Origin of the sequence: Halobaculum sp. P14 (genome assembly GCF_051195155.1) — an archaeon.
Classification (GTDB): domain Archaea; phylum Halobacteriota; class Halobacteria; order Halobacteriales; family Haloferacaceae; genus JBNTKA01.
The window spans coordinates 166033-389149 of sequence record NZ_JBNTKB010000001.1 but is presented as its reverse complement, the minus strand read 5'-3'; the positions used below and the strand labels follow the sequence as shown (position 1 = coordinate 389149).

The 223117-nt window shown below is 66.9% G+C and carries 229 protein-coding genes and 3 tRNA genes (2 of these 232 running past the window's edge); 138 read left to right on the top strand and 94 right to left on the bottom strand.

The genetic code is table 11. From position 1 onward, the window contains the following. Together ACQUS7_RS02005 and rdfA are read left to right on the top strand one after the other, a co-directional pair. Window positions 1-183: the end of an archaea-specific SMC-related protein gene (locus ACQUS7_RS02005; protein WP_435144122.1), read on the top strand. It extends 1734 nt beyond the left edge of the window; the window shows 183 of its 1917 coding nt (coding positions 1735-1917); its start codon lies off the left edge, out of view; the stop codon is at window positions 181-183. A 65-nt stretch (window positions 184-248) separates the two neighbouring features. After that, complete coding sequence (gene rdfA, locus ACQUS7_RS02000) at window positions 249-848, top strand: rod-determining factor RdfA (protein ID WP_435144119.1); 600 nt, start codon at window positions 249-251, stop codon at window positions 846-848. 32 nt (window positions 849-880) lie between these two features. On the opposite strand, the gene ACQUS7_RS01995 is transcribed toward rdfA, so the two are convergent. The 4 genes from ACQUS7_RS01995 to metG form a co-directional block, all read right to left on the bottom strand. Beyond that, window positions 881-1954: a succinylglutamate desuccinylase/aspartoacylase family protein gene (locus ACQUS7_RS01995; protein ID WP_435144116.1), complete on the bottom strand. Its 1074-nt coding sequence runs from the start codon at window positions 1952-1954 to the stop codon at window positions 881-883. 120 nt (window positions 1955-2074) lie between these two features. Beyond that, entirely contained in the window at window positions 2075-2884 is an 810-nt protein-coding gene (locus ACQUS7_RS01990) for an MBL fold metallo-hydrolase (protein WP_435144113.1), read from the bottom strand. A gap of 209 nt (window positions 2885-3093) precedes the next feature. Then, window positions 3094-4326 carry an ABC transporter substrate-binding protein gene (locus ACQUS7_RS01985; protein ID WP_435144111.1) on the bottom strand — a complete coding sequence of 411 codons (1233 nt, stop codon included), beginning with the start codon at window positions 4324-4326 and terminating at the stop codon, window positions 3094-3096. A gap of 458 nt (window positions 4327-4784) precedes the next feature. Then, a complete protein-coding gene (gene metG, locus ACQUS7_RS01980) occupies window positions 4785-6863 on the bottom strand; it encodes a methionine--tRNA ligase (protein WP_435144108.1) in 2079 nt (692 codons plus the stop codon). Between the two features lie 132 nt (window positions 6864-6995). Between metG and ACQUS7_RS01975 the strand changes: the two genes are divergently transcribed. The 4 genes from ACQUS7_RS01975 to ACQUS7_RS01960 all read left to right on the top strand — a co-directional run bounded on the left by ACQUS7_RS01975 (window position 6996) and on the right by ACQUS7_RS01960 (window position 9376). Continuing rightward, on the top strand, window positions 6996-7472 hold the full coding sequence (locus tag ACQUS7_RS01975; protein WP_435144105.1) for a YbaK/EbsC family protein: 477 nt from the start codon (window positions 6996-6998) through the stop codon (window positions 7470-7472). 6 nt (window positions 7473-7478) lie between these two features. After that, complete coding sequence (locus ACQUS7_RS01970; RefSeq protein WP_435144102.1) at window positions 7479-7757, top strand: hypothetical protein; 279 nt, start codon at window positions 7479-7481, stop codon at window positions 7755-7757. Between the two features lie 141 nt (window positions 7758-7898). Next, window positions 7899-8240: a winged helix-turn-helix transcriptional regulator gene (locus tag ACQUS7_RS01965; RefSeq protein ID WP_435128243.1), complete on the top strand. Its 342-nt coding sequence runs from the start codon at window positions 7899-7901 to the stop codon at window positions 8238-8240. Between the two features lie 83 nt (window positions 8241-8323). After that, window positions 8324-9376 (top strand): DNA-methyltransferase, encoded by a 1053-nt coding sequence (locus ACQUS7_RS01960; RefSeq protein WP_435144099.1) that lies wholly within the window; start codon window positions 8324-8326, stop codon window positions 9374-9376. A 177-nt stretch (window positions 9377-9553) separates the two neighbouring features. Here the strand turns inward: ACQUS7_RS01960 and ACQUS7_RS01955 are convergent, their stop codons facing one another. The 5 genes from ACQUS7_RS01955 to ACQUS7_RS01935 form a co-directional block, all read right to left on the bottom strand. Next, window positions 9554-9835 carry a hypothetical protein gene (locus ACQUS7_RS01955; protein WP_435144096.1) on the bottom strand — a complete coding sequence of 94 codons (282 nt, stop codon included), beginning with the start codon at window positions 9833-9835 and terminating at the stop codon, window positions 9554-9556. 44 nt (window positions 9836-9879) lie between these two features. Next, window positions 9880-10389: a YqaA family protein gene (locus tag ACQUS7_RS01950; protein WP_435145214.1), complete on the bottom strand. Its 510-nt coding sequence runs from the start codon at window positions 10387-10389 to the stop codon at window positions 9880-9882. A gap of 228 nt (window positions 10390-10617) precedes the next feature. Next, complete coding sequence (mfnA, locus tag ACQUS7_RS01945; RefSeq protein ID WP_435144093.1) at window positions 10618-11688, bottom strand: tyrosine decarboxylase MfnA; 1071 nt, start codon at window positions 11686-11688, stop codon at window positions 10618-10620. A gap of 240 nt (window positions 11689-11928) precedes the next feature. Beyond that, window positions 11929-14301: a phosphoenolpyruvate synthase gene (ppsA, locus tag ACQUS7_RS01940; RefSeq protein WP_435144090.1), complete on the bottom strand. Its 2373-nt coding sequence runs from the start codon at window positions 14299-14301 to the stop codon at window positions 11929-11931. 230 nt (window positions 14302-14531) lie between these two features. Further along, entirely contained in the window at window positions 14532-15464 is a 933-nt protein-coding gene (locus tag ACQUS7_RS01935; protein WP_435144088.1) for a PhzF family phenazine biosynthesis protein, read from the bottom strand. Window positions 15465-15661: 197 nt separating this feature from the next. On the opposite strand from ACQUS7_RS01935, the gene ACQUS7_RS01930 reads away from it, so the two are divergent. The 3 genes from ACQUS7_RS01930 to ACQUS7_RS01920 all read left to right on the top strand — a co-directional run bounded on the left by ACQUS7_RS01930 (window position 15662) and on the right by ACQUS7_RS01920 (window position 18128). Next, a complete protein-coding gene (locus ACQUS7_RS01930; RefSeq protein ID WP_435128253.1) occupies window positions 15662-17056 on the top strand; it encodes an NAD-dependent succinate-semialdehyde dehydrogenase in 1395 nt (464 codons plus the stop codon). A gap of 104 nt (window positions 17057-17160) precedes the next feature. Continuing rightward, the gene (locus ACQUS7_RS01925) at window positions 17161-17658 is read left to right on the top strand and encodes an NYN domain-containing protein (protein WP_435128255.1); all 498 of its coding nucleotides are present in this window, start codon (window positions 17161-17163) and stop codon (window positions 17656-17658) included. Further along, window positions 17655-18128, top strand: coding sequence for a PUA domain-containing protein (locus tag ACQUS7_RS01920; protein ID WP_435128257.1), 474 nt, complete (start codon window positions 17655-17657; stop codon window positions 18126-18128). The genes ACQUS7_RS01925 and ACQUS7_RS01920 overlap by 4 nt, the downstream gene beginning before the upstream one ends. Before the next feature lie 49 nt (window positions 18129-18177). Here ACQUS7_RS01920 and ACQUS7_RS01915 read toward each other — a convergent pair whose 3' ends face one another. Both ACQUS7_RS01915 and ACQUS7_RS01910 read right to left on the bottom strand, forming a co-directional pair. Further along, complete coding sequence (locus tag ACQUS7_RS01915; protein WP_435144084.1) at window positions 18178-19092, bottom strand: presenilin family intramembrane aspartyl protease PSH; 915 nt, start codon at window positions 19090-19092, stop codon at window positions 18178-18180. Beyond that, window positions 19089-20012, bottom strand: coding sequence for a presenilin family intramembrane aspartyl protease PSH (locus ACQUS7_RS01910; RefSeq protein ID WP_435144082.1), 924 nt, complete (start codon window positions 20010-20012; stop codon window positions 19089-19091). Before ACQUS7_RS01910 ends, ACQUS7_RS01915 begins: the two co-directional genes overlap by 4 nt. A 241-nt stretch (window positions 20013-20253) precedes the next feature. Between ACQUS7_RS01910 and ACQUS7_RS01905 the strand changes: the two genes are divergently transcribed. The 3 genes from ACQUS7_RS01905 to ACQUS7_RS01895 are packed head-to-tail and all read left to right on the top strand — an operon-like array spanning window position 20254 to window position 25080. Then, window positions 20254-20595, top strand: coding sequence for a DUF7518 family protein (locus tag ACQUS7_RS01905; RefSeq protein WP_435128260.1), 342 nt, complete (start codon window positions 20254-20256; stop codon window positions 20593-20595). Window positions 20596-20636: 41 nt separating this feature from the next. Continuing rightward, the gene (gene smc / locus ACQUS7_RS01900; RefSeq protein ID WP_435144079.1) at window positions 20637-24236 is read left to right on the top strand and encodes a chromosome segregation protein SMC; all 3600 of its coding nucleotides are present in this window, start codon (window positions 20637-20639) and stop codon (window positions 24234-24236) included. Next, window positions 24229-25080 carry a segregation/condensation protein A gene (locus ACQUS7_RS01895; protein WP_435144077.1) on the top strand — a complete coding sequence of 284 codons (852 nt, stop codon included), beginning with the start codon at window positions 24229-24231 and terminating at the stop codon, window positions 25078-25080. The genes smc and ACQUS7_RS01895 overlap by 8 nt, the downstream gene beginning before the upstream one ends. Before the next feature lie 20 nt (window positions 25081-25100). Here ACQUS7_RS01895 and mtnP read toward each other — a convergent pair whose 3' ends face one another. After that, the gene (gene mtnP / locus ACQUS7_RS01890) at window positions 25101-25958 is read right to left on the bottom strand and encodes an S-methyl-5'-thioadenosine phosphorylase (RefSeq protein WP_435144074.1); all 858 of its coding nucleotides are present in this window, start codon (window positions 25956-25958) and stop codon (window positions 25101-25103) included. A gap of 413 nt (window positions 25959-26371) precedes the next feature. Here mtnP and ACQUS7_RS01885 point away from each other — a divergent pair, with 413 nt between their 5' ends. From ACQUS7_RS01885 to ACQUS7_RS01870, 4 genes are all read left to right on the top strand, one after another. Then, on the top strand, window positions 26372-27304 hold the full coding sequence (locus tag ACQUS7_RS01885) for a GAF domain-containing protein (protein ID WP_435144071.1): 933 nt from the start codon (window positions 26372-26374) through the stop codon (window positions 27302-27304). Further along, entirely contained in the window at window positions 27297-27947 is a 651-nt protein-coding gene (locus tag ACQUS7_RS01880; RefSeq protein WP_435128267.1) for a DUF7504 family protein, read from the top strand. Before ACQUS7_RS01885 ends, ACQUS7_RS01880 begins: the two co-directional genes overlap by 8 nt. Before the next feature lie 142 nt (window positions 27948-28089). Then, window positions 28090-28791, top strand: coding sequence for a phosphoribosyltransferase (locus ACQUS7_RS01875; protein WP_435128269.1), 702 nt, complete (start codon window positions 28090-28092; stop codon window positions 28789-28791). 124 nt (window positions 28792-28915) lie between these two features. Continuing rightward, entirely contained in the window at window positions 28916-29872 is a 957-nt protein-coding gene (locus ACQUS7_RS01870) for an AEC family transporter (RefSeq protein ID WP_435128271.1), read from the top strand. Window positions 29873-29996: 124 nt separating this feature from the next. Here the strand turns inward: ACQUS7_RS01870 and ACQUS7_RS01865 are convergent, their stop codons facing one another. Both ACQUS7_RS01865 and ACQUS7_RS01860 read right to left on the bottom strand, forming a co-directional pair. Then, window positions 29997-31421, bottom strand: coding sequence for an MATE family efflux transporter (locus ACQUS7_RS01865; RefSeq protein ID WP_435144066.1), 1425 nt, complete (start codon window positions 31419-31421; stop codon window positions 29997-29999). A gap of 111 nt (window positions 31422-31532) precedes the next feature. Continuing rightward, a complete protein-coding gene (locus ACQUS7_RS01860; RefSeq protein ID WP_435144063.1) occupies window positions 31533-32828 on the bottom strand; it encodes a 5'-deoxyadenosine deaminase in 1296 nt (431 codons plus the stop codon). Between the two features lie 312 nt (window positions 32829-33140). Here ACQUS7_RS01860 and dapA point away from each other — a divergent pair, with 312 nt between their 5' ends. The 8 genes from dapA (at window position 33141) to ACQUS7_RS01820 (ending at window position 40381) form a co-directional block, all read left to right on the top strand. Continuing rightward, window positions 33141-34055, top strand: a complete 915-nt coding sequence (gene dapA / locus ACQUS7_RS01855; RefSeq protein WP_435128280.1) for a 4-hydroxy-tetrahydrodipicolinate synthase — start codon at window positions 33141-33143, stop codon at window positions 34053-34055. After that, entirely contained in the window at window positions 34052-34831 is a 780-nt protein-coding gene (gene dapB, locus ACQUS7_RS01850) for a 4-hydroxy-tetrahydrodipicolinate reductase (RefSeq protein WP_435144060.1), read from the top strand. Before dapA ends, dapB begins: the two co-directional genes overlap by 4 nt. Next, window positions 34828-35667 carry a 2,3,4,5-tetrahydropyridine-2,6-dicarboxylate N-succinyltransferase gene (locus ACQUS7_RS01845; protein WP_435128285.1) on the top strand — a complete coding sequence of 280 codons (840 nt, stop codon included), beginning with the start codon at window positions 34828-34830 and terminating at the stop codon, window positions 35665-35667. The genes dapB and ACQUS7_RS01845 overlap by 4 nt, the downstream gene beginning before the upstream one ends. Beyond that, entirely contained in the window at window positions 35664-36992 is a 1329-nt protein-coding gene (lysA, locus tag ACQUS7_RS01840; RefSeq protein ID WP_435144056.1) for a diaminopimelate decarboxylase, read from the top strand. Before ACQUS7_RS01845 ends, lysA begins: the two co-directional genes overlap by 4 nt. Then, complete coding sequence (dapF, locus tag ACQUS7_RS01835) at window positions 36989-37849, top strand: diaminopimelate epimerase (protein WP_435128291.1); 861 nt, start codon at window positions 36989-36991, stop codon at window positions 37847-37849. The genes lysA and dapF overlap by 4 nt, the downstream gene beginning before the upstream one ends. Next, the gene (locus tag ACQUS7_RS01830) at window positions 37846-39090 is read left to right on the top strand and encodes a M20/M25/M40 family metallo-hydrolase (RefSeq protein WP_435144053.1); all 1245 of its coding nucleotides are present in this window, start codon (window positions 37846-37848) and stop codon (window positions 39088-39090) included. The genes dapF and ACQUS7_RS01830 overlap by 4 nt, the downstream gene beginning before the upstream one ends. Before the next feature lie 84 nt (window positions 39091-39174). Beyond that, window positions 39175-39906 carry an NRDE family protein gene (locus ACQUS7_RS01825; protein ID WP_435144050.1) on the top strand — a complete coding sequence of 244 codons (732 nt, stop codon included), beginning with the start codon at window positions 39175-39177 and terminating at the stop codon, window positions 39904-39906. Between the two features lie 121 nt (window positions 39907-40027). Beyond that, window positions 40028-40381, top strand: coding sequence for a helix-turn-helix transcriptional regulator (locus ACQUS7_RS01820; RefSeq protein WP_435128300.1), 354 nt, complete (start codon window positions 40028-40030; stop codon window positions 40379-40381). A 100-nt stretch (window positions 40382-40481) separates the two neighbouring features. On the opposite strand, the gene ACQUS7_RS01815 is transcribed toward ACQUS7_RS01820, so the two are convergent. Further along, window positions 40482-41225, bottom strand: a complete 744-nt coding sequence (locus ACQUS7_RS01815) for a winged helix-turn-helix transcriptional regulator (RefSeq protein WP_435128303.1) — start codon at window positions 41223-41225, stop codon at window positions 40482-40484. Window positions 41226-41423: 198 nt separating this feature from the next. Next, on the bottom strand, window positions 41424-42827 hold the full coding sequence (purB, locus tag ACQUS7_RS01810) for an adenylosuccinate lyase (RefSeq protein ID WP_435144046.1): 1404 nt from the start codon (window positions 42825-42827) through the stop codon (window positions 41424-41426). A gap of 168 nt (window positions 42828-42995) precedes the next feature. Here purB and purH point away from each other — a divergent pair, with 168 nt between their 5' ends. From purH to ACQUS7_RS01745, 13 genes are all read left to right on the top strand, one after another. Continuing rightward, on the top strand, window positions 42996-44585 hold the full coding sequence (gene purH, locus ACQUS7_RS01805) for a bifunctional phosphoribosylaminoimidazolecarboxamide formyltransferase/IMP cyclohydrolase (RefSeq protein WP_435128309.1): 1590 nt from the start codon (window positions 42996-42998) through the stop codon (window positions 44583-44585). A gap of 300 nt (window positions 44586-44885) precedes the next feature. Then, window positions 44886-46121 (top strand): sensor histidine kinase, encoded by a 1236-nt coding sequence (locus tag ACQUS7_RS01800; protein ID WP_435144043.1) that lies wholly within the window; start codon window positions 44886-44888, stop codon window positions 46119-46121. Window positions 46122-46199: 78 nt separating this feature from the next. Beyond that, window positions 46200-48698 carry a dihydropteroate synthase gene (gene folP / locus ACQUS7_RS01795; protein WP_435144040.1) on the top strand — a complete coding sequence of 833 codons (2499 nt, stop codon included), beginning with the start codon at window positions 46200-46202 and terminating at the stop codon, window positions 48696-48698. Beyond that, window positions 48695-49486 carry an RNase P subunit p30 family protein gene (locus ACQUS7_RS01790; RefSeq protein WP_435144037.1) on the top strand — a complete coding sequence of 264 codons (792 nt, stop codon included), beginning with the start codon at window positions 48695-48697 and terminating at the stop codon, window positions 49484-49486. Before folP ends, ACQUS7_RS01790 begins: the two co-directional genes overlap by 4 nt. Then, on the top strand, window positions 49470-50129 hold the full coding sequence (locus ACQUS7_RS01785; protein WP_435144034.1) for a class I SAM-dependent methyltransferase: 660 nt from the start codon (window positions 49470-49472) through the stop codon (window positions 50127-50129). The genes ACQUS7_RS01790 and ACQUS7_RS01785 overlap by 17 nt, the downstream gene beginning before the upstream one ends. A 16-nt stretch (window positions 50130-50145) precedes the next feature. Continuing rightward, complete coding sequence (locus tag ACQUS7_RS01780; protein ID WP_435144031.1) at window positions 50146-50631, top strand: Rpp14/Pop5 family protein; 486 nt, start codon at window positions 50146-50148, stop codon at window positions 50629-50631. Window positions 50632-50635: 4 nt separating this feature from the next. Beyond that, window positions 50636-51418 carry an archaeal proteasome endopeptidase complex subunit alpha gene (gene psmA / locus ACQUS7_RS01775; protein WP_435144028.1) on the top strand — a complete coding sequence of 261 codons (783 nt, stop codon included), beginning with the start codon at window positions 50636-50638 and terminating at the stop codon, window positions 51416-51418. 63 nt (window positions 51419-51481) lie between these two features. Beyond that, the gene (locus tag ACQUS7_RS01770) at window positions 51482-51907 is read left to right on the top strand and encodes a GNAT family N-acetyltransferase (protein WP_435144025.1); all 426 of its coding nucleotides are present in this window, start codon (window positions 51482-51484) and stop codon (window positions 51905-51907) included. Between the two features lie 168 nt (window positions 51908-52075). Continuing rightward, window positions 52076-53137, top strand: a complete 1062-nt coding sequence (locus ACQUS7_RS01765; RefSeq protein ID WP_435128332.1) for a glucose 1-dehydrogenase — start codon at window positions 52076-52078, stop codon at window positions 53135-53137. Further along, on the top strand, window positions 53134-53781 hold the full coding sequence (gene gfcR, locus ACQUS7_RS01760) for a transcriptional regulator GfcR (protein WP_435128334.1): 648 nt from the start codon (window positions 53134-53136) through the stop codon (window positions 53779-53781). Before ACQUS7_RS01765 ends, gfcR begins: the two co-directional genes overlap by 4 nt. Next, window positions 53774-54598, top strand: coding sequence for a hypothetical protein (locus ACQUS7_RS01755; protein ID WP_435144021.1), 825 nt, complete (start codon window positions 53774-53776; stop codon window positions 54596-54598). The genes gfcR and ACQUS7_RS01755 overlap by 8 nt, the downstream gene beginning before the upstream one ends. 101 nt (window positions 54599-54699) lie before the next feature. Continuing rightward, on the top strand, window positions 54700-55047 hold the full coding sequence (locus ACQUS7_RS01750) for a glutaredoxin family protein (protein WP_435128339.1): 348 nt from the start codon (window positions 54700-54702) through the stop codon (window positions 55045-55047). A 99-nt stretch (window positions 55048-55146) separates the two neighbouring features. Beyond that, window positions 55147-55713 carry a DUF7110 family protein gene (locus ACQUS7_RS01745; protein ID WP_435128341.1) on the top strand — a complete coding sequence of 189 codons (567 nt, stop codon included), beginning with the start codon at window positions 55147-55149 and terminating at the stop codon, window positions 55711-55713. A gap of 215 nt (window positions 55714-55928) precedes the next feature. Here ACQUS7_RS01745 and ACQUS7_RS01740 read toward each other — a convergent pair whose 3' ends face one another. Continuing rightward, window positions 55929-56105 (bottom strand): DUF7501 family protein, encoded by a 177-nt coding sequence (locus tag ACQUS7_RS01740; protein ID WP_435144016.1) that lies wholly within the window; start codon window positions 56103-56105, stop codon window positions 55929-55931. Window positions 56106-56297: 192 nt separating this feature from the next. Here ACQUS7_RS01740 and ACQUS7_RS01735 point away from each other — a divergent pair, with 192 nt between their 5' ends. Next, window positions 56298-57266 carry a phosphoadenosine phosphosulfate reductase family protein gene (locus ACQUS7_RS01735; protein ID WP_435128421.1) on the top strand — a complete coding sequence of 323 codons (969 nt, stop codon included), beginning with the start codon at window positions 56298-56300 and terminating at the stop codon, window positions 57264-57266. Between the two features lie 88 nt (window positions 57267-57354). On the opposite strand, the gene ACQUS7_RS01730 is transcribed toward ACQUS7_RS01735, so the two are convergent. Next, window positions 57355-58341 carry a M48 family metallopeptidase gene (locus tag ACQUS7_RS01730; RefSeq protein ID WP_435144013.1) on the bottom strand — a complete coding sequence of 329 codons (987 nt, stop codon included), beginning with the start codon at window positions 58339-58341 and terminating at the stop codon, window positions 57355-57357. Window positions 58342-58549: 208 nt separating this feature from the next. Between ACQUS7_RS01730 and ACQUS7_RS01725 the strand changes: the two genes are divergently transcribed. Both ACQUS7_RS01725 and ACQUS7_RS01720 read left to right on the top strand, forming a co-directional pair. Further along, window positions 58550-59278: a diphthine--ammonia ligase gene (locus ACQUS7_RS01725; RefSeq protein ID WP_435144010.1), complete on the top strand. Its 729-nt coding sequence runs from the start codon at window positions 58550-58552 to the stop codon at window positions 59276-59278. 55 nt (window positions 59279-59333) lie between these two features. Further along, window positions 59334-59852, top strand: coding sequence for a DUF21 domain-containing protein (locus ACQUS7_RS01720; protein ID WP_435128430.1), 519 nt, complete (start codon window positions 59334-59336; stop codon window positions 59850-59852). 36 nt (window positions 59853-59888) lie between these two features. Here ACQUS7_RS01720 and ACQUS7_RS01715 read toward each other — a convergent pair whose 3' ends face one another. After that, a complete protein-coding gene (locus ACQUS7_RS01715) occupies window positions 59889-60857 on the bottom strand; it encodes a sugar phosphate nucleotidyltransferase (RefSeq protein WP_435144007.1) in 969 nt (322 codons plus the stop codon). 108 nt (window positions 60858-60965) lie between these two features. Between ACQUS7_RS01715 and ACQUS7_RS01710 the strand changes: the two genes are divergently transcribed. After that, window positions 60966-61244: a transcriptional regulator gene (locus ACQUS7_RS01710; RefSeq protein ID WP_435144004.1), complete on the top strand. Its 279-nt coding sequence runs from the start codon at window positions 60966-60968 to the stop codon at window positions 61242-61244. A 60-nt stretch (window positions 61245-61304) separates the two neighbouring features. Here ACQUS7_RS01710 and ACQUS7_RS01705 read toward each other — a convergent pair whose 3' ends face one another. Further along, window positions 61305-61994 (bottom strand): DJ-1/PfpI family protein, encoded by a 690-nt coding sequence (locus tag ACQUS7_RS01705; RefSeq protein WP_435145211.1) that lies wholly within the window; start codon window positions 61992-61994, stop codon window positions 61305-61307. Window positions 61995-62130: 136 nt separating this feature from the next. Between ACQUS7_RS01705 and ACQUS7_RS01700 the strand changes: the two genes are divergently transcribed. The 9 genes from ACQUS7_RS01700 (at window position 62131) to ACQUS7_RS01660 (ending at window position 70453) form a co-directional block, all read left to right on the top strand. After that, window positions 62131-62409, top strand: coding sequence for a hypothetical protein (locus ACQUS7_RS01700; RefSeq protein WP_435128438.1), 279 nt, complete (start codon window positions 62131-62133; stop codon window positions 62407-62409). Window positions 62410-62550: 141 nt separating this feature from the next. After that, window positions 62551-64611: an ABC transporter substrate-binding protein gene (locus tag ACQUS7_RS01695; protein ID WP_435128441.1), complete on the top strand. Its 2061-nt coding sequence runs from the start codon at window positions 62551-62553 to the stop codon at window positions 64609-64611. 110 nt (window positions 64612-64721) lie between these two features. Next, window positions 64722-65711 (top strand): ABC transporter permease, encoded by a 990-nt coding sequence (locus ACQUS7_RS01690; protein WP_435128444.1) that lies wholly within the window; start codon window positions 64722-64724, stop codon window positions 65709-65711. Beyond that, window positions 65711-66673 (top strand): ABC transporter permease, encoded by a 963-nt coding sequence (locus ACQUS7_RS01685; protein ID WP_435128447.1) that lies wholly within the window; start codon window positions 65711-65713, stop codon window positions 66671-66673. Before ACQUS7_RS01690 ends, ACQUS7_RS01685 begins: the two co-directional genes overlap by 1 nt. A 3-nt stretch (window positions 66674-66676) precedes the next feature. Continuing rightward, window positions 66677-67834 (top strand): ABC transporter ATP-binding protein, encoded by a 1158-nt coding sequence (locus ACQUS7_RS01680; protein ID WP_435128450.1) that lies wholly within the window; start codon window positions 66677-66679, stop codon window positions 67832-67834. Next, on the top strand, window positions 67804-69192 hold the full coding sequence (locus ACQUS7_RS01675) for an ABC transporter ATP-binding protein (RefSeq protein WP_435128453.1): 1389 nt from the start codon (window positions 67804-67806) through the stop codon (window positions 69190-69192). The genes ACQUS7_RS01680 and ACQUS7_RS01675 overlap by 31 nt, the downstream gene beginning before the upstream one ends. Window positions 69193-69197: 5 nt before the next feature. Continuing rightward, the gene (locus ACQUS7_RS01670) at window positions 69198-69674 is read left to right on the top strand and encodes a hypothetical protein (protein WP_435143998.1); all 477 of its coding nucleotides are present in this window, start codon (window positions 69198-69200) and stop codon (window positions 69672-69674) included. Next, window positions 69661-70122, top strand: a complete 462-nt coding sequence (locus ACQUS7_RS01665; protein WP_435128459.1) for a hypothetical protein — start codon at window positions 69661-69663, stop codon at window positions 70120-70122. Before ACQUS7_RS01670 ends, ACQUS7_RS01665 begins: the two co-directional genes overlap by 14 nt. A 70-nt stretch (window positions 70123-70192) precedes the next feature. Beyond that, window positions 70193-70453, top strand: a complete 261-nt coding sequence (locus tag ACQUS7_RS01660; RefSeq protein ID WP_435128462.1) for a hypothetical protein — start codon at window positions 70193-70195, stop codon at window positions 70451-70453. A gap of 134 nt (window positions 70454-70587) precedes the next feature. Here ACQUS7_RS01660 and ACQUS7_RS01655 read toward each other — a convergent pair whose 3' ends face one another. From ACQUS7_RS01655 to hpt, 4 genes are all read right to left on the bottom strand, one after another. Then, window positions 70588-71130 (bottom strand): hypothetical protein, encoded by a 543-nt coding sequence (locus tag ACQUS7_RS01655; RefSeq protein WP_435143995.1) that lies wholly within the window; start codon window positions 71128-71130, stop codon window positions 70588-70590. Window positions 71131-71132: 2 nt separating this feature from the next. Beyond that, window positions 71133-71378 carry a hypothetical protein gene (locus ACQUS7_RS01650; protein ID WP_435128468.1) on the bottom strand — a complete coding sequence of 82 codons (246 nt, stop codon included), beginning with the start codon at window positions 71376-71378 and terminating at the stop codon, window positions 71133-71135. Window positions 71379-71531: 153 nt separating this feature from the next. Further along, window positions 71532-71996: a hypothetical protein gene (locus tag ACQUS7_RS01645; RefSeq protein ID WP_435143993.1), complete on the bottom strand. Its 465-nt coding sequence runs from the start codon at window positions 71994-71996 to the stop codon at window positions 71532-71534. A 69-nt stretch (window positions 71997-72065) separates the two neighbouring features. Then, on the bottom strand, window positions 72066-72632 hold the full coding sequence (gene hpt / locus ACQUS7_RS01640; RefSeq protein WP_435128473.1) for a hypoxanthine/guanine phosphoribosyltransferase: 567 nt from the start codon (window positions 72630-72632) through the stop codon (window positions 72066-72068). Window positions 72633-72785: 153 nt separating this feature from the next. On the opposite strand from hpt, the gene mbhE reads away from it, so the two are divergent. From mbhE to mnhG, 7 genes are all read left to right on the top strand, one after another. Further along, window positions 72786-75224 carry a hydrogen gas-evolving membrane-bound hydrogenase subunit E gene (mbhE, locus tag ACQUS7_RS01635; RefSeq protein WP_435128476.1) on the top strand — a complete coding sequence of 813 codons (2439 nt, stop codon included), beginning with the start codon at window positions 72786-72788 and terminating at the stop codon, window positions 75222-75224. A gap of 116 nt (window positions 75225-75340) precedes the next feature. After that, window positions 75341-75784, top strand: coding sequence for an MnhB domain-containing protein (locus ACQUS7_RS01630; protein WP_435129343.1), 444 nt, complete (start codon window positions 75341-75343; stop codon window positions 75782-75784). Then, window positions 75781-76137, top strand: a complete 357-nt coding sequence (locus tag ACQUS7_RS01625; protein ID WP_435128479.1) for a sodium:proton antiporter — start codon at window positions 75781-75783, stop codon at window positions 76135-76137. The genes ACQUS7_RS01630 and ACQUS7_RS01625 overlap by 4 nt, the downstream gene beginning before the upstream one ends. After that, window positions 76134-77831, top strand: coding sequence for a complex I subunit 5 family protein (locus tag ACQUS7_RS01620; RefSeq protein WP_435143988.1), 1698 nt, complete (start codon window positions 76134-76136; stop codon window positions 77829-77831). The genes ACQUS7_RS01625 and ACQUS7_RS01620 overlap by 4 nt, the downstream gene beginning before the upstream one ends. Next, the gene (locus ACQUS7_RS01615) at window positions 77831-78457 is read left to right on the top strand and encodes a Na+/H+ antiporter subunit E (protein ID WP_435143985.1); all 627 of its coding nucleotides are present in this window, start codon (window positions 77831-77833) and stop codon (window positions 78455-78457) included. The genes ACQUS7_RS01620 and ACQUS7_RS01615 overlap by 1 nt, the downstream gene beginning before the upstream one ends. Then, window positions 78450-78728 carry a monovalent cation/H+ antiporter complex subunit F gene (locus tag ACQUS7_RS01610; RefSeq protein ID WP_435128488.1) on the top strand — a complete coding sequence of 93 codons (279 nt, stop codon included), beginning with the start codon at window positions 78450-78452 and terminating at the stop codon, window positions 78726-78728. The genes ACQUS7_RS01615 and ACQUS7_RS01610 overlap by 8 nt, the downstream gene beginning before the upstream one ends. Next, window positions 78725-79111 (top strand): monovalent cation/H(+) antiporter subunit G, encoded by a 387-nt coding sequence (gene mnhG, locus ACQUS7_RS01605; protein ID WP_435128491.1) that lies wholly within the window; start codon window positions 78725-78727, stop codon window positions 79109-79111. Before ACQUS7_RS01610 ends, mnhG begins: the two co-directional genes overlap by 4 nt. A 72-nt stretch (window positions 79112-79183) precedes the next feature. Here the strand turns inward: mnhG and coaBC are convergent, their stop codons facing one another. The 7 genes from coaBC to ACQUS7_RS01570 form a co-directional block, all read right to left on the bottom strand. Then, on the bottom strand, window positions 79184-80359 hold the full coding sequence (coaBC, locus tag ACQUS7_RS01600; RefSeq protein ID WP_435143981.1) for a bifunctional phosphopantothenoylcysteine decarboxylase/phosphopantothenate--cysteine ligase CoaBC: 1176 nt from the start codon (window positions 80357-80359) through the stop codon (window positions 79184-79186). A gap of 57 nt (window positions 80360-80416) precedes the next feature. Further along, window positions 80417-81304, bottom strand: a complete 888-nt coding sequence (locus tag ACQUS7_RS01595) for an FAD-binding protein (RefSeq protein WP_435128496.1) — start codon at window positions 81302-81304, stop codon at window positions 80417-80419. Continuing rightward, the gene (locus ACQUS7_RS01590) at window positions 81301-82188 is read right to left on the bottom strand and encodes a DUF7551 domain-containing protein (RefSeq protein ID WP_435143978.1); all 888 of its coding nucleotides are present in this window, start codon (window positions 82186-82188) and stop codon (window positions 81301-81303) included. The genes ACQUS7_RS01595 and ACQUS7_RS01590 overlap by 4 nt, the downstream gene beginning before the upstream one ends. A 166-nt stretch (window positions 82189-82354) precedes the next feature. Next, window positions 82355-84283 (bottom strand): ABC transporter ATP-binding protein, encoded by a 1929-nt coding sequence (locus ACQUS7_RS01585; RefSeq protein ID WP_435143975.1) that lies wholly within the window; start codon window positions 84281-84283, stop codon window positions 82355-82357. A gap of 158 nt (window positions 84284-84441) precedes the next feature. After that, a complete protein-coding gene (locus ACQUS7_RS01580) occupies window positions 84442-85434 on the bottom strand; it encodes an ABC transporter ATP-binding protein (RefSeq protein WP_435143972.1) in 993 nt (330 codons plus the stop codon). Continuing rightward, window positions 85431-86582, bottom strand: coding sequence for a FecCD family ABC transporter permease (locus tag ACQUS7_RS01575; protein ID WP_435143970.1), 1152 nt, complete (start codon window positions 86580-86582; stop codon window positions 85431-85433). The genes ACQUS7_RS01580 and ACQUS7_RS01575 overlap by 4 nt, the downstream gene beginning before the upstream one ends. Window positions 86583-86776: 194 nt before the next feature. Further along, window positions 86777-87922 (bottom strand): ABC transporter substrate-binding protein, encoded by a 1146-nt coding sequence (locus ACQUS7_RS01570; RefSeq protein ID WP_435143968.1) that lies wholly within the window; start codon window positions 87920-87922, stop codon window positions 86777-86779. A 172-nt stretch (window positions 87923-88094) separates the two neighbouring features. On the opposite strand from ACQUS7_RS01570, the gene trkA reads away from it, so the two are divergent. From trkA to ACQUS7_RS01555, 3 genes are all read left to right on the top strand, one after another. After that, entirely contained in the window at window positions 88095-89432 is a 1338-nt protein-coding gene (trkA, locus tag ACQUS7_RS01565) for a Trk system potassium transporter TrkA (RefSeq protein ID WP_435145208.1), read from the top strand. A 103-nt stretch (window positions 89433-89535) separates the two neighbouring features. Further along, window positions 89536-91173 (top strand): TrkH family potassium uptake protein, encoded by a 1638-nt coding sequence (locus ACQUS7_RS01560; protein ID WP_435143964.1) that lies wholly within the window; start codon window positions 89536-89538, stop codon window positions 91171-91173. 152 nt (window positions 91174-91325) lie between these two features. Next, window positions 91326-93380: a hypothetical protein gene (locus ACQUS7_RS01555; RefSeq protein WP_435143961.1), complete on the top strand. Its 2055-nt coding sequence runs from the start codon at window positions 91326-91328 to the stop codon at window positions 93378-93380. 1 nt (window position 93381) lies between these two features. Here ACQUS7_RS01555 and ACQUS7_RS01550 read toward each other — a convergent pair whose 3' ends face one another. The 4 genes from ACQUS7_RS01550 to ACQUS7_RS01535 form a co-directional block, all read right to left on the bottom strand. Then, window positions 93382-93513, bottom strand: a complete 132-nt coding sequence (locus ACQUS7_RS01550) for a DUF7503 family protein (protein ID WP_435143958.1) — start codon at window positions 93511-93513, stop codon at window positions 93382-93384. A gap of 171 nt (window positions 93514-93684) precedes the next feature. After that, window positions 93685-95412 (bottom strand): TrkH family potassium uptake protein, encoded by a 1728-nt coding sequence (locus tag ACQUS7_RS01545; protein ID WP_435143955.1) that lies wholly within the window; start codon window positions 95410-95412, stop codon window positions 93685-93687. Next, a complete protein-coding gene (locus ACQUS7_RS01540) occupies window positions 95409-96128 on the bottom strand; it encodes a potassium channel family protein (protein WP_435143952.1) in 720 nt (239 codons plus the stop codon). Before ACQUS7_RS01540 ends, ACQUS7_RS01545 begins: the two co-directional genes overlap by 4 nt. A gap of 68 nt (window positions 96129-96196) precedes the next feature. Beyond that, window positions 96197-96730, bottom strand: a complete 534-nt coding sequence (locus tag ACQUS7_RS01535) for a DUF7549 family protein (protein WP_435143949.1) — start codon at window positions 96728-96730, stop codon at window positions 96197-96199. 125 nt (window positions 96731-96855) lie between these two features. On the opposite strand from ACQUS7_RS01535, the gene ACQUS7_RS01530 reads away from it, so the two are divergent. Next, window positions 96856-97329 (top strand): DUF5793 family protein, encoded by a 474-nt coding sequence (locus tag ACQUS7_RS01530; RefSeq protein WP_435143946.1) that lies wholly within the window; start codon window positions 96856-96858, stop codon window positions 97327-97329. 49 nt (window positions 97330-97378) lie between these two features. Here ACQUS7_RS01530 and ACQUS7_RS01525 read toward each other — a convergent pair whose 3' ends face one another. Then, on the bottom strand, window positions 97379-97894 hold the full coding sequence (locus ACQUS7_RS01525) for a hypothetical protein (RefSeq protein ID WP_435128533.1): 516 nt from the start codon (window positions 97892-97894) through the stop codon (window positions 97379-97381). Between the two features lie 243 nt (window positions 97895-98137). Between ACQUS7_RS01525 and ACQUS7_RS01520 the strand changes: the two genes are divergently transcribed. The 3 genes from ACQUS7_RS01520 (at window position 98138) to ACQUS7_RS01510 (ending at window position 100606) form a co-directional block, all read left to right on the top strand. After that, on the top strand, window positions 98138-98770 hold the full coding sequence (locus tag ACQUS7_RS01520; protein WP_435143943.1) for a uracil-DNA glycosylase family protein: 633 nt from the start codon (window positions 98138-98140) through the stop codon (window positions 98768-98770). A gap of 386 nt (window positions 98771-99156) precedes the next feature. Beyond that, a complete protein-coding gene (locus tag ACQUS7_RS01515; RefSeq protein ID WP_435143940.1) occupies window positions 99157-100203 on the top strand; it encodes an MBL fold metallo-hydrolase in 1047 nt (348 codons plus the stop codon). A gap of 106 nt (window positions 100204-100309) precedes the next feature. Further along, on the top strand, window positions 100310-100606 hold the full coding sequence (locus tag ACQUS7_RS01510) for a DNA-directed RNA polymerase subunit L (RefSeq protein ID WP_435143937.1): 297 nt from the start codon (window positions 100310-100312) through the stop codon (window positions 100604-100606). Window positions 100607-100738: 132 nt separating this feature from the next. On the opposite strand, the gene ACQUS7_RS01505 is transcribed toward ACQUS7_RS01510, so the two are convergent. Together ACQUS7_RS01505 and hisF are read right to left on the bottom strand one after the other, a co-directional pair. After that, window positions 100739-101146, bottom strand: coding sequence for a hypothetical protein (locus ACQUS7_RS01505; RefSeq protein WP_435143934.1), 408 nt, complete (start codon window positions 101144-101146; stop codon window positions 100739-100741). 124 nt (window positions 101147-101270) lie between these two features. Further along, the gene (gene hisF / locus ACQUS7_RS01500) at window positions 101271-102086 is read right to left on the bottom strand and encodes an imidazole glycerol phosphate synthase subunit HisF (RefSeq protein WP_435143931.1); all 816 of its coding nucleotides are present in this window, start codon (window positions 102084-102086) and stop codon (window positions 101271-101273) included. A 168-nt stretch (window positions 102087-102254) separates the two neighbouring features. On the opposite strand from hisF, the gene ACQUS7_RS01495 reads away from it, so the two are divergent. Beyond that, window positions 102255-102413: a DUF7550 family protein gene (locus ACQUS7_RS01495; RefSeq protein WP_435128551.1), complete on the top strand. Its 159-nt coding sequence runs from the start codon at window positions 102255-102257 to the stop codon at window positions 102411-102413. Window positions 102414-102488: 75 nt separating this feature from the next. After that, entirely contained in the window at window positions 102489-103628 is a 1140-nt protein-coding gene (locus ACQUS7_RS01490; protein ID WP_435143927.1) for a hypothetical protein, read from the top strand. Between the two features lie 21 nt (window positions 103629-103649). Here ACQUS7_RS01490 and purL read toward each other — a convergent pair whose 3' ends face one another. Both purL and ACQUS7_RS01480 read right to left on the bottom strand, forming a co-directional pair. Beyond that, window positions 103650-105815, bottom strand: a complete 2166-nt coding sequence (gene purL, locus ACQUS7_RS01485) for a phosphoribosylformylglycinamidine synthase subunit PurL (protein WP_435143924.1) — start codon at window positions 105813-105815, stop codon at window positions 103650-103652. A gap of 103 nt (window positions 105816-105918) precedes the next feature. Beyond that, window positions 105919-106533, bottom strand: a complete 615-nt coding sequence (locus ACQUS7_RS01480) for a metal-dependent hydrolase (protein ID WP_435143921.1) — start codon at window positions 106531-106533, stop codon at window positions 105919-105921. A gap of 81 nt (window positions 106534-106614) precedes the next feature. On the opposite strand from ACQUS7_RS01480, the gene ACQUS7_RS01475 reads away from it, so the two are divergent. The 3 genes from ACQUS7_RS01475 (at window position 106615) to ACQUS7_RS01465 (ending at window position 109089) form a co-directional block, all read left to right on the top strand. Then, the gene (locus tag ACQUS7_RS01475) at window positions 106615-107244 is read left to right on the top strand and encodes a hypothetical protein (RefSeq protein WP_435143919.1); all 630 of its coding nucleotides are present in this window, start codon (window positions 106615-106617) and stop codon (window positions 107242-107244) included. A 70-nt stretch (window positions 107245-107314) separates the two neighbouring features. Continuing rightward, complete coding sequence (locus ACQUS7_RS01470; RefSeq protein ID WP_435143916.1) at window positions 107315-108004, top strand: PHP domain-containing protein; 690 nt, start codon at window positions 107315-107317, stop codon at window positions 108002-108004. Then, window positions 108001-109089 carry an asparagine synthase-related protein gene (locus ACQUS7_RS01465; RefSeq protein ID WP_435143914.1) on the top strand — a complete coding sequence of 363 codons (1089 nt, stop codon included), beginning with the start codon at window positions 108001-108003 and terminating at the stop codon, window positions 109087-109089. Before ACQUS7_RS01470 ends, ACQUS7_RS01465 begins: the two co-directional genes overlap by 4 nt. A gap of 120 nt (window positions 109090-109209) precedes the next feature. Here ACQUS7_RS01465 and ACQUS7_RS01460 read toward each other — a convergent pair whose 3' ends face one another. Further along, window positions 109210-109692 carry an NUDIX hydrolase gene (locus ACQUS7_RS01460; protein ID WP_435143911.1) on the bottom strand — a complete coding sequence of 161 codons (483 nt, stop codon included), beginning with the start codon at window positions 109690-109692 and terminating at the stop codon, window positions 109210-109212. Window positions 109693-109965: 273 nt separating this feature from the next. On the opposite strand from ACQUS7_RS01460, the gene ACQUS7_RS01455 reads away from it, so the two are divergent. Further along, window positions 109966-111315, top strand: coding sequence for a methyl-accepting chemotaxis protein (locus ACQUS7_RS01455; RefSeq protein ID WP_435128574.1), 1350 nt, complete (start codon window positions 109966-109968; stop codon window positions 111313-111315). A 110-nt stretch (window positions 111316-111425) separates the two neighbouring features. Here the strand turns inward: ACQUS7_RS01455 and ACQUS7_RS01450 are convergent, their stop codons facing one another. After that, window positions 111426-112403: a transcription initiation factor IIB gene (locus tag ACQUS7_RS01450; protein WP_435128577.1), complete on the bottom strand. Its 978-nt coding sequence runs from the start codon at window positions 112401-112403 to the stop codon at window positions 111426-111428. Between the two features lie 282 nt (window positions 112404-112685). On the opposite strand from ACQUS7_RS01450, the gene gatC reads away from it, so the two are divergent. The 8 genes from gatC (at window position 112686) to ACQUS7_RS01410 (ending at window position 122154) form a co-directional block, all read left to right on the top strand. Beyond that, on the top strand, window positions 112686-112991 hold the full coding sequence (gatC, locus tag ACQUS7_RS01445; RefSeq protein ID WP_435143907.1) for an Asp-tRNA(Asn)/Glu-tRNA(Gln) amidotransferase subunit GatC: 306 nt from the start codon (window positions 112686-112688) through the stop codon (window positions 112989-112991). After that, window positions 112991-114292 carry an Asp-tRNA(Asn)/Glu-tRNA(Gln) amidotransferase subunit GatA gene (gatA, locus tag ACQUS7_RS01440; protein WP_435128583.1) on the top strand — a complete coding sequence of 434 codons (1302 nt, stop codon included), beginning with the start codon at window positions 112991-112993 and terminating at the stop codon, window positions 114290-114292. The genes gatC and gatA overlap by 1 nt, the downstream gene beginning before the upstream one ends. A gap of 102 nt (window positions 114293-114394) precedes the next feature. After that, window positions 114395-116308, top strand: a complete 1914-nt coding sequence (locus ACQUS7_RS01435) for a type II/IV secretion system ATPase subunit (protein ID WP_435143903.1) — start codon at window positions 114395-114397, stop codon at window positions 116306-116308. Between the two features lie 2 nt (window positions 116309-116310). Next, entirely contained in the window at window positions 116311-118461 is a 2151-nt protein-coding gene (locus ACQUS7_RS01430; protein WP_435143900.1) for a type II secretion system F family protein, read from the top strand. A 2-nt stretch (window positions 118462-118463) separates the two neighbouring features. Continuing rightward, window positions 118464-119213 (top strand): class I SAM-dependent methyltransferase, encoded by a 750-nt coding sequence (locus tag ACQUS7_RS01425; protein ID WP_435143898.1) that lies wholly within the window; start codon window positions 118464-118466, stop codon window positions 119211-119213. Window positions 119214-119358: 145 nt separating this feature from the next. Next, window positions 119359-120426, top strand: a complete 1068-nt coding sequence (locus ACQUS7_RS01420) for an NAD(P)/FAD-dependent oxidoreductase (RefSeq protein ID WP_435143895.1) — start codon at window positions 119359-119361, stop codon at window positions 120424-120426. A gap of 117 nt (window positions 120427-120543) precedes the next feature. Next, window positions 120544-120615: transfer RNA gene (locus ACQUS7_RS01415), tRNA-Gly, on the top strand. A gap of 240 nt (window positions 120616-120855) precedes the next feature. Next, entirely contained in the window at window positions 120856-122154 is a 1299-nt protein-coding gene (locus ACQUS7_RS01410; RefSeq protein ID WP_435143892.1) for an MFS transporter, read from the top strand. 123 nt (window positions 122155-122277) lie between these two features. Here ACQUS7_RS01410 and ACQUS7_RS01405 read toward each other — a convergent pair whose 3' ends face one another. Together ACQUS7_RS01405 and ACQUS7_RS01400 are read right to left on the bottom strand one after the other, a co-directional pair. Beyond that, window positions 122278-123552, bottom strand: a complete 1275-nt coding sequence (locus ACQUS7_RS01405; RefSeq protein WP_435143889.1) for a digeranylgeranylglycerophospholipid reductase — start codon at window positions 123550-123552, stop codon at window positions 122278-122280. Window positions 123553-123721: 169 nt separating this feature from the next. Next, a complete protein-coding gene (locus ACQUS7_RS01400; RefSeq protein ID WP_435143886.1) occupies window positions 123722-124588 on the bottom strand; it encodes an HD domain-containing protein in 867 nt (288 codons plus the stop codon). A 123-nt stretch (window positions 124589-124711) separates the two neighbouring features. On the opposite strand from ACQUS7_RS01400, the gene ACQUS7_RS01395 reads away from it, so the two are divergent. Continuing rightward, window positions 124712-125962 (top strand): sensor histidine kinase, encoded by a 1251-nt coding sequence (locus ACQUS7_RS01395; protein WP_435143883.1) that lies wholly within the window; start codon window positions 124712-124714, stop codon window positions 125960-125962. A gap of 38 nt (window positions 125963-126000) precedes the next feature. Here the strand turns inward: ACQUS7_RS01395 and ACQUS7_RS01390 are convergent, their stop codons facing one another. Then, complete coding sequence (locus ACQUS7_RS01390) at window positions 126001-126270, bottom strand: hypothetical protein (RefSeq protein ID WP_435143880.1); 270 nt, start codon at window positions 126268-126270, stop codon at window positions 126001-126003. Window positions 126271-126623: 353 nt separating this feature from the next. On the opposite strand from ACQUS7_RS01390, the gene ACQUS7_RS01385 reads away from it, so the two are divergent. The 9 genes from ACQUS7_RS01385 to ACQUS7_RS01345 all read left to right on the top strand — a co-directional run bounded on the left by ACQUS7_RS01385 (window position 126624) and on the right by ACQUS7_RS01345 (window position 136678). Then, window positions 126624-126902 (top strand): Sec-independent protein translocase subunit TatA/TatB, encoded by a 279-nt coding sequence (locus ACQUS7_RS01385; protein WP_435128614.1) that lies wholly within the window; start codon window positions 126624-126626, stop codon window positions 126900-126902. Between the two features lie 51 nt (window positions 126903-126953). After that, window positions 126954-127026: transfer RNA gene (locus ACQUS7_RS01380), tRNA-Arg, on the top strand. A 333-nt stretch (window positions 127027-127359) separates the two neighbouring features. Continuing rightward, a complete protein-coding gene (locus ACQUS7_RS01375; protein ID WP_435143876.1) occupies window positions 127360-130464 on the top strand; it encodes an ATPase, T2SS/T4P/T4SS family in 3105 nt (1034 codons plus the stop codon). Then, entirely contained in the window at window positions 130465-132513 is a 2049-nt protein-coding gene (locus ACQUS7_RS01370; RefSeq protein ID WP_435143873.1) for a type II secretion system F family protein, read from the top strand. After that, on the top strand, window positions 132510-132938 hold the full coding sequence (locus ACQUS7_RS01365; protein WP_435143871.1) for a DUF7287 family protein: 429 nt from the start codon (window positions 132510-132512) through the stop codon (window positions 132936-132938). Before ACQUS7_RS01370 ends, ACQUS7_RS01365 begins: the two co-directional genes overlap by 4 nt. Next, a complete protein-coding gene (locus tag ACQUS7_RS01360) occupies window positions 132935-133621 on the top strand; it encodes a DUF7288 family protein (protein ID WP_435128626.1) in 687 nt (228 codons plus the stop codon). Before ACQUS7_RS01365 ends, ACQUS7_RS01360 begins: the two co-directional genes overlap by 4 nt. Further along, complete coding sequence (locus tag ACQUS7_RS01355) at window positions 133621-135444, top strand: hypothetical protein (RefSeq protein WP_435143869.1); 1824 nt, start codon at window positions 133621-133623, stop codon at window positions 135442-135444. Before ACQUS7_RS01360 ends, ACQUS7_RS01355 begins: the two co-directional genes overlap by 1 nt. Next, window positions 135444-135926, top strand: coding sequence for a DUF7266 family protein (locus ACQUS7_RS01350; protein ID WP_435143866.1), 483 nt, complete (start codon window positions 135444-135446; stop codon window positions 135924-135926). The genes ACQUS7_RS01355 and ACQUS7_RS01350 overlap by 1 nt, the downstream gene beginning before the upstream one ends. Beyond that, entirely contained in the window at window positions 135926-136678 is a 753-nt protein-coding gene (locus tag ACQUS7_RS01345; protein WP_435143863.1) for a DUF7289 family protein, read from the top strand. Before ACQUS7_RS01350 ends, ACQUS7_RS01345 begins: the two co-directional genes overlap by 1 nt. 21 nt (window positions 136679-136699) lie before the next feature. Here the strand turns inward: ACQUS7_RS01345 and ACQUS7_RS01340 are convergent, their stop codons facing one another. Next, complete coding sequence (locus ACQUS7_RS01340) at window positions 136700-138172, bottom strand: DUF7289 family protein (RefSeq protein ID WP_435143860.1); 1473 nt, start codon at window positions 138170-138172, stop codon at window positions 136700-136702. A gap of 65 nt (window positions 138173-138237) precedes the next feature. Further along, on the bottom strand, window positions 138238-138981 hold the full coding sequence (locus tag ACQUS7_RS01335; RefSeq protein ID WP_435128641.1) for a competence/damage-inducible protein A: 744 nt from the start codon (window positions 138979-138981) through the stop codon (window positions 138238-138240). 180 nt (window positions 138982-139161) lie between these two features. Between ACQUS7_RS01335 and ACQUS7_RS01330 the strand changes: the two genes are divergently transcribed. Both ACQUS7_RS01330 and ACQUS7_RS01325 read left to right on the top strand, forming a co-directional pair. After that, window positions 139162-139425: a hypothetical protein gene (locus ACQUS7_RS01330; protein ID WP_435143857.1), complete on the top strand. Its 264-nt coding sequence runs from the start codon at window positions 139162-139164 to the stop codon at window positions 139423-139425. A gap of 345 nt (window positions 139426-139770) precedes the next feature. Then, window positions 139771-140307: a GNAT family N-acetyltransferase gene (locus ACQUS7_RS01325; protein WP_435143854.1), complete on the top strand. Its 537-nt coding sequence runs from the start codon at window positions 139771-139773 to the stop codon at window positions 140305-140307. Window positions 140308-140621: 314 nt separating this feature from the next. Here the strand turns inward: ACQUS7_RS01325 and ACQUS7_RS01320 are convergent, their stop codons facing one another. From ACQUS7_RS01320 to ACQUS7_RS01310, 3 genes are all read right to left on the bottom strand, one after another. Beyond that, window positions 140622-141686: a tyrosine-type recombinase/integrase gene (locus ACQUS7_RS01320; protein WP_435143851.1), complete on the bottom strand. Its 1065-nt coding sequence runs from the start codon at window positions 141684-141686 to the stop codon at window positions 140622-140624. A 294-nt stretch (window positions 141687-141980) separates the two neighbouring features. Then, a complete protein-coding gene (locus tag ACQUS7_RS01315; RefSeq protein ID WP_435143848.1) occupies window positions 141981-142490 on the bottom strand; it encodes a DnaJ domain-containing protein in 510 nt (169 codons plus the stop codon). 68 nt (window positions 142491-142558) lie between these two features. Beyond that, entirely contained in the window at window positions 142559-143251 is a 693-nt protein-coding gene (locus tag ACQUS7_RS01310; protein WP_435143845.1) for a hypothetical protein, read from the bottom strand. On the opposite strand from ACQUS7_RS01310, the gene ACQUS7_RS01305 reads away from it, so the two are divergent. Continuing rightward, window positions 143250-143450, top strand: coding sequence for a hypothetical protein (locus ACQUS7_RS01305; protein ID WP_435143842.1), 201 nt, complete (start codon window positions 143250-143252; stop codon window positions 143448-143450). The genes ACQUS7_RS01310 and ACQUS7_RS01305 overlap by 2 nt on opposite strands. A 7-nt stretch (window positions 143451-143457) precedes the next feature. Here the strand turns inward: ACQUS7_RS01305 and ACQUS7_RS01300 are convergent, their stop codons facing one another. Both ACQUS7_RS01300 and ACQUS7_RS01295 read right to left on the bottom strand, forming a co-directional pair. Next, a complete protein-coding gene (locus ACQUS7_RS01300; protein ID WP_435143840.1) occupies window positions 143458-143874 on the bottom strand; it encodes a hypothetical protein in 417 nt (138 codons plus the stop codon). Further along, the gene (locus ACQUS7_RS01295; protein WP_435143838.1) at window positions 143864-144172 is read right to left on the bottom strand and encodes a hypothetical protein; all 309 of its coding nucleotides are present in this window, start codon (window positions 144170-144172) and stop codon (window positions 143864-143866) included. The genes ACQUS7_RS01300 and ACQUS7_RS01295 overlap by 11 nt, the downstream gene beginning before the upstream one ends. Window positions 144173-144367: 195 nt before the next feature. Between ACQUS7_RS01295 and ACQUS7_RS01290 the strand changes: the two genes are divergently transcribed. The 3 genes from ACQUS7_RS01290 (at window position 144368) to ACQUS7_RS01280 (ending at window position 145390) form a co-directional block, all read left to right on the top strand. Continuing rightward, window positions 144368-144709, top strand: coding sequence for a hypothetical protein (locus ACQUS7_RS01290; RefSeq protein ID WP_435143836.1), 342 nt, complete (start codon window positions 144368-144370; stop codon window positions 144707-144709). 37 nt (window positions 144710-144746) lie between these two features. Further along, a complete protein-coding gene (locus ACQUS7_RS01285; RefSeq protein ID WP_435143834.1) occupies window positions 144747-144986 on the top strand; it encodes a type II toxin-antitoxin system HicB family antitoxin in 240 nt (79 codons plus the stop codon). Window positions 144987-145117: 131 nt separating this feature from the next. Next, the gene (locus ACQUS7_RS01280; RefSeq protein ID WP_435143831.1) at window positions 145118-145390 is read left to right on the top strand and encodes a PIN domain-containing protein; all 273 of its coding nucleotides are present in this window, start codon (window positions 145118-145120) and stop codon (window positions 145388-145390) included. Between the two features lie 2 nt (window positions 145391-145392). On the opposite strand, the gene ACQUS7_RS01275 is transcribed toward ACQUS7_RS01280, so the two are convergent. From ACQUS7_RS01275 to ACQUS7_RS01255, 5 genes are all read right to left on the bottom strand, one after another. Then, a complete protein-coding gene (locus ACQUS7_RS01275; RefSeq protein WP_435143829.1) occupies window positions 145393-146097 on the bottom strand; it encodes a hypothetical protein in 705 nt (234 codons plus the stop codon). A 59-nt stretch (window positions 146098-146156) separates the two neighbouring features. After that, the gene (locus ACQUS7_RS01270) at window positions 146157-146663 is read right to left on the bottom strand and encodes a hypothetical protein (RefSeq protein ID WP_435143827.1); all 507 of its coding nucleotides are present in this window, start codon (window positions 146661-146663) and stop codon (window positions 146157-146159) included. Further along, on the bottom strand, window positions 146663-147112 hold the full coding sequence (locus tag ACQUS7_RS01265) for a hypothetical protein (RefSeq protein ID WP_435143825.1): 450 nt from the start codon (window positions 147110-147112) through the stop codon (window positions 146663-146665). The genes ACQUS7_RS01270 and ACQUS7_RS01265 overlap by 1 nt, the downstream gene beginning before the upstream one ends. Then, window positions 147109-147408, bottom strand: a complete 300-nt coding sequence (locus ACQUS7_RS01260; protein WP_435143822.1) for a hypothetical protein — start codon at window positions 147406-147408, stop codon at window positions 147109-147111. Before ACQUS7_RS01260 ends, ACQUS7_RS01265 begins: the two co-directional genes overlap by 4 nt. 83 nt (window positions 147409-147491) lie before the next feature. Beyond that, a complete protein-coding gene (locus tag ACQUS7_RS01255) occupies window positions 147492-147866 on the bottom strand; it encodes a PadR family transcriptional regulator (RefSeq protein WP_435143819.1) in 375 nt (124 codons plus the stop codon). A gap of 403 nt (window positions 147867-148269) precedes the next feature. On the opposite strand from ACQUS7_RS01255, the gene ACQUS7_RS01250 reads away from it, so the two are divergent. After that, a complete protein-coding gene (locus tag ACQUS7_RS01250; RefSeq protein WP_435143817.1) occupies window positions 148270-148548 on the top strand; it encodes a hypothetical protein in 279 nt (92 codons plus the stop codon). Between the two features lie 215 nt (window positions 148549-148763). Here ACQUS7_RS01250 and ACQUS7_RS01245 read toward each other — a convergent pair whose 3' ends face one another. The 7 genes from ACQUS7_RS01245 to ACQUS7_RS01215 form a co-directional block, all read right to left on the bottom strand. Then, on the bottom strand, window positions 148764-149087 hold the full coding sequence (locus ACQUS7_RS01245) for a hypothetical protein (protein ID WP_435143814.1): 324 nt from the start codon (window positions 149085-149087) through the stop codon (window positions 148764-148766). A gap of 144 nt (window positions 149088-149231) precedes the next feature. Further along, window positions 149232-150032 (bottom strand): DNA adenine methylase, encoded by an 801-nt coding sequence (locus ACQUS7_RS01240; RefSeq protein WP_435143812.1) that lies wholly within the window; start codon window positions 150030-150032, stop codon window positions 149232-149234. An 80-nt stretch (window positions 150033-150112) separates the two neighbouring features. Further along, complete coding sequence (locus ACQUS7_RS01235) at window positions 150113-151153, bottom strand: Cdc6/Cdc18 family protein (protein WP_435143809.1); 1041 nt, start codon at window positions 151151-151153, stop codon at window positions 150113-150115. Between the two features lie 110 nt (window positions 151154-151263). Next, window positions 151264-151995 carry a M48 family metallopeptidase gene (locus tag ACQUS7_RS01230; RefSeq protein WP_435143806.1) on the bottom strand — a complete coding sequence of 244 codons (732 nt, stop codon included), beginning with the start codon at window positions 151993-151995 and terminating at the stop codon, window positions 151264-151266. Further along, the gene (locus tag ACQUS7_RS01225) at window positions 151992-154961 is read right to left on the bottom strand and encodes a type I restriction endonuclease subunit R (protein WP_435143803.1); all 2970 of its coding nucleotides are present in this window, start codon (window positions 154959-154961) and stop codon (window positions 151992-151994) included. The genes ACQUS7_RS01230 and ACQUS7_RS01225 overlap by 4 nt, the downstream gene beginning before the upstream one ends. Window positions 154962-154963: 2 nt before the next feature. Continuing rightward, complete coding sequence (locus tag ACQUS7_RS01220; RefSeq protein ID WP_435143801.1) at window positions 154964-156283, bottom strand: restriction endonuclease subunit S; 1320 nt, start codon at window positions 156281-156283, stop codon at window positions 154964-154966. After that, window positions 156280-157842 (bottom strand): N-6 DNA methylase, encoded by a 1563-nt coding sequence (locus ACQUS7_RS01215; RefSeq protein ID WP_435143799.1) that lies wholly within the window; start codon window positions 157840-157842, stop codon window positions 156280-156282. Before ACQUS7_RS01215 ends, ACQUS7_RS01220 begins: the two co-directional genes overlap by 4 nt. A 640-nt stretch (window positions 157843-158482) precedes the next feature. Between ACQUS7_RS01215 and ACQUS7_RS01210 the strand changes: the two genes are divergently transcribed. The 3 genes from ACQUS7_RS01210 to ACQUS7_RS01200 all read left to right on the top strand — a co-directional run bounded on the left by ACQUS7_RS01210 (window position 158483) and on the right by ACQUS7_RS01200 (window position 161913). Then, the gene (locus ACQUS7_RS01210) at window positions 158483-159370 is read left to right on the top strand and encodes a hypothetical protein (RefSeq protein ID WP_435143796.1); all 888 of its coding nucleotides are present in this window, start codon (window positions 158483-158485) and stop codon (window positions 159368-159370) included. Between the two features lie 64 nt (window positions 159371-159434). After that, window positions 159435-160043 carry a type II toxin-antitoxin system antitoxin SocA domain-containing protein gene (locus ACQUS7_RS01205; protein ID WP_435143793.1) on the top strand — a complete coding sequence of 203 codons (609 nt, stop codon included), beginning with the start codon at window positions 159435-159437 and terminating at the stop codon, window positions 160041-160043. Window positions 160044-161262: 1219 nt separating this feature from the next. After that, entirely contained in the window at window positions 161263-161913 is a 651-nt protein-coding gene (locus tag ACQUS7_RS01200) for a hypothetical protein (RefSeq protein ID WP_435143790.1), read from the top strand. Between the two features lie 28 nt (window positions 161914-161941). On the opposite strand, the gene ACQUS7_RS01195 is transcribed toward ACQUS7_RS01200, so the two are convergent. Further along, entirely contained in the window at window positions 161942-162295 is a 354-nt protein-coding gene (locus ACQUS7_RS01195; protein ID WP_435143788.1) for a hypothetical protein, read from the bottom strand. 218 nt (window positions 162296-162513) lie between these two features. Here ACQUS7_RS01195 and ACQUS7_RS01190 point away from each other — a divergent pair, with 218 nt between their 5' ends. Beyond that, window positions 162514-163134, top strand: a complete 621-nt coding sequence (locus tag ACQUS7_RS01190; RefSeq protein WP_435143786.1) for a hypothetical protein — start codon at window positions 162514-162516, stop codon at window positions 163132-163134. Window positions 163135-163176: 42 nt separating this feature from the next. Here the strand turns inward: ACQUS7_RS01190 and ACQUS7_RS01185 are convergent, their stop codons facing one another. Next, window positions 163177-163467 carry a tyrosine-type recombinase/integrase gene (locus tag ACQUS7_RS01185; RefSeq protein ID WP_435143783.1) on the bottom strand — a complete coding sequence of 97 codons (291 nt, stop codon included), beginning with the start codon at window positions 163465-163467 and terminating at the stop codon, window positions 163177-163179. A gap of 274 nt (window positions 163468-163741) precedes the next feature. Further along, on the bottom strand, window positions 163742-164092 hold the full coding sequence (locus tag ACQUS7_RS01180; protein WP_435143780.1) for a hypothetical protein: 351 nt from the start codon (window positions 164090-164092) through the stop codon (window positions 163742-163744). 161 nt (window positions 164093-164253) lie between these two features. Here ACQUS7_RS01180 and ACQUS7_RS01175 point away from each other — a divergent pair, with 161 nt between their 5' ends. After that, window positions 164254-165432, top strand: a complete 1179-nt coding sequence (locus ACQUS7_RS01175) for a hypothetical protein (RefSeq protein WP_435143778.1) — start codon at window positions 164254-164256, stop codon at window positions 165430-165432. A 64-nt stretch (window positions 165433-165496) separates the two neighbouring features. On the opposite strand, the gene ACQUS7_RS01170 is transcribed toward ACQUS7_RS01175, so the two are convergent. Both ACQUS7_RS01170 and ACQUS7_RS01165 read right to left on the bottom strand, forming a co-directional pair. Beyond that, window positions 165497-166861, bottom strand: coding sequence for a hypothetical protein (locus ACQUS7_RS01170; RefSeq protein WP_435143775.1), 1365 nt, complete (start codon window positions 166859-166861; stop codon window positions 165497-165499). A 2-nt stretch (window positions 166862-166863) separates the two neighbouring features. After that, window positions 166864-170040: an AAA family ATPase gene (locus ACQUS7_RS01165; protein ID WP_435143773.1), complete on the bottom strand. Its 3177-nt coding sequence runs from the start codon at window positions 170038-170040 to the stop codon at window positions 166864-166866. Between the two features lie 141 nt (window positions 170041-170181). On the opposite strand from ACQUS7_RS01165, the gene ACQUS7_RS01160 reads away from it, so the two are divergent. The 3 genes from ACQUS7_RS01160 to ACQUS7_RS01150 all read left to right on the top strand — a co-directional run bounded on the left by ACQUS7_RS01160 (window position 170182) and on the right by ACQUS7_RS01150 (window position 172770). Next, the gene (locus ACQUS7_RS01160) at window positions 170182-170730 is read left to right on the top strand and encodes a hypothetical protein (RefSeq protein WP_435143771.1); all 549 of its coding nucleotides are present in this window, start codon (window positions 170182-170184) and stop codon (window positions 170728-170730) included. A 96-nt stretch (window positions 170731-170826) separates the two neighbouring features. After that, window positions 170827-172263 (top strand): hypothetical protein, encoded by a 1437-nt coding sequence (locus ACQUS7_RS01155; protein ID WP_435143769.1) that lies wholly within the window; start codon window positions 170827-170829, stop codon window positions 172261-172263. Window positions 172264-172482: 219 nt separating this feature from the next. Next, a complete protein-coding gene (locus tag ACQUS7_RS01150) occupies window positions 172483-172770 on the top strand; it encodes a hypothetical protein (RefSeq protein WP_435143767.1) in 288 nt (95 codons plus the stop codon). On the opposite strand, the gene ACQUS7_RS01145 is transcribed toward ACQUS7_RS01150, so the two are convergent. After that, on the bottom strand, window positions 172748-173488 hold the full coding sequence (locus ACQUS7_RS01145; protein ID WP_435143765.1) for a hypothetical protein: 741 nt from the start codon (window positions 173486-173488) through the stop codon (window positions 172748-172750). The two genes, ACQUS7_RS01150 and ACQUS7_RS01145, sit on opposite strands and share 23 nt — an antisense overlap. 152 nt (window positions 173489-173640) lie before the next feature. Continuing rightward, entirely contained in the window at window positions 173641-174219 is a 579-nt protein-coding gene (locus ACQUS7_RS01140) for a tyrosine-type recombinase/integrase (protein ID WP_435143763.1), read from the bottom strand. 388 nt (window positions 174220-174607) lie between these two features. On the opposite strand from ACQUS7_RS01140, the gene ACQUS7_RS01135 reads away from it, so the two are divergent. Both ACQUS7_RS01135 and ACQUS7_RS01130 read left to right on the top strand, forming a co-directional pair. Then, entirely contained in the window at window positions 174608-175537 is a 930-nt protein-coding gene (locus ACQUS7_RS01135; protein WP_435143760.1) for a hypothetical protein, read from the top strand. Between the two features lie 86 nt (window positions 175538-175623). Continuing rightward, window positions 175624-176910 carry a PQQ-binding-like beta-propeller repeat protein gene (locus ACQUS7_RS01130; protein ID WP_435143758.1) on the top strand — a complete coding sequence of 429 codons (1287 nt, stop codon included), beginning with the start codon at window positions 175624-175626 and terminating at the stop codon, window positions 176908-176910. Between the two features lie 42 nt (window positions 176911-176952). Here ACQUS7_RS01130 and ACQUS7_RS01125 read toward each other — a convergent pair whose 3' ends face one another. Further along, window positions 176953-177285, bottom strand: coding sequence for a hypothetical protein (locus ACQUS7_RS01125; RefSeq protein WP_435143755.1), 333 nt, complete (start codon window positions 177283-177285; stop codon window positions 176953-176955). Window positions 177286-177757: 472 nt separating this feature from the next. Between ACQUS7_RS01125 and ACQUS7_RS01120 the strand changes: the two genes are divergently transcribed. The 3 genes from ACQUS7_RS01120 to ACQUS7_RS01110 all read left to right on the top strand — a co-directional run bounded on the left by ACQUS7_RS01120 (window position 177758) and on the right by ACQUS7_RS01110 (window position 182760). Next, on the top strand, window positions 177758-178477 hold the full coding sequence (locus tag ACQUS7_RS01120; protein ID WP_435143753.1) for a hypothetical protein: 720 nt from the start codon (window positions 177758-177760) through the stop codon (window positions 178475-178477). A gap of 274 nt (window positions 178478-178751) precedes the next feature. Continuing rightward, complete coding sequence (locus tag ACQUS7_RS01115; protein WP_435143750.1) at window positions 178752-181307, top strand: MrcB family domain-containing protein; 2556 nt, start codon at window positions 178752-178754, stop codon at window positions 181305-181307. Next, window positions 181297-182760, top strand: coding sequence for a hypothetical protein (locus ACQUS7_RS01110; protein WP_435143748.1), 1464 nt, complete (start codon window positions 181297-181299; stop codon window positions 182758-182760). The genes ACQUS7_RS01115 and ACQUS7_RS01110 overlap by 11 nt, the downstream gene beginning before the upstream one ends. A gap of 56 nt (window positions 182761-182816) precedes the next feature. On the opposite strand, the gene ACQUS7_RS01105 is transcribed toward ACQUS7_RS01110, so the two are convergent. Continuing rightward, window positions 182817-183080, bottom strand: coding sequence for a hypothetical protein (locus tag ACQUS7_RS01105; RefSeq protein WP_435143745.1), 264 nt, complete (start codon window positions 183078-183080; stop codon window positions 182817-182819). A 155-nt stretch (window positions 183081-183235) separates the two neighbouring features. On the opposite strand from ACQUS7_RS01105, the gene ACQUS7_RS01100 reads away from it, so the two are divergent. The 22 genes from ACQUS7_RS01100 to ACQUS7_RS00995 all read left to right on the top strand — a co-directional run bounded on the left by ACQUS7_RS01100 (window position 183236) and on the right by ACQUS7_RS00995 (window position 200312). Next, window positions 183236-183394, top strand: a complete 159-nt coding sequence (locus ACQUS7_RS01100; RefSeq protein ID WP_435143742.1) for a hypothetical protein — start codon at window positions 183236-183238, stop codon at window positions 183392-183394. Next, a complete protein-coding gene (locus ACQUS7_RS01095; RefSeq protein WP_435143739.1) occupies window positions 183391-183573 on the top strand; it encodes a hypothetical protein in 183 nt (60 codons plus the stop codon). The genes ACQUS7_RS01100 and ACQUS7_RS01095 overlap by 4 nt, the downstream gene beginning before the upstream one ends. Beyond that, the gene (locus ACQUS7_RS01090; RefSeq protein WP_435143736.1) at window positions 183570-183794 is read left to right on the top strand and encodes a hypothetical protein; all 225 of its coding nucleotides are present in this window, start codon (window positions 183570-183572) and stop codon (window positions 183792-183794) included. The genes ACQUS7_RS01095 and ACQUS7_RS01090 overlap by 4 nt, the downstream gene beginning before the upstream one ends. Before the next feature lie 102 nt (window positions 183795-183896). After that, the gene (locus ACQUS7_RS01085; protein WP_435143733.1) at window positions 183897-184316 is read left to right on the top strand and encodes a hypothetical protein; all 420 of its coding nucleotides are present in this window, start codon (window positions 183897-183899) and stop codon (window positions 184314-184316) included. Next, entirely contained in the window at window positions 184309-185745 is a 1437-nt protein-coding gene (locus tag ACQUS7_RS01080; RefSeq protein ID WP_435143731.1) for a hypothetical protein, read from the top strand. The genes ACQUS7_RS01085 and ACQUS7_RS01080 overlap by 8 nt, the downstream gene beginning before the upstream one ends. A gap of 6 nt (window positions 185746-185751) precedes the next feature. Then, complete coding sequence (locus ACQUS7_RS01075; RefSeq protein ID WP_435143729.1) at window positions 185752-186174, top strand: hypothetical protein; 423 nt, start codon at window positions 185752-185754, stop codon at window positions 186172-186174. 71 nt (window positions 186175-186245) lie between these two features. After that, window positions 186246-186692, top strand: a complete 447-nt coding sequence (locus tag ACQUS7_RS01070) for a hypothetical protein (protein ID WP_435143727.1) — start codon at window positions 186246-186248, stop codon at window positions 186690-186692. Beyond that, a complete protein-coding gene (locus ACQUS7_RS01065; protein WP_435143724.1) occupies window positions 186689-187078 on the top strand; it encodes a hypothetical protein in 390 nt (129 codons plus the stop codon). The genes ACQUS7_RS01070 and ACQUS7_RS01065 overlap by 4 nt, the downstream gene beginning before the upstream one ends. Window positions 187079-187084: 6 nt before the next feature. Beyond that, window positions 187085-187366: a hypothetical protein gene (locus ACQUS7_RS01060; RefSeq protein ID WP_435143721.1), complete on the top strand. Its 282-nt coding sequence runs from the start codon at window positions 187085-187087 to the stop codon at window positions 187364-187366. Continuing rightward, on the top strand, window positions 187359-187667 hold the full coding sequence (locus tag ACQUS7_RS01055; protein ID WP_435143720.1) for a hypothetical protein: 309 nt from the start codon (window positions 187359-187361) through the stop codon (window positions 187665-187667). The genes ACQUS7_RS01060 and ACQUS7_RS01055 overlap by 8 nt, the downstream gene beginning before the upstream one ends. Continuing rightward, a complete protein-coding gene (locus ACQUS7_RS01050) occupies window positions 187664-188110 on the top strand; it encodes a hypothetical protein (RefSeq protein WP_435143717.1) in 447 nt (148 codons plus the stop codon). Before ACQUS7_RS01055 ends, ACQUS7_RS01050 begins: the two co-directional genes overlap by 4 nt. A gap of 11 nt (window positions 188111-188121) precedes the next feature. After that, the gene (locus tag ACQUS7_RS01045; RefSeq protein WP_435143714.1) at window positions 188122-189915 is read left to right on the top strand and encodes a hypothetical protein; all 1794 of its coding nucleotides are present in this window, start codon (window positions 188122-188124) and stop codon (window positions 189913-189915) included. Continuing rightward, window positions 189915-190856: a hypothetical protein gene (locus ACQUS7_RS01040; RefSeq protein ID WP_435143711.1), complete on the top strand. Its 942-nt coding sequence runs from the start codon at window positions 189915-189917 to the stop codon at window positions 190854-190856. The genes ACQUS7_RS01045 and ACQUS7_RS01040 overlap by 1 nt, the downstream gene beginning before the upstream one ends. After that, window positions 190853-192094, top strand: a complete 1242-nt coding sequence (locus ACQUS7_RS01035) for a hypothetical protein (protein WP_435143709.1) — start codon at window positions 190853-190855, stop codon at window positions 192092-192094. The genes ACQUS7_RS01040 and ACQUS7_RS01035 overlap by 4 nt, the downstream gene beginning before the upstream one ends. Window positions 192095-192377: 283 nt before the next feature. Beyond that, window positions 192378-196181: a hypothetical protein gene (locus ACQUS7_RS01030; RefSeq protein WP_435143707.1), complete on the top strand. Its 3804-nt coding sequence runs from the start codon at window positions 192378-192380 to the stop codon at window positions 196179-196181. Beyond that, window positions 196181-196483, top strand: a complete 303-nt coding sequence (locus tag ACQUS7_RS01025; RefSeq protein WP_435143702.1) for a hypothetical protein — start codon at window positions 196181-196183, stop codon at window positions 196481-196483. Before ACQUS7_RS01030 ends, ACQUS7_RS01025 begins: the two co-directional genes overlap by 1 nt. Further along, a complete protein-coding gene (locus tag ACQUS7_RS01020; protein WP_435143699.1) occupies window positions 196480-196788 on the top strand; it encodes a hypothetical protein in 309 nt (102 codons plus the stop codon). The genes ACQUS7_RS01025 and ACQUS7_RS01020 overlap by 4 nt, the downstream gene beginning before the upstream one ends. Next, on the top strand, window positions 196785-197342 hold the full coding sequence (locus ACQUS7_RS01015; protein ID WP_435143696.1) for a hypothetical protein: 558 nt from the start codon (window positions 196785-196787) through the stop codon (window positions 197340-197342). The genes ACQUS7_RS01020 and ACQUS7_RS01015 overlap by 4 nt, the downstream gene beginning before the upstream one ends. Beyond that, window positions 197332-199146, top strand: coding sequence for a sigma 54-interacting transcriptional regulator (locus tag ACQUS7_RS01010; protein ID WP_435143694.1), 1815 nt, complete (start codon window positions 197332-197334; stop codon window positions 199144-199146). Before ACQUS7_RS01015 ends, ACQUS7_RS01010 begins: the two co-directional genes overlap by 11 nt. Continuing rightward, entirely contained in the window at window positions 199143-199622 is a 480-nt protein-coding gene (locus tag ACQUS7_RS01005) for a helix-hairpin-helix domain-containing protein (RefSeq protein WP_435143691.1), read from the top strand. Before ACQUS7_RS01010 ends, ACQUS7_RS01005 begins: the two co-directional genes overlap by 4 nt. Before the next feature lie 110 nt (window positions 199623-199732). Further along, window positions 199733-200002: a ribbon-helix-helix domain-containing protein gene (locus tag ACQUS7_RS01000; protein ID WP_435143689.1), complete on the top strand. Its 270-nt coding sequence runs from the start codon at window positions 199733-199735 to the stop codon at window positions 200000-200002. A gap of 10 nt (window positions 200003-200012) precedes the next feature. Then, the gene (locus tag ACQUS7_RS00995; protein WP_435143686.1) at window positions 200013-200312 is read left to right on the top strand and encodes a type II toxin-antitoxin system RelE family toxin; all 300 of its coding nucleotides are present in this window, start codon (window positions 200013-200015) and stop codon (window positions 200310-200312) included. Window positions 200313-200638: 326 nt separating this feature from the next. On the opposite strand, the gene ACQUS7_RS00990 is transcribed toward ACQUS7_RS00995, so the two are convergent. From ACQUS7_RS00990 to ACQUS7_RS00950, 9 genes are all read right to left on the bottom strand, one after another. Next, window positions 200639-202747, bottom strand: coding sequence for a TetR/AcrR family transcriptional regulator (locus tag ACQUS7_RS00990; RefSeq protein ID WP_435143683.1), 2109 nt, complete (start codon window positions 202745-202747; stop codon window positions 200639-200641). Next, complete coding sequence (locus ACQUS7_RS00985; protein WP_435143680.1) at window positions 202744-203250, bottom strand: DUF488 family protein, N3 subclade; 507 nt, start codon at window positions 203248-203250, stop codon at window positions 202744-202746. The genes ACQUS7_RS00990 and ACQUS7_RS00985 overlap by 4 nt, the downstream gene beginning before the upstream one ends. Next, window positions 203247-203486 carry a hypothetical protein gene (locus tag ACQUS7_RS00980; RefSeq protein WP_435143677.1) on the bottom strand — a complete coding sequence of 80 codons (240 nt, stop codon included), beginning with the start codon at window positions 203484-203486 and terminating at the stop codon, window positions 203247-203249. Before ACQUS7_RS00980 ends, ACQUS7_RS00985 begins: the two co-directional genes overlap by 4 nt. Beyond that, the gene (locus ACQUS7_RS00975; protein ID WP_435143674.1) at window positions 203476-203685 is read right to left on the bottom strand and encodes a hypothetical protein; all 210 of its coding nucleotides are present in this window, start codon (window positions 203683-203685) and stop codon (window positions 203476-203478) included. The genes ACQUS7_RS00980 and ACQUS7_RS00975 overlap by 11 nt, the downstream gene beginning before the upstream one ends. Beyond that, window positions 203675-203839, bottom strand: a complete 165-nt coding sequence (locus ACQUS7_RS00970) for a hypothetical protein (protein WP_435143672.1) — start codon at window positions 203837-203839, stop codon at window positions 203675-203677. The genes ACQUS7_RS00975 and ACQUS7_RS00970 overlap by 11 nt, the downstream gene beginning before the upstream one ends. Next, the gene (locus ACQUS7_RS00965) at window positions 203829-204413 is read right to left on the bottom strand and encodes a hypothetical protein (RefSeq protein ID WP_435143669.1); all 585 of its coding nucleotides are present in this window, start codon (window positions 204411-204413) and stop codon (window positions 203829-203831) included. Before ACQUS7_RS00965 ends, ACQUS7_RS00970 begins: the two co-directional genes overlap by 11 nt. Then, window positions 204410-204610, bottom strand: coding sequence for a hypothetical protein (locus ACQUS7_RS00960; protein WP_435143667.1), 201 nt, complete (start codon window positions 204608-204610; stop codon window positions 204410-204412). Before ACQUS7_RS00960 ends, ACQUS7_RS00965 begins: the two co-directional genes overlap by 4 nt. Then, window positions 204607-204861 (bottom strand): DUF7563 family protein, encoded by a 255-nt coding sequence (locus tag ACQUS7_RS00955; protein WP_435143664.1) that lies wholly within the window; start codon window positions 204859-204861, stop codon window positions 204607-204609. The genes ACQUS7_RS00960 and ACQUS7_RS00955 overlap by 4 nt, the downstream gene beginning before the upstream one ends. A 178-nt stretch (window positions 204862-205039) precedes the next feature. Further along, window positions 205040-205111 (bottom strand) — tRNA-Ala (locus tag ACQUS7_RS00950). 291 nt (window positions 205112-205402) lie between these two features. Here ACQUS7_RS00950 and ACQUS7_RS00945 point away from each other — a divergent pair. Genes ACQUS7_RS00945 through ACQUS7_RS00930 form a run of 4 tightly spaced genes read left to right on the top strand, consistent with a single transcriptional unit; the run spans window position 205403 to window position 208011 of the window. Continuing rightward, on the top strand, window positions 205403-205873 hold the full coding sequence (locus tag ACQUS7_RS00945; RefSeq protein WP_435143661.1) for a 30S ribosomal protein S15: 471 nt from the start codon (window positions 205403-205405) through the stop codon (window positions 205871-205873). A 37-nt stretch (window positions 205874-205910) separates the two neighbouring features. Next, the gene (locus ACQUS7_RS00940) at window positions 205911-207119 is read left to right on the top strand and encodes an exonuclease RecJ (protein ID WP_435143658.1); all 1209 of its coding nucleotides are present in this window, start codon (window positions 205911-205913) and stop codon (window positions 207117-207119) included. Continuing rightward, window positions 207116-207373, top strand: a complete 258-nt coding sequence (locus ACQUS7_RS00935; RefSeq protein WP_435128659.1) for a KEOPS complex subunit Pcc1 — start codon at window positions 207116-207118, stop codon at window positions 207371-207373. The genes ACQUS7_RS00940 and ACQUS7_RS00935 overlap by 4 nt, the downstream gene beginning before the upstream one ends. Beyond that, entirely contained in the window at window positions 207370-208011 is a 642-nt protein-coding gene (locus ACQUS7_RS00930) for a 30S ribosomal protein S3ae (protein WP_435128662.1), read from the top strand. Before ACQUS7_RS00935 ends, ACQUS7_RS00930 begins: the two co-directional genes overlap by 4 nt. A gap of 81 nt (window positions 208012-208092) precedes the next feature. On the opposite strand, the gene ACQUS7_RS00925 is transcribed toward ACQUS7_RS00930, so the two are convergent. Further along, a complete protein-coding gene (locus ACQUS7_RS00925) occupies window positions 208093-208506 on the bottom strand; it encodes a plastocyanin/azurin family copper-binding protein (protein WP_435143653.1) in 414 nt (137 codons plus the stop codon). Between the two features lie 83 nt (window positions 208507-208589). Then, a complete protein-coding gene (locus ACQUS7_RS00920; RefSeq protein WP_435143651.1) occupies window positions 208590-209036 on the bottom strand; it encodes a RidA family protein in 447 nt (148 codons plus the stop codon). A gap of 223 nt (window positions 209037-209259) precedes the next feature. On the opposite strand from ACQUS7_RS00920, the gene ACQUS7_RS00915 reads away from it, so the two are divergent. Continuing rightward, complete coding sequence (locus ACQUS7_RS00915) at window positions 209260-210030, top strand: protein sorting system archaetidylserine synthase (RefSeq protein ID WP_435143649.1); 771 nt, start codon at window positions 209260-209262, stop codon at window positions 210028-210030. Between the two features lie 14 nt (window positions 210031-210044). Here the strand turns inward: ACQUS7_RS00915 and ACQUS7_RS00910 are convergent, their stop codons facing one another. After that, a complete protein-coding gene (locus ACQUS7_RS00910; protein WP_435143646.1) occupies window positions 210045-210785 on the bottom strand; it encodes a YqjF family protein in 741 nt (246 codons plus the stop codon). A gap of 130 nt (window positions 210786-210915) precedes the next feature. On the opposite strand from ACQUS7_RS00910, the gene ACQUS7_RS00905 reads away from it, so the two are divergent. Next, window positions 210916-211353, top strand: a complete 438-nt coding sequence (locus ACQUS7_RS00905) for a hypothetical protein (protein ID WP_435128677.1) — start codon at window positions 210916-210918, stop codon at window positions 211351-211353. A 57-nt stretch (window positions 211354-211410) separates the two neighbouring features. Here the strand turns inward: ACQUS7_RS00905 and ACQUS7_RS00900 are convergent, their stop codons facing one another. Both ACQUS7_RS00900 and ACQUS7_RS00895 read right to left on the bottom strand, forming a co-directional pair. Beyond that, window positions 211411-212742, bottom strand: a complete 1332-nt coding sequence (locus tag ACQUS7_RS00900) for a hypothetical protein (protein ID WP_435143643.1) — start codon at window positions 212740-212742, stop codon at window positions 211411-211413. 272 nt (window positions 212743-213014) lie between these two features. Further along, on the bottom strand, window positions 213015-214019 hold the full coding sequence (locus ACQUS7_RS00895) for an aldo/keto reductase (RefSeq protein ID WP_435143640.1): 1005 nt from the start codon (window positions 214017-214019) through the stop codon (window positions 213015-213017). A gap of 105 nt (window positions 214020-214124) precedes the next feature. On the opposite strand from ACQUS7_RS00895, the gene ACQUS7_RS00890 reads away from it, so the two are divergent. Continuing rightward, a complete protein-coding gene (locus tag ACQUS7_RS00890; protein WP_435128685.1) occupies window positions 214125-214934 on the top strand; it encodes an N-acyl homoserine lactonase family protein in 810 nt (269 codons plus the stop codon). A gap of 22 nt (window positions 214935-214956) precedes the next feature. Here the strand turns inward: ACQUS7_RS00890 and ACQUS7_RS00885 are convergent, their stop codons facing one another. The 6 genes from ACQUS7_RS00885 to cobT form a co-directional block, all read right to left on the bottom strand. Then, window positions 214957-216399: an MATE family efflux transporter gene (locus ACQUS7_RS00885; protein WP_435143636.1), complete on the bottom strand. Its 1443-nt coding sequence runs from the start codon at window positions 216397-216399 to the stop codon at window positions 214957-214959. A gap of 54 nt (window positions 216400-216453) precedes the next feature. Continuing rightward, window positions 216454-217281 carry a transcriptional regulator TbsP domain-containing protein gene (locus tag ACQUS7_RS00880; protein ID WP_435143633.1) on the bottom strand — a complete coding sequence of 276 codons (828 nt, stop codon included), beginning with the start codon at window positions 217279-217281 and terminating at the stop codon, window positions 216454-216456. 224 nt (window positions 217282-217505) lie between these two features. Next, complete coding sequence (locus ACQUS7_RS00875; protein WP_435143631.1) at window positions 217506-219005, bottom strand: cobyric acid synthase; 1500 nt, start codon at window positions 219003-219005, stop codon at window positions 217506-217508. Between the two features lie 3 nt (window positions 219006-219008). Next, entirely contained in the window at window positions 219009-219692 is a 684-nt protein-coding gene (locus ACQUS7_RS00870) for a cob(I)yrinic acid a,c-diamide adenosyltransferase (protein WP_435128696.1), read from the bottom strand. Next, window positions 219689-220987 (bottom strand): cobyrinic acid a,c-diamide synthase, encoded by a 1299-nt coding sequence (locus tag ACQUS7_RS00865; protein WP_435143628.1) that lies wholly within the window; start codon window positions 220985-220987, stop codon window positions 219689-219691. The genes ACQUS7_RS00870 and ACQUS7_RS00865 overlap by 4 nt, the downstream gene beginning before the upstream one ends. Continuing rightward, window positions 220984-222009 (bottom strand): nicotinate mononucleotide-dependent phosphoribosyltransferase CobT, encoded by a 1026-nt coding sequence (gene cobT / locus ACQUS7_RS00860; protein WP_435143625.1) that lies wholly within the window; start codon window positions 222007-222009, stop codon window positions 220984-220986. The genes ACQUS7_RS00865 and cobT overlap by 4 nt, the downstream gene beginning before the upstream one ends. A gap of 151 nt (window positions 222010-222160) precedes the next feature. Between cobT and ACQUS7_RS00855 the strand changes: the two genes are divergently transcribed. Then, complete coding sequence (locus ACQUS7_RS00855; protein WP_435143623.1) at window positions 222161-222946, top strand: CbiX/SirB N-terminal domain-containing protein; 786 nt, start codon at window positions 222161-222163, stop codon at window positions 222944-222946. Between the two features lie 84 nt (window positions 222947-223030). On the opposite strand, the gene ACQUS7_RS00850 is transcribed toward ACQUS7_RS00855, so the two are convergent. Further along, on the bottom strand, window positions 223031-223117 hold the 3' portion of the coding sequence (locus ACQUS7_RS00850; RefSeq protein WP_435143620.1) for a cobalt-precorrin-7 (C(5))-methyltransferase. The gene runs 660 nt beyond the window's last position; only the last 87 of its 747 coding nucleotides appear in the window; the start codon falls outside the window, past its right edge; it ends in the stop codon at window positions 223031-223033.

Below are 223117 nucleotides of genomic sequence, written 5' to 3'. Positions count from 1 at the left end.
GTGCACGACGTCTACGAGGAGGTGCCGGTGATGCTGTTGGACTCGCTGGAGGCGATCGACTCCGAGCGCATCGCGCGGCTGGTCGACTACCTGCGCGAGTTCGCGGACTACCTCGTGGTCGCGCTGCTCCCGGAGGACGCCGAAGCGCTCGACGACGACTACCACCGCGTCACCGACATCTGACCGGGACGGCCGCGTCGTCGCCGGCGAGGGAGCGGTTTATTTCCTGCGGGGTCTACGGCCCACGCATGAGCGACGACAGTCGGCCGAACGTCAAGGTGGCGCGCGTCATCGACGAGTACGAGCTCGATGGCCTCGGCGCCGAACTGGAGCGGCTCTGGGTCGGCAACGGCGAGGAGTCACGGAGCCTCCGCGACCTCGCGGACCTGTTCAACCGTCGCGTCCTCGACGCCGCGCTCCGGGACGCCGACGTCCAGCGCGACACCGGCCAGACGTACGAGGCGCTCACCGGCGACGACGTCAGCGAGGGCGTCCGGACGCAGGTCGTCCGCGCGCTCGAAGACCGCGGCGTCGACGCGGACGAACTCACCGCGGACTTCGTTTCCCACCAGTCCATCCACACCTACCTCACGGAGTACCGCGGCGCCGAAAAGGCCGAACCGTCCGACGAAGACGTCCTCGAACGAAGCGAATCCACGGTCGCCCGGCTCCGCGGCCGGCTCGAAGCCGTCACCCGAAACACGCTCGAATCGCTCCGCGACGGCGACCGACTCACCCTCGGCGACTTCGACGTGCTCGTCGACGTCCGCGTGTTCTGCGCCGACTGCGGCGCCGACTACCCGGTCACCGACCTGTTCGCCCGCGGCGGCTGCGACTGCGACGACTGACTCCGCGCCGCCCGCGCCGCCGCCGACGCGACCTACTCCGCTTTCTCCTCGTCCGCCATCCAGCGCTGCCCGTACGACCGGTAGCCGTCGAACTCGCCGCGGCTGATCTCCCGCTCGATCTCTTCGCGGGTCTCCGCGCTGATGCGGACGAGGTGACACAGCGGGTGGCCGGGGAGCGCGACCGGGTTCTCGAGGACGCCGACGATGAGCCCGGTGAACGGCGCCTCGACGACCCGCTCCTCCGATTTGAAGTGGTCCGAAACCGTACAGATGGCGTCGCCCTCGTGGACGAGCGGGTTCGGCCCCCACTGCATCTCCACGAGGCCGCCGCTGTCGGCGCGAATCCACCGCTTCTCCTCGGTCGGCCCCATCACTTTCCGCCACGACGGCTCCGCGACGTCGCCGCCGGGGTAGACGCCGTACTCCGCGAGGACGCTCTCGACGCCGTCGAGCGCCTTCTCGATGAGCGCCGGCTGGAACCGGTGGGCCTTCCCCATCTCGACGGTGAGCGTCGGAATCCCGTTCCGGGACGCCACCGCCCGGAGCGACCCTTCGTCGCCTTCGCCGGACAGAATCACGTTCGTCCCGAAGGCCTCCGCGAGCCGTTCGACCTCCGGATTCTCGACGTCCGCACGGGCGTGATACATCGTCGTCCGGTTCCGCGTCGACGTATGGAAGTCCAGCCCGAAGTCGCACTGACTCACGAACCGCTGATACACGTGATGCGCCATCCGCTCGGCCGTGTTCGACCGCTCCTTGCCCGGGAACGACCTGTTGATGTCCTGGTCGTAAATCGGGAGGTATCGCTGCTGGCTCTGGTACCCCGGGACGTTGACGACGTGGAGCAGGACGAGCGTCCCGTCGACGTCGCTGGGCCGGTACCGGGCTGCGACCTCCTGAAGCACCTTGACGCCGTTGAGTTCGTCGCCGTGAACCGCCGCCGTCATGAACACGCGCGGACCGTCGCCGGCGCCGTTGATGACGGTGACCGGGAGTTCGACCGGGTCGCCGAGGTACGTCTCGCTCACCTCGTAGCGGAACTGCCGCTTTTCGCCGGGGTCGACCTCCGCCTCGAACCGGAACGGACGCGGTTGTTCGCCGGACATGCGTCCCCGTCGGCCCAGCGACGTGTTAACTAATCCGCTCGCGTGGACATCGCGGACAGTCTCATCGGGATTCCGAGACGCCAAATTCGGGGCAGTGACGAGTGGTCGAGCCGAAGTGGCTCATTCAATCTGTATCGTTTTTCCAACGCCCGCCGGCTCGTAGACGTCCGGAAGGCACTTGCGCAGGATTCCGCTCGCCGCCGTTCCGGTACAGTGTGCCCCGACGAGCACGTCGAGTTTCTCCGACAGCCAGTCCGCGATTTCGCGGATTCGCTCGTCGTCGACGGCGATGAGGTGGGTGCCGCCGATGACGTATCGGACGTCGTCGTCGAAGACTGACTCGGCGTGCTCGACCGTGTTGCGCAGTCCGGCGTGGCAACAGCCTAAGACCAGCGCCAACCCCTCCGCCGTCTCGACGACGACTGACTGGTCGTCGACGATTGGGTCATCCACGACCCCGTCGTCCCGCTCGACTGTTCCGATCACGTAGTCCTGATGCGGGCGCGGAATCTCTCCGAGTGCGTGAACGCCGTCAGCGACCTCGACTGGCGCACGCCGTTCGACGACGTTCGCTTTCGCTTCGATGGTCGATTTGGTGTACGGGATGCCGAGCGGCGCACCCTCGAACTCCCCCTCTCGGTCGAGATACCGCGGCGCCCAGACCTCCGGGTGACAGTAGACGTCGGGCCGGTCCATGACGTTTAACAGGTCCAGCATTCCGCTCGTGTGGTCGAAATGGGAGTGGCTCACGACGATCGAGTCGAGCGTTTCGACCGGCACGTCGAGCAGTTTCGCGTTGTGGACGGCGACTGACTGGCCGGTATCGAGAAGCACGTTTCCGATTGCGGCCGAAAAGCCCCATTCGCCGCGTAAGCCGCGCGGATACGGTTTCGCAACTCTGTTGTCCGACAGGATTGTGACCTCTACCATCGCGCCAACACCTCCGCGTCGGTGACTTCGACGACCGGAGACGCCGAGTGAACGCCGCTTCTCCGGGATGTCTCTGCCGGTCGCTTCGCACGGCCGCCATCCGGGGCTTCCTCAGTGCGGTCAGTATCAGCGGTACGGGTCCGGACCGGTCTCTTCAGGGGCTGCAAGTGCAGGGGAACGCGGCTGTCACCATCTGACTGGCTCATCGGTTAAACATCTCCGTTGATGATGTCCGCGACGCGCTGACGGTCGAACAGCCGTTCGTCCCCAGGGACCTCGGGGTACGGCTCGCCGTCGACGTAGCCCGGCCACTCACCGAACACGTCGGGGTAGAGCTCCTTCGCCGTCATCTCCAGCTGGAACAGATTCAGTATCGGGCCCTGGCGCCGCGCACCTTGGGCGTAGACGTCGCCTTCCTGAACGGCCGTGATCTCTCTCGCGATGTCGTGTTCCTCTAGTCTCGTTCGGATCTCGTCGAGATCGTGGTACTCCGCCATCGGGCCGAACACGAGCAGCACGTCCGGATCTGCTTCGAGCAGCAGCTCGTAATCGAGGGTGATGTTCCGCCCGTCGTCACCGTATCCCTCCCCGACGGCGTCGGCCAGTGCGTCGGTGACACCCATCGGACGCGTGTGTGCGGCGTAGTAGCCCGGATGGTTCAGCTTGTATCCCCACGCTTTCTCCTTCGACGACGAGAACAACACCAACGCCGCACTCGGCCGCTCGCGCTCTGGCGGCAGGCCAGCTTTGATAGTCTGAATCACTGACTCGTGGACGGACGTGAGCGCCTCGTAGCGGTCGGTTTCTTGGAACACCTGCGCGACCTTGCCGAAGATCTCCCAGAGCGTGTAGTACTGGTACTGGTCTGCCCAGCCTGGTGGCGGTGTCTGGTTGGTTCCACTGAGTGTGTTCCCGAACCACGGTCCGACGTTCTCTTCGATCTCCGTGAGGTCGTCGTCGCTCCACCCGTCGGCCGTCGAGACCTTCGCAGGGTCGGCAATATGGACGTCACTGTCGAGTTCGTACAGCTTCTCTTTCGTCGGGGGCCACGACGAGTACAGCCCTTCCCAGTCGACCGTGACGCCATCGAGGCGATCAACGAACTTCTGGTACAGCGACTCGTGGTAGCCTGGAGCGTGCATCGCGTTGATGTCGTCACCGCGGCCGAGCGCCAGCAACATGTCTACGTGATGCCCCAGAATGGTAAACACGTCCTGGGGCACGTCTTCGAACCGCACTTCGCCCGCCGGCGCCATCTGGACGGAGTAGCCGGTCTCGGTGGGTGTCGCGGTGTCCGTTTCAGTCGGTGTGTCGGTGGGGGTTGGAGGGGTGTCCGAACGACTCGAACATCCGCCTAGCAGGCCGCTCCCGACGACTGCGCCCCCGTACTTCACGTAGTCTCGTCGCGTCGTTTCCTCGTGTTCCGCTTCGTCCTGAACCATGTGGTTTAGGCTGACCTAAAACAATAAGGCCGTTTTGGTTTTGGGCTGACAAATATACCGGGAAAGAATACTCCCCATGCCCACCTCAGCGGCTGCAGGTCGGTGAACCGATCCGGACCCGGGCACGCAGTTCCGTCACGTCAGTCCCAAGACCGGACCCACAGTTCCAGATTTCGTCTGAAACTCGGTCATTACTGCTGATCAGATTGAATGCGACGTACTCGGTGAAATCCTTGAACGGCTTCCGTTTACTTTCCGCCTCCTACCCGGAATCCGCCGAGCACCGGATTTGATATCGCATTATCCAGTGTATGTCTGGTTTGGCCTGTGCGACACGGAGCTGTCTCTGTTGCATCACCTCGTCGCACAGCGACGGTCAGAACGGTATTCGAAGAGCGTCAAACGGACCGGCTGTGACCGGGACCGACAAGGAACAGCCGACGTGAAATCGGAGTCGCTTACCGGATTTTCGTGCCGACCGGTGCGTCGCCGTGCGTGGTCAGGAGGTCGGCGTCGTCGCCGGCGGCGAGCAGCATCCCGTTGGACTCGGTGCCGAACAGCTCCGCCTGTTCGAGGTTCGCGACGATGACGACTTTCGTGCCGGGGAGGTCGTCGACGTCGTGGAGCTGTTTGATGCCGGCGACGATCTGGCGCTCCTCCACGCCGATGTCGACGGTGAGCTTCACGAGTTTGTCGGCGTCCTCGATGGGATCGGCGTCGAGAATCTCGCCGACGCGGAGGTCGAGCTCCTGGAACTCGTCGAAGCTGATCCGGTTCTCTGCGATTGGTTCGAGGTCGCTCACGTCAGCCTCAGCGCCCTCGCCGGACTCATCGCTTTCGCTTTCCTGTTCGGCGGCCGATTCGGCGACGCGCTGTTCGAGCTTCGCGTTCAGTTCGTCGACGCGCTCCGGCTCGATCTTCTCGTATAACTCCTCGGGCGCGCCGAACTCCGCCGGCGGCGCTTCGAGGGCGGCGTCGGTCGTCGCGTCGTGCACCGAACCGGTCTCGCCGAGCTGCTCCCAGAGCGCCTGGCTCTTGCCGGGGGCGACCGGCTCGAACAGCACCGCGACGGCCTTCGCGAGCTGGACGCAGTCGCGGATGACCTGCGCGGCTGCGGCCTCGTCTTCGCCGACGAGGTTCCACGGCTCCTCGCGCTGAATGTACTCGTTCCCGAACCGCGCGAGGTCGACGGCGGCGTTCCCGACGGCCCGCACCGAGTAGTCGTTGACGCCGGCGGCGAACTCGTCGACCGCCTCCTCGATTCTGGACGCGACTTCGTCGCTCGTGTCCGCTGCGGGCGTCCCGTCGAAGTTCCGGTGGGCGAACAGCAGCGACCGGTAGATGAAGTTGCCGACCGTCCCGACCAGTTCGTTGTTCACGCGGTCGCGGAACTTCTCCCACGAGAAGTCGACGTCCTGCTGGAAGCCGCCGTTCGTCGCGAGGTAGTACCGGAGCAGGTCCGGGTGGAACCCCTCGTCGAGGTACTCGCGCGCCCAGACGGCGCGGTTCCGACTGGTCGAAAAGCCCTGGCCGTCGAGCGTCATGAAGCCGGACGCCATGACGGCGCGCGGCTCCTCGTAGTCGACGCCGTGCAGCATCGCCGGCCAGAACACGGTGTGGTGCTGGATGATGTCTCGGCCGATGACGTGGACGATTTCGCCGTCCTCCTGCCACACTTCCGCCCAGTCGTACTCGTCGGCGCCGACGCGGTCGGAGTACTGCTTCGTGGAGGAGACGTACTCGATGGGCGCGTCGACCCAGACGTACAGCACCAGGTCGTCGTCGCCGTCGCCGGGGTAGTCGATTCCCCAGTCCATGTCGCGGGTGATACACCAGTCGCGGAGCTCGCCTTCAACCCACTCGCGCGGCTGGTTCTGGGCGTTCGAGGTGCCTTCGAGCCGGTCGAGGAACCCCGAGAGGTACTCCTTGAACTCCGAGACCCGGAAGAACTTGTGGGTCTGTTCGCGGTACTCGGCGGGGTTCCCGGTGACCGTCGACGTCGGCTCTTCGATTTCGCCAGGCTCGAGGTGCCGGCCGCAGCCTTCGTCGCACTCGTCGCCGCGGGCCTTCTCGCCGCAGTACGGGCAGGTGCCTTCGACGTAGCGGTCCGGGAGCGACTGGTCCGCCTTCGGGTCGTACGCGACCGGAATCTCCTTCTCGTAGACGTGGCCGTTCTCCTCGAGGACGCGGACGAACTCCTGGGTGAGTTCGGTGTTCGTCTCGTCGTGGGTGTGGCCGTAGTTGTCGAAGTCGACGCCGAACTTCGGGAACGTCTCCCGGTACTGTTCGTGCCACGCGAGCGCGAACTCCTCGGGGTCTTTCCCCTCCTGTTCGGCGTTGACGGCGACCGGGGTTCCGTGCATGTCGGAGCCCGACACGAACGCGGTCTGCTGGCCGAGCGTTTCGAGCGCGCGCGAGTAGACGTCGCCGCCGACGTACGTCCGGAGGTGGCCGATGTGCAGGTCGCCGTTCGCGTACGGCAGCCCGCAGGTCACCACCGTCGGCGCGTCGGTGGGGAAGTCGTCGTGAGTGCTCATACCTCCCCTGACGTGGATGCGGGCCTAAAGCCCGCCGAAACTGGCGAAGCCCTCGGTGAGCGACTCGCCGCGGGTGGCGGGAAATTCGGCGGCTGTCCGCGGCTATTTCAGCGTCGCCGACAACGGTCGGCCATGCACCCGACTGCGGAGCGGTTCGCCGACCGCGCACGCGCGGAGTACGACTTCGAAGCGTCCGTCGAGGAGTTCCCGGACGGAACGAAAACCGCGGCCGACGCGGCTGACGCCGTCGGCTGCACCGTCGGCCAGATCGTCAAGAGCATCGTCCTTACCGCCGACGGCGACCCGGTCGTCGTGTTGACCGCCGGCGACCACCGCGTGGACGAGGACGGATTCGCGGCAGCCGTCGGCGCCGACGCCGTCGAGATGGCCGACGCCGACGAGGTGAAAGCCGCCACTGGGTGGAGTATCGGCGGCGTCCCCCCGTTCTGTCACGACACCGACCTCCCGGTGTACCTGGACGAGTCGCTGACCGCTCACGACACCGTCTGGGCGGCGGCCGGCACGCCTGAAGCGGTGTTCGCGGTGACTCCGGACGCGCTGCGGCGTATCGCGTCTCCCGAACCGGTCGCGGCGTTCACGGAGTCGTAAACTCCAATGCGCTATATCGAATCCCTCCCGAACCGGCCGCTCCGGGAGTCCGAACTGGAGTCGCTCCGCGAGGCGGACAGCGTCGTGGAGGCCGCGCCGCTCGGCGTCGCGGACGACGAAATCCGGGCCCTGGCGATACAGGTCGGTGACCGACTGTTCGGACTGGGCTACGACGACGCCGACGGCTGGACCGAAGTCGACACCCGGGAGGCCGCCGACCCGGAAGACCTCGGTGCCGTCCGCGACTCGCTGAAGAACTGGGACGCCAAACGGTCCAACGACTGACTCTCAGAGCAACGATTCTGTGGCTGACCGCGTCCGAGCGGCCGCCTCAACGAGGAACCGGTGGCATCTCGATAGGTGGTGTCCCGCCGATACCGGGTTCGGAACCGAACTGCTATATCCCCGGGGAGCGTTTCCCCGGTGATGGCAGTAGAACAGGAACTGGCGGCAGCGGACCCCGGGCCGTGCCCGGTCATCGACGCGCTCGAACAGGTCGGCTCGCAGTGGCGACTCGTCGTGCTGCACGACCTGCAGGACGGCGAAAAGCGTTTCAACGAACTCAAGCGCTCCACCGACTCCAGCGCGCGGACGCTCTCGCGCGTCCTCGACGACCTCCAGGAACTCGGATTCGTCCACAAGCGGATGGAGCCGGACGCTCCGGTCGCGACGTACTACTCGCTCACCGAGAAGGGCGAGTCGCTCGAGCCCGTGTTCGAGGAGATCGAAGGCTGGGCGGGCGAGTGGCTCGACGCCTGCGCCGAGTGACCGGCCGCTCGTCTCCGGGCTGCACCGTCGGTCCGTCGCGAGGATAGCGGGTTTTATTCGCGCCGCCGCCGCGTGTCGAGTCGATGGAGTCGGTCCCCGAATCGTTCGCGACGACGCACGCCGTCGGCGTCGGCGACGCGCGGTCGCTGCCGCTCCCCGACGACAGCGTCGAGCTCGTCGTCACGTCGCCGCCGTACCCGATGATAGAGCAGTGGGACGACCTCTTCGCCGACCTCGACCCCGACGTCGCCGCGGCGCTCGACGCCGGGGACGGCGACGACGCCTTCGACCTGATGCACGAGGCGCTCGCGCCCGCCTGGGACGAACTGAGCCGCGTGCTCGTCGACGGCGGCGTCGCCTGCGTCAACGTCGGCGACGCGACGCGGTCCATCGGCGGCCGCTTCCGGCTCTACCCGAACCACGCCCGGATGAGCGAGGCGCTCCGCGACCGCGGGCTCGACCAGCTCCCGGGCGTTCTCTGGCGGAAACCGACGAACGCGCCGACGAAGTTCATGGGGTCGGGGACGCTCCCGCCGAACGCCTACGTCACGCTGGAACACGAACACGTCATGGTGTTCCGGAACGGCGACGGCCGCAGATTCGACCCCGGCGACCCGGACCGGTACGGCGCGGCGTACTTCTGGGAGGAGCGGAACAGGTGGTTCTCGGAGGCCTGGGAGGGGATCCGCGGCGAGGGCCAGCGGCTCGGTGACAACGCGCCCCGCGACCGCGCCGCCGCGTTCCCCGTCGAACTACCGTACCGCCTCCTCAACATGTACTCGGTGTACGGCGACACGGTGCTCGACCCGTTCTGGGGCACCGGGACGACGACGCTCGCGGCGATGGCCGCCGGCCGGAACTCCGTCGGCGTCGAACGCGACCCCGGATTCGTCGCCGACTTCGAGGACAGACTCGCGGACCTCCCGGAGCGCTCTCGCGACCGCGCCCGTGGCCGCCTCCGCGACCACCGAGCGTTCCTCGCCGACCGCGACGAGCCGCCCGGCTACGACCACGAACGCTACGGCTTCGGCGTCGTCACGAAACGCGAACGACGGCTCCGCGTCGTCGCCGCGGACGACGTCGACCGCATCACCGGCGGGTACCGCGCCCACCACTCCGTCGTCGACCCGGAGTAGAGTTCTCCGATTCGCTTCGCCGTCCCCGACTTTTGCTGCTCTTGTTGCGAAGTCACGTGTCGCCACGTCACCACATCGCCACTCACCGCGTCGCCGCGTCGACGTGGAGGCGCGACGGGAACGATTCGCCCAGCCGAGCCGACCGGATGACGGCGTCGTCGCGGCGGCCGCCCGGCGTCAGGCGGGGTCGAGGTGCGATTCCAGCGGCACGTCGTAGCCGGCGGCCTCGAGGAGGTCGGACGCCTGCTTGTCGACCCGGCCGATGCTGGGGCGCTCCTCCTCGTCGCGGATGAACGCGCAGATCCACTTCGTGAGCTCCTCGACCGTCTCCGCGTCCCCGATGCGGTCGACCTCCCGGAGCGTCTGTTCGTACTCCTCGCGCTGTCGTTCGTACGTCTCGCTCCCGACGTGTTTGCTGTTCGCCTCGTCGATCTCGCGCAACGCGGTCTCGACGTCCATGCCGCGACGTTCGCCGCCGACCCCAAAAGTCGGGTGGCGGTGGTCTACGCGACTTCGAGCGCGGTGAGGCCGAGCTGCCAGAGCGCGAGCGTCAAGACGAGTCGGCCGACGCTGCCGATGAACGTCGCGATGGCGAACTTCGTGTAGTCGCGTTCCAGCACCGCGAACGCGTAAATCGAGAGCGTGTCCGGGAACCCCGGGACGCAGAGCGCCAGCGCGAGCCCGCCGTAGCCGTACTCCCGTGCGAGCTGCAGCGTCTTCGTCTCCGACCACTCGACGATGTCGAACCGCGAGCGCCGCAGCCACCTGATAATCGGCCCCGACTGCTTCGCCTCCTGGCCGATGTGGAACGCGAACACGGAGCCGAGCGCCTTCGCGACGCCGGAGACGAGGACGATGACCGCCATCTGCGGCCAGAACCCGATGCCGAGGTCGAGCGGTGCGACGAGGACGACTTCGCTGACGCCGGGAATCGCGAACGCGATGAGAAACGAGTAGACGGCGATGATTCCGAGGCCGACCCACCCGGTCGCGTGTTCGACGAAGCCGGCCATCCACTCGGCGAACTCCCGGACGAGCTCGGAGAGCCACGTGAAGTCCGGCCAGACGGACGCCTCCGCGGACAGCGGCACCGCCGCGGACTGCTGGAGGGCGAGGTCGGCGGCGTGCACCGCCGAATCCGGGGGAAGCACGTCCGGAGGTGACGCGGGCCACAAGTAAACTCCGACGGTTCCGGACGGCGGGTCGCGCGGACTGACAGTTCCCCGGCTCCGCCCCGTTTGCTAGTCGAGGTGCGCGTCGAGGTCGGCGAGGAACGCGGTCAGCATCTCGCGCGTGACGTGCGGCATGACGACGACGCGGGCCTCCCCGGCGCCGGTGCGGGCGAGCCGCCAGCCCGCCTCGCGAACCGCGCTGAAGGCGGCCTCCGGGAGTTCGAACGCGACGAGCGGCAGCTCCGGGTCGACGACGCGGCAGCCGCGGCCGCGCAGCTCCGCGGCGAGCCAGTCGGCGAGCGACGCGGCGCGCTCGTACTCCTCGCGGTAGCCGTCCGGCCACAGCGCCTCCATCGCGGCCGCGGCCGCCGCGACGCCGGCCCCCGACCGCGTCCCGGTGAGCGTCGCCTGCGACTGCGTCTCCAAGTACGGCGTCTCGACGGCGAGCGCGTCCAGCGTCTCCTGCTCCCGCGCGAGAATCCCGCCGGACGGAACGACCGCCCGGCCGGCCTTGTGGGGGTCGACGGTCAGCGTGTCGACGTCGGCGTCGGCGAACCCCCAGTCGTGCCCGGAGAACGGGAGGTAGTACCCGCCCCACGCCGCGTCGACGTGGAACCGCGCCCCGGCGTCCGCCGCCACGTCGGCGAGCGCCGGAATCGGGTCGACGCGGCCGTACTCGGTGCTGCCGGCGACCCCGACGACCAGCGCCGTGTCCTCGTCGACGGCCGCGGTCACGGCGTCGACGTCCGCGCGGTGGTCAGCGTCGGTCGGGACGGTTCGGAGTTCGACGCCCAGCAACTCCGCGGCCTTGTGGAAACTGAAGTGCGCGGATGTCGGCGTGACAACGTTCGGCTCCGCGGTCTCCGCGAGGTTCCGGGCCGCGTGCATCGCCTGGATGTTCGCCTCCGTGCCGCCGCTCGCGACGTAGCCGTTCGGCTCCGACAGCCCGGCGAGGTCGCCGAGCGCGTCGACGACGTCGGCCTCGATGTCGCCGATTTCGCCGTACGTCGCCGGGTCGCCCGGATTCGACGTCAGGAACCGGTCCGCGGCCGCCCGGGCCGCCGGATGCGGCTCGGTACACATCGACGACAGCACGCGCTCGAACGACTGCGGGCGGCGCTCGGCGACCGGCGTTCGCATACGTCCGGGACGGAGCGGCGTCCTGTTAGCGGTTCCGCTTCGGCACGGGCCGCGACCGCCGGCGTCGACGAGGCGGCGCGGAGTCGCCGCCCGAAACCCCGTTGCTGCCGGTCGCCGAGGGCGGACGCGACGAGGGATTCGCGGAAAGAAAACCGATAGAAGGCGGCGGGAATCGGAGAGACGAAATCCAGCGGGTCCGTCCGGCCTGGCTGATTTCGGGGAGTCAGCCGACGGCCGGGGTCAGCGGACCGAATCGAGGATGAGTTTCTGCTCGGTGCGTTTCACTTCGTGCTGGACGTCGCGGACGGCGTCGATGTTCGCGGAGATGGACGAGACGCCCTCCTCCACGAGGAAGTCCACCATCGCCGGCTTCGAGGCGGCCTGCCCGCAGATGCTGGTGTCGACGTCGTTCGCGCGGCACGTCTCGATGACGTCGCCCATCAGTTCGAGCACCGACGGGTGGAGCTCGTCGAAGCGGTCGGCGACCGCGGCGTTGTTCCGGTCGACGGCGAGCGTGTACTGCGTGAGGTCGTTCGTCCCGAACGACGCGAAGTCGATGCCGGTGTCGATGAGCTCGTCGATGCTGAGCGCCGCCGCCGGCGTCTCGATCATGACGCCCCAGCGCTGCGCCTCCGGCGAGATGCCGACGTCGCGCATCGCGGCCTTCGCGCGCTCGACGTCGTCGGCGTCCGTGACGAGCGGCAACATCAGTTCGACGTTGTCGTACCCCATCTCCCAGAGCCGGCGGAACGCCTCCAACTCCTGTTTGAACACGTCCTGCTTGTCGAGCGACCGGCGGACGCCGCGCCACCCGAGCATCGGGTTGTGCTCTGCGGGCTCGTCGTCGCCGCCTTCGAGTTCGCGGAACTCGTCGGTCGGCGCGTCGAGCGTCCGGGCGCGGACCGGCCGCGGATAGAACTCCTCGGCGGCGGTCCGGATGCCGGAGACGAGTTCGTCGACGTAGGCGTCGGCGCCGTTGTCCGCGATGTACTTCTCCGGGGTCTTGCCGAGCGACAGCACCATGTGCTCGATGCGGAGCAGCCCGACGCCGTCCGCGCCGGTCGCCGCGGCGCGCTCCGCGGCCTCCGGAATCGAGACGTTCACCTTCACCTCCGTCGCCGTCATCGGCTTCACCGGCGTCTCCGGCCGCACGGCCTCGACCGGCTCGTACTCTTCGCCCTCCGACTCGTCGGGGGTGCCGCGGCGAATCGTCCCCTTGTCGCCGTCGAGCGTGATGGCCTGGCCGTCTTCGAGTTCGCGCGTCCCCGACCCGGTGCCGACGACGGCCGGCACGCCGAGTTCGCGGGAGACGATGGCGGCGTGGCTGGTCATGCCGCCCTCGTCGGTGACGATGCCGACGGCGCGCTTCATCGCCGGCACCATGTCCGGCATCGTCATCTCGGTGACGATGACGTCGCCCTCGGCGACCTGGTCGAGGTGGTCGAGTTTCGTGACGACGCGCACCGTCCCGGAGACGACGCCCGGCGACGCGCCCAGCCCGCTCAGAAGGACGTCGTCGCCGTCGCCGTTGCCGTTGCCGTCGCCGCCGTCGGTCGCGCCCGCGGCGCCGGCGGCTCCGCCGTTCCCGCCGAGCACGTCCGCGGAGGCGTCGGCGGACTCGCGTTCGGCTTCGGCCGGCGACGTCCCGCCCGACTCGGAGGACTCCGAAATCGTGGTGATGGGGCGCGACTGGAGCATGTACACCTCGCCGTCGACCATCGCCCACTCGACGTCCTGCGGGGAGCCGTAGTGCTCCTCGACCGTCCGGCCGAGTTCGACGAGCCGCTCGATCTCCTCGTCGGAGAGCACGCGCTGTTCGCGTTTCTCCTCGGGGACGTCGCGTTCGACCGTCTCGCCGGTCTCGGGGTCCTTCTCCAGCAGCAGTTTCTTGTCGGCGACCGTCACCTCCTCGGTTTCTGCGGTCTCGCGGTCGACGACGTAGTTGTCCGGCGAGACGGTGCCGGAGACGACGGCTTCGCCGAGCCCCCACGCCGCCTCGATGATGATGCGCGGCTCGCCGGTCGACGGGTGGCTCGTGAACATGACGCCGGACTTCTCGGCGTCGACCATCAGCTGGACGACCACCGCGATGTCGACCTCGTCGTGCGGGAACCCCTGTCGCTGCCGGTAGTAGATGGCGCGCTGGCTGAACAGCGACGCCCAGCACTCCTTGACGCGGTCGAGCAGCTGGTCTTCGGTGACGTTCAGGAACGTCTCCTGCTGGCCCGCGAACGACGCGTCCGGCAGGTCCTCGGCGGTCGCGGACGACCGGACCGCGACGAACGCCTCCTCGCCGTCGGCGCCGACGCTCCGGTAGGCGGACAGCACCTCTTCCTTGACGGACTCCGGCAGGTCCGTGTTCGTGATGAGTTCGTGGGCGGTGCGTTCGGCCTCGGCGAGCGCCGCCGAGTCTTCCGGGTCGATGTCGACCGCCTCGAACAGTTCCTCGTCGATTCCGGCTTCCTCGATGAACGTCCGGTACGTTTCGGCCGTCACGACGAATCCCGGTGGCACGGGCAGGCCCGCGGTCGTGAGTTCTCCGAGCGAGGCCGCCTTGCCGCCGACGGTTTCGACGTCGTCGGCGGCGACGTCATCCAGCCAAAGTACAGCCATCTCGTATACGAGGGGTTCCTTGACTCGCTAAAGAACCTTCCGACGCACGCAAACGCGAAATTTTCGTACTCGCAACCGAGTACCTGTTTGCCAGTCGGTTCCGGTGCCCGCACAGCTCGCCGAAAGGACTCCCTCAGAAGGCCCCGAACCCAGATTCAATCAGTCGATTTTCACCCCGTGAAACTATTCCGAGAAAGTCGGTGACGTGAATTCGAATCGGAGGATTCGACTCAGGCCTCGATGATGTCGTCGTCCTTGGGTTCGGGGACTCGGATGGTTCCGTCGAAGGCGGTCACGGCGTCCCCGCCCACGGTCGGCTTCCGGCCGCCTGCGGCGCGGACGTACACGTGGCCCGGGCGGTCGACGAAGTGGCCCTGCTCGAACGTCATCACGTCGGCCGTCCCGTCGAACGCGCCGAAGTGGTCGAGGTAGGCGCCGCAGGCGCCGGAGGCGGTCCCGGTCACCGGGTCCTCGGGGACGCCGGCGCCGGGGACGAAACACCGGCCGTGCAGCGTCGACTCCGCGTCGAGCGCGTCGAACGTGAACGCGTAGACGCCGGCGGCGTCGTGGTCGGCCGCGAGCGCCTCCACCGCGGCGAAGTCGGGGTCCATGTTCCCGACGCGTTCGAGGAAGTTCACCGGGACGACGAGGAACGGGAGCCCCGAGGTGGCGTACGCGACCGGGAGTTCCGCGCCGACGTCGCGGAAGGCGTTCGGGTCGCAGCCGAGCGCGTCGCCGACGCGGTCGTAGTCGACGTCGACCTCGTACACCTCCGGGCTGTTCTGGGTCATCCAGACGCGGCCGTCGTCGGTGACTTCCACGTCGAGCACGCCGACGTTGGTCTCCAGCGTGTGCGCCCCGGGGTCGACCGCGCCGGTTTCGGCGAGGTGGGCGTGGGTCGCGATGGTCGCGTGCCCGCACAGGTCGACCTCCGTCGTCGGCGTGAAGTACCGGACGCGGCGGTCGGCGTCCGCCGACGGCAGCACGAACGCCGTCTCGCTCACCGAGAGCTCTCGGGCGACGGCCTGCATCTGGTCGTCGGTCAGCCCGTCGGCGTCCGGGACGACGCCGGCGGCGTTTCCGGCGAGCGGCTCGGTCGTGAACGCATCCACGAGCAGCGCAGCCCGACTCTCACCGCCGACCGAATCCGTGTCGCTGTCCATGCGGACGGATTCGGCTGCCGGCCCCTTAAACTCGGGACTGTTTCGGACGCGGACAGCGGCCACCGCCGCCGACGGTGCTGACGGGCCAGTGGCGTCTCCGATTCGCGCCCCCGTCTCGCGGTTCGATGTCGAACTGCCCTCGGCGCGACGGCTCCGTGCGCGAACCGCTTTTGTGAGTGGGTGTGTAGGTCACTGGCATGGCTCGAATCAACCCTGCGACCGGCGCCGAACTCGACCCGGTGCCGTCGGATAGCGACGCCGACGTGGAGGCCGCGCTGACGGACGCGGCGGAGACGTTCCCGTCGTGGGCGGCCCGCGGCATCGACGAGCGCCGGTCGCTGCTCGCGAACGCCGCGGAGGCGCTCCGCGACAACGCCGACGAGTACGCCGAACTGATGACGCGCGAGATGGGGAAGCCCGTCGACGCCGCGCGCTCGGAGGTCGAAAAGTGCGCGTGGGTCTGTGACCACTACGCCGAACACGCTGCCGACTACCTCCAGGACGACCACCAGCCCGGGCCGCCCGACGCGGAGACGTTCGTCGCGCACGAACCGCTCGGTGCGGTGCTCGCGGTCATGCCGTGGAACTTCCCGTTCTGGCAGGTGTTCCGGTTCGCCGCGCCGCACCTCACCGCCGGCAACGTCGGCCTGCTGAAACACGCCTCGAACGTCCCCGGGTGCGCCCGCGCCATCGAGGACGTGTTCGCCGAGGCGGGCTACCCCGACGGCGTCTTCCAGAGCCTCGTCGTCGACGCCGACACCGCCGAGGACGTCATCCGCGACGACCGCGTCGCCGCCGTCACGCTCACGGGCAGCGAACCGGCCGGCCGCGCCGTCGCCGAGACCGCCGGCCGCGAACTCAAGAAGACGGTGCTCGAACTCGGGGGCAGCGACCCGTTCGTCGTCCTCGACGACGCCGACGTCGCCGCCGCGGCACGGACCGGCGCCCGCGCGCGAACCATCAACTCAGGGCAGTCCTGCATCGCGGCCAAGCGGTTCGTGGTGCACGCCGACGTCTACGACGAGTTCCTCGACCGCTTCGTCGACGAACTCGCGGGGCTCACCGTCGGCGACCCGACCGACGAGGACACCGACGTCGGCCCGCAGGCCCGCGCCGACCTCATGGCGGACCTCCACGACCAGGTGGAGCGCAGCGTCGACGCCGGCGCGACCCTCGAACTCGGCGGCGAACCGCTCGACCGCGACGGCTTCTACTACCCGCCGACGGTGCTCACCGACGTGCCGCGCGACGCCGCCGCGGCCGTCGAGGAGGTGTTCGGCCCCGTCGCCGCCGTCTTTGAGGTCGACGACGAGGCGGAGGCGGTCGCGCTCGCGAACGACACCGACCTCGGCCTCGGCGCCTCCGTCTGGACCGCCGACCGCGACCGCGGCCGCGCGCTCGCCCGCCGCATCGACGCCGGCGCCGTCTTCGTGAACGAACTCGTGAAGTCCGACCCGCGGCTCCCGTTCGGCGGCGTCGGCGACTCCGGCTACGGCCGCGAACTCGGCCGCGACGGCATCCGCGAGTTCACGAACCGGAAAACCGTCTGGGTGCAAGACGCCGACGGCGACGCGGCCTCGCGCTCCGAATAGCCGCGCAGTCCTGCGGTTCTCTGTCTCTCGTCGCCGATTCGGGGCGCGGATTCGGTCGACGCTCGCCCGACACGACTAAATCGCGGAGCCCACATGCACGAACAATGACCGAGATTCATCCGGGCCAGCGGGTCGCGGTTCTCGCGGACTCGCAGAACCTCTATCACTCGGCCCAGAGCGTCTACTCGCGGAACATCGACTACTCGGCGATGCTCGACAAGGGCGTCCAGGAGCGGACGCTGACGCGCGCCATCGCGTACGTCATCCGGGCGGACTCGCCGGACGAGCAGTCGTTCTTCGAGGCGCTTCGCGACATCGGGTTCGAGACGAAGATCAAGGACATCAAGACGTTCGGCGACGGCTCGAAGAAGGCAGACTGGGACCTCGGGATGAGCCTCGACGCGGTGACGCTCGCGGACCACGTCGACACGGTCGTGCTGTGCACCGGCGACGGCGACTTCGCGCGGCTCTGCTCGCACCTCAGACACGAGGGCGTCCGCGTCGAAGTGCTCGGCTTCGAGGAGTCGACCGCCAGCGAACTGAAGGAGGCCGCGGACTCGTTCATCGACATGAGCGAGCGCGAAGACACCTTCCTGCTGTGAGCTCGACGCGAGGCCTCCCGTCGCTCCGCACCGTCGCCGACTACCAGTTCGGCCGCGGCGTCGGCGACGCGCTGTTCCCGCCCGAGGCGACCGACCTCGAGGTCCGCCGGTCCACCAGCGGCCGGCCCCGCCAGGTCGTCTGTGACGCCGGCCGCATCGTCTCGTACGGCACCGACGGCCGGTTCACGCTCGGCCTCGAAGGCGGCCGCCGGCTCCGCGACGCGCTCGAACACCCCGGGTACAGCGTCGTCGTCGGCGACGAGTCCGCGCCGTTCGTCCGCGACGGCAAGAACGTGTTCGCGAAGTTCGTCTCCGCCGTCGACGACCGCGTCCGCCCGACCGACGAAGTCGCCGTCGTCCACGAGGACGGCACGCTGCTCGCGGTCGGCCGCGCCGAACTCTCCGCCGACGGGATGCGCGACTTCGACAGCGGCATGGCCGTGAAAGTCCGCAACGGCGCCGACGACTGAAAACGACCGAGTCGTCCCCGCGGACGACGCGTCCGGCGTCGCCCCGGCCTCAGAGCAGCAGCGCGGCGAGCCACCCGGCCACGGCGCCGCCGTTCACCCACGGGAGCCCCGCGTGCAGGCCGCGCCGTCTGTGGACGAGCACCTGAAGCGCCGCGAACCCGACGAACGACCCGACGAGCGCTCCGACCGCCGGGGCGGGGAGCACCGGCACCAGGGACGGCGCCGCTTCGACCGACCAATCGCCGAGGGCGGCGGCGCCGTGGACGGCGGCGCTCGACGTCAGAAGCGCCGGGAACAGCGCGTCGCCGGCGCCGAGAATCGCGGCGGTGGGCGCGCGTGCCGGCGCGCCGTCCCGGTCGCCGGCGTCGACGGTGAACGCCGCGTCGTCGTAGTCGTCGCTCGTCGGAACCACGAACATCGACGGGAGCCGGAGGTCCGAGGCCGCGTCCGCCATCGCTCCCATGTGGCCCGACCCGTACACCGCGTAGACGTCGTACGCGGCGACGGCGACGAGCGCGCCCGCCGCGTACGCCGGGGCGAGACTCGCGCCGAACAGCCCCGCGGCGCCCGCGACGGCGACGACGGCGACCGCGTTCCTGACCGCCGGACGCGGCACGAACCAGACGAGGCCGACGCCCGTCGCGGCCAGCACCGCGCCGGCGACGTCGCCGACGAACGCGGACAGCGCGAACCAGAGCGCCGCGCCGACGGACGCCACCATGACCGCGCGGACGGCGCGCCGGCTCACGCCGAACCGGGCGACGGCGAGCGACAGCGCGGTGCCGAACGCCACGCCGAGCACGAGCGGAAGCAGCGCGTCGCCGCCGTCGCCGTACCGGAGCCCGGACGACGCGAGTCGCGGCGCGACGAGCACCGCGAGGAGCTGGACGGCGCCGAACAGCGCCGCGGTTCCGACGACGCCGCGGACGCGCGGTCCGCCCAGCGCCCCGGGCAGACGGCTCACAGGTACGGCGCCAGCCCGAGCGCTTCCACCAGCGGGACGCCGACCGCGATCGAGCCGAGCAGGTAGCCGCCGATGGCGCCGCCGTTCAGCAGCGGCAGTCCGGCGTGCGGCCGCCCCTTCAGCACCATCCGGAGGAGGACGCCGAGCCCCGCGAAGGTGCCGACGACGGCGAGCAGCGACGGCAGCCCCATCGCGGGGAGACCGGGGACGCCGAGCGCCGGGGCCGGCGAGAAGAACGCCGCGGAGGCGACCATGACGGCCGGCATGACGGCGTCACCGAGGCCGATGAAGAACACCTCCCGCTCCGCCTCGTCGGTGCCCTCCGTCGCGTCGCTCACGTCGTCCTGGTCGAGCAGCGAGAACGACAGCGACAGCGGAATCACCAGCACCACCGGGATGTTGAGTTCGAGGACGCCCTCCGCGAGGTCCAGCATGTGCTCGGTGCCGTAGACGGAGATGGCGTCGTACACCGCGAGCACCGACAGCAGCAACACCGCGGGGAGCAGCCCGAAGCTGATGCCGAACAGGCCGGCCGCGCCGGCGCCGATGATGGCGCCTGCGGCGTCGATGACGTACCACTCCGGGTACAGCCACAGCGCCGCGACGACGACCGCGGAGGCCGCGACGGCGCCGACGCCGGGCAGGAAGACGGAGAACACGTACCACGACAGCATCCCGGAGGACAGCAGGATGACGCCGCGGACGACGTTGTCGAGGTCGAACCTGAACGCCGCCAGCATCAGCCCGGTGACGACGAGAATCGCGAGGAGGTAGACGGCGCTGTTCGTCGGGTTCTGCGGGTTCTCGACGGTCTGGTAGTTCATCGCGTCGAACGTCGGCACGAGCGCAACCGCGCCGAGCTGGACGACGAGGAAGACGACGGCGGCGATGGCGACGCCGCGGGCCGCGCGGGTGTTCATCGCCTCGCGGTTCGTCGCCGCCGGGTTTGGTGGTTGTGGTTCACCCCCTGCGTCGACGAGTCGCGCCGGCCAGTTTCGCAGTAGTCGGCCCATTTCGTATCGTCGCATCCGGTTTATCGAACCGCGGTGTGCGGCGCAGCGTTCCGGGCTGAAACGGCCGTATTCAGGCGATAGGGGGCCCGTGGGGCGTCATCCGGATGTCTGACGCGGGTTTATACGCCTGGAGCGTGCCAAACCGGGTATGGGAAACAGGGTTGAGGACCTCGAGAAGCAGGTCGCCGAACTGCAAGCAGCAGTCGACGGACTGACCGAGGAGCTCGTCGAGACGAAGGAGCGAATCAGTCAGCTCGAAGCGGCGACGACCGTCGAGGAGTCCGGGTCGGAGTCGGGCGACAGCCACGCCGAGTTCGTGCCGAACGAGTCGGCGACCGAGCAGTCCGCCGCCGACGACGACGGGCCAGTCGAGTCGGAAGGGTCGGCGCAGACCGCCGCCCGCGGCGGCTCCGAGGAGGACGCCGACGCTGACGGCGACGACGGCGACGACGGCGACGCCGAGGACTCCGACGACATCATCGTCGCGTAAGCGGCCCTCCCCGTGCGACGACCGTCGCACAGCCACCACTCATGCACATCAAGGAACTCGTTCTGGACAACTTCAAGAGCTTCGGGCGGAAGACCCGCATCCCGTTTTACGAGGACTTCACGGTCATCACCGGCCCGAACGGCTCCGGGAAGTCGAACATCATCGACGGCGTGCTGTTCGCGCTGGGCCTCGCGCGGACGCGCGGCATCCGCGCAGAGAAACTCACTGACCTCATCTACAACCCCGGCCACGACGGCGACGAGTCAGCCGGCGGCGGGGAGCGGGAGGCCAGCGTCGAAGTCATCCTCGACAACACGGACGGCAAACTCGACCGGTCGCAGGTCGTCAACGCCGCCGGCACCGACAACGTCGGCGACGTCGACGAAATCTCGATTCGGCGCCGCGTCAAGGAGACAGACGACAACTACTACTCGTACTACTACCTGAACGAGCGGTCGGTCAACCTCTCTGACATCCAGGACCTGCTCGCGCAGGCCGGCGTCACGCCGGAGGGGTACAACGTCGTCATGCAGGGCGACGTCACCGAAATCATCAACATGACGCCGGGGCAGCGCCGCGAAATCATCGACGAGATCGCCGGCGTCGCCGAGTTCGACGGGAAAAAGGAGGACGCGTTCGCCGAACTCGACACCGTCGAGGACCGCATCGACGAGGCCGACCTCCGCATCGAGGAGAAAGAGGAGCGGCTCGAACAGCTCTCGGACGAGCGCGAAACCGCGCTGCAGTACCAGGAGCTCCGCGACGAGAAGCAGGAGTACGAGGGCTACCTGCAGGCCGCCGAACTTGAAGAGAAGCGGTCGGACCTCGCGGACACCCGCGCCGAACTGGACGAGCGGTCCGAGCGGCTCGAAACGCTGCGCGCCGAACTGGACGAGCGGCAGGCCGCGGTCGACGACCTCGACGCCGAACTGGACGAGCTGAACGCCGAAATCGAGCGGAAAGGCGAGGACGAACAGCTCGCCATCAAGTCGGAAATCGAGGAGGTGAAAGGCGACATCTCCCGGCTCGAAGGCAAGATCGAAAACCAGGAGGAGCGCGTCGAGGAGGCCGAAACCGAGCGCCGCGAGGCGTTCATCGCCATCGACCGGAAGCAAGAGGAAATCGACGAACTCGACGCCGACATCCGCGAAATCAAGGTGGAGAAGGCGAACCTGAAGTCGACGCTCACCTCGAAGCAGACCGAGGTCGCGGAGATTCAGTCCGAAATCGACAACGCCGACACCGAGTTCGACGAGCTGAAATCCGACCTCGCCGACGAGAAAGAGCGGCTGGAGTCGCTGAAGGCCGACAAGAACGAGTTGCAGCGCGAGAAGGACCGGCTGCTCGACGACGCGCGCCGCCGGTCGAACGAGATTTCGGAGGTCGAAGCCGAGATTCAGGAGGCGGAGGAGGCGATTCCGGACCTGAAGCGCCGCATCTCCGACCTGCACTCCGAACTCGACAAGGCGCAGAAGAACGAGCAGACCGCGAACGACGTCATCGACGACCTCCAGGCCGAAAAGGGGGAGCTGCAGGACGAACTCGACGACGTCGAAGAGGAGATACGGGAGAGACAGCAGGAGTACTCACAGCTCGAAGCGCGCGCGGACTCGTCGGGCGACACGTCGTGGCCGCGCGCCGTCACCACCATCACGAACGCCGAGTTCTCGGGCGTCCACGGCCCGGTCGGCGAACTCGCGTCCGTCGACGCGGAGTACGCGAAGGCGTGCGAGACCGCGGCGGGCGGCCGGCTGGCGAACGTCGTCGTCGACGACGACGGCGTCGGCTCCGACTGCATCGACTACCTGAAACAGCGGAACGCCGGTCGCGCCACGTTCCTCCCCATCACGAAGATGGACGACCGGAGCCTGCCGCGGCAGCCGAACGACCCCGGCGTCGTCGACTTCGCGCGGAACCTCGTCGACTACGACGCGCAGTACGACCCCATCTTCTCGTACGTGCTCGGGTCGACGCTCGTCGTCGAGGACATGCAGACCGCGCGGCAGTTCATGGGCGACTACCGGATGGTGACGCTCGACGGCGACCTCGTCGAGAAGTCCGGCGCCATGACCGGCGGCTCCGGCGGCGGGTCCCGCTACAGCTTCTCCAAAAGCGGCAAGGGCAAACTGGAGCGGGTCGCCGAGGAGATTCACGAACTGGAGGACGACCGGCAGGAACTGAAAACCGAGATTTCCGCGGTCGAGAGCGACCTCGACGACGCGCGGTCGCGCGCCTCCGAAGCCGCAGACAAGGTCCGCGACATCGAGGCGGACGTCGCGCGCGCCGAGGAGAAGTTAGAGGAGAAGCAAGACTGCATCGGCGAGCTCGAAGACCGGCTCGAGGAGCTCCGCGCCGAGCGCGAATCCGTCGACGAGGAGATGACGGCGCTCGACGAGGACATCGCGGAGCGCGAATCCGAAATCGAGTCGGTGGAGTCCGAAATCGCGGACATCGAGGCGGAGCTGGCCGACTCGAAGATTCCGGAGCTGTCCAGCCGCGCCGACGAGATCCGCGAGGAAATCGACGAACTCGAAACCCGGATGGACGACCTCGACGGCGAGCTGAACGAGCTGCAGCTCGAAAAGCAGTACGCGGAGGACGCCGTCGACGACCTCCACGACACCGTCGAGGAGGCGCAGAACAAGAAGGCGGACGCCGAGGAACGCATCGCGGAGTTCGAGGACGCCATCGCCGACAAGGAGGCGTCTCTGGAGGAGAAGCGGGACGCCATCGCGGAGCTCGAAGACGAGCTGTCCGACCTGAAAGAGGACCGCGAAGCCGTCAAGGAGGAGCTCCGCGAGGCGAAGTCGGCGCGCGACGACCAGGAGGCGAAGGTCGACCGCGTCGCGTCGAAACTGGAGTCGCTCCGCGAGACCGCCGAGCGGCTCGAGTGGGAGATCGAAGAGCTCGAAGCGCAGGTCGGCGACTACGACGCCGACGACATCCCGGACCACGACACCGTCGAATCGGAGATTTCGCGGCTCGAATCCGAGATGGAGGCGCTCGAACCCGTGAACATGCTCGCCATCGACGAGTACGACGACGTGAAGGCCGACCTGGAGGACTTCCAGGAGCGCCGGAGCGTCCTCGCGGACGAGCGCGACGCCATCGAGGAACGCATCGACAGGTTCGACAAGCAGAAAAAGCAGACGTTCATGGACGCCTTCGAGGCCATCGACGAGCAGTTCCGCGACATCTTCGAGCGGCTGTCCGCCGGCAGCGGCGAACTCGTCCTCGAAGACCCGGACGACCCGTTCGAGGGCGGCCTGACGATGAAGGCGCAGCCGGCGGACAAGCCGGTACAGCGGCTCGACGCGATGTCCGGCGGCGAGAAGTCGCTGACTGCGCTCGCGTTCATCTTCGCGATTCAGCGGCACAACCCGGCGCCGTTTTACGCGCTCGACGAGGTCGACGCGTTCCTCGACGCCGTCAACGCCGACCGCGTCGGCGAGATGGTGCACGAACTCGCCGGCGACGCCCAGTTCGTCGTCGTCAGCCACCGGTCGGCGCTGCTCGAACGCTCCGAGCGCGCCATCGGCGTGACGATGCAGGAGAACAACATCTCCGCCGTCACCGGCATCCAGCTCGGGGAGGACGGCGAGACGCCCGGGCCGGAGCCGGAGGTGTCCGCGGATGATTGAGGCGCCCGGCGACGTCGCCCCCGCGGACGCGACGGACGACGACGAGGTCGAGCCGGTCGAGCTGCTCGTCCAGCTCGCCGAGGACGGCGAAATCGACCCGTGGGACATCGATGTCGTCGAGGTGACGGACGCGTTCCTCGACCGGCTCGACTCGACCGACCTGCGGACAAGCGGCCGCGCGCTGTTTTACGCGTCGGTGCTACTCCGCATGAAGTCCGACGCGATGCTCGGCGACGACGACGACGAGGACGCCGACGAGGTGGAGCCGTGGGAGGAGGCGTTCCGCGACGGCCCGATGGAGGCCGGTGACGCCCCGGCGGACGACGGCTTCGACCCGGTGTCGGCGCTCGAAGACGAGATGGACCGCCGGCTGGACCGCAAGTCCACCCGCGGCTCCCCGGAGACGCTGGACGAACTCGTCCGCGAACTCCGGGAGGCGGAGCGCGGCTCGTGGTGGAAGGAGTCCCGCGAGTACGACACCTCGGAGTCGCCGCGCGGCTTCTCCCGCGGCACGCAGACGCTGGAGTACCACGGCGCCGACGACCTGCGCCGCGAGGGGGAACCCGGCGAGGACGACGTCACCGGCACGACCCACGAGGAGGACATCGACGCCGTCATCGACGACGTCCGCGGGGAACTCCGGCCGCAGTACGACCGCGGCCGCACCGAGGTGCTGTTCCGGGAGATTCGGGGCGCCGGGCAGACCCCCGTCATGACGTACCTGGCGCTGCTGTTCCTCGCACACCGCGGCGAAATCAGGCTGCAGCAGGACGACCTGTTCGGCGACCTGTGGGTGAAAGACGGCTCCGCGCCCACCGTCGGCGACGAGGCGACCGCGGACTGACCCGGGTCGCCGTCGGCCGGCTACAGGTAGTCGCCGATGAACAGGTCCAGTTTCTCGCGGGTCTCGTCCGGAATCGCTTCCGTCGGCGTGTTGATGGTGCCTTCGAGCGACCCGTGCGCCTCACACTCCAGGCCGTCCGGGAACGTCCGGATGGCGTGTTCGACCGTGTTCTTGATGGCCTCCTCGTTGGCCGCGGCGTTCTCCAGCACCTCCTCGAGCGACACCTCGGCGTCCTGCTTCCAGACGTCGTAGTCGGTGACGCCGGCGACGGTGGCGTACGCCATCTCGGCTTCCCGCGCCAGTTTCGCCTCCGGCACCGCGGTCATGCCGACGACGTCCCAGCCCTGCTCGCGGTAGAACTCTGACTCCGCGCGCGTCGAGTACTGCGGCCCCTCGATGCAGACGTACGTGCCTTCGTCGACGACGCCGCCCTCGGTCGCCGCCTTCGCCGACGCCGCGAGGTGCTCTGCGAGCTTCGGGCTGTACGGCCGCGTGAACTGCTGGTGGACGACGACGCCGTCGCCGAAGTACGACAGGTCACGGCGCTTGGTCCGGTCGTAAATCTGGTCCGGGACGACGAGCGTCTGCGGCGCGAGGTCCTCGCGGAGCGACCCGACGGCGTTGCTCGCGAACACGTATTCGACGCCGGCCTGCTTCAGCGCGTAGATGTTCGCCTTGTACGGCAGGTCCGTCGGCGACCGCTGGTGGTCCGGGCCGTGCCGCGGCAGGAACACGATTTCGCGTCCGGTGTCGCCGAACTCGCCGATTTCGAGCGGCGCGGACGGCTCGCCGAACGGCGTCGTCACCGACTCGGTCCGCGTGTTCGTCAGGGGCAGCGCCTCGTAGATTCCGCTGCCGCCGATGAAGCCGATGGTCATCGTTCTGCTCGGCCGTTCGTCCGAGCGGCGCTAAAGCGTGTGGATTGCGACCGGCCGCTCCGGGCCCCGCTTCTCCCCGGATTCGACACGGGATTGCTCGCGGCGGTCGGATGCGGCGGGTGAACGAACCAAAATGGCCCATCGCTGGCCTGCTCACGATGGCTACGGGCGGGTTCCTCCGACTGCGACCGGTCGTCGAACTCCCGGCACGCGTCGGCGTCTGGCTGGTGCTCGCGGACTTCCTCGTCGGCCACCTCGGCTCGGCCATGGCCGCTGGGCGCTCGAAATATCACTGCGCTCGTCGCGGAAATTAGTCGGCGCGCCGCACGGCGATTCTCCCCCATTCTCGACGGTCGTCGCCGTCACGTATATCCCGGAACCGAGACGACTACGAACGAAGCGGTGACTTCGACATGATACTCTGCGTTGACCCTGACTCGGCGGCGCGCCGGGAGGCCGGCGAGCGGCTCAGCGACGCCGGCTTCGACGTTCGAGCCGCGGGCTCTCTCACCGAGGCCCGCGCCGCGCTCGGTGGAGACGGCGACGCCGATGCTGACGCCGACGCTACCGCCGACACCATCCCCGAGGCCGACGTCGACTGCCTCGTCACCGAGTACGAACTGCCCGACGGGACGGGGCTTGACCTCATCGCGGAGGCGCGCTCGGCCGCCGCCGACGCCGCCTGCGTCCTCTTCACTTCGACGCCGCTCGACGACGTCGACACGGCCGCGTTCAACGACGTCGTCGCGGAGTACCTCCCGAAGGACGACCCGGACGCCCTCGACGACCTGGTCGACCTGGTCGAACACAGCCTCGCGTTCCGCGCGCAGACCGCCTATCCGCTGCCGGAGACCGAGGAGGCACGGCTGGAGGCGCTCGACCGGTACGCGGCCGACCCGGCGGCGCTGAGCGCGTCCCTCGACCGGCTCACCGAACTCGCGACGGCGCTGTTCGGCGTCAACGCCGCCGCTGTCGGACTCGTCGACGAGCACGAGCAGCGCTTCCTCTCCTGTCACGGCGTCTCGTTCGACCCGCTCGACCGCGAGGACACCGTCTGCACCTACGCCATCCTCGAAGACGACGTGACGGTCATCGAGGACGTCGCCGACGACCCGCGGTTCGACGGGAACGAGGGGCTGGCCGCCGCCGACATCAGGTTTTACGCCAGCGCCTCTCTCGTGACGCCGAGCGGCCAGCCAATCGGGACGTTCTGCGTCTACCACGACGACCCGCGGGCGTTCTCCGAGCGCGACCGCGAACTCCTCGAACTGCTCGCGGACGAGGCGATGGAGCAGTTGGAACTGCGCCGCCGACTCGACGAATTCGTCGGTGAGACCGATGACTGACCCGTACTCCTTCGAGGGGCTGCCGCTCTCCGAGGTCAGCCCCGGCTCGACCGTGCTCGTCGAGGGGCCGACGCACGTCGGCACCCGCGACCTCGCACTGCGGATGCTCGCCGGCGGAGACGACCAGGGCGCCATCGTCATCACCACGAACCGGCGCGCGCGGCGAATCAGCGAGGACTGCCGGCGCGTCGGCCTCGAACTCGCGTCCGACCGCACCGCCATCCTCGACTGCGTCGGCCAGGCGGACCAGCGGACGCCGGCGCGGGTGCTGTCGGTCGCCAGCCCGTCGGACCTCACCGGCATCGGCATGCGCTACTCGGACGTCTACCGGGAGTTCAACCACTCCGGGCTCGACCGCGTCCGGACCGGGCTCTGCTCGCTGTCGACGCTGCTGTCGTTCGGCGACCTCCAGACCGTCTCCCGGTTCGTCCACACGCTCGTCGGCCGAATCGACGCCGTCGACGGCATCGGCGTGTTCCTCATCGACCCGGCCATCCACGACGACCGCACCGTCAGCACGATTTCGCAGTTCTGCACCGGCCGGATTCAGGTGCGGGACGCCGACGACGCCCCCGAACTCCGCGTCCGCGGTCTCCCCGGGCAGCCGCGCGACTGGCAGCCGTTCGACCCGACCCCCGACTGACCGCGGCCGCGACGACCGCCTGAACCGCGGTATTCGGCCGCCGGCGCTCGGACGAGCCGGGGTCGGCGTTCACCACAGCCTGAACACACGTTCAGGCGCGGCTGTAAACCCTTTTAGGGGGGCCGGCGCGAGGAACTACGTAATGAGCGACCTCCCGGACGACTTCGACTGCACCGTCACGAACTGGGAGTACATCTACGACCTCTGCCGGCAGGTGAGCAACGACGTGAAGGCCGCCGAGTTCGAGCCGGACGTCGTCGTCGCGCTGGCGCGCGGCGGCTGGTTCGCGGGCCGATGCATCTGCGACTTCCTCGGGCTGAACGACCTGACGAGCCTGAAGATGGAGCACTACGTCGGCGCAGCCCAGCAGTCCGGCGAGCCGACCGTCCGCTACCCGATGCCGGAGGGGAGCGTGCAGGACAAAGACGTCCTCATCATCGACGACATCGCCGACACCGGCGGCTCCATCAAGCGCGCCCAGGAGTACGTGGAGGAGCGCGGCGCCGGCGACATCCGGACCGCGACGCTGCAGCTGCTCCAGACCTCGGAGTTCGACCCGGACTACGTCGGCGAACAGCTGGAGGAGTGGACGTGGGTCGTCTACCCGTGGAACTTCATCGAGGACATGGTCGACCTCATCTCGGGCGTGATGGAGCGCGCCGACGACCGGACGTTCACGCGCGACGACATCCGGCACTACCTCGCGGAGTACCACGACGTGAACCGCATCGAGATGGAGATCGCTCAGCCGAGCCGGCTCGGCGAGGTGCTCTCGGAGATGGAGCGGCGCGACGTCGTCCGGCAGACGCCGGAGGGCTACCGGCTCATCGACGTCGAGGAGTAACGCCGCGCGGCCCGAGCAGCCCGTGACTGCCGGTGGCATCGGAGCGTCCGGTCCGCGTCGTCTCGTCTCGTCGGTGCCGTGCCGGTTCCGAACCCCTCTTTACCGACGCCGGTGATTCGCCGCTGTGGCGCTGCTCGACATCTTCGCCGGCGCTGTCCTCCCCATCGTCGCGGTCGCGGCCATCGGGTTCCTGCTCGGCCGCGTCCGCGGCGTCGACCCGGGGCCGCTGAACACCATCTGCGTCTACGTGCTCGCGCCGGCGCTCGTCTTCCACAGCCTGATGACGGCGTCGCTCTCCGGCGAGACAATCGCGAATCTCGCGCTGGCTATCGTCGGCTACACCGTCGTGATGGCGGTCCTCGCGGAGGCGGTGGGTCGGCTGCTCGGCGCCGACGAACCGCGGCTCTCCGCGCTGGTGCTCGCCGCGACGTTCCCGAACTGCGGCAACTACGGGATTCCGCTGTCGGCGTTCGCGTTCCCGGCGACGGGCCGCGCCGTCGCGGTGCTGTTCATGGCGATTTACTCGGTGCTCGTCTACACGCTCGGCGTCTACATCGCCTCGCGTGCCGGCGGCAGCGGCGGCTTCGCGGGCGTGAAGCGCGTCGTCCGGATTCCGCTTGTGTGGGCCGTTCCGGCGGCGCTCGGCGCGCGCTGGCTCGGCGTCGTCCCGCCGACCGGCACCTCCGCGATGACGACGCTGCAGCTCGTCGGCGACTCCGCCATTCCGGTGATGCTGCTCATCCTCGGCATCCAGCTCTCCCGGACGGACTACGGCGCGGCGCTCTCGCAGGCGACGACGCCGACGGTGCTGAAGATGGGCGTCGCGCCCGTCGTCGCCGTCGGGATCGCGACCGTCATCGGCTTTTCGAACCCGGAGGTCGGCCGCGTGTTCGCGCTGGAAGCGTCGATGCCGGCGGCTGTGACCCCGGTGATTCTCGTCGGCGAGTTCGCCGACGACCTCCGCATCGGCGACGTCACCGTCCCTGAGTACGTCAGCACCGTCGTGCTGGTGTCGACGCTCGTGTCGCTTCCGGTGCTCACGGTCTTCATCTCGCTGCTCCAGAGCGGCGCGATTCTGTGAGGCGCTGAGCGACTCCGTCGGCTCCGGCGTCTTCGTCGGCTCCGGCGTCTTCGTCGGCTCCGGCGTCTCCGTCGGCTCCGGCGTCTCCGGTGCGAACGGCCGCTGTGGCGCCGCCTCCGGCCAGCTAGTCGTCCGTGGGGGCGTGTTCCGCCGGGTCGACGATGCTGGTCGTCCACGTGCCGTGGAGCAGCCACGCGAGCACGGCGACCGCGCCGACGACGTCGCCGGCGACGACGGCCCACCAGATTCCGGTGGTTCCCCAGCCGTACTCGAAAACCAGCAGGTACGTCGCGGGGACGCGGACGCCCCACAGCCCGAGGAACGCGAACGCGAGCGCCGACGTGGTCCGGCCGGCGCCGCGGAGCGCCCCGCGGCCGATTTCGAAGACGCCGGTGAACGCGAACATGACGGCGGCGACGCCGAGGTACGACGTGGCGTAGCCGACGGTGGTCGCGGCGTCCGGCGCGTCCGGCGGGAGGAACACGGAGACGATGGCGGTCGGGAACAGCCAGGTGAGCAGGCTGACCGGAATCATCACGGCGACGGCGACCGTCAAGGCGGCGCGGACGGCGCGCCACGCCCGGTCGGGCTTGTGCGCCCCGAGGTTCTGCCCGACGACGGTGTTGACGGCTTGCGATAGCCCCATCGCCGGCAGGAACGCCAGCGAGATGAGCCGGTTCCCGAGGCCGTAGGCGGCGACGATGGCCGGCGGGAACGTCGACACCATCGCCGTCAGGACGACGAACGCGAACGACGTACTCGACTGTTCGAGCGCCGACGGCACGCCGAGTTTCACGACGTCGCGGACGATGTCGAGGTCCGGGACGAGGTCGCCGACTCGGACGGCGGGGCCGCGGTCGGTGCCGAACAGGACGTACCAGCCGACGGCGGTCGCGACGAGCCGCGCGAACAGCGTCGCCCACGCGGCGCCCTCGATGCCGAAGCCGGGAATCGGGCCGTAGCCGAAGATGAGCAGCGGGTCGAGCGCGAGGTTCAGCGCCACCGACACCACCATGACGCGGAGCGGGCCGCGGGTGTCGCCGTAGCCGCGCATCAGCGAGACGAACACGAAGAAGCCGAACATGAACGGCGTCGCGAGGAAGAACACCCGCATGTAGTCGGCGGCGAGCGGCACGACGTTCGCGGCGGTGGCGGCGTCGGCGGGCAGCAGGTCGAGCAGTGGCTCGACGGCGACGTAGCCGACGGCGGCGATGACTAGCGACACCAGCATGACGAACCCGAGCGTCGTCCCGGCGATGCGGCCGGCCTCGCGGTCGACGTCGGCGCCGGTGTGCTGGGCGACGAGAATCGCGCCGGCCGCGGTGAAGCCGGCGCCGACCGAGATGAACAGGAAGACGATGGGGAACGCCAGCGAGAGCGCGCCGACGGCGTCCGCGGAGAGCCGGCCGAGCCAGAACGTGTCGCCGACGTTGTACATCACCTGGAGCAGCTGAATCAGCACGAGCGGCCACGCCACGCGAAGCATCGGACGGAGGAGGTCGCCGTCCGTCAACTCCGAGGCGCGGGCTCCGGAGTGCGGGGAACTCATGGCGAGTAGACGCGTCACCCCGTCTTGAACCCTCCTCACAGGTGATACCGCGACGCACGGCCCGGCTGAGAAGGGCGAGCCGAGACCGACCGGACTCGGCGACGGGGAGCGTCAGGCGCCGGGGACGTCGAACTCGCGGGCGCGTCTGCGGATGTCGTCGGCGTCGGCGGTCAGCAGTTCGCCGTCGTCGTACAGGACGTCGCCGTCGACCATCGTGAACGCGACGTCGTCGCCGTGGGCGGCGAAGACGAGGTGGCTCAGCGGGTCGTGCAGCGGCGTCGCGCGCGTCACGTCGGTGTCGACGCCGACGACGTCGGCCGTCCATCCCTCGCGGAGCGCGCCGACCCGGTCGAACCCGGCGGCCTCGGCGCCGTTCAGCGTCGCCATCTCGAAGACGGTTTCGGCGGGCGTCGTCCGCGGGTCGAGCGCGTCGACCTTCTGGAGGAGGCTCGCCTGCCGCATCTCCGTGAACGGGTCGAGCGTGTTGTTACAGGGCGGGCCGTCGTTGCCGAGCGCGACCGTGATGCCGCGGTCGAGGTAGTCCGGAATCGGCGCGACGCCGGAGGCGAGCTTCATGTTCGACGACGGGCAGTACGTGACGTTCGTCCCGGTGTCGGCGAGCACCTCGCGTTCGGACTCGTCGGTGTGGACGCAGTGGGCGAGCACGACGTCCTCGCCGGTCAGGCCGACCTCGTCGAGCCAGTGGACGTTCCGCATCCCGGTCTCCTTCTCGACGGCCGCGATTTCGTCGCGGTTCTCCGAGGCGTGCGTGTGGATGCGGACGCCGTCGTACTCGTCGGCGAGGTCGCGGCAGCCGCGCAGACACGCCTCGGTGCAGGAGACGGCGAACCGCGGCGTCAGCGCGTAGCGGATGCGGCCGTCGGCGGCGCCGTGGTACTCCCGGATGAGCCGCTCGGACTCGCGGAGCCCAGCGTCGGTGTCCTCCTGCAGGCCGTCGGGGGACTCGGTGTCCATCAGCACCTTCCCCATCCGGGCGCGGATGCCGAGGTCGACGGCGGCGTCGAACGCCTCGTCCGCGTGCGCGACCGACAGGTGGTCGACGACGGTGGTGACGCCGGACTCGATGCATTCGAGGTAGCCGAGTTCGGCGGCGAGCCGCATCCCTTCCGCGCCGAGGCCGGCCTCCATCGGCAGGACGTGGTCGAACAGCCAGTCGAGAAGCGACGCGTCGTCGGCGATGCCGCGGCCGAGCGACTGCACGGAGTGGACGTGCGCGCCGACGACGCCGGGCGCGACGATGCCGAACTCGCGGCGTTCGTGGCCCGGGAAGCGGTCGACGAGGTCGCGTCGCTCGCCGACCGCGGCGATGGTGTCGCCGTCGACGACGACCGCGCCGTCGTCGATGACCGTTTCCGCGTCGACGATGACCGTCCCGGAGAGCAGCATTGGTTCCCGAGTCGGCTCCGCCGCGCCGACCGAAATAGCTGTTCATTCGCCGAACGGCGACAGTCGCGTCCGTCCGGAGCAGCGCAACGTATTTACCGGTCGGGGCGTTTGCTACGCCCATGCGAGACGCGTCGCAGCGCCAGCCGCTCACGGCCCGTGAGTTCGGCGTGTCTCCTCTTCTCCGCCGCTCGAAACCGAAACGCGCGTAACTGACGCTTTCGGCGGGAGTGGCACCCCCGTCGTGGGCGATTCTTGCCCGAAGCGACGCGCGCTCACCACTCACCCGAGACACTACAGACGAACCCACACCGAATGTCCATCGACCACGACACGTTCGCCGGCGTCTACCCGGCGATGACGACCCCGTTCACGGACGGTACAGACGAAGTCGACCACGAACAGCTCGCCGCGGACGCCCGGCGGCTCGAAGCCGCCGGCGTCGACGGCCTCGTCCCGGTCGGCTCCACCGGCGAGTCCGCGACGCTCACCCACGACGAACACGCCGAGGTCGTCGAGACCGTCGTCGACGCCGTCGACGTCGACGTCATCGCGGGCTCCGGCTCGAACTCGACGCGGGAGGCCGTGTGGCTCTCCGAGCGCGCCGAGGAGGCCGGCGCCGACGGCCTGCTGCTCATCTCGCCGTACTACAACAAGCCCGAGCCGCAGGGGCAGTACGAACACTACACCGCCGTCGCGGACGCCGTCGACCTGCCGCAGGTCGTCTACAACGTCCCGTCGCGCACCGGGTCGAACCTCGACCTCGACACGGTCGTCGAACTGGCGGAACACCCGAACATCCAGGGGTACAAGGCGGCGTCGGGCGACGTCGGCCGCATCTCCGAACTCGTCGAGCGCACCCGCGAGGAGACGTTCGACGTGCTCTCCGGCGACGGCCCGATGACGCTCCCCATCATGAGCGTCGGCGCCACCGGCACCATCAGCGTCGTCGCGAACGTCGAACCCGAGCGGACGCACGCGCTCGTCCACCGCGCGCTCGACGGCGACTTCGCCGGAGCCCGCGCGGTCCACCACGAACTCGGCCCGCTGATGCGCGCCGCGTTCCGCGAAACCAACCCGATTCCGATCAAGGAGGCGATGGAGATACGCGGCTACGGCCCGGCCGAACTCCGGCAGCCGCTCACCCGAGCCACCGACGAGACGCGCGACGTCCTCGAATCGGTGCTCGCCGACCTCCGAGACCGACCGGTCGCGGACGCCGACGCATGACCGGGGCAGTCAGCGTCGCCGTCACCGGCGCGACCGGCCGCATGGGCCGAGAGGTCATCGAGGCGGCCGCCGACCGCGACGACGTCGACGTCGCCGCCGCGGTGACGCGCACCCCGTCGGCCGTCGACGGCGCAGTCGCGGGGGTCGACGTCGCGGACGCGGCGGACCTCCCGTCGATGCTCGCCGCCAGCGACCCGGACGTCCTCGTCGACTTCACGGTGCCGGCGTCGAGCGTCGAGTACGTCGCGGCCGCCGCAGACGCCGGCGTCGCGGCCGTCGTCGGCACCACCGGGTTCGACGACGACCAGCTCGACCGGCTCGCCGACGCCGCCGACGAGACGCCGGTGCTGCGCGCGTCGAACTTCTCCCGCGGCGTCGCGGCGCTCCGCCGCGCCGTCCGCGCCGCCGTCGGCGCGCTCCCCGGCTACGACGTCGAGGTGACCGAGACGCACCACAACGGGAAGCGCGACGCGCCGAGCGGCACCGCGCTCACGCTCCTCGACGACGTCGAAGCCGAACGCGACGACCTCACCGACCGCGTCCACGGCCGCGAGGGCGACGCGCCGCGGACCGACGGCGAAATCGGCGTGCACGCGCGCCGCGCCGGCGACGTCGCCGGCGAACACGAGGTACTGCTCGCGGGCGACGAGAACGTCCTCGAACTGACCCACCGCGCCGGCTCCCGGCGCGTCTTCGCCGCCGGCGCGCTCGACGCCGCCGCGTGGCTCGCCGGCCGCGACGCCGGCGCCTACGACTTCTCGGAGGTACTCGAATGAGCCTGGAATCCGACATCGACGACCTGTGGAACCGCTACGACGACGGACTGACCGCTGCCGACGCCGACGACACGGACCTCGCCGTCCTCGACGAGTTCCTCGACGAACTCGAAGCCGGGTCGGTGCGCGCCGCCGAGAAGACCGGCGACGACGTCACCACGTGGGCGGCCAACGAGTGGGTGAAACGCGGCGTCCTCCTCAACTTCGGGCTGCGCGAGACGCACCGCCGCGAGTACGGCGACGTCGGCTACCACGACGTGCTGCCGCTGCGGGACACGTCCGGCCTCGCCGACAACGGCGCCCGGAACACGCCCGACGGAACCGTGCTGCGCCGCGGCGCGCACCTCGGCGCCGACGCCATCATGATGAGCCCGTCGTTCGTCAACGTCGGCGCGTACGTCGGCGACGGCACGCTCGTCGACTCCTGTGACACCGTCGGGTCGTGCGCCCAGCTCGGCAGCGACGTGAAACTCGGCGCGAACACGCTCATCGGCGGCGTCCTCGAACCCGTCGAGGACGCGCCGGTCGTCGTCGAAGACGGCGTCTCGCTCGGCGCCGGCTGCCGCGTTACCTCCGGGTTCCGCGTCGGTGCGAACAGCGTCGTCGGCGAGAACACGCTGCTCACGCCCCGCATCCCGGTGTACGACCTCGTCGAGGAGGAGATTATCTACGGCCACCTCCCGGAGAACCGCCGCGCGTTCGCCCGGATGGTCGAGTCCAGCGTCTCCGACCACGACCTGTTCGACGGCGGCGCGTACAAGCCGGCGGTCGTCGCCACCCACGTCGAAGAGCAGACGCTCGAAGCGACCCAGCGCGAGGACGCGCTCCGCGAATGACCGACGAGTCCGCCGGCGTCGACGCCGACCAGGAGGCCGGTGCCGCCGACGCCGAAGCGGTCGCCGCGCCGAACCCGCCGGTGCGCCGCGTCGGCGACTGGGACGCCGCGCGGCTCCGCGACCTCGCCGAGCAGCACGGCACGCCGCTGTACGTCACGGACCTCGACCGCGTCGCGGAGAACTGCACGCGGTTCCGCGCCGCGTTCCCGGACGCCGACGTCCGGTACGCCGTGAAGGCGCACACCGGCCGCGCCGTCCTCGACGCGGTCCGCGACGCCGGCTTCGGCGCCGAGTGCGCCTCCGCCGGCGAGGTGCGCCGCGCGCTCGACGCCGGCTTCCCCGGCGACCGCGTCGACTACACCGCCGTGAATCCGCCGGCGCGCGACCTCGACGGCTTCGTCGACTGGTGGCGCGACGACCCCGGCCTGACCGTCACGGTCGGCGCCGCGGACACGCTCGACCGCCTCGCCGAACGCGGCTACGACGGCCGCGTCTGCGTCCGCGTCAACCCCGGCGTCGGCGCCGGCCACCACGAGAAGGTGCGGACCGGCGCCGCCGCGAAGTTCGGCGTCCCCGTCGACCGCGTCGACGACGTCGTCGCCGCCGCCCGCGCCGACTTCGAGTTCGTCGGCGTCCACGCGCACGCCGGCTCCGGCATCCACGGCGCCGACGACCTCGCGGCCCACCGGGAGTTCGTCTCCCGCGTCGGCGACATCGCGCGCGACGCCGCCGGCGACGCCGACGGTGACGGACTGGAGTACGTGAACGTCGGCGGCGGCTTCGGCGTCCCGTACCGCGACGCGGACGCGCCGCTGGACCTCGCCGCCGTCGCGGCGGCGACCCGCGACGCCCTCGGCGACGTCGACGCCGACCTCGCAGTCGAACCCGGCCGGTACCTCGTCGCCGACGCCGCCGTGCTGCTCACCGCGGTGAACACGGTGAAGCCGGCGGGCGCCGACGCCGACGAGGTCGTCGCCGGCGTCGACGCCGGCATGACGACGCTGCTCCGGCCCGCGATGTACGACGCCCACCACCCGATTCGGTCGCTCGCCGCCGACGCCGCCGACCGCGACGCGGCGCCGACGACGGTCGCCGGCCCCATCTGCGAGTCCGGCGACGTGTTCTGCGAGGGCCGGCCGCTGCCCGCCGCCGAGCGCGGCGACCTGCTCGCCGTCGGCAACGCCGGCGCGTACGGCTACGAGATGGCGTCGACGTACAACTCGCGGCCGCGGCCCGCCGAGGTCAGCCTCGACGGCGAACCGCTGCGGCGCCGCGAACCGCTCGCCGACCTCACCCGCCTCGAAGTCACCCCGGAGGACCGATGACAGACGCAGCCACCACCGTCGCGTTCGAGAAGTACCACGGCACCGACAACGACTTCCTCGTCGTCGACGGCCACGCCCCGGTGTCAGACCGCGGCGCGTTCGCCGCCGCCCACTGCGACCGCGACACCGGCGTCGACGTCGGCGACGGCCGACGCGGCGCCGACGGCGTCCTGTTCTTGACGCTCGACCAGCAGTTCTCGCCCGCCCGCGTCGTCATGACGCTGGTCCAGCCCGACGGCTCCGTCGCCGAGATGTGCGGGAACGGCGCCCGCTGCGCCGCGCGCTGGGCGGCCGACCGCACCGGCGCCGCCGAGTTCATGCTGGACACGCCCGCCGGCAGCAGGCGGACCGTCGTCGACGGCGACGAGGTCCGCGTCGAGATGGGCCGGCCGTCGTTCGCGCCGGCCGACGTCCCGCTCGCCGCCGACCGCACGGACCCGCTCGTCGAGGAGTCCGTCGAGGGCCTCACCGTCACCGCCGTCGACACCGGCGTCCCGCACGCCGTCGCGTTCGTCGACGACGTCGACGGCGTCGACCTCGACGCGGCCGCCCCGCCGGTCAGGCACGCCGACGTGTTCCCGGAGGGCGCGAACGTCACGCTCGCCCACCGCGTCGACGACGGCCGGTTCCGGCAGCGCACCTACGAACGCGGCGTCGAAGGCGAGACGCGCGCCTGCGGCACCGGCGCGGTCGCCGTCGCGGCGGCCGCGCGGCGCCTCGGCCACACCGACCGCGCCGAACTCACCGTGTCGCCGCCCGGCGGCGACCTCGGCGTCGAACTCCCGGCCGACGGCCCGGCGGTCCTCGTCGGCCCCGCCGAACACGAGTTCGACGGCGAACTCCCGACAGACCCATGACCGGCGCCAACGCCGACGCGGACGCGGACACGGACGCCGGCACCGACGCCGACACCGACTTCGACCCGGTGGAGTTCCTCGACGCCGCGGTCCGAACCGAGTCGCACGAGTCCGTCGACGCGATGCGGGACCTGCTCGTGGAGACGCTCGACCGGCACGGCGAGTCCGTCCGCGTCGACGCCGCCGGCAACGTCCGCGCGACGAAATCGGGCGACGCCGACGGCCCGCACCTCGTGTTGAACACGCACATCGACACGGTGCCGCCGCACGTCCCGGCCGACCGCGACGGCGACGTGCTCCGCGGCCGCGGCGCCTGCGACGCGAAAGGCCCGCTCGCCGCGCTGCTCGCCGCCTTCCTCGCGACGACGCCGACCCGCGGCCGGCTGACGCTCGCGGTGACGCCCGACGAGGAGACGCTGTCCACCGGCGCGGACGCGCTCGTCCGCGGCACCGGCGGCGTCGACCCGGTCGACGGCGACCTGTTCGTCGTCGGCGAGCCGACGGACTGCGACGTCTGCACCGCCGCCCGCGGCCGGTTCGAGGGGACGCTGACGCTCACCGGGAGCGCCGCCCACGCCGCCGAACCGGACGCCGGCGTCAACGCCGTCGCGGCGCTCGAAGGGGCGCTCGGCGCGATTCGCGGGTTCGACGCGGACCGCGACCCGCATCCGCGGCTCGGCCCGCCGACGCTCGTCGCCACGGGCGCCGGCGGCGGCGAAGCCACGAATCAGGTGCCCGCGACGGCGACGCTGACGCTCGACCGGCGCTCCGTCCCGCCGGAGACCGCCGAGGAGTTCCGCGCGGAACTGGCGGCCGCGGTCCGCGGCGCCGTCCCGGACGACGTCGGCGTCTCGTTCGACCTGACCGAGCGGTCCACGCCGTTCCTCGAAGCGTTCGACACCGACCCGGACCACGAACTCGTCCGGACCTTCGCGGACGCCGCCGCGGCCGCGGGGGCAGTGGCGGCCGAGCGGTCGGACGCGGAACAGGCGGATTCGGGGCACGGAGATGCAGAACGGTCGGACGGCGCCGAGTCGAGCGCCGACGGCGACGTCAGGCCGTTCGGCGCGGCGACCGAGGCGTCGTACTTCTCGCCCGCTCCGACGGTCGTGTTCGGCCCCGGTCACGTCGCCGACGAAAACGGCGCGGTGGCGCACGCCGACCGCGAATACGTCAGGCTCTCGCGCGTCCGGACGGCCGCCGCGGCCGCCACGGACGCCGTCGGCGACCTGCTCGACTGACCGGTTTTCTCGCGCGCCTGCCCGTCCGCCGGCGGCGGTGCCGGGACCACCGTCGCTTTCACGGGCCGGGCCGAACCGCGCCCCATGTGCACGCTCACCATCGCGTGGCGGACGTTCCGAGACGCGCCGGTCGTCGTCGCCGCGAACCGCGACGAGGCCGTCGACCGGCCCGCCGAACCGCCGGCGGAACGCGACGAGGGAATCGTGGCGCCGCGGGACGCCGAAGCCGGCGGCACCTGGATGGGGGCGACCCGCGACGGCCTGTTCGTCGGCGTCACGAACCGGTGGGTGGAGGGGCTCGCCGGCGAGCGCTCCCGCGGCCTCCTCGTCGACGACTGCCTGCACGCCGAGGCGGCGGAGGCGGCCGCGAGGCTCGTCGAGTCGCGGTGCCGCGACCACGAGTACGACGGCTTCAACCTCGTCGTCGCCGACGCGGACGCCGCGCTGCTGCTCGAGTGGGACGGCCACCTCAGCGTGACGCCGTTCGAGCCCGGCGTCCACGTCGTCGTCAACGTCGGCGCCGACGGCGCTTTCGTCGAACCGCCGGACCGGCCCGACGTCGGCCCGGAGCAGGCGGCGAACGCCCGGCGGCTCCGCGACCACCTCCAGGTCCGCCCGGACGAGTCGGCGTCGTCGTGGCTGCGCCGCGCCGGCGACGCGCTCGGCGACCACGAGTTCGGCGTCTGCGTCCACGGCGACGGCTACGGCACCGTCTCGTCGTCGCTGCTGCTGCTCGGCGCCGACGGGAGCCGGCGCTACGAGTACGCCGCCGGGCCGCCCTGCGAGACGCCGTACGAAGTCGTCTACGACGAGTGACCGCCGGCCCGCTCGGGCGCCGCCGGAACCCGCCCCGGGAATCGTCGTCGCGCGTCATCGTCGTCGTCGTCGCCGTTTCAGGAAAGCCAAGGTTAAACGGGGGGCGCGAGAACGTGACGGTATGAGCGCCGTCGACGTCGAAGCCGAGCTGTCGGAGGACGAGCGCGCGGGGCTCGAACTCGTCCGCGAGTCCGGCGGAATCCACCAGAGCGACTTCTGGAAGGAGCTTGACGTCTCCTCCCGGAAGGGGAGCCGCATCGCGGAGAAGCTCTCGGACCTCGGCCTCATCGAACGCGAAGAAGCCGTCTACAGCGGCCACAACACGTACTACCTCGAACCGACCGCCGCGGACCTCGACTTCTCGCTGCTGATGGCCGGCGACATGCTGTCGCCGTTCATCGGCGAGGAGGAGATCGACCCGAACGGCGACGCGTTCACGCAGTGGCTGATGAACCTCGCGTACGAAGAGTACTGACGGGCGTCGAGACCGTCGGTCGCCGAGAGTCGCCGCGTCGGAACGCCGCGACGCCACCGTTTTCACGAGCCGCTTCGGTCCGCCAGCGTCGGCGCCGCGCTCAGGCGTCGGTCGCGGTGAACAGCCCGGTCGACGGGTCGTCGGCGCCGCGCGGCGCGAACAGCGTGACGCGGTCACCGGCCCGCAGTTCCGTCTCCGCGACCGGGTGAATCGGCTCGTCGCCGCGTTCGACGAGCAGCACGAGGACGCCGTCAGCCAGGTCGGACTCGCCCAGGTCGGCGATGGTCCGGTTCGCCGCCCGCGCGTCCTCGTCGACGACGACCTCGCAGAACTCGCCCTCCGCGGTGAGGCTGGCGGCGTCCGACGGCGCGGCGCGGTTGCGCTGCTCCGGCGGCCCGAACGGGCCGTACGGCCGGAAGTAGTCCGTCTCGACCACGTTCTCGTCTTCGATGTCGACGTCGAGGTTCGCGATGGCGCGCGCGACCGTCGTGATTTCGTCGGTGTCCTCGCCGACGACGGTGACGTGGAGGTTCCGCTGGCCGGCCATCAGTTCGCGGACCTGCACGACGCCGGGAACCTCCCTGACCTGCCTCGCGAGGTGGGAGCGCTCCGGAATCGGCGCCGAGCAGATGAACAGGTAGGTCAGCCTGCCCTCCGCGCGCTCGAAGTCGACGTCGGCGTGGTAGCCGCGGATGACGCCGGCGTCCTCCAGTTTGTCGATGCGGTTCCGGACGGTGCCGGCCGAGACGCCGACCTCCTCGGCGATTTCGGGCGCGCTCGTCGTCCGGGCGTCCTCCATCAGTCGGTACAGCACCCGCCGGTCGACGTCGTCGAGTTCGGTCACGACTCCCAGTCGTTACGGAAGCCACAAAGCGTCTCTGATTTATCCGGAGACAGACCGGCTCATCTCACCCGAACCGCTGAGAAATCGTTGCTTCGCGGCTTGGCGAATCCGAAGCCCCGCGCCCGGCGTTCCGACAGCCGGAGTACGTAGTCTGCGGTCGCGCCGGTGACTACGCGGTGGCAATAGTGGCGTCGACGATTACTCCGCGTCGACGTCGGCGTCGACGTCGTCGACGAGTGCGCCGCCGTAGCCGACGTAGGTCGCGGGGGTGAGCGCCCGGAGTTCCTCGCGGACGTCGTCGTCGACGTCGAGGTCGTCGAACAGGTCGTGGAAGTCGTCGAGCGTCGTCCGGGAGCCGCGGGTGAGCGCCTTCACGCGCTCGTAGGCGTCCGTGTCGCCTTCGCGGCGCAGAATCGTCTGGACGGCCTCGCCGACGACCTCCGGGTTCGCGTCGAGTTCCTCGCGCATCACCCGCTCGTTCGGCGCGACCTTCGCGAGGCCGTCGGCGGTTTTGCCGTAGCCGATGAGGCAGTGTGCGAACGCGGCGCCGACGTTGCGCTTCACCGTGGAGTCGGAGAGGTCGCGCTGGAGCCGGGAGGTCGTGACGTAGTCGGCGAGGAACGTCAGGTCGCTGTTCGCCTTCGAGAGGTTGCCTTCGCTGTTCTCGAAGTCGATCGGGTTCACCTTGTGCGGCATCGTCGACGACCCGGTTTCGCCCGCGGCGGCCTCCTGGCCGAGGTAGCGGTCGGAGACGTACAGCCAGACGTCCCGGTCGAAATCCAAAAGGACGTTGTTGGCGCCGCGGAGCGCGTCGAACAGCGCCGCGAGGTCGTCGCACGGGTTCACCTGCGTCGTCAGCGCGGTGTGGTTCAGGCCGAGCGACTCGACGAACCGCCGGGAGAACCCCCGCCAGTCGACGTCGGGGTAGGCGGCGCGGTGGGCGGCGTAGGTGCCGGAGGCGCCGGCGAGCTTCCCGGACAGGCCCTCGGCGGCGTCGGCGACGCGGGCGGCGGCGCGGCCGAGCCGCGCGGCGTAGACGGCGAGCTCTTTGCCGTACGTCGTCGGCGTCGCGGGCTGGCCGTGCGTCCGCGCGAGCATCGGGACGTCGCGGTGGGCGCGGGCCTCGTCGGCCAGGTCGTCGCGGAGGCCGCGGAGCCGGGGGAGCAGCACCTCCTCGACGGCGGGCTTCACGAGCAGCCGCTGGGCGAGGTTGTTGACGTCCTCGCTGGTCAGCCCGAAGTGAATCCACGGGTGGACGCGCTCGTCGGTCTCGGTGCGCAGGAAGTACTCGACGGCCTTGACGTCGTGGTTCGTGGCGCTGTAGCCGGCGGCGCCCTCCGTTTCAAGCCGCTTCACGAGCCGCGCGTCGTCGGCGTCGAAGCCGTCGGCGACGCCGCGGAGGTGCTCGCGTTCCTCGTCGGTCAGGTCGAGCGCGACGGCGTCCTCGTCGGCGAGCGCGAGCAGGTACTCGACTTCGACGCGGACGCGAGCGCGGACGAGGCCGGCTTCGCTGGCGTACGGGACGAGCGGCTCGGTCCGGCCGGCGTACCGCCCGTCGAGCGGCGAGACGGCGGCGAGGGGGTCCTCGCGGGGCAGGTCCATACCGGCGCTCCCGCCGCCGCCGGCAAAGGCGTTCCGGTCGCGAACCACCACAGCCGTGCATACAGCGAGCGGATTACGCCGATTATCTGGGGGATTCTATCCGCGTTGCTGCATACGGCGCCGGCGCGGACCGCAACCGTTTTTCCGTCGCCGCCGGAGCGTTCGACCATGAAGATTGCCGGCCTGGCGAGCAACCGCGGACGGAACCTGCTGCACATCGCCGACCGAGCGCCCGGCGGCGCGTCGCTGTCGGTGGTGCTGTCGAACCACGCCGACGCGCCCGTGCTGGACGGCGCGGCCGAGCGCGACGTCCCGACGGAGGTCGTCGAACGCGACGACGACGAGCCGCGCGAGTCGCACGAGCGCCGCGTGCTCGACGCGCTCGACGACTACGACGTCGACATCGTCTGTCTCGACGGCTATATGCGGGTGCTCACCGAGGCGTTCATCGACCGGGCGCCGACGACGCTGAACGTCCACCCGTCGCTGCTCCCGGCGTTCCCCGGCACCGACGCCCACCGGCAGGTGCTCGACGCCGGCGTCCGGCAGACCGGCTGTACGGTCCACGTCGTCACCGAGGAGGTGGACGGCGGCCCGATCGTGACCCAGGAGGCCGTCCCGGTGTACGACGACGACAGCCACGAGGACCTGAAGACGCGGGTGCTGTTCGACGCCGAGTTCCGCGCGTATCCGCGCGCGGTCGAGTGGTTCGCCGAGGGCCGCGTCGACGTGGACCGCGAGGCCGGCGAGGTGTCGGTCGAGGGCGACGTCGGCGGCGACCTGCCGGCGCGCCGCACCGTCAGCGAGGACCGCGTCCGCGAACTCCGGTACGGCGAGAACCCGCACCAGGACGCCGCGCTGTACGCCGACGCGACCTGCGAGGAGGCGAACGTCGTCGGCGCCGACCAGTTGAACGAGGGCGCGAAGGCGCTGTCGTACAACAACTACAACGACGCCGACGCGGCGCTGAACCTCGTCAAGGAGTTCGACGAGCCGGCCGCCGCGGTCATCAAGCACACCAACCCCGCCGGCTGTGCCACCGCGGACACGCTGTCGGCGGCGTACGCCGACGCGCTCTCCACCGACGCGAAGTCGGCTTTCGGCGGCATCGTCGCGCTGAACCGCGAGTGCGACGAGGCGACCGCCGAGCGAATCGCCGAGTCGTTCAAGGAGGTCGTCGTCGCGCCGGGGTTCACGGACGCGGCGCTCGCGGTGCTGCGCGGCAAGGACAACCTCCGGCTGCTCGACGTCGGCGACGCGGACGCGCTCGGCGACGTCACGGAGCGGTACACGGAGAAGCCGCTCGTCGGCGGGCGGCTCGTCCAGGAGCGCGACCTGCAGGCGCCGACCCGCGACGACCTGGAGTTCGTGACGGCGCGCGAACCGACCGACGACGAGGTGGAGACGATGCTGTTCGCGTGGCGCGTCCTGAAGCACGTGAAGTCGAACGGCATCCTGTTCGCGACGGGCACCGAGACGGTCGGCGTCGGCATGGGGCAGGTGAGCCGCGTCGACGCCGTGACGCTCGCCGCGATGAAAGCCGAGAAGGACGCCGACGGCAAGTCCGCCGACGGCGCCGTGATGGCGTCGGACGCGTTCTTCCCGTTCCCGGACGGCATCGAGGAGGCCGCAGCCGCCGGCATCGACGCCGTCATCCAGCCGGGCGGCTCCGTCAACGACGACGACGTCATCGAGGCGGCGAACGAACACGGCATGGCGATGGCGTTCACCGGTAGCCGCAGTTTCCGGCACGACTGACCCGGCGAGCACGGAAATCTCCCCGGCCCGAGCCGTCGCGTCGGTGTCGCGACGGCGTCGTCGCGACCGCGCAGCCGACGGTCGGCACCACTGGTCGTATTCGTCTGTTCGCCCGCTCGTCCGCTCGTCCGTTCGCCCGTTCGTTCACTCGTTCGCTCGTTCGCTCCGGATTCCTCCGGAGCACTCCGGAGCGCTCTGTTTTATTCGTCGATGTGTCGTCGGAACCCAAGCGAATAATTCATACTGATTGGCGTCGGAGCACTGACATCAACAGCGGGACGGACCCGCCGACCCCTTTCCGTGAGTCCGAACACGCCAGCCGTCGACGAATCGGCGGCGACGACGACCGAGGAGAAGCTCGAACGGCTCCACGCCGCGACCCGCGACCTGATGCGTGCGTTCTCGCGCACCGAGGCCGCCGAAACCGCGGCGTCGGCGGCGACCCACATCCTCGAGTTCACGCTCAACACCGTCAGGCTGTACGACCCCGAGGCCGAACAGCTCGTCCCGGCCGCCGTCTCGCCCGCGGTCGAAGAGTTGGCCGGCGAGCGGTACCCCTACGACCGCGGCGAAACCGTGCAGTGGGACGCCTTCGACGGCGGCGAACTGCTCGTCTTCCCGGACATCACCGAGATAGACGACGACGTCCCGCGGTCGGGCGAAGGGAGCATGCTCGTCGCGCCGCTCGGCGAACACGGCGTGCTCACGCTCGGCTCGCAGACGACCGACGACATTGACGCCGCCGACGTCGAGTTGGCGCGGCTGCTCGCCGCGAACGTCGAAGCCGCGATGGACCGCGCCGAGCGCCGCCGGACGCTCCGGGAACGCACAGAGCGGCTGGAGCGGCAGAACGAGCGGCTCGACCGGTTCGCGTCCATCCTGAGCCACGACCTCCGGAACCCGCTGAACGTCGCCGCGGGCTACGTCGAACTCGCCGCGGAGACCGGGGAGACCGACCGGCTCCCCGAGGCGGCCGAGGCGCTCGACCGGATGGATTCGCTCATCGACTCGACGCTCGCGCTCGCCCGGCAGGGCGAGGCCGTGGAGTCGCCGGAGCCGACCGACGTCGGCCTCGTCGCACGGCAGGCGTGGGGGACCGTCGAGACCGCCGACGCGACGCTCGACGTCGACGCCCTCCCGACGGTGCCGGCCGACCCCGAGCGCCTCCGGACGCTGTTCGAGAACCTGTTCCGGAACAGCGTCGAGCACGCCGGCACCGACGTCGCCGTTCGCGTCGAACGCATCGACGGCGACGACAACGCCGACGGCAACTGCGACGGCGACGCCGACGGCAACCGCGACGGCGACCGCGACGGCGACGCGGCGGCCGACGCGGTGGGTTTTGCGGTGTCCGACGACGGCCCGGGGCTGCCGGCCGAGGACGCCGACCGGGTGCTCGACTGGGGGTACTCGACGGACGACGACGGCACCGGGTTCGGGCTGGCCGTCGTCGGCGACGTCGCCGCGGCGCACGGCTGGACCGTCGACGTCGACGAGACGGCGGACGGCGGCGCCCGGTTCGCGTTCCGGTTCTGAGCCGACGGGGCGGCGGCGGCGACGGTGACGTCGACGGAGTCCCGTTAGCCATAAGCGCGCGCCGCGAAACCGTCGGGTATGGAGTACTACGAGGCAGCGAACTTCCTCTTCGACCTCCGGCGCTTCCAGGTCAAGCCGGGCACCGACTCGGTGCGCGACCTGCTGGCGCACCTCGGTGACCCGCACGACGGCACCGACTTCGTCCAGGTCGCCGGGTCGAACGGGAAGGGGAGCGTCGCCCGGATGCTGGAGGCGACGCTCCGCGCGGACGGCCGCCGCGTCGGCCTGTACACGTCGCCGCACTTCGACGACCTCCGCGAGCGCGTCCGCGTCGACGGCCGGAAGGTGCCGGCGAGCGAAGTCGCGGCGTTCGTCGACGAGGTGAAGCCGTGGCTCGTCGACCGGGCCGCCGACGGCGAACCGCTGACGTTCTTCGAGGTCGTGACGGCGATGGCGCTGTGGCGGTTCGGCCGCGCCGACGTCGACGTCGCGGTGCTGGAAGTCGGGATGGGCGGCGAGTTCGACGCCACCAGCGTCGTTGACCCCGTCGCCGCCGCGGTCACGAACGTCTCGCTGGAGCACACGTCCGTCCTCGGCGACACCGTCGAGGAGATCGCGCGGACGAAAGCGAAGGTGGCGCCGGCGGACGCGCCGCTCGTCACGGCCACCGACGGCGTCGCGCTCGAAACGGTCCGCGACGTCGCCGGCGACGTGGTCACCGTCGGCGACGGCGCTCCCGGAGGCGGCGCCGAGGCCGGCGACGGCGCCGCGCCCGACGTGACGGCCCGGTACGAGGGCCGCGTCAGCCACCAGGAGGCGGCGGTGTCGCTCGCCGGCGACGACTGGTCGGTCGACGCCAGGATTCCGCTGCTCGGCGCGTACCAGGCGACGAACGCCGGCGTCGCCGCGGCGCTCGCGCGCCAGCTCGGCGTCGACGACGCGGCCGTGCTGCGCCGCGGCCTCCGGAACGCCCACTGGCCCGGCCGGTTCGAAGTGATGCGCACCGACCCGCTGGTCGTGCTGGACGGCGCGCACAACCCGGACGCCTGCGGGACGCTCGCGTCGACGCTCGCCGAGTTCGACTACGACGACCTCCACCTCGTCTTCGGCGCCATGCACGACAAGGACCACGACGAGATGGCGGCGGCGCTCCCCGACCCGGCGACGGTCCGGACCTGCGCGCCCCGAATCGACCGCGCGGAGGACCCGGAGGTGCTCGCCCGCGTCTTCGAGCGGGAGACCGGCGCCGACGTGACCGCCGCGGACGCCGTCGCGGACGCGGTCGCCGCCGCCCGCGACGCCGCCGCACCGGGCGACTGCGTGCTGCTCACCGGGTCGCTGTTCTGCGTCGCAGAGGCCCGCGCCGACTGGACCCGGAACGAACTTCCGAAGCGGGTGGAGTCGCGCGCCGACGCCGAGCGCGTGCTCGGCGGCACCGACGCGGCGCCCGACGCCGTCGAGCGCCACGTCGACGACGCGGTCCACCAGACGGTGAAGACGCGCGTCTCCGCCCGGCAGGCCGAGACGCTCGAAACCGCGTTCGTCGCGGCCGGCGGCGACTGCGTCAGGAGCGGCGTCGACGGCGGCGGCGAACTCCACGACGTCGTCCTGCTCGGTACGCGCGCCGAGTTCCGCGAGGCGCTCGCCGCCGTCGAGGACCGCGGCGACGGCCTCGCCGGCGTCGCGGCCGACCTCCGCGGCCGAGTCGGCCTCGACGACGACTCGGACGCCGACACCGGCACGGCCGACGACGCGTATCCGTGGGAGGACGGGACCGCGGTGATGGGCGTGCTGAACGTGACGCCGGACTCGTTCCACGACGGCGGCGAACACTTCAGTTACGAGGACGCCGTCGCCGGCGCGGAGCGGCTCGTCGACGCCGGCGTCGACGTCATCGACGTCGGCGGCGAGTCCACCCGGCCGGGCGCCGAGGCGGTCCCGGTCGACGAGGAGATTCAGCGCGTCACCCCCGTCATCGACGCCATCTCGGACGTGGACGCCCTGATTTCGGTGGACACGCGGCGCGCCGAGGTCGGGGAGGCGGCGCTGGACGCCGGCGCCGACATCCTCAACGACGTCACGGGGCTCGAAGACCCCGAGATGCGGTTTCTCGCCGCCGAGCGCGACGTCCCGGTCATCGTGATGCACAGCATCGACGCGCCCGTCGACCCGTCGACCGACGCGGAGTACGACGACGTCGTCGAGGACGTCGTCGACGAACTCACCGAGCGCGTGCTGCTCGCCGAGAAGGCCGGGATTCCGCGCGAGAACGTCATCGTCGACCCCGGCGTCGGCTTCGGGAAGTCGAAGCGCGAGAACTTCGACATCCTCGGCCGACTCGGCGAGTTCGCGGCGCTCGGCTGCCCGGTGCTGTTCGGGCACTCGCACAAGTCGATGTTCGAACTGGTCGGCGGCGAAACCGGGGACGCCGGCGCCGAAACCGTGGCGGGCACCGCGCTCGCCGCCGCCAACGGCGCCGACATCGTCCGTGTGCACGACGCCGCCGAGAACGTCCGCGCGGTCCGTATCGCCGCGGCCGCCGCGGACCCGTACGGCTTCGAGGTCGACGAACCGTGACCGACCGCGACGACGACGCGGCGGCCCCCTCGAACGGCGACGTCGAGGCCGGTCGTCCCGACGGCGCGCCCCGAGACCCTAACGCTGCCGGGCCGTACGAGGCCGTCTACGCCTACCCGGACGGCGACGCCACCGCGTCGCGGTACGCGAAGACGGCCCGCGAGTACGGCTTCGACGGCGTCGTCGTCCGCAGCCGCGGAAGCGAGTTCGACGCGGCGGCGCTCCGCGGCCGCTACGACGTCGACGTCGTCCCGGCGGTCGAGGTCGACGCCGACGAACCGACGTCCGCCAGCGGCGCGGTCGGGAACTTCCGCCCGGAGTTCCCGGTGGTGCTGGTGCGCGGCGGCACGGACGCGCTGAACCGGTTCGCCGTCGAGCAGGACCGCGTCGACGTGCTCGCCCGGCCGATGGACGGCGACGGCGACGTGAACCACGTGCTCGCGAACGCGGCGCGGGAGCACGGCACCCGCATCGAGTTCGACCTCGGGCCGGCGCTCCGGGCGACCGGCGGCGGCCGCGTGCAGGCGCTAAAGGGGCTGCGGAAGCTCCGCGAAATCGTGGCGGCCTGTGAGGCGCCGTACGTCGTGAGCGCCACGCCGCGCTCGCACCTCCAGGTCCGGTCGCCGCGGGAACTGGTGGCCGTCGGCGAGCGACTCGGCTTCGACGCGGCGTGGCTCCGCGACGGCCTCGCCGAGTGGGGACGGGTCGCGGCGCGGAACCGCGACCGGATGTCCGAGGAGTTCATTTCCCCGGGGGTCCGACGTGGCAGGTATGAAGAAGACGGTTGAGGAGCACGCCGAACGGTTCTCCGAACTGGCCGCCGAGTACGACGACTCCCAGACCCCTGAGTACCGCGCCTGCGCCGACCTCGTCGTCGAGCGAGCGAACCCGGGGCCGGCCGACACGGTGTTGGACCTCGGCTGCGGAACCGGCGCCATCGCGCTGGCGCTCGCGGACGACGCGAACCGCGTCCTCGGCCGCGACATCGCCGACGGGATGCTGGAGCAGGCCCGCGCCAAAGCGGAGGAGCGCGGCCTGACGAACGTCTCGTTCGACTACGGCGAGTTCCGCGACCCGAACGTCGACGAGCCGGTGCACGTCGTCACGTCGAACTTCGCGCTCCACCACCTCAGCGACGACGAGAAACGGGAGGCCATCGAGACCGTCGCGGCGCTCGACGGCGACACGACGCCCTCACGGAACGACTCCGTCGGGCCGCGCCGCGTCGTCCTGGGCGACGTCATGTTCTTCGAGGAGCCGGACCCCGACGAGCCGTTCTACAGCCCGGAGGTCGACGACCCCGCGACCGTCGGGACGCTCGTCGAGCAGTTCACGGACGCCGGCTACGCCGTCACGAACGTCGACCGCGTCCACGACCAGGTCGGCGTCATCACGGCCGAGCGCGTCGTCGCCAGCGGCCGGGAGGAGTGACCGGGGGGACCGAGCCGTGAAACACCTCCCGAAGCACCTCCGGCCGCGGTGGCGGTATCTCGCCGTCGGCCTCGAAGCGGAGCCGGACGCCTCGATTTCGCGCGGCGCGATGCAGCGCGAAATCTGGTACGCCGCTCAGAACCTCCTCGGCGACCCGGGGAGCGCCGACGCGGACGCGACGCTCGTCCGCTTCCGGTTCGACGGCGGCGCCGGCGAGTGCGTCGTCCGCGCCCGGCGCGGGGAGGTGGACGCCACCCGGGCCGCGCTGGCGTGCGTCTCCGCGGTCGGCGACGACGCGGTCGGCGTCCGGGTGCGCGGCGTCTCCGGCACGATTCGTGCGTGTGAAGAAAGGTATTTAGGACACGCGGGCGGAGTAACTGACGAGAGAACCGTCGTGTTCGCGGGCGACCGCCGAACCGGGTACGAGCGCCGGGCGGGCGCGGTCGACGTCGACACCCCGGCGGGGGTCGTGGGCGCGACGGACGCCGACATCTCCGAGTGATATCATGCAGGGTCAAGCCCAACAGCAGGCGTACGACCGCGGGATTACCATCTTCTCCCCGGACGGACGTCTCTACCAGGTCGAGTACGCCCGCGAAGCGGTGAAGCGCGGGACGGCGAGCATCGGTGTACGAACGGCTGACGGCGTCGTGCTGGCGGCGGACAAGCGCTCGCGGTCGTCGCTGATGGAGCCCGAAAGCATCGAGAAGCTCCACAAGGTCGACGACCACATCGGCATCGCCTCCGCCGGCCACGTCGCCGACGCCCGGCAGCTCATCGACTTCGCGCGCCGGCAGGCGCAGGTCAACCGGCTGCGCTACGGCGAGGCGATGGGCATCGAGACGCTGACGAAGACCGTCACCGACCACATCCAGCAGTACACGCAGGTCGGCGGCGCGCGCCCGTTCGGCGTCGCGCTCATCGTCGGCGGCGTCGAGAACGGCGAGCCGCGGCTGTTCGAGACGGACCCGTCCGGGACGCCCTACGAGTGGAAGGCGCTGTCCATCGGCGCCGACCGCACCGACGTCCGCGACCGGCTCGAAGCGGGGTACAGCGAGGACATGGGTCTCGAGGCCGGCATCGAACTGGCGCTCTCCGCGCTCGCCGAGACGAACGACGGGAGCTTCCAGCCCGACGGCGTCGGCCTCGCCACCATCGAGGCCGAGGCGCCGCAGTACGTCGCCCACGACGAGGCGAGCGTCGAGGGCTACCTCGACGAGTTCGACCTCCTCGCCGACGAGACCGACGAGCAGGACGTCGCCGAGGACGGCGACGCGGACGACCAGTAACGACGCGGACCGGGCGTCGCTCCGACGCCGACCTTTTTGCGCGGCCGGCGCCCACGAGCGGGCATGTCGAGGTACGAACTCCGGGACGGCGCGCCGTCGGTCGACGACTTCCAGCGGCTCCGCGCCGCGGCCGACATGGCCGCTCGGCCCCGCGACGGCGTCGAACGCGGCCTCCCGAACAGCCTGTACGTGGTCAGAGCCGTCGCCGTTCCGGACGTCGCCGACGCCGACGGGGAGGTGGTCGGGATGGCGCGCGTCGTCGGCGACGGCGGCAGCGTCTACCACGTCTGTGACACGGCGGTCCACCCGGACCACCAGCGCAGCGGACTCGGCACCCGGATGATGGAGGCCGTCGTCGACTGGCTCCGCGAGGACGCCCCGGCCGGCGCGTACGTCAATCTCATGGCGGACGTTGACGGCTTCTACGAGCGGTTCGGTTTTCGGGAAACCCGGCCGGCGTCGAAAGGGATGTTTCTCCGGGTGGAGTGAGGGTCGGCGGACGCGTCGGGCCGCGGCGACACGGGTTCGGTGGGCGGCCGTCCGCCGTCAGGTGATGGGAGTGGACGACTCGGCGCTGGACGGCCGACGCCCGCCGACGGCCTGTTCTTTACTCACGATAGAATAAACCTTTTGTCGAGGGGTCGGTTCGGTCCACGCATGCACGCAGTCGCTGTCCGGCGCGGCGAGACCGCGCCGACAGTCATCGAGAAGCCCGAGCCGGAGCCGGCGGACGGCGAGGCGCTCGTCCGGACGCTCCGCGTCGGCGTCGACGGCACCGACCACGAAGTGCTCTCCGGTGGCCACGGCGGCTTCCCGGAGGGCGAAGACCACCTGGTTCTCGGCCACGAGGCCGTCGGCGTCGTCGTCGACGCCAACGGCACCGACCTGGCTGAGGGGTCGCTGGTCGCGCCGACCGTCCGCCGCCGACCGAACGGCGAGAACGACTACTTCGCGCGCGGCGAACCCGACATGGCGCCGGAGGGCGACTACGTCGAACGCGGCATCGTCGGCGCGCACGGCTTCATGGCCGAATACTTCACCAGCCCCGCCGAGTACCTCGTGCCGGTTCCGGAGTCGCTCGCCGAGTACGGCTTCCTCGTCGAACCGGCCTCCATCACCGAGAAGGCCGTCGAACACGCCTACGCGAGCCGGAGCGCCTTCGACTGGGAGCCCTCGTCGGCGATGGTGCTCGGCAACGGCAGCCTCGGCCTGCTCACGCTCGAAATGCTCCGGGACGACTTCGACCGGCTGTACTGTCTCGGCCGCCGCGACCGCCCGGACCCGACCATCGACGTCATCGAGTCCGTCGGCGCGACGTACGTCGACTCCCGCGAGACCCCGGTCGGCGACGTCGCCGACGAGCACGAGGGGATGGACTTCGTCTACGAGGCGACCGGCTACGCGAAACACGCCTTCGAGACGGTCCACGCGCTCGCACCGAACGGCGTCGGCGCGCTGCTCGGCGTCCCGAGTTCGTGGGAGTTCGAGGTCGACGGCGGCGCCATCCACGAGGAACTGGTGTTGCACAACAAGGCGCTCGTCGGCTCCGTGAACTCCAACGTCGGCCACTTCGAGGCGGCCGCCGAAACGCTCGACGCCATGGACCGGTCGTTCCTCGACGACCTCGTCACCGGCGTCTACGGACTCGACGACGTCGACCGGGCGTTCCGGGACGACGACACCACTATCAAGACGGCCGTCGAACTCGGTACGCTATGAAGAACGTCGACGACCTCATCGACGACGCTGCGGAGTTGGCCGAACGCGGACTCTCGAAGGGCGAGATCGCGGACGAACTCAACGTCTCCCGGGAGACCGCGTCGTGGCTCGTCGAACGCTCCGGCGCCGACACCGCCGGCGCGGGCGAGTCCGCCGAACCGCCGCAGGCCGCCAACGGCCCGCAGGACATCCACGTCGACTGGTCCGCGGTCGGCCGGGACTCCACGCGGCTCACCCACGTCGGACGCGCGATGGCCGACCTGCTCGACAAGGAGGGCGAGTCGGTCGACCTCACGGTCGGCATCGAGAAAGCCGGGACGCCGCTGGCGACGACCATCGCCCGCGAACTCGACACGGACATGGCCGCGTACGCGCCCGCGAAACACCAGTGGGAGGAGGGCGACATCGACGAGCGCGGCGGCGGCTTCTCCCGGAACTTCGCGACCATCCGCGGCCGCGAGTGCTACGTCGTCGACGACACCGTCACCTCCGGGACGACGCTCACCGAGACCGTCGAAGCGGTCAAAGAGGAGGGCGGCAAGCCGGTCGCCTGCGTCGTCATCGTCGACAAGCAGGGGCTCGACTCCGTGGCGGGCGTCCCGGTCTACTCGCTCATCAACGTCGTCGGCGTCGGCCGTGACTGACGACGGAGCACCGTCCGCAGTCACCTGGGAATTCGCAGCCGACGCCGACCCGGTCGTCCGAACGCTTCTCCTCGCCGGATTCGGCCTGCTCGCCGGGCCGGTCGTCGCCCTCCTCGCGGCGCTGACGTGGGCCGCGTTCACCGCCGCGCTCGGCGGTGATTTCACGCTCGTCGCCGCCGCCGCCGCGGTCGTCGCCGTCGGAATCGCTCTCAACCGCGCGCAGCTCGCAGCGCTCCGCGAGTCGGACGTGTCGCTCCCGGCCGTCGGTCGGTGGCGCGCCGCCGCCGCGCTGCTCGTCGGCGCCGGCGTCCACGCCGCCGCAGCCGCACTCGGCGTTCCGCCGCTCTGGCCGCTGCTCGGGCTCGGCGCAGCGCTCGCCGTCCTCGCGGGCCTCCTCGCCGGTGAGGGCTCCGTCGACCCGGCCGCCGGGACAGTCGAGTACGCGGGAGTCGAACTGCCGGTCGACTCGGTTCGGTCGCTGCGGTCGCTTCGCGTCGGCGACCGGGTGGCCGTGTTGCTGCGGTTCCGCCCGGGAGTCCCCGAATCCGCCCGGTACGCGACGTTCTCGGCGGCCGCGTTCGACGCGGCGGAGCCGCTGTTGCGCCCGACGGACCCGGACGACGAACCGGATTCGGACCCGGACCGCCTTCCGCGACCGGTCCGGACCGTCGCAGCCCTGTTCGGCGTCGGCTGTCTCGGGGTCGGCGCTGCGGTGCTGCTCGTGGCTCCCCGGGCAGGAAACCCGGTGGCCGTCTACGCGGCGGCGTTCGCCGGGCTGTTCGGCGGCGTCTTCCTCTGGTACGCCACGACTGGGTGAGGCGGAGCGGCGAGGGACGCGGCCGCAAGGTCAGCGTCGGGAACTGCGTCGTTCCGCACCGCGTCGCAACGCCTTTCAGGACGTGCGACCAACTCACGGGTATGACATTCCAGCCGGAGAGCGAACTGTCGGCGGACGAGGTCCGCGAAAACGTCGACGACGCCATCGCGAACAACGACGTCGTGCTGTTCATGAAGGGGAACCGGCTGATGCCGCAGTGCGGCTACTCCAAGCGCGCCGTCGAACTCATCAGCGGCCACGTCGACGAGTTCGAGACCATCGACGTGCTCCCGGCGCTCGACGAGTACCGCGCGGCGCTGTCGGAACACAGCGACTGGGAGACCATTCCGCAGACGTTCGTCGACGGCGAGTTCGTCGGCGGAAGCGACATCCTGGCGGAGCTGGACGAGCGCGGCGAACTCGGCGAGACGCTGGCCGGCGACGCCTGACGCGGAGGGCAGACGATATAAGCCCACGGCGCGTACGTACAGCCGAACAGCTGTCCGACCCGGTCACGAACCCCCACCGTTCCCACTCATCCACCCACAATGACAGGTCGCGTATTCCGACTACATTCGACGCTCGAACTGCCACTCGAAGACCTCCAGGACTACTTCGACGACGACCCGGAGCTTCCCGACGCCATCGACGCGGTCGACATCACCCGGCGAAACAACACGCTGATACTGAAAGCCGTCTCCGACGACGAGGAGATCAGCAAGTACACGCCCACCGCTCAGCTCAAAGCCAGCGTCTCCGAAACCCGGGTGTACGAGGAGGAGCCGCCGAAAACAGGCGGCGGCTGGATGCAGGAGGAAGAGGAGGAGATTCCGAGTGAACTCGTCGAGTTCGCCTGCTTCAAGGGCGACCGCGAGACCGTGCTCCAGAACACGGCGCTGCAGTACCCGATGTTCGAGGTGCTGCGGAACATCGCGCTGCTCTCGGAGAAGGGCACTCTCACGGCCATCACCGAGTACGACGATCAGCTGCACGCCCACCGCATCGTCGAGGGCGAAGAGCGGCCCGCGAGCGTCGAAGTCGTCGAGAACCCGGCGCAGAACGAAGCCGGAAACGGCGGCGTGAACTGGCGCGACAACAAGTTCATCTCGGACTAACCGCGGCCTCACGGCGGACGCGACCGGTTTTCTCCCGCTGGCGTCGAATCGGCGAGCAGCCGCAGCAGTCACGGCGTGACCGCCGTAGTCCAGCCTGTTAGTCGCCGGCGCTGCTCGGCGTCCGACAGCCGCCGCAGAAGTGAGCCCGTCCGAACGCAGCGCACCGAGCGCTCCTCGGGCCGCTTGGACCGCCAGTGCGGCGGGGGACCCCCCGTTCAGCCGGACCAGCCGGCGGTCATGTCGTCGGAGACTGCGCTGCGCCACTCCTCGAACTCGGCGTTGCAGTCCGGGTTCTCGTCGAGGTGGATGACGAATCCGTTGCCGGGGGAGCGGAGTTCGGTGCCGCAGAACGGGCACGTGTTCGGGTCGGTCCAGGTTGCGCTTGCTGCCATGGGCGGGACTCGCGAACGAGTAAATATAAGCGCTGTCTACATACGGATTATGCCGATACCATGTGATAATACACCACTAATATACTAGTTTCCGGTAGCCGCTGATATACCTCTCCGTCCACGAACCGCGTGACAGTGACACACAATTCGGCAGTCACAAGACCTTTTACGCCGTAATTACATCTCATTACTATGCCCGAGGACTTCCCCGAGTACCTCGACGTCGACTACACGGACGGCGAGGGAGAGACGCCGGGCGACTACCCGTCGCTCGAACACAAGATGGAGAAGGCCATCGAGGTCACCCGCATCGGCCTGCAGGAGTACGAAAACCCGGCGGTGATGTGGACCGGCGGAAAGGACTCCACGCTCACCCTCTACTTCGTGAAGGAGGTGTGCGAGCAGTTCGACCTCGAACTGCCGCCGACGGTGTTCATCGACCACTACCAGCACTTCGAGGAGATCCACGACTTCGTCGACCACTGGGCCGACGAGTGGGACCTCGACGTCATCTACGCCCGCAACGAGGACGTCGGCGAGTACGTCGAGGAGAACGACCTCGAACCGGGCGACGACATCCCGGTCGACGCGCTCTCCGAGCACAACCAGCACCACGTCCGCGACATCCTCGAATACGAGGAGGACACGTTCCCGTTCCTGCTCGACACCTACGTCGGCAACCACCTGCTGAAGACGGTGGCGCTCAACGACACGCTGGAGTCGCACGACATCGACGGCATCGTCTCCGGCGTCCGCTGGGACGAACAGGAGGCGCGCGCCGACGAGACGTTCTTCTCGCCGCGGCACGACCCCGACATCTACCCGCCGCACGACCGCATCCAGCCGATTCTGCAGTTCGACGAACGCGCGGTCTGGGACGCCTTCTGGAACTTCGTCGTCCCGGACACCGTCGAAGGCTACCCGGAGGGCCACGTCCCGCAGTCGGACACCGACCTTCCCGACGGCGTCACCCAGAGCGACGTCCCGGTGTCGCCGAAGTACTTCGCCGGCTTCCGCTCGCTCGGCAGCGAAGTCTCCACCGAGAAGACGACGAAAGAGCCCGCGTGGCTCCAGGACATCGAGAACACGACCGAGCGCGCCGGCCGCGCCCAGGACAAAGAGGACCTGATGGAGCGCCTGCGCGACCTCGGCTACATGTAACGCCCGCCGGACACCACTCGAACCCGTCGGGCCGAACACCCCGAATCGCTCCGTAGACTTTTCCGCAGAAGCGCCCCGGCAACGCGAGCTACCTGCTCCGGACCGGGACCGTCGTCCACCGACCCTGTACGGTGCCGCTGTTCGACGCGCCGGCCCGCTCCGCCTTCTCTCGGAGCCGCTCCACGCGTTCGTCCAGCGGCGGATGCGTCGACAGCAGACGCACCAGCGGATTGTCGGACCGGTCGCCCGCGTTCGGCGAGAGCGGCGCGAGCGGGAACGACGCGGACGCGGCCCGGTCGATTTTCGTGAGCGCCCGCGCCAGCGCCAGCGGCTTCCCCGTCACCTCGACGGCGCGGTCGTCCGCGGCGTGCTCCTGCCGCCGCGAGTACGTCCGGACCGCGACGGTCAGTCCGAGCAGCAGCAGCGTCAGCCCCTGCGCCAGCCAGATTCGCAGCCGGCCCGGAGCCGTCCGGTGCCACTGCCCCGGTCGGCCGTACAGCAGCGCGAGCCCCTTCGCGAAGCCGCCGGCGACGAATCCGACCGGGGCGAGCGCGAGCGCGACGACCCCGATGAGCGTCTGAGCCGCGCTGTAGCCGAGCGTCTGGACGAAGCCGTCGCGTCCCTCGATGTGCGCGAACTCGTGGGCGAGCACCGCCTCCAGTTCGTCGTGGTCGAGCAGCCGGAACAACGACGCGTCGACGACGAGCGTCGGATTCCGGCCGCCGAGCGCGAGCGCGTTCGGCTCGCCGAGCCGCGCCACGTACACCGGGGGCGACACGTCCATCGCCTCGGCGAGCCGGTCGCGAATCGCGTACACGCCCGGCGCGCGCTCCCGCGGCAACTCCCGGGCGTCGAGCCCGGACAGCGCCTGCCCGGTGCCGAACCGGTACGTGAAATAGCCCGACACCAGCGTCATCGCGACGAGCCACGCGGCGAACGTCGGCAGGTCCGGCCGGTGCGCCCAGACGACCTGCGCGAGGAGGTACAGCAGGTACGCCGCCGCGGCGTACACCGTCATCGTCGCGACGCCGACGGTCGCCATCGCGGCGCGCAAGCCGAAACTGACGCGTCCCATGGGTCGTCGTACGCGGGTTTCACCCGAAACGCTGTCGGTGGCTCCGAGCCGCGCTCCCGCGGCCCAGCGGCCGAGCGGCCACACCGCCACGTGACCGTGACTTTCACCGATGCCGCCACGTCGACCTTCACCGATTCCGCCACGTCGACCCGGTCCGGAGGCGCCCGTGACCGTCACCGGTAAATCGGCGCCGCCGCCTACAGTCGGTATGACCGACGACGCGACCCGCGGCGGCGCGTGGGTGAGCCTGTTCTCCGGCGGCAAGGACTCCTCGTGGGCGCTGTACCGCGCGCTCGAATCCGGCCTCCCGGTGGAGCGGCTGCTGACCGTTCACACCACCGGCGACTCGTACATGTACCACGTCCCGGAGACCGAACTCGCCGGGCTCGCCGCGGAGAGCATCGGCATCCCGCTCGTCGAGGTCGAACCGGACGACTTCCGTGCCGCCGACGCCGTCGACTCCGCGGCGCAGGGCGACGCGGAACTCGAACCGATGGAGGCGGCGCTCCGCGACCTCGACGCGGACCTTTCGGTCGCCGGCGTCACGGCCGGCGCGGTCGAAAGCGAGTACCAGACGTCCCGAATCGAGGCGATGTGCGACCGGCTCGGAATCGACCTGTTCGCGCCGCTGTGGCAGCGCGACCCGATGACGCTCGCCGAGGAGATGCTGGACGCCGGCTTCGAGGTGACGATTCTGCAGGTCGCCGCCGCCGGCCTCGACGAGTCCTGGCTCGGCCGCAGCCTCGACCGCGACGCGCTCGCGGACCTCGCCGACCTCCACGACGAGTACGGCGTCCACGTGCTCGGCGAGGGCGGCGAGTTCGAGACGTTCGTGACGAACGGCCCGCACATGGACCGCGGCATCGAACTGGAGTACGACACCGAGTGGAGCGGGAACCGCGGCCGGATTCGCGTCACCGACGCACGCCTCGACTAGCGGCGACCAAAAGCGCCGACCAAACCGGTTTGTACGTACCACCCGAGCACCGAGTATGCCGGAACTCATCGTGGTCGCCGCGGGTGTCACTGCGACCGTGCTACTGCCGGCGTGCAGCGCGTTCTTCTCCTCGGCGGAAATCGCGATGTTCTCGCTGACGCCGGAGTGGATTCGCGACCGCGCGGCGTCGGGCGACGGGCGCGCCGAACGGCTCGAACTGCTCCGGAGCGACCCGCACCGGCTCCTCGTCACCATCCTCGTCGGCAACAACGTCGTGAACGCCGCCGTCTCGAGCATCGTCACGGCGCTTCTGGTGTCGTCGCTGCCGAACGGTCTCGCCGTCGCCGTCGCGACGGTGGTCGTCAGCGCAATCGTGCTGGTGTTCGGCGAAATCGTGCCGAAGGCGTACGGGCTCGGCAACAAGGAGACGTGGGCGCTGACCGCGACCGACCCGATTCGGTACGTCGAACGCGGCCTGTCGCCCGTCGTGTCGGTGTTCGACGCGGTGACCCGGTGGCTGGCGGCTCACGTCGGCGGCAACGGCGAAATCGAGCGGCTCGTCCTCGACGAGTGACCGGAGCGGCTCGTCCGGCGAAGGCGCGGCCGAGGCTCAGTCGCCGTTCGTCAACTGCGAGTGCGCGCCGATGAGCGCCCCCGACAGGTCGAGCCCCTCGACGGTGGTCTCCTCGTCGATGATGCTGTGGCGGACGTCCGCGTTCCGGATGGTCGCGTTCGGGAACACGACGCACTCGGTGAGCGCCGAGTCGACGACCTCAGCGCCTTCCATGACGTGGACGTTCTCGCCGAGCACGGTGTTCTTCACGGTCGCGTCCGGGTCGACCAGGGTGTCGCCGTCGAGGCTCCACGCGACCGCGTCGAGGTACGACTCCGGCGTCCCGATGTCGAACCAGGCGCCGTCGAACGTGAACGCGTACACCTCGTCGTTCTCCTGGAGCCACTGCATGAACCAGCCCGGCTCGTCGGGGTTGTTGCCGTCCGAGAGGTACGTCTCGAACAGCGGCAGCGTCTCCGCCGGGAACGCGTAGCAGGCGATGGAGACGAGCGTCGAGTTCGGGTTCTCGGGCTTCTCCTGGAAGTCGACGACGCGGTCGCCGTCGAGTTGGACGAGGCCGTAGCTCTTCGCGAGCTCCTTCGAGCCGACGTCGTAGGCGGCGAGCGCCGGCGCCGATTTCGTCTCGAAGAAGTCGACGAAGTCGGCGACGTCGAACGAGATGAGGTTGTCGCCGGCGACCACGACCAGGTCGTCGTCGACGCCCTCGCGGTCGATGAGCTGTGCGAGCGCGCCGACCACGCCGAACTTCTCGGACTCCTCGCTGGTGTCCTCGACGGACACCGTCGGCTTCTCGAAGTCGGAGTCGGCGAGGTACGTCTCGAACTCCGGCGCGAACCGCTCGTTCGTCGAGACGAACACCTCGTCGATTCGGTCGTCGGCTTCGAGGTCCTCGAACACGTCGTCGATGACGGTGCCGTCGCCGACCGGGAGAAACATCTTGGGTCGGTGCCGCGTGATCGGCCAGAGCCGCGTAGCGTAGCCGCCAGCGAGCACGACTGCCTTCATGACCGGTAGTTCCTCGGGGGGTGAATAAGGCCTTTTTGTATCGGAGTCCCGAGGACGTCGCCGCCGCGACCCGAAACCGATTCACGCCGGCGACACCTCAGCGGCGGTATGCCCGAGCGGACGACCCGGCAACGAATCGCGGACGCGCTCCGCGACCGCGCCGCGGCCGGCAGCGACCTCGCCGACGAGTTCGACACGACGCGCCCGCAGGTGTACCAGCACCTCCGGCACGTCGCCCAGTCGCTCGACGAGGAGGAGCTCCTGGTGGCGCCGCCGGAGTGTCGAGACTGCGGCTTCGACGGCTTCGACGACCCGCTGAACTACCCGTCGCGCTGCCCCGAGTGCAGGAGCGAGCGAATCGCGGAGCCGACGTTCACCATCGAATAGCGAGCGGACCGCGGCTCACACACCCGACTCGGACCGGACGTCGGACCGCGGACAGCCCGGTCAGTCGTCGTCGACGCCGAGTTCGTCGAGCAGCGCGTCAGCCGCCGCACCGGACGACTCAGGCCCGCGTGCCGTGACCAGGTCGCCGTCGACGGTGACGCTGGCGTCGGCGTCTAGCTCGGCGTCCCAGTCCGCGCCGGCGGCCACCACTTCGTCTTCGACCCAGTACGGGAGCTTCCGGCCGTCCGGAAGCCGGTCGCGGTCGTCGACGATTCCCTCCTCCCACTCGTTCGGGAACCCGGTGACGTCGCGGCCGTCGACGAGGAAGCCGCCGTCCGCGTCGCGCGTGTACGCGAGAATCCCGACGGCGTGGCACACCACGAGCGCGGTCCCGTCGTCGCCGTCGACGGCGGTCCGGAGCGCGGCGCGTGCGTGGCTGTCCTGATTGACGTCCCACTCGGTGCCGTGCCCGCCGGGGAACACGACGGCGTCGTAGTCCGCCGCGTCGACGTCGGCGACGGGAACCGGGTCGGCGAGCCGGTCGTCGGTCTCGTGGATTTCCCGGACTCGCTCGGCGGTCTCTTCGCCGACGTTCTCCGGGTCGACCGAGCGCTCGTCGATGCTCGGCGGCGACCCGGTCGGCGTCGCGACGGTGACGTCGACGCCGGCGTCGGTGAGCGCGGTGAGCGGCGCCGTACACTCTTCGCCCCAGTACCCCGATTCGCTGACGATGAACAGCGCGTTCGTCATGGCGACTCCCCGTTCGGGTTCCAGCCGGTAAGTTCCCGCGTTCGCGTCCTCCGATTCGGGAACCACGATTCTGGGCTCGGTCCCGACGCGGCGGCCAGCCCGGTTCATTTATCGGGCACGTCCGAGAAAGACGGGTATGGCAGTCGGCACGCGAACGGTTCTCGCGCTCATCGGCGGCGTGGTCCTCTCTGTCGGCGTCTTCCTCCACGCGACGGGTCGGAAGGCGGCGGGGCTGGGGGCGTTCGCCGTGGGCTTTCTGACGGCGGGCGGGTGGGCGCTGATGAGCGCGGCGCTGGCACGGCAGGGGGCCGCGGGTCCGCCGGCGGAGACGTATCTGGCGGCGGGGGTCGCTGCACTTACACTCGCCCTTTATTTCGCGATAGAATCGAGGAAAGAACTGTTCGGACGGGAATAGCAGGCAACTCCTCTCTATGGCGGCATCATAATCGCCGGACAGCGACGGGTCGGTCAGGTGGGGCTGTCATACCCACATGTATTGATACCCCATGGGTAGAATCCACAACGTTAAGTGTGACATGGAATAACGGGGTTGCGTATGTCCGACAACCAATCCGACTCCGGGCGGCGGCGGTTCCTCAAGGGGACCGGCGTCGCGGCTGTGTCACTCGGCCTCGCCGGGTGTTCGCAGGGTGGCGACGACTCGAACACGACGTCACCGCCGCAGACGACGACGGCGGACCAGACGCCGACGGCGGCGTCCGGCGGTAACGTACCAGAAGGAGGCATTTTCACGCTGGGACTCGGCACCCCGCCGAAGGGGCTCAACCCCCTGTCGACGAACTCGGCGTACTCCAGCATCATGTACAACCTCTGTTACGAGTCAGGGGCTTCCATCGACCCGGTCAACTTCGAGATGCACCCCAACGTGTTCACCGACTGGAAGTACGAGAAGGTGGACGACGGGGACGCCGACAGCAACGAAGACACCAACGTCGACGTCTTCTTCAACGTCCGTGACGGCCTGACGTGGAACGACGGGAAGGAGCTCACCGTCGACCAGGTCATCTGGTCGTACAACTACATGATCGAGGCGAACCCGGGGAACTGGGCGAGCTACCTCGCTCCGATCAACTCCGTGGAGGCCGCAGACAGCAGCGACTGGGACGCGGTCATCCACATGAACAAGCCGGTCGGGACGTTCGCGTACCAGCAGCTCGGCATCCCGATCCTCCCGAAGCACGTCTGGGAGAACGTCGACGACTACAAGACGTACCAGCCCAGCAAGAACGGCGGCCCCATCGGCCTCGGCCCGGGCGTCGTCACGAAGTACCAGCCGGACACGGCGGTCGAAGTCAGCTTCGCCGAGCGGAAAGGCGACTACAAGCTCGGCTCGCTCAGCTGGCGCGAGGACGTCCAGGGAATCATCTCCGGCGGCCCGTTCCTCGACGCGGTCCGGTTCAAAATCTACGGCAGCACCTCCGCGAAGACGCAGGCGTTCATGGAGGGAACCGTCGACTCGCTGTACAGCACCATCCGGACCTCGAAGGTCGACGACGTGAAGGAAGCCCAGGGCAAGTCGCTCGTCAAAGGCTCCGCGACGTCGTACTCGCACTACTCGTTCAACCTCCGCAGGAAGCCGCTCGACGACCTGCCGTTCCGGCAGGTGTTCGGCTTCTGCTACGACGACGTCTACTGGACACAGCGGCTCCAGCGCGGCTACGTCTACGAGGGCGACTTCCCGATTCCGCCGGGATACAAGTCCGTCCGGCCGGACGCCAACTCCGAAAGCGGCGTCCTCGACGGCGGTGCATCGCAGGCGTTCCACTTCCGGCAGAGCGCGCCGGGCGTCCCTGACGTCGCCGCGATACGGAAGTTCCTGACCGAGGGCAAAATGATCACCGGCGACGGCGGCACGTACGCCGGCAAGGAGTACCCCGGCAGCTACACCGGCGTCAACGCGTCCCAGAGCGAGCCGAAACACGACTACAGCTTCGGCCCGGTGAAGTCGCAGGTGCTGAAGGAGAACCAGAACGTCGACAAGGAGATCCGCGTCAACGGGAAGACCATCACGGAGATGCGCGGCGAGCCGATGAAGCTGCTCGTCTACCCGGCGAAGGACTCGCCGCAGACCGCGAAGATGGTCGAGAACTACATCAACGCGCTGCAGCAGGTCGGCATTCCGATCAAGCGCAAAGTGATGTCGTTCAACACCATGACGACGCGTGTGTACTACGAGGAGGACTTCGACGTCTACCCGATGAGCTGGACGAACCTCTCACCGTTCGGCGTCGGTTCCATGTACGGCCTGTTCCACAGCAGCCAGGCCGACGACCACTCGGTCGCCGAATCCGAGGGGCAGAAGAAGAACATGGACTCGTTCCGCTCGAACGCCATGGGGTACGGGCTGTTCGAGGACGCGACCGCCGACAAGCTCATCGAGCAGGCGCAGCAGTCGCTCGACGCGAAGAAGCGGAACAAGCTGGCGAGGCAGGCCATCGAACGGATCTACCTCGACTTCCCGTCGATGATCGTCAGCTACGACAAGATGAACTGGCCGGTCAACAGCGCGAAGTGGTCCGGCTTCCTCGGTAACATCGCCGGCCCCGGCGACACGTACCTGGGGACGCAGTTCCTGCAGATCCACAAGAAACAGTAGGCCGGGTCAGCCGGCTTCAGCCGGCTCGAACCCCCGGTTTTACGAACCGATTCAACACATTCATATCGGCCTGCAACGATGTATCCATACCTCACGCGGTCTGACAACGCATGACCAGAATCAGTGGACGGTATCTCGCGAAACGAATCGTCATTTCGTACCTCACGCTCCTCGTCATCATGAGCCTCCTGTTCGTGCTCCTCCGCAGCATGCCGGGGTCGTTCATCTCCAGCATGATCACGCCGGACATGACGGCGGCGCAGGTGAAGCGCATCCGGGAGACGTGGGGACTGAACGAACCGCTGTGGAAGCAGTACCTCAACTTCATGGTGAACTACCAGACCGGGAACTTCGGCCGGTCGCCGACCTACAAGGTCCCGGTCTGGCAGCTCATCATCCGCCGGATGCCGCGGACCCTCGTCCTGTTCGGCTCCACGTTCATCATGGGGTACATCATCGGCCCGCTCATCGGGATGTACCTCGGCTGGTGGCGCGGAACCACCCGGGACAAGAGCATCTTCAGCAGCTCGCTGCTGGTGTACTCGATGCCGAGCTTCTGGATCTCCTGGATGTTCATCTGGGTGTTCAACTACCACTTCGACCTGCTGCCGAGCGCCTACATGTTCACGCAGTTCCCGAAGTTCGAGTGGACCGCCTTCACCGTGATGCGGGACGTCCTGTACCACATCGCGCTCCCGATAATGAGCCTGACGTTCATCGGCTGGGTCGGCGCCATGCTCATCATGCGCCCCACGATGAACCAGGTGACCGACGAGGGCTACGTGTTCCTCGCGGAAGCCAAGGGGCTGTCCGAACGAACCGTCATGATCAAACACGCCGCGCGGAACGCGCTCATCCCGGTGGCGACCGGCGCCATCGTCGGGCTGGCGTTCCTCATCGACGGCGCCGTCATCGTCGAGAACGTGTTCAACTGGCCGGGGATGGGGCAGATCATCGTCTCGGCCGTACTGAACCTCGACTTCCCGGTCGCACAGGCCGCGTTCTTCATGATCGCGGTGCTCATCGTCCTGATGCGGCTCGTCACGGACGTCGTGTACACGTACCTCGACCCGCGCATCAAGTTCGGTGAAGGTGAATAATGGCTGCAGAAACCTCAGACCACGACTCCGCCGTCGAATCGATCAAGCGCCGCTGGGAGCCGCGAATCGAGCGGTTCCGGCGGGGCTGGGACCGCTACACCGAACACAAGATCGGCGTCCTCGGCATCGTCATCCTCGTCATCTACGCGCTGTGGTCGCTGTTCCCGGCGCTGTTCGCGCCACACTCGCCGGAGTGGGTCGCGTACCTCGGGGAGCCGCCGATTAAGTCGCGGCTGACGGCCGAACAGATTCGGACGCTGCCGCATCCGCCGGCGTTCGGCGACCCGTTCTTCGCGCCGCTCGGCACGAACGCGAACGGCACCGGCATCGCGACGCTCATCGTGTACTCGGCGCAGACCGCGATGTACATCGGTATCGCCGCCGGCCTCCTGTCGAGTCTCGTCGGCGTTCCGCTCGGACTCATCTCCGGGTTCTACGGCGACACCTGGATCGACGAGACGATTCAGCGGTTCGTCGACGTGATGTACGGCCTGCCGTTCCTGCCGTTCCTCATCGTGCTCGTCGCGGTGCGCGGCATCACGACGACGAACATCATCATCGGCATCGCCGTGACGTCGTGGCTGAACAACTGCATCACGGTCCGCGGGGAGACGCTGTCGCTGAAAGAGCGGTCGTACGTCGAGTCCGCGAAGGTCGCGGGCGCGAGCGACACCCGCATCATCTTCCGGCACATCATGCCGAACGTCCTGCCGCTGTCGTTCGTCTACCTGGCGCAGGACGCCGCCGGCGCGGTGCTGGCGCAGGCGTCGCTGGCCTACCTCGGGCTCGCCGACTTCACGGCGTTCTCGTGGGGGCTGATGTTGCAGAACATCAAAACGGCCGGCTACGTGTTCGAGGCGTGGTGGTGGCTCATCCCGCCGGGTATCGCGCTGATGCTGCTCGCCGCGGCGTTCTACTTCATCGGCTTCTCGATGGAGGACGTCACCAACCCTCAACGATAATCTATGACGCTACTCGAAGTCAACGACCTCTCGGTACGGTACGCGGTGGACGACGGGTCGGCGGTGCACGCCACCGACGGCGTCTCGTTCACCGTCGAGCGCGGCGAAACGTACGGGCTCGTCGGCGAGTCCGGCTGCGGGAAGACGACGCTCGCGAAGAGCCTCATCCACCTGCTGGACTCGAACGGCTACATCGAGTCCGGCAACGTCTGGTTCGACGGCACGCTCCCGCAGTGGGAGAACGACGCCGGCGAGCCGCGCCGCGAACTCGTCGAGGACGACAGCTACCCGATCCGCGAGGACGGAATGACCGACCTCGCACAGCTCACCGACAAACAGATCCGCGACATCCGGTGGCGGAACATCGCGCTCATCCCGCAGTCGGCGATGAACGCGCTGAACCCGGTGTACAAGGTCGGCGACCAGATCACGGAGGCGATTCTCCGGCACGAGCCGGAGACGACCAAAGCGGAGGCCGACGACCGCGCACGCGACCTGCTCGAACGGGTCGGCATCGAACCGGACCGCGCCGACGACTACGCCCACCAGTTCTCCGGCGGCATGAAACAGCGCGCCGTCATCGCGATGGCGATGGCGTGCAGCCCGGACATGCTCATCGCGGACGAGCCGACGACGGCGCTGGACGTCATCATCCAGGACCGCATCCTGGAGGAGCTCGAAAACCTCCAGGAGGAGTTCGGCGTCTCCATCATCACAATCAGCCACGACATCTCGGTGATGGCCGAAATCTGCGACCGGATGGCCGTCATGTACGGCGGCAAGGTGATGGAGTCCGGCCCGAAATCCGAGATTTTCGAGTCGACGTCGAACCCGTACACGCTCGGCCTGAAGAACTCGTTCCCAACCATCACGGAGTCCGACCAGGACCTCGTGTCGATTCCGGGGACGCCGCCGACGCTCCGAGACCCCGATGAGGGGTGCCGGTTCCGCGAACGGTGCCCGTTCACGGTTGAGGAGTGTCACACCAGCCACCCGCCGATGTACAGCGTCGAGGAAGCCGCCGAGACGGGGCGGCTCTCCGAGGCGGCGAACGAACGCAGCCACCGGTCGGCGTGCTACCGGCTCGGTGACCTCGAACAGCTTCGCAGCCAAGCAATCCAGGAGGAAACATGGACGGAACAGACGATCGAGAGCCACTAGTCGAAGTCGAGGGCGTCAGGAAGCTGTTCGGCACCTCACAGGGGGTCGTCGACACCATCCTGGGCCGCGAGCCGCAGCCGGTCCGCGCCGTCGACGACGTGTCGTTCACCATCAACAAAGGCGACATCGTCGGCATCGCGGGCGAGTCGGGCTGCGGGAAGACGACGCTCGGCAAGCTGCTCGTGAAGCTGTACGAGCCGACCGAGGGGACGATTCGGTTCGACGGCACGGACATCACGGAGCTGACGAAACAGGAGGAACGCGACTTCCGCCAGCGGGTCCAGATGATCTTCCAGGACCCGTTCGAGTCGCTGAACCCGCGGATGACGGTGTTCGACACTATCGCGGAGCCGCTGAAAATCAACGACATGGTCCAGGACTACGAGGAGCGCCGCGAGCGCGTCCGGACCGTGCTCAACGACGTCGGGCTCGCCCCGGCGGAGGTGTACCTCGACGCGTTCCCGGACGAGCTCTCCGGCGGCGAGCGGCAGCGGGTCGCCATCGCCCGGGCGCTCATCGTCGACCCGGACTTCGTCGTCGCCGACGAGCCGGTGTCGATGCTCGACGTCTCCATCCGGGCGGGCGTCCTGAACCTGATGAAGGAGCTCCAAGACGAGTACGACCTCACGTACCTGTTCATCAGCCACGACCTCTCACTCATCCGGTACATGTGCGACCGCGCCGGCATCATGTACCTCGGCAACATGATCGAGCGCGGCCCGACGGACGACGTCATCGACGACCCGCAGCACCCGTACACGGAGGCGCTGTTCGACGCGGTGCCGGACGTCGAACTCGGCGAGAACCGCCGGCGTGCGAACGCGACCGGCGAGGTGCCGTCGCCGCGGAATCCGCCGTCCGGCTGTCGGTACCATCCGCGGTGCGCGCACATCATCCCGCCGGACGACTGGCGGGGGAGCCAGGAGGCGTTCCGGCGCGCGTACCAGTTTAAGCTGAAAACCCGGCGCGGTGACCTCGACGCCTCCGCCGCCGACGCAGACGCGCCGAATCCGGCGCAGGACCTCGTCGAGCAGGGGCTGACGCTCGACGTCCCCGATGAGTACCTCAGCGAGACCGAGGTCGAAACCGGCGGGCACCGCGTCGACCTCGCCGACGTCGACCTGCCGCAGGACGGCCGCGACGCGCTGTTCGACGCCGCGGAGTCCCTGCTCGACGGCGACCGCGACGCCGCCCTCGACGCGCTCGACGGAACCGTCACGACGGTCTGCGAGACGGAGCATCCGGAGCCGCGGCCCGTCGGCACGCGCAGCGTCGCCTGCCACCTCTACGACGCCGGCGACGACTCCATCGGCGACGGCACCGACGGCGGTGTCACGGCGGCGCCGACGGAGGACTGACCTGGATGGTACGGTCCCCGCGCTCACAGACCGCCCTGCTGGCCGCGCTGGCCGCGCTCGCTCTCCTCACGGTCGCCGCGTTCGCCCCGACGTTCGGGTCGGCGCTCACCTGGCAGAACAGGGACACCGTCTCCGTTTCGGCCGAGCAGTACGCCGTCGACGGCGGCGAGACCCCGACGATGACCGTCACGTTCGCCGTCGACAATCCGACGCGGCGCCGGGTCACGGTCGTCGGCGCATCGCTCGTCGCCTACGACGGCCCGGCACCGCACGGCGACGACGCGGCGTTGACGGTGCCGCGGTCGGCGTCGGTGCCGCGAACGACGGTTCCGGCCGGCGACACCGGGACCGTGACGGTGGTCATGGACGTCCCGAACAGCGGCGTCGACCGGGCGCGTCAGGCGGTCCGTTCGGGCCGAGCGGACGTCTCCGGGTCGCTTCGGCTGCAACTGGCCGGGAGGGAGTTCGATGTCGACGTCTGACCGGCTTCGCCGAGCGGTTCGGCGGCCGGCGGCGGCCTCCTACGGCGGGACGCTCGAACGGGCCGTCGCGGTCGCGTTCGTCGGCGTCGTCGCCGGCGTCGTCGGCGCGCTGTCGATGTACGTGTTCAGGCTTCAGGGGTTCGCGCCGACGTGGGCGTCGTCGACGCTGATGGCCGGCGTCGCCGTCGCTTCGGGGCTGCTCGTGAAACTGCTGTGCGAGGAGCTCCGCGCCAGCATCGCTGCGCTCTGTCTCGCCTCGGTGGTCGGCGCCGCGGTCGCGGTCGCGGTGAACACTGCGCCGTACTTCCTCCTGGACATTCCGACGCTCGGCGGCCTCGTGATGCTGCCGGCGATCGGGAACGCGCTCACGTTCGCGCTGTTCGGACAGTTCCCGCTGCAGGCCGGCGGCTACCTCGTCGGCGTCGTCTACGACGGCATGTACGCGTAGCCGCCCCGTCGCTGCCGCGGCCGCGTCGGCGACGACAGTTCTTTCCCGGGCCGCGGGCAACGTCGGGTCGATGCCGAAGGAGATTCCGACGGGCGAGAAGTCGGTCCGCGAGCGCGGGACGTACGCCAACGACGGCGACGACCCCACGCTGGCGTCGTACCTCTCGTCGCTGTTCTTCGTGCTCTCGGTGCCGACGCTCGTCACCGGCGCGTACGCCGGCTACTGGGCCGGCTTGTACCCGGAGCCGACCGTCGTGCCGGTGTTCGCCGGCCTGTTGGTCGCCGCGCTGCTCGCCGCCTTCGCCGTGATGCACGTAACGACCGGCCGGTGACGGCTCGCGTCCCGGGCAGCTGACGCACGGCTCACCGAAGAACTGGTAAAGACGAACGGCGGCAAATTCCCGTCTGTCGCCGTGTATCGCCACGTATCGTATCGCGGCGGTCGGCGTGATTCAGCGGGCGGCGGTCAGAACCACTTGTCCTTGTACTCGCACTGCACCGGCTCCGTGACGATGTTCGTCACGAGGCCGAGCGAGACGATGCCGACGGCGTCGTCGTACGCGGCCGGGTCGGCGTCGTCGCCGCTCCAGGCGGCGAGCGAGACGCCGAGTTCGGTGTGCCAGTCGTGGACCGTGACGAGCCACTCCCCGGGGAGTTCGCCGTCGTCGTCGCCGGTGGAGACGAGCCGGAACAGGTACTTGAACGTCGTGTCCTCGCGGTCGCTGACGTCGCTGCCGGCGTCGAAGCCGGGGACCTGCGGCGTCCCGAACAGCTGGACGAGCCGGTACAGGACGGTGCCGATGTCGTCGTCCGCGCCCGGCGTGTCCGTCGGGTCCGGCACCAGCTCCACGTACACGTCGTTGCGCTCCTCCGCGACGTTCCACTCTTCGAGTTGTTCGCCGTCGTCGAACCGGGACTCGATTTCGTCTCGGCTCACCGGGACGAGCGTGAACTCCTCCAGTTCCTCCAGCGGCGGCACTTCGTCGTGGTTCCGAATGTCGACCGCCATGGTCAGTATGCGAACGACATGAAGCCGCGGCCGCCGAGGTAGCCGACGACGATTGCGGCGATACCGGACGCCGTCACGGTGAGCGCTTCGGTGTTCGAGACCCCCGTCAGTCCGTTCATGTCGAAGTAGAGCGTGATTCCGACGAGAACGAAGATGTAGCCGACGACGAGCCCGATGACGCCGACGCCGAGCGAGAGAACCCCGAGCGGGCCGACCAGTGAATCAGGCACGCGCTGTTGCACCGACATGGGTGTCCGACACACCGGCTTCCGCTGCCTTATATCTCTCGTTACTCCCTCTCACGCGACAGTACACCACGGCCGACCGACGCCGCCCACAGGTCCGGTCCACTTCGGTCTACTCCGGCCCAGCCCGGTCCACTCCGGTCCGGTCAGGTCCGGTCAGGTCTCTCGGTGTTCTGTGTCGTCTCGCCCCTCGCGGTCGACGCCGTCAGCGTCGCCGTCAGCGTCGCGGTCGCGGTCGCGTTCGGCGTCGCCCGGCGCAGCGTCGCCCAGCGGGCTCATCTGCGGGTCGAACGACGACTCGTCCGCCGCGGCCGCCGACTCGGACGCGCCGGCCGCGTCGGTGGCGGACGGCTTCGCCGTCGACGACGCGGCCGCCTGTCCGGACTGCGCGTCGTCGTCCGCCTGGTCGCTGAGCAGGCCGCGCCGCTCCGCGACGGGACGCCGTGCCCGGTAGCCGACCAGCACCAGCGCCGCGCCGCCGACGAACTGGATGACGGCCGGCGCCGACGTCACCGCGACCTCGCCGGTCACCAGCGAGATGTGCAGCGCCTCTCCGACGAGGAGCGCGCCGACGACGAGACAGACCGTGCTGAGGAGACTGAGGAGTCGCGTCGAAACCATACGTGGGGTCGGCGGCCCGGAACCAAAAGCGTCCCGCGACCGCGCCGATTCGAGCCGACTCGAACCGGGCTATCCGTCGCCGTGCTCGTCGACGATGACGACCTCGCCGTCCTCGACGGTGACGTTGATGAGCGTCTTCACGTCGTAGTCCGTGTCGTCGAGCTGGTTCGGCCCCGCCTTCTTGATGACCGCGACGACGTCGACGGGGTCGGCGCCAATGTGGGTGAGTGCGTCGAGAATCGCCTTCATCGTCCCGCCGGTCGACAGCACGTCGTCGAGCACCAGCACCTTGTCGCCCTCGAAGACGTCGTTGATGTACATCTCGGACTCCGAATAGCCGGTCTCCTGGGACAGCGACACCTCGCCGTCCAGTCCGTACTCGCGCTTCCGGATGACGACCAGCGGGATGTCCGTCATCAGCGACAGCGCCGTCGAGATGTGGATGCCCATCGCCGCGGGCGTCACGATCTTGTCCACCTCCTCCAGTTCGGCCTTCCGAATGATTCGGATGACGATTTCGCGGAGCAGCTCCGGCTCCAGCATCGGCACGCCGTCGCTGATCGGGTGGACGAAGTACTGGTAGTCGCCTTTCTCGATGATGGGCGCGTCGAGCAGGGACTGGCGCAGTTGGTCCATGTCGCGGATACTCCAAGCTCGGGGTAAAAGACTGCGGATTCACTCGAGCAGCCCCCCGGGCTCTGCCCCCTGCGTCGTGAGCGCGGTTCGCTCGGCTGTCCCGGCGCTTCTGTTTCCTCAACATCTAAGTCGGCGTCGGCCGACCGTTCGGTCGTGCTCGAAACCGTCCTTGCCGTCGTCTTTCTCCCGTTCGTGGGGGCGGCGCTCACCCCGGCCGTCTACCGGGTGCTCGGCGAGCGCACCGCCTACTACGCGGCGGCCGTCGCGGCAGTCTGTCTCGGGCTGGTCGCCCGGCTGTACGCGGCGGGCGTCCACCTGCACGGCGGCACGCGCTACGCGGTCGAGTGGGTGCCGTCGCTCGGCGTCTCGCTCGGCTTCTACGTCGACGGGCTGGCGCTGCTCATCGCCGTGCTCGCCTCCGGCGTCGGCGTCCTCATCCTCACCTACTCCGGCGGCTACATGCACGGCGAGTCGGGGCAGATGAAGTACTACGCGACGCTGCTCGCGTTCATGGGGTCGATGCTCGGCGTCGCGCTCGCCGCCGACCTGTTCGCGCTGTTCACGTTCTGGGAGCTGACGAGCCTCTCGTCGTTCGTCCTCATCGGCCACTACACCGGCGAGGAGTCGTCGCAGTACGCCGCCCGGAAGTCGATGCTCATCACGGTGTCCGGCGGCCTGTTCATGCTCGTCGGCTTCCTCGCGCTCGCGTGGGCGGGCGGCACGACCACGATTGCCGGGCCGGGGTCGCTGCTCGCGAACGCCGGCGAAACCGCCGCGACGCTCCGCGACGCCGGCATGCTCGTCCCGGTGCTGCTGCTGTTGACCGTCGGCGCGGCCACCAAGTCCGCGCAGGTCCCGTTCCACGTCTGGCTGCCGAACGCGATGGAGGCGCCGACGCCGGTGTCGGCGTTCCTGCACTCCGCGACGATGGTGAAAGCCGGCGTCTACCTCGTCGGCCGCTTCCGGCCGTTCTTCGTCTCCGCGGCGGAGGGCGAAGCCGCGGACGCGGCGCACGCTGCTGCGTCGGGGCTCGCCGCGCTCCCCGAGTGGACGCTCGTGTTGACGACGCTCGGGCTGCTCACCATGACCGTCGCCGCGGTGCTCGCGGTGCAGTCCACCGACATCAAAGAGTTGCTCGCGTACTCGACGGCGTCCCACCTCGGCCTCATCGTCGCCGGCTACGGCGCCGCCAACACCTACGGCGCGGAGACCGGCGCGTTCCACATCCTGAACCACGCGTCGTTCAAGGCCGCGCTGTTCCTCGTCGCCGGCATCGTGGCACACGAGGCCGGCACCCGCAGCATCGACGAACTCAGCGGGCTCCGGCACGACCTCCCGGTCACCGCCGTCGTCGCCGGACTGGCGTCGCTGTCGATGGCCGGAATTCCGCCGTTCAACGGCTTCTACTCCAAGGAGCTGCTGTTCGAGGCGACGTACGAACTCGGTCACGCGGTCGGCGGCCTCGCGTGGCTGTTCCCCGTCGTCGCCGTCGCCGGGTCGGTGTTCACCTTCCTCTACTCCGTGAAGGTCCTCTCGCTGTTCCTCGGCGACCGCAACGAGGCGCTCGGGGACGTCCACCGGCCGCCGCTCGCGATGCTCGCGCCGCCGGTGGTGCTCGGCGTCGTCGTCGCCGTCGTCAGCGTCTCCCCGCAGACCGCCGTCGACCTGCTCGTGCAGTCGGTGTACGAGAGCAGCGTCGCCGGTCACGGCCACGACATCCACGTCGGCCTCCCGACCGAGTTGACGCCGCCGGTCGCGATGAGCGCGGTCACCATCGGCGTCGGCGCGCTGCTGTGGCCGCAGTACGACCGCGTCCACGACGCCGTCCGGTCGCTGCTCGCCGGCCCGGTGCGCGCGAACTGGTGGTACGACAACGGCGTCGACGGGCTGACCGCGGCGTCCAAGCGCGTCACGCCGACGGTGCAGACCGGGCTCGTCCGGACGTACGTCGCGTGGGGGCTCGCCGCCACGGCGGCGCTGGCGCTCGGCGGCTACGTCGTCGCCGGCGTCTCGCTCCCGGCGTTCGCCGTCGCCGACGGCATGACGCCGGCGCTCGTGCTGGTGCTTCTGGTCGCGCTCGTCGGCGCGTACGCGGTGACGGACGCGCCGTCGCACGTCGCCGGCGTCCTGACGCTGTCGATTCTCGGGTTCATGGTCGCCATCTTCTACATCCTCGCGGACGCGCCCGACCTCGCGCTGACGCAGCTGGTCGTGGAGACGCTTGTGCTCGTCATCTTCCTGCTCGTCCTCGACCGGCTCCCGGCGTTCTACGGCGAAGCCGACCGGTTCACGGTCGCTCGCGACACGGTGCTGTCGGTCGGCGTCGGCGCCACCGTGTTCCTGACGGTCGTGTTCGCGACGGCCGGGTCGCCCGACAGCATCGCCGGGACGCTCGTCGAGAAAGCCGGGCTGCCGCCGGGCGAACACCACGCGTCGTTCTTCACGGACTACGGCGGCGGCGCGAACGTCGTCAACGTCATCCTCGTCGACCTCCGCGCGTTCGACACCATGGGCGAAATCTCGGTGGTCGCCATGGCCGCGCTGGCCGTGTTGACGCTCGTCCGGATGCGCGACAGAGGTGAGACGCAGTGACCGACCGGACCCTCCGGGCCGACGGCGGCGAGCCGGCGGACGGGAACGTCCCGGACGGCGCCGAGTCCGCGGAGCCGACCGCGCCGGGCCGGTCGTACGAGCGCCGGACCACGGTCATCTCGCGGACGGTCGTCAGAATCGTCGTCCCCATCATCCTGGTGACGGCGGTCGCGCTGCTGCTGCAGGGCCACAATCAGCCCGGCGGCGGCTTCATCGGCGCGGTCCTCACCGTGACGGCGTTCGTGCTGGTGTACGTCGTCTTCGGCCTCGAGTTCCTGCAGTCCGACCTGCTCGCGGTTCGCGGCAGCGCCGACTCGGCGCACCCGCCCGTCGAGTACTACCGGTGGCTGTTCTCCGCCGGCCTCGCGCTCGCCGCCGGCGCCGGGCTCGTCCCGGTGCTGGTCGGCGAAGGCTTCCTGACGCAGGGCGTCCTGCTGCTGCACGGCGTCCCGCTGTACGGCGAGTTCGAGGTGGCGTCGGCGTTCGCGTTCGACCTCGGCGTGTTCTTCGCCGTCGTCGGCGGACTGCTCACCATCGTCGGGGAGGTGGGAAGCGAATGACGCAGTGGATTCTCGCCGCGGTGCTCGGCACGCTGTTCGCGCTCGGCACGTTCCTCGTGCTGCGCCGCGACGTCGTCCGCGTCGTTTGGGGCGTCTCCATCATCTCGCAGGCCGCGAACGTCTACCTCGTCACGATGGGCGGCTTCTCGGGCGCCGCGCCCATCGGCCACTTCGGCGCGAACCCGGAGCCGGCGCCGACGGACCCGCTGGTGCAGGCGCTCGTGCTCACCGCCATCGTCATCGGCTTCGGGACCACCGCGCTCGCGCTCGTGTTGACGTACCGCGTCTACGAGGAGCACGGCACAATCGACACCTTCGACCTCGGCCGCACTGACCGGGGGGAGAACCAATGACGAACACCATCGTAATCGCGCCGCTGTTGGTCGCGCTCGGCACCGCCATCCTGACGCTGCTCACCCGGTTCGACGGCCGGGTCGAACGCGCCGTCAGCCTGCTCGGCGGCGCGGCCTACTTCGCCGCAACCGCGGCGCTGTTCAACAGAATCGTCCTCGAACCGGCGAACCCCGCGGCGGTCCCGTACTACGTCTCGAACTGGCCGGCGCCGTTCGGCATCACGCTCGTCGCCGACGCGCTGTCGGCGTTCATGCTCGGCGTCGCCGGGCTGGTCGCGCTGCCGGCGCTCGTGTACGCCACGGTGTACATCGACGAGGTCGGTCAGCGGCTGTCGTTCCACCCGCTGTTCCACTTCATGCTCGTCGGCGTCTCCGGCGCGTTCCTCACCGGCGACGTGTTCAACCTCTTCGTCTGGTTCGAGGTGATGCTGATGTCGAGCTACGTGCTCGTGCTGTTCTACTCGGGGCCGACGCACACCCGCGCCGCGCTCACCTACGTCGTGTTGAACCTCGTCGGGAGCGCCGTCATGCTCGTCGCCATCGGCGGGCTGTATGCGACGACCGGCACGCTCAACATGGCCGACATGGCGGTGCGGCTCGCCCACCCGGCGGCGTACGACGTCGAACTGGCGCCGACGCTCGGCCTCGGCGCGCTGCTGCTCGCCGTGTTCGCGCTGAAAGCCGGCGTCGTCCCGTTCCACTTCTGGGTGCCGTCGGCGTACCGCGCCGCGCCGGCCCCGGTGACCGCGGTGCTCGCAGGCGTCGTCAAGAAGGTCGGCGTGTACGCCGTCATCCGGCTGTTCTTCACCGTGTTCGGCGGCGCCGCCTACGCCGACGCCTCGACGTTCGGCTACCTCGCGCCCGTGCTGTTCGTGATGGCGGCGGCGTCCATCGTCTACGGCGGCGTCGGCGCCGTCGGCCGCGAGGACGTCGACGGACTGCTCGCGTTCTCCAGCATCGGCCAGGTCGGCTTCATCGTGCTGCCGCTGTCGGTCGCGATGGCCGCGCCGACGGCGTCGACGGCGTTCTTCGGCGGGTCGACGCTCGCCGTCCTCGGCGTCGCCGCGGCGCTCGTGTACGCGTTCAACCACGCGGTCGCGAAGTCGCTGCTGTTCTTGGTGTCCGGCGCCATCTACACCGCGGTCGGAACCACCGAGTTCGACCGGCTCGGCGGCCTCGCGCGGCGCGCCCCGCTGCTCGCCGCGGCGTTCCTGCTCGGCGCGCTGTCGCTCGTCGGGCTGCCGCCGCTCGTCGGCTTCTTCGGGAAACTGCTCGTGTTCCGCGTCGCCACGGAGGCGACCGCCGCGGGCGTCGCCGGCGCGCTCGCGCCGGCCGCGCTCGCGGTCGCGCTCGTCGGCGCCGTGCTCACCATCGCGTACGTCACGCGCGCCTGGAACGCCGTCTTCTGGGGTGAGCCGAGCGACACCGTCGACGCCGTGCTGCCCGCCCGGTGGGCCGGCGGCGGCGGCGCGGCGGCGACCGACGGCGGCAGCGTCGCGGCACCGCGCCGCGCGCTCGCCGTGCAGGTCACCGTCGTCGTCGCGCTCGCGCTGTGTCTCGTCGGCTTCGGCGTCGGCGTCGAGTTCGTCGTCGACGCCGCCGGCCACGCCGCCCGCGCCGCGACCGACACCGCCGGCTACGTCGACGCGGTCGACCCGTCGATGCCCGCCGCAGGCGACGGAGGTGGGCACTGATGGCGGACGTCAACTGGCGCCGCGTGCTGTTGAACGCGGCGGGGTTCACGCTGCTGTGGCTGGTGGTCCGCGGCGTCCCGCTGTGGCCGCCCGGCACCGCCGCAATCCGCGTCGCCGAGGAGGGCCTCATCGGCGTCGCGGTGTCGCTGCCGGTCGCGTACGGCCTCCGGCGCTTCTACAGCGGCCGGCCGACCGCGCGGAGCCTCAGCGCCGTCCCGTACGCTGCGCTGTACGTGCTCGCGTTCGTGAAGGAGCTGCTGGTCGCGAACCTCTCGGTCGCGCGGCTGGTCGTCAGCCCGTCGATGCCCATCGACCCGGCGGTCGTCGAAGTGCCGCTGCGCGTCGAGTCGGACGCCGCCGTCACCACCATCGCGAACAGCATCACGCTCACCCCCGGAACCCTGACGATGGACTACAACGCCGACAGAAACAGCCTGTACGTGCACAGCATCAGCGGCGACGACATCCTCGAACCCGTCCGGGTGTGGGAGGACTACGCGCTCGTCGTGTTCAACGAAGAACTGAAGCCCGGCGACCCGGTTCCCGACCCGGACGCGGCGCAGGGCGACGACGCCGGCGCGGCCGACGAACACGTCGAGCCTCGCGGAGGTGACGCCGATGAGTGACCCGCTCGCGCTGCTGTTGGAGGCCGCGCTGGCGCTGTCGGCGGCGCTGACGCTCGCCGTCGGCTACCGCGTCATCGTCGGCCCGACGACGCCCGACCGCGTCGTCGCGCTCGACGTCATCGGGACGAACGTCGTCGCCATCGCGCTGCTGTACGCGATGCTCACCGGCGCCGGCTTCTTCGTCGACGTCAGCATCGTACTCGCCATCATCGGCTTTATCAGCACCGTCACCGTCGCGCGGTACGTGACGGAGGGGGACATCATCGAATGACCGCCGCTGCCTCCGGCGCGGCCGCCGCGCCCTCGCCGGTCGTCTCCGCGGTGATCGCCGTGCTCGTCGTCGTCGGCGCCGCGTTCCTGACGGTCGGGACCGTCGGGCTGCTCCGGCTCCCGAACGTCTACAACCGGCTGCACGCGACCTCGAAAGCGACGACGCTCGGCGCGTCCAGCATCGCGCTCGCCACGTGGGCGTACTTCGGCCCGGGCGGCGACGGCCTGAAGGCGCTGGTCACCATCCTGTTCCTGTTCCTGACCGCGCCGACCGGCGCGCACATGATTTCGCGGGCCGCCCAGCGGATGGGCGTCGAGTTCGAACCGCAGGTCCGCTGGCCCGGCGCGGCCGACGAACAAGTCGAAGAGCCGGCCGACGACTGACGCGTCCACGGTGACGCGGAACCAGTCCGCGTCGCACCGACGCTGCTAACTCTGCGAGGCGTCGCCGCCGCGCTACGCCGCGTCGCCGAGTTCCGCTTCGAGCTCCGCGGCGACCCGGACGCCGAGGCCGAGTTTCGACCCGCGGAACTCCGCGGCGTCGTCCTCGCGAACCAGCAGGGCTCGGGTGGTCTCCGCGCCCATCACGGAGGCGTCGTTCGCGACGACGAACGAGAGGTCGGCGCGGCGGAGCGTCGCCCGGGCGCGCTCCACCATCGCGTCGTCGTCGCCTTCGGACTCCGCCTTGAAGCCGACGACCGCGAGCTCCGGGTACGCCTCCCGCACCGTATCGATGAGTTTCGGCGTCGGCGCGAGTTCGAGCGTCAGCGACTCCTGGCCGGACCGGATTTTCTCCGGGGCGGCGTCGACGGTGTAATCGGAGATGGCGGCCGCCGAGACCAGCGCGTCGGCGTCGGCGCAGGCCGCCACGGCGGCGTCGGTCATCTCCGCGGCGGACTCCACGTCGACGACGTCGGCGTACGGCACGTCGCCGTCGTCGTGCAGCAGCGTCACGTCCGCGCCGGCGGCGTAGCAGGCGCGGGCGACCGCGCGGCCGGTCCGGCCGGACGCCCGGTTCGTGAGGACGCGAATCGGGTCGACGCGCTCGCTGGTCGCTCCGGAGGTGACGACGATTCGTCGGCCGTCGAGCGGGCGGTCGCCGGCCGCGCGGGCGACGTCGCTGACGATGGCCTCCTCGGTCGCGATTTTGGCTTTCCCCTCCTCGACGCGCGGGTCGACGAAGTCGACGCCCCACGACTCGACGCGGTCGATGGCGTCGAGGACGCCGGGGTGGTCGTACATGGGTTCGTGCATCGCCGGCGCCACCACGACGGGGACGTCGGCGCCGAGCGCGGTCGTCGCGCACGTCGTCACCGGCGAGTCGTCGACGGCGGCCGCGACCTTCCCGACGGTGTTCGCGGTCGCCGGCGCCACCACGAACACGTCGGCCCAGCCGTCCCGGCCGCAGAGGTCGACGTGTTCGACGCCGCCCGTGATCTCCGTGACGACGTCGCTGTCGGTGGCGAACTCGACGGCCCACGGGTGGACGATGCTGCGCGCGGCGTCGGTCATCACGGCCCGGACCGAGGCGCCGTGCCGCCGCAGTTCGTGCGCCAACTCGACGGTTTTCACCGCCGCGATGCTGCCGGTCACGCCGAGCGCGACGTTGGTGTCAGCGAGGAGTTCGCCCATACGTGGCCCCGGTTCGCGCGACGCCGTGTTAAATCGTGGCCGTCCCGGGCGGCCCGGTCAGTCGGCGCCGTCGCCGGACGCCGCGTCGGCGTCGGCGCCGGTGCCTGTATCGCTGTCGTCGCTTCCGGCGTCCCGTGCGTCGCCGCTGTCCGCGGCAGCCGTCCAGTCGTCGAGGCGGCCGCGGTCGTCGTCGACGAGGCTCGGGTGGGTGCGCTGGCGGTCGCCGTGCGGCTCCGCGAAGAACGACCGCATCGTCTCGCGCGACTCGCGCTGGCGGCGGGCCTGCTCGGCCGGCCCGATCTCCTCACAGCCCGGCGGGACGTCGCGGCCGCGGTCGGAGAAGTAGCCCTCTGGGACGACCCAGTCGTGGTAGAACGGCACGTCGCTGTCGTGGATCAGCGTGATTGCGGCGTCGGCGCCGTGGCCGGCAGCGACGACGGCCTGGTGGTACTCCTCCGCGAGCCGGCCGGCGACGTAGACGCCGTCGACCGACGTGCGGCCGTGGTCGTCGGCGTCGACGTACCGCTTGCTGCCGGCGTCGCGGATTTCGACGCCGAGTCCGTCCAGGTAGTCGGCGTCGGACCACGACGCCGCGACGACCCGGGCTGTCGTCACGGACTTCGGCCCGCCTGAGTCGTCCGTGACCGCCACCGAGAATCCGTCCTCGACGTCGCCGTCGACGTCGGTGACGCGGCCTGATTCCAGCGTCGCGCCGTTCCGCTCGGCCTGCTCGCGCAGCATATCGGCGAACAGCCGCGGGTTCACGCCGGCCGGGAACCCGGGGACGTTTTCGAGGTGCGCGTTCCGCCGCAGGATGGACTCTCCGCCGGTGACGACGAGCGTTCGGAAGTCTGCGCGGGCGGTGTACGTCGCGGCGGTGAGGCCGGCGACGCCGCCGCCGGCGACCACGACGTCGTAGGCCGCGTCGGTGTCGAGCGCGCTCATGCTCGGCCGTCCCCGCGCGGCTCCGTTGCGGTTTCGGTTCCCGCCGACCGCGCGTCCGCACAGCGTACCCGGACCAGTCCGGCGTCGACGCCGCCGGGGACCAGCCGAACCGTGACGGCGAAGCCGGCGTCCTCGACCGCCGCCTCGACGAACTGTACGCCGAACCGGGACGGCAGCCGCCGCCGGAGTTCGACCGCGAGCGGCAGCGTCGGCAGGTGGCCGGTCGGTTCGGCGAGCGCGTACCCCGACAGCGACACGCGGTGTTCGCGGCCGCGTCGCCGCCGGCTGGCGCCGTCCCACTCGGCCGCCGCGCGCTCGACGTCCGCCTCGGCGACGAGCCCGTGCCGGCTGAGCGCGCCGACGGCGTCGCCGACGGGGGTCGCGGTGTCGACGGCGCCGCGCTCCGCCGCGGCCGCCGCGACCAACTCCGGCGTCTCGGAGGCCGGGACGCGGCCGTCGATTTCGGTGGTCACGGCCCACAGCAGCGTCCGCGCGAGCGCCGGCCGCGCCGTCACCGGCGCCACCGTGCGGTAGGTGTCGAGCGCCGCGGCCTCGACGCCCCCGCGGTCGAACGCGTCGAGCGCGTCGAGCAGCGCACCGACGAGCCGGTGGCACGCCTCGCCGTCCTCGGCGGAGGGCGAGGCGTGGCCGAGCCGCCGAGCCACGAGGTCGTACTGCTGTACCGCGGGGTCGTATCGGCCGAGCAGCCGACGGAACCGTTCGGCCGCGCGCGCGGCGGCCGTGGCGTCGGCCCGGTCCGCGAACCGGAGGCCCGACACCGGGACCGGTCGGTCGCCGCTGTCCGGACACGCGACCACGTACGCGCCGGTCGCGCTGGCGAGCGACTCCACGCGCCGCCGAACCGTCGCGAGTTCGCCGTGCATTAGGCTAGCCTAAACCGAGATCGGGGCAAGTAGTTTCCGGTCACGGACGGAGCGCTGAACCGGTTCGGTCGCCCCCTGCGACGCCGTCGGCCAGCGGTCGTCGCCGACCGGTCGCTACGGATTCGTTCGTTCGGCGATGGCGACAGTGCGGTCCTCGCCTCCGAGGTCAGTCGTCGCCGTCGCCGGAGACGACGGTTTCGGCCTGCCGCTCGCGGGCGCGTTCGACGAACTCGTCGGGAAGCTCGTCGATTTCGCCGGCCTGCACCCCCCAGAGTTTGGCGTACAGGCCGTCTGCCTCGAGGAGTTCGCCGTGGTCGCCGCGTTCGACGACCGCGCCGTCTTCGAGCACCAGAATCTCGTCGGCGTCTTTCACCGTCGAGAGGCGGTGGGCGATGACGAACGTGGTGCGGTCGGCCGAGAGCCGGTCGAGGCTGCGCTGAATCAGCATCTCGGTCTCCGTGTCGACGTCTGACGTCGCCTCGTCGAGCACGAGGACGTCCGGCTCCTGCAGCATCGTCCGGGCGATGGAGAGCCGCTGGCGCTGCCCGCCGGAGAGTTTCACGCCGCGCTCGCCGATTTCGGTGTCGTACCCCTTCGGGAGTTTCGTGATGAACTCGTGCGCCTCCGCGGCGTTGGCGGCCTCCCGGACCGCCTCGTCGTCGGCGTCGAACCGGCCGTACCGGATGTTCTCCGCGACGGTGCCGTCGAACAGGTAGGCGTCCTGGCTGACGTAGCCGACCGCACTCCGCAGGCTGCTGGCGGTCACGTCACGGACGTCGTGGCCGTCGACGCGGATGGCGCCGCCGTCGACGTCGTACAGCCGGAGCAGCAGCTTCAGCAGCGTCGACTTCCCGGCGCCGGTCGGGCCGACGAGCGCCACCGTCTCCCCGGGGTCGACGTCGAACGTCACGTCCCGCAGTATCCGTTCGCCGTCGTCGTCGTACCGGAAGTCGACGTGGTCGTACTCGACGCGACCCTCGACGTCCGTCAGGTCGACTGCGTCCGGCTCGTCGGTGACGCGCCGCGGGATGTCCTGCAGCCCGAACACCCGTTCGCTGGACGCCTTCGCGTTCTCGTACTGCGAGACGATGGTGGACACCTCCGACAGCGGCGTCACGAACCGCTGGGTGAGAAGCAGGAACGTCACGAACGCGCCGCTGCTCAGTTCGCCCGTCAGCGGCCCGGGTCCGGAGCCCTGAATCAGCCAGAGCCCGCCGACGACGAACGTGACGGCGAACGAGACGCCGGCGAGCAGCTCCATCCCGGGCCGGTAGACGTAGTTCAGCCGAAGCATCGCCAGCGTCCGCTCGAAGTACGTGTGCGAGGCGTCCCTCACCCGGTCGGTCTCGTACGACTCGGTCCCGGCGGTCTTCACGAGCTGGACGCCGCCGAGGGCGTTCTCCAGCCGCGTGTTCAGGTCGCCGACCGCGTCGCGCTGTGCGGCGTACCGCGGCTCCACCTTCTTCATGAACCAGTACGTGAACAGCACCATCCCCGGCACCGCGACGAGCGTCAGCGCGGCGAGCTGCCAGTTCTCCGCGAACAGCACGACGCCGATGCCGACGAGCATCACGCCGAGCCGGACCGAGTTCTGTAGCGCGTCGTCGAGGAACCGCTCCAGGTTCGTCGCGTCGTTATTCAGCACCGACATCACTTCGCCGGTCTGCTTGTCGTCGAAGAACCACATGTCCAGCTCCTGCATCTTCGCGTACGAGTCCGTCCTGACGGCGTGCATCACGCGGTGCGCGAAGTTGTTCGCGGCGACGCCGTACACCCACGTCAGCACCGCCGTCACGACGAACGACCCCGCGATGATGCCCGCGGACAGCCAGAACTGCCCGACGTCGTCCGTCGGCAGCATCCCCGCCGGCACCAGCGGCAGCGTGTACGGCGCATTGCCGTCGAACACGCTGTCGATGGCGACGCCGAGGACGAGCGGCGGCAGCAGGCTCGCGCCGCGGGCGATGACGTTCGCGGTCATCCCGACGACCAGCCACGGCCACTCGTCGGTGCCGTACTCCACGAACAGCCGGTACAGCGGCCGCTCCACGCGGTCACGGTAGACGTCGAACGCGCTCTCCTCCGCCGCGCTCATTCGTTACGAATCGAAACTCGATGGACGCTCTTAGTTACGGCGTTTCCCGCGCACTCGGCGGCGAATCCCGGAGCCCAAGTCGACGTGGGGTCCGAAGAAATCCTGGCTGTGCCGGCCTGTGGTCGCTCGTCCGTTCACGCGATGCCGGCGGCTCCCTCTCAGTCGTCGTCGCCGCGGGCGTCGCCGTCGGCTTCGTCGAGGGCGCGGCGCGGCGTGACGGTCGGGCCGTCCGGGCCGAAGCCGACGTCCGCCTCGACGCCGAAGACGTCCCGCAGCAGGTCGTCGGTGACGACCTCGTCCGGCGGCCCCCAGTCGTACGGCTCGCCGTCGCGGAGCGCGACGAGGTTGTCGGCGAACCGCGCCGCCTGCCCGATGTCGTGGAGCACGACGGCGACGGTGACGCCGCGGGCCTCGTTCAGCTCCCTGACGGCGTCGAGGACGCGGAGCTGGTGGTGCAAGTCGAGGTACGTCGTCGGCTCGTCCAGCAGCAGCACGTCCGTCTCCTGTGCGAGCACCATCGCGAGCCACGCGAGCTGCTTCTGGCCGCCGGAGAGGTCGCCGACCGGCCGGTCCGCGAGGTGCGTGACGCCGACCCGCTCGATTGCGCGCTCCACCGCGCGCTCGTCCTCCTCGGAGGTGCGCTCGAAGAAGCCGCGGTGCGGGTACCGGCCGTGCATCGCGAGGTCGCGGACCGTCGTCGACGACGGCGCCGTGTTCTCCTGTGAGAGCATCCCGAGCTCCTTCGCCAGCGCCTTCGTATCGAACGACTGAACGTCGTCGCCGTCGAGCAGCACCGAGCCTCGGTCCGGCTTCATCTCCGCGGACATCGCGCGCAGCAGCGTCGACTTTCCGGAGCCGTTCGGGCCGACCAGCGCCGTCACTTCGCCCTCCGGGACGACGACCGTCTCGGCGTCGACGACCGGGTCGTCGTCGCCGTACGACAGCGAGATGTCCTCGACGAACAGCTCCGGCCCCGTCGACTCCGCGAGTTCGGCGTCGACGACGTCGACGTTCCCCGCGTCCGCGTCGGCTGCCGACGCCGCGCTTTCCGCAGACGTCGCTTCGGCGGACTCGCTGTCCGTTTCGATCGGTTCGTCGCGGTTCGTTCCGTCTGTCTCCGAGTCTCCGGAGGTGTCGTCGTACGTGCTCATAGGTCACCGAGTGCGTCCGTTTTCCGCATCAGGTACAGGAAGTACGGGCCGCCGACCAGCCCGGTCACGATGCCGACCGGGAGCTGCGCCGGGCTGAGCGCGAGCCGCGCACCGACGTCCGCGACGGTCAACAGCGCCGGCCCGGCGAACAGGCAGCCCACGACGAGCCGCTTGTAGTCGCTGCCGACGAGCTGGCGCACCATGTGCGGGACGATGAGTCCGACGAAGCCAACGATGCCGGCGGCGGCGATGGCGGCTGCCGCCGCGAGGATGGCGATGCCCGACAGCATGAACCGCGCCCGCTCGACCCGCATGCCGAGCGACCGCGCGGTCCGCTCGCCGAGTAGCAGGACGTTGAGCTGGCGCGCGCCGACGAGCGCGGCCGCCATCGAGATGACGGTCCACGGCAGAATCATCCGGACCTGCTCCCAGTCCACGCCGGTGAGCGACCCGGTCGTCCACGCGATGGCCGTCTGGACGACGCCGAGGTCGTCGGCGAAGAAGAACAGCCCCGTCTGGAGCGACTGGAACACCGTCGAGACGATGACGCCGGCGAGGACGAGCCGCACCGGGTTGGTTCCGCCCTTCCACGCGATGGCGTACACCAGCAGGAACGCGGCGGCGCCGCCGAGCGCGGCGACCACCGGAAGCAGCGACGCGAGGCCGCTGAACACGACGAGCGTCAACAGAATCGCGAGGCCGGCGCCGGAGGAGACGCCGAGGATGTACGGGGACGCGAGTTCGTTCCGCGTCACCGCCTGGAAGATGGCGCCGGAGACCGAGAGGTTCGCGCCGACGAACATCGCGACGATGACGCGCGGCATCCGAATCTGCCAGACGATGAGCGTCTCCTTCGACATCTCCACTTCGGCGGTCGAGAGCCCGAGGAACCGCGCGACGTCGGTGCCGAATCCGTCCCCGAGGAACAGCCGTAACAGCACCTGCGGGTTCGTCCAGACCACCGGGTCGAACACCGACGCCCACACGGTCCCGAGGCTCATCGTGAACGCCCCGAAGCTCACCTGCACCAGCCCGGCGAGCATCGTGATGGCGGTGGCGCCGACGACGAGCGAGACCAGCGACGCGTCGAACCAACTCAGCCACTCGCGGAGGTCTCCGGCCCGCAACGAGCGGTTTCCGCCGGCCATCTACTGCTCACCCACGTACCGACAGTCCATGTGATTTAGGCACCCCTAATCAGTCAAAAGGCCTTCGGTACGGCCGGGGGTGGCTGGGCGGACCCGGTGGTGGTGAGTCGCGTCGACGGGCAGAAAAAGCGGCGGACGGGAGGGGCCGTGTGCGCAGCGGTGCGTCGGCGGTTCGGCGTTCGGTCGTCGTCGCTTCAGATGTCGCCGGCGACGATGTCGGCGACGCGCTGGCGGTCGAACAGCTGCTCGTCGACGCCGTACACCTGGCTCGCCGCGCGCTCCGTGAGCACGAGGTTCGAAATCGGGCCCTGGTAGAGCGGGCCGCCGCGGTAGACGTCGCCGTTCTGCACCGCGGTCAGTTTGCTCGCCACGTCGTGTTGCTTCATGAACGCGACGACGGTGTTCTGGAACTCCTCGGCGGTCTTCGCCTCCTGGCCGCGCATCAGGATGACCTCCGGGTCTATCTCCAGCATCGTCTCGAAGTCGATGGCGCCGCGGCTCGCGTGGAAGTCCTTCACGTCGCTGTTGGCGAGCGCGTCTTTCACCTTCAGGTCGCGCCACTGCTTGAAGCTCGTGCCGCCGCTCATCACGTACGGGTAGAACTTCTCGGGCTTGTCGCCGCTCCCCCAGAACACCGCGGCGGCGGGCCGCTCGGACCGCGGCGGGACGACGGGCGCGAGCTTCGCCTGGAAATCCGCGTGAAGCTGTTCGAACGCCTCGAAGCGGTCGGTGCGCTGGAACACCTGCGCGAGCTTCTCGAACGCCTGATACAGGGTGTAGTAGCGGTAGTCCTCGTGCCAGCCGTAGCTCCGCGAGAAGATGCTGTTTCCGAAGAACGGTCCGACCTCGGATTCGATCTGGTCGACGTCGCTCTGCTCCCAGCTGCCGCGGTTCAGCAGGAAGTTCGGGTCCATGACGTGGACGTCGGCGTCCATCGCGAGGAACGACTCCTTGCTGACGCCGCCGCTCCCCCACAGCTTCTTGATGCTGCTGGCGTCGACGCTGACGCCCGGAATCTCGTCGTAGTACTGCGTGTGGTAGCGGCTCGGCAGCCAGACGCCCTTCGGCGCGTCGAGCCCGAGCGCGACCCCCATGTCCGCCCAGCTGCCGTTGTTGGCGGCCCACGTCTGCGGGACGTCCTCGAACGTCACTTCGCCCATCGGCTCGATGGAGACGGAGTAGCTCGTGTCCTCGGGCGTCGCCGTCGGCGTGTCGTCCGCCGAGTCCGTCGGCGTGTCCTCGGCCGTCGGGGAGCTGTTCTGGCCCGCGGAGTCTGTGCAGCCGGCGAGGCCGGCGGTCAGTGCACCGGCGCCGATGCCGATGAAGTCTCGTCGTCGCATATGGTTTTGGCATCCCTAAAGGGTGATAAGCCCGTCGGTTTTTCGGCCGGCCTAATTAGAGGTAGTTCGCGCGCGGACAGGAAGGCGACGCTCGCAGCGACGGTACTGGAGTTCGGAACGCTGATACGCCGCGGGCCAATCTACCGGTGTAATGAGTGGCGGGACGGGCTCGATGCGCGTCATCATCATCGGCGCCGGACAGGTGGGTGAATCGATCGCCGCGGACCTCGCGGACGCCCACGACGTCGTCGTGGTCGAACAGGACCCCGAGGTCTGCGACGAACTCACCTACCGGCTCGACGTGCTGACCGTCAACGGCGACGGAACGTCGGTGTCGACGCTGGAGGAGGCGGGCGTCGAGAACGCCGACATGGTCGTCGCCTCCACCGACGACGACGAGACCAACATCGTCGCCTGCTCGACGGTCAAGGCGACCAGCGACGCGTTCACCATCGCGCGCATCAAGAACACGGAGTACCTCCACACGTGGGAGCGGTCCGGCACCGCCTTCGGCATCGACTTCATGGTGTGTACGAACCTGCTCGCCGCCGAGTCCATCGTCCGCGTCATCGGGCTTCCCGCCGCCCGCGACGTCGACCCGTTCGCCGAAGGCACCGTCCAGATGGCGGAGTTCGAAGTGGTCGCGGACAGCCCGATAGCCGACCAGACGGTCCGGGAGGCCGACCGGTTCGAGTCGCTGACGTTCGCCGCCCTCCTCAGCGACGACGAAGTCGTCATCCCGCGCGGGGAGACCCGCATCGAGGTCGGCGACCGCGTCGTCGTCATCGGCAGCCCCGAGAGCGTCCGGGCGTTCGCCGCCGACGTCGCCCCCGCGGAGAGCATCGGGAAAGACGAGGACGTCGTCATCGTCGGCGGCTCCGAGGTCGGCTACCACATCGCGCGACTGCTCGGCGAACGCGGCTTCTCGCCGCGCCTCATCGAAAACGACCCCGAACGCGCCCGCGCGCTCGCCGAAGAACTCCCGCGGACCGTCGTCCTGGAGTCGGACGCGACCGACGTCGGCTTTCTCGAACGCGAACACGTCGGGGAGGCCGACGTGCTCGTCAGCACGCTCGACTCCGACGAGAAGAACCTGCTGTCGTGTCTGCTCGGGAAGCGACTCGGCGTCGAACGGACCGTCGCCGTCGTCGACCAGACCGCCTACGTCGGGCTGTTCGAGACGGTCGGCGTCGACATCGGCGTCAGCCCGCGCGCCGTCGTCGCCGAGGAAATCACGCGGTTCACCCGCGAGGGCGGCGCCGAGAACGTCGCCATCATCGAGTCCGACCGCGCCGAAGTGATGGAGGTGGAGGTCGACGAGGAGAGCGCGCTCGCTCACCGCCCCATCTCGGAGTCGATACAGGACTTCCCGGACTGTCTCGTCATCGGCGCCATCACCCGCGACGGAGAACTGGTGGTGCCGCGCGGCGACACCGTCATCGAACCCGGCGACCACGTCGTCGTCTTCTTCGAGAGCGGCGTCGCCGACAGCGTCACGGCGAAGCTATGACCGCCCACGGCCCGGCGACGACCCCCCGTCTTCGACGGCCGACCCGGGCGGCCGCGACGCCGGAGCGGCAGTTTCAAACCGCGGGCGCCCGCCACCCCCGCCAGTGAAGATTCGCGTCGACTACCGGGCGAGCCTGAGTCTGGTCGGCAGCGTGCTCCGCTACCTCGCGGTCCCGCTCGCCGCGCCGTTGCTCGTGTCGCTGTACTACGGCGAACCGGTCGCGCCGTTCGTCGTCACTGCGGCCGTCACCGTCGGCGTCGGCTCGGCGCTCGAACGCCTCGACCCCGACCCGGACCTCGGCGCGCGCGAAGGCTTCCTGATGGTGTCCGTGACGTGGTTCGCGGTCGCCTGCGTCGGCGCGGTCCCGTACCTCGTCGAGGCGCACGGCGTCCCGGGCGTCACCGCCGCGGCCCGTCCCGCCTCGACGCTCGCGAACCCGGCGAACGCGCTGTTCGAGTCCATGTCCGGGTTCACGACGACCGGCGCGACGGTGCTCGGCGACATCTCGTTCGACGGCCACACCCACGGCGTCCTGCTGTGGCGCCAGCTCACCCAGTGGCTCGGCGGAATGGGTATCGTCGTGCTCGCGGTCGCCATCCTCCCGGAACTGTCGGTCGGCGGCGCACAGCTCATGGACGCCGAGGCACCGGGGCCCGGCATCGAGAAGCTGACGCCGCGCATCGCCGAGACCGCCCGGGTGCTGTGGGGAGCGTACGTCGGATTCACGGTCCTGGAGATGACGCTGCTGTTCGGGCTGCACCTCGGCGGGCTCGCGCCGGCGCTCGACGGGGTCGCCGCCGGAACGGACCACGCTGCGGCGCTGTACAGCGCCGTGGCCCACGCGCTGACCACGATGCCGACCGGCGGGTTCTCGCCGGAGGCGCGGAGCATCGAGGCGTTCTCCGCGGCGGTGCAGTGGGTCATCATCCCGTTCATGGTCGTCGCCGGGACGAACTTCGCGCTGTTCTGGCACGCGCTCACCGGCGATCCGCGGCGGCTGTTCGAAGACGAGGAGTTCCGGTTTTACGGCGGCGTCATGGCCGTCCTGACCGCGCTGGTCGCCGTGCTGCTGTTCACCGGCGGCGGCCTCGTCGACGCCGCGCCGGCGGACGGAACGTACGACGCGCAGTACCTCGCACAGTGGACCGGGATGCTTGTCGGTCACGTCGAACCGGCGGTGCGGCACGCCGCGTTCCAAGTGGTCTCAATCGTCACGACCACCGGCTACGCCAGCATGGACTTCAACGCCTGGAGCCAGCCGGCGCAGTACGTCCTGCTGGTCGCGATGTTCGTCGGCGGCTCCGCCGGGTCGACGGGCGGCGCAATCAAGATGGTCCGGTGGTACGTCATCCTCAAGTCCATCCGCCGGGAGCTGTTCACGACCGCTCACCCGAACGCGGTCCGGCCGGTCAGGCTGAACGGCCGCGCGCTCGACGAACGCGCCGTCCGCGGCATCTACGCGTTCACCGTCCTCTACATCGTCCTGTTCTTCGCCGGCGGCCTGGTGCTGTTCCTCGACGCGGTCAGAGTCGGGCTCCACCTGTCGACGCTGGAGGCGATGAGCGCCGCCGCGTCGACGCTCGGCAACGTCGGCCCCGGCTTCGGCGTCGTCGGGCCGATGGGGAGCTACCTCTCGTTTTCGAACGTCTCGAAACTGTTCATGGTCCTTTTGATGTGGTTCGGGCGGCTCGAAATCCTGCCCGTCCTGGTGTGTCTCACCCCGGAGTACTGGCGTCGCTGACCGTCGGCTCGCGCCGCGTAACGTTTTAGTCCGACCTCCGAAAGGATAGATTAGATGGAGAGACGCTGCGGCGTCGAGGTTCCTGACGGATCCCTGACAACGCTGGTGACGATGACGATGACGCTGCCGACGACGCGGGAGACGCGCCGACCGTGATATCCTTCGACCGGGACGGCGACGACGTCGTCGTTCGCGACCGAATCGAGGAAGTCCTGTTCAGGGTCGACGTCGGCGGTGCGGCCTCCGAGCCGACCGACACCGACCAGTTCACGTTTCCGGTCGACAGCGCCGTGCGCGTCGAGACGGACACGCTCGCGTTCAACCAACTCGTGACGCTGTACGTCCGGCGAGACGGGTCGCTGCTCGACACCTGCTCGCCCGGCGGCACCGCGTCGGTCTCGGACGGGACCTTCGAAATCGAGGTGTCGTCGGCGCCGATGAAGCTGTCGATCAGGCTCCCGGGGCCGTTCCGCGTCGAAGACGACGGGGAGCGGACCCGAATCGCCTTCGACGGAGCGGTGACCGTCCGAATCGGTGCGCGGTCGTTCCACGGCCACCCCGCCGGCTCCGTCACGGTCCCGGAGACGCCGCGCGGCATGATGCGCGCCGTGTCGACGTTCGGCTCCGCGCTCGCGACGACCTCGCCGGAGCGGTCGTTCCCGACGCTGCGCGGCCACCCGCCGCTCGTCGAGTTCGGCGGCGACGTCGAGGGCGACGTCGACGTCCCCGAGTTCGCCGAGCCGCCGGACACCGGCGTCCGAATCACGGTCCCCGAGACCTGGGGCGACGTGTACGCCGTGGCGACGCTCGCGTACTACCTCGGCGCCGAGGTCGTCCCCGGAGACGACCCGGCGGTCCGTGCCGCGGGGGAGACGTACTCGCTGTCCGACGGCCGCCTCGCGACCGAGGCGCAGCGGCTGCTCGAACACGTGTTCCTCCTCGACTGCGTGGTCCGCACGGAGGGGTTCTACGACGTCGACCTCCACGAACGCCGCGTGGTGGAAGAACGCGTCGACGTCGACCCCGCGCGGCTGTACGGGCTCCCGCTCGACGAACGGGTCGCGGAGTACCTCCGGATTCCGGTGGAGCCGCTTTCGGACGTCCTCGACTGGCACCTCACGGCGGACGTGAAGCCGGCGGTCGAGAGCGCCGAACTCCTCCCGTTCCTCGTCAACGACATGGCGGCGATACGCGACGCGACAGTCGCGTCCGAAGCCGACGACGGTGCCGACGACGCGGCCGCCGGACTCGGTGACGGAACCGCGGTCGTTCCCGGGGAGTCGTCGCCGGCGGGCGAACGCGTCGTGACCCCGCCGCCGGCCGACACCGTCGGCCACATCTGGGTCGGCGACGGCTACCCGGTCGGCGCCTCCAAGCCGACCGTCGGCGCCTACCGCCGCCGCCTCGACGAGACGGTCTCGGAGTCCAGCGTCATCGACGTCACCGTCGTCTGCAACGAGGCGGAGATGCGCGAGGAGACCGAGAACCTCTACGGCTTCCGCGACTACCTCGAATTCGACATCGACATCGTCCACGACCTCACCGTCGACGAACTGCGGGAGACGCTCGCGGACGAGCACGACTTCTTCCACTTCGTCGGCCACGTCGACGCCGAGGGGATGAAGTGCGACGACGGCTACCTCGACCTCGACTCCGTCGACGACACCGGCGTGAAGGCGTTCCTCCTCAACGCCTGCGCGTCCTACCGGCAGGGGATGGCGCTCGTCGAAGCCGGCGCAATCGGCGGCCTGGTCACGACGACGGACGTCGGCAACACCACCGCCACGAACACCGGCCGCACCATGGCCCGCCTGCTCGACTACGGCTTCGACCTCCACGGCGTCCTCGACGTCGCCAAGGAAGTCCACGTCTTCGGCGGCGCCTACTCAGTCGTCGGCGACGCCGGCGTCACGCTGTGTCAGGCGAAAAGCGGCACTCCGATACTTCTGAACATCGACTCACGAGAGAAGGCTGACGGCGGTTTCGCGGTAGACTATTCCGCGTACTCGACGAGGAACTACGGAGTCGGCAGCATCTACGTCGACTTCTTCACTGACGGTGGAGTTCACCATCTCGTCGGGTCGGAGCCGCTGCGACTGACGGTGAGCAGAGAACGCCTTCGAACGATTACTCAGCAGGACAGAACTCCTGTTATTCTGGATTACGAACTCTCGTGGTCGGACGAGATCGACTACGACGAAATCTGAGTTACGGTCCGGCGAACGCGGAACCGACTGCGGCGGCGCTCCCCGAACTCGCGAGGAGCAGACACGTCATGAAGACGACACCGCATGCTTTCGGGTGCTGCGCAAGGTATGCTGTCACTGGGTTCTCGGACATGACATTTTTCGAGACGCGACCTGATGAAAAATTACTATCTAAATATTCCTGCCAAGTGATGCCTCTGACGAAACCCCAGCGAAATCCGCGCACCGTCCGAGAGGACCGCCGACTATGAAAGCGGTTCGGCCAAATTATCGGGGCTGATACGGGGGTGTGTCGGTCGGCCGCTTACGGTTCCATGCCGTACAGCAGCGACCGGGCGAACACCAGAATCGGGATGATTTCGAGCCGGCCCACCCACATGTTCAGGAGGAACATCGCCTCGGCCAGCGTCGGCATCGACGGGCCCGTAATCCCGGTCGACAGGCCGACGTTGCCCTGCGCCGACGCCACCTCGAACAGCGCGTCGGCGTAGCTGAACGTCGGCCCCGCGACGTTCACCAGCACCAGCGACGACGTCGCCAGCAGCCCCACCCACAGCAGCGAGACGATGGCCGCCTCGGCGAACTCGCGGTCCATCTCCTCGCGGTTCAGGGTGCGGCCGCCGAACTTCGCGTTCACGACGGCGTTCGCCGGGAGGAACACGCGGCGGAACTGCCAGGCGATGCCGCGGCCGATGGTGTACGCCCGGATGATCTTGATGCCGCCGACGGTCGACCCGGCGGCGCCCCCGACCACCATCGCGGTCGAGACGAGCAGTTTCCCGCCGGCGCTCCACGAGCCGATGGGCGCCGACTGAAACCCGGTGCACGACAGCGCGCTCACGAACTGAAACACCGAGTCCCTGGCCGCGTCACCGGCCGCCGCCGACCGGAACGGCGTCCCGAGTCCGAGCGTCGCGGCGACGCCGTTCAGCGCCTCGAACGCGACGCCGACGTTGAGCCAGCCGCCGGAGAACGCGTCGGCGGTCCCGGAAATCGCGAGCGCGTTCTGTCCGACCAGCACGACCGACCCGACGACGAGCAGCACGAACAGCCAGCGCGTCTGGACGTCCTCGTACAGCTCGGACCAGTCCCGGTCGTGCAACACGGCGTAGTGAACCGGGAACGCGACGGCGCCGACCGTCATGACCGGCAGCAGCACCGCCTCGATGAGCGGCGAGTCGTACGTCGCGATGGAGTTGTCGGTGACGGAGAACCCGCCGGTCGACAGCCCCGTCATCGCGTGGTTCACCGCCTGCCAGCCCGCGCGCCACAGCGGGAGCTTCGAGCCGTAGTCGCTCGTGACGATCGCGGCGAACAGCACCGAAATCGACAGCACCGTGAACACCAGAAACAGCTTCCAAACCGTCCGGACCGTCGAGACGACGCTCGGGTGGATGCGTTCCTCGCGGGCCTCGGACCGGTAGAGCGCGTAGCTCCCGCTGCCGGGCCGCGCGAGAATGGAGACCGTGAGGACGATGACGCCGACGCCGCCGACCCACTGGATGAACGACCGCCACCACTGCAGCGCCCGCGGCAGCGACGGCTCGTGGACGGCCATCGTCAGCCCGGAGCCGGTCCACCCCGACATCGACTCGAACAGCGCGTGCAGCGGGTCGCGGAAGTACACCAGCGACGACATTGACGACGCGCCGTACACCGTCGCCGGCTCCCAGGACGCCCCGGCCGGGACGAAGCCGGCCATCACGGCCTGCGGCGTCGCGTACGCGGACAGCAGAAACGGCGTCGCACCGAACACCGCCGTCGCGAACCAGCCGGCCGCCGCGATGACCATTCCGTGTTTCAGTTTCGGCGCCGGCGCCTCGGTGAATGCTCGGCGCGCCGCGAAGCCCACCGCGGCGGTGACGCCGCCGGCGACGAGGAACGACAGCGCCTGGTACCACTCGCGGAACAGCAGCGCGACGCCGACGGTGATGGTCATCATCGTCGCCTGAATCACGAGCAGCGACCCGACGTCCCGGGCGATGGTCGCGAGGTCGGCCGGGACGCCGCGAACCGTCCGTCGGCGGCTCATTCCTCGCCGGTGTCCGCGATCGACGCCGGTTCGTCGGCGTGGTCCTCGTAGTGGCCGAACACGTCGGTGACCTCCGGCGTCGCGCCGCGGCCGGAGTAGACCGTCAGCGTGTCGCCGGGGAGCGCCTTCGTCCCGCCGCGGGGCGTAATCGGCTTCTCCTCGCCTTCACGCTCAACGGCGACGATGAGGACGTCCTCGGCGAGGAGCCCCTCCTCGGTTGCGTCCTGCATCGTCATCCCGGCGATGGGCGCCTCCTGGCCGACCCGGATTTCGAACACCTCCGCCTCCTCGCCGACCCGCATGAAGTCGACGACGCTCGGCCGCTTCACGCCGCGGTAGAGGTACTCGGCGATGAGCCGCTGCGGGTTCTCCATCGTGTTGACGCCGATCCGGCGGAAGATCCCCATGTGTTCGGGGTTGTGGACGACGGAGACGATGTCCGGCACCGCCAGTTCCTTGCCGAGCAGACACACCATGATGTTGGTCGCGTCGTGGTCCGTCGTCGAGATGAGCGCGTCCGCCCGGTCGACGCCGGCGTCTTCGAGCACCTCCTTCGAGGTCGCGTCGTCGTTGATGACGAGGCAGTCGAACTCGTTGGCGGCCGTCTCCGCCTTCGAGGCGTTCTTCTCGACGACGACGACCTCGTTCCCCCCGTGGGTCGCCATCTCGATGAGCGGCGTCCCGATGTCCCCCGCGCCAACGATGACGATATACATGGAACCGGCCTCGTCGCCGTCCGCCGAAAAGGTACCGTTCTGTCCCCCGATTCGGCTGACCGACACCGTTAGGCGACGCGGTCCGCGCGGAGGAGCACGACCCCGAAGGCGACGTAGAAGGGGACGCCGACCGGTGCGGACGTGCCGGGGAAGCCGCCGCCGACGCCGAGGTCGACGCCGAACGCGCCGCCGCTGAGCAGCACGGTCGCAGCGAGGAACACGACGCCGGCGGTCACTAAGAGCGCGCCGAGAATCGACACCGGGTCGACCGCCAGCGACTCGGCCCGCTCCTCCTCGCGGTAGTAGTACACCGAGAAGCCGAGCGCGGCGAGGTACACCGCCGCGCCGACCAGCCAGGCCGCGTAGGCGATTCCCGCGCTCGTCCCCGCCTGGAACTGGTAGGCGGTCACCGGGTCGACGACGGAGGTCGCCGCGGCCAGCGGCACCCCGAAGGCGTACCGGACCTGGAACAGCGGGAACCGGACGAACAGGACGGTCCCGCCGGCGACGGTGCCGTAGAAGACGTTCCACGGGATGAGCGCCGCGAACCACGTCGAGAGCACCGCGAGCTCCCCCGCGTACTCGGAGCGAACCCAGACCATACCGGACAGGCGACGGCGGCCGGGATAAAAACAGTGGGAGCGGCGCGGGCCGAGTCGTCGTTCTCAGCGGCACCTGTCGGGGCGTTACGTACTTACCGGCGAAACACCTACGTCGGGTAGACGGAATGAGGCGCGACTACTTCGAGCTGGCTGTGGAGCACATCGACTGGGTTGACACGGGCGACCAGCCGGAGAAACCCCACGTCTACATCGACTTTCACGGGCCCGAGGACCTCCTCCGCGAGCGCCTCACCGGAAGCGGCGACGACCTGCTCGACGCCAGCGAGACGGACGTCGCGTTCCGGCTGCAGGGCGACCACGAGTCGGACCCGGACGCGGCCGGCGTCGTCGGCGTCACGAACCGCATCACCGGCGACTTCGTCCTGGAGCTGAACGAGGACGCCGAGGACGTCCTGACGTTCATCCGGGCGGCCCGCGAGTACGGCCGCGCCGCCGGCGACGACGGCCGGTATCGCGTCGAAATCGACGTGGACGGCGAACCGCTCGTCGCTTACGAGAAGGAGACGTTCCTGGTGTACGACGCCGACGGGAATCTCCTCCGCCGCGAGAGCCTCATCCCATCCGGCGTCGAACTGTAGCTCCCGAACGGTCGCCGCGGACCGGCCGCCGAACCGCTGTTTCTCGTCGCTACTGAATCCACGGAAGCACGTAGTGCCCGATCTGGATGGCGTAGCCGACGGCGAGTATCACGGCGCCGACGCCGCGGAACCGCTGTGAGCGCTGCCGCGTGTCGGTCACGGACTCGCCGAGCCAGTCGTACACGTCCGGCGCGGGCGCGACCCAGTCGAAGTCATCGGCGTCGAGCCGCGTCCGGATGCTGACCCGGTCGAGCGTCTCCGGCCGCTCCGTGTACAGCAGGCACATCGTGGGCCGGGGCCGCCCCGGGTGGTCGTCGACGACCAGCCCGGTCGGCGGCCGCTCGACGGTGCCGTCCCAGGCGTCAGCGACGACGCCCATGACGGCGTCGAACGCGCGGTGGTCGGCGCCGAGGTGGCCGACGTTCACGAGCCGGTTCCGGCCCTCCTCGATGAGTTCCGGGTCGAAGCCGCGCTGCACCAGCGGGAGGTCCGGGCCGGCCATCAACAGCGCGCCGGTCATATCGAGGAGCAGTCCGACGATGAGCGGGGACGTAAACTCGACCACGAAGCCGTGTCACCAGTGCAGCCGTACACCCGGTCGGCGGATAAATCGTCGTAAACCGCCGGACGCTCGGCGGCCGATTCCACGCGACCGACGGCGGGACGGCCGTAGACCGACAGTGGGCCAACAGCAGGCCGACGGCGGGGCGACAGCGGGACGACCGGGGCTTTCAGCCGGGAATCGGGTCGTCGGGCCGTTCGGCCGGGACCGCAAGGCCCATCTTCGGCACCGACCGTACGGAGGTGCATGGAGACCGTCACCGACCGCGTCTCGAACCCGTTCGGGATGCGACCGGACTGCGCCCGATTCGTTCCGGGCTACGGCGACGCCAACGCCGACTTCCACGTCGTCGGCGACCACCCCGGCGTTCACGGCGGCGTCGACACCGGCGTGCCGTTCACCGGGACCGACGCGGCTCGGCGGCTGCAGGACGCACTGGTCCGCGGCGGCCTGCTCGAGGCGACCGGCGACGAGCCGGCGGTCGACCGGACGTTCCTGTCGTACCTCCACATGTGCGTCCCGGAGGACGGCGACCCGACCGCTGCGGACTACGCCGAGATGGAGCGCTTCTTCGACGCGGAACTCCGCGCCATCGCGGCGCACGTCATCCTCCCGGTCGGCGCCCGCGCCACCGAACACGTCCTCGAGACGTACACGGCGCAGGCGTGGAAGACCGACGTCGACATGCCGGCGCTACACGGCACCGAAATCCACGGTGCCGGCTGGCTCGTCATCCCGATTCGGGACCCCGCGGAGTGGGGAGACGGAGACGCGGACGCGCTCGTGGACGCGCTCGAAACGCTTCGGTCCACCGACTACCGCCAGGAGTCCGACCTCGGCCGGTTCGTCGCCGGCGACGACCCGTACATCGTCCGGTGATGGACGCGTCCGCGTCGACCGTGGACGCCGCGGCCAGGTGACGGCAGGATGACGGCGGAGGCGGAGGCGCCGTTGCGGCGGCGTCACGCGAGGTCCGGCTTTCGAACCGAAACCGCGAAACGGCCGCGTCCCGGCCGCTCACCGCGTCTCCGGCCGGGCAAGTGTTGTCGCGCGGAGGTAGCTTTTTGCCGCCCTCGCCACGTGGTACCCAGTGACGGCCGACCGTTCGTGTCCCGATGTCAGACCGCGACCGAACGACTCGTCATGGGAATCGGCCGTCCGCGGCTGCTCGCCGCCGTTCCCACTGGCGGCCGGCGAGCACGCCGCCATACGTGTCAACGACCAGATGTTGACCTTTCATTTCAGCGCGGACCGCAGACGGCGACGTGAACCGCATCCGGCTGCACAACACCGACTTCGAGGGCCTGAACAACGTCTACCTGCTCGACGGCGACGACGGCAGCGGAGGCGCCGCCGCAGGCGACGAGGTGGTGCTCGTCGACCTCGGCGTCTCGATTCCCGACGTGCGGGCGGAGCTCGTCGACGGGCTCGCGGCGCACGGCCACGACGTCTCGGACGTCGACCGCGTGTTCCTGACCCACTGGCACGCCGACCACGCGGGGCTCGCCAGTTTCGTCCAGGCCGAGTCGGGCGCGACGCTGCACGCCCACGAGGCGGACGCCGAACTCATCGCGGGCGGCGAAGCCGCGCTCCGCGAGGAACGCCGCCGGCAGCGCGACCGCTTCGTCGACTGGGGCATCCCGGAGGAGCCGCGGCAGGAACTCGACTCGTTCCTCGCCGGCCACAACGACCTCGTCGGCGACCCGTGCGACGTCGAGCCGTTCAGCGACGGCGACACCTTCGACGTGAACGGCCGGACGCTGGAGGCCGTCCACCTTCCCGGCCACGCCGCCGGGCTGTCCGCGTTCGCGGACGAGGCGGCCGGCGAGGCGTTCGTCGGCGACGTCATCCTCCCGGAGTACACGCCGAACGTCGGCGGCGCGGACGTCAGAGTCGACGCGCCGCTGTCCACCTACGTCGACAGCCTGCTCGCCGTCGTCGAGCGCGACTGGGACGTCGCGTGGCCGGGCCACCGCGACCGCATCGGCGACCCGGCGGGCCGCGCCGCCGAGATTCTCGACCACCACCGCGAGCGGACGCGCCGCGTCGTCGACGTGCTCGACCGCCACGGCCCGGCGACGCCGTGGGAGGTCAGCGACCGGCTGTTCGGCGCGCTCGAAACCATCCACATCCTCCACGGCCCCGGCGAGGCGTACGCCCACCTCGACCACCTCGAATCGCACGGCGTCGCCGACCGCACCGGCAGCGACTACGAACTCTCCGTCGACGACCCGGACGTGGACGCGCTGTTCCCGGACGTCGACGCCGACGACGACGCCGATGCCGCCGCTGACCGCGGCGTCGAACACTGACCGCGACGGCTGAGCCGCCGGAGCGCCGCGGAGGCGGAGCCGTGCGCGACTCGCCGTTCGGGCGTCGAACACAACACTAAAACGGGTCACAGGCCAACCGGAACACATGGAACTGCGCGTGCTGGAGAAGTCGGACGAGGAACTCCGCATCGAGGTCGCCGGCGAGGACCACACGTTCATGAACGTGCTGAAGGGCGAACTGCTGCAGACGGACGGCGTCACCGCCGCGACGTACGACATGAACCCCGAGCAGTCGGGCGGTCAGACCGAGCCGATTCTGTCGATCAAAACCGAGTCCGGCGTCGACCCGCTCAACGCGCTCGGCGCCGCCGCCGAGGGCGTCTCCGAGAACATGTCGACGCTGTACGACGACATCGACGCGGCGTTCGCCGAAGCCGCATAACCGCCGTCGATCACGGGCCGCGAACCGCTCCGTCCTCCGCGATTCTCCACCGACGAGTCGCCGGCTCGAAGGTCGGCCGTGACACCGATTTCTCGCTCGGATAAGCGCCGGTCCGTCTGCCGTCGCTGCCGGTCAGTCCGTCTGACTTCGCTCCGCCAACTCCTCGCTCGGGGCGGCCGCGCCCATGCTGCCGCGCGCCCACGCGACGGCCTCGTCGAGGTCCTCGCCGACGTGCGTGTCGAAGTCCGCGTCGTGAATCCCGCCGAACACGGCGACTTTCGCGTCGCCTTCGGAGACGCACGCCACCCGGTCGACGCCGACCGCCTCGGTCACCGACACGAACGCCTGCAGGAAGTCGAAGGTGACGCCGGACACCTCGTCGCGGTCATGCATGTGGACTACCGTGCCCGTGACGCCGCTCCGAGCGAGTTCGGCTTCGTACCGGTCGAGGAGTCGGTCGTAGTCGTCGGCCGACGGGTCGGTGAACCCCGTCAAATCCCAGACCACGACGCTTCCGTCGACACGGTAGTCCCACGACATATCGGAACCTACCCGAACTCCCGAGAAATAAGCTTCGCTTAAAAATTCATGGATGATAGCAGTCCCTTTGGTATCCCGGGCCACCTACTCGCTCGGTCCGTCTCCGCATGACATCGGGGCGGCGTCAGCGCCGGACCGGGATGTCGTGGTCGTCGAGGTACGCTTTGACCTCGTCGATGCCGTACTCGTCGAAGTGGAAGATGCTGGCGGCGAGCGCGGCGTCGGCGTCGGCCTCCGTGAACACCTCGTACATGTCCTCGGGGCCGCCGCAGCCGGAGGAGGCGATGACCGGCGTCGAGACGGTGTCGCACACCGCGGCGGTCAGCGGGACGTCGTAGCCGTCTTTGGTGCCGTCGGCGTCGATGCTGTTCACGAACAGTTCGCCGGCGCCGCGCGCTTCGGCCTCCGCGACCCACTCGACGACGTCCAGCCCGGTGCCTTCCCGACCGCCCTTGACGGTGCATTCGAACCAGCAGGACTCGCCGTCGACCTCCACGTAGTGTTCGCCCTGCTCGTCGAAGCGGCGGCGGGCGTCGACGGAGATGACGATACACTGGCTGCCGAAGGCGTCCGCGCCGTCGGTGATGAGTTCCGGGTTCGCGATTGCGCCGGAGTTGATGGACACCTTGTCGGCGCCGGCGCGGAGCGTCTCTTTGATGTCGTCGGTCGTCCGGATGCCGCCGCCGACTGTCAGCGGAATGAAACACTCGTCGGCGACCGCGGACACCGTGTCGAGCATCGTCTCGCGGCCCTCCGCTGTCGCCGTGATGTCGAGGAAGACGAACTCGTCGGCGCCGGCCTCGTTGTACTTCTTCGCCATCTCGACCGGGTCCCCGGAGTACTCCAGGTCCTCGAAGTTCACGCCGGTGTAGACCGCCGCGTCGCCGTTCTCGTCGAGGTCGACGTCGATGCAGGGGATGACGCGCTTCGTGAGAGTCACTACGAGTCGGTAGTCCGCTGCGGCGCTTCACGGTTTCGGCTGCCACAGCGTTTCCGCCCCCGGCGGCCGCTCCGTCGGCTGCGACCACCGGCCGTTCGGCGCCGACCGGAACAGCCTCGCGAGCGAAAACCACGAGCGATTAAGTAGCCGCCCGACGACGACTCGGGTATGGCCGACCACCACGAGCACGAGCACTTCAAGGAGTTCGATTACGAGCGGGTCACGTCGCCGATGCAGGACATCTCGACGGGCGACGCCGTCACCGGCGCCGTCGTCACGCTCGTCGGGCTGCTCGTCGCGTTCGGACTGCCGCTGCTCCTGCTGTAAGTCGCCGACGGCGCCGGCGTCGACGCGCCGGCCACCGGCCTTTTCCGACCGGCTCGTCCAGATACGCCCGAACCGATGAGCCGATGCTACGGGCGACGCGCGGTGCTTCGCGGCGTCGGAGCGGCCGCGGCAGGCGCGGTGGGCGGCGGACTCGTCGCGGGCACCGCGGCCGCGAGCCACGGCGGCGACGACGCCGACGCGGAGGAGGGCCTGTTCGCGGTCCACGAACTATCGGCAACCGACGCGGCCCTGACCGACGCGGCCCGCAGCGACGGCGACGCGTACCTCGTCGCGAGCGACGGCACGGTGCTGCGGCACACCGACCGATGGGAGACGGTGACGGCGGACGGCCCGACCGGGAACGGACACACGCTCACCGCGGCAGCGACGACGCAGTTCGACGAGGACGTCTGGGTCGGCGGCGACGGCGGGACGCTCGCCGCGTACGACCCGGAGGACGGCTCGTTCACCGACCACTCCGCGACCGCCGGAATCGACAGCTCGGTCACCGACGTCGCGGCGGTCGAAGCGGACGACACCAAGCGGGTGTACGTCGCCGACGAGTCCGGGGTCGTCACCGTCGGCGTCGGCGGCGAAGACGAGCCGCCGGCCGCGTGGACCTGGAACCAGTTCACGCCGGGCAGCGGCTCCACGATACCCGACTTCGACACGTACTGCCGGCACGGGATGCACGTCGTCGACACCAACGGCGCGGCGTTCGAGGCGTGCGGCTGCCCCGCCCACCGGGGGAAGGGCGGCCTGTCGTGGAGCCGAATCGGCGTCGATGACGCGGACGTGAACTACTTCGGCGTCGCCTCCCACGGCCCGGTGCTTCGCCACGAGAACTGCGGGATGGCGCGTCGCCCCGGTGGCGCGACCGTCGTCGGCGGGAACGGGACGGTGCTGACCGGCGACGCCAACGGCTGGCGCCGGTTCTCCGTCGGCGACGCCACGCTCCGCGACGTCGTCGCGTACAAGCACGACCAGGTGTTCGGTGTCGCGCTGGGCGACGCCGGGACAGCCGCGCAGTTCGTGCTGCCGCCGCGCGGCTCCACCGCGGCCCCGCAGGTCCACCGATTCGACCTGCCCGTCGAGGAGACGCTGCACGGACTGACCCACGACGAGGAGTTCGGCGTCGTGATTCCGGCCGACGACGGCGCGGTCGTTACGACCACCGTCGACGTACCGCAGAAGGCCGTCTCGGTGCTCGACTGACGCGTCGGCGCGAGCGGCCGACTAGTCGAGTTCGCGTTCGAGCACCGCGCGCCGCTCCGCGATGTCGTCGGCGGCGTACCGGAGTTGTTCGTCTCCGACTGTCAGCGAGAGCGCGCCGCTGTCCGTCGCCGTGCCGAGTCGCTCCACGGACGCGACGCCGTCGAACGCCGCGGCCACCGCGTCCGGGTCGGTTGTCTCGACGACCGCTCGGCCCGGCGTCTCGTCGAACAGCGCGACGGCGTCGTCGACGGCGACGTCGGCGCCGGCGTCCGGCGTCACCATCTCCGCGAGCGTCACGGCGAGTCCGCCGTGGCTCACGTCGTGGACCGCGAGCGTCCCGTCGTCGCCGGCGACGTCCGCGAGCGCCGCCACGACGTCGGAGGCGTTCTCGGGGAGCGACGGGAAGCCGTCGGTGCCGCCGGTCTGCGCGAGGTACTCGGAGCCGCCGAGCGCGCCGCCGGCGTCGCCGACGAGCAGCAGGTCGCCGTCGCCGACGAGCCCGGTGTCCGGCGCGTCGTACGTCGGCGTCGTCCCGACCATCGCGAGCGTCGGCGTCGGCGGAATCGGGCCGGCCGGCGAGTCGTTGTACAGCGAGACGTTGCCCCCGACGACCGGCACCGAGAGGTCGCTGCACATCTCCGCGAGGCCGTCGACGGCGGCCGCGAAGCCGCCGTACACCGCCGGCTTCTCCGGGTTCCCGCCGTTCAGGCAGTCGACGGCGGCGAGCGGCGTCGCGCCGACGGCGGCGAGGTTCGTCGCGTTCTCCAGCGCGACCGCGCGGGCACCGTCGTACGGTGCCGCGTCGGTCCAGCGCGGCTCCGCCCCCGCCGAGAGCGCGAGGCCGGTGTCGGCTTCCCGGAGCGCCATCACCGCGGCGTCGTCGCCGGGGAGCACGCCGGTGCGGGCGCCGACCTCGTGGTCGTACTGCCGGTACACCCAGCGCTTGCTCGCCGTGTTCGGGTGGCCGACGACGGCTTCGAACGCCGATTCGACGTCCGCGTCCGGCAGGTCGCGCTCGGCCCGCTCCGGCTCCGCCCGCGCGAGGTCGTTCATCGGCGCGCCGTCCGCGAGGTACTCCGCGGGGACGTCGACGACGGTTTCGCCGTCGAACTCGCAGACGTAGTTCCCCTCGCTGACCTCGCCGATGACCGAGCAGCCGAGGTCGAACCGGTCGGCGAGCGCCTCGACGCGCGCCACGTCGCCCGGGCGAACCTCGTAGCACATCCGCTCTTGGCTCTCGGCGAGCAGAATCTCCATCGCGTTCATGTTCGGCTCGCGCTGATGCACCCGGTTCAGGTCGATGCGGGCGCCGAGCCCGCCTTTCGCGACGAGTTCGGAGGACGCGCCGCCGAGGCCGGCTGCGCCGAGGTCGCGGGCGGAGACGACGAGCGACTCGTCGACGAGCGCCTCGTTGCACTCGATGAGCCGCTTTTCGGCGTACGGGTCGCCGACCTGCACCGCGGGGCGGTCCTCTGTCTCTGCGTCCTCTGCGAGGTCCTCGGAGGCGAACGAGGCGCCGCCGAGGCCGTCGCGGCCGGTCGCGTTGCCGACGAGCACGAGCTTGTTCCCGGGTTCTTCGGCCACCGCGGTCACCATCCGGTCGGCGTCCGTGACGCCGACGCAGGCGACGTTCACCAGCGGGTTCCCCTCGTAGCCGTCGTGGAACGCCACCGAGCCGGCGACCGTCGGGACGCCGATGCAGTTGCCGTAGTGGCTGATACCCTCGACGACGCCGTCGAGCAGGTAGCGGGAGTGCTCGCGGTCGAAGTCGCCGAAGTACAGCGAGTCGGCGAGCGCGACGGGGTAGGCGCCCATGCTCATCGTGTCGCGGACGATGCCGCCGACGCCCGTGGCCGCGCCGTCGAACGGGTCGACGTACGACGGGTGGTTGTGGCTCTCGATGCCGAGCGTGATGTACACGTCTGACCCGTTCGCGTCGTCGACGCCACCCGCTTCGTCGACGTCGCGGTCGGCGTCGGCTGCGGGCACCGCAATCACGGCGGCGTCGTCGCCGGGGCCGACGACGACGTCGTCGCTCTCGCTGTCGAACGCCGACAGCAGCGGCCGCGAGGACCGGTAGGCGCAGTGCTCACTCCAGAGGTTCTCGAACAGGGCGGCCTCGGCGCGCGTCGGGTCGCGGCCGAGCTCCGCGACGACGAGTTCGCGGTCCGAATCGGCGAGAGGCATTCACGTGTTCGTTCAGAAACTGTCCACAAATGGCTTTCCATGTGCACGGACGTGTCTATCGTCTTCGGCTGCGGCGGTCGGCGGCCGCGGACGCGGCGACGGGCTACAGGAACCGGTCGGGGACGTAAGGCCTGACCGGCGCCGGAGCCACGGCGGCGAGGCGTTCGGCGACCGACGCCAGCGGCCGCCGGAGCGCGACGTAGCCCGCAGACACCGCCAGCGCCCCGAGCGCAACCCGAACCACGACCGGGTCGCCGCCGGCGACGAACAGCGTCGGCGCAGTCGCCGCGCCCGCGAGCAGCAGGTCCTCCGGCGCTCCGTCGTACCGAATCCAGCGGCGCGGCGGCTCCCACCGCCCGTGGAAGTGGTTGTACACCGCGCGCTGGGACGTCGCCTCCCACGGCCGGAGTTCGAGGCCGCCGCCGACCGCGTCCATCGCGGAGTGTGCGGCCGCAGCAACCACGAACACGGACGCGGCCACCGTCAGCGCCGACGGTGCCGCGACGGCGACCGCGACGGCGACCGCTGCGGCCACCCAGTAGTACACCGGGAAGTGCAGCGTCCGCCGGTGGCCGGCGTACAGGTCGAAGTCCGGGAAGACGCCGCCCGCCGCGCCGGCGGCGAGCAGGACCGGCGTCAGTTCGGGAGCGGCGGCCGCGACCGCTGCCGCGGCAGCGCCGACCGCGGCACCGACCGCCGCGTGCGTCGTCGCCATCATGGCCGGCGCTACGGCACCGACGGCCTTAGCCCTCTCGGCGACCGCCACACTTCTTCACGCCGGGGTGCGGACACGACACCCGTGACTCGCACCGTCGGCGGCGCCCCGGTCAGTCTGGTGCTGGCGAGGCTCCTCCAGGCCGTCCTCGTCGGGATGTTCGCGGTCGGCGTCCTCACGGCGAACGTCGCGCTCGTCGTCAACGCCGCGCTCGCCGGCGCGGTGACGCTCGTCCCGGTCGTCCTTCGACGGGACTTCCGGGTGACGCTCGGCCCCGGACTCACGCTCGCCGTCACGGCCGCCGCGGTGCTGCACGTCGTCGGGATGGCGGGGCCGTACGAGACTATCTGGTGGTGGGACCACCTGACGCACGCGCTGTCCGCGACGATGGTCGCCGCCGCGGGCTACGTCGTCGTCCGCGCGGTCGACGAGAACTCCGACGCCATCAGGCTCCCCCAGCCGTTCCTGTCGGTCGTCGTCCTCGTCGTCACGCTGGCCGCCGGGGTCCTGTGGGAGGTCGCCGAGTTCGCCGCCCGGTTCGTCGGCGAGGCCGTCGGCGCCGAGCCGATTCTGGTGCAGTACAGCATCGACGACACGCTGCTCGACCTCGTGTTCGACGCCGTTGGCGCCGTCGTCGTCGCCGTCTTCGGCGGGTCGAAGCTGAGCGGACTCACCGACCGCGTCGCCGACGCGCTCCGCAGCGCCCGCGAGTGACCGTGCCCCGTGCGAACCGGTGGCGCGGCGGACCGGACACCTTTTCTACCGGCTGCGACTACGGCCACACGTGCTTTCGGTCGAGCTGCACAGTCACTCCGCGCTCTCGCACGACGGCCGCGACCCGGTCGACCTGCTGCTCGAACAGGCGGCGGCCATCGGGCTCGACGGCCTCGCCGTCACGGACCACGACGAAATCGACGCGAGCCTCGAAGCCGCCGAGAAAGCCGACGACTACGGCCTCGTCGGGATACCGGGGATGGAGGTGACGAGCGCCGCCGGTCACGTGCTGGCGTTCGGCGTCGAGGAAGTCGTCCCGCCCGGGCTGTCGTTCGACGACACGCTCGACCGCATCCGCGAACAGGGCGGCATCGCGGTCGTCCCGCACCCGTTCCAGAGTTCGCGGCACGGCGTCGCGCCGCACGTCACCGACGAGCAGCTCGCCGGCGCCGACGCCATCGAAGTGTACAACTCCCGGCTCCTCACCGGCCGGTCGAACCGGCAGGCCGAGGCGTTCGCGCTGGACCACGGCGTCCCGATGACGGCCGGGAGCGACGCCCACATCTCCGAGATGGTCGGGCAGGCGGTCACCGAAGTCGGCGCGGAGGAACGCAGCGTCGACGCCGTCCTCGACGCGATACGCGAGGGCAGAACCAGCGTCGTCGGGAAGCGGACGCCGTGGTACATCTCGTTCCGGCAGGCCGCCGGCGGCGCGAAACGCCGCGTCAAGCGCCGCGTCGACGAGTTCCTGTCGCCGTGACCGACGTCGACGGCGCGGCCCCCGGCGTCGTCCGGGACGCCTTGGGCTCGCGCGACCCGTTTCCGGGAACCGCCGGGTTCGCCGGCGAACTCGACGGAAAACTCGTTCGCGACGTGCTCGGCCGCCGACCCGTCTTCTCCGACCGCGAGTCCCCTGAATCGTGGAGTTTCGACCCGACCGCGTTGCGCGCACCGGTCGCCGTGCCCGCCGGCCACGTCCGTGACGGCGCGACCGAGCGGGCGGTGTGGTCACTCCCCGACCCGGAGCCGTCGGCGCACCAAGACGCGCTCGCTGCGGTCAGAGACGCCGTCCGGGCGAGCGTCCGGTCGGTCGACGCCGACGGGGTCGCCGTGGCGTTCTCGGGCGGCGTGGACTCCGCCGTCGTCGCCGCCGGCGTTCCGGACGCGCCGCTGTACGTCGCGGGATTCGAGGGATGCCACGACGTCGCGGCGGCACGCGAGGCGGCTGCGGCCATGAACCGCGACCTCCGCGTCGTCGACCTCGGACACGAGGACCTCCGACGCGCCGTCCCGGAAATCGTTCGGGCGACCGGCCGGCGGAACCCGATGGACGTCCAGATCGCGCTGCCGCTGTTTCTCGTCGCGGAGCGCGTCGCCGCCGACGGCTACGACCGCCTCGCAGTCGGGCAGGGGGCGGACGAGCTGTTCGGCGGCTACGCGAAGGTCGTCGACCCGGCGACGGACGACCGCGTCGACGCGGACACGGTTCGCGGAGCGCGCCGCGAGACGGTGCTGACGCTCCCGGACCAACTGGAGCGCGACGTGCTGACGCTCCGGGCGGCCGGCGTCGAACCGGTGGCGCCGCTGCTGCACGACCGCGTGGTCGACGTCGCGGGACGGCTTCCCGCCGACTGCATCGCGACTCCGGACGAACGGAAGGTGGCGCTCCGCCGCGCGGCGGACGGGCTGGTTCCGGAGTCGGTCAGGGCCGCGGACAAGAAGGCCGTTCAGTACGGGACGTACGTCTCTCGGGAACTCGACCGGCTGGCTCGGCAGGCCGGGTTCAAGCGACGGATGGACAACCACGTCGGCAAGTACGTCGAGTCGCTGCTGACGGAAGGCTGACAGGCGGTGCGCGGCGTCGCTCCGGCCGGCGGTGCACCGCACACCCGTGGGCCGTCGGCCGACGGCTCTCAGTTCACGGGGCGTCTGGCCGCGGCTTCCTACTTGAATCTGGAGTCGGCGCTACCGCGACAGGCTCGACTCGACTGCGTCGATGGCTTCCAGGCCGATTTCGACGGTGTCGCCGTCCAGGTCGTCGGCGCGGAGGTCAGCCGGCGTGTACCAGGACCACGCGTCTGCCGGTGCTTCGTCCGACCCGGCCGGGTCGACGTCGCGGTGCTCGACGCTCGCGAAGAAGACGAAGTCCACGTGCTGATGGCCGACCGAGCCGTCGCCGTGGACGTTGATGTCGTACAGCATCGTGTGCCGCGGGTCGGGGAGCGACTCGCCGGCGGGCGCCGCGACGCCGTCGGTGTCGTCGACGAGCGTCGGCGCCAGCCCGGTCTCCTCTCTCGCCTCTCTGAGGGCGGCCTCGTGCGGGAGTTCGTCGCGGTCAACGTGGCCGCCGGGCGGAATCCGGATTCCGAGCCGCGGGTGGCGGTGAAGCGCGGTGGCGCCGTCGTGAACCAGATACGCCGTCGCGGTGAAGTGACGTGTGGTTTCCACACCCGGGGTCGGACAGCGCACCCGATGTGGCTATCGGTTCACCGCGGCCGGTCCGGGTCAACATCGGAGGGAGGGGGGTCGGCCGCCGGTGATGATTCCACTCTCTTTCAATCCCGATAATTTCGCCGGAGCGTTCTTGTAGGTTGGCTCTCGCGGGTACGCAAAGGCGCGTGGCACCGCCGCGACGACGCGGCCGCCCGCGGAGGGTCGGCAGCCGTCGAACGCCGCCACACCCGGGGAGTACGACGTGACAAACCACCGAATCTGGAACGAATGACCGTACCGAAACACACTGCGAACGCGGACGTATCGCTGTACGACGGAGCCGACGACGCGGAGACCACCGAGGCGCTCCGCGAGGAGCGCGACTACTGGCGCCACATGTTCGAGTCGCTGCTGGACTCGTTCCCGGAGCCGATTCTGGTGACCGACGCGGACGGCACCCTGACCCACTGGAACGAGGCGCACGAGGACCTCTCGGGGATGGCGGCCGAGGACGTCGTCGGGAAGCAGGCGAACGAGGTCATCAAGACCGAAGGGGAAGCCGAGACGCTCGCCGAGCAGATCGTCAGGACCGGCGAGACGGTCAGCGAGAACTCCGTCCGGAGCAGCGAGAACGACGAGGGTGAACGGTGGCACGTCCAGGCGTCCGGCACGCCGCTGCGCGGCCCGGACGGCGAAATCGAGGGCGCCTTCGAGATGGTGTACCGCGTCACCGAAATCGTCGAGCAGCGCAGAGCCATCCAGAACCTCCAAGAGCAGATGGCCGAGGAGGTCGACGACGCCATCGACGAACTCCACACGGCGACACAGAGCATCGCGGACGGCTCACAGGAGATCGACGACGTCGCCCGCGAACAGATGTCGAACCTCGAGGAGGTCGGCACGGAGGTCGAGACGCTGTCGGCGACAATCGAGGAAATCGCGGCGAGCGCCGAGGAGGTGAGCGCCCGCAGCAAGGACGCCGAACGGCTCGCCCGCGAGTCCGAACAGACCGCCGACGAGGTCGTCGAGGACGTCGACGCCGTCACCGAGGCGACGACGAACCTCGCCGACAACACCGCGGCGCTACAGGACCGACTCGACGAGATCGACAAGATCGTCGCCGGCATCGACGACATCACCGAACAGATCGACATGCTCGCGCTGAACGCCAACATCGAGGCGGCGAGAGCGGGGGAGGCCGGCGGCGGATTCACGGTCGTCGCGAACGAGATCAAAGACCTCGCCGGGCAGTCGAAAGCGGAGGCGGACGAGATCGAACGCATCGTCACCGAGGTCGCAGAGACCATCGAGGCGACGACGGACAGCGTCGAGGCGACCGGCGAGCGGGTGGAGGACACCGCAGAGCGCGTCCGGGAACTCGGCGAGAATCAAGCGGAAATCCGGGAGGCGGTCAGCGAAACCGTCGACGGCATGGACCAGATCGTGGAGGCGACCGACGACCAGGCGGCGAGCGCCGAGGAGGCCGCGACGATGCTCACCGACGTCATCGACGAACTCCGCGGACTCACCGACGAAATCGGGGAGTTAGTGGTGGCGAACGAACAGCAGACCGAGCGCGTCGACGACATCAAGCAGAGCCTGAACCGCATCGAGCAGGACGTCCAGCGCGTCGAATAGTCAGGGGACAGGTCAGGCCGGTTCTCGCCAGACCAGGTCGTCCCGGGTCGGGTCGGTGCGGCCTCCGGCACTCTCCGTCTTTCCGCCGAGAATCAGAGTCAGAACCGGAGTCAGGGCATCTGGACGTGCTCTTCGGCTTCGAGCAGCTCGTGATACCGGTTTCGGATGGTGACCTCCGAGATGTTGGCGACGTCGCTCACTTCGTTCTGCGTGACCTTCTCGTTGGTGAGCAGCGCCGCGGCGTAGATGGCGGCGGCGGCGAGCCCGACCGGCGACTTGCCGGAGTGGACGCCCTGCTCTTTCGCCGTCTGGAGGAGCTGGCGGGCGCGTCGCTCCGCCTCGTCGCTCAAGTCGAGTTCGGAGGCGAACCGCGGCACGTAGCTCTCGGGGTCGGCCGGCTGGATTTCGAGGCCGAGCTCCCGGACGACGTACCGGTACGTCCGCGCGATTTCGTCCTTCCCGACGCGCGAGACGTTCGATATTTCGTCGAGGCTCCGCGGCGTCCCGGCCTGCCGGGCGGCCGCATAGAGGCTCGCGGTCGAGACGCCTTCGATGCTGCGTCCAGGGAGGAGGTCATCGTCGAGCGCGCGGCGATAGATGACGGAGGCGGTCTCGCGGACGTTCTCCGGGAGGCCGAGGGCGGACGCCATCCGGTCGATTTCGCCGAGCGCCTGCTTCAGGTTCCGCTCTTTCGAGTCGCGCGTCCGGAACCGCTCGTTCCAGGTGCGGAGCCGCTGCATCTTCTGGCGCTGCCGCCCCGACAACTGGTTGCCGTAGGCGTCTTTGTCCTGCCAGCCGATGTTGGTCGACAGCCCCTTGTCGTGCATCATCTGGGTCGTCGGGGCGCCGACGCGGCTCTTCTCGTCTTTCTCCTTGGAGTCGAACGCCCGCCACTCGGGGCCGCGGTCGATTTCGTCCTCGTCGACGACGAGCCCGCAGTCCGTACACACCGTTTCACCCCGCTCGGAGTCTTTCACCAGCTGACCGCCGCACTCGGGACACTCGAGCGTCTCCTGCTCCGACTCGGTCTCCTCTTCGGAGTCGGTACGCGTTCGCTCGCCCGCGTGACTTCGGACGTTCTCACTCATTGTTTACAGGTCCGTGGACGCGGAGCAGTAACTCTCCGTACTCGGTTCCACGATATCGTGTTGCGCCGCAAGCGACTTATGTCTGCTGGCACCGGGAAGGCGGACACGCGAGCGCGCTAGAGCGCGAGTGCGGGCCGGCGTAACGCGGACGCCGCCTCACGACGAACCGTCCGGAGAACGACCGCGTCTCGGTGGCGAACCGTGGCCGAGCGGAACGGACAGGGACGGCGGCGGGTCGGGGGTATCGAAACCCTTACTCCCGGGCCGCGGCACCGCTGTGGTATGAGCGAGACGAACGACGGAGGCGGCGGCGAGGCCGACGCCGTCGACCCCGACGAGGTCAGACACGTCGCGGACCTGGCGCGCGTCGACCTCGACGACGATGAGGCGGCGGCGTTCGCGTCGCAGTTCTCCGACGTCCTCGACTACTTCGCGGCGCTCGACGAGGTGCCGGCCGTCGAATCCGAGCCGGACCTGGTGAACGTGATGCGGCCCGACGAGGTCCGCGAGGGGCTGAGCCAGGAGGAGGCGCTGGCGAACGCGCCGGAGTCGGAGGAGGGCTTCTTCAAGGGCCCGAAGGTGTCGTGATGGCGTCGCACAACGCCTTCATCACCGAGGAGGTCGTCGAGGGCAGCGACGACGGGCCGCTCGCGGACGCGACGGTCGCGGTCAAGGACAACATCTCGACGGAGGGCGTCCGCACCACGTGCGGCTCCGAGATGCTCGCCGACTACGTGCCGCCGTACGACGCGACGGTCGTCGAGCGCCTGAAGGCGGCCGGCGCCACCATCGTCGGCAAGGCGAACATGGACGAGTTCGGGATGGGCGGCACCACCGAGACGTCGGCGTTCGGCGCCGTCGAGAACCCCGTGGACACCGACCGCGTCCCGGGCGGCTCCTCCGGCGGTTCCGCGGCAGCCGTCGCGGCCGGTGACGCCGACCTCGCGCTCGGCTCCGACACCGGCGGCTCCGTCCGGAACCCGGCCGCGTTCTGCGGCGTCGTCGGCATCAAGCCGACGTACGGCCTCGTCTCCCGGTACGGCCTCGTCGCGTACGCGAACTCCCTCGAACAGGTCGGGCCGCTGGCGCCGACCGTCGAGGACGCCGCCGCGCTGCTCGACGTCATCGCCGGCCCGGACCCGAACGACGCGACGACCACGGACCGCGGCGCCGACTCGGCGTACGCGGCGGCCGCCGACGCCGACGTGGACGGCTTCACCGTCGGCATCCCGACCGAACTCGTGGAGGGCGCCGACGACGCCGTCGTCGACGTGTTCGAGGCAGCTGTCGACGACCTGGAGGCCCGCGGCGTCGACACCGTCGAGGTGTCGCTGCCGTCGGTCGAACACGCCGTGCAGGCGTACTACGTCATCGCGATGTCGGAGGCCTCCTCGAACCTCGCACGGTTCGACGGCGTCCGCTACGGCGGCGCCGGCAGCGACTCCGCCGGCGGCGGCAGCGGCGACGAGAACTGGAACGACGCCTTCGCCAGCGTCCGCGAGGAGGGCTTCGGCGACGAAGTGAAACGCCGGATTCTGCTCGGCACCTACGCGCTCTCCGCCGGCTACCACGACAAGTACTACAAGAAGGCGCAGGACGCCCGCGCCTGGGTCGCACAGGACTTCGACGACGCGCTCGGCGACGCCGACGTCCTCGCGACGCCGACGATGCCGGTGCTCCCCCCGGAGCGCGGCGAGAGCCTCGACGACCCGCTGTCGCTGTACCTCATGGACGCCAACACGGTGCCCGTGAACCTCGCGAACCTCCCCGCGATTTCGGTGCCCGCCGGCGACGTCGACGGCCTCCCGGTCGGCATGCAGTTCGTCGGGCCGAAGTACGGCGAAGACGCCATCATCCGCGCCGCCAGCGCCGTCGAAGCCGACCAGTGACCGCTGCCTCTCCAGCCGCCCGCGTCGACTCCGTTTCTCGCAGCCGAGGCCGGTGGTGTCGGATTTAAGTACGGGACGGCCGAACGGTCGGTGACTACGCGCATGTCCGGGGACCTCGCGGCCGGCACGGACTCGTCTGAGAGCCGCGTGGACGCGCTCAAGCGGCGCATCTCGCGCACCATCGAGATGCTTCGCGGCGCCGACATCGACGTCCGGCCGTTCCGCCCCGGCGAGGACGGCCCGTTCGCGTCGTTCGACCCGCCGGAGGGCCACGAGGAAATCGAGCGGTACTGGGTGAACGCGCCGTACGCCTACGTCGTCATCACGTACGAGGAGGCCGAGAGCGCGCACCGCTACCACGTCGTCGAGCCGGAACTGGACCGGTTCGAACTGGCGCTGCTGCAGCGAGTCGTCGACGACATCCGCGACCCGCTGCTGTACCGGGCCGACGTCGGCCGCGCCGACGAGGACACGCTGCGCGAGGAGCTGGAGTCGCTGCTCGAACAGTACGGCGTCGACGCCGGGATGGACACCTACTACACGCTGCTGTACTACATCGACCGAGACTTCCGCGGCTACGGCAAGGTGGACGCGCTGTTGAACGACCGCCACATCGAGGACATCTCCTGTGACGGCTACGACCTCCCCATCTTCGTCTACCACGACACCTACACCGACATCGAGACCAACATCTCGTTCACGGAGGAGGAGCTCGACAACTACGTCATCCAGCTGGCTCAGCAGTCCGGCCAGCACATCTCCGTCGGCGACCCAATCGTGGAGACGACGCTGCCGGACGGCTCGCGCGCCGAACTCGCGCTCGGCGAGGAGGTGACGCCGCGCGGCTCCGCGTTCACCATCCGGCAGTACGCCGAGGAGCCGTTCACGCCCATCGACCTCATCAACTACGGCACGTTCAGCGTCGAGCAGATGGCGTACTTCTGGCTGTGCATCGAGCACAACAAAAGCCTCATCTTCGCCGGCGGCACCGCCTCCGGGAAGACCACGTCGATGAACGCGGTGTCGATGTTCATCCCGCCGCGCTCGAAGGTGCTCACCATCGAGGACACCCGGGAGCTGTCGCTGTACCACGACAACTGGCTGTCGTCGGTCACCAGAGAGCGCCTCCACGAGGGCACCGACATCGACATGTACGACCTGCTGCGCTCTGCGCTCCGGCACCGCCCGGAGTACATCATCGTCGGCGAGGTGCGCGGCGAGGAGGCCGTGACGCTGTTCCAGGCGATGAACACGGGGCACACGACGTTCTCGACGATGCACGCCGACTCCATCGAGACCGTCATCAACCGGCTCGAAAACGAGCCCATCAACGTTCCGCGGGCGATGGTGCAGAGCCTCGACATGCTGTCGGTACAGACGCTCACCCGGTTCGGCGGCGAGCGCGTTCGCCGCGTGAAGACCGTCGGCGAAATCGGCGGCATCGACCAGCGCACCGGCGAACTCGACTACTCGTCGGCGTTCAACTGGGACCCCGAAACCGACTCGTTCAGGCGGCGCGACTCGGACCTCCTCGGCGAGATTCAAGAGGAGCGCGGCTGGACGCGCTCGCGGCTGCTCCGGGAGATGCGGGACCGCCAGCGGTTCCTCGAACACCTCCGCGACCGCAACGTCACCGACTACCGTCGGTTCACCGCGCTCGTCAACGAGTACTACGCCGACAGCGACCGCGTCATGGACCGAATCGAGGCCGAAGCCGACGACCTCGACGCCGACGTCGACACCGGCGTCGTCGACGCGGACCGAAGCGCCGAAGGCGGCGAGGGCGAGGCCACCGACAGGGACGCCGAAGCCGGCGAGGCCGCCAACTGGGACGCCGACCGAACGGAGGCCGAAGGCGACGAAACCGACGGTTCCAACGACGGATTCGGTACCGACGACGGATTCGGCGAGGACGGGTTCGACGGCGGCTTCGACGACCGTGGTTTCGGTGGCCCCGACGCCGACGAGTCCGGGGAGAGGGCTGACGACGACGCCGACGGCGGTGGCGGTCGCTGACGATGCTCGAGTACGTGCCGCTTCTCGTGTCGCTGGCGGTGCTCGCGGTGCCGGCCGCGGCGTGGGCGAACCCGCGGGTGAGTCTGGCGACGACGCGCGTCGCGCTCGCCGTGTTCGGCGACTACGTGGCGGAGCAGAGCCCGCGGAAGCGCGAGCAGCAAGAGCGGCTCCGGGCGGCGCACGTCGCGACGACCCACCGGGCGTACGCCTCCCGGACGCTGCTGTACGCCGGGCTGCTCGGCGTCGCCGGCTCCGTGCTCGGCGTGTACGGCATCGCCGCGCTGTTCGCGCTGCTCCGGCTCGGCGGCGCCGCGCTGCGGACGGCGCTTCCGCCGGCGCTCGGCTTCCTCGCGAACTTCACTCGGCTCGGCGAACTCGGCGCCGGGCAGTTATTCCCGCTGCTGCTGCTCTCGTCGGCGACGGTCGGCGCGGGCGCCGCAGTCGGCACCTACTACCTCCGCTGGGCGCTGCTCGACCAGCGGGCGCAGGCCCGCGCCGGCCGGATCGAGTCCACGCTGCCCCGGACGGTCGCGTTCATGTACGCGCTCAGCCGGTCCGGGATGTCGTTTCCGGCGGCGCTGAACACGCTCGCCGAGAACGAGTCGGTGTACGGCGAAGCCGCGAGCGAACTCGGCGTCGCCGTCCGCGACATGAACACGTTCGGGACGGACGTGCTGACCGCGCTCGAACGGATGGCGGCGCGGTCGCCCTCGCAGAACCTCTCGGAGTTCGGCGAGAACCTCGCGTCGGTGCTCGGCAGCGGCCAGAGCCTCTCCGAGTTCCTCCGCGGCCAGTACGAGCGGTATCAGGAGGAGGCCGAGTCCCAGCAGGAGCAGTACCTCGAACTGCTGTCGACGCTCGCGGAGGCGTACGTCACGGTGCTGGTCGCCGGGCCGCTGTTTTTCATCACGATTCTCGTCGTCATCGGCCTGGTGCTGCGCGACACCACGGACCTGCTCCGGGTCGTCGTCTACGCTGGCGTCCCGCTGGCGAGCGCCGCGTTCGTCGTCTACATCGACTCCATGACGGCCGACCGGACCGGCGGCGTCAGCGGCCCCGAGGCGGCGACCGACCCGCGGACGGTGCAGGTCGCGAACGCGCGGAGCAGCGACGAAACGGCGGGCCGGACGGACGGCGGCGTCGTCGACGGCGCGGATGCCGGCCTGCTCGGCGGCGTCGGCGGCGCGGACTGGGTGGGCGACAGGTGGACGGCGAGCCGGGAGCGGCTGGCGATGTACGACCGGCTGAAACGGCTGCTCGCGTGGCTGGACCGGCCGCTGGACGCGCTGCTCGAACGGCCCGCCGTGACCGCGGCGGTGACGGTTCCGGTCGGCGTCGTCTGGGTGCTGCTGCGCGCCGGCGCCGTCCCGCTGGCGCCGCTGCCCGCGCTCCGCACGCTCGACTCGCCGGTGTTCGAGGCGACGCTGTTCGCGTTCGTCGTCTTCGGCGTCGTCTACGAGGCGGACAAGCGGCGGACGCGCGCCATGGAGGAGGCGGTGCCGGACTTCCTCGACCGGATGGCGAGCATCAACGACGCCGGCATGACGGTCGTCGAGAGCATCGAGCGGCTCACGCAGTCGGACCTCGAACGGCTGACGCCGGAGGTGCAGCGGACGTGGCGGGACATCCAGTGGGGCGCGGACGCCTCGGCGGCGCTCGAACGCATGGAAAAGCGGGTGCGGTCGCCGATGGTGTCGCGGGCCGTCGCGCTCATCACGAACGCCATCGCGGCGAGCGGCGACGTCGCGCCGGTGCTCGAAATCGCGGCGGACGAGGCCCGCGCGACCCGGCGGCTCCGCCGGGAACGCCGGCAGGTGATGGTGACGTACCTGCTCGTCATCTACGTCTCCTTTTTCGTGTTCGTCGGCATCGTCGCCGCGCTCACCGTGTCGTTCATCCCGGCCGTCGAGAACGCACAACTGGGCGGCGCCGCACAGGGCGTCCCCGGCACCGGCATCTCCGGCGGCGTGTTCAGCGGCCTCAGCGACATCGACACGTCGACGTACGTCACGCTGTTCTACCACGCAGCCGCGATTCAGTCGGTCTGTTCGGGGCTCATCGCCGGCCAGCTCGGCGAGGGCGACGTCCGCGACGGCGTGAAACACGCGGCCGTGATGCTCGCCATCACGTACGCCGTCTTCGCGTACATCTGACGATGACACGACGAACCACAGCGGACGGTGACGCAGCCGTACCGAGCGAGGACACGTCCGCCGAGGAGGCGCCCGGCGACGGGAGCCGGGCCGCGCCAGGCGTCGCGGCCGTCTACGACCGCATCGCGGCGCACTTCTCGAAGACCCGGGAGTACCCGTGGCCCGAGGTCGAGTCGTTCCTCGACGAGTTCCGCGGAGACGGGTCGGGAGCCCCGGCCGTGGACGTCGCACTCGACGTCGGCTGCGGGAACGGCCGGCACAGCGAACTCCTCGTCGACGCGGCCGAGCGCGTCGTCGGCGTCGACGTCAGCGGCGGGCTGCTCACCGAGGCGCGCCGCCGCGCCGCCGACAGGGGGTACGCCGACCGACTCGAACTGGTGCGGGGCGACGCCGCCGCGCTCCCGGTCGGCGCCGGTGCCGCGGACCTCGCCGTGTACGTCGCCGCGCTCCACCACCTCCGGCCCCGCGACGCCCGCGTCGACTCGCTCGCCGAACTCGGCCGCGCGCTCGCGCCGGACGGCCGCGGCCTCGTGAGCGCCTGGAGCACCGAACACGACCGGTTCGACCGCGACGACGGCTTCGATACGACCGTCGACTGGACGCTGCCCGGCGGCGACACGGAGCCGCGGTTCTACCACGTCTACGACCCAGCCGAGTTCCGGGCCGACCTCGACGCCGCCGGCGTCCGCGTCGTCGACGAGTTCGTCTCCAGCGGGAACTGCTACGCCGTCGTCGCCCCCGGCGACCGGTAGCGCGGCCGCCGAAATCGGCGACCGAAATCCGCGGCGAGTCGCGGCTTCGGGGCGCGGACTGTTCGGGGTGCGGAACCGCCCGGGTTCGCGGCGCCGCCGCACAGCCGAACACGACTTTATACGGCGGGCGACGCAACGCCGGTACATGAGTGCGAACGCCGAATTCGACTACGACGTCGCCGTCGTCGGCGGCGGCCCCGCCGGACTCACTGCGGCGCTGTACGCGACTCGCCTCGGCCTGGACACGCTCGTCGTCAACCGCGGCGGCGGCCGCGCCGCGATGATGCAAGACACCCACAACGTCATCGGCGTCACCGAGGACACCTCCGGCGCGGAGTTCCTCCAGACCGCCCGCGAACAGGTGGAGAGCTACGGCGCCGACTACGTCCGCGGCTACGTCGACGACGTCGCCGCCCGCGGCGACGTCCCCGACGACGGATTCGCGGTCTCCGCCGGCGACGACGACCACGCGGTCCGACGCGTCGTGCTCGCCACCGGGTTCTCGGACGAGCGCCCCGACCCGCCGCTGCCGCCGACGGGCCGCGGACTGCACTACTGCCTGCACTGTGACGCGTACATGTTCGTCGACGAACCGGTGTACGTGATGGGCGCCGGCGACGCCGCCGCCCACGTCGCGATGATCATGCTTAACTTCACCGACGAGGTGGACGTGCTGACCCGCGGCGCCGACCCGACGTGGAGCGACGACACCGCCGAAATGCTGGAGAACCACCCGGTCGACGTCGTCCGCGAGGAGATCGCGTCGATGAACAAGGACGACGACGGCTGGCTGGCGTCGTTCGAGTTCGAGGACGGCTCCGTCCGCGAGTACCGCGGCGGCTTCCCGATGTACGGTTCGGACTACCACGCCGAACTCGCGGACGCGCTCGGACTCGACCGCGTTGACGACGACGGCGAGGTCGCCGTCGACGACCACGGCCGCACCTCCGTCGACGGCGTCTACGCGGTCGGCGACCTGACGCCCGGCCACAACCAGATTCCGGTCGCGATGGGCGAGGGCGCCAAGTGCGGTATCGCGCTCCACATGGACCTCCGGGAGTTCCCGCGCTCCACCGACGACATCGACGAACTCGGCCCCGTCGGCGCCGACGACGTCCCGGCGATTTCGGCGGACCTGCTCGCGACCGCCGTCGCCCACGAGGGCCACGCCGCCGGCCCGAGAGACGAGGCCGACGCCGCCGCCGACGACTGACCGAAAAGGCAAACCCCTTAATCCCGCTGCGACTACAGACGGGTAGCCTCGAAGCGCCGTCGGCGCCCGAATCCGACCGGAACGGTCGGCGCAGACGCCGCGGACGGCGAGGCGAGCGCGCCGGTGGTCTAGCTGGTATGACTTTGGCCTTCCAAGCCAACGACCCGGGTTCAAATCCCGGCCGGCGCACTTTCTGCGGAACGAAGTGAGGCGAAAATCGCCCAGGGGGATTTGAACCGCGGAGCCGCCGCTGCCGAGACTTAGTGAGACAGCCGAAAAGCGGCGGTCTGGGTCGCGGTCGCCGTGTTTTCTGCGCCGAATCCGGTCGACGTGCCGAGCGGGCTCCGTCCTGCGAGGGGTGTGACCCCCCTGCGAAGCCGACCGGAATGACACCGTTTAACCACGCCCCCCGTGTTTCGAGACGTAACCGTGGCTCGGTTCGGTAGTTCAGTCGGGCTCCTGCGCGACAGAGAGTTCGCGGCGCTCGCCGGCACGGCGTTCGCCCGCAGTCAGGCGTATTCGACGCTGCTCATCGCGCTCGCGCTGTACGCCGAACTCTACCACACCTCCGGGTTCATCGAGGGGCTGTTCGGCACCGCGTTCGCCGTCGTCCAGCTGCTCATCGTGCTGCCGCTCGGCCGGAAGGTCGACACCGGCAACGCGAAACACTGGCTGCTCGCCGGCCTCGCCATCAACGTCGTCGTCTTCTTCGGCTTCATGCTGGTCGACAGCGCCGTCCACGTCATCCTCGTCCGCATCCTCCAGGGCGTCGGCGCCTCCATCCTCTGGATAACCGGGTCGACCGTCGTCGGCACCATCGCGCCCGACGGCGAGAACGGCCGGTGGCTCGGCTCGTACAACCAGGTCGCCGCCATCTCCAGTCTCGCCGGCGACCTCGTCGGCGGCTACCTGCTGTACGCCGAGGGGTTCACGTTCACGTACGTCGTCCTCAGCGGCGTCACCATCGTCGCGTTCGTCCTCGTCTACCTGTTCCTCCGCGACGACCCCGGCGGCGGCGCCGACCGCGAGGAGAGCGGCGGCCTCGACACGCTCCGTGACCTGCTGGACCTCCCGATGATTCGGTCGCTCGTGCTGTTCCGGCTCGCGTTCTCGGTCGGGAAGATGGCGGTCATCATCTTCCTCCCCATCCTGGCGCGCACCGAGTTCGGGCTCACGACGTTCGCCATCGGCTGGATTCTCGCCGGCGGCAAACTGACGAAGGCGCTCACGCAGGGGTACGTCGGCGAACTCGCCGACCGCGTCGGCCGGAAGGAGTACTTCGTCGTGGTCGGCGCGCTGCTGTACGGCCTCGGCACCGCGATGATTCCGGCGAGCTACCGGTTCGAAGGCGCGATCGACCCGTACAGGCTACACGTCTTCGGCGGCGACCAGGTGCTCGGCGGCGCCTTCTTCACGCTGTTCGCGGCCTACATGGTGCTCGGCGTCGCCGACAGCATCCGGCTCCCCGCGTCGATGTCGCTGTTCGTCGAGGAGGGCGAACACTACGACGCCGTCGCCTCCGCGATGAGCCTCCGCAGCATCTCGTGGAAGGTCGGGCAGGTCGCCGGTCCGGTCGGCATCGGCCTCATCATCGACTACGTCTCCACCTCCGCCGCCTTCTACACCGCCGCCGCGTTCATCGTCGTCGCCTCCGGCGTCTTCTGGCTGGTGTTCCAGCGCGCGTCCCGGGCGGACGCCGTCGTCGCCGCCGACGTCGGGGACGACTAACCGTCCCGAAACGGTCGACCGTGCTGTGAGACGGTCGGCTTCGAGACAATCGACTGTGCTGTGAGACGGATACGGGAGCGATTTGTACCGCCGCGTATCACCGGCCGAGCGGTCGGTCGACGGCTACGAGGAGCGGAACGACAGCGGGCCGACGTCGGAGAGCGCGCCCTTGACGATGTCGGGGTGGTCGCGGACGAAGTTCCGGAGCATCGGGAGGTCGCCGAGGTGGAGGAGTTTCGACATCGCGAGCAGGCTGCCGCCGTTCGCGTCAGCGAGCGTCGACAGGTCCATCCGGTTGATGTCGTGCATGAACCGGTCGTACCGGTCGTTCGGCGCGTAGTACAGCAGATGCGTCATGAGGAGCCGAATCGAGGTGTCGGGCGCGACTTCGCTGTGCCAGAGGTCGTCGTACACCGACATCTCGGCGGCGGACGTGTCGACGCCGCCGGTGAGACAGCGGTCCGCGGTGACGGCGGCGGCGCGGGCGGACTTCATGCCCTTGTGGATGCCTTCGCCCCACAGCGGGTCGATGCTCGGGACGGTGTCGCCGATGGCCATGAAGCCGGCCGTCGACAGTTCGCCGGGCGGCTGGATGTGCGCGGAGCCGCGGTGCTGTTTCCCGGCCAGTTTCTCGGCGTCCGCGAACCGCGGGTCGGTCTCCAGCCAGTGTTCGAGGTAGTCGTCGATGCTCATGCCGTCCGTGTTCGAGTGGTACTTCTCGTTCTGGATGTAGCAGAGCCCGACTTTCGCGGTGTCGCCGCCGGTGTGGAAAATCCACGAGTAGCCGCCCGGCGCGAGGTCGTGGTCGAGCCGGAGCATCATGCCGTCCGTCAGGTCGGCGTAGTCCGGGTGGTCGACGTCGACGCCCTCCATCTCCCACTCGATGCCGATGGCCTGGTTCTCCCGTTCGAGGTCGCTGACGCCGACCTGCTTCGCGAGCGGCGCCGCGGGCCCGGTCGCGTCGACGACGACGTCCGCCCGGACCTCCTCGTCGCCGTTGTAGCGGACGCCGACGACGGCGCCGTCGTCGGTGACGGGCGCGGTCGCCCGCGAGTCGAACCGGTACTCGGCGCCGTTCTCGCGGCCGTCCCGGACGAGGAAGCGCTTGAAGTCGGCGAACTCCAGTACGGCGCCGGGCTGCTCCTGGACGAAGTGGTCGTTCGGCGACTCGAGGACGACGCTGTCCGTGAAGTTCATCACGACGTCGTCGGGGACGCCGAACGCGCCCATCATCGACGGGAACGTCCCGGCCGTGGACTTGTTGCTCTGCCGCGGGAACTCGTCTTCGTTCTCCGTCTCCAAGACGAGGACGTCGTAGTCGCGGTCCGCGAGGTCTCGGGCGCACTGGGCGCCCGCGGGACCGGCACCGGCGATAACCACGTCGAAGTGGTCAGTCATGCCTCGAAAAACCCGGGTCGCGCTAATCAGTCTTGCTGAACGCGACCAGCCCCGAGCGGCCTCCGTACACGCCGAAGCGGAGGCGAGGAGACGCCTTCGACGCAGAGCGGCCGTCGGCGGAACGCGGGTCGGTGTGGGCGGCGGCGGGTCGGCGACTCGTCGGCGACGGTTACAGTTCGATTCGTTCGACGAGCTGGTCGTCGGCCTTCGTGTTGATGGCGACGATGCGGACGAACTCCTCGATGAGCGAGTCGCGGAGCTTCGCCTTCAGGAGGCTGTCGACCTGGTAGACGCCGGCGGCGTTCACCATCTCGATGTCGACGAGCACCGGCACCGGTTCGCCTTCGCCGTCGGCTTCGTCGCCGGGTTTGAGTTCGACGTTCCGGATGGCCTGCGACGAGAGCGTGTTGATGCCGCGGCCCCCCTTCTCGTAGGGCATCCGCGACCGGCCGTGCTCCATGTCGAGCGCGTCGGCGACGCGGATGACGCCGGCCTCGCGGGTCAGCGGCGTCTCCTCGGTGTGGTGACAGAGGATGGCGTGCAGCACCTCCGCTTTCACGCGGACGCGCTCGTCGACGCCGTAGAAGTCGAACTGTTCGAGGAACCGGTCGAGCAGGTCGGCGGCGAGCGGAATCGAGTAGTAGGCGTGCTCGTCGCGGTGGACGACGTGGCCGATGTCGTGCAGCGTCGCGGCGAGCGCGACGATGACCGCCTCGTCCGCCTCGTCGAGCCCCTGCTGGGCCGCGCCGTTGAAGTCGACGCCGCCGCGTTTCAGCAGGTCGTACAGCCGAAGCGCGCGGTTCCGGACGATTTCGATGTGCTTCGCGCCGTGGTCGTTGTAGCCCTTCCGCTCGACGGCGTTGACGTTCTGCGCCCGCAGATACGTGTGAATCTCCGGGTCGTCGTCGATGGCGACGAGCACCTCGTTCACGCGGTCGTCCGGGAAGGCGTGCGTGCCGTCGGGGTCGTACTTCCGGCGGCCCTCCGTGTCGGCGCCGTCCGCGCCGGTGTCGCCGCCGGCGTCGTAATCACTCATACCTCGGGTGACGCCACCGCCGGTAAAAACGCTGGTGTCCCGGTCGCCGAACGGCGCCGCCGACCGGGAACCGTCCAAATTGCTTTCCCTGTCGGGTGCGCAGGCTTCGAGGATGACCGGACGATGACCGACGATGTCGCCACCCGAACGTCCGACGGCGGTGCGGCAGGCAGCGACGCCGCCGGTAGCGACGCCGCCGGTAGCGACGCCGCCGGTAGCGATACCGCTGGCAGCGACGCCGTCACTCCGTTCGGGCCCGTCGGGGCCGACGACGCCGGAGTCGACGGGCTCCGCGGACGGCTAGTCGTCTATCTCGGGGTCGCCGCCGGCCTGCTCGCCGTGAGCGTGCTCGTCATCGTCGACGGCGACGTCGTGAGCGGCGCCCCACTCGTCTACTGGGCGCTCGGGCCGCTCGGAACGGCACTAATCGCGGCCTGGACGACGCGGTGGATACACCGCAGCCACCTCGTTCCTTCGGAGGTCAGCACCATCGTCACGTACGCGCTGTTCGGGGCGGTCGTCTTCGCGGCCGCGGCGCTCGCCGAGGAGTACTACGAGGTGCTCGTCGGCGCGCACACCGTCCCGACTATGACGACCGTCGTCGGCTGGCTCAACGGCGGCTTCATCGTTGGGTCGTTCGTCGGCGTCCACGTCGCGAAGGCCGACCGGCAGCGACGCGCGCTGGCGACCGAGCGGGCGAAAGCCGAGCAGCTCGCGGAGTCGCTCAGCGTCCTGAACCGGGTGCTTCGCCACGACATCCGGACCGACGTCAACGTGATTCAGGGCTACGCCGCGCTGCTCGAAGACCGGACCGAGGACGGAGACGACCACCTCGAAACCATCGAGACGCGCTGTGAACACGTCATCGACCTCGCCGACAAGGCCCGCGTCGCCGAACGCGCGATTCGCGGAACGACCGGCGAGCGCGAACGGGTCGACATCGCGGACCGCGTCCGCGACGCGGTCGACGCGGTCGCGACCTCCAACAGAGACGGCGCCCGCGACGCCGAGTTCACGGTCGAGGCCCCGGACGACCTCGTCGTCGAAGCGCACCCGCTCATCGGATACGCGGTCCAGCAGATCGTCGAGAACGCCGTCGTCCACAACGACCGGAAACCGGAGGTGTCCGTCACCGTGACCGAGACGCCGACGGACGCCGTCGTCACGGTCACCGACAACGGTCCGGGAATCCCGGCGGAGGAGGTCGACGTCCTGCTCGAGGGCGAGGAGACGCAACTCAAACACAGCAGCGGCCTCGGTCTGTGGATGGTGAACTGGATCGTTCGGCGGTGCGACGGGACCCTCGACACCCGCTCGGCCGAGCCGCGCGGCTCGACCGTCACCATCACGATTCCGCGCTCGTCAGCGGACTGAACGCGGTTCGTGCGTCTCTGGTGGCGAAAGCCGGTCACTCAGGCGTTCCGTTCGGCGTCGACGACGAGGATTACCGCGCCGGCGAGAACCGTCCCGCCGAACCAGTAGTGCCACTCGACTCGGAACGGCTGACCGAGGACCACCGTCGCGGCCGCCACGCCGACCGCGCCCAAGACGACGGCGACGGCGTCCCTCGCGTCAGAGAAGTTCAGCGCCACGCCGCCGAGTATCCCGAGAGTGACCAGCAGCGTCCCCACCTCCCTCGGGCGGGACAGGACCGTGCTGACCCAGTACTCAACACTCGCCATACGCCGTGTACACGGTCGACGCGACATAGTTCTTTTCGGCCCGTATGAATCCGGACTGAACGGGGAGACGAGTGCCCCGGACGGTCTCGGGGCCATGAAGCGCGACGCCCCGAGCAGTGGCACCCGGAATCGACGCCGTGCAGGCGGGACCGAACGAAACACTCGAACGACACTTCCGGGCGGTGGCGTCGGTCGTCGGATACACCGGAGACCCGCGTCCTGCAGCGCGGGAATCTACGGGGCAGACCGATGCTGTGGCACTCGTGGAGGCTGTCGTCCGGACTGGAGTTGTTATTGTCGCTCTAAGCGGTCCAAAAAGCCTATAATTGCCACCGGGTAACCCGAGAGTAGAGATGCTCACCACAGTACCCCTGTTCGGCGCGATCCCCGGCGGGCCGGAGATGCTCATCATTCTCCTCGTGCTCGTGCTGCTGTTCGGCGCGAACAAGATTCCGAAGCTCGCACGGTCGACCGGCCAGGCGATGGGCGAATTCAAGAAGGGCCGCGAAGAGATCGAAGAGGAGCTGCAGGACATGCAGGAAGGCGCGAACGAGACCGTCGAGGAGACGGTGTCGCCGAGCGAGTCGGACTCCGAGACGACGTCCACCGAGACGGCGACCGAGAACAACTGACCGGCCGGGGCTCCGGACCGTTTTTGACTGCGGGTCGCACATCCTCGACCGGGGCGTGTGGCCAAGCGGATACGGCGAGCGGTTCCTAACCGCTAGACCGCGGGTTCGAATCCCGTCACGCCCGTGCAGCGAACGTAGTGAGCGAACCGGAATGGCGGGATTCTAATCAGGGAGGAGCTCTGCTCCGACCGTGGTTCGAATCCCGTCACGCCCGTGCAGTGAGACGGTAAGCGGAGCGCCCGTCGAACCGACGTGGCGACGATGGGCTACCGCGGCCGGCGTCGACTCGGCGGAATCAGCCCTCAGCCCGACCTGATACGCGGTTCGGTCGCCGCGTCTCAGAACTGTTGGTTCAGCCGAGATTCGGACGATTTGACGTTTCTCGCCGCGGAATCCCGTTCTCTGCTGTGATACTTGGGGGAAGCCTTTAACGTCGTACCGGGAGTGTAGTTCGGTAATGGCAACCGACGACGCGGAGGCACCGTCGTCGACCGGGTACGACGACGCGACTGAGGGTCGGGGGGACGACCCGAACGACGTCGTCGGCGAGTACACCTGGGTGGAGTATCTCCGCGAACACGGACAGTCGGACGCGGCGGACGACCTCGCCGACCGCGTCAGCATCGACGCCGGACAGCGGGGCGACGGCGACCGTGCCCCGACAGCCGACGCCGCGGGCGACGAACCGGTCAGCGGCGGGACGCGGGCGGTGACCGACGAGGACCTCGACGCCGTCGGCGTCGACTCGGAGGCGCACCTCGGCTTCCCGCTCGCGGACCTCCCCGACAGGCTCGCCGAAGCCGCCGGCGCCGCCGCATCCGTCACCGCTCAGTCGCCGCTCATCGGCTACGACGAGACGCCGGTCATCAAGGACATCTACGGCTGGGCTGACTACCGGCGGCAGGAGTTCCTCGACGAGGACGGCGATCCGCCGACCGACGACGAGGACGAGCCGCTCAAGTTCACCGACGCGGACAAGGCCGAGGCGCTCGGGTTCGACCCGTCGGTCACCGAGAACGTGCTGAGCCGACTCGGCGACCGCGCCGCCGAACTCGACGACGTCGTCGACGAGCGCACCGTCGACGTCAACCCGGAGTTGGACGAGGACGACTTCTTCTCCGACGAGACCGGCGAGACGACGGTGACGAACCGGTACGACCTGGAGAAGTCCGTGCCGCTCCGCAAGAAACAGCACTTCGAGGAGATCGAGCGGTACTGGGTGAACGAGCCGTACTCGTTCGTCATCCTGTTCCACTCGACGAAGGAGAACGAGACGAAGTACTACGTCGTCGAACCGCACCTCAACGAGATCGAAGACGAGCTCACCGAGTTCATGGAGGGGAAGCTTCGCGCCGCCATCAAGTACGCCGACGAGGGCGCGGTCGCCTCCGACGAGGGGCACCGCCGCGAGACGATTCGCGAGGAGACGTACGACCTGCTCGAACGGTACGACCTCTACGAGCGCGAACGGGACGGCCAGCTCGGAAACCAGGTGGCCGATGCGCTCGGTATCGAGGAGAGCGACGGCGCCGCGTGGCGCGTGATTCAGGCGCTCGGCTTCGAGGAGCCGCGGCTCGAAGAGGGGCTCGACGGCATCGCGGCGCGGCCCGAACCGGCCGTCGTCGCGGAGGACCCGGACACGCTTACGGCGTACACGGTCAGGAAACTGCTGTACTACCTCGAACGCGACTTCATCGGCTACGAGCGCATCGACGGCATCAAACACGACATCAACGTCGAGGACATCTCGTGTGACGGCTACAACAGCCCGGTGTTCGTCTACCACTCGGACTACGAGCAGATCATCACGAACATCTACCACGAGGAGACCGAACTTGACGACTTCGTCGTGAAGCTCGCCCAGCGCTCCGGGAAGGGTATCTCGAAGCGCCGGCCGCAGGTCGACGCGACGCTTCCGGACGGGTCGCGCGCCCAGTTGACGCTCGGCACGGAGGTGTCCGACCACGGGACGAACTACACGATTCGGCAGTTCAAGGACGTCCCGTTCACGCCCATCGACCTCATCAACTGGTCGACGTTCAGCCTCGACGAGATGGCGTTCCTGTGGCTCTGCATCGAGAACAACAAGAGCCTCATCTTCGCCGGCGGCACCGCCTCCGGGAAGACCACGAGCCTGAACGCCGTCTCGCTGTTCATCCCGAGCAACTCGAAAATCGTCTCTATCGAGGACACCCGGGAGGTCGAACTGCCCCAGCGGAACTGGATCGCGTCGGTGACGCGGCCGTCGTTCAGCGACGACGACAAGGGCGACATCGACGAGTTCGACCTCCTGGAGGCCGCGCTTCGTCAGCGCCCCGACTACATCGTGATGGGCGAGGTGCGCGGCGAGGAGGGCCGGACGCTGTTTCAGGTCATGTCGACGGGGCACACGACGTACACGACGTTCCACGCCGACAACGTCGGCGAGGTTCTGAAGCGGTTCACGACCGACCCCATCAACGTCTCGAAGACGATGTTCACGGCGCTGGACCTCGTCTCCATCCAGACGGCGACCCGGGTGAAAGGGAAGAAGGTGCGGCGGAACAAGTCCATCACCGAAATCAACCACTACGACGCCGAGAACGACGAAATCAACGTTCAGGACGTCTACCAGTGGCAGGCGGAGACGGACGAGTTCCTGAAGATGGGGGACTCGAACACGCTGCAGGAGATCATGTTCGACCGCGGGTGGAGCCGCGAGAAACTCGACGAGGAGCTGTTGAAGCGCCGCGCGGTGCTCGCGTACCTCATCGACCGCGGGCTCAACACGTACACGGAGGTCGCGGCGACGCTGCAGGCGTTCATAAACGACCCGGAGACGATTCTGGCGCTGATGGCGAACGGCGGCCTGGAGGCGAGCCTCGAAGACCTCCGGGAGATGGAGTCCGTGCTCATCGACGTCGACCAGGAGAAAGAGGAGATGGTGCCGCGGCCGGAGGCGGACGAGACGATGCTCGAACAGACCGACCGCATCCTCTCGGAGGCCGACGACCTGCTCGACCGGTACCGCGGCGAGATGCCGGACAGCGTCGCCGAGGCGCTGCTGTCGGTCGAGCCCGAGGGCGACGTGGAGGCCGAGCCGGGCGCCGGCGAGGACCTCGCGGCCGAAACCGGCGCGTCGACCGCCGGCTCCGGGACCGACTCCGACGATTCGGCCGGGGCGGACCGCGGCGTCGACCCCGCGGACGAAGGCGCCGGCGTCGACGCCGGCAGCGACACCGACGCCGCCACGGACGCCGGCGACGACCCGGCTCTCGGCAGCGACGCGGACTCAGGTGGCACCACGGACGCCGACAGCGACGCGAACTCGGGCGGCGACGCGGATGCAGCCCCCGAGGACGCGTTCGACGCGGTCGACGAGTTCGGTGACGGCGGGGCGGGCGACGTCGGCGGTGACGACACCGCGACGGCGGACGGCGGCCCGACCTCCGGAGGCGACGCGTCCGACGAACGCGGCGACTCCGACGACGTCGACGCCGACCCTGGCGAAATCGACGAGTGGGGCTTCGGAGAGGTCGAACACCCCGAGGACGAGGACGGCAGCGAGCGCGAGGACGAGTAGATGAGTCTCGACGCAAACAGCAGCTTCGCCGACACGCAGCGGTTCGCGGACGCGTTCTACCCGCTGTTCACACGGCTGTTCGACGAGGACGGCGAATTCGTCGCGAACGTCGAGGAGAAGCTGACGGAGGCGCGGATGGGGCAGCCGGTCGAGCTGTACCTGTCGCGGGCGCTCGGCGTCGGCGTCCTCGTCGGCGGGGCGCTGTGGGTCGTCGGCGCGCTGTTCGGCTGGGCGCTGTTCGCGTTCGGCATCCTGTCCGCCGAAGGAATCGGCCTCGGGATTCCGGTGCCGTCGCCGGAGGCGGCGGCGTTGCTGCAGAGCCTGACGGTTCCGGCGGCCGTGCTGGTCAGCGGCGTCGTGTTCGGCAGCATCGGCTTCGGCCTCGGGTTCGGGACGCTCGCCGGCATCCCGTACCAGCGGGCGAACACCCGGGAGCGCGAGATAAACATGCTGCTCGCGGACTCCGTCTCGTTCATGTACGCGCTGTCGGTCGGCGGGCTGAACCAGCTCGAAATCCTGGAGTCGATGGCGAAGGCCGACGACACGTACGGCGAAGTCGCGCGGGAGTTCCAGAGCATCGTCCAGGAGACGCAGTACTTCGGCACCGACTACCGGAACGCGGTGCGCGAGCAGGCCGTGGAGACGCCGTCGGACGAACTCAGCCAGTTCCTGACGGACATGCTCTCCATCATCAACTCCGGCGGCGACATGGAGGCGTTCCTGAAGGACAAAAAGGAGAAGCACCTCCGCACCGCGAAACAGCAGCAGGAGCTCACGCTGGAGACGCTGGAGCTGTTCGGGGAGATGTACATGACGCTGTCGCTGTTCCCGCTTCTGCTCATCATCATCCTCGTCATCATGTCGATGCTGGGGCAGAGCCAGACGCGGCTGCTGTTCGGGACGGTGTACCTGTTGACGCCGCTCATCGGCGTCGGCTTCCTCGTGCTCGTCTCGACGGTGAAACAGGACGAGGTCGGCAACGGCTACCTGTCGCCGCAGGACGTCGACGAGCAGTTCACGCAGTCCCAGCAGCAGGGGCTGTTCCACCTCGGACTCGTCGAGTCGTTCACCGGTCGGTTCGGCCTGTTCGACCGCATCCACGACCGCGAAGGGACGCACAAGACGAAGGAGCTGCTCGGCGCGCCGCACCTGTTCTTCCGGGAGCATCCGCTGTACACGCTGGCGCTGACGGCGCCGGCCGCGCTGGTGCTCGTCGGCTTCGCGGTGGCGTCCGGCGCGGCGCCGCTGTCGTGGGACGGCTTCGTCGCGAACCCGGTGTGGGGGACGTTCATGTGGGTGTACGTTCCGGTGTACGTGACGCTGGTGCCGCTGGCGGCGTTCCACGAGTGGAACGAGCGGCGGCGCGCCGGCATCACCGGGAAGCTCTCGGAGAACCTCCGGAAGCTCTCGTCGGCCAACGACACCGGGCAGACGCTGCTCGAATCCATCGAGACGGTCGCGGAGACGTCCTCGGGGAGCCTCGCCGACGAGTTCGACGTGATGTACGCGAAGGTGAACTACGGGATGAGCCTCCGGGAGGCGCTCGTCGAGTTCAACAACAAGTACCACATTCCGCGGCTCGCCCGCACCGTGAAGCTCATCTCGGAGGCGCAGGAGGCGTCCAGCCAGATTACGGACGTGCTGACGACGGCCGCGCAGGCGTCGGAGAACCAAGACGACATCGAGCGCGAACGCCGGTCGCGCACCCGGATGCAGGTCGCCATCATCCTGATGACGTACCTGACGCTGCTCGCGGTCATGGCGATTCTGAAGGTGAAGTTCCTCGACGTGATGGCCGGGCTGACGGCGCAGGCGGGCGGCGGCGGGGCGACCAGCGGCGTCGGCGGCGGCGGCCTCGCGAGCGGCGGCTTCGCCGGCGGCGTCGACGTCAAACAGCTCTCGGTGCTGTTCTTCCACGCGGTCACGCTGCAGGCAATGATCTCCGGGTTCATCGCGGGCTACATCCGGAGCGCGGACATCATCTCCGGCGTCAAGTACGTCGTCGTGCTGTTGACGGTCGCGCTCGGTGTCTGGGTGGTCGTCGCATGAACTGCGGCGGCGACGAGCGCGCGCAGACGACGCTGGATTACGCCATCGGCGTCGGTGTGTTCCTGCTCACGCTCGCGTTCGTGTTCGCGTTGTTCCCGGCCGTGTTCTCACCGTTCCAGACGCCGGTGTCGACCGCTGAAACAGTCGGCGCACAGCGCGTCGCCGACCAGGTACAAGAGGAGATAACCGGACCGGGGGTCCGACTCAACACCACAGCGACGACGGAGTTTTTCAGCGAGACGTCCGCGGACGAACTCCGCGAACGGTACGGGCTCCCGCCGTTCTCTCACGTGAACGTGACGCTACACGGACGCGGGGAGACGATGGGGCATCGGTACGGTGACGCCCCGGTCGTCATCGCTCGGCGCATCGTCGTCGGCACGGGCTGTGATCCGGCGTGTGAACTGGAGGTGCGGGTCTGGTGACGCGTCGCGGGCCGACCGGTGACGGAAACAGCGGGCTGTTCGGCGGCCGGTCGCGGGGTCAGGCACACACCCTCGAAGGCGTCATGGCCGCGTTGCTGGTCGTGATCGGCGTACTGCTGGCGTATCAGGCGATCGTGTTGACGCCGACGACGGCCGGCACCGTCGACCGCGACGTCACCGCTCATCTCGGCACCCGCGTCGGCGACGTGTTGCGCGCGGCGAACGACGACCGCGCTATCTCACGTGTCATGCGGTACTGGAACACGTCCGGCTACAACGGCACCGGGTCGTTCAAGGCTCCTGCAGGAGTGACTGTTCGGCGCGGCCTCGGATACAAGTTCGACACGCCACCCGGCCGGTTCGGCAGGCTCCTGAACGAGTCGTTCACCCAGAACGGATACGTCGTCAACGTGTACCTGGAAGCCCGTGACGTGTCTAACCCGACCGAGACGACGACGTACCCGCTCATCAAGCGAGGCCAACCGACGAGCAACGCCGCGGTCGCGTCGCTGACAGTGACGCTGTACGACTACCAGTACCAGACCCGGCTGGCGGCGAACGGCACACTGGTCCCGGACGAAAACTCGGCACGACTCGGGAGTCTCAGCGACGACCGGTACTTCGCCGGGGACCTCGACGGCCCGGTGTACAACGTCGTGACCGTGAAGGTGGTGGTGTGGTGATGGTGGTCGACGAAGCGGACCGCGGACAGCTGATGCTCGTCGGCGCGATCACCATCGCCATCATCTTCCTCGGACTGGTCTCGGTGTTGAACGCCGGCTTGTTCACGGCGAACGTCGCACCGCGGGCCGGGCTCTCGACGACGACGGGCGCCGAGACGTTCGTCAGCAGCGTCCGGAGCGACGTCGCAGTCCTCCAGGGCGCGGTCGCGGAGGAGTCGGTCGAGGGGGAAGTGTACCTGCGCGAGCCGGCGCTCGTCGACGCACTCGGCACGTACGAGGGCTACCTGTACAAATCGGTCGGCAGTAATCGGCCCGCAGGCGTCTCGGTGTCGTTGAATCGGACCCGGGGACGCGGGGGGCTCCTCGTCGACGAGAACCCGGAGACCGAGTTCGACCCGGCGTCCGGCACAGACGCGAGTTGGACGCTCGCGACCGACGTCACCGAAACCGACGGGACTGTCACCGTCTACGAGTTCCCGACGCACAACGCCTCACAGACGGCCACGTTCACGGTCTCCGCCACCGACCCGGACGACGAGTGGTACCTCGACTTCTACTGGGACCAGTCTGCGAATCAGGCGTACGTGCAGACGCGTGACGCCACGGGCGTCACTGACACCTGCGCCCTCTCACAGGCGCGAAGAACCAACAGCTCCGGCGTCACCGTCTCGCTCGAGAACGGCAGCGTCGTCGGCGCACCGTGTTCGGTTCCGGTACCACAGGATGCACTCGACGAACCGTACGAACTCTCGTTCGACCGGACGGGTCCGGAGTCGGCTCGTGCGGAGGGAACGTACCGATTGGCGGTGAACGGAACCATCCAGTCCGGCCGATTCAACAGCCCGTACGCGTCCCCGTACGTCGTGCCGCACGTGGAGGCTGCCTACCTCGACGTTCGGTACACCACGCCACAACTCACGTACACGACGACGATTCGCTCCGAGCCGGTTCCCGCGTCGGTTCCGTCGCCCGCGCTGACCGGCCGCGGACTCGTCTTCGTGAACGACACCGCAACCGCTCGGCTGGGAACGCTGACGAGCCACGAGGGCCGGGTCCGCTGGTACAACGTAACTGACGTGCCGGTTATCGGCCCAGCCGACGTCGACCTCGACGGGGATTCCCGGGTGGAAGTGCCGTACGTGGACTCGGACGGCGCGGTCCGCGTGGTCGACGCGGCGAACGAGTCAGCGACGCTCACCGGGGTTGGAACCGCAGAAACCGTGGACACGCGGCTCGCGGTGGGGACGTGGCACGGCAGCGGACCATCGGTGTTCTACGTTGGAGACGGCGGCAACCGCGTCTATCGCGTCACTGGCGACGCCGGGCCGTTCGAGGTGCTGCAAGACTCGAACAACGGCGTCTCAGCGGTCTCCGGCCCGGGGGACATCGACGGCGACGACGCCCCGGAGTTCGTCTACGTCGATGGGAGCCAGCAGCTCCGCTACCTCGACGACGACGGAACCGTCGGCGTGAAAATCACCAACGGGGGCGTCGGCCAGAACTACGGACCGGGCGTCGGTCGCCCTCACGACTTCGACGGCGACGGTGAGGCCAGAATACCGTTCGTCGGTGGCAGCAACAACCTCAAACTGATCGACGCGGCCGGGAACTCGGTGTCGCTCGTCGGCGGGGTCGACAAAGCGCCGATCGCGGTCGAAGACGTCGACGGTGACGGCAACGCCGAGATCGTCTACCTCAAAGGCGGGACCGCGTACTTCCTCGACGGCGTCGGGACCGGCAGCCCGACGGAGCAGCAACTGGAGCGGCAGACGATCAACGGAACGACGCCGGTCACTGCGAGACAGGGCCCGGGGGTGGCCTGATGCGGCGTCGAGATTCGGAGCGCGCGCACCTCCGTGACGACCGCCGCGGCGTCTCAGTAACTGTTTCGCACGCGCTGACGATCACGATCACCGCGGTGCTGATGACGGGTCTCGTCATCGCCGCATCGGGGGCACTCGCGGAGCAACGACACCGGGCTGCGGAGTCACAGCTGTCGACGATCGGGCAGCGGCTCGCGTTCGAACTGGAACGAGCGGCGTCGCTGGCAGCGACAGGTGAGTCGACGACCGTCACGCTTCTGACGGACCACACGGCCCGCGTCGTCGGCGGTAGCTACCGAGTCACGCTCACCAGCGACGCCGCGGTCTGCGTGTCGCCGCCGTGTCTCGCGTTTCGCATGGACGACCCAGAGGTGTCGCTGACGGTGAGTGTCACGCCGGAGCTTCCGATTCAGGAGTCGACCGCGTCGGGCGGCCGAATCCGAATCGTGTACGACGGAACGCTCAGGCTGGAGGGCGTCTGATGCGTCGTCGACTCAGCGGCTGGCTGTCCGCAGACGACCGCGCAGTCTCCGAGCTCATCGGGTACGTCCTCGCGTTTTCGGTGGTCGTCGCCTCCATCGGCGTGGTCTACACCGCTGGATTGGACAGCGCCCGGCAGTACCAGCGGCACGAAATCGAGCAGAACGCCGAACGGGCGTTCGTCGCGCTCGCGGAGAGCCTCAACGACATTCAGCGCGGCGACGCGCCCGCTCGGAACGGCGAGGTGCGCCTCGCCGGCGGAACGCTGTGGATCGACGAGGGCCCGCGTCTGACAGTCACAGTCGCCGACGCCGGCGGTGGCACCGTCGTGTACGACGACCGGGTCGGTGCGATCGCGTACTCGGTCGGCGACACCACGGTTCTGTACGCCGCTGGTGCCGTCATCCGAGAACAGCGACGCGGCGGCGCAACCGTGCCGGCCAGGCCGCGGTTCCGCTGTACGGATCGGCAGGCGGTCGTCTCGTTCGTGACCGTGACGGCCGGGAGCGCCTCCGGGCGATCCAGCCAGGGGTCGGTGCTGATTCAGGCTGACGGCCGGGGGACGGATCTGCTGTACCCGTTCGCCGGCGAAACCGCTTCCGCGGACTCCGTCTCGGTCACCGTCGGTGCGAACGCGGACGCGTGGGGACGGACGCTCACCGAGCGCGGCTGGACCCGGTCTGGCGACAGCTTCACCTGCACCACCGACCGCGTCGTCGTCAGGCGAACCAGCATCGTCGTCGACTTCCTCTGAGACAGAGGATTCCGGGGGCGGTTAGCCGCCGTCGTTGATGCGGACCTGACTGACCGTGACGTGCACGAAGAAGTTGTTCTCCGCTTCGTCGGCCCGCTCCAGTTCGAACAGCACGACGGCGTCGTTGTAGTCGGGGTCGCCCGAGCCGCGTGCGTCGTCCGGGTTCGCGTTCTCCGTCGACAGCTCGTAGATGAACAGCGCCTGCGTCTCGGACAGCTGGACGTGCTTCGACCCGTTCTCGTCGTACAGTCGCTCCTGACCGATAATCTCGGTGATGTTTCGCTGGTACCCCGCAGCTTCCGCCCAGGTCGGCAGCTTTTCGCCGTCCGTCAGAATGACGAGGTTGCCGTCCCCCTCCTGCGAGGAGTTCACTGTGATCCACTTCCCGGAAGTGTCGGTGGGGCGCAACTGGTCGAAGGTGTACCCGTTCCGAGTCGTCGTGTTGTCGGCCTCCTCGTAGTCTTCACCGTACCACGAGGTCGCCGCGACCGTCACGTTCGCGCCGGCGCTCCCCGAGAACTGGTACGTGTATTGTTCAGGTGCGTCAGGGTCGTTGACGTTGTGGCGGATCGCCCACGGCACGCTCTCGCCGGCGTTCGGCGCCCACGGGGTCACGCGGTCACCGCCGACGATGACCGACATTGTGATTGGCGTATGCTGGATGAAGTATCCGTCACCGTAGTCGTAGCCCAGCCCGTTCAGTTCGGTGCCGAGCACCTTGATGGACGCCGTGAAGTTCCTGTCGACCTGCACCTGTGAGTCTCCTGCTGCCCAGGTGCCTCCCATCCGGACGAGCGAGACGGTGACGCTCCGATTCGCGTGGTCGTAGGTGACGTCGTCGGACATCCGCTCGTCGAGGTACTTCCCCCAGCCTTTGTAGAACTGGCTGTGAACGGTTAGCGTCAGATTCCTCGGCGGATTGCACGTGGGCTGTGCGAACGTCTGCCTGATCTGTCTGGTGCGGGCCCGCGAAGCCGAGACGTTCTTCGTGACCTTCAGGGAGTCAACTTCGCCGATAGACACGTTCGCGAGCGACACCATCGGGAACGTGATGGTGCCGTTTTTGTACTGGAGCGCCGGCGGAGACACCATGCTGACGTCCCCGTTCCGTTTCCGCCACACGCCGCCACCTTCGTACGCGACCTTGCCGCTGCCTTCGACGGTTTTGACGATGCTCCCCATCGTAATCTCCACGCGGCACGTAGCGCGGTCGTTGACGGTGATCGTGACGGACGACCCCTTCCTGACGCGCACCGGCGAGTCCGATTCACCGAAGATGACGACCTGCCCCCCCTGCCGACCGTACGCGACGCGGCTCATCCGCGAGTCGGCCTGTCGCATCTCCAGGACCGCCTGCTCCATCGTCACCTCCTGTGTCGCGTCCTGAATCGCCATCCCGCCCAGGAGCGTCACAGTCGCCGCCGTGGCGATGACCAGCCCGAAGAGAAGAACAACGCCGATGACCTCGGATTGTCCGCGGTCCCCAGCGTCCATACGTAGTACAGTCGACGCGGACAAATAAAAGAATTCGCCCGTTGGGTCTCACCAGTGATATTCGGCTACTCGCCGACCTGCTCGATCACGTCGAGTTCGCTGCGCAGCCACGCGGCCGCTGCGGCAACCTCGTCGGCGTCGGTCCCGGTGACTTTGACGCGCGTCGGCTGGTCGGCCGGCGACGGATAACTCCCGATTGCGACGTCGAACCGGTCGTTCGCCGCCGAGAGCTGCTCCGTCAGCGCCCCCTCCGGCGCCGGCGTGTACAGCGCTGTCGACGTGACGTCGCCGCCGAACTCGTCTGCGACCCCGTCGAACACTGCCCGCATCTCCTCGGGCACCCCGGGCAGCACGTAGACGTCCCCGACTACACAGCCCGGCGCGAGCCCCGCGGGGTTGTCGAGCGGCCGAGCGCCGTCGGGCAGCGCCGCCCACGCTTCGAGGTCCAGGTCGAGGTCGTACTCGTCGACGACGTCGGGGTTGGATTCGGCGTACGCCCGCGCCGTCTCCGTGACGTCCGTCAGCACCGACCCCTGCACCGTCAGTTCGACGTCGAACGCCTCCGCGACGGCGCGCATCGTCACGTCGTCGTGCGTCCCGCCGAGCCCGCCGGTCGCGACGACTGCGTCGAACCGGTCGCGCCACTCGCGCAGGTACTCGACGATGACGTCGGTGTCGTCCGGCACCACCAGGATGCGGGTCACCGACGCGCCGCGCTCCGTGAGTTGGCGCGCCAACCACGACGCGTTCGTGTTCTCCGTGTCGCCGGCGAGCAGTTCGTCGCCGACGGTGAGTATCGCGACGTCCACTACCCGACTCGACGACGGTGACGCCGAAAAATCACTCGGCGGAACGCGGAAAGCGCCGCGTGGCGAGCGGCACGTCGGGGCGCAGAGCCAGCAGTGCAGAGCACGTGGGTGGACGTACCGGTAGCAGAGTTCCGCGTAGACGGGGAACGCTTTTGTGGGAAGAATATCGCAGTGAGGGCCGTGCCCGCACCCGATGCCCTCGAAAGAACGAAGCGCGCCGCCAAAGCCGGCGGCGCGCCCGCCGTCGTCACCGCCGGAATCGCCGCCGGCGCGGCCGGCGTCGCCGGCGAAGCCGTCGAGACGAAAACCGACCCCGTCGCTCGCGCCGTCGCCGGCGCCGTCGGCGCCGACCCGCAGCTCGGGCCGGCGCTGCTGGTCGTCGTCTCCGCCCTGATTCTCGTCGTGGCCTTCGCGGCGCCCGGGCTGTTCGACGACGCCCGGTGAGAACGCAGGGACGACTCGGAGCGAGCCTCCGTCTGCGCCTCGCCCCTCGACTCGCTCCAGCGCTGGCAAGTGTTGGTACGGTAACTGTTTTTACGGAGGGTCGGTGCAGTTGTGCATCCGGTGCCGCCCGGAGGCCGGATTGGTTGTTGGACCTGACATACACCACGGCGAACCGGACTCCACCGCGGCGCCGCCGCTCGAATCTTTTGACCGGCTCGGCGCCGCCAGCGACGACTCCGTCGAATCGGACCGGGAGCCTCGCCGTGTGATTCCGGTTCGGGTCCGTACGTTTCGACGGACACGTGAAAGCGTCACCCCGAAGTCACCCGCCGAGCACTGCTCGGCATGGACATCCGCCGACTCCCCGGCGACGAGCCAGCGATCCGCCGATTCATCGAGGCGCTCTGGCTCCCGTACAAACGCGAACTCGAAGCCACCGTCGACGAGTTCGCGCTCGACAGCGACGCGGACGTCGTCGCGGAGGAACTCGACCACCGGCCCGACCGCCACGACTCCGACCAGTTCGAAGCCTGGGTCGCCGTCGACGACGCCCCAGACCGCGCGGACCCGGCGGACAGTCAGGCGCACCCCGTCGGGTTCATCACGACCGACGTCGACGAGGCGCCGACCGTCTTCGACCGCCCCGACCGCCTCCTCATCTGCGACATCTACGTCGCCGAATCCCGCCGCGGCACCGGTCTCGCAGACGAACTGGTCGAACAGGCGACCGCCCGGGCGCGAGAACGCGGCTGCGCCGAACTCACGCTCGACGTCGACGTCGACAACGACCGCGCCCGCGCCTTCTACGAACGACTCGGCTTCGAGACGGTCCGCCACACGATGGTCGCCGAGGTGCCAGCGGGAGATGAGTCCCGGAAGTGAACCGGAGCCGTCAGGTGAACCGCACTCAACAGAGGAATCACCGGAAAGTGACCGGATTTACACACGACAACGGATCGGCATCGATGTCGGTGCTCATCGCGCACCTCCCTTGCGCGAATCGCCAGCAGGCGTCGATGCGCCGTTGGAAACCAACGCTAATCGCTTCGCAGAATTTGGGGGTGAAAACCGGATTCGCCGCTGCTGAGTCTTGAGGCGGCTGAAAACTGAGGGCGGCAATCCCTCCACACGCGCTAAAATACGAGTGGACTCGCCGGGACATGAGCGATGCGTTTCCCGATTCCGTCTGCGTGTTTTCAATGGTCATCGTTCTGGTAAGTGTCCGAAATGTTGTCGAGGCTGAGCAGGTCAACAAGGTCCGCTCGTCGTTCGCGATACTGTTCATCCATCGTCGGGAAATCGTAGTGATCGAGCAGCCGCTTCTGCCCCGTATTCACTCGGTCCGCGACGTCATCGAGCGTCCACCCCGAGTTCAACAAGTTCGAAATCGCACCCGTCCGGATCGCGTGCGGGCCACGCGAAGACGGGCACTTTGACGCCCCGCGCCGCTGCGCCCAATCGCACCTACTCGGATCCTTATCGTGCGGGCACGGAAGGCTCTGGCACGGTAAACTCGCGACATACGAGTACCGCCGGAACGTCGAACTCGAGATTCGGCCGTTTTGGGTGGTGAGCAACGGGCGACGCTGATGGTCGTCGAACACGTCGTACCGGACCTCGTCGACGTAGTCTTGAATCACGTCGACGACGTGGTCAGGAATCCCGATTTTTCGCTCGGGGTTGTGCGCCGGCTTGATCGGCGTTTCCGTCTCCGGCCGATGGTAGAACTCGATGGTTCCCTCCTCGAGGTCGATGTCGCTGCGGTCGATTCCGCGAATCGCGCCCATCCGGGCGCCGGTCCACCAGAGCAGCTCGAGGATTGTGTGGGGGAGCGTTGCTCGGTCGGCGCCGACCGGCTGGCTCCGGAACGCGCGAATCGTGGACTTCGCGATCGCTGGCTCCAGCCGGTCCCGATTCACTTCCTCCTCTTTCGTCGTCTCCGGCGGGTCGAGGACCTCGCTGATGGACTCCCGGGCGATTCCGATGTTTTCGGCCCATTCGAGCCACTTGTTCATCGTCCGGTACTCCTTCGAGAGCGTCACCTTCTCCGGGCCACGGCCGCGCATCTCCGAGTCGAACTCGTCGAGTGCCCACGGGGTCAACTCGGAGAGCCGGTCGATGTCGCGTTCCTCGCAGAAGTCGACGATCTTCTTGATCCGGTACCAGTAGGTGGCGATCGTCGTATCCGAGCAGTCGACGCCGCGCTTCGACAGCCACCGGTCGGCGGCCTCCCGCGGAGACACCTCATCCGGATTGTTCACTCTTCCACCCCGCAGAACCGGCCGTTCCCATCACGCACCGAACTCGGCGCCGGGTCTGGTGTCGGTCCGTGCTGGGATGGCTCGACCGAGTCGGGGCGGTGAGGGCAGCGGCTGCGGTCCTTGAGCGCGGGCCGGCCACGCCAGCGCGCGTGACCGAACTCCGTCCCCTCCGGCCCGACTGTAATCCAGCAGCGACAATCCCGGCACCGGATGTCGCTGGACCGGTCGGCCGGCGACGGTTCCCGGACGAGGTGGGGCGGAAGCTCCAGGTCGGCGTTCGGAGACCGCGGGACGCTATTCATCGAGCAGCACCTCCTTCGCCCGCTCCACGCGGCGGAACTCCTCGATGTCGCCGCCGGTGTCCGGGTGGGTCTCCTTCACGCGCTCGCGATACGCCTGCTTGATTTCCGACTCGGTGGCGTCCCGACTGACCTCCAGGACGACGTGCGCCGGCGGGTCTGCGACGATTTCGCCGTCGTCCCCTGCCGGGAGCCGGGCGTTCGCGAACTCCGTCTCGCCGGTCGTGACCGGGCGGCTCTCCATTTTCCGTTTCTCGGCGACGTAGAGACCGATACACCGGAGGTTGTCACGGACGCGGCTGTAGGCGTCTGCCGCCACAGCGTACTGGTTGCCGTTCATCGACCACCGGAGAACCACGCCGGGGTCGTCGGGTTCTGCTTGGCCGGCGTACGGATACTTCGGGTTCCGCGACTGGTGCTCCATCGCCGTGGACAGCCGCCAGTCGTCGACGCCGATGCGGTCCATCTCGTCGGAGAGGTCTTCGATGGCGTCGTGCAGACTCACCTCGAAACTCCGGTTCTCCGACCGGTTCCGGTTTGCCGTGCGTCCGAACTCGGCAGGCCAGTCGAGGCTCATCGGCTCACCCCGCTGCCGGCCGTCGCGAGGTCCGGCTGGGCGCGTTCCCGGCAGCCAACGCACTCGCCGTCGACGAGATACCGAACGGCGACGAAGTCGCCGCATGCTCGGCACTCCTTGCGAGCAAGTCGGTCGAACGACTCTGGGACTCCGCCGTCCGTGACGATCTCCTCGTCGCTGCGGTCGACAGTAGCCGTCACTGTTTCTCCCTGGAGCAGGCGGTTGCAGAGTGCGACGAGTGCCGACCTGGACACGTCTGCGAGCCCTTCATTCTCCATGATGGCGCGCAGGTGCTCGTCCGTCGCGGGAGCCACGAGACCGTGCCAGTAGACGAGGGACCCGTCGGCGACCAGTTCCTCGATGACGCTTCCGACGTCGTCGCGCTCCAGCTCGTCAGTGTGGTGAGTGTCGGCCTTGAGATGCTGCTTACCGGTCCACAGATTGGACGTCGCATCTTGGTCTCCGTCCGGCTCGGGCGCTGTCCGGTCGGTTACGAACCCGAAGATGAGTTGCTGCTGAGTGCTCAGCTCAGCGCTGCCGCCGTCGGTGACGAGTCTCGATTCGTCCTGTGTGGGTGCGGCAGGCTTTTTCCGGCGGTCTGAGACAGTGCTACTGATGCCCTCCAGCCTCGAGGACCTTGCACAGACTCGCGAAGAGGATCCGAAGGCGTTCCTCATCGCGCTGTTCATGCGGTGTGAAGCGCCTGACGGCGGGGTTGACGTCGACGCGCTGATGCAGGTGTCGGCAGCGATGACGAGCGTCGGCGTGAACGTCCCGCGCGTCGTGAACCAGCACCCGGACCTCGTCAGGGACGCGGTCGGCGAGGAGCTGACGATGCCGGAGCGACTCGTCGACCGCATCGACCGTGAAATCGACGAGAGCAGCTGACGACCCGTCATTCCGGCTGCACCTCCTCGAAGCCGTCAGTTGTCGGCTCGCTCAGCACGTCGTCGAACAGTTCCACGGCGCGCTCGACGGTGCTGGCGTCGACGCCGTCTGGGATGTCGACGCCGCCGTCGGTGACGAGCTGGTCGTCGTGGTCGGTTGGCTGCGGGTAGTCGTCCGGGTTGGCTGCGAGGAGCTTCTGGCCGAGTTCCGACGGATTACCACCGGCCGCGGTTTTCGGCGGGCGTTCGACCCCCTCGTCACCTCGCCAGCCGCACCCCTCGCAGACGTAGCTGTGCTCCGGGTCGGACCACGTCGACGTCCCGCGGACTTTCAGACGAGGTTCGTCACACTCTGGGCACGCCAACACGGTCCGTTCGTCGTCGCCGGCCAGACAGTCGGGGACCGGAGTCGAGTTAGACCGCATCGCCTGTCACCTCCGATTCGTCGCGGCCGTCTCCCGCGGCGCATGACTGACCGCCGTCCGCGACCACCCGGCTCTTGGCGCTCACGTCCGCGCTGTCGTCGAGGACCTGAGCGACGTCCCGAACCGGCACCCCGGCGACATCGAATCCACACGGCGCGAGCCGTGTCCGTCCCGGCCCCGTTGTCGTCAGGCCGTGGTCTGTAAGCGGCCGGCCGCACTCGGGACAGTCGGTTCTCTCGAAAAGCGATGCGTTCTCTCGGTCGGGGGTTTCAAGCCCCGTTGTGCTGTTGTCGTACATGGCTTTCGTGCCAGATCCACGAAGGCCCACGCGGACCGACGTCCCAGCGTCGGGTCCGCATCTTACTGCCGGACCCACCGACGAGCGACGGGTCCGCGAAGAGCCTCCGTTGCCCTTCCAAGTGAACGGCCCACCCATAATCTTACCGATGATAAGATACCGGTAGCTAAGTGGCACTAACTTCTTTCCAACGATATGGATACGCTGGCAAACACTTACAATCAAGTTACGACCGGAAAGAATGACGAACCAATGCTTCTCCGTCCCGTGGATTTCTCCATCTTGGACGAGCTTACCGAGGGACGGAACGTCGGTGCGAACCTCCACATGTCGCTTGACGTCTCCAGGCCCTACGTGAACAATCGGCTTGGGCAACTCGCGGACTACGGTCTCGTCCGACGAGTCGGTCCAAACGAAAGCGTCGGCCTCTACGAGATTACGGACCGTGGCCGCGCCGCGCTGGAGCTGCGCGACGAGTACGCGGAGACCGAGGACTTCGACGCGCTGATTGACGACTACCTCGACGCCGAGGATTGACCGAAGGCTTTTGCCCGATTCTGGACAACTACCAGGTATGAGCACGAAGCGCGAAATCCGTCTCATCGAGACGGACGACGGCGAATGGGCCGCCGTCGACGAGGATTCCGGTGTCACCAGTACCGGGGAAACCCGGGAAGAGGCGCTGTCGAACCTCGACGCGGAGACTTCGACTTCCGACGACGACGCGCCGCTCGGGGATCGACTCCGTGGCATGGCCGGAGACCTCGACGTGGACCCGGTCGAATCCGTCCGCGAAATCCGCGAGCGGACGTAGCGATGCGGTACTTTCTGGATACGAACGTGTTCGTCGCGGCCGTCCTCGACGACGACGAGGCGGAAGCGACCGGGACGGCGACCGCGCTTCTGAACGCGGACCATGAGTTCCTCACGTCGTAGCTGAATCTCATGGAGCTGCGGACGGTGCTGACGAAGAAACACCGACTGGATCGCGACCGGGCGGCCGCGATCGAGGACGAAGTCCGTTCGGACGTGGAGGTCGTCGTCCCCGATGCGGGAAGCGTCCTCGACGCGAACCAGCTTCAGGATGAAACGCTTCTCTACCCGATTGACAGCCTGATCTTGGCGTGCGCTCGGGAGTACGACGCGACGCTCGTTTCCTTCGACGCGGAGCTTATCGATGCCGGATCGGAACACCCGGTGGACGTGAACGACGCGTAGACTCATTGGAGGTGTTCACCTCCGTAGTCGACCTCGTACGGGTTTCCGTCGGGAGGATAGCGGGGGCAGATGACGAGCGCCCCGCTATCGGCGGACTCGAACACAACCGGTCGGTCCGGTTCGACGTGCACCGTGATTTCGTCGCTGTCGCCCGGAATTGTCTGATAATCCAGCAGTAGCAGGTACCGGTCGACGACGGCTGCCGTGTGGTCTGGGTCCGGGTCGATTGCCCTCGTGACTGCAGGGCTATGGATGTACTCGCCGAGGTCCGGCAAGCGGTCCTCTTCTTCCTCTTCTGGGTGGTTCGGGCAGATCGCCAGTGTCTCGCCGTCGGTGACGAAGTGGAGGTCGCGTCCAGACCTGAACTTAATCGCACGGAGAAGCTGCGCCCGCGTGATCGTGTGCGAGATCGTCTCCGTACCCGGGTCAACGCTGTCGATGACTGCGACCGCCCTGTGTCGTTCCACGGTTGTTTCGGTGTCGAAGTCAGGACTATCGTCGCCGAACATCCACCGCGGCTTCCCGCCGTCGGTGGCGAGCTCTGGTTCGTCGTCCTCCAGGCTGATCCACTCGTTGTCGTGGAGCCCTTTTCGCCAGGCGACGGGTTCGAGCGTGAGTTCCCGGCCGCAGCCGTCGAAGACGTCGCGGTCCGGGTGGTGCGCGTAGCATTCCCCGATGAGTGGTTCGGGTTCGTCGTCGATTTTCATGGGGCGGACGTGCGTCGCGCCGCATTCCGGGCAGCGGAACCGGACCGCGCTCAGTCGCGTCACTGACCGTCACCTCCGGTGGCTTCGACGGTGACGCGGTACGTCGTCGGGTCGTCGCCGTAGGGCTTCACGCTGACCTCACGGATTCCGATGTGACCGTTTACGACGTGCTGCCCTTCTGCTTCGAGGCTGCGGCGGTTGATGAGCGGGTACCGGTCGCGGTCCGCCGCGCCGGGCTTCATGTCTATCGTCGCGCCCCGGATGCGGAACACGACTCCCTCCGACAGGTCGACGTCTGCCGGCATCTCCAGCCCGTCGGCGTCGAGCGTCAGCGAGTCTGCGAGTTCAACGCCGCCGTCAGTGACGGCCGCGTGAGCCGGGTTCTCGGCCGTGCTGTCGCGGAGGAGACGCGCCACGGTCCGAAGGGGGAGCGCGGTCACGTCGCGGCCGCACGGGGCGAGCACGGTTGTCGCCGGCCCCTCGGCCGCGAGGCCGTGGTCCGCGAGCGGCTGCCCGCAGCTGCGGCACGTCTCGGCGGGGGTCTGCTCGCCTTCGTTCACCGCCATCAGGCGTCACCTCCGTTGTTGGAGTCGTTGAGGTCGCGGATGTTGTCCGCGAGTGATTCGACGAAGGCGTCGCGGCCGAACGGTTCGAACTGGATTGCGGAGAGCTCCTCGATTTGGTTGGTGAGCGCTTCTGCGATTGTGTCGGGCGTCACTGCGCCGTAGTCGTGCTCGACACTGTCGCGGTCGATGTGGACCATCTCGAACTGGTCTTCAATCGCCGCGTGGAGCGCGGTCGTGGTGACCGTGGTTGGGTCGGTGTTGTCGCTGGCGTGGAACGTGTGGAAGCCGAGGTCGCCGTACAGCATCATCCCGCTGAGCGTCGTCTCGGCGAACGCGTCGTTCGCCTCGCTCACTAGGTCTTGCGTTGTCTGCCTGGGCTCCTCGCCGCCGTCCGTGACGAGCCGGAGCTTCCCGCTGTCGGTCTCGTCGAGTGAGTCAGGCGACCTCATGCCGCCTCACCTCCGGTCCACACGACCAGACCATGGAATGCGAGTAGAACCCCTGCGACTGCGGCGAGGGCCCCGAGTCCGCCGGCGACGAACCACGCCGCTGTGATGACGGCGGCTGTGAGTAGGCTTGCGTCGGCGGCTGGTGCGTTCTTGAGGGCGGCGACGAGTCCGGCGGCGCCGACGGATGCGGGCAGCCATCTGGACGTGGCTGCGGTGTTGAACAGGTAGTGGTAGTTGCAGATTGGCCGTGGCGACACGTCTTCAGGGTGGTTTTCGCCGGTGCTTTTGCTGTACATCGGCCAGGTGCGGGCTGGGGACGCGGGGCGGCCGCATGACTGCATGGAGCAGCGCGTTTCCCACGGCGGAGTGGGTTGCTGCGTCACGCTTGCTCACCTCCGTTTTCGGCGGCTTCGTCGTCGAACGCGCTGGAGAGGAGGTTGATTCGGTCGTGGAGCAGCTGGCGGCCGGCGTCGGTGAGGACGTATTCGTTGGTGCGCTTGTCGAGTTCGGACTTCTCGACGAAGCCGTACTGTACGAGGTCGTCGAGGGCCGGGTAGAGCCGGCCGTGATTGATTTCTTCTCCGTACAGGCCCTCCAGGGTGTCTTTGATTGCGAGGCCGTACGGCGTCTCCTCGGCGGTCTGCAGGCGGGCGATGGCGTAGAGGACGTTCCCCTGGAACGCGGTGAGGTCGGTCCAGCGCGGTTGGTCGTTACTCTCGGTACACTTTTTCGACTGCGTGGATTGACTAGACATTGCTCTGGTCGTACTGCGGATACTGCGCTCTGCGCGTGGTTCGCGGACGATTCAGGGTGACCCACACCACGACGCCCTGGACTCTGCCAGGAGGTAGGGCGTCGTGGTCTGTCAGGTCACTCTCGGGACGAGAGACTCGTCGATGAGGTGGCGGTGCGTCCGTCCGTGCGGGGATTTCAAGTCCCCGGCAGGTGCATTCTGACATGGGTTCCGTACCCCGGATACGGGACCACACGCGGACTGGTGCGCTTACACCGAGTCCGCTTTCTACGGCGAATCGTCGCGTAGCGACGGTGCCGCGTGTTCGTCCCGTAACACCTCGTGTGAACGGGGGGAACTTAGTTGTTTGCACTAAGCTAACTGTTTGTAGCCGCTTAGTTTCCTCTGTGAAACCACCAACCACATGATAATATGGTGCCTGAGATTCCACGCAAGGACGATGGCCGGTGGTCGCGAGGAAACGGTTGATGATAGCGAGATTCTCCGTGTCTTCAGGGAGTCGGAGGACCCGGCGCTCTTTACTGGAGAGGTTGCTGACGCCATTGGGTTCTCTAATCAGGGAACACTCCCACGTCTTCGGAACCTCGCTGAACGCGGACTTCTGTCCACCAAGAAATCGGGGAGAGTGCCGATGTGGTGGTTGACGGACGAGGGCCGCGAGTACCTCGACGAGGGGGAATAACGCAGTGTACGACTTTCGCGCTCGGGTGTTGTTTGTGATTCTGTTGCTGGTGGTCGTCGGGTCGTCGCTAGGGCTCTCTGCGCTCGTGTTGATCCTGTACTGAGTGACACCCGAGACCGTCAGAAACGGCTGCTCACGGTCGCCCTGGTATCCTGCTTGCCGTCTCAGGACGACGAAGACACCGAAGGCGAGGCGCGGAGAGAGCCGAGTTGCCATCAGTGGCCTCTGAGCAGCCGCGTTTCGGTCTGTTCAGTGACGACGTCCATCCAGTCGGGAAGTGCGTCGATGACGACCGGGACGCGGCCCTGGAACGCGCGCTGCGGTTTCACGCGGCCGCGGACCACGTGGACGTCGAGCCGCCAGTCGCCGTGGTCGCTTGGCGTGTTGATGTCGAGCTGGAAGGTGTGGTTTGCGTCGACGCTCGCCTCGACGGTGACCTGGTCTGGTGCGTCTGGGCGGTCGACGCCGTGGCCGACCAGGTCGACGGTGAACTCGCTGGTCTGTGCTCCGTTTCCGTGGGCCGGTCCGTTTGTGGCCATATCTGGTTGTGAGAGCTATCCCGACAAGAGGCTCGCGCGGAGGGTTCCGATTGGTTCCGCTCCGAACGAATCGCAAGACGGCGAGCGGGCCGAAAGTTCCGTTCCGGGTTCCGTTCCGAATTTCGTCCAGCCGCTCACCAGCGCCTATTCTGCTGGCTGGTCTTGGTCGAAGTCGAAGTTGGCGACGAGCCGTTCGGTGGCTTCGTTCGTGGAGCCCGTCTTCCCGTTGTTGATGAAGAACCGTTCGTCTCGTGAGAGAACCGGGAAGTCCTGCAGCCCCGCGGGGAGGTCCTCGTACGAACAGAGCCAGTTCCCGTCGAGGTCCGCCAGGGTTTCCGCGAACCGCTCGTGGTCGATGCTGCCAGCTGGGTAGTAGTCCTCTTTCCCGATGTACGGTGGGTCGCAGTAGAACACCGTCTCCGCGCTGTCGTACTTCGAGAGGACCTCGTCCCAGTCGAGGTTCTCCAGGACGACGTCGTCGAATCGCTCCGCGAACTCTCGGAGGATGTCGATTTTGTTGGAGAAACTGGTGGCGGGGTTCGACACCTTGCTTGTCCCGAACCCGCCTCCTGAGTCGTACTTTGCTCCCCACTGCGTGTACCGGAGGAAGAAGAATCGGCCTGCCCGCTCGATGTCGTCCGTCGGCCGGTAGCCTCGGTAGTAGAGGTCCGCCCATTCCTCATGGAGGCTCCGCGAATACGGGGCTGCTGCGAGCCATTCGACCAGTTCATCTGGCTGTTCCCGAAGGATTTCGAAGAACTGGACGAGGTCTTCGTCGGTGTCGTTGTAGACTTCGACCGTGCTTACGTCGGGGTCTTTGTTCACCAGGACCGCTGCGGCTCCGCCGAACACTTCGACGAAACAGTCGTGGTCGGGGAGGTGTTCGAGAATCCAGTTCGAGAGCTTCGTCTTTCCACCCGGATAGGGGAATACCGTTCGTGGCATCAGTTCCTTCGGACCCGTCGCCTAGTGAAAAGCACGAGGCTGGTGGTTCCACTTGGTTCCGTTCCGACGCCGTGCCCGGGTTATTCTCCGTCTTCCAGTGGAGTCAACTCGGCCGAGTCCACCGGGACGACCCTGTACTTCCTCCCTCGGTTGTCCCGGGACGACGTAATCAAGTTGTAGTGCTCCATCTTGGGAAGATGGCTTTTCCGGAGCGCCCTGAGCGAAATCGGGTCTGCGTGCTCCTCCCTGTACTTCTCGTACAGGTGCTTCTGAATTAACGGTCCGTCGCGCTCGAGGACCCGGAACAGACTCCGCTGATGCGGATTTAGCTTCGAAATCGTCTTCCGCCGAACTTCGTCTTTCGCGTCCACCAAAGACGACTCGACGAATCGGACCGGAATCGTCGATAAGCCCTCAGACGTGGCTTTTCGCGCAGCGACTCGAAGCGCAGTAATTGCTGTTCTCGCGTCTCCCTCGGCAAGCTGTGCAATCCGTTTAAGCACGGACCGCTCCACGGCGCTGGGGTCGAGGCCTTCGCGAGCGCGACGGTGGAGAATCTCCGTCACTGTCGTCTCGTCATATCGGTCGAAGTTGACGGAGTACCCGACTGAGACTCGTGATCGGATGCGGTCGTCTAAATCGGCGAGGAGGTCGATCTCTCGGTTGGCGATACAGATCCAGGCGACGCCGTGGATTGTGTGGAGATCGTAGAGAACCTTCGAATCAGATATTTGGTCGACTTCGTCGAGTATCACCACGGCCGGCCCCGTGAGGCCCGCCTGAATCGTTTCGGTGAGCTCTCGAATCGGAGCGTTTTGCCTGACTGCAGCGCCGACTAGTTCTTTCGCGATTCGCTCCAGCACGCCGTTCCGCGTGTAGTCAGCCCAGCAGTTCACGTAGGCAGTTGGGAGGTCCAGGACTTCGCGGCGCAGCTCGCGAACAGCTGCTCGTGCGACCGTGGTTTTCCCGGCGCCGGAGGGGCCGAACAGGAAACAGTTCTCGGCCCGGAACCCGTCTTCGACAGGTGCGAGCGCGTCTGTCACTTCGTTCATGTGCCGGTTCCGGCCGACGATTTCGTTTGGGAGATGTTCGTCGTCGAAGACCGTTCCATCACGTAGCATTCGAGAAAGTGGTCTGCGAGCTGAACGGATAAGGGAGAGCCATGGGCGGAGTGAAGGTGAAAGTGGTCTTGCGATTGGATCTGCCCCTTCTCGTAGAGTAGGCCGGGACTCTATACTGTGAGTGTGTTTCCGTTGATTCGGAGCCAGTCTCGGCGGTCCCGATAGTCCGGAAGTATTGTCCCGACGGTGTTCCAGAACGCGTCTGAGTGGTCACCGTGATTTTCGTGGGCTAACTCGTGGACGAGCACGTAGTCCTGAATCCGAACGGGGGCAAGTATTAGTCGCCAGTTCAATCGGACAGTTCCGTCTTCGTACTCACCCCAACGGTCGGTGAGGTCCACCACCTCGATGTCGGCGTCTCTGACGCCGAGTTTTGCTTCAAACCGGTCGCTCCGTTCGGGTATCTCTTCTTTTGCGGTTTCGACGTACCAGTCGACGACTGCCTGACGTTTCCGCCGGATGCTGACGTGGTCGGTTGATGCGTCGAAGTCATGGACACGGATACGGAACTTGTGGCCGTCGAATGTGACTGTCGGCTCCGGAACATCGGCCTCGACGACCTTCAACGGGTACTGGCGTCCTTTGTATGGAAGCGTCTCGCCGCTCAGGAACTCGCGGGAGTATGGTGGTGATGCCTGTTTTTCGAGGCCGTACAGTTTCTCTAGGAGCCACGGCTGTTTTTCATTGAGTGTCTCTTCCACATCGGTTGTGGAAGCTGTTACAGGGGCGCGAACGGTCAGTTCTCCGTTGTCGTCGAGGGAGAGCCCGATTGTCTCCCGGCTATCCGACCAGTCGATCTGATACGGAATAACCGTCTGGCCGATATGGTACGTCTGCGTCATTCGTAGTGAGCACGTGCGAGTTCTACGACACGATTCGTGAGTGCCGTTCGTTCGTCGTCACTCATCTTGATGCCCGACTTAAGCAACTGGAGCGCCACCCGTTTTCGCATCTTCTGCTGGACCGTGACCTTCTCTTGCCACTCAACGACATCGGCCACATCTTCAACCTCGGCGACCAGCTCGCCTGTCAGTCCGACGAGTTCCTGCTGGTCGACGTCGTGATCTTCGTGGCGCAGCACGTCCTCAAGGGCGTGATAGAAGGACAGTTCGGTTGCGTTGTCGAGCCCCTTTGATTTCGCTTGTTGGTCACGGGAGCGAATCTCGTTCAGTACGTCTTGGAGTTCCTCGATGAGTTCCCGGTCTGTCAGCCGCTTCTCACGGTAATCTTCGATGAGTTCCTCGACGCGTTCCTGAAGGGATTCGTACTGGACTGGGTCCTCGTCGTATCGGACGGAAATCTCGTGTTTGAGGGCGTGTTGCATCTCGCTTGCTCGGGCTTCCTCGTCCTCGATGGACTCAATGTTCGCGTCGAATTCGTCGCCCTCCATTATCGAAACCGGGTCTTCGTTCAGCACGTCGATGCCCTTCGACTGAATATGGTCCTGAATGATCTCCCTAACCTTCTCGCCGGTCCCCTCGAGGTTCATTGACTCATCCCGGTAGCGCTGTTTGGCCTGAGCGAATATCTCGCCGAGCCGGTCGAGATCATCTGTATATGGGTTCGCCATCGGGTCTGGGAGGACGATGTTCATCAGCTTCGAGAAGCGCTTGTACGCGTTCACGAACTCGATGCGGGTGTCCTCCGGCTCAAGGGTCTGGAGACATGCCTCCATGTCATTGAGGTCCTCAAAGAAGGAAATGGCCTTGCCGTGGGCTGCTTCCAGGTCGGCCTGCTTGTCCTTGACGGGAACCATTGCGCGCTCAACGTCCTCTTCGGAGAACATCGCCAGCGCCTCGCGGAGGTCGTCGGAGACGCCGTAGTAGTCGACGATCAGACCGTGAGTCTTCTCAGGGAACGGCCGGTTGACGCGGGCGATGGCCTGGAGGAGGTTGTGCTCCTTCAGCGGTTTGTCCAGATACATCACCTGGGCAACCGGAGCGTCGAATCCCGTGAGGAGCATTTTGCAGACGACGAGAAGCTCGACCTCGCCGTCGGGATCGACGAATGACTCCTTGTAGTTGGAGATTTCGCTGTCCGACGGCGTCCAGCGCTTGATGTGCTCGGGGTCGTTGTGGCCCGGTGAAATGACCACGCGGGATTCGGGGCCGTTCAGCTCGTCGAGCTTCTCCTTGTACCGGACGGCGGCCTCCTTGCTCGAGGTGACGACCAGTCCTTTGAATCGGTCCGCAACGTCGTTCTCGTAGTGTTCGATGAGGTCAAGCGCGACTTCCTCAATTCGCGCTTCTGCCTCCGCGAGGTCCTGCTCGCGGGCGTACCGTTTCTTGATCTCCGCTTTCTCCTCGTCGGTGTAATCCGCGAAGACGCGGTCAAAAATTCGGTCGAGGTTCTGGCCCTCAAGGTGGATGTCGGCGAGCCGGCCCTGGTAGAGGATCTCGACTGTCGTATCGTCTTCGAGCGACTGGTCGATGGTGTACGTATCGATGTAATTTCCGAAAGTCTGGCGCGTATCGCGCTCTTCTTTCTCGATTGGTGTCCCGGTGAAGCCGATGTAGAAGGCGTTCGGGAGCGCGGTCCGCATGTTGTTCGCGAGCTCCTTGTACTGGGTTCGGTGCGCCTCGTCGACCATCACGAAGATGTCGTCGTCGCGGGAGAGCACGGGGAAGTCGCCTTTCTCGTCCTCGTCGAGTTGGAACTTCTGGATGAGCGTCGTGATGGTCTCGCCTGCGTTGTGTTGGAGTTTCTCCCGGAGTTCTTCCTTATTGTCGGCCTGCTTCGGATTCGGGAAGCCACAGCGCTCGAACGTCGCGTGAATCTGGTCGTCGAGTGCAGTTCGATCCGTTACTAAGAGGAGTGTCGGGTCTGGCTTCTCGCGGCGGAGCTTGAGGCCCAAGAAGAGCATCGTGAGCGACTTCCCGGAGCCCTGGGTGTGCCAGACGACGCCGCCCTGCGCTTCGTGGCGTGTGCGGCGATTAATGCGTTCAAGGGCCTTGTGGACGGCGCGGTACTGCTGGTAGCGCGCGACCATCTTCACCGTCCCGGATTGTTTGGTCTCGAAGACGGTGAAGTTCCGGAGCAAGTCGAGCAAGCGTTCTGGCTCGAAGAGCGCGTACAGCATCCGGTGCTGAGGTGTAACATAGTCGATACCGAACCGCTCTGAAAGCTGTTCGTCGTCTGCGGGATAGGGATCGCGCCACGGCTTGTATTGGTCCTTCGGCGTGCCGTAGGTTCCCAACACCGCGCCCTCGTACCACGCCGCGACGGAGAACTGGTTGTATCGGAAGAGTTCCTCTGCGCCTTCGCTGCCGGTTTTGGTCCGTTCGTTCTGGTAGCGTTGGAGCTGTTCGAGCGCCTCGCTGCGCGGCTCGGCGACGGTCGGCGCCTTGCACTCGATGACACCCAACGGGAGACCGTTGACGAACAGCGTGATGTCGGGCTTGATGGTCTCTATGTCGCCCTCAACGTCGAACTGGCTCAGCGCGAAGAGGTCGTTGTTCGCGGGGTTCTCGTAGTCGATGTACTCGACCGTCTGGTGTTTCGGCCCGTAGCCACGGTCCTGCTCGACGGACGTGTGGCGAACGAGCTTCTCGTGGATCTGCTCGTTCTCGTCCATCGCGCTCGTCCCCGTGACGTGCTGGATTTCACGGACGACCTGATTCAGGTTGTTCTCGTCAATCCAGGGGTTGAGGTCTTTGACGGCCCTCTGAAGTCGGGGTTCGAGTACAGCCGATGATTTGGTGTCCCGTGGGTCGGTCCAGTTTTCGGCCTGTTGGTCGTGGATCTCCCAGCCGAGGGTGGCCAGGGTTTCGAGAGCGGGGCGTTCAGTGTCGGCGTACTCGTCGGGCATGGTTATTCAGTCTCTAGACGACGCTTGCCTGTGAGGAGGTCCTGCATCAGGCCACGCTTGAGTTCTTGGTAGGCTTCCTTAGTTTCCTGTTCGTCCTGCATTTTCTGATTTACCCGGTGGAACGCTTCGGAGATCTCTCGCTGTTCCTCAATTGGCGGGAGTAGGATTGGCATCGTCTGAAGATCCGTCTTAGAAAGTTCAATTTGGCCGGTAGATCCAGCAACACAGAACGCGTATAGCATCTTCTGCCCATGATTTGACTCCAGATAGAACCGTAGATAGGTGGGGTCAAGCACAGAGTCATCGGGATGTACTCGAGTGATATGGGAGTCGAGAGCGTGCGTATCTGATTCATTTGTCCATTCCAATGCACGGCCAAGTGTTCCTTTTCCTGTGGAGTTGATGAGTACGTCGCCGTTCTTGACCCAGTACTTATCTTTCCAACCTGACGCAACCTCGGCATCGAGACGGTTCAGCTCCTCTGGGTGGAAGCCATCCCAGTAGATACAGGACTGGTTCAGAACAGGAACCCCTCCTTCCTCAACGTATGCCGGCTGCTTCCCCCGGGTGATGATCTCAGTCACATTCTCCAACCGGGCCATCCGCCATTCAGCCGGAATTTTCAGTCTTCGGGGACCAAGGTACAGTTCCACATATTCGTCATGACCGATCCCTTGGACCAGCAGGTCCTGCATTAAGCCCCGCTTCAACTCGTCTGTCTCCTCAATCGCGTCGTCTACTTCCTGAACTCGTCTGTCCACCGTCGAAAGCACGTCGGCGATGCGTCGCTGTTCGGAGAGGGGAGGGGTAAATAGCTGGACGTTTTCAAAGTCGGATTTGTTAACCGCAGGATAGCTGGTCCCTGTCATCCGATTCGTCATTTGGTCCAAGAAATACTTGCTCAATACAGCCTGCGTGACATACGCCGCCGAAACACCATCCCGCGCAGATAGAACTGCAAATCCAGTCGAACAGACTTTTCCATCGTGTTCTTCAGTGACAGGTGCGAACGCTTGGAGGTACGGTCGTACTTTCCCGACGAGTGTGTCGCCCTCATGAACTATCTGCTTCGCTCGACTGGGTGCCTCATCAACCGGCGTGGTTTTCGACCTCTCAATACGGCCTGTTGACACTGAATCGATGTCGATGTACTCGAAAGTCTCGGAATCGTGCTCTTCTGGGTCAAATCGTTCCGTACTCAGATCGCAGAGTTCTGGTATCGTTCTTGTTTCCCAATCGAGAGGTATCTCAAATTGTTTTGGCCCGATTTGGGCTACTTCATGATCCCCTCGAGTATCTGTTGTCTCCAGATGTCTACTCATCGATAGTCCAGTTCCTCCATGTACTCCTCCAGTTCTGCTTCCGTCCGTTCGCGCTTCTCGGCCAGCCGGTCCAACTCTTCCAGTTTTGCGCTCACATCTATCGGCTCTTCGGGCTCTGTCGTGTCGACGTAACGTGGAACGTTAAGGTTCCAGTCGTTCTCCTTGATCTCCTCCAGATCCACGAGCCGACTGTGGTGGTCCTCCTCCCGCCCGGTTAGGTAGCTTTCGGCGAGATACTCGACACCCCCATCGGTGAGTTGATTCTGATTGGATTGTTCCTCATACACCTGCGTACCGGACTCTCGCAGTTCCTCGTCCTCCGCATAGATGAAGAGTACTCTGTCCTTCCGCTCTTCCGGCTTGTCCTTGTTGAAGATGAGCAGACAGCCCGGTGAACTCGTATTGTAGAAGAGGTTCTCCGGGAGTGCGATGACTGCCTCAATGAGGTCGTCCTCCAGGAACGGCTTGCGGATCTTCTTCTCCGAGCGTGAGCGGAAGAGCACCCCATTGTCCATCACGATGCCTGCCTTCCCTGTCTCGTTGAGTGAGGCGATCATCAGTTGAATCCACGCCCAGTCGCCACGGTTCTTCGGCGGCAGGCCGTAGTCGAAGCGGTTGTATGGCTCGTTCTCTTGCACCCACTCCTTGCCCCACGTCTTGTCGTTCCAGGGCGGGTTTGCGACGACCCGGTCGAACTTTTCGAGCTCGTCGTGCTCGGTGACGAACTGCGGGTCTTTGATGGTGTCGCCCTTCGCGAGCGTCGTGTCCTGCAACTCGTGGAGGAGGACGTTCATCTCGCCGATGGCCCACGTATTCAGGTTCTTCTCCTGGCCGTAGAGGGAGATGTCCTCCTTGTCGCCGCCCTTCTCAGCGACGTGCTGGGCGGAGTAGATGAGCATCCCGCCCGAACCACAGGCCGGGTCGTACACCCGATTTCCCGGCTCCGGGTCGACACAGTCGACGAGCAGCTGGACAACCTCGCGGGGCGTGTAGAACTCGCCGCCCTTCTTCCCGGCGTCGTCGGCGAACTGCCGAATCAGATACTCGTAGGCCCGCCCGAAGATGTCGGGGTCCTCCAGGTCTGCGTTCCGGTAGCGGTGCTTGTCGAAGTGTGTGACCAGTTCGTCGAGGGTGGCGTCGGAGAGCCGTTCTTTGTCGTTGAAGTCGACGGTCGTGAGGACGCGGTCGGCGATGGCGTCGTTTTCGTCTTCGACTGCTTCGAGGGCCTTCGAGAGCGCGGCGCCAATGTCGGTGTCTTGGGCTTTGATGTGGTCCCACCGAGCGCGTTCGGGGACCCAGAATTCGTCGTGAAGGTCCCGGTAGTCTCGAACGAAGTCTTTGTCGTTGCCGGTCTCTTCGGCGAGCTCCTCGGTTTCTTCTTCGAAGCGGTCGTTGATTCGCTTCAGGAAGAGGATTCCGAAGATGTAATTTTTGTAGTCCGCGGCGTCGATAGAGCCGCGCAGAATATCGGCAGCTTCCCAAAGATGGGTTTCCAGCGTGTCTAAGTCGAGAGTTCCTCCCTCCGCGTACTGGGAGATGCTCTCATTCTCAGAAGCCATACCTGCACTCATTTCCCTTATCTTCTTATCAGTTTCTGCTCCGGTCAGCGTCAGGCGATATTTGGGGGCCGACACCTATGGCGTTTGACCCCGATAAACAGCCTCCAGACGCAGGCAAGACTCTTTGGAGTTGTGACTTCTGTTTTTCCTCGGTTGCTACTCCCTGAGTCGCCATTGGTGACGCGGGTGAACCCAGTCCCAAGAGTCGACGTCGGCCTCGTCGAAGTATTCGCCGCGGCCGGCGTACCGGATTTCTTCGGGAGCATCCCGAGCGAGATCGTCGACGCCGATCTCTGACGGCCGCAAGCGGCACTGCGGCCACCGGAGGCTGTGCGGCCTGGGCGGAGTGCGGGGTTCGGATGACAGCAGAAGGGAAACTTTTGAGCTATTTTCCCATACGTCCACGGGATTAGCGACATGTCCACATAGAAGGAAGATATATGATGAACGAGACACCTGGTTGTGTCAAGTGGTGAAATAGTTGCCTCAGCGTCTTCTACAACTGTTCGGTACCTACGACCTGTTTGGAAAGTCAGTACCTGGGGCTGCGCTTTCCCTCGGAATCATTTCTCTTCTTCCAGCTTCGTCTTTTCCATCACTCAACGGTCAGAGCTTTGCGGGTATAGCCGCGCTCCTTATTGTGTTGCTTCTTACTGGTCTAACGATTGGTCAGGGAGTTCATACGCTTGCAGACAACTTCGAGAAGGCGTTCCTTTGGTTGGTCCGACGTATCCGAAACTCAGCGAATCTTTTAGCAACGTCGGTTGATACCGATCTCTCTGCGAAGTCTCTCAAATCAACAACTGACCCGACGAACCCACCGAAGAGACATAGAAGGGTACTAAACAACTGGTGGGATGGTAGTATCGAGTGGTTACGGCGCCGATACTGGGGGAGTTATGACTCTCTGATCGGCCACCGCTATTTGTTTGCTCGTTCGATTGAATGGAACTACAGCCAGGAGAGAGGCGATGATCGCTGGAATACTGAATCCCGAGGAGAGCTTTTTGACCACTTCATCGACGGATACAAAGATGCTTTCGGCCATGATCTCAGAAAGCACGTGCACAGCACCCAGGACATAGTCAACAGATACCCGCTAATAACGGCTAAACTCAAACAATCGAATGGCAGTGGGTATCAGAACTTCCAGGCAACGTACTCCTTCTGTCGGAGCATGTGGGTTGTCTTTCTGTTACTTTTTGTCGTCTACTTCGACTTGATGTTCTTGGGTTGCTACGGTGGCATCATTAATGCCTGCGTAACAATCGGTCAACCGGTTGTACTCTCAGCTGTGAGTGAAAAATTGTATCCTCTTCTTCTGGGTCTGATCGGAAGTGGAGTAGTGGTTTTCTTCGATGCTGCAGGGACGTATAAGCGCCATTACGTGGAGTATCTTATTGCTGAATTTGGTGTGACCTATTTGGATGGCCATGAAGCGAATGATGGAGATGGAGACGAGGAGTCTCAGGAAAATAAGGCCGATCCTGGGAAAACAATAAGTAGCCCGCTTCGAGGCGTACAATGACCACTCAAACTTCACCTCCACCACAAGGTAAGGCATTAAGTCACAGAGAGCGTAAATGGTATCAATGACCCTCCGGGAAACCCTTCCTCCGAATCAAACATTCGAGGTCGATTCGGAGGTCCAAGACAAAGAGATTGTGAAGGGCTTCTTGGAGAGATATCGCTATTTACACGAATATCGGATTCAAAAACTGGTATACATAACGGAAGTGGTTTCAGTGTATGAGCGTGGGAAGCGACTCACAGAGTTTGACTTCAAGCCATACTTGTATGGTGCCTATGCAGACAATCTTCCCCAGATGCTAGAGCGTCTTGCTGAGGATGGGGAAGTGGATACGAAGAAGGACACCCACCACGGTAAAAAGACGACTGCCTACATGAGCGTGGATGAATCTGGTAAAGAGATTTCGGCTACGCTCACGGACGAAGTTGGCGACATCATCGAAAGAGTTCACGAGGCAACAAAGTCGATGAGCAATGAAGAACTTGCAAAGTGGAGCAAGGAGACTTGGCTGTACCAAGAGGAAGGTTACGGAAAACCTATGGACTTCAGCCGTTTGATGCAGCGGAGCGAAAGAGAGATTGAAGAAGAATTAAAGCAAGGGTTCCCGGATTTAGAGTTGAGTCCACAGAGAGGGTCTGGAGGGGCCGGCTCATTCGGAACCCCAAGCTGACGACATCCGAACGGTGAGTTACTAAGCGAATGGCGGGCGAGTACAGCCTCGTGGATCTCCGTATTAGATCGCAAAAGACGATAAAATAGTCTTACGTCAGGGTCAGTAATGAGCGAGAACCTTGACGATCACCATCCTCGCGCTCAACGGATTCTCCAGGCGACAGAGCGGTTCATTTCGGATTTCAACCGATGTATCCCCAGCAGTCACGCCACGGAAGTCATGTACGGGTAAAGCCCTCTACGGAGAGGTGAAATCGAGCAGGCGCCCGAGCGATTCATTGAGGAACAATACATCCAACGGGTGATGAGCGCCTTTCAGCAAACATACCGGCCGCAGCCGAAAGGGTTTGATGGATTAGGAGGTCGGATTCCCGACTTCACAATTCTGAATGTCGAACCGACGGTAATTGGGGAGCTGAAGAAGCCGAACCGCAACTTGGACGCGAGGAGTGAGTCCCACAAGTACCTCGACCTAATCGATGAACGACCCGTGGTCGGAATTGCGACGGACGGCTGGACGTGGATACCCCACTGCCGACGAGGGTGAGGAACCAGTACACGAAGCAGGTAAGCCTCCGCCGAATCATCAAGGAGCTCGCCCGTGCCGAGTCTTACGAACGAACACGGAAACACCCACAGCGTGTCCTTCGATAGCGGTGCTAAATTTGCGGATGCATTTAGATCCAGTGCCTTAGAGAGCCACTTTGAGTAAAACGAGAATACGAAAGACAGACGGTATATGCAATCACACCGTTGTACATCGCTTAGTAGATATTGAAGACGTCGCTTTCGAGTGTTACTCCAGTACTGTCTTGATGTCATCCCCTCCTCTTGAATGAAATGTTCTCTGAATCAGATAATTACACCGGGCCATATTTCGTCTGACTGCCGAATATGACTAGGGAAGCCAAATACGGTGCTCTTCTCGCCGGCTATGTTGTTCGAAATACACTACTCAACCACACACATTTCTATTATGTCCTCTCTAACGCCACAATACATTTTTAAGCAACCGTCAGCTAACCGACGTTGACAAGGTAAAGCATACCACCTAAAGAATCGGATCGAGTTCCGTGGTCTGTGCCAGCAGACACACGGATTGACTCTGGTGGCTCTCCTAGTCGTCCAGTAGGGCTCCAATGTATCCCCATCACTGGGCCGAATTAAATCTGCCGCTGGAGGAGAACTGCGAGACACATCCATCAGCCGCAGATTAAATGAGCCACAACACACTACACGACTGGATCGAAGAAGAGGTTCCTCCTGTCGATAGTCTCGAATCCCATCGCCGAGTAGCTGATTGGTTCGTTGACCATGGTCACGAGTTTGGAGTCAATCGGAATTCATGGCCTCGGACGAGCACGATTGAGGAAGAGACCGATCACCTACGGGACACGGGAGTTTATACCGTCCTGTCGAACCTGACGGAGATTGACCTGCTTGCCATCAATAAAGGCGCAGATACGGGTTACGTAATGAATCATCGGACTGTTGAACAGTTCCACGAAATCCGTGAAAGGGAATGGGTCCCGGTTCTTGACGACGAAATTGATCGCTTCTTGGGATCTGTTTCACCTGAACGGGGAGTAGGGGTTGCTACTGATGGTGGGCCCACTCCTGCAGCGATTGCACTAGATGCTGTTGATCAGGATGGGGCCTCTGTAGCAAGAGTGTTGACTAATGAGGACAGCGACTTTGAAAGGCTCAAACTCTACGACACAATGGTAGCCGCCATTCAGGATTCGGACGAGGTTGAAAAGACCGAGGAGTACGGTGCTATGGGGTTCAGAAGCCGCCCGAACAAGTATGCCCTCTCGGAGGTGGCTACCCGTGTTGCGAAAAACTCGTCCTTATTAGACTTCAGCTAGCAGACCCACCTACTGACGGAGGACGGGTTTACATCCGCCATGCGTGCCGCGGATGAACCCAATCCCACTCTGCGAGGTTCTCGCCGCGCAGATACTCGCCGAGCCCGAATCGACCGTCTCTTTGAGTGTTGACGTCGACGGGATCGTCGGCGCCGTCGGCGTCGAAGGAGACGCGGACGGTGCCGCGCCAGATGTGGTCCCAGAACACCGCGTAGTCACAGCCGTCGGCGACGCCGAGCAGCTCGTGCTGGCCTTCATCGAGGCTCATGATGTGCTCGGTCATCGCGGCCGCTTCGGTCGGCGTGCGGTGTTCTGCAATCGTCCAGGCGAGATCGTCCTTCAGATGTGACCCGGTGTCCGCCGGTTCGGTGGTTTTCGACATCGAATGAACGAGTGAGCGGGAGATGTAAGAACGCGAGCCAAGGGGGGAACGAAAGTAGATTCACTTCCGCCACGGGGGGTATGAACTGTAGTTCCTGCCCAGACTGGGCACGAGTGAAGTCCATTTTATATTAACCACTGGTGGCGCAGTAATAGGTGTAGGCCACGAGCGGTGTGAAAGTAATTAGAAATATGAATACGGAGTAATCTAATCGAACAATGGCTATTGCTGAATTACTGCCGTCATGGATGTTGAACCCGCCTGAAGCAATTTCTGTGTGGGCTGATATACTCCTATCTGCGCTCCTGATCGCCCTGTACGAAGGCCAGAGAAGGATCTCAAAGAGGCAGACCGAAATAATGGCTCAGGATCATGAACCAGACCTCAGAGTGGGAGGGCTGAGAGCTGACGGAGACTCTGTAAAAGTGAATCTAACAAATCTGGGTAACGAGGCTGCGAAGGACCTTAAGATAGTGACTAAGACCGAGTTTTCGGGTGAACGCTATTCTGGGGGAGTCGCGAGCTGGCCACTACGATCGGATGACTCGGTAAACGGAGAACGTGTGAATTTCATTGAACCTGATGTCGTTCGGCGAGAGTACTCGTGTATACTTCCGATCAAAATACGCGACCTTGAGACCGGAGAAGAACCCATCGGCGAATTCCGGGGACAATGCTCAAGATTAGTCGATTCCGGCGTTTTAGAATTATCCCTTGAAATATTGCTGCTTGCTGATGGTGGGGTAGGAGGGGCAACCGCTGAATCACTCTGGCAACAGGAAATTACGATTGGCGAGTACCAGGAGTTTGAGGAAGTCTATTCCAGATTCGTTGTATAGTTTCCACAACTCCTCAGCCTCAGCATCCAACTGCGTCCCCGCTTACTGTAGATAGTCATTCGCGCCCGACAGATCCGCGTGCCCCATTGTCCGGCGGATGTACTGCGGCGTCGCACCACGCGCCGCGATGAGCGTCCCATAGGTGTGTCGGAGTAAGTGTGGTGTAATCTTCTTACGGAGGTCCGTCTCCGCGGCCAACCGCTTCACGCGATTCGTCACTGTCCGCCGCGTCGCACCGTACTCGGCATTATACCCAAAGAAGTACGTCCCGTCTTCCTGTATTTCATCGTCGTATCCGTGCCACTCCCCTGACTCCCCAAAGAAGACGAACACCTAGGGGTAATCAGAGCACGGAGAAATTCCGCTGTACCGGTTTCCTCCATGTTCTTCGTGGATATCCTCGCCTCGATGGTAGGTCTGGCCGGGGTTGAACAGAGTAGATGACACGTCCAACGAAATCGCCGAACGTGTCTTTATTCTGATGGTGCGAGCAACGAGGTTAGATTTAGAGAACCTCGGATGAGAACTCATCTACCGACAGCGCCCGGCGGCAGAGACACCATCGCCCCGGTCGACACGTGTTCGAGAACTCTGGGCACCGACATCGCTATTCGACTCGCCACTGGTGGCGCGGATGAACCCAGTCCCACGAGCTGACGTCGACGTCGTCGAAGTAGTCGCCGCGGCCGGCGTACCGAATCTCCTCGGGGGCATCCCGAGCGAGGTCGTCGACGCCGTCGGCGTCGAAGGTCGCGGCGACGACGTGGTTCCAGAAGTAGTCCCAGTAGAGCGCGGTCTCGCAGTCGTCGATGAGTCCGAGTAGCTCGTACCGGCCTTCGTCGGCGTCGGTGAGGTGGCGCGTCATGGCGAATGCGTCGCTCGGTGAGCGGTGTTCGGCGATGGTCCAGGCGAGTTCGCCTTTCAGGTGGTTCCCGGTTGGGGTTGAGTACTGTGACATCAACTCGGTGGTGGGGGTGCGGGGTAAAAGACGCGAGCCATGGGTGGAGTGGAAGTGAAAGTGAATGCTCGGGACGGCAAAATCGATGTCCAGATTTGTGCGTGGGAGGGGTGCTGGCTGGACAACAATCTTGTATCAATAGCCTAACAGTGCTGTAGCTCATGTCGACATCATCGCCCATCTCAGTTGACCGTGAGGCTGGTACAGTGACGATACAGAACCTTACTATTGAGGATGATTCGGTTGCGGAGTACCTCGCCGCGCAAGATTCAGATGATGTAGAAGAGTCGGTAAGTCGGGCACTCCGAATCGGGGTTTCGACGATGGATCTGGTTGAAACCACGAAAGAGGTTGAATACGTTGAGCGACGGTTCGAGACGATGGAACGGGAGTTCCAAGACGAACTCGAAGAGCTTCGTGAGGAGCTTGACCACCGATTTGGCGACGATGGAGAAGTGTCACGACTCCTGAAGGGGCACCTCGGTGAAGATGGGCGGCTCGTTAGGCACCTTGAGGACACGTTTGGTGAGGGCGGTAGGTTCGCTACCCGTCTGGAAGATGAGCTGGGTGAAGGAGGCGAGAAGATCCAGGAGGCACTGAATCCTGATGAACCTGGTACGCCCACACACCGACTCAAGCAAGAAATTGAGGAGGTAAAGGAGAAGCTCACTGAAGAGGCAGCGCGTGAAGAAGTTCGAGAGAAAACCGCTCTGAAGGGGTTCGACTTCGAGGAGACGGTTGCAGAGATTCTCTCAGATATCGTCCGGCAAACCCCGAGCAACGTTGAAGACACGAGCGAGCAGACCGGTGAACTCTCCGATAGCAAGAAAGGTGATTTCGTGGTTACGCTTGGGGACACGAAGCAGCGGATCGTCGTCGAAGCCAAAAACGGAGCATTTGAGGGGACTATTGACTCCCAGATGACGACGGCAATCGAGAATCGTGACGCCGATTACGGAATCTTCGTCGCCAGCTCCGTTGAGTACCTCCCCCGAACGCAAGTAGGGTGGTTCTCTGAAGTTGATCAGAACTACGTGGTCGTCGCTTTGAGCGAAGATTCAGACGAAGAGATTGATCCGCGCTTCCTGAAGTTTGCGTATCACTGGGCACGGACTCGTTCCCAGCTATCTGCTGTAGACGCCGGTGATGACATCGACATGGAGGCAGTTCAAAGCGAGATAAGCGGCATGGAGGAGGCGATTACGGACTTCAAGAAGATTAGAACTCAGCGCACAAACATGGAGAGTTCCATCGAGACAATCCGGGATAGTCTGTCCGGGATTGAGGCCGAGTTTGATGAACGTGTTACCACGATCGAGGCGGAACTCGGGGTCATCTGACCCTCGGTTTCCCATCCTGGCCAGCGAGAATCACTGTATCGGAGGGGGCCTCGCCCAGACTGAATCAGGGTGTGAGGAAGGTGCGTCGGATGAGACTAGGTAGAACCGTTTTCAGGTCGCTTGCTTGGACGATTCGGACGGGGAGGTTGTCGCGGGATTGGGATGCAAGAGTGGCTGGTTCAATGTCGGTGTCGTCGAGGTCTTGGACGACTAGCAGGCCGTTCAAACCGGATCCGAACGTGCCTTGTTCGAAGGGGTATTCGTCGTCGCGTCTGAGGAAGGAGAGGTATTCGACGATCTCTGTGATTCCTTGCCGTATCGTCTGCTTGTTCGTCGAGTGCTTGACCTCAACGATGAGGTAGCTCTGTGCGGGGTCTGTTTCAGGTTGGGAGGTGACAAGTACGTCTGGCCGGTTCGTGTGTTGACTGACGTTTGTGTCGGTGAAATACGCGTCAGCGACGCGTGTAGCCGTTCGGAGTGCAGCGTCGGCTCGAGATGTCGTGGGTTCGTCGTCGGGAAGCGATTTGAAGTCAATTGACGGGTCAGCTGGGGTCTGGTTGTAGTAGACGCTGAGATTGCGGGTACCGTCGAATGTGGCTGCAGCTGTCCGGCCGGACGCGAGCGTGTGGTACGTGGGGGTTCCGATAGTTGGTCCGCCGACTGATTGGAGTGCATCGAGGACGCGGAAGAGGCTGAAGAGCTCGAAGAGGGTTTGTGACCCGGCGGGAGTGATCGTGGTTTCTTGGAGTAGTGACTGAAGCGCGTCGGTTGAGGTGTCGTACGCCCGCCGGTCTGCGAGCAGCGTTCCGGCAGTCCGGTACAGCTGTTTCCGGGATTGCTGGGCCCGCGAAATCATGCGGGGCGTCGGTTCTTCAGGGTCGAGGTCTGGAATCCGGTTGAGGTGGATGTTTCGGTCGACCAGGGTCTGGAATCGCTCTCTGTCCTGTTTCTGGCCGACCCAGGAATCTGCAACCCACGTCCGGTCTGGGTTTAGATACCGGTTGATGTCCCCGAGTGCTGTTTCAATCAGCTGAAGAAGGGCTTTCAGAACGATGTTTTCCGGGATTGCGTACTCTTCGGTCTCAGATTCTGTGACGTGAATACTGGTGTCATTCGGGCTCGTCGTCGCTCGGGCCTGGTACGTTGCTTCCCAGTTGATCCGGCCATTGATGCCGCCCCGTTGGATGCTGGATTCAGTGGTGGTCTCGGTTTTGATGGCCCGGATCTTGTCAGGAAGTTCGTCGACGAATGTTTCGACCTGCTCACGGAGTAGGAAGTGCAGCGAGACAAGCCGGTCATATTCTGCATACTGCTCGGGGAAGTCGATGGGCTTGATCAGCTCCGCGACATCGTCCGATGGAAGGTCGCCGTCAAGGACGTAGACGAACAGGTCCTGTGAAACCGCATCGATGAGCTCGCTGTCGTCCATGCTTACTCGGAGCCCTGATCAAGGTCGGAGACGCCCAGCATGTCGCTCGCAGCTCGCGCAAGGCGCTCGTCGTCGACGTCGGAGCCCTCTGCGATGCTTTTGATGATGGCTTCTCGTTCGGGAACGCCTTCCAGCTGTGGGAAGATGTAGCTGATGACGGCTTCTGTGAGCCGTGTCGAAAGGTCGCTCGCGGCTTCGTGAGCAGTGATGTACGAGAGGATGTCTTCGACGATGGCTGGGCCGATAGAGCGCTCTTCAACAGCGGTGTTCGTCGCGTGCCAAACCGACGCGACGTGCCGGAGTTGCTGCGGGCTGGCGTCGATATCCCAGACCTCCTCCCCGGTGTATTCCGAAAGCATTTCTTCCTGCCTGGACCCGTCGGAGGGGATATCGGGAACTCCGATGCGGACGAAGGTGAACCGGCGCATGAACGCGTAGCTCATCTCATACAGCGAGGTCTTATCGAAGGTGTTCATTGTGCCGAAGATCCGCCAGGATGCCGGCATCACGAACTGTGATGGGTGAACCGGGTCGTCTGCGTTGTTGTGCGAAATGATTTCGATTTCCTTCCCCGGGGCGGCTTTCACTTGATAGGGGAGCGTCACTGACTGGCCGGAGAGGGTTGTGAAGAGCTGCCCGAACGCCTTGTCGATGTTTGCGCGGTTAATCTCGTCAATAACAGTCGGCTCGTTCGCCTGGATCCCTGTCTCAGGGTTCTTGAACCGGTTCAGGATGACGCCTGGATGGAAATCCAGACTGTCACCGTTCGCTTCTGGGTCAGGCATGTAGCCGCCGACAGTGTCGAACGTCGACCAGTCGGCAGTTGCGGTCGTGAGCTCGGAGCCGCTGAACAAGTTCGGATACGCCGTTGCGAGGTGCTCTCCGGTTGCTTCGGCAATCTCGGTTTTCCCTGTCCCGGGCGGCCCCGTGAAGGTGATGTGTTTCCCGGAGCGCAGAGCTGCTGTCACCTGTTGAGCAATTTCAGCTGCTTCTGCGACCCCCTGATTAGGCGGGAAGTGGAGGTCACTATACGCCGTCGCTGGAATCCGGCCGTTGAACTCACGGTGAATTGCGACGGGTGCGACCTCGCAAATCTCACCTGTTAGCCGATCCACGACAGCCTCACGGCGCCCATAGTCCGTATCATCGGAAACCTCGACACAAGCCGATCGTGTTGGGAACTCTTCACCGACTGTGTCCGTACAGAGGTCATTGACCTCGGAAATCGACAGTGAGCCATCTAACAGCCGGTCCGTCGCTGCAGATAGGGCCTCGGGGTCGTCGGTTGCTTTCGGTGGGTCACTGAGGGATGCTGCACCTTCTGTGAGATACAGCCGGTCGAAGGAGAGCCGTAACGGGTAGGTTCGTTCTCCTTCGATATCTTCGTACCACCACTCACTGTCGTCTTCGAAGTGCTTCCCAGCGATTGCACTGCCAACAATGGCCCCAGGGTTCCCACTGAGCTCTGGATGAGTTGGGTCGCCTGCAGCGTGAAACAGAAGTAGATCGCCAGGCGAGATATCGCGTCCCTGTGGTTCGTTCTCTGGCTCGAACCCGTATGCACGGTGCCGAAGTGCCGTTAACCAGTAGTCTGGCGGTGCCGTGAGCTTGTAGACACTACAGTCCTCGTCGAGAAGTCGGGCTGTGAGGCCATGATCAGGGTTGTCGAAAGAGTCGTAGCCGCGACGGTTGAGGACGTTCAGTTTGGTTTGATTCGCATTAGGGACCTCCAGGCGGTCTTTTTTCACAAGGTCTTCCTGAATAATCCGTAGTAACGCAAGAAACACAACTTCCAACGGGTCTACATGGTCGAGTGACCCGATCTGGAGGTCCTGAGCGATTTCCTCCAGACGTGGGCGTAAGTCTTGGAGTGTTGATTCAATATCGAGGAGCACCGCCTCTTCATCTGGAGTCACGAAGGAGTTTTGTTCGAGCCCACTCCAAGCCTCGCTCCACTCGAGCACCTGTGCTTCATCCGTTGCTTCGCGAACGATATTCGTGTGACTGCTTTCGCTAAGGCGGGAGATGACTTCTGCAGTTGCTTCGTCAATCCCGTCAAACGACGTTCGTCCACCACCCTCCTTTACAGCAATCTCGGGGATTGAGACACCTGCATCTTGGAGGTACGATTCGAGCTCGCCATTTTCGTTCGCGAGGATGCCGGCGAATTCACTGGGGCACCGGGAGAGGTAGTCGCCTTGGGTCAGCGCGAGGCGCCGAGTGAAGGGGAGATGTTTGTTCTCTTCGCGAATGGTCAGCAACTTGTCCCGGTATTGCTCCTTTTCGAGGACGTCGTCGTAGAACTGAAGTGGCTCATCAAATTCCTCGTAGTCTGTAAGCCACCGGATGAACCCTCCTTCCTCGTACTGCTCGTCGGTCCAGTCGAATTCGTCGAGCCCCTCGAAGTTCTTGTCGAGTTCGCTGTCGATCGTCGAGGCTCCGACAATCTCGTGGTTATCCTGAACGAGATGGAGCACGACGTCACCGACGCTGCATTCACGCATTGTGCTATACTGGTCGCTATGGTTCTTTCCGAACGCTGGGGAGTAGATCGCGTTTCCGAGGGCGTATTCGCCGGATTGTTTGTATTCGCGGCCTTGGACGTAGGTTTTCTCGATCCAGACTGACGGGGTTTGAGCGTTCTCTCCGGCCTCTGCGTCGGTAGAAACGTCGGCGTCGGCTTGTTCGGACTGGAGCCGGCTTCGAGCCTCGGTGGACAGGTCAACTCTGGTCAGGAGTGTTTCCAGGTACTCTTGTTTGTCCTCCGGTTGTAGGCTCTTTATTGCGCCTTGAAGCGTGCTGCTGCTGAATGATGGCTCGGTACCGAAGTCCTCGGTGAATACGCCTGAGAATTCTCGGTGGAGTGGTCTACAGTACAGAGCCCACTCGTATTCGGCATCAGTCCAGGGCACCTCGTCTTGTGACTCGATGCGTCTGGCATCTTCGAACACCCAGACCCCTTTCACCCCGTAGTTTGGGTTCGTTCCGTCTGCGCTGGTGAGTCTTGCCAGCACCAGGTCGCCTGGTTGAATGTCTGGTTCTGACTCCTGCCGTGTTCCATGCCACGGCTGTCCAACGTTGTCTTCTCCGTGGATAGCCCCGTCTTCTGGGCCTTGGGCGCAGGTTTCCCAGTTGTCCGGAGAAATATTGAACACCCAGGTATCCGAGTGTCGTACCATTGGAGTTTGGTTTCGCGGATGCCTACCTAAGTCTAGGGACGGCGGTGTTACAACGACTTTAGGATCAGCCGGATCGAAGGCAGCTATCCGATTCCTAAATCCTCCCCTAAATTATTGGGCACCGACATTGACGAACCAACCATGTTCGAAGTTAGGTGTCTCTCCTGTGGTGCCACAGAGGGTGATGGTGTGAGAGTTATTCGGGAGCCACAGGCTCATGTGGCAACTGGGGGAGACCGAATGCTGTCAGAGCATCTCAAGACGACTTTCTCCTGTAGTACGTGCTCAACATCGGTTACCGTAAATACCGGTGTCCACCCTACATCACGGACAACTGAATTCGAGACTGTCGAGAGTAGAACCGAATCAAGCCTCAAACTATTTGTTGACAATCGGGAAATCTCATTCGAGAGCGTTGACGAGAAGTTCTCCAAGGATTTCCATTATACGCCTCAAGGGGTCGGTGGAAGCTCGTATGTCCACCACCTACATATCCAGGTTTTTGATCCACCGACTATCAGGAAGGGTGTTCATAAAGTTCAACTTGGGGAGCTCATCGAGACAGAAATGACGCTAGGAAAAATCAGGTATCATGATGACCAACACAGGACTCTTAAGTTCTACAAACGGATCTCAGAGAATCCTGAAGACCCAGTTCGGCAGTTTTCTTCGGACCCTATTAAGCAGTGAATATCGAGAGCATGGAATAGTATAACTCATAGAAGCCTATCTAGAACCGGATCACCAATAGAAATATAACGGAAGAACGTGACTATGAAATAACCAATGTCTGACGCTAACATGTACCTTCGGAATAAAGGTGACTCGACCGAAAAGGTCCAGATGGGAATACACACGGATATCCCTTCGCCGATGTACATTCCGGAGGTTAAAGGTGCTGAGGGACTTCGAGCGCTACTCAACCATACGGATACACTTGACGAACAGAACCCGATCACTGTCCCTGCTGCCAAATGGTCTTGGCTTCGAAGTAAGAACGAGATTACGACACGGACTAATGAACAAGGTGAAGAGGTCGGCAGTCAGGAAATTCAAGAATTGGAAGAAGAGCACCCGCTGGTATTCTTCGATCCTCCTGAGCTCTACAACTACAAAAGAACGAAAACCTTGGTGAACTATCTCACTCGACTCAGTAGTTTAGATAAAGATGAGTTTGAACGTCTCCTACGCGAAGGTAGGCACGCGGAGGCCCAATCAATCTTCCCAGAATTCGTTCAGCCATTTATACATGCGAATATCAATCGAGTCCTGGAAGAAACGGAGGGGGCTGCGACAGTAGCAGCAAATGCAGGAGAGATTGATTCAGCCGAGGAGGCTTGGATTGAACTCGAACCTAACAACTACGAGGGATATTTTGATATCCTCGCTGAAGAGGCGTCAAAGGTCCCGAGCTCCATTGTGATCCCTCCTGTCCCCCAATTTGCCCGAACTTGGAACGCGGATCTCGCTGAAGCATGGATAACAGCGAATCAGAAGATGGCTGAAGCAGTGGAAGATATTCAGGATACTGACGCATATTTCCACCTCTACATTACTCCGGAAGCATTTGATACCGACGCAGATCGCGACACGGCACTAGAAGCACTTCAGACATTAAACCCAGAAGTGAATTCGTATGACTACGCTGGGATCGCACTTACAGTCTATTATCCGAACAGAATCTGGCAAACGAATCGAGCGGCACGAATGGAGACCTTTGTTGGTCAACTCTCGGACATCGCATCGGAGCACAACCTTCCCATCATAAGTCCTCGGTCCGAATGGTTCGGTTCGTATGCCACTGACCTAGGTATTCAAGGGTTCAGCACCATGTTAAACGGGGCGTGGGAATACAGGAGATATTCTTCTGAGGGCGGACCAACCGGTGCTGACCGCTACGGCAGGACGATGATTCCGAACGAGGCGAGAGCGCTCAAGGTCCGGTCTAATAATAACGAGGATCTTGAGGGTTATCTAAGTGCAAATGGATCCCTTCCCACTATCCCTGGCCTACCTGATGTCCCCCCGACGTACGATCCATCTGGATCTAGCCTCACACAGAAGTTCGGAACAGATGCGGAGTTTCGTAGGACCTTCGGGAAACCTCGACGGCTCGCACACGTTCGTGAGGCCGAACAATTCAGAGAGGACCGTTCAAATGGGGTTATGAACCCTGCTAAGGAGTATCTGGAAACCTCACGCAACCCATATATCGAGATTTAGCTGCCATCGGTGCGGTGCTCCACAACCGACCTTTCCAGAGCGCCCTTCAGATCTGGCCAGGTATTCGTCGGGTCAGTAGTCTTTGACACCGAATAGAGACGAGGAAGGAAGAGGCAGTGGTCAGCCATGGATAGAGCAGACGTCAAACTGGAATACTATAGGCGCGACACAGTACCTATTTAGTCGCCGCATTTCGTGAATGATGACTAAGGGCTCAATATGAGTGAGGATGATGTGACACTATTGTCTAAGGAATGGATTCGAGAAAACTGGGATTATGAGAACGACAATGCACCTAAGTCAGTACAGCTAGTTAAGATGGTTCACGAGTGGCATATCGTCATTCCGGGCTTGTTGGCTTCTGCAATTGTTTGCTCGACTTTCTGGTACTGTGGTGCTGATGACCTCACGATTGCTCTCGCCTTCTTTGCGTGTACTGGCGGTGGATATCGGCTGTTCTTCCCAACGTGGTGGTGCTCGACGATTAGCGGCGACCAGGCCGGTTGAATGTCTGCCGGAATGGGTCAAGAGCAGGTGTTTCAACATACGTAGTGGCAAGGATTTGAACCACTACCTTGACGATCTCTTTCCAGAACTCCTTCAGCGCTTGGGACAGCCCTAGAATAGTTCCTAATATAACCGCCAGCAGCACAGTTGCAATGGTCACTGGGATCATTAGGGCAAACGCTGGGAATGCGAAAAGGTTTGATGGAGTGAGGAACCAAAATCTACCCTCTCCTAACCTGAGTTCTACCGCTGGCATTGCAATAGCAAGTATGACTCCCAGCATCGAGCTGAACATAATCGCTCCTGCTGTTCCTAAAATTGCTCCAGTCACCATGATCAGAGATAGGTAAGCCATCGAAGCGTACCCCTTGAAAATCTGACCAGCATTTTCCCAGAGTTCGTCCCAATCAGAGGGATCTTCCTCCTCAATTTCCTCAACAGCCTCGTCCGTATCTACATCAGGCTCTTGCTCACCTTTGAGGTTCTCTGAGGTGAGATACAGGACTAAGCTCATCCAAGTTGCGACGAAATATGCAGGAAGTAGAGTCATCTCTGGGAGAGACCCGATCTCGGGAACTATGTTAAACTGTAGAACGGTGTAGATAACCAGAATCGCCATCGTGATGAACGCAAAGGCAGTCGAGGCTGTAGCCTGAATGAAGGTGTTAGCGAACCCAACCAACTGCTGTTTGGGGGACTGCCTTTGCTGATGACTCATTACGTGGAGAAGATAACAACCCGGAATGTAAAATCCCTTGGGTAACGTGTACTTATAGTCAGAATCAACTTGGACCGCGGCTGGAGAAGATTGAATTGCCTTTCTCAATCCGAGACACGGACGAAGGAGCCCCCATATCTGTGAGTTCGGAGTTACAACCAACTCACCTTCTCTCTCGCACGCCGCTGCGCCGCGGGACTGTACACGCCCTTGTAGTGTTCGAGGAACGTTTCGAGGTCTTCCCAGCCGCCCCAGTCGAGCGCGAGTAGCGGGTCGACCTCGGCGTCGGCGAGCGCGGTCGCCCAGGTCCGCCGGAGATCATGGGTGGAGAGTTCCCGCCAACCGACCTCGCCAGTCTCCTCAGCGAGCTGGTCGCCGGCGCGGTCAACCCACCGTCGGAGCGTCCGCGTCGACGTTACCGACAGCACGGGTTCGTCCGGCTGCTCCTCGCCGGCAACACGTATCCGCGTTGCGAGCACGTCAGGAATCGGTGTCTCGCGGAACTTGTCGCCTTTCCCCTCCCAGACGCGGAGCATCGTTCCGGCGTCGGTGTCGACGACGTCGCGTGGGGTGACGTCGAGCCACTCGCCGGACCGGAGGCCGCAGCGGGCGCCGAGTCCGAATGCGATTCGTTTCTGTGTGTTTTCGGCGGTGGCGAGGAACCGTTCGGTTTCTTCGGTCGATAGCCAGACCTTCTTGTCTTCTCGTTCGTCGTGTTCTCTCAGATTCATCGCTTACCTTGAGTTTGCGTTACTTGGCCTAGAAGGCCTTGGTTGAGAGGTGTTCGGCTGGTTTGGGTCCGGTTGGTGGTTCTTATAGGGTGATAGCATCTATGGATAAATCCGACAGATATAACACATATTTGTCGGGTAAGGCTCACATATGGACCGGCGAGATGTATTGGCTGGTATTGGCAGTCTCGTCGCGATCGCTGGCTGTACTAGCCGAGGCCTGGGAAGTGGGACCAGTCGATCGCCAACTCAAACTGCAACATCGGCTGATCCAACTCCGACGAACACGCAGACGGCTACTCCGACGGAGACCGCGACGGCAACTCCAAGTGTTCGTGAGCGAGCCGATTTCGTTGTTGCCCAAGATGGCTCCGGTGATTACAGGACCGTGGCGAAGGCGATGCAGGTAGCACAGAAGGGGGATCTGATCGCGATACGTTCCGGGTCCTATGAACTACAATCTGAGATTCCTTGGGAGGAAGAGCGAGGACGCATTCTGCCGCGTGTAACGCTCGTCGGGGTTGACTCCGACGTGACCCTCACTGTGACGCCTTTCAACCACCTAAGTAATCATATCCATACGGCCCTCTCAAATACAACACTTCGGAATCTTACGGTGAAGACGACGGGGGACGAACTCACCTTGAAAAGTAGTTCCGTCATCAACTGTACGCTCACTGCACCCGCGACGGTCGGGCTTCTCAGAAACTCACACGCGGAACAATCAGTTGAGGGGACCAAAATTCAGAACTGCCGCGTTGATGGGTCCGTCTCTGTGGATGGCGACGGGATCGTGACGGACACGACGATGGCGCAGCTGCGTATGAGTGGGTACAAGAACACGGTCAAGCGCTGTACGATCGGAAAACAAGGTCCGCCTGAAGTCGTTGTCTTCACCGATACTGTGGCGGGCTCGCGAATTCTTGATTCGACTATCTACGGGAAGATTATCGAACAGTCCGGTCCCAACCGATCCGACGTATACCATCTCGACGAAATCAAGCGGTGTCAGTTTAGGGCCTCTGGCGGGGTCAACTGGTTCTTCAAATCCGTGCCAGCCAAGAAAATCTGGCTAAACGCGTTCATCGGTGCGGATATCAGTCTCCCGAAAGGGTCGGTTTGGGATGCCGGCTCCGGTACGAGCGACCCAATCCGATTATACAGTAAGAAACACAAACTCGGGAACTATTATTCGGCATTCAAGAAGAACGATGAGAATGGAGACGGGGTAATCGACCTGCCGCGGCCAATTCCAGGGAAAGGCGATGTAGTCGATCAGTATCCACTCGCTAACTCAGATCTTTCACAGTATCGATGATATCAAGACAAACCGGGAGTCAACACGACGCCTCGAGGCAGGTAATCGGTAATCATCATCTCGAATCGGGACTGTAAGCAGTTACGATGGTCAATATGAACACGGAATTTGCTTCACGTCGTCAATTCCTCGCAGCTAGCGGGACACTCGGACTCGGGAGTATCGCCGGCTGTGCCGGAAAATTCAAACAGATGGTTCGGTCGGAGCCACCGATTGAACGCTCACAGCCCGTCGGCGACTGGCGACAGATCCACGCCGACACGAGAAACAGTGGACACGTCCCGGAGGGCAACGGCCCATTCACAGATCAGCCACTCGGATCTAGCGTCCGGTGGCACTATGACGACGCTGGCTTCAGGAGCTCCCTTGTCGTCGCTGATGGGAAGGTATACGCTGGTACAGATGGGGAGCTTCATGCCGTTGATGCCGCGTCGGGCCGTTCACTATGGAGATCGCGTCTAAGGGAGGGTGAATCACCGTTAATTTCATCAACTCCTGCTGTGGCGGACGGCCGCGTTTACTTAGGTGCCAATGACGGCCGTGTATATGCGTTGAATGCCAGTGATGGGTCCCATGAGTGGAGCTATGTGCTTGAATCGGACGGGTGGGTCGGAGCCCCGCCCACTGTCGTCGAGGACACCGCTTACGTGGCAAGCAATAACAGCGAGGGTGATTCCCAGGGCACTATCGCTGCGCTCGATGCCGCGACAGGTACTGAGCAGTGGCGTCTCCCCCTCGACGGTGACGTCGAGAGTGCACCGGCTGTCGTCGACGGGACAGTATACGTTAGCGTGGCTACCGCGGGCGTTGATAACTTACTCGCGATAGATGCGAAAACGGGTGGACGTCGATGGGGGTTCTCGGCGCAATTGCGAGTGCCCGGCGCGCCCGCCGTCGTTGACGGGACAGTTTACTTCGGTGACGAGGACGGGTGGCTCTATGCGCTTGATGCGAAGACCGGAGAGATAGAATGGCAGACAACTCCAGCTGTCGGATTAGGGCCTGTGGCGTCATCGCCTGCTGTTACCGAGGAAATGCTGTACGTTACGGACAAAGATGAGTACATCTTGAAGTTCGACCGTAAGACCGGCAAGATTAGAGGAAGCATGGAACTTGCCAGTGGTTCCGGTACTACAATCCAGGAGGGCCTTTCTTCGTCGCCTGTGGTCGTTGACGGCATCATCTACGTTGGTGGTGGTGATCAGGGCTCCTCCACAGAAGGAACGCTCTATGCGCTAACTCCTTCCATGAAGCCCGTTGCAGCTGTAAGTGTCGGAACAGCGATGAATTCTACCCCTGTGGTCGTGGATGGGATCGTCTACGTAGCCACCCTCGATGGGATCTATGCAATTGGCCCGATCCAACAGGACTAGTTCGGGCTTCGACTGTCACAGCGACTCCGAAGAATTACACCCTCACTTGAGCTTGCAGGGTGCGTCGTCGGTCCGTGTCTTTACGGTCACGTGTTGAGGCGGCGCTCTAATTTCACATCTGTCCGCCGCGGCTGAACTGACGCCCGCCCCTTTCTTTGTAATCGTAAAATGAGTTGTAGCGCTCATCCGACAGGTGGCAATGTTCGAAACAGCTAGCCGATCTTGGTCTTCGGTTAGAATCGGCATTTCGTGGACCACAGACCCCTCCTCGTAGAATACCAGTTTAAGTTGGGAGATAAACACCGACCGCCGCTTCCGTCTCTCGCCGAGTCGGAGCCCGCCCTCAATCTCGATCTTGCTGTCCAGGCCCGCCATATGATTCCCTACTCTGGTGATGGTCATATTGAGTTCCTCGACGGGAGATTTGAAGCGGACATTCGAGGTCCACGGGGTTTCTGGGTTGGTCTGATCGGTTGGTGTTCCGCCGGAAGCGGAATTGATCGTACCAGTGCAACCTGCCAAGGCGATACAGCCGGAAGCGTACGCGCCTTTGAGGAATCGTCGGCGACTGACCATTCCTATCAGCTGGAAACTGGAAATGGAGGCTAATAAATTGTCCACCAAGTGACCTCATCCTCCTTGTGTCCGGTTTACTCGCTACTCGGTCGAGAACGCCTGGGTTCGGGGGGTGTTCGGGTCGGGTTGGGGGTGGATCTGGCGTGGTTTTGTCCGACTTTCCACCACTTCCCGGACAGCTCAACCTGTTCCAACTAATCTCCGACTATCGTAGACCTACTTCAGTCAGATTCACGTTACTGTAATGAAATAGCCAAATAGGTTTACCGACATGACGGATGAGGATCTGCTAAATCAGCTGACCCACCATTGGGACCACGTACGACATATTGACAAAATCCGTTATAGCTCTACTAATATCTATTCGGGGGTCATCCTCGGTTTGATCACTATCTCAACTGGGTTTCCGACTTTCCAGATACCTCTGCTTTTGACTGTGACATTTGTATCTATCGTAGGGATAACCACACATCTGAAACTAGGACTTGAATACTATCAATGGGCGTCACATGCAATCTTCATCGAGGAGCAGATCGGTGTTGATGGGGTTTCTGCCAAACCTTCCGGGTTATATGGAAATGAATACAATCAGACACTGATGTCGGTGCTATCCAAGATCCTTACCTCGCCTGTCGATTTATTCAGTCCCGATGAAGTAGCGACAACTGAGGTACTGAGTCCGTCTCACTGGCAGATGAGCCTCCAGATTATCGGACTTAGTTTAGCCGTGACCTGGTTGCTCGCAATTCTATTCGAGAGGTACCTTGGACAAAATGACATACTCTCTATTTTGGCATTCTCAACCTCTTTTAGTGTATTGTTGTTATGGGTGGTGTACCGATATGCACATCTAAAAATCGAAGCGATTGATTCCAGAATTGATAGCCTAGGGGATAAAGAGATTACATCGGTGAATCGTCGTTCGGGCGAGCAAAGTTCCGAGGGCGTTGAATCTGAGACTGATGCTGCGACTAGTACTGAGGACGGATGAAGAACGTATTACAAGGGGTAGATTCACTGGTTCGGGATTGGAAAGGGGTTGGCCAAGTAACATTACCGATTTTGTCGGGGTCTTTCTGATTCCGCTACTGAATAAACGAGACGTATCTCGTTGGACCCTCCCTAACTAGTTTGGCGAAATAATGAGTGTCCACAACACCACTGGTGAACAAAAGGCGGTATGCCAAAACTACGGGTCCCATCTAGTTGAACGTCTAAGTTGACCTCAGATAGTTTTATCAGATGCTCTTACTATTTCGCAGGCAATGGATGAGTCTACAGGTCGTGCATTTGGGAAGTCAGAAAAAATAGGATTGGAACTAATTTATGAATCAGAAGGAATTCATCAAGTTGAATTTTGGAAGGAGTTAGACGTTTCCTCACGAGGGGGGAGCCGAATTGCTGCGTTCCTCGAAGACAGAGGGTACATCGAACGCACTGAAACCACACTTGATGGAGAGAATACCTATTACTTGACTCCTATCGAGGAGGCCAAGCACCTTCCAAGTATTTTGCAGCGGATTCTTGAGAGCTATCCTGGATCAGAGCAGAATGATCGTGGTCCTAAAAACAGAGGTTACAAAACGAGTGACTTCCCTGATCTTCAAAATCTGATCCGTGACCGAACAGAACCAGCTGTAGAGGCCGCTCTGGGTAACCAGAGTGGTGACTACACTATCAGGCCAACACTCGGTCAGGGGGCGATCTCTGATATACCCTATATCCCGATCGAACGATCTGACGAGACCACGACGACTCAAGCCGGAATCTATGTAGTTTATTTATTTGATCCGCACAAAAGGCGGCTCTATCTGACCCTGAATCAGGGGTCAACCGAGGCAATGCGAACATCGAGTCGAAGTGGGATCAACCCAACCGCTGCCACTATTCTCGAACGCCATGCAGAGCGTTACCGAGAGATCATCGACATTCCCGATGGGTTTGCACCGAAACAAGCCGAACTTTCGTCGGAACTCAACCGTTCTGGAGTCTACAACAGTGGGACCGTCTTTGTGAAAGAATATGACCTCGATGATCTGAGTAACACCGGATCTGTGGTCTGCGATCTCATTACGGCCGTTGAAACGTACGACCGCTTTCTCGATGTACTATATGCAACACCCGAGTTCAATATCAATAACAAAGATGTGTGGACTATCTCCCCCGAGGGTGGGGAATTTTGGCCAACTTGGGTAGAGAATGAATTCGCCTCTATCGGTTGGTCGGTTGATGATATTCCGGATGATCCCGGTAGCCCGACAGGCCAACGAGTCCAGGATTCCGAACGTCAAATATACAATTTTCAACACGAGATCGAGGCAGGGGACATTATTATTGCTGGATCTCGGGTGAATTCGATCGATGTCGCCTATGGTGTCGGGCAAGTCACTGCTTCCTTCGACGACTTCCCGGATGTGAAGGGTGTGGAAACACACGACGATATTGCTGCTAGTGTCGACTCTGAGGAGTTCGACCACTCTCAGTTCGTCGGTGTTGACTGGATGACCGTGGGTACTGTCGATCCGGAGGGTGGAGTATCAGTAAATTGTCTCAAGCCAGGTAATGAACTGTTCCATCAATGGACCGTACACAAGTTCGAGCCAAGGTTGGATCATTTTATCGGGGCCCTGAGCCGCCGGTTAGAGGTTGCTGATGTCGCTGGCGATGTTGAAGGTTCAATAAACGATTTTGTGGAGATGCTCGGAGTCGAACGGGTCGACGACGAGTTTGGAAATAGAAAAGAGAAATCCGGAGAAGACGAGACCGAGGACGACCCTGTAGATACTTTCGATGACTGGCAGGCTAAACGATCTTCTATCATCGAAACGAGCGGTGACGACATCGAAATACCGGAGCTCGTCTTCACGTCTGATCAAAAGACACGAATCCTGAGTCGGATTCAGTCTGCTCTCGAAAACGGAAAACACGTGATACTCACTGGCCCACCGGGAACTGGAAAAACCAAATTAGCCAGAGAGGTCGCTCGCCATTACGTCGATGAGGACCACGAAATGGTTACAGCGTCTGCTGATTGGTCGACTTTCGACACCATCGGTGGTTATCGACCGGAGACTGATCGGAGTCTCGAATTCCACCCTGGGGTGTTTCTGGATCGTTTCATGGCGGATGAAGAAGGAACGCCGGCGAATGAGTGGCTGATTATCGACGAGCTCAATCGTGCCGATATCGACAAAGCGTTCGGCGCGCTCTTTTCGGCGCTTACTGGGGAGACTATCAGGCTTCCCTTTGATGGAAAGAACGAGAAACCAGTAACGCTCGTCGGTGACCCTACCGACACCGAAGTCTCCTCACTGGACTCGAACCATTACTTCATTTCGCCCGATTGGCGACTTCTGGCGACGATGAACACCTATGACAAGACCTCACTGTATCAAATGAGCTATGCGTTCATGCGGCGCTTCGCTTTCATTCCTGTGTCGGTCCCTTCTGTAGACGACATCGAAGAAGACCTTATCCAGGAGTACGCTGAAGCTTGGTTCGGTACGACTGTCCCGGAGGAAACAGCGAGTATCACCGTCGAACTCTGGAAGACAATCAACGAGGTTCGAACCATTGGCCCAGCGATTGTTCGGGATATCCTTGCTGAGGTTCGTCATGGCGATTCCACGGACTACACAGATGCTCTAATCATGTACGTCATGCCCCAACTTGAGGGGCTCCCAAAGACGAAACAGCGGGATTTCCCGGACAAGGTTGAATCGGTGAATGAAGATGACGCAGATATCGTCGATACAGAACAACTGAAACAGTTCGCTCGAGATTACTTCGAAGTCGAATTCACCGACGAAAATGGGAGTTGACGCAACCGGACCAGAGCAGGACGATCTACGAACTCCGGCTGAGGAACTCGTTAGAGAAATCGCCTCCTCGTTCAGTGTCTACCTCGGACGAGGTATCCAGTTAGACTCGATCCTCGAAAATGTCGATCCCACACTCAATATCGAGAATCTAGATGAGTTGCTGGATATTCACTTTCTCTTGTCTGGAGAGAAATTGTCTGCTCAGGCCGAACAGCGACCACCGCAGTTGGAGGTAGATGTCCCAGTCACCTTGGATTACGGTGTGATGGATTTTATATCGTTACTTCGACGGCGTCTCCGCCGGATTCATACTACCACGAAACACGAAACGCAACAGTTTGAGGGCGAACTCCGGGGTCGGATCAATTGGCAGGAAACAATCAAGGCCCGCTATCGAGAAGGCGATCCTGACTCGCTCACTTTCGCCTGTGAACTTACGGAAGAAACGGTGACTACGCCTGAGAACCTCGTCCTCTGGGAATTGTTGACGACTGTTCGCGACGCTCACAGCCGAGCAAGTGATCTTGTTGACCAGGACGAGGCCACGTGGTTTGATCTCTGGACCAACGATTCGATGCTCCAAAACCACCTCGAAGCCGGACTCACCGACGTCTATTTGAGCCCCCTCAAGGACGCCGACGTGACAGTAAGCGACCGAATGATCAGAGCGGTCAGCGAATCGCGGAGCCCACTGTACCGTGAAGCGGCAGAGCTCCTTAACTGGTATCGCAGACTCAAGCGCCACGACATCGACGACAGTGAAGCAAAATCGCTTCTTGGGCGCCAACTCTTCTATCCTGATCCTAAACGTGAGGACTACGACGAAGTCCCTACCCTCTTTGAATTGTATTGGGTCTTCAGATTGCTGGAGGCGTATGACAATCCCAAACTCCAGTTGATTACTGGACCTACTGACCTGGTTGCTGCCTGGCGAGAGTCCGGAGCACAGTACGAACTCTACCATGACTGGACTGGGGGTGATTTGCTCACGTTCAAACCTCCCGTCTTCGACCGTGAGGACCTGGGGGAGTCCAAAGACGAAGACCGTTATCTGCGGCGGTTGGATCACCTCCTGAACAAGCAAACGAAGTCCACCGATGCTGTCTTCGGCCACCGGCGCCCAACCAATCCGGATGAACTCCGCCCCGATTTCGTGCTACTGAGGCGGGATATCGACACTGACGAGATCGAGCGTATCGCAATTGGCGAGGTTAAGTATACTAGACTGCAGTCGACCGCCGCCGATGGTCTGGAAGAACTGTTGGAGTACATGATCTACGCCCGGAACGAGAAGAGCAGACCAGGATCCCGATACTTTACCACTGGCCCAGATCACTTCGAGACACCGTCTGTACACGGATTCTTGTGTATTGATCGGGTCCCCCATTCTGTCGTGGAGGAGCCGTCTGTTGAAATACTGGAATATGATGATGAGGTTTCACGGCCCTTTTAAAATGGAACGGTTAGGGGATTGGCCGAGTAGTGGTTACTGAAATAGCTCTAATATGATTAATCGGCAGTTTGCGACTGCCCGAATGCGTCTTGGTTCATGAGTCGTTGTGCTGCGAAGCGTTCGACGACCTCGGTGTCTTCGACCTCCGGGATGCGCGTGTCGTCGACGAACCTGACCAGGTAGACTCGTCGGCCGAGTCGGTCGACAACGACGTTCTGTTCGGCGGGGAGAGCACCGTCCTCGAGGATTTCGTCGCGTTCCAGGTCGTCTTTCGGGATGGTGACGACGCCGCTGCCGCTTTTCTTCTGAAGCGTCTGCATATCACGCGCCGACCTGTCCGGGGGTAATAAAGGACTGGTACGTGACCCCTTCGTGGTCACCTGCGGTGTTTCTGAGGGCTGTTTGGCGAGCTAGTTTACCACGGGGACGGCTCGGCGAGTCCATCGGCCGGTTGGGTAGGCCGGCCGATACGCACATGACGACCGACAATCCGCCGCCCCGCGAGGGCGGCCACGACGACGGCTTTCAGGAGTACCGCATCCACCGGAGCGACGAGCCCGTCCTGGCTCTATCCGTCCAGGACGTCGCTCGCGTCGACGAGGATCTCCGTGACGTCGTCGGAGGCGCTACATGACCGAGTGTCCGTGGCCGGGGGAGTGCGACGGCGATGCAACTGAAACCGTGACGGACGGCTCGGTGACCGGCGAGTTCTGCGAGCGGCACGCGAAGCGGCTTCGGAACGGTGAGCCGTTCTCGACGCGGCGTGGCGCCGGCGACGTCGCCGAGGTCCTCGAGGAGGTACTGCGCGCATGAACCGGCGGAGCGCGCAGTGGCTCGTCCTGGTTATCGGCGTGTCAGTCTGCCTGTTCGGCAGCTACGTGGCTGTCCGTGAGGCGCTGCTCGCTGGTCCGGTCGTGACGGCGGCTGAGGTGGCGCTGGTCACGGTCGCCACGCTGGTGGCGCTGGCGCCTGTCGCACTGACTTTCACAGCACGGCGTAGCCGGCCGGAACCCGGCGCAAACGCAACTACATGAGCGAACACATCGACACAGACGAACCGACCGACGAACCGGAGACTCGCGAACGAGTCGACCCCGACGTCGAGTGGCGTGACTACTCGGAGCTGGAGGAGACCGATGCCTGAGGGCCAGGTCGCCGTCCGGGAGCGCGGCGAGGAGGCAATCATCGAGACGCCGAGCCTGGACAGAGAGATCCGCGTCGATCTCGACGGCGGCGGCTCTGGAGAAGCGAACGTCCACGTACCGACGGGGACGGCGACTGTCCACGACGACAGCCTCGGTACCGACGAGGAGGAGGCCGACACCGCGACGACTGACGGCGGATACGCACGGCCGACGGAGCGTGTGACGCTCCGCGGCACCGGCCTCGATGAAGAGCAGGGCTGGCTGGCCGGTCTCGGTGGCATCGCCTGCGTCGTGCTCGCGACGCTGCCGTCCGCGGCGCCGTGGGCTGCGGGCGTTGCAGGGCTCAGTCTCGCGTATCTGGGTGCGCGTGCGAAGTTCGGGCTGGCGGCGACCGGGGGTGACGATGCGTAAGCACCTCCATACGGCGGCGGTCGTGATGATGGCGCTGCTGGTCGCCGCGGCAGCGCCGGCGGCGGCAGCGGACCAGAAGGCCATCGACCGGTCGTCCGACAAGACGCCGGCGCTCGAGCTCACCGGGACGTTCGTCGACCACATCGAGACGGTCGGCGATGCGGACGGGAACTGGACGCAGTTCGAAGACGACAACGGGAACGTCGCGAACGTCTCGGGGCAGACCCAAGACGTCGACAATCCGTTCACGCTCGACCCGGCGAAGATCGAGCGGCCGGGCGCGACGAATCGGACGACGTTGAACGCGAGCGCGTGGTCGACGAGCGGGCTGAACGTCTCGTCTGCCACCGGTGACGTCCACGGGGTCACGGTTGACGCCCAGCTGGGCTCGACGGAGAACGCGTCCGCGACGCTGACGGAGGTCTCGAAAACGACCGACGTGAGCAAGCGCGTCGTCTGGGTCGCGGTCGACGTCCAGACGCTGAACGGGACTGCTGCCATCGTCTTCGAAGACGGAACCGGGGACGAGAAGCGCGTCCACCTGAACAGTTCGAAGAGCACGACAACGACCGACGTGCTTGCGGACGGCACGGGGTCGTTCGTCATCCAGCAGAAGTTCAGTGCCCTTGCGACGGAGGGGTCGGGCGACGGCACGTTCGACGCTGTCGAGACTGTCTCCATTGTCGCTGCGGGCGGCGAGGTGTCTCTGACGGTCACCGAACTGTCGGTTGACCGGCTGTCGAAGGTGAGCTACGGCGACCACATGGCCGACACGGACGGCGACGGGTCGCTCGAGGAGTCCACGATGTACGAGCCGACCGGGACGTACAGCATCGGCGGGCTCGACTCGCTGTCGACGACGTTCGACAACGCGACGGTGTACGACTACGAGGTCGCCTACAAGCAGTACGGGCAGAACGTCAAGTACGAGTGGAACGATGAGCTGGCCGAGGAGTACCAGTACGACACCGCGCTGGATGCGTACTGGACGTTCAGCTTCCCGTCCGCGCAGGACGTCGACCTGCAGAACGCGAAGCTGACGGACACGGTGGCGCTGCCGACGAGCCGGCTGCTGACCGCTGAGTACATCGAAGGCGCCGGGAACAAGACGTACGAGGAGCTCTCCGACTCGACGGCGTGGTCGGACATTTCGCAGTCGTACGTCGACGCCGGCGACAACTCGACGGTCACCATCGACTCGTCCTTCCAGGACGGTGTCTCCTACCGGGTCCATCAGACGTGGCTCTACGACGACGGTGAGAAGAGCGACGTGCTGACCGACACGGGCGGCATCGGCGTTCCGATGGTCGGCGGCGGTATCGTCTCGATGATTCTGGGGCCGCTCGGCGCCATCGCCACAGCGATCACCGGCTACGTGGCGCTCTTCACTGGCTTCTTCGGCCGCGTGTGGACGCGGGTCGTGGGGTGACGTCGGATGGCAAAGTCGGTCGCAGACATCGTCGAGGCGGCTAAGGAGTCGAAGCTCGGGAAGATCGTCACAGGCATCGTCATCGGCGGGCCGCTCGCGACCATCGGGTACGCGCTCAGCTACGGCGTCCGGAGTATCCAGGAACTCATCACCGGTACAATCGGCGCGCTGGAGACCGTGACAGTCGGGAACATCCAGGCGCTGTTCGGCAGCTTCCCGACCATCCTGAACGCCGGTGCAGAAGGCACGGCGTCCTCGCTGGCCAGCTGGGGTATCCTGGCGTGGCTGGTGTCGGTCGTCATCATCTTCGCGACGCTGTGGATGGTCTCGAAGGCGTACGACCGGCTGAACATCGAGACGCTGTCGGGACTCGACATTCCGGTCATCGACCGGTTCCAGGGCTCGGCGGCCGAAGACGAGGAGGCGTAGCCGATGCGGGGGTCGTCTCATAACTGGACGACGCCCGGCGCGGTGAGCAGCAGCACCGGCGAGGTGGGGCTGTGAGCGCAGACATCGACGACGGAACGGCTGGCGGCTCGACGACCGAAGTGATCACCGAGTTCACCATCGAGAACCTGAAGAAGGCGTTCTCGGTGTCGGACTACATCAACCCGAACGCTAGGACGCTCGGCGGAACGGTGATGCTGGCGTCGCTGGTTCGGGACTTCATCAAGGGCGGGTTGTCGTTCGTCGGCTACGGCTTGGCGGCGAACATCATGACGGTCGTCCAGTTCAACCTGCTGTTCGTCGACGCGCTCGCTGCGTTCCTGCAGGCCTGGTACGGGTCGCTGTACGGCGACGGCATCCAGCAGTCCTGGCAGGCGGCGATGCTGACCGCGCAGACACAGCTGCAAAGCGGCGGCATCTTCGCGTGGTTCATCGCGGTGCTGGAGTTCCTCGCCATCATCTGGCTCGGCGTCACCGTCGCCCGGAGGCTCGCGCCATGAGCTCGGGCACGTCCAGCGGCAGCAGCGGCGGCGGGATTACGGCCGCGGTCGTCCGGTCAATCGCGGCGACGGTCGTCCGGAACACGGTCGGGAACTGGGTCGTGAAGGCGGGGATCACCATCGGGTCGTTCGTCGTGTGGGCGGTCTACACGCCGATTGACATCTGGGGGGATGCGGTGACGACCATCACGAGCTCGGTTCGGTCGGGCGTGTTCCCTGCTATCGACGCGGTGGGTTCGGCGCTGGACGGGATCGTCGCAGGAGCACTGCCGAACGGCGGCCAGACGGTGCTGGCGCCGCTGATTGTGTGGGTCATCTGGCTGGCACTGGCAGCCGTCGTAGTGTACGTCATCGGGCAGATAATCACGCTGCTCGACCCGAGGTAACCGGTTATGAACGTGAAACAGACACTGAAAGAATTCGCGCCGTGGGCGTGGATCGGGTCGTGGGCGGGGCTTGTGACGCACATGCTCGGCCTGCTGACGCCGCTGTTCGCGCTGGTCGGTGACGACCCGCGGCTGTGGATTGCGCTCGGGAGCGGGACGATTACGCTGTCGTCCAGCATCCCGTGGCTCTCCCAGTCGATGGCGATCTCGATCTTCGCCGGCATCATGTCGCTCATCGTGCTGCGAAAGGTGCATACGCGGCTCGTGAACGGAGAAACAGATGATTAGGAAACTCACAGACACGGCACGGTACACGTATCGCATGCTGACTATCCGGGCGGACACCGAGCCCCGGCTTCGAGACCTTCGAGACCCGGTAATCGCGGGGGTGTTCATCGCGTCGCTGCTGACGTTCTGTAGCGCGGTTCTGTTCGCGCTGTCAGGGGCGCTGGTGTTCGCCGTCGCCGGAGCCATCCTCGGCTTCGTCTACCTCGGATTCACGGACTCGATGCTCCGCTTCATCGCTCTTGAGGACGGTGAGCCGAACCCGTACACCGACGGCTTGGTGCTCGGGGAGGTGGCGGCGTGAAGCGGTGGTATCTGGTCGCGCCGCTGGCCATCGGCGGCGGGCTCGGGGCGATGCTGGTCGACCCGATGCTGACGCCGCTGGGCGTGCTGGCCGTGATGCTGCCGGTGTGGATTTACCGGTCACGCGGCCGGCTCGGTGACCCGAAACAGACGCTGAAACAGGTCGGGCAAGAGGCCGGGAAGAGCACGCAGGCGGCCAGCGTCGGCGCCGTCGGGCTGCTGTCCGGGCTGTGGTTCTTCGCCTCGACGCTGTTCGAATCCGGCGGCGAAATCCTGGGGACGCTCGGCGGGATGGCGGCGCAGGTGCCGCTGCCGCTGGCGTACTGGGGGACGACGACGGTCGGCCTGCTCGGGCTGAACGGGAACATTTCGACGGCGACGTTCGCCGGGTTCGCGCTGCTGGCGTTCGGGCTCGGAATCGCCGCGAAGTACGCGACCGCCTGAGGGAGCTCAGCATGAACACGCGCACTCTCGCGGCTGTGCTGGTGGTTGTGGGGGCGCTGGTGGCGGTCCCGGTTATCGGGGCGGTCACGGGCGTCTCGGCAGCCTCGGCACCCGCAAACCAGACTGCGACGTCGTCGTACAGCTACGACGAACTGGCCAGAGGCGGCACGCAGGTCAGCCAGGAGTTCCCGTCGGTGCGGCAAGTCGACGGGAGCGGCTACTGGCTGGTCAGGTATCCGCCGTCGGGCTTCGCGAGCTACGGCTCGCGCGGCAGCCAGCAGTTCATCTCGCCGTCGACGACGGTCCGCCGGCAGCAGATCCGGCTGTTCAGCGGCGACTTCGGTGAGAACGAACAGCTTCCGCTGACGGTCGTCTACTGGCGGGCGTCGACGGAGACGCGGACGGTGACTGAGGGGAACACGTCTACGACGAAGACCGTGAAGACCGCGGAGGTCATCGCGGTCGACGAGAAGCAGCTCACGCTCGAGGGCGTGTTCCGTCCGCACGCGGACATCGGGCTCCGCGAGTTCTACGACGACCAGGTGCGCGTGACGATGTGGTCACCGGCGCAGCCCGAGCTCCGGTGGACGTTCAAGCTGAAGACCGTCGCGACGGCCGCGCCGGTCAACATCAACGACCAGAGCGACCTGCAGCGGTACCTGCTCTGGTGGGTTGTGCTGCCCGGGCTGGCGTGTGTTCTCGGCGGCCAGTACACCGGGAGCTACTTCAACCGAGAAGGCGGCGCCGGCCCTGACCGGCGCGCGAAGCTCATCGGCGGCGGCCTGTTCCTCGCCGGAGCGATGTGGCTGTTCGGCTACGTCGCGCTGGCGAGCCTCATCGTGTCGCTGCCGCTGGCGTGGGCATTCGCGCTCGGCTGGACGGCGTTCGCGAACGCCTGGGACCAGCAGAACACGGTGCAGAGCGTCGCGTTCGTGCGACTGAACACCGAGCAGATGCCGTCGCCGCTGGAAAGCGTCGACGACCTTGAGGAGGACGCCGACGAGGACAGCGTCTCGCAGGTGCTCGATGCGGTCGGCGGCGAGATGACCGACTTCGACCTGGTGGAGATGCCGAACGGTGACCTCGCGGTCTACGAGTCCGGCTTCGACGCCTGGTACGCCCGGTTCAGCGGCTGTTACACCAAGATGAACATCCGTAACCAGAAGGCGGAGGTCGAACTCTCGGGCGGCTCCGAGTACGATAAGCTGGTGTTCGTCGCGCAGGACCCGGAGACGGAGCTGGTCGCGCACACCGCGGAGACGACGGTCGTCGCGTGGCCGTGGAAAACCCACGGCGTCGACACCGGGGACGATGAAGACGCGGAGCCGCCGACCGACGAGGAGCTCCAGAAGATGTCGGTGCTGCCCGGGTCGCTGTCGATGGAGCACTACCTGCAGACTGGCGCCGTGGCCGCGGTGTTCGCGGCGTCGATGGTCGGCGCCTCGCAGTTCATCGGGTCGTGGCTCTGGGGCGCGCTCGCGTACGTCCCGCTGCGGCTGTACTTCACGAAGCCCGTGAAGGGGTACGCGCGGACGTCGGTGGCGCCGGGGCTTGCGAGAGCAGCGTGGGCGACCGCGTTCTACCAGGAGATCGCGATGAAGCGGTTCGGGTCCATCACCGACATGGCGAAGACGATCATGCGGATGGACCAGCGCGACAACAACCTCGTCGAGGCGCTGCGGGAAGCCCGCGACGAGGAGTCCATCACGAGCGACGCCGTCAACCGGGACTCCGTCCCGTTCGAATCCGAGATGGTCGAGGAGGACCCGGCGACGTCGTCCTCGGCGGCCGGAGGTGACGACTGATGCAGCCTGCCGAGGGCTGGGACGGCGCCGACCACGACTCCGACGGCGGCGAGGAGCGCGCGACGGACGGCGGCGTGGCGCCGGCGTCGCTCGAGGAGGTGCAGACGGTGAGTCAGCCGTCGACGCCGGACAGCGACCAGGACCTGGTGACGGCGCTCGAGGAGCGGCTCGAGCGGATGCAGTCCGCGCATCCGGCGCAGGACAAGCTCCACCGTGACCAGCGCGACCTCCTGGAGCGCTGGGAGCAGCGCGGCTACACCAGCCGGACGGCGCTGCTGAAAGACCTGCTCGAGTCGGCGTGGCTGTCGCTCGGCCGCGTGAACCCGAACTGGTACGCGGAGGTCGCCCGCGACGACGTCCTGGTGTCGTGTCTCGTGACGAGCGACCGGCGGACACGGTACCGGCCGAACCCGGTCGACCTGGAGGCGGCCCAGCGGCACCGGCGCCGGCTTGCGAAGAAGTATCTGCGGCCGGCGTGCCGCGCCGGGTTCCGCGAAATCCGGGCGGACGCCGCCGAATACGTCCAAGAAGACAACCGGGTGAACCTCGCGGACGTCTCGATGTTCGCGATGCGACCGGCTATCGAGTGGCTGAAACAGAAACAGGAGATTGCGCTGGACCAGTTCCTCGCCGGCTTCGGCAGCGAGGACCGGCTCGACCGGTGGCTGCACCGATTCGACGAGGTGACGCTCGGGCAGTCCCACCGGATCGAGTCGGACCTGGACTGGCGGATCGAACTGGAGGAGGCAGCAAAACGCATCCTTCTCGAGGACTCGGGGCGGCGCGCCGAGGAGCGGCGCCGCGAGGACATGGCGGCGCGAATCGTTCTGCCGGCGATGGCGCTCGCGCCGCCGCTGGCGATGCAGCACGCACAGGAGCTCCGCGAGGAGTCGGACGAGAGCAACCTGCGCGAATTCGACATGACAAATCCAGATTCATGAGCACGACCTACGGAAGCAGCGAGTTCGACCTCCCGAAGCCGGAGAACCTGCCGGAGCCGCATACGGAGACGCGGCAGTACCGGCGAATCACCGGGCAGCCGGACAACCGGCTGCATACGGACGCCGAGTATCTTCGGCGCCGGTTCGGGATGCCGCGGCTGCCCTCGTACGAGGAGGTGCGGCCGTCGGACGCAGTGGTACAGCGCGCCATCGAGGCTGACGACCCGGAGGCGAAAGACCCGATTCCGCTGACGCCGCGGATCTACGACCATACGTGGGGCGGCGGCGTCGAACGGGTGTCCGGCGGCCAGGGCGTGTTTCTCGTCGGGCCGGAGGGCCGCGGGAAGTCGACGTTGTTCCGGCGGCTGTCGGCCGCGGAGATGGAGCACAACGACGCGTACGTGGTGTGGCGCGCAGTCACCGGGTCGCGGTCAGAGTGGCTGCCGTTCGCGCCCATCGCCCGGATCTGCATCCCGCACGGCTACGAGGCGACCGCCCGGCTCGTCCCGAAAGAGGAGCGGCCGGACGTCTCCGGCGTCGACGTGCCGCTCGAGGACATCGCTCGCGAGGTCGTCGAGTACCGCGACGTGATGCATCTGAACCAGCAGGTGATGGAGCGCGGCTGTTTCCACGTCGTGTTCCCGGACCCGGAGCTGCGTGGCTGCCAGTACGTCTACGAGGAGTCGGACCGGCGTGTCGCGAACAAGCGGCAGGAGGTCCGGTTCAGCGAGGACGACCCGGCGGACCACTGGTGGTTCGGCTGGGGGCTCAGCCAGGTGGAGCAGCCGATGCCGGGCTGGGTGGCGTGGTTCTGCGACGAGGTGCAGTCGCTGGCCGCCGAGGGCGTCGCCAACGACAAGTTCCTGACGCGGATGAAGGTGAAGCTCATCGGCGAGGCGATGGAGGACTTCCGGAAGAACGGCGTGGCGCGCTACTTCGCGGGCCACAAGTACAAGCACGCGCACTCGCTGTGGCGCGACCGCATCCGGTTCCGGGTCCACATGAGCGGGTCGGCGAACCCGCGGACGAGCCGCGCTGCGTCCATCCCGGCCGGCATGGAGACGGTGCCGATGGAGACGGACCTGATTTCGAACGAGGCAATCGGGGCCGGCGTCCTGTACGACGAGTCCGAGTTCGAAGTGATTCGGTGGCCGCCGAGCGACAAGCCGATCTCCGGCGACCTGAAGGTGTACCTCGAGCCAGCCACGGACTCGACCACCCGGGGGGATGCGGCGTGATCCGCGCCGCGTCGCTGCGGCTCGCTGCGAGCTCGTGCTTCGAGCGCTTCCGAGAAGCGTCGCGAACCCGAGGGGTCGCGTCGCAGAAATCGGCGGGCGTCACCCCGCCCCGGCGGTTCGCGGTCGGCGCCGGCGGCGTTTACGCGCGCGCGGTATTCAGACATGACGCGAATACCCCCCACGGGTCTGGGCGGGCAGTACTGCGTGCGCGGCCAGGCGCCTCGACGCTCCTTGGAACCTGCGCGAAACCTGAGACGTTCGGCGGGCTGAGCGAGGTGAGCACGTGAGTCGAGACAGCAGGCGCGGCGTGGCGCTGCTGCTGGTCGTGCTGGTCGTCGCGAGCGCGGTCGTGCCGACGGCGGCGCTCGGCCAGACGTCGCTGACAGGCGAGATTAGTATCTCGGCTGATGCGGCGACGGACGGCTCGACGTTCAGCTTCGACCTCGCGGACCCGGACGGCGCGAAGAACGCGACGGCGACGCTGACCGGCGTGGAGTCGACGGCGACCGAGAGCTCGTCGGCGACAGCGCTGGCTGACGGCGGGACGCTGCCGGTGGACGTCGCCGGAACGGAGCCGGCGCGCGGGCCGGCGTCGGGCGCACCGCAAGTGACGTTCGTCGGGACCGAGGAGACGCGCGGCGCGTTCTGGTCCGGGACGGCCTCGAGCGGGTCGACGGACAGCATCTCGGTCAGCGGGAACCGCGACCCGACGAACACGACGGTGACGTTCACTGGTTCGGCGTCGACGGGGTCGCGGTACACGCCGACCGGTACGGGTGACTCTACGATTACCGTGAATGGTGACCTGCCGCCGGTCGGGCCGTCGAGCGGCGGGAATCCGACAATCAAGTTCGTCGGTCGGGAATCGTCGACCTCGCGGTCCGTGTCGTCCGGCGTCGTTGCCGACGGCGCGTCGACGAGTTACTCGGTCGGCGGGGACCAGCCCGCAGTTAACGAGCAGGTGACGTTCCGCGGGGAGACGACGACGGCGAACGGCGACGCCTCGTTTACCGGCCTCTCGCCAGGAACCTCGCGGACGTTCACGAACGGCAACATCGCCCCGACCGGCCCGGCGAGCGGAAACCCACGGCTGTCGGTCACAGCCCACACCGGTTCAGGGTATCAAGAGTGGTCAAGTCTCGACAGCTATCTCGGCGGGGGCGGCGAAACCGCCAAAGAATACACCGTCGGCGGCGCCCCGAGTCAGACCTACTCAAAATTGTCATTCGACTTAACGGAAGCTGACACCGGGAGTGACCATACGGGAACGGTCAGAATTGCGTTAGTGAACGGTGAGAGCGCCGACATGGACGTGTCCGACGGGACCGTGATTTATGAGCAGTCACGAACCCTCAAATCGGGGACTACAACCGTCGACGTGCAGGATTTCACGGCGCAGTCAACTCTCACGCTCCGAATCACGCTGCTCAACTTCGGTGAAAGCTACGATTTCCGCACGCAGACGGGTGCTCCAGCAGGATACGCGACTTGGCCGGCCGGGAACGGCGGGAGCGGGTACAGCTACAACCGTTACGGGTCGTGGGTGCTGATACCGCAGCAGCCCTCCTCCGTCTCGGTGTCGTTCAACGACGGCACGACCACGTCAATCGGCAGCATGACCGCCGGAGAGACAGTTACGCGCTCCGTCAACCTGTCCGCGTCGGCGTCGTCGCTCACCGTGAACGCTGACGCTGGCACGTTCGACGTGTCGCTGACCAAAACCGACCGGACGGCGACCGAGAACCCGTCCGTGGACGTCGACGGCGACGGCTCCGCCGACGCGAGCGTTTCGGGAATTCTAACTGAAGGCGAAACGAAGACCGTGTCAACAGACGGCCTCACGCCGGGGAGCTACACTGCACCAACGTCGACCGCCGCAGGTTCGTCGGTGTCGTGGACGCTGTCATTCGACGAAGTCAGTGCGACCACGGATCCGTCAGTTGACGTAAACGGTGACGGGTCTGCGGACGCGGCGTACTCGGGCGTGTTGGCGTCAGGTGAAAACGCGACGGTGCCACTGGACTCGCTGACAAGTGGTTCTGCCACGGTCGACTCATCGACGGCGAGCGGCCCGCTGCCGGACTGGACAGTCATTTACGACGAACGGGTTGCGACAGAGGACCCGGGCGTCGACATCGGGAACGACGGCACCGTCGACGCCGAGTACAGCGGCGTGCTCGGCCCAGGGGAGACGGCGACGGTCGCAGTGTCCAACGGGACGCTCGCAACCGGGTCGAACCAGCTCGGGTTCAGCGGTTCCGGGCCGGCGTTCGACTGGGAGCTCCAGACGACGGAGCACATCGTGACGGAGAACCCGGCGCTGGACCTGAACGGTGACGGGTCGCCGGATGCGTCGTACAGCGGGACGCTGGCTCCCGGTGCGACGGTGTCGCGGAGTCTCGGTAACGTGACGCCTGGGAGCTACTCGGCGACCGTCGCGACGTCGGGGTGGTCGACAACGAGCGTGAACCTGACGTACACTGAGGTGACGCACTCGGCGTCGCCGACGGTCGTAGTGAACGGCAACACGTTCAGTACGTCGTCGACGCTGGCGCCGGGCGAGCAGACGACGCTGAACATCTCCGAGAGCGCGCTCGTGGATGGCGAGAACCAGCTGGTCGTCCGTGTCGGGCAGGAGTTGTCCGCGGACGCGCCGGTGCCGAGGGTTGGGCTGCACTACCAGCAGCAGGCGCAGACGACGCACGAGACGCGGTACAACGCGACCGCGTGGCGCGAGGAGCGCTGGGTGAACAAGACGTTCGCCGAGGACCAACAGAACGCGACGTTGACGATGTCGCTGCACGACTCGGTAGTCTCGGTGAGTACCTTGGAGATCGCCCGCGGCGAGAACGCGTCGTACAGCCGGATGGAGTCGGCCGCGTACAGCTACGAGAACGGGACGCTGACCGCGGAACTCGGCGACGTCTCTGAGGGTGAAACGGTCCGTATCCACGTTATCGGGCACCGGGTCCGGGTCCGGAATGGCGAAATCACTATCGAGGACCCGACGACGCCGGGCCACAAGCTGGACACGGAGATTCGGGTGGTGAACGCGTCGGACGGGTTCGCGCTCGGTGTCGCGAACAGCCGCGTGCTGGACGCGACGAACATGGAGTGGCAGAACCCGTCGCCGGAGTCACGGATCACTGCGGACGGCCGGCAGTGGCTTCGGTTCCCGAACGCGGTCGAGGAGTCGACGGCGCGACTCACGTACTCGCCGCTGGTCGCTGAACCGAAGCGCGGCGATGTCGTCGTCACGGTCCAGTCGGTCGGCGACCGGCAGTTCGCCGTTGATCCGGGGCAGACCGTGGGCGACCCGGTCGTGTTCACCTGGCTGCGGGCGACCGAAGGCGAGCGGTATACGCTGTGGTCGACCAGTCACCGTGCGACGTACGACCAGGCGAAGGCTGCCGAGAACGGCGTCGCGTTGACCGACGACGACTCGGCGGAGACACTGAAAATCATCCCTGCGCAAGAGGAGAGTATCTCGACGCCGCTGGGGTCGCAGACGCTGCGTATCGGCGCCGTCATCGGCGGCATCGCTGGGTCGTTCGCGCTGCTGTATCTGCTGATGACGAAGTACGGCGATGGCGTGAACAGCCGGCGGGACTACGCTCTCCTCGCCGGTGTCTCACTGGCGGTGACCGCCATCGGCGTTGAGGTCGTCGCGCCGGGGACGTTCCGGCAGATGCTGACACAGGGGCCGCTTCCGGTGATGGTCGGCGGCGCGCTGGCGCTGCTGACGCTGCTGTTCGGGTCGCGGTACCTCCCGGGCGGGCGACGCATCCGGATCGCCGGCATCATCGTCGGCGCTGTCCTCGTGAGCATCCTCGGCCTGGAGTTCATCGCGCCGGGCTCCATCGCTGACAACCTCGGTGGGTCGCTCGCGGCCGGCCTTGAGCCTGCGATTCGACTCGGCGGCGTGCTGGGTGTCGGGCTCGGTGCGTACGCCGTCTGGCGGTACCTGAACGGCGGCTCGTCCGGGTCGGGTGGCTCCGGTGGGTCGGGGTCGGATGACTCGGACAGTGACGTGACGGTCGTGAACCGGCTCCCTGAGAGCCTCAAGTCGGACGGAGGGAACAACTGATGGCGCTGGATTTGGTGGCCGGGTTGCTCCGGCCGCTCGTCGAACTGGCGCTCGACAAGATCGGCGTCGAGGGTGTCGCCGCCGGCAGCATCATCGGCACGGCAGGGCTGGCGTACACGGGCTACAAGCTCGCGTGGATTGCGGGGTTCGCGCGGACAGTCGCCCGGTCCGCCGCGCTGTACGGTGTCGTCGCCGCCGTCGCGGTCATGGTCGCACTCATCGGGCTCGTGAAGCTCGGTGTACTTGACGTCGAGGCGCTGCTCGGGCTCCTGACGGCCACGGCGCCGGAGGTGGCGCTGTGACATCAGCGCCGCTGGTCCTCCCGGTCGGGATGCTTGAGGCCGCCATCGTCTGGGGTGGCCGACTCGCGAAGCTGCTGCTCGCAGCACTGATCGGCTACGTGGTGCTGAGTCAGAGCTGGCGCGCGAGCAAGTACATCGTCTCGTCGGCGTGGTATCGCCGCATCGCCGTCGGCCACTTAGCGCTGGTTCTCACGCTGGTGCTGCTGGGCGCCGTCGACGGCGTCCTAAGTGCGGTCATCGGGACGTCGGTCGCCGAGTTGGCGCTGGACCCGCTGACGAAGGTCCTCCAAGAGGTGCCGCTGTGATGCTCGCGACAGCCCACCGGGTCGCCGCAACCGTCCAACGGGCCGTCACGGTGGCGTTCATGCCAGCGGACCGGGTCGCGAGGTACCATCCGCGAACCGGGTACGCTGTGGCAGCCATCCTGTGGGGGCTGTCGATGTACGAGGCGTCCCTCGCGACGCTCGGGCCGCTGTGGGGGCTCCACTCTGTTCTGGTGACTGCTGGGTTCACGTACGCGGCCTACACCGGATTCCGGACAGCTGAGGCTGACTACGACCGGCCGTCGTACGTGGTCGCGGAGAGCCTCGCTGGCGCCGTCACTGCCTCGCTTGTCGTCGGAGCGGTTGAGCCGCCGGTCGTCGCTACGACCGGCAGCCTCTCTGCCGACCTGGTGCTACAGTACCCGCACTACTTGGCGGCGCTGGCGGTGTACGCGGGTGCGGTCGTGTTCGGCGTCGTCCGAACTGGCGCCGCGTTCGGCCGGTCACTGCTGTACCTGTACCGTGGCCCGAAACAGACGCCCGAGGAGCGTGTCCTCGGCGAACCACTGGACGAGACGGAGACCGATGAGCAGTAACGTGGATTCAGCGCGGGAAATCGCGGTCGGAGAAGCGCGCGCACAGGACGTCATGGACACCGTGGTCCTCGAGGGCCAGGTAGTGAAGCGGTCCGCGGTCCGACCGAAGGTGGACGTCGCCGTGTGGTGCTGTCAGCGGTGCCGGAGGCCGCAGCGGCCGATTCAGCAGGGCCTCGGGCCGCTCCGAAAACCGGCGGTGTCGCGGTGCTGTGACCGGAAGACGGCGAACTACTACCTGGACAAAGAGGAGTCGGACTGGGTCGACTGGATGAAGGTGCGGCTGCAGGAGCCGCCAGAGGCGCTGTCGGACGGCGCCGCCGAGTCGGTGGATCTCTACCTGACTCGAGACCTCGCACGGAAGGATATCGAGAGTGGCCAACGTGTGCGTGTGACGGCGACGTTCCAGCCGGTCAGCGACCGTGGCCAGACGGTGTTCAAGAAGGCGTACGTCGTCGACGACCTCGAGCCGCTGGACGACGACATGGTGTCGTCGGGTGACGTCGATGAGGCGCTGCTCGGCGACCTTCGGCGGGCGGCCGACCCGGTGCCGGCGCTGGCACGGGCGGCGCTGCCGCATCATGAGGGTGACGAGCATCTGAAAGAGGCGCTGGTGCTGCAACTCGTCGGGGGACGTGACGTGGACGGCGAGAACGGGAAGGAGTACCGCGGGACGATGCACATCGCGACCATCGGCGACCCGGGGACCGGGAAGAGCAACTTCGGGGACGCCATCCAGCGGCTGTCGCGTCGGGGCGCGAAGGCGTCAGGGAACGACGGAACGTCGGCGGCGGGGCTGACTGCCGCCATCACGAAGGACGGCTTCACGGACGGCACTGCGACCATCACGGCGGGCGCTGTGCCGAAGGCGTCCGGTGGCGCGCTGTTCGTCGACGAACTGGACAGCGCCGGGTCGAGCGAGCAGCACGCGCTCCTGGAGGCGATGGAGGACGGTCAGATCACTATCGAGAAGTACGGGCAGCAGGCGACGCTGCGGGCTGACACAGCTGTCTTCGCGGCGGCGAACCCGGACGACGGCCACTTCCACGAGGACGAACCGGCTATCGCGCAGTCGTCGCTGTACTCGCCGCTGCTGACCCGATTCGACCTTATCTTCTGTCCCCGGGAGCGCACCGAGGAGGCGGAGATCGACGCGGTCGGCGGCCACGTCTTGGACTCGTGGGACGCGGCCGCGAAGCAAGCGTCGGGCGTCGACGTCGACGACTCGCTCCTCGAGGACGTCGAGGCGGATGTTGACGAGGCGACGCTCCGGGCGTATCTGTCGGAAGCACAGGAGTATGACCCGGTGTTCGGCGACGACGCTGTGAAGGACGCGCTGCGGCTGTGGTACGTGGAGACGAAGCTGCGGCTGGTCGAGCAGGAGCGCGAGGTCGGCCGGGAGCTGCCGGTGACGCCGCGGTCGCTCCACGACATCGTCCGGCTGGCATCCGCGAGCGCTCGAGCGCGGCATTCGGACACTATCGAGATGCGGGACGCTGAGCGTGCGACGCGGCTGAAGACGCGGATGTTCCGGGAGTGCGGACTCGACCCCGGCGATGAGGTAATCGTCGAGGTTGACGAGGACGGCCAAGCGGTAGTGTCGGATGAGTCACCGACGGGCGCGGTGCTGGAGGCAGTTGCCGACCTGAAGTACGAGGGCGAAGGCTACGGCGCCAACCGCGGAGCCGTCGTCGAATCGGTCGCCGAGGAGACCGGGACGGAGACGGCGGATGTCGAGCAGCTCGTCGAGGACATGGTCGCGACGGGGACGTTGGACGTCGTCAGCGAGGGGAGGGTGACGGCATGACGGTCTCCGTGGACCTGCTGGTGGCTGCCGGTATCTTCGTGTCGTGCGTGGCTATCTCGACGGCGAAGGGGATGCTCGAGGAGCGCGGCGGGAAGTTGCCGGTGGAGTGGCAGGCGCGTCTGGGGCTGCTGGACTTGCGGGACCCGCGGACGAAAGCGGAGATCGACGTTGCGTACCGGCGCGACCTCATCTCTGAGGCGGAGATGGAGCGGCGGAAGCAGGTGTTGTTGGACGACCGGAACGAGCAGATTTTCCGGGCGGTGACGGCGGTGTCGGGTATCGGGCCGAAGAAGGCGCTGAACATCGCAGCGACGTTCGAAAGCGAGCGGGCGGTGCGGCGTGCGTCGCTCGAGGAGCTGGAGCAGGTGCCCGGTATCGGCCCGAAGTACGCGGAGGCGATCAAGGCGCGTCTGGGGCGTGAGGTGCCGGACACGCCGCGGGTGGCGATGGAGGCGCACGAGGCCGGCGTCACGTAGGGTGTGGCGTCGGCCGGTTCGGCGGGTGATGCAGCCCGGCTGGGCCGAGGCCCGGGCTGCGACGACGGATGAGCGACAATTCTTTGGGTACCACCTGCGTACCACGATGTATGAGCACAGACACGGACGACAACGGCGACATGGTGAAACTCAACGTCAAGGTCCCGAAGCGGCTGCTGGAGGAGATCGACGAATTGGCCGAGGAACTGGAGTATACCAACCGGTCGGAGTTTATCCGGGAGGTGCTACGCGACACCACGGAGCCGATTCTGACGCCTGGCGCACAGGAGGGAGTTTCGGAGGGGTATGCGGACGTGGAGGCGGGCCGGACAATGTCGACAGAAGAGGCCCGCGAACGCCTCGGTATCGACGAGGACTGAGGGCCAAACAGTGGGTCACGACGTCGTTCTGACGGAGACGTTGGTCGAAACGCTGGAACAGTTCGAGACGGAGGATGCGGAGCGAATCCTCAACAAGCTGGAGGACATCGAGGACTTCCCTGGTCACTTCCTTGACCGGCTGAAGAACCATCCTGGCTACAAGCTTCGTGTCGGTGACTTCCGCCTGCTGGTCGATTGGGACAAGGACAACGAGGTGCTCTACGCCATCGACGCGTTCGAACGGAAGAAAGAGTACCGTGAGCTCGGGAAGTATCGAGAGGTCTGGGGGTCGTGGCGAGACGATGAGTAGGCGATAACTGCTCTGGCGACGGGGATCGGGTTCGTTGGCGAGATGAAGCGGGGCGGGGCTGTTTCTGCGGTGCGGAGGTATTGTGTTGCGGAGGGGGTGCGGTCCGAGCCGCGAAGCGGCGAGGGGTATTTGGCTTCTTGTGCCCTTAGGCACACTCCGTAAGGGGTGCTGTGTCAGCTGGCGGGACGGCGCGGTTCGACCCACGGTTCACTGTCGTTGCCTGGCTTCCCTGAACACAAGCGTAGTTGAGGATTAGAGGGTTTTAGCGCGACTTCGGTGTCTGAAAAGAAGGTGGTGGGCGGTGATGCCTCTCACGTGTCGGCGCGCTACCGGGGGGTCGCCGACCGGGTCGTGCCGAAGCTCGCGCGTTTGTTTCCGCAGATTTTCACGCGGCCTGCCTCCTCGAGGACGACGTTTTTGGACTCGCGGACGGCGCCGTCACGTTCGGCGGCGGACCAGCGGAAGCGGGTGTCGTCGACGAAGGTTCGTGCGGCGCTGGTGCCGTCCTGGTAGGCTGCTTCGAAGCCAGCGCGGAGTAGTTCTTCCAGGTGGCGTTCGGCGAGTGGCCGGCCGGTGAGGTCGACCAGGAGGCCGTCGGCGGTCTCTTCGATGTGTGCGAGGTGGCGGCGGGCCCAGCGGCCGAGTGCCGAGCTGGCGTCGGCGAATCGCTGTGCTTGGTCGGCGAGTTGGCCGGCTTTGCCGCGCACCCACTCCATGGCGTTGTTGAACGACCCGAGGAGTTCGTCGATGCGGTCGCGGACGACGCCGTCTTCGAAGCCGACGCGGCCGTTTTCGACGCGCAGGATGTCGTCGAAGTTGTCGACGGCGCGGTAGACGGTGGACTTGCTGACGTCGGCGCGGTCGGCGACGTCGCGCCAGTGCTGTGCGGAGCCGCCGTCGGCGACGGCGCTGACGACGCCGCGCTGGTCGGGTGACGGGCCGCCTTGTGCGAACTGGCGGAGGGCGGCGGCGTTCTCGTGGGCCTCGACGCGCGGCATCGGGTCGGGGACGATCTCGACGTGGTCGCGGACGGATTCGGTCGGCTCCCAGTACTCGTCGGCGGTGTAGACGCGGTCGTCGGCGCGGGTGCTGACGTTCGCCCAGTCGAGGGTGTTGATCAGCGCGTCCTCCATCTCCTGGATGAGGTCCTGGAAGTCGAGGACGTCGTCGCTGCGCCACGGGACGGAGCCTTCTGGGTTGTGTTCGTTGGAGAACTGCATCTCCAGTTTCGGGTCGGCGAGCGGGTCGTCGTCGCTGGATGTCGACTCACCGCGGGCGAAAAAGGGGTGGTAGTACTTGAGGAGCTTCGCGAAGTGGTTGTCTGGGAGGAGCTTCTTCCAGGCGACGTTGTCGAGGGTGACGGCGGTTCGGTGGCCCATCACGTCCTCGTTGTCCCAGTGGTACTCGCCGGTGCTGCCTTCGGTGGTGGAGCCGAAGCGGGCGAGCCGGTCGATGAGGGCGCCGCGGCCGACGAGTTTGCGTTCGCCGATGTCGCGGTCGAGGCGGACGTACATGCCGACGCCGAAGGCGCGGCTCCAGCTGTGGATGCGGTCGTCGGCGAAGTAGTCCGGGTTGATGTCGAGGTGGTCGGCGAGCGCCCGGAGGACCTCTAGTGCGTCCTGTGGCCCGACGTTTGAGGAGCCGATTTGGACGCGGACGCCGTACGGCATGTCGCGCGGCATGTTCCCGATTTGGTCGCCGGTCTCGCTGTGGGTTGCGACCGGGAGCGCCGGCCGGAACTGCAGCGAGATCTTCCGCTCGGCGACCTGGTCGATGGCGCGGATACCGATTTGGTACTCGTTGAAGGCGTCGAACGATTGGCCGCGGGCGGCGAGCTTGCCTTCCCAGAACTTGACGCCGCCGTCTTCGTCGCCGTCGATGAACTCCCATTCGTCGCCGAGCGCGTCGAACGTCCCGTAGCGCTGCTCGAGGACGGAGTGTTCCTCCCACTGAGAGACGATGGCCCAGTACGGCGATATGGCGTCGTCGTCGTGGCGCTGCAGTACCTCGCCATCGCTGAGGTCGGAGACGTCGTCGTCGCCGAAGGCGTCGTAGTTCTCCTCGGTGAACAGGAGATGGGCGTTTACTTCGTGGATGTGCGGCTCGATGACCGGGATCGGGTCGTCGGGGTCGATGGACTCCGGGATGCCTGGGTCGTCGACGCCGAGTGTGGCGCGACGTCGGGCGCTGTCGGCTTTCTCGGTGTCCGTGGGCTGCTGGTCGCGTCGGCGAGCAGCGGCGCGCTCGTTGGACGCGAGCCGCGTCTCCTGGTCGATGTGGCTCCGGACGTTCGCTGCGTCGTCTGCAGCCAGGAGCCGGTCGGCGTCGGCGGAGTCGACGTCGGACTCGATGGAGTCGTCGGCCGCGGATTCGACGATGTCGACGTCGCTGTCCAACTGGTCGAGAAAGTCGATGCGGTCCTCGTCGTCGGTCACGCCGACTCACCTCCGAACTCGGTCAGCGAGGTCGGCGTCGGCGCGCTGGAGCGTTCCAGGTCCGACGGGTCAGGGGAGTGGACGATGTCGACGTCGAGGGAGTCGGCGAGGACGTCGGCGAGGAGCCGTCGGTGGCAGTAGGTGGCGTCTTTCTCCCAGCAGACGAGCCAGACCGGCGTGTCGTCCTCGAGGCGGCTGCGAAGGGTGCCGAGGACCTGCTGCTGGCCGGCGTTCGTGAGGAACTCTCGGTATCGCTGTTCGAAGTCGATGCTGTCCCACGCGATGGCGGATGGTCGGCGGGCTTCGTCGCGTTCGGCGGCCTGTTCGACGGCTTTGTACGCGTCGAGCAGGGTTGGCGGTGGCGCCAGTGCGGGGATGTTTCGGTCGACGACGTCTTCGACGAACTCCTGCGGGTAGCGAACGACACCGACTACGACTGCGTCGTGGTCGGGTTCGACGACGCTGCCGAAGCCACCGAAGTAGGTGGTCCTGACTGTGCTCACCGCGTGTCACCTCGGCTGTACCGCGAGAGGCCGTGTGGGCGGGCTTCGATCACGTCGGCTTCGGTCCACGTCGAGGGGACGCGGTCGACGTCGCCGGAACGGACTTCGTGGCGGACGTCGGCGCCGACGCCGTCGTAGGCAGCGACGACGCGGTGTTCGACGACGGCGCCGCGCCGTTCGATGCTCGTGTACGGTGTCTCGGACCACTCCGCGAGCAGAAGTTCGTTACTCGGCACGGGCGACCACCTCGGTTAGTCCGTCCTCGTGCGTGAACCGCCACAGAAGGTGTCGAGACGTTCGAATCTCGTGGATGAACACTGCTTCGCAGTCCTGGCACATCGCATCTGACTGCGTCTGGTATTCGAGGTCGCCGTCGCACTCGGGGCAGTCCTCGAAGTGGTGAGGAGTACGAGGGCCAGAGCTCTCACTCGTCACGGGGAGCCACCTCCTCGATGCGGACCCACCAAGCGCCTTCGAGCTCGACTACGGCTTCCCACGAGTACACGTCGGCGATGTGCCCACCGTCCACGTCGTCGTACGCACGCGCCAGCAGACGGCTCTCTTCGCGGTCGGGCTCGTCACTCGCCATCTGGATCACCTCCGTTCTGCTGTTCCTCTCCGCGGAGCGCGCGCCTGACTGACTCTTCGCAGTCGAGCCAGCCGTGCTTCTGTCGGTTCGCGCGGAGCCAGTCGCCGGCGCGGTCGACCGGGACGCTTCCGGACGCGGTCTCGGTGAGCTTCGCGTTGACAGCGAGGTAGTCGACCTGGTCGTCGGGGTCGGCGGTTTCGTAGAGGACGCGGCCGTCGGTGAGCAGTGCGACGCGGACGAACTCGCCGCCGCGGATGCGTTTCGGAGCGTCCTCGAGGGCGGTAAAGCGCCGGCCGACGACGGCGAACTCGTCGGGGTCGTCGTCGAGGATGTGGCTCGGCGCCGACTGGAGCCGCGTCCAGATGCCGGGGTGGTGGTCGCGGAACCACGCGAGGTGGAATCCACAGAAGCGGGCGTCGCCGCCCTCCGGTGCGGGGACCGCGAAGACTGCGGGGTCGTCGCAGTGGCCGGCTTCACACTCGTGGCTGTCGTCGAGCGGGCCGACGTCGGGCTCGAGGTCGCGGCGGATCTGCCGGTCGCGGGAGGCGACCGAGCTGGCGCGGCCGGAGCTCATTCGGCATCACCCGTGTCGTCGGGCTCGTACGGGTCCGCGGCCCGAAGGGCGGTGTACGTGCGGTCGTCCAGGACGGGTGCGACGCCCTGGAGATCCACGCCGTGGCGTGCGAGTTCGCGGGTCGCTTGGTCGGCTGCACGACGGAGTGTTTCGTCGTCGATGTCCTCGTCGGTGAGGATTTTGAGGTACTCCGTCATCGTGGCCCTCCGTCGGTGAGGGTGGGTGCGTCGACGCGGCTGCCGCGGTTGCGGTTGGAGTCGGTTTGCGGGTCGACTTTGTCGACGTCTTTGCCGGCGGCGCTGCCGGCGATGATGCGGCCGCGGGTGTCACAGGCGGGGCAGCGGTGGGCGATGTCGTTGTCGTCGCCGAAGACGCGGCAGAAGCGGCGGGTGACGTGGACGCCGCAGTGGCGGCAGGTTCGGGAGCCGCCGGTATCGAGGCGGTTCATGGCCGACACCTCCCGAAATCACGAGCTGGGCACTGTTGGTCTGGGTCGTGGATGAACCCGCCGCAGTAGTCGCAGATGGGGGAGGGGAGGTTGTCGAGGTCGAGACTGAGGACCTTAGACATAAACCCCACCCCCGGAAACCGCAGTACAGCGGCGGATTTGAGGGGTTATAAAGCGATGGACTCGCCGGGATTTGAACCCGGGGCCTCTCCCATGCCAAGGGAGTGATCTACCACTGATCTACGAGCCCGCGCTGCACATCGACGTACCGCGGTTCGATAGATAAGCCCTTCGACTCAGGGGGCGGTTCGGTACGCGGGCGCACGGCCCGGGTCGACGGCGAACCCGAAACGGTTTACTGCGCGCCGCGACGATTGGTCGTTGGGAACAGCACGGCCGCAAATCTGACTCGCCCGTTTGGGCTTGGGATTGCGGAGGTGCCCCCGTCGGTCAGCGGCGCAGCGCGGCGCATCCGCGTCGGCGTCCGCGTGATCGGCGGCGGCTCGCTCGCTTCTGCGGCCCTTGTTCCAATCTCAGAACGATGGCACGAATGCATACACGCCGCCGCGGGTCGTCCGGTTCGGACAACCCGGCGGCAGACGAACCCCCGGAGTGGAGTGACGTCGACGCGGACGCGGTGGAGGAGCGCGTCGTCGAACTCGCAGAGCAGGGGCACGACCCCAGCCAGATCGGTCTGAAGCTTCGCGACGAGGGCGTGAAAGGCACGCCTGTCCCGGACGTGAAGCTCGCGACCGGCAAGAAGGTCACCGAGATTCTGGAGGAGCACGACGCTGCTCCGGAGCTCCCGGAGGACCTCCGGAATCTCTTCGAGCGCGCGGTGCGGCTCCGCGAGCACATGGAGGAGAATCCGCAGGACGCGCAGAACAAGCGCGCGCTCCAGAACACCGAGTCGAAGATTCGCCGCCTGGTGAACTACTACCGGGGCGACGAGCTCGACGAGGACTTCACGTACAGCTACGACGTCGCCGTCGACCTGCTCGACGAGCAGTAACCACAGACGACCCACGAATCACGAGGACCACACCGACATGTCGTCGACGCAGCCCGGCCGCGCGGACGCAGACCCGGAGCGCGTAGCGTCTGCGCTGTCGACCGCGGGCTTCGTTCGGCTGTGCGCGCGCCCGACGGGGGACGCGCTCGCGGCGGCGGGCCTGCTGGCGCGGGCGCTTCGCGACCGCGGCACGCCGTTCCACGTCCGCACCACCCGCGACGGGTCGGTGCCGGCCGGCGACGGGACCGCGGTGGCGCTCGGCTGGGACGCGCCGGACGCGCAGTCCGTCCGCGGCGAGGACCGGCCGCTGTCGGTCGTCGCCGCGTCGGTCGTCGACGCGCTCGGCGCCGAGCCGGACCCGGTCGTCGGGTTGGCCGGCGTCGTCGCCGCGGAGGCGGTTCCGGGCGGCGCGGGCAGCGGCGCGCTGCTGGAGGAGGCGGAGCGCCGCGGCGCCGTTCGGCGCCGACCGGGCGTCGCGGTTCCGACCGCGGACGTCGCGGACGGGCTCGCGTCGTCGACGCTGCTCCGCCTGCCGTGCTCCGGCGACCCGGAGGCGGCGCGGGCGCTGCTCGCCGACCTCGGCTTCCCGGCCGAGCCGGACGACGACGCGCATCGGCGGCTGGCTTCGGCGGTGGCGCTGGACGCGACCGCCGAGGCGCCGCCGCGGGCGACCGAGGCCGTCGAACGCGCGCTCCGGCCGTACGCGACGCCGACCGGGCCGTTCGAGACGCTCGGCGGCTACGCGGACGTCCTGGACGCCGTCGCCCGGGAGCGGCCCGGCGTCGGCGTGTCGCTGGCGCTCGGTGCCGACGCGGCGCGCGCTGACGCGCTGGAGTGCTGGCGGACGCACGCCGGCACCGCCCACGGCTTCCTCGACGACCCGACGACGGGCCGCTACGACGGCGTGTTCGTCGTCCGGGTCGACGCGGAGCCGACGGCGGTGCCGGCGCTCGCGACGGCGGCGCGGCTGGCTCGCGACTACCGGTCGCCGGAGCCGGTCGCGCTCGTCGTCGCCCGCGTCGCAGACGGCGGCGACGAGGCGGACGGCGCTGGCGACGACGCGGTCGGCGGCGCGGCCGCCGCCGCAGCAGCACCCGACGCCGACGCCGACGTGAGCGCGGCGCTCGCGGCGGCGGCCGACGCGACCGGCGGCGACGCGACCGGCGACGGTCGGCGCGGCGACGCCCGGTTCGACGGCGACGTCCAGGCGTTCGTTCAGGCGTTCAGGGAGGCGGTGCAGCCGTGACCGGGGAGCAGCGACGCTCCGCGGTCGTGGAGACCCGTCACCGCGACGCCGACGCGGCCGCGACCGTCGCGGCCGCGGTCAGCCCGGACAACACCGCCGACGTCGACACCGAAGCGGACGCCGACCGCGTCGAGACCCGCATCAGCCGGGAGCGCACCGGTGGCCTGCAGGCGTCGACCGACGACTACCTCGTGAACGTGGCAGTGGCGACGGACGTCATCGAAACCGCACGCAGCTACACCAACACACAATGAGTGAACGTTCAGTCTCACGACAGCGACAGGGCAAGCGCTGGTACACAGTGCTCGCCCCCGAGCAGTTCGACCGCGAGGAGCTGGGTGAGACCATGGCAGAGGAACCGAATCAGGTCATCGGACGGACCGTCGAGACGACGCTCGGCGAACTCACCGGCGACCAGGGACAGAACAACACGAAGCTGACGTTCAAGATCACGGACGTCGGCTCGGACTCCGCGTACACGGAGTTCACGCAGTACGAGCTGACGCGCGACTACCTGCGCTCGCTCGTCCGCCGCGGCGCCTCGAAGGTCGACCTCACCATCACGGTGCTGACGACCGACGACTACCGCGTCCGCATCCAGCCGGTCGCGTTCACGACGAAGAAGGCCGACCGCAGCCAGGAGCAGGCCATCCGCTCGGTCATGATCGACCTCGTGGAGGAGGCCGCCGAGGAGCGCACCTTCGAGCAGCTCGTCGACTCGGTCGTCGAAGGGCGGCTCAGCTCCGCCATCTACGGCGAGGCGAAGCAGATCTACCCGCTCCGCCGCGTCGAAGTGAAGAAGCTCAGCCTCGAAGCGCGCCCCGAAGAGGTCGCCGCCGAGGAGGAAGCCGCAGTCGACGTCGCCGACGAGGACGTCGACGTCGAAGAGTAGCGCGTCGACGCGCCGCTCCGCGGCTCACGATTCGTTCTCCCGTTTTTGTCGCGCGACGCCGCCGAGACAGCCGACGGTACCTCACTCTTCGACGACGACGACGCCCTGCATGCCGGCCTGCTCGTGCGGGATGCAGAAGTACTGGTAGGTCCCGGCGACTTCGAACGTGTGGCTGTACGTCTGCCCGGTCGTGATCGCGCCGCGTTTGCCGTCCCACGCGTCGCGGGCGGCCTGCTCGGTGTCGAAGCCGCCGGTCGCGAAGTACTCGGCGTCGTCCGGAATCTCGTCGCCGTAGGCGGTGACGGAGTGCGCCCGCGTCGACGTGTTCTTCCAGACGACGGTGTCGCCGACGCTGACGGACACCTTGTACGGCATGAACGCCTGCGCGGTCATGCCGACGTCGTAGCCGTCCGGGTTGGGCGTCAGGTTCAGACAGCCCGCGAGCGACGCAGACGCAGCGGCGCCGGCGCCCGCGAGAAAGCGGCGTCTGTCCATGTCCGAGGGTCGGCACCGCGCGGGCTTATGGGCCGCGGTTCCGGGTTCGCCGCCGGCCGGAGCCGTCGCCGGGCGCGTCTCAGTCAGACGTAGCCGGGCGGCGGCGGGAGTTCGACGACGTCGACGTCGTGGCCGTCGCGGTCGTGCGGCACCGTCGCCTCCATCTCGATTTTGACGTCGCGGTCGCCGCCGACGACGTCGCTGACGCCGACCATCACCGTCGCCGGGAGTTCCGGCGGCGCGAAGTACTCGCGGCACGCCGCGCCGATTTCCGCTTCGGCGTCCGGGAGCGCGTCGTCGCTGACGAAGTGCCGAATCATGGTGACGTCCGAGAGCTCGCCGTCGCAGTACTCCCGCAGGAACCGTTCGGCGAAGTGCAGCACCCGCCGGGCCTGCTCGCGCGGCGTCTCGCCGGGGCCGACGACGCCGTCGAGTTGGACGTGGTCGTGGTCGTCGTGCCGGGTGCGCACCGCGGTCGCGGCCACCGCGTCGTCGCCGCGGTTCTCGCGTCTGAACACCGTCTTCTCCATGCCTCGGCGTCTCGGCGGCACCCGATGACGGTTGGGGACGCGAACGAGTTCGCGGGGAGCCACAGAACTATGCGCCGACGCGGAAAAGCCACCCGAGGCAACTCACGGACGGCTCTGCGGCCCGCCGAGTCGACCGCCGACCGTCGCTCCCGGGTCGCGGAGTCGCCGCGGCGCCGCTCCGGGGATGTAAAGACGTAAAGTCCGGTGTGTCGACCGTAGGGGTATGAGCGAGCGGCCGCGGTTCCTCACTCGCCTCGGCGTCGCGGACGCGGTTACGGTCGGCAACGCCGCCGTCGGGACGCTCGCGGCCGTCGCCGCCGCGGTGTCGCCGACGCTGGCGGCACGCCTCGTGCTGCTCGCCGCCATCGCCGACGGCCTCGACGGCGTCCTCGCCCGGCGGTACGGCGGCACCGCGGTCGGCCCGCACCTGGATTCGCTCGCGGACGTCGCGAGTTTCGGCGTCGCCCCGGCGCTCATCGTCGCCGTCGCCGGAACCGAGCGGTGGCCGTGGGCCGACGCGCCGCTCCGGTTCGCCGCGACGCTCGCGGTCGCCGCGGCGTTCGTCACGATGGCCGTCGTCAGACTCGGCGTCTACAACGTCGAAGACGAGGGCGAGAAGACGACCCACGGCGTCCAGACGACGCTCGCGGCCACGGTCGTCGCCGCCGCGGTGCTGACCCACCTGGGGACGCCGGCGGTGCTCGTCGCCCTCGGCGCCGTCCTGGCCGCCGGGATGGTGACGCCGGTCCGCTACCCCGACCTGCACGCGCAGGACGCGCTGGTCATGGGCGCCGTGCAGGCGCTCGCCGTCCTGCTCACGGGCCGCCCGGGCGCCGTGTTCGCGTTCGCGCTGCTGTTCCTCGCGCTCGGCTACACCTTCCTCGGGCCGTCGTTCTACTGGCGCGACGTCGACGACGCGGACGGCGACGCGGAGGGTGCTGACAGAAATGGCGACGGCGTGGCCGTCGAAGCCGAAGACGGCGACGCGGCGTAGACTGCGGCGCCCGCTCAGCGGCGCTTGCTCTTCGACGCGACGACGTCGACGCCGGGGCTGTAGAAGTGAACCGGCTCCGACTCCGGCGGGTCGAAGCAGTTCGCGCGGAACAGCGTGTTCGTCTCGAACGTCGCGTCGGCGTCGAACAGCGGCCAGGGTTCGTGGTCGATGTCCGCGTACCGAATCGCGCCCGCGGTGTCCTCCGTGTAGTACCGGTACCGCTCGGTGAGGAACTCGGCGAGCGACCCGTCGTCGGCGCGGAACTGCTCGCCGGTCGGCCCGTAGGTCGCGCGGAACTGGACGGGCCGGGCGCCGGGGTGGACGCGTCGGCTCCGGAATTCGACGCCGCCGTCCGCCGCGGAGAGGCTGATTCTGGCGTAGTAGTACGGGAGGTAGTGGAAGGCGCGGGCGCCGAGCACGCTCAAGATGCCCTGCGCGTCGAGGCTGAAGAAGTAGACGCCGGGCCGGCCGTCCGCGTCGCCTCCGTCGCGGTCTCCGTCGTCTCCGCCGCCGTCCCCACCGCGGTCGCTGACGTACGTCCGGAGGTTCAACTCCGGGAGCGGTAGCCCGGTTCCGGGCGGCGCCGCGTCCGGTCTGACGTCGACGTTCGTGAACGGGACGACCGACAGCCACGCGTCGCCGTCGAACGTGTCCAGCGCGAGCGCCTCCGGGACGTGCGGCCGAACCGTCTCCGGGTCGACCGGCCAGTTCGCGAACAGGACGTTTCGCCACCCCATGTGTAGCGGGACCACCATGCCCTCTCAGTCGGCCGGGAGCGGTAAGGCGCTTTTCCCGGCCACCGGCGCGCCGGCGGCGGACTGTTTCACCGACCCTGTCCTGTAATTTTCCAGTACTGTTACGGTATCCGACTTGTATTCGCGTACGATGCCATCTCAGCCAGGGCCGAACGAGGTCTACTGCATCGACTGCGGGGAAGTCATCAAGGAGCGCGCAGAAATCTGCCCCGAGTGCGGCGTCCGACAGCCGACCGACTCCGGGCAGGGCGGCGGGAACCACGGCGGACACGCCGGGCAAGGAGCTGGTCAAGGAGGGCACGGTAACGCCGGCGGCGCCCAGATGCAACAGCAGCAGACCGGACAGCAGAGCTACGGCCTCATCTTCTCCATCATCGACTCGTGGAAGTACCAGCGGCCGCTCCGACACCTGTTCAACATCGTGCTCGCGTTCAGCACCGTCGGGACGTACCTGTTCATCCTACTGCTGGAGGGCCTGATTCACTACCGGAACCTGAACAGCGGCTCCAGCCAGCCGTACGACGAGTCCAAACAGAAGGTGTGGACGACGTTCACGGACGTCCAGTAAGCCTGAAACGAACCGCCTCCCCTCGTGCGGCCGACTAACGCGAGGGAGTTTCAGCCGTCAGTCGACGAGGCGGCTCCGCGTCCGGAGGTGCCGGACGCAGATACCGACCAGGATGAGCGGGATGACGACGCCGATGAGTTGGCCGGCGCCGCCGACGAACAGCGCGACCGCGCCCAGAATCTGCGTCATCACCGGCAGAATCAGGGCGGCGGCGATGTACAGGCGGCCGCTGAGCGGCCAGTCGTCGACGTGGTAGTCGACGTACTTCAGGTCGAAGTACAGCGACAGCGGCAGCACCACCCAGCCGAGCAGCTGCACCGGCGGAATGAGCGCCGCGAGGCCGAGCGACTGCGTCATCCCCGACAGGCCGCTACTCTGGAACAGCAGCGCCGTGGCGGCGAGCAGCGCCCCGGCGAGCAGCCACAGGCCCGCGCTGAACATCACGCCGTACCGCCACGTCCCCGACGGCTCCGACTGCGTCTGCTGCTGTTGCTGCTGCGGTTGCCGCGACGCCGACTGGCCGTTCGCGCCCGCGGACTGCCGCCGCGACCCGCCGGACCGGCGCTGCTGGCCGCCGCGCTGGCCGGACGACCCGGCGCCGCTGCGCCCCGACCGCATGTTCTGGGCGGCGTTGCGGACGCCGCACTTCGGGCAGATTTCGGCGTTCTGCTTGATGATTTCGCCGCAGCTCCGGCAGTAGATCTCGTCGCCGCTCGGCCCGCGCTCCCGCGAGCGGTCGTCGGCGTCGTCGCTTCCGCGGTCGCCCGCCGACTCCGGCGCCGACGACTCCCGGTCGGAGTCGCGCCGGTCGTCGCTCCCGGACCCGCGCCCGTCGCTGCCGCTGCTACCGCGGGTGTCGCCGTCCTGACGCGACGACCGGTCGTCTCTGTCGCGCCCTCCGGTTCCGCGGGGCTCGTCGTCGCTTCCGCCGTCGTGCGGTTCGCTGCGGAACCCGGACTCCGACGACGAGGCGGACGACCCGCTCCGGTCGCCGGTCGATCCGCGGTTCTGGCTCCGCTGCGACCGCGCTGACTCCCCGGCGTCCCGGGAGTCCCCCGAGCGCCCGGAAGCGCCGGAGGTCCGAGAGCGGCGGGAACCGCGGGAGTCGCCTGAGCGACCGGTGCTCTGCGTCCCGCCGCCGAACCCGGACGCGCCGCCGGACTGGCCGCCTTCGTCCGTGGAGAACGAGATGCCGGTCCGGGAGATGGTCGCGGTGACGTCGCCGTCCAGTCGGTCCGGGGAGAACCGCTCTGAGCCTTTCGGGCCCTGCTGCACTCGAATCCCGACCTGGAACGGCTTCGTCGTCTCGGTCGACCACCGCGCGGACTTCCCGGCGTCGATGTCCGCCTCCTCAGTGAAGACGACCCCCGTGTCCGTCCGGCAACTCACGGACACCGACTGTGTCTGGTTCGTCCTGTTCTCGACGTACAGATCCGCCGCGGAAGGAGGCCCTGACTGCATTGTTCACTTCTGGTCAACGCATTGGCAACCAGTATAATGAAGGTACGGCCTCACTCCGCCGGATTCAGCGGCTCCCGTCGATACTTCAGAAACCTGTCCATCGAAAAGAACTGTCAGCGACGAATCACGCTCTCGTTCCGGCCGGAGACGACGACCGGCGACCGGACGTGCGGCTCCGGCGTGCGGCTCCGGGCGCGGCCTCAGATGTCGGCGTACGGGCCGCCTTTCGCCGCCGTCAGCCGGTCGACCTGCTCGTCCGTCAGGTCGATTTCGGCGGCCGCGAGGTTCTCTTCGAGCTGCTCGACGGTCCGCGCGCCGACGATGGGTGCGGTGACGCCGTCGCGGTGCATCAGCCACGCGAGCGCCGTCTGCGCGGGCGAGGCGTCGACCTCGTCGGCGACCGCGTCCAGTTCGTCGTGGACGTCGAAGTTCTCCGCGGTGAGGTACGCCTCCTCGAACCGCGACGACTCCGAGGCGCGGGACTCGCCGGTCAGGCCGTCCTCGCGGGTGTACTTCCCGGTGAGGAATCCCTGGCCGAGCGGGCTCCACGGGCAGACCGCCATGCCGTACGACCGCGTCATCTCGAGGTAGTCCCCCTCGACCTCGCGGTCGACGAGGTTGTACCGCGGCTGCGCGACGGTGAACGGCTCCCAGCCCTCCCGGCGCGCGATCTCGTTCGCCTTCGCGACCTTCCAGGCGTTCGGCCGGTGTGTGGACGCGCCGAGGTAGTGGACCTTGCCGTCCTCGGCGAGGCCGTTCAGCGTCTTCATCATCTCGCGGGCAGGCGTCTCGTCGTCCCAGCGGTGGATGTAGAGGACGTCGACGTAGTCGGTGCCGAGCCGGTCGAGGAGGGCGTCGATGCGGTCGCGGACGTTCTTCCGGTTCGTGCCGCGGCTGTTCGGGTCGCCGTCGCGGATCTGCCAGTAGATCTTCGAGGCGACCGTGTACCGTTCGCGGTCGCGGTCGGCGAGCCAGTCGCCGATCCACTCCTCGCTCTTCCCGCCGCCGTACACGTCGGCGGTGTCGATGTATCGGCCGCCCGCCGCGTCGTAGGCGTCGAGCAGTTCGTGGGCTCGCTCCTCGCCGATTTCGACGTTCCCGGCTTCGGTCTCCTTGCCGAACCGCCAGGTGCCGAACTGCAGTTCGCTCGTCTGCAGGCCGGTGTCGCCGAGCGGGACGAACTCGAGGTCGACTGAATCAGACATTCTCACTTCACTGCTCGGCGCGTCGCCGCAAAAACGTTCAGCAACCGGAAGCCCGGGGTGACGCCGCCAGTTCACTTTTCCGGGTCTTCGCCGAACTGGCGGGCGATGGCGGGACCCGCACTGTACGCGATGAACGCGGCCGACTGGGAGTACGAGTACAGTTCGATGATGCGGCTCGAACGGCCCGGCGAAACGTACCCGTCGCTCACCCCGTTCTACCTCGTCGACCACCCGGATGGGACGGTGCTCGTGGACACCGGGACGAGCCACGAGATGCTCCAGGACCCGGCGGAGTACGGCGCCTACGGCGCGCCGCACATGTCGGAGTTCGCGGCCGACGACATCGAGATGACCGCCGACCAGCGCGCCGTCCGGCAGGTGGCGGACCTCGGCTACGACCCGGGCGACGTCGACTACGTCGTCCTCACGCACCTCCACCTCGATCACGCCGGCGGCGTCGCCGACTTCCCGGAGTCCGAGTTCCTCGTCCAGCAGGACGAACTGGAGTACGCGTGGTGGCCGGCCGACCCGATTCAGCGGCGGCTCTACCTCGAAGGCGACTTCGGCGTCCTCCGGTCACCCGACTACGACGTGACGGCGCTGTCCGGCCGCTTCGACGTGTTCGGCGACGGCACCGTCGAGTGCATCCCGACGCCCGGCCACTCCGCCGGCCACCAGTCCGTGAAGGTCGAACTGCCGGAGTTCGGGACCGTGATTCTCGGCGGCGACCTCGCGTTCACGCAGCAGGCGCTCGCCGAGGACCTCCAGCCGCCGTTCGCGTGGGACACCGAGGCCGCCCTGGAGTCGGCGCGGGCGATTCGGGACCTGAAGCGCCGGGAGGACGCGACGCTGACGCTCGCGCACGACCGGTCGGACTTCGAGGCGCTCCCCGACTCGCCGAACAGACTGGAGTAGCGACGGGCTGCAGCATCGGCGCTCACCCGGCCGGCGAGGAATCCGGTCGGTAGGCGCGACTGATTTCCTTCCAGTGGTCGCTGCGGAACCGCCAGTAGTTGATGGCTGCCGGCACCGTCGTCTCCGCGAGGAACGCGAGGTAGATGCCCCAGTGGCCGAGCGCCGTCGTCGCGCCCAGGTACGCGAGCGGAATCGACCCGCAGAACATGCCGAGGAACTGGCTGACGAACGGCGTCCGGGTGTCGCCGCTGGCGTCGAGCGGGCCGATGCTGGCGCCGGAGACGCCCTGGAAGACGACCGCGACGCAGGCGGCGTACACGAGGTTCGTCGCCAGCGGCACCGCGGCGCTGGACGAACCGCCCATGAACAACACGACCAGTTCGTCGGCGAACACGGCGATGAGCGCCGCGGAGACGAGGTAGACCGCGACGGCGAACCGGATGATGTCGCGGCCGTACGCCTCGGCCTCCTCCTCGTCGCCGCGGCCGAGCGCCTGCCCGACGAGGCTCGACGACGCCAGGCCGAACCCCCAGCCCGGCGTGTTCATGACGCCCCAGATGCGGCGCGCGATGACGAACGAGGCGACCGTGTTCGTCCCGAAGATGGCGAGGATGCCGAGCATCGGGAACTCGGCGGCCGTCCAGACGAGGTTCCGCGCGCCGACCGGGAGCCCGATGTTGACGAGGTCGGCGAGCGTGCCGCGGTCGACGAAGCTCCCGAACGGGTCGACGCGGACCGGGAACGACGTCACGCCCGGGAGCCGGCCCAGCGAGATGCCGACGGCGAACGCCGCTGTCGGGGCGACGTTCGACAGCACGGTGCCGAGTGCGGCGCCGGAGACGCCCCAGCCGAACCCGAACAGGAACACGGCGTTCAGCGCGACGTTCAACACGGCGCCGCTCGCCCGAATCTGCATCGCCGTGTAGGCGTCGTCGACGCCGACGAGGATTCGGCTGCCGACGAGGTTCAGCCCGGCGAACGGGACGCCGAACCCGACCACCCGGAGGTACGAAGCGCCGTACCGGATGGTGGCGGCGTCGTCGGTGAGCAGCGAGACGAGTTCGCGGGGGAACAGCCAGAAGGCGGCGGTAATCGGAAGGCTCAGCGCGACGACCAGCAGCGTGCTCGACCGGACGGCGAGGCCGAGTCCCTCGTCGGCGTCGGCGCCGTACCGCTGAGAGACGAGCGCGATGGTGCCGCCGGCGACGCCGCCGCCGACGGCGAACGCGAGCCCCCAGAACGGCCCGGCCAGGCCGACGCCGGCGACGGCGGTGGTGCCGACCGCGATGCCGACCATCGCGACGTCGATGGCGTTCTTCGACATCCGCGCGACGCCGGTGACGATGCGCGGCCACGCGAGGTCGGTCGTCTCCACGGCGCGCTCGCGGTCGACGAGGCCGGCCCTGGCGAGCAGCAGGCCGACGTGGAGTATCGCAAGACGGAACAGGTTCGGCGGACGGGACACTCGGACGGACGGTACCCCAACCGGGGTCAAAGGAGTTTCGTGACGAAACAGCCCCTACGGGTCGGGCCGGCCGAGGACGCCGCGGGCGGTCCGGACGACGTCCGTCGGCGTGGCGTCGCGGAGGTCGTCGTCGCCGAGCGTCAACTGCTGCCGCGGCCGCCCGACGTCAGTCGGGACTTTCTCGGTGGCGACGAGCCCGCTGTCCTCGAGGCGCCGCTTCCTGACCGAGATGGTCGCGCGGCTGGCGATACCGACCGCCTCGGCCCACCCGGACAGCGTGTACAGCTGCGCGTCGTTGCGGGCGGCCAGCAGGATGAACAGGTCCACCTCGTCGAGGTCGCCGGCGGACCGCCGAATCCTGACGTCGGCGTCCAGCACGGCTTCCGCGTCGGCGCGGGCGCCCTCGTCGACGTCGCGGCCGAGCCGGTCGAGCATCGCCGCGTACGCGGGTGCGCTGAACTCGTACGGGTCGGTGTCGCGAGCCGTCGCTTCCAGCGCGTCGCGCGCGGCGGCCACCGCGCCGCCGTCGTCGGACTCCAGGGCGACGTCCTCGCCGCCGGGGAGCGCCGCGACGGTCGTCACCGTCTCGTCCGCGACGACGACGGACGGGAGCGTCGCGTCGTCCACGCGCCGGAGTTCGAGTCCGTCGTTCGCTCGGAGGTCGGCCGCTCGCGTCGCGGCGGCGAAGTCGTCGACGAGCGCGTCGAGCGCGTCCCCCGTTCCGAGCAGCCGCGTCGGCGTCGGGTCGTCGAGGGCGGCGAGCGCCAGTACTGCTTCGCGGAGGACGAGCGGTGACGCGGAGGCCAGGAGGGCCGTGTCGCTCGCATCGCGGAGGGGGCGGCGGAGGACGTCGGAGAGCGGGCCTGTGCGGGCGCCAGTCATGGGGTGAACTCACCGTCCCTCCTCAAATAAGGTGCGGACACGAACCGTCCGCGACTCCGGCGTGTCGTCCTGCCGGGTGGTGGGGCGGCTGACTCCGGTGACCTCGTGTTTAGTCGCCGCCAGGTGATACACCGAATACTGCGATACAGAATCGGTATGTCCAGTTGCGTCGGCTCACCAGTTTGGTCGACGTGGACGTCTGCGCCGACGTCGGCGAGCGGTGGTCAGGCCTCCGAACCTACGTCCAGCGCTGCGAGGTCGACGTGCTCTCTGAGGAGTTCGGCCGCCGCGTCGTACGGCGACCGCCGCGTCGTGTCGGTGGACGGCCGCTCTATTCCGGCGTGGCGATACGCCGCGTCGACGAACGCCTCCCGGGCGGTAGCGTTCTCGAACAGGCCGTGGAGGTACGTTCCGAGGACGCGGTCGGTGCCGGCGCTTTCGGGGCCGACGGGCTGGGGAACTCCGTGGACGGTCGTCCGACCCATGTGGATTTCGTAGCCTGACACCGTGCCGGACGCCCCCGCGAGCGGCCCGCAACCGTCGAGTTCCCGCGTGACGGACTCGACGCGCTTGTCCTCGCGGAAGCGCGTCTCCACCGGGAGGAGACCGAACCCTTCCACGGCGTCGACGTCGGTCGTGGACTCGACGTCCGCGTCCGTGATTCGGTCGCCGAGCAACTGGTAGCCGCCGCACAGTCCGACTACCGGCCCCGAGAAGGAGCGAAGTTCGGCGCCGAATCCGGCTCCTCGGAGTGCGCGGAGGTCGTCGACCGTGTTTTTCGTGCCGGGGAGTACCACGGCGTCAGCGTCCGCGAGCGACCCGTTCGGTGGGACGTACGTCACGCGTACTCCGGGGGTGCGGGCGAGCGGCGCGACGTCGGTGAAGTTCGAGATGCGCGGCAGCCGCACGACGCCGACGGTCACGGTTCGCTCGGCCGGAACGCCGTCTCCGCCCCCGATGACTCCGCCTTCGCTGCCGTCCGCGTCGGGCAGCGAGAGGCTGTCCTCCTCAGGTAACCCCGGGTCGTCGTGGGGGACGACGCCGAGAATCGGGACGGCCGTCCGGTCTTCGAACTCCGCGATACCGGGGTCGAGCAGGGATGCGTCCCCACGGAACTTCGTGACGACGCAGCCGACCACCCGTTCGCGGACGTCCGCCGGCAGCAGTTCGAGCGTCCCGTAGAGGCTGGCGAACACGCCGCCGCGCTCGATGTCGGCGACCAGGAGGACGTCGGCGTCGGCGAACCGCGCGGTTTCGAGGTTCGCGAGGTCGCGGTGCCGGAGGTTGATCTCCGCGATGCTCCCCGCGCCCTCCGCGACGACGACGTCGTGCTGCTCTGCGAGTCGCTCGTAGGCGTCTTCGGCCGCTTCCCGGGCGGTCTCCCAGTGCGTCTCGTAGTAGTCCGCCGCGTCGAAGTGGCCGACCGCTCGCCCGTCGACGACGAGCTGGCTCTCGGCGTCCCCTCGCGGCTTCAGTAGCACGGGGTTCGAGTCGGTCGTCGGCCGGACGCGGGCGGCGCGCGCCTGGACGTACTGCGAGACGCCGATCTCCCCCCAGCCACCCTCGCCGTCCGGAACCGCGCGGGCGTTGTTGCTCATGTTCTGGGCCTTGAACGGCGCGACGGAGACGCCGCGGTCGGCGAGGTGACGGCAGAGGCCGGCGGCGACCGTGCTCTTGCCGACGTGGGACGCCGTGCCCGCGACGAGGATGGTGCGAGCGCTCACGGCTCAAAACTCCGTGCCGGTGCGCGCGCGCTGGCCGTCGTCCATCGGGTGGCGTTGCTTGCGGACCTCGCTCACGAGGTCGGCCCGCTCCGTGACGAACGTCGGTTCCTCGTGGCCGCCGGTGAGCACGAGTTCGAGGTTCGGCGGCTTGTCCTCGACGAGCGCGACGACGTCTTCGGCGGCGACGAGGCCGCGGTTGGCGGCGTAGAGGAGTTCGTCGAGGATGAGCATGTGGACGCCGTCGTCGGCCGGCGCGTCCGGGTCGAGCGGGCCGTCGACGTCGCGTGCGGCGTCGAGCAGGTCTCGTGCGCGGGCGAGACCGCCCTTCGCTCGGGCTTCGTGTTCCTCCTCGTCGGAGCCGTCGAGGAACCCGTGCCAGCCGTAGTGGCCCGAGTTCTCGTACGTGAACCCCGGCATGGCCGCGATGGCGTTGTACTCGCCGCGGACGTTCTCGACGCTCGCGGCGCCGCCTTTCATGAACTGGAGCATGTGGACGCGGTAGCCGTGGCCGGCGGCCCGGAACCCCATCCCCATGGCGGCGGTCGTCTTCCCCTTCCCGTCGCCCCACCAGACCTGGACCAGTCCGAACTCGTCGGGGGCGTCGGGTTCGATGTCGCGGGCCGTGGGCGTCTCTCCCGCTCCGGGGGGCTGTGCGTGTCGGTCGGTTGGCTCCGTGTTCTCGCTCATAGTCTGTCGAGGAATGCGTCGAAGGCGCCGCTCTCGGCGTGGAGGTGCGCGTACGTGCCGAGGGTGTCGTACTCGGTCAGGCCGTCCGCGTCGCCGGTGATGCCGCTCCCGCGTTCGACGTCGAACGCGAACCGCGCGTCGGTGCCGACGTCCGCGGATGAGTAGTGGAACTCGTGGCCGCGGAGCGACCCGTCCGCGTCGGCGGTGAGCGTGTCCTCGCGGGCGACGAGTTCGACGTGGTCGAGCGCCTGGTACCGCTCTCGCATCGTCACGTCCGCGGGGAGGACGCCGGCCATCCCGTGGCGTTCGCCGTCGGTCGTCGTTAGCGACTCGGAGAGCGCCATCAGTCCGCCGCACTCGCCCAGGACGGGGAGACCGTCCGCGGCGCGGTCGCCGAGCGCGTCGAGCGCCGGCGAGTCGGCGAGCGCCTCGGCGTGCAGTTCCGGGTAGCCGCCGGGCAGGTAGGCGCCGTCGCAGTCGGGGAGGTCGTCGCCCGCGACCGGCGAGAACGTCACCACCGCCGCGCGGTCACCGAGGCGGTCTCGGGTCGCGGGGTACTCGAAGCAGAACGCCGCGTCGGCCGCGACAGCGACCCGCTTTTCGGTGCGCGCTCGCGCGTCGACCGGGGCCGGGCGGGGCGGCTCTCGGGCGGCGTCCACCAGCCGCTCCACCGCGACGTGTTCTGCGGCCGCTTTCAGCGTGTCCCGGTCGAGCGGCGACTCGTCGCCCATGTGGAGGCCGAGGTGGCGGTCGGGTATCTCCAGTTCCCCTATCGGCGGGATGCGTCCGAGGTAGTCGAGCGACTCGGGGAGCGCGTCGCGGATGCCCTGCTCGTGGCGGCCGCCGTGGGTCCGCTGGGCGAGGACGCCGACGACGTCCACGTCGAAGCCGGCGGCCTCGGCGTACTCGCGGAACCCGAGCGCCGTCGCCGCGACGCTCTGCATGCCGGCGCTCGCGTCGACGACGAGCACGACGGGCACGTCGAGCGCCTCGGCCACGCCGGCGGTGCTGGCGACCGTCCCGTCGTAGAGCCCCATCATCCCCTCCACGACGCAGACGTCGCCCTCGCCGGCGTAGTAGTTCCGCCGCGTTCCCTCCTCGCCGACGAGCCACGTGTCGAGCGTCCGCGACGGTTTCTCGACGACCGCTTCGTGGTGGCTCGGGTCGATGAAGTCCGGGCCGGCCTTCGCGGGCTGGGGGTCGTAGCCGGCGTCGTCGAGCGCGCGGAGCACGGCGAGCGTCGCGACGGTCTTGCCGACGCCGGACGCCGTGCCGCCCAGAACGACGCCTCTCATCGGGGTTCCTCTGCGGTCTCGGTGACGCGGTCGTAGACCGAAACAAGCGCGTCTCGAACCGCCGCCATCTCGACGCCCGCCTCGTCAGCGAGCGCGAGCGCACCCCCCATGCCGACGCCCTCCTTCGCTTCGCCGGCGCGGTACGCGGCCATCGCGGGGTGGGATTCGTTCGCTTCGAATCCGGGGTCGGTCACGGTGAGGTCGAGCGCCAGGTCGGCGGCGAGGTCGCGGATTCCGGCCGACTCGTCGTCGGCGACGAACGACGTCGTGGCGAGCGCGAGCGAGTCGTTCCGGCCGGCGTGTCGGACGAGCGCCGCCACGGCGGCGAGCTGCGTGCCGCCCGCCAGCACCACGTCGGTGTCAGCTTCGAGCGCGCCGACGGCGAGTCCGGAGAGGGTCGCGAGGACGGGGTCGCCCATCCGCCGCACCGCTTCGGTCGGCTGGCCGGCGAGACCGCCGGGGTCGAGGCCGCTCGCTTCGAGTCCCGCCCGGACGACGTCGCGCTTGAGCGCGAGCGGGTTCTCCGGGAGCGACGAGGAGACGTCGCGTCGCTCACCGAGAGCGGCGAGGACGCCCATCGCGGTGGTCGTGCCGCCGGGAATCGTTTCGCCGAGGACGAGGCGGTCGACCGGGAGTTCGGTGCCGAGCCGACGAGCGTTCGCGAACGTCCGTTCGGCGTCGGCCACTGCGACGGCTTCGCGGACGTCCGCGCCGGGCGCGGCGTCGACGTCGACGGTCGGCGCGCCCGTCGGTTCCGCGAGCCCGGCGTCGACGACGATGCTGTCGAAGCCGAGGCAGTCGCGGACGGCGCGAGTGACGACCGCCGGAGTCGGGCAGCCCGTCGGGCTGACGGGGACGACGGGGGACCGGACGGGGTGGCCGTACTCGAAAATCTCGGCGTCGGCGCTCGGCGTGTGAGACAGCAGCGCCGGGTCCGCGCCGGCCGCGCTGATGCCGTCGATGCCCGCCGTCCGGGTCGTCCCGGCGGCGAGCGCGAAGAGCGTCCGGGGAGTGCGTGTCACAGCAGCCCAGACAACACAAGCCCACTTTAATTTAGAGGTGTTGTGGACGCCTCTGGTTGTCCTTCGTCGGCCCCAGCGAAAAGTATTTGAGCTTCCCGTCCAACGGCATAACTCAGGCTGAGTTGAAATAGATAAACTCAGATTTACTACAATGACACGCGACGCGCTCGTCCTGCTCAGCCGGGACACACCCCACGCCCGCGAGACGCTACCGACGCACGCCGACCGACTCGCCCGCCGCGGCAGCGTCGACGAGATTCACACGTGCTACTACGGGCACGAAGCACAGTACGACCTCCGCGACCAGCTCGCGGACGTCCGGGCGGACCGCGTGTTCGCCGTCCCGATGGTCGCCGCACACGACCGCCAGACCACCGTCGACGTCCCCGCGGCGCTCGACCGCATCGACGCGGCCGTCCACTACGGCGAACCCGTCGGTCGGAGCCCCGCGGTCACCGCCGCGCTCCGCGACCGCGCCGAGGAAGCCAGCACCACGGAACCGCAGGCGCTCGCACTGGTCGCCCTCGGGAGTAGCTCACAGCCCTACCACCGCCAGGTCGCCGAGTACCACGCCGGCCGCCTCCGCGAACACGGCGCCTACGGGGAAGTCACGACGAGCTACGTCGTCCAGAACCCCGCCGTCGAGTGCCTCCGGTACAACGTCGACGCCGACCGCGCCGTCGTCCTCCCGCTGTTCGTCGTCGGGAGTCAGGCGACGAGCGACGACATCCCGGACCGGCTCGAACTCGACCGCGGCAACCTCGACTACGCGGCCCCACTCGGCGACCACCCACAGCTCACGAACGCCGCTGCCGCCGAACTGGCGAAACAGCGCGTCCTCGCCGAGAACGGAGCCGCGGCGGACACCTTCGAACAGTCGCTCACGGCGGACGCCGCCGCAGTCGCGACCGACGGCCGCGGCGACGAACACCTGTAAGAAACCCGAGTACCGTCGGCAGGACTGACGCGTCCACGGAACCGCGCTGTTCCCGAGAAATTCTGCGAAAACGTCCGGTCGGAGCTAGGTCCGACGCACCGCGAGTACCGAGAGGTCCGAGAACGGCGTTTCCTCGCCGGCGTGTTCGGCGAGCGAATCGAGCGTCGTCGT

Excerpts from the sequence above, each read along its gene's own strand:
- ACQUS7_RS01610 (WP_435128488.1), top strand. The coding sequence starts at position 78,450 with ATGAGTGACCCGCTCGCGCTGCTGTTGGAGGCCGCGCTGGCGCTGTCG.
- ACQUS7_RS00960 (WP_435143667.1), bottom strand. The coding sequence starts at position 204,610 with ATGACGGAGTACCTCAAAATCCTCACCGACGAGGACATCGACGACGAA.
- ACQUS7_RS01095 (WP_435143739.1), top strand. The coding sequence starts at position 183,391 with ATGACCGAGTGTCCGTGGCCGGGGGAGTGCGACGGCGATGCAACTGAA.
- ACQUS7_RS01530 (WP_435143946.1), top strand. The coding sequence starts at position 96,856 with ATGAGGCGCGACTACTTCGAGCTGGCTGTGGAGCACATCGACTGGGTT.
- ACQUS7_RS01905 (WP_435128260.1), top strand. The coding sequence starts at position 20,254 with ATGGGAAACAGGGTTGAGGACCTCGAGAAGCAGGTCGCCGAACTGCAA.
- ACQUS7_RS01950 (WP_435145214.1), bottom strand. The coding sequence starts at position 10,389 with ATGGCCGGCTTCGTCGAACACGCGACCGGGTGGGTCGGCCTCGGAATC.
- ACQUS7_RS01620 (WP_435143988.1), top strand. The coding sequence starts at position 76,134 with ATGACGAACACCATCGTAATCGCGCCGCTGTTGGTCGCGCTCGGCACC.
- mnhG (WP_435128491.1), top strand. The coding sequence starts at position 78,725 with ATGACCGCCGCTGCCTCCGGCGCGGCCGCCGCGCCCTCGCCGGTCGTC.
- ACQUS7_RS01435 (WP_435143903.1), top strand. The coding sequence starts at position 114,395 with ATGTCCGGGGACCTCGCGGCCGGCACGGACTCGTCTGAGAGCCGCGTG.
- ACQUS7_RS01260 (WP_435143822.1), bottom strand. The coding sequence starts at position 147,408 with ATGTACAGCAAAAGCACCGGCGAAAACCACCCTGAAGACGTGTCGCCA.
- ACQUS7_RS01160 (WP_435143771.1), top strand. The coding sequence starts at position 170,182 with ATGTTCGAAGTTAGGTGTCTCTCCTGTGGTGCCACAGAGGGTGATGGT.
- gfcR (WP_435128334.1), top strand. The coding sequence starts at position 53,134 with ATGAAGAACGTCGACGACCTCATCGACGACGCTGCGGAGTTGGCCGAA.
- ACQUS7_RS01190 (WP_435143786.1), top strand. The coding sequence starts at position 162,514 with ATGGCTATTGCTGAATTACTGCCGTCATGGATGTTGAACCCGCCTGAA.
- ACQUS7_RS01085 (WP_435143733.1), top strand. The coding sequence starts at position 183,897 with ATGCCTGAGGGCCAGGTCGCCGTCCGGGAGCGCGGCGAGGAGGCAATC.
- ACQUS7_RS01700 (WP_435128438.1), top strand. The coding sequence starts at position 62,131 with ATGGCAGTCGGCACGCGAACGGTTCTCGCGCTCATCGGCGGCGTGGTC.
- ACQUS7_RS01370 (WP_435143873.1), top strand. The coding sequence starts at position 130,465 with ATGAGTCTCGACGCAAACAGCAGCTTCGCCGACACGCAGCGGTTCGCG.
- ACQUS7_RS01130 (WP_435143758.1), top strand. The coding sequence starts at position 175,624 with ATGGTCAATATGAACACGGAATTTGCTTCACGTCGTCAATTCCTCGCA.
- ACQUS7_RS01995 (WP_435144116.1), bottom strand. The coding sequence starts at position 1,954 with ATGTCCGGCGAACAACCGCGTCCGTTCCGGTTCGAGGCGGAGGTCGAC.
- ACQUS7_RS01680 (WP_435128450.1), top strand. The coding sequence starts at position 66,677 with ATGACGCTACTCGAAGTCAACGACCTCTCGGTACGGTACGCGGTGGAC.
- ACQUS7_RS01155 (WP_435143769.1), top strand. The coding sequence starts at position 170,827 with ATGTCTGACGCTAACATGTACCTTCGGAATAAAGGTGACTCGACCGAA.
- dapF (WP_435128291.1), top strand. The coding sequence starts at position 36,989 with ATGACAGACGCAGCCACCACCGTCGCGTTCGAGAAGTACCACGGCACC.
- ACQUS7_RS01075 (WP_435143729.1), top strand. The coding sequence starts at position 185,752 with ATGGCAAAGTCGGTCGCAGACATCGTCGAGGCGGCTAAGGAGTCGAAG.
- ACQUS7_RS00880 (WP_435143633.1), bottom strand. The coding sequence starts at position 217,281 with ATGACTGGCGCCCGCACAGGCCCGCTCTCCGACGTCCTCCGCCGCCCC.
- ACQUS7_RS01645 (WP_435143993.1), bottom strand. The coding sequence starts at position 71,996 with ATGGTTTCGACGCGACTCCTCAGTCTCCTCAGCACGGTCTGTCTCGTC.
- ACQUS7_RS01880 (WP_435128267.1), top strand. The coding sequence starts at position 27,297 with ATGACTGACCCGTACTCCTTCGAGGGGCTGCCGCTCTCCGAGGTCAGC.
- ACQUS7_RS01625 (WP_435128479.1), top strand. The coding sequence starts at position 75,781 with ATGACGCAGTGGATTCTCGCCGCGGTGCTCGGCACGCTGTTCGCGCTC.
- ACQUS7_RS01970 (WP_435144102.1), top strand. The coding sequence starts at position 7,479 with ATGCGCTATATCGAATCCCTCCCGAACCGGCCGCTCCGGGAGTCCGAA.
- ACQUS7_RS01385 (WP_435128614.1), top strand. The coding sequence starts at position 126,624 with ATGCTCACCACAGTACCCCTGTTCGGCGCGATCCCCGGCGGGCCGGAG.
- ACQUS7_RS01535 (WP_435143949.1), bottom strand. The coding sequence starts at position 96,730 with ATGGTCTGGGTTCGCTCCGAGTACGCGGGGGAGCTCGCGGTGCTCTCG.
- ACQUS7_RS01200 (WP_435143790.1), top strand. The coding sequence starts at position 161,263 with ATGAGCCACAACACACTACACGACTGGATCGAAGAAGAGGTTCCTCCT.
- ACQUS7_RS01270 (WP_435143827.1), bottom strand. The coding sequence starts at position 146,663 with ATGGCGGTGAACGAAGGCGAGCAGACCCCCGCCGAGACGTGCCGCAGC.
- ACQUS7_RS01375 (WP_435143876.1), top strand. The coding sequence starts at position 127,360 with ATGGCAACCGACGACGCGGAGGCACCGTCGTCGACCGGGTACGACGAC.
- ACQUS7_RS01615 (WP_435143985.1), top strand. The coding sequence starts at position 77,831 with ATGGCGGACGTCAACTGGCGCCGCGTGCTGTTGAACGCGGCGGGGTTC.
- ACQUS7_RS01265 (WP_435143825.1), bottom strand. The coding sequence starts at position 147,112 with ATGAGGTCGCCTGACTCACTCGACGAGACCGACAGCGGGAAGCTCCGG.
- ACQUS7_RS01205 (WP_435143793.1), top strand. The coding sequence starts at position 159,435 with ATGACCCTCCGGGAAACCCTTCCTCCGAATCAAACATTCGAGGTCGAT.
- ACQUS7_RS01120 (WP_435143753.1), top strand. The coding sequence starts at position 177,758 with ATGACGGATGAGGATCTGCTAAATCAGCTGACCCACCATTGGGACCAC.
- trkA (WP_435145208.1), top strand. The coding sequence starts at position 88,095 with ATGCGCGTCATCATCATCGGCGCCGGACAGGTGGGTGAATCGATCGCC.
- ACQUS7_RS01310 (WP_435143845.1), bottom strand. The coding sequence starts at position 143,251 with ATGAACAGCGCGATGAGGAACGCCTTCGGATCCTCTTCGCGAGTCTGT.
- ACQUS7_RS01575 (WP_435143970.1), bottom strand. The coding sequence starts at position 86,582 with ATGGCCGGCGGAAACCGCTCGTTGCGGGCCGGAGACCTCCGCGAGTGG.
- ACQUS7_RS01520 (WP_435143943.1), top strand. The coding sequence starts at position 98,138 with ATGGAGACCGTCACCGACCGCGTCTCGAACCCGTTCGGGATGCGACCG.
- ACQUS7_RS01040 (WP_435143711.1), top strand. The coding sequence starts at position 189,915 with ATGCAGCCTGCCGAGGGCTGGGACGGCGCCGACCACGACTCCGACGGC.
- ACQUS7_RS01025 (WP_435143702.1), top strand. The coding sequence starts at position 196,181 with ATGGCGCTGGATTTGGTGGCCGGGTTGCTCCGGCCGCTCGTCGAACTG.
- ACQUS7_RS01590 (WP_435143978.1), bottom strand. The coding sequence starts at position 82,188 with ATGCACGGCGAACTCGCGACGGTTCGGCGGCGCGTGGAGTCGCTCGCC.
- ACQUS7_RS01355 (WP_435143869.1), top strand. The coding sequence starts at position 133,621 with ATGGTGGTCGACGAAGCGGACCGCGGACAGCTGATGCTCGTCGGCGCG.
- ACQUS7_RS01710 (WP_435144004.1), top strand. The coding sequence starts at position 60,966 with ATGCCCGAGCGGACGACCCGGCAACGAATCGCGGACGCGCTCCGCGAC.
- mfnA (WP_435144093.1), bottom strand. The coding sequence starts at position 11,688 with ATGCGAACGCCGGTCGCCGAGCGCCGCCCGCAGTCGTTCGAGCGCGTG.
- ACQUS7_RS01175 (WP_435143778.1), top strand. The coding sequence starts at position 164,254 with ATGTCGACATCATCGCCCATCTCAGTTGACCGTGAGGCTGGTACAGTG.
- ACQUS7_RS01215 (WP_435143799.1), bottom strand. The coding sequence starts at position 157,842 with ATGGCTTCTGAGAATGAGAGCATCTCCCAGTACGCGGAGGGAGGAACT.
- ACQUS7_RS01965 (WP_435128243.1), top strand. The coding sequence starts at position 7,899 with ATGGCAGTAGAACAGGAACTGGCGGCAGCGGACCCCGGGCCGTGCCCG.
- ACQUS7_RS01005 (WP_435143691.1), top strand. The coding sequence starts at position 199,143 with ATGACGGTCTCCGTGGACCTGCTGGTGGCTGCCGGTATCTTCGTGTCG.
- ACQUS7_RS00945 (WP_435143661.1), top strand. The coding sequence starts at position 205,403 with ATGGCACGAATGCATACACGCCGCCGCGGGTCGTCCGGTTCGGACAAC.
- ACQUS7_RS01090 (WP_435143736.1), top strand. The coding sequence starts at position 183,570 with ATGAACCGGCGGAGCGCGCAGTGGCTCGTCCTGGTTATCGGCGTGTCA.
- metG (WP_435144108.1), bottom strand. The coding sequence starts at position 6,863 with ATGAGCACTCACGACGACTTCCCCACCGACGCGCCGACGGTGGTGACC.
- ACQUS7_RS01715 (WP_435144007.1), bottom strand. The coding sequence starts at position 60,857 with ATGAAGGCAGTCGTGCTCGCTGGCGGCTACGCTACGCGGCTCTGGCCG.
- purL (WP_435143924.1), bottom strand. The coding sequence starts at position 105,815 with ATGCCTCTCGCCGATTCGGACCGCGAACTCGTCGTCGCGGAGCTCGGC.
- ACQUS7_RS01420 (WP_435143895.1), top strand. The coding sequence starts at position 119,359 with ATGAGTGCGAACGCCGAATTCGACTACGACGTCGCCGTCGTCGGCGGC.
- ACQUS7_RS00965 (WP_435143669.1), bottom strand. The coding sequence starts at position 204,413 with ATGAGCTCCGGCCGCGCCAGCTCGGTCGCCTCCCGCGACCGGCAGATC.
- ACQUS7_RS01570 (WP_435143968.1), bottom strand. The coding sequence starts at position 87,922 with ATGCGACGACGAGACTTCATCGGCATCGGCGCCGGTGCACTGACCGCC.
- ACQUS7_RS01765 (WP_435128332.1), top strand. The coding sequence starts at position 52,076 with ATGCACGCAGTCGCTGTCCGGCGCGGCGAGACCGCGCCGACAGTCATC.
- ACQUS7_RS01455 (WP_435128574.1), top strand. The coding sequence starts at position 109,966 with ATGACCGTACCGAAACACACTGCGAACGCGGACGTATCGCTGTACGAC.
- ACQUS7_RS01825 (WP_435144050.1), top strand. The coding sequence starts at position 39,175 with ATGTGCACGCTCACCATCGCGTGGCGGACGTTCCGAGACGCGCCGGTC.
- ACQUS7_RS01400 (WP_435143886.1), bottom strand. The coding sequence starts at position 124,588 with ATGAGTGATTACGACGCCGGCGGCGACACCGGCGCGGACGGCGCCGAC.
- ACQUS7_RS01065 (WP_435143724.1), top strand. The coding sequence starts at position 186,689 with ATGAGCTCGGGCACGTCCAGCGGCAGCAGCGGCGGCGGGATTACGGCC.
- ACQUS7_RS01250 (WP_435143817.1), top strand. The coding sequence starts at position 148,270 with ATGATAATATGGTGCCTGAGATTCCACGCAAGGACGATGGCCGGTGGT.
- folP (WP_435144040.1), top strand. The coding sequence starts at position 46,200 with ATGGAGTACTACGAGGCAGCGAACTTCCTCTTCGACCTCCGGCGCTTC.
- ACQUS7_RS01060 (WP_435143721.1), top strand. The coding sequence starts at position 187,085 with ATGAACGTGAAACAGACACTGAAAGAATTCGCGCCGTGGGCGTGGATC.
- ACQUS7_RS01450 (WP_435128577.1), bottom strand. The coding sequence starts at position 112,403 with ATGAGTGAGAACGTCCGAAGTCACGCGGGCGAGCGAACGCGTACCGAC.
- ACQUS7_RS01595 (WP_435128496.1), bottom strand. The coding sequence starts at position 81,304 with ATGAGCGCGCTCGACACCGACGCGGCCTACGACGTCGTGGTCGCCGGC.
- ACQUS7_RS01735 (WP_435128421.1), top strand. The coding sequence starts at position 56,298 with ATGCCCGAGGACTTCCCCGAGTACCTCGACGTCGACTACACGGACGGC.
- ACQUS7_RS01895 (WP_435144077.1), top strand. The coding sequence starts at position 24,229 with ATGATTGAGGCGCCCGGCGACGTCGCCCCCGCGGACGCGACGGACGAC.
- ACQUS7_RS01685 (WP_435128447.1), top strand. The coding sequence starts at position 65,711 with ATGGCTGCAGAAACCTCAGACCACGACTCCGCCGTCGAATCGATCAAG.
- ACQUS7_RS01955 (WP_435144096.1), bottom strand. The coding sequence starts at position 9,835 with ATGGACGTCGAGACCGCGTTGCGCGAGATCGACGAGGCGAACAGCAAA.
- ACQUS7_RS01960 (WP_435144099.1), top strand. The coding sequence starts at position 8,324 with ATGGAGTCGGTCCCCGAATCGTTCGCGACGACGCACGCCGTCGGCGTC.
- ACQUS7_RS01115 (WP_435143750.1), top strand. The coding sequence starts at position 178,752 with ATGGATGAGTCTACAGGTCGTGCATTTGGGAAGTCAGAAAAAATAGGA.
- ACQUS7_RS01820 (WP_435128300.1), top strand. The coding sequence starts at position 40,028 with ATGAGCGCCGTCGACGTCGAAGCCGAGCTGTCGGAGGACGAGCGCGCG.
- gatA (WP_435128583.1), top strand. The coding sequence starts at position 112,991 with ATGGCGTCGCACAACGCCTTCATCACCGAGGAGGTCGTCGAGGGCAGC.
- rdfA (WP_435144119.1), top strand. The coding sequence starts at position 249 with ATGAGCGACGACAGTCGGCCGAACGTCAAGGTGGCGCGCGTCATCGAC.
- ACQUS7_RS01305 (WP_435143842.1), top strand. The coding sequence starts at position 143,250 with ATGCGGTGTGAAGCGCCTGACGGCGGGGTTGACGTCGACGCGCTGATG.
- ACQUS7_RS01105 (WP_435143745.1), bottom strand. The coding sequence starts at position 183,080 with ATGCAGACGCTTCAGAAGAAAAGCGGCAGCGGCGTCGTCACCATCCCG.
- ACQUS7_RS00970 (WP_435143672.1), bottom strand. The coding sequence starts at position 203,839 with ATGGCGAGTGACGAGCCCGACCGCGAAGAGAGCCGTCTGCTGGCGCGT.
- ACQUS7_RS01545 (WP_435143955.1), bottom strand. The coding sequence starts at position 95,412 with ATGAGCCGCCGACGGACGGTTCGCGGCGTCCCGGCCGACCTCGCGACC.
- ACQUS7_RS00895 (WP_435143640.1), bottom strand. The coding sequence starts at position 214,019 with ATGTCTGATTCAGTCGACCTCGAGTTCGTCCCGCTCGGCGACACCGGC.
- ACQUS7_RS01580 (WP_435143972.1), bottom strand. The coding sequence starts at position 85,434 with ATGAGCACGTACGACGACACCTCCGGAGACTCGGAGACAGACGGAACG.
- ACQUS7_RS01145 (WP_435143765.1), bottom strand. The coding sequence starts at position 173,488 with ATGAGTCATCAGCAAAGGCAGTCCCCCAAACAGCAGTTGGTTGGGTTC.
- ACQUS7_RS01910 (WP_435144082.1), bottom strand. The coding sequence starts at position 20,012 with ATGAACACCCGCGCGGCCCGCGGCGTCGCCATCGCCGCCGTCGTCTTC.
- ACQUS7_RS01035 (WP_435143709.1), top strand. The coding sequence starts at position 190,853 with ATGAGCACGACCTACGGAAGCAGCGAGTTCGACCTCCCGAAGCCGGAG.
- ACQUS7_RS00925 (WP_435143653.1), bottom strand. The coding sequence starts at position 208,506 with ATGGACAGACGCCGCTTTCTCGCGGGCGCCGGCGCCGCTGCGTCTGCG.
- ACQUS7_RS01180 (WP_435143780.1), bottom strand. The coding sequence starts at position 164,092 with ATGTCACAGTACTCAACCCCAACCGGGAACCACCTGAAAGGCGAACTC.
- mtnP (WP_435144074.1), bottom strand. The coding sequence starts at position 25,958 with ATGACCATCGGCTTCATCGGCGGCAGCGGAATCTACGAGGCGCTGCCC.
- ACQUS7_RS01740 (WP_435144016.1), bottom strand. The coding sequence starts at position 56,105 with ATGGCAGCAAGCGCAACCTGGACCGACCCGAACACGTGCCCGTTCTGC.
- ACQUS7_RS01660 (WP_435128462.1), top strand. The coding sequence starts at position 70,193 with ATGCCGAAGGAGATTCCGACGGGCGAGAAGTCGGTCCGCGAGCGCGGG.
- ACQUS7_RS01340 (WP_435143860.1), bottom strand. The coding sequence starts at position 138,172 with ATGGACGCTGGGGACCGCGGACAATCCGAGGTCATCGGCGTTGTTCTT.
- ACQUS7_RS01675 (WP_435128453.1), top strand. The coding sequence starts at position 67,804 with ATGGACGGAACAGACGATCGAGAGCCACTAGTCGAAGTCGAGGGCGTC.
- ACQUS7_RS00940 (WP_435143658.1), top strand. The coding sequence starts at position 205,911 with ATGTCGTCGACGCAGCCCGGCCGCGCGGACGCAGACCCGGAGCGCGTA.
- psmA (WP_435144028.1), top strand. The coding sequence starts at position 50,636 with ATGCAGGGTCAAGCCCAACAGCAGGCGTACGACCGCGGGATTACCATC.
- ACQUS7_RS01405 (WP_435143889.1), bottom strand. The coding sequence starts at position 123,552 with ATGACTGACCACTTCGACGTGGTTATCGCCGGTGCCGGTCCCGCGGGC.
- ACQUS7_RS01785 (WP_435144034.1), top strand. The coding sequence starts at position 49,470 with ATGAAGAAGACGGTTGAGGAGCACGCCGAACGGTTCTCCGAACTGGCC.
- ACQUS7_RS00870 (WP_435128696.1), bottom strand. The coding sequence starts at position 219,692 with ATGAGCGAGAACACGGAGCCAACCGACCGACACGCACAGCCCCCCGGA.
- ACQUS7_RS01425 (WP_435143898.1), top strand. The coding sequence starts at position 118,464 with ATGACACGACGAACCACAGCGGACGGTGACGCAGCCGTACCGAGCGAG.
- ACQUS7_RS01885 (WP_435144071.1), top strand. The coding sequence starts at position 26,372 with ATGATACTCTGCGTTGACCCTGACTCGGCGGCGCGCCGGGAGGCCGGC.
- ACQUS7_RS01110 (WP_435143748.1), top strand. The coding sequence starts at position 181,297 with ATGGGAGTTGACGCAACCGGACCAGAGCAGGACGATCTACGAACTCCG.
- ACQUS7_RS01245 (WP_435143814.1), bottom strand. The coding sequence starts at position 149,087 with ATGGCCACAAACGGACCGGCCCACGGAAACGGAGCACAGACCAGCGAG.
- ACQUS7_RS01480 (WP_435143921.1), bottom strand. The coding sequence starts at position 106,533 with ATGATGGCGACGACGCACGCGGCGGTCGGTGCCGCGGTCGGCGCTGCC.
- ACQUS7_RS01230 (WP_435143806.1), bottom strand. The coding sequence starts at position 151,995 with ATGACGCAGACGTACCATATCGGCCAGACGGTTATTCCGTATCAGATC.
- ACQUS7_RS01325 (WP_435143854.1), top strand. The coding sequence starts at position 139,771 with ATGGACATCCGCCGACTCCCCGGCGACGAGCCAGCGATCCGCCGATTC.
- ACQUS7_RS01745 (WP_435128341.1), top strand. The coding sequence starts at position 55,147 with ATGACAGGTCGCGTATTCCGACTACATTCGACGCTCGAACTGCCACTC.
- ACQUS7_RS01365 (WP_435143871.1), top strand. The coding sequence starts at position 132,510 with ATGAACTGCGGCGGCGACGAGCGCGCGCAGACGACGCTGGATTACGCC.
- ACQUS7_RS01285 (WP_435143834.1), top strand. The coding sequence starts at position 144,747 with ATGAGCACGAAGCGCGAAATCCGTCTCATCGAGACGGACGACGGCGAA.
- ACQUS7_RS01170 (WP_435143775.1), bottom strand. The coding sequence starts at position 166,861 with ATGGACGACAGCGAGCTCATCGATGCGGTTTCACAGGACCTGTTCGTC.
- ACQUS7_RS01725 (WP_435144010.1), top strand. The coding sequence starts at position 58,550 with ATGACCGACGACGCGACCCGCGGCGGCGCGTGGGTGAGCCTGTTCTCC.
- ACQUS7_RS01430 (WP_435143900.1), top strand. The coding sequence starts at position 116,311 with ATGCTCGAGTACGTGCCGCTTCTCGTGTCGCTGGCGGTGCTCGCGGTG.
- ACQUS7_RS01550 (WP_435143958.1), bottom strand. The coding sequence starts at position 93,513 with ATGTCCGAGAACCCAGTGACAGCATACCTTGCGCAGCACCCGAAAGCA.
- coaBC (WP_435143981.1), bottom strand. The coding sequence starts at position 80,359 with ATGGGCGAACTCCTCGCTGACACCAACGTCGCGCTCGGCGTGACCGGC.
- ACQUS7_RS01390 (WP_435143880.1), bottom strand. The coding sequence starts at position 126,270 with ATGGCGAGTGTTGAGTACTGGGTCAGCACGGTCCTGTCCCGCCCGAGG.
- ACQUS7_RS01295 (WP_435143838.1), bottom strand. The coding sequence starts at position 144,172 with ATGTACGACAACAGCACAACGGGGCTTGAAACCCCCGACCGAGAGAAC.
- ACQUS7_RS01300 (WP_435143840.1), bottom strand. The coding sequence starts at position 143,874 with ATGCGGTCTAACTCGACTCCGGTCCCCGACTGTCTGGCCGGCGACGAC.
- dapA (WP_435128280.1), top strand. The coding sequence starts at position 33,141 with ATGTCCATCGACCACGACACGTTCGCCGGCGTCTACCCGGCGATGACG.
- ppsA (WP_435144090.1), bottom strand. The coding sequence starts at position 14,301 with ATGGCTGTACTTTGGCTGGATGACGTCGCCGCCGACGACGTCGAAACC.
- ACQUS7_RS01650 (WP_435128468.1), bottom strand. The coding sequence starts at position 71,378 with ATGTCGGTGCAACAGCGCGTGCCTGATTCACTGGTCGGCCCGCTCGGG.
- ACQUS7_RS01695 (WP_435128441.1), top strand. The coding sequence starts at position 62,551 with ATGTCCGACAACCAATCCGACTCCGGGCGGCGGCGGTTCCTCAAGGGG.
- ACQUS7_RS01490 (WP_435143927.1), top strand. The coding sequence starts at position 102,489 with ATGAGCCGATGCTACGGGCGACGCGCGGTGCTTCGCGGCGTCGGAGCG.
- ACQUS7_RS01720 (WP_435128430.1), top strand. The coding sequence starts at position 59,334 with ATGCCGGAACTCATCGTGGTCGCCGCGGGTGTCACTGCGACCGTGCTA.
- ACQUS7_RS01830 (WP_435144053.1), top strand. The coding sequence starts at position 37,846 with ATGACCGGCGCCAACGCCGACGCGGACGCGGACACGGACGCCGGCACC.
- purB (WP_435144046.1), bottom strand. The coding sequence starts at position 42,827 with ATGGACCTGCCCCGCGAGGACCCCCTCGCCGCCGTCTCGCCGCTCGAC.
- ACQUS7_RS01220 (WP_435143801.1), bottom strand. The coding sequence starts at position 156,283 with ATGAGTAGACATCTGGAGACAACAGATACTCGAGGGGATCATGAAGTA.
- ACQUS7_RS00920 (WP_435143651.1), bottom strand. The coding sequence starts at position 209,036 with ATGGAGAAGACGGTGTTCAGACGCGAGAACCGCGGCGACGACGCGGTG.
- ACQUS7_RS01705 (WP_435145211.1), bottom strand. The coding sequence starts at position 61,994 with ATGACGAACGCGCTGTTCATCGTCAGCGAATCGGGGTACTGGGGCGAA.
- ACQUS7_RS01165 (WP_435143773.1), bottom strand. The coding sequence starts at position 170,040 with ATGGTACGACACTCGGATACCTGGGTGTTCAATATTTCTCCGGACAAC.
- ACQUS7_RS01930 (WP_435128253.1), top strand. The coding sequence starts at position 15,662 with ATGGCTCGAATCAACCCTGCGACCGGCGCCGAACTCGACCCGGTGCCG.
- ACQUS7_RS01125 (WP_435143755.1), bottom strand. The coding sequence starts at position 177,285 with ATGGCGGGCCTGGACAGCAAGATCGAGATTGAGGGCGGGCTCCGACTC.
- ACQUS7_RS01975 (WP_435144105.1), top strand. The coding sequence starts at position 6,996 with ATGCACCCGACTGCGGAGCGGTTCGCCGACCGCGCACGCGCGGAGTAC.
- ACQUS7_RS01655 (WP_435143995.1), bottom strand. The coding sequence starts at position 71,130 with ATGGCGGTCGACATTCGGAACCACGACGAAGTGCCGCCGCTGGAGGAA.
- smc (WP_435144079.1), top strand. The coding sequence starts at position 20,637 with ATGCACATCAAGGAACTCGTTCTGGACAACTTCAAGAGCTTCGGGCGG.
- ACQUS7_RS01865 (WP_435144066.1), bottom strand. The coding sequence starts at position 31,421 with ATGAGTTCCCCGCACTCCGGAGCCCGCGCCTCGGAGTTGACGGACGGC.
- ACQUS7_RS01235 (WP_435143809.1), bottom strand. The coding sequence starts at position 151,153 with ATGCTACGTGATGGAACGGTCTTCGACGACGAACATCTCCCAAACGAA.
- ACQUS7_RS01540 (WP_435143952.1), bottom strand. The coding sequence starts at position 96,128 with ATGTATATCGTCATCGTTGGCGCGGGGGACATCGGGACGCCGCTCATC.
- ACQUS7_RS01845 (WP_435128285.1), top strand. The coding sequence starts at position 34,828 with ATGAGCCTGGAATCCGACATCGACGACCTGTGGAACCGCTACGACGAC.
- ACQUS7_RS00865 (WP_435143628.1), bottom strand. The coding sequence starts at position 220,987 with ATGAGAGGCGTCGTTCTGGGCGGCACGGCGTCCGGCGTCGGCAAGACC.
- ACQUS7_RS01280 (WP_435143831.1), top strand. The coding sequence starts at position 145,118 with ATGGAGCTGCGGACGGTGCTGACGAAGAAACACCGACTGGATCGCGAC.
- ACQUS7_RS01690 (WP_435128444.1), top strand. The coding sequence starts at position 64,722 with ATGACCAGAATCAGTGGACGGTATCTCGCGAAACGAATCGTCATTTCG.
- ACQUS7_RS00930 (WP_435128662.1), top strand. The coding sequence starts at position 207,370 with ATGAGTGAACGTTCAGTCTCACGACAGCGACAGGGCAAGCGCTGGTAC.
- ACQUS7_RS01100 (WP_435143742.1), top strand. The coding sequence starts at position 183,236 with ATGACGACCGACAATCCGCCGCCCCGCGAGGGCGGCCACGACGACGGC.
- hpt (WP_435128473.1), bottom strand. The coding sequence starts at position 72,632 with ATGGACCAACTGCGCCAGTCCCTGCTCGACGCGCCCATCATCGAGAAA.
- ACQUS7_RS01255 (WP_435143819.1), bottom strand. The coding sequence starts at position 147,866 with ATGTCTAGTCAATCCACGCAGTCGAAAAAGTGTACCGAGAGTAACGAC.
- ACQUS7_RS00955 (WP_435143664.1), bottom strand. The coding sequence starts at position 204,861 with ATGAACCGCCTCGATACCGGCGGCTCCCGAACCTGCCGCCACTGCGGC.
- ACQUS7_RS00910 (WP_435143646.1), bottom strand. The coding sequence starts at position 210,785 with ATGGTGGTCCCGCTACACATGGGGTGGCGAAACGTCCTGTTCGCGAAC.
- ACQUS7_RS01935 (WP_435144088.1), bottom strand. The coding sequence starts at position 15,464 with ATGGACAGCGACACGGATTCGGTCGGCGGTGAGAGTCGGGCTGCGCTG.
- ACQUS7_RS01770 (WP_435144025.1), top strand. The coding sequence starts at position 51,482 with ATGTCGAGGTACGAACTCCGGGACGGCGCGCCGTCGGTCGACGACTTC.
- gatC (WP_435143907.1), top strand. The coding sequence starts at position 112,686 with ATGAGCGAGACGAACGACGGAGGCGGCGGCGAGGCCGACGCCGTCGAC.
- ACQUS7_RS01195 (WP_435143788.1), bottom strand. The coding sequence starts at position 162,295 with ATGTCGAAAACCACCGAACCGGCGGACACCGGGTCACATCTGAAGGAC.
- ACQUS7_RS01010 (WP_435143694.1), top strand. The coding sequence starts at position 197,332 with ATGAGCAGTAACGTGGATTCAGCGCGGGAAATCGCGGTCGGAGAAGCG.
- ACQUS7_RS01140 (WP_435143763.1), bottom strand. The coding sequence starts at position 174,219 with ATGAATCTGAGAGAACACGACGAACGAGAAGACAAGAAGGTCTGGCTA.
- ACQUS7_RS01990 (WP_435144113.1), bottom strand. The coding sequence starts at position 2,884 with ATGGTAGAGGTCACAATCCTGTCGGACAACAGAGTTGCGAAACCGTAT.
- dapB (WP_435144060.1), top strand. The coding sequence starts at position 34,052 with ATGACCGGGGCAGTCAGCGTCGCCGTCACCGGCGCGACCGGCCGCATG.
- ACQUS7_RS01275 (WP_435143829.1), bottom strand. The coding sequence starts at position 146,097 with ATGAAAATCGACGACGAACCCGAACCACTCATCGGGGAATGCTACGCG.
- ACQUS7_RS01055 (WP_435143720.1), top strand. The coding sequence starts at position 187,359 with ATGATTAGGAAACTCACAGACACGGCACGGTACACGTATCGCATGCTG.
- ACQUS7_RS01925 (WP_435128255.1), top strand. The coding sequence starts at position 17,161 with ATGACCGAGATTCATCCGGGCCAGCGGGTCGCGGTTCTCGCGGACTCG.
- ACQUS7_RS01875 (WP_435128269.1), top strand. The coding sequence starts at position 28,090 with ATGAGCGACCTCCCGGACGACTTCGACTGCACCGTCACGAACTGGGAG.
- purH (WP_435128309.1), top strand. The coding sequence starts at position 42,996 with ATGAAGATTGCCGGCCTGGCGAGCAACCGCGGACGGAACCTGCTGCAC.
- ACQUS7_RS01150 (WP_435143767.1), top strand. The coding sequence starts at position 172,483 with ATGAGTGAGGATGATGTGACACTATTGTCTAAGGAATGGATTCGAGAA.
- ACQUS7_RS01985 (WP_435144111.1), bottom strand. The coding sequence starts at position 4,326 with ATGGTTCAGGACGAAGCGGAACACGAGGAAACGACGCGACGAGACTAC.
- ACQUS7_RS01585 (WP_435143975.1), bottom strand. The coding sequence starts at position 84,283 with ATGAGCGCGGCGGAGGAGAGCGCGTTCGACGTCTACCGTGACCGCGTG.
- ACQUS7_RS01345 (WP_435143863.1), top strand. The coding sequence starts at position 135,926 with ATGCGTCGTCGACTCAGCGGCTGGCTGTCCGCAGACGACCGCGCAGTC.
- ACQUS7_RS01860 (WP_435144063.1), bottom strand. The coding sequence starts at position 32,828 with ATGCTGCTCTCCGGGACGGTCATCGTCGACGCGGAAACGGTCATCGAC.
- ACQUS7_RS01350 (WP_435143866.1), top strand. The coding sequence starts at position 135,444 with ATGCGGCGTCGAGATTCGGAGCGCGCGCACCTCCGTGACGACCGCCGC.
- ACQUS7_RS01225 (WP_435143803.1), bottom strand. The coding sequence starts at position 154,961 with ATGCCCGACGAGTACGCCGACACTGAACGCCCCGCTCTCGAAACCCTG.
- ACQUS7_RS01080 (WP_435143731.1), top strand. The coding sequence starts at position 184,309 with ATGCGTAAGCACCTCCATACGGCGGCGGTCGTGATGATGGCGCTGCTG.
- ACQUS7_RS01730 (WP_435144013.1), bottom strand. The coding sequence starts at position 58,341 with ATGGGACGCGTCAGTTTCGGCTTGCGCGCCGCGATGGCGACCGTCGGC.
- ACQUS7_RS01045 (WP_435143714.1), top strand. The coding sequence starts at position 188,122 with ATGAACACGCGCACTCTCGCGGCTGTGCTGGTGGTTGTGGGGGCGCTG.
- ACQUS7_RS00855 (WP_435143623.1), top strand. The coding sequence starts at position 222,161 with ATGACACGCGACGCGCTCGTCCTGCTCAGCCGGGACACACCCCACGCC.
- ACQUS7_RS00905 (WP_435128677.1), top strand. The coding sequence starts at position 210,916 with ATGCCATCTCAGCCAGGGCCGAACGAGGTCTACTGCATCGACTGCGGG.
- ACQUS7_RS01495 (WP_435128551.1), top strand. The coding sequence starts at position 102,255 with ATGGCCGACCACCACGAGCACGAGCACTTCAAGGAGTTCGATTACGAG.
- ACQUS7_RS01665 (WP_435128459.1), top strand. The coding sequence starts at position 69,661 with ATGTCGACGTCTGACCGGCTTCGCCGAGCGGTTCGGCGGCCGGCGGCG.
- ACQUS7_RS01290 (WP_435143836.1), top strand. The coding sequence starts at position 144,368 with ATGGATACGCTGGCAAACACTTACAATCAAGTTACGACCGGAAAGAAT.
- lysA (WP_435144056.1), top strand. The coding sequence starts at position 35,664 with ATGACCGACGAGTCCGCCGGCGTCGACGCCGACCAGGAGGCCGGTGCC.
- ACQUS7_RS01670 (WP_435143998.1), top strand. The coding sequence starts at position 69,198 with ATGGTACGGTCCCCGCGCTCACAGACCGCCCTGCTGGCCGCGCTGGCC.
- ACQUS7_RS01000 (WP_435143689.1), top strand. The coding sequence starts at position 199,733 with ATGAGCACAGACACGGACGACAACGGCGACATGGTGAAACTCAACGTC.
- ACQUS7_RS00915 (WP_435143649.1), top strand. The coding sequence starts at position 209,260 with ATGAGCGAGCGGCCGCGGTTCCTCACTCGCCTCGGCGTCGCGGACGCG.
- ACQUS7_RS01240 (WP_435143812.1), bottom strand. The coding sequence starts at position 150,032 with ATGCCACGAACGGTATTCCCCTATCCGGGTGGAAAGACGAAGCTCTCG.
- ACQUS7_RS00890 (WP_435128685.1), top strand. The coding sequence starts at position 214,125 with ATGGCGGGACCCGCACTGTACGCGATGAACGCGGCCGACTGGGAGTAC.
- ACQUS7_RS01395 (WP_435143883.1), top strand. The coding sequence starts at position 124,712 with ATGACCGACGATGTCGCCACCCGAACGTCCGACGGCGGTGCGGCAGGC.
- ACQUS7_RS01750 (WP_435128339.1), top strand. The coding sequence starts at position 54,700 with ATGACATTCCAGCCGGAGAGCGAACTGTCGGCGGACGAGGTCCGCGAA.
- ACQUS7_RS01505 (WP_435143934.1), bottom strand. The coding sequence starts at position 101,146 with ATGTCGTGGGACTACCGTGTCGACGGAAGCGTCGTGGTCTGGGATTTG.
- ACQUS7_RS01510 (WP_435143937.1), top strand. The coding sequence starts at position 100,310 with ATGGAACTGCGCGTGCTGGAGAAGTCGGACGAGGAACTCCGCATCGAG.